The following is a 228,105-nucleotide window of genomic DNA, read 5'->3' on the forward strand; positions in this document are numbered from 1 at the left end:
ACACTTATCGGTAATCTGTTTTTTAAAGAGCGAATCGAATTATACAGTACAATTTTCAAAAGTCAACTAAAATTATCGAAAATTTCAACCAACTGTGTTATACTGTCTGCTTCGTTTTCTTCACCGCGTCAGCAGCGAAGAACCGAACTATACGCCCTCCAACAAAACCAGTCAACACCTTTCTCGAAATTATTTTCAAAAATTTAATCACCCCCCTGTTTTAACAGGGTTTTTATTTTTCTCAAAACACCTCAAATCTTCCCTATTCGCGTCCTATATCCAACCCGGTTCAATACTAAGGCCGTCTGAAAGAGTATTTCAGACGGCCTTTTTGAGGTTTTATGTCTATATTTTTAGTCGGCAAACTGTTTTTTCATTCGTTCGCGTCGCTCTTGCGCTTCTACGGACAGTGTCGCGGTCGGACGTGCCAGCAGGCGTTTGAGGCCGATGGGTTCGCCGGTATCGGCACAGAAACCGTAATCGCCTTCGTCAATGCTGCGGATGGTCGCTTGTACTTTACTGAGAAGTTTACGCTCGCGGTCGCGGGTGCGCAGTTCTAAAGCGTATTCTTCTTCTTGAGTAGCGCGGTCGGCAGGATCGGGGGCGGATTCGTGCTCTTGGAGATGACCGGTAGTGGTGTTTGCATTTTCAATCAGCTCTTCTTGCATTTTAACCAGTAGTTCGCGGAAGAAGGCCAATTGGTCGCTGTTCATGTAGTCCTCTTCGGGACCATCCCAGTTTAAAATATCTTGTTCTGTCAGCTTTGCCATGGTGTCTGCTTTCGGTTTATGTTAATGATTTGGATGCTACGGGTTTGCTTTTATTGGGTTTTCTTGAATTTCCGTTTTGGAAATTGGGCGAATCATATCATGTTTTACCTATTCATTTGTTCTTTATATTTCGATTTGCACTTTTTTGCACTAGCTTACGCCTAAATATATTAATGCGCTTTTTAGGACGTTGTATTTTTGGTCGTTAATACCTGCTGCACTTTCAGACGGCCTATTGGAGCAACCATAGATTTGTTTGCTGGATAAGCTGGGGAAACCATCGTGTCAGCCACAACCATAATAAGAGTGCCAACAAACTGCCTGAAAAATCGTATCGACCTGCGCGTAAGAAGGAAAACGGTTTGAGCAATGGCTGCAGGATTCGTTCGATGGCATAGGTCAACGGCGAATAGCGGCCCTGTATGCTGGACACCATTCTGATAATCAGAGCGATAAGTAATGTATAGGCTGCGGCTTTCAGCATATGGAGTGCGGCAAACCAGAAGTTTGCCAGAATCAGCTTATTGCTGATGGATAATGCCGGCGAGATGAAAATAATGGCGGTACAGGCAAGGTAATACACCAGAAAACCTGCGGGCAGGCAGTACCAATCGGTTTTCTCGCCGCTTGGAAATGCTTTTTGCCAAGGTTTGGTCAGCCAGCCTGTTGCCTGTATGCTGAATTTGAGCAGGGGGTGTTCTGCCGCCAATCCTGCGTATCGGAGCAAAAAGCGTGTGATACACAGGATGGCAACGGCGTCTGCCAATAATAGGAGCAAGTCGCCGCGCATGTTCAGACGGCCTTGTATTGTTGCGCCATTTCTTGCGAACGTTTAACGCAGGCTTCTACGCCCTGTTCGATGGCCTCGGCAACGTGACGGGCTTTGAAGGTTTCGATGGCTTCGTGTGTTGTGCCGCCTTTGGAAGTTACGTTTTGCTGTAATTGTGCGAATGCTTCGCCGGTTTGTTCGGCCAAAGCCACGGCGCCTTTAAATGTGGCGAGGCTCAGTTCGCGTGCGTCTTGTTCGTTGAAACCTTGTGCCAAAGCCGCATTTTGGAGCGCGCCCAACAGATAGAAAACGTAGGCGGGGCCGCTGCCGCTGATGCCGGTAATATTGTGGAGTTGCTCTTCCTCGTTCAGCCAAACGGTCGTGCCGACAGAACGCATGATGCTGTCTGCGGCTGCGCGGTCGGCTTCTGAAACGCTTGCATCGGCAAACATACCGGATACGCCCAAACCGATTTTGGCCGGCGTATTGGGCATGATGCGCACGATACGGCGTGTACCGCCCAGATAATGGCTGAGGGTATCGATGGACAATCCGGCCGCTACGGACAACACCAGCGCGCCATTTAAACGGATGTTTTGACAGGCTGCCTGCATGTCTTGCGGTTTGACGGCGAGAATGAGGACGTCGTCCGCACTCAATTCGGGCAGGTTTTCAGAAGTGGCTACGCCCAATTCTTGAACCAACTGCGCACGTCTTTCGGCGCCGCGTTCGACAATGTGGACACGATAGCCGTCTTGTTTGACCAAACCGCCTGCAATGGCAGTCGCCATATTGCCGCCGCCTAAAAAGTAGATGTTCATAAATTTCCTTAATTTTTTAAATGAGATACATTTGCTGATGTCGTCTGAAATACCGTTTCCATCATACCGACAAAATTTCAGACGACCTTTTTACCAACGGACGCTTTCGGGCAGTGATGTTCGGTATAAACCCTGTTTTTCCAAACAATCCTATGAATAATAAATTATTATATATACTTACTAATAAAACTAATTTTTATAGTTTACTGGAAATAAAGGCTGTTCTAAATTCCAAGGCAAATTTTGTTCAGAAAATATTTTTTCTATTTTCTGAACAAACATCTTCCACCTAGGATCATTCTCATCAAACTCTTCATATCCGCTTAAACAGCAATCCTGGCAAATAGATTTTAATTTATCAGTGCCCTCTAACATTTCTGTTGTCCAAATATCCCTTTCTTGGCATGACATTTCATTATTATCATCAAACGATGTAAGTTCTATATTAGCAATAATCGAAAACTCATGTTCCAAAGAGTTCAATTCCCCAGAAGGGAAGTCTAAATCAATTAATGACTCTAATAAACCGCACTTTATAGCTCTATAAACAAACTCAACACCTACCTGCAATAAATATTTTCTATTTTCAAGATTCATATCTAATGTCATAGGAAAAAAGTTAGATATTCCAAACTCAATATCAGAACACCATTGCAATTTCTCATACATATTAAACAAATAACTTTTCTTTAACATTACTTAACCTTGCTTTTTACTGGGAATTTTAGTTTTAATGGAACTCCATTATTCTGTTGTAGTAAAGCTGGATTATTAATTTCTACCGTGGCAGTTGACGATGTAGTTTTTAGGCTAGATGTTCTTGCCGGAATCCTTCTTTTTTAAAAGTTTCCGCTAAAGGGCGTTTATCGCGGGTTTGCCAAGCTAGCCCGCAAGCTTCAAACTTTTTGATTTTCCTACTGAAATAATCATTAGCTGCGGTACGATAAGCATTATCGTCAATAGAATAATTCCCGTCCGCCAAACGCTTCCCGCGGAAATCCTCGATAGAAGGCGGCGGTTCGCCTTTAATTTCCCAAAAATCTATTGCTGCCGGCTTTTTGGGTTTGCACCAGCCCGATAAGGACTCACATTGATACCAGCCCATCAACCGACAACCCGTTAAGGTCAAACCAAGCAAAACGACCGAGATAATCTGTTTCATTGGCTGCCTTCTCCTTTTTGTTTTTGTTCCCGTCTGCCGAAAATCGCGCTGCCGATGCGGACATGGGTTGCGCCGCATTCTACCGCGATTGGCATATCTCCGGACATACCCATAGATAAAACATCTGCTTCGACGCCTGCCGCGTTCAACTCAGCCAACAGCCGCTGCATGGTGTGAAACTGGCTGCGCAACTCATCGTTGCTGCTGTCGGCCTTGGCCACACACATCAATCCGCGCACTTGAATATTCGGCAACTTGGCCACTTCAAGGGCCAGCCCGACCGCTTCATCGGGCGCCACGCCGTGTTTCGCCTCTTCAGCGGCAATGTTCACTTCAATGCACACCTGCAACGGCGGCATTTCAGACGGCCTTTGTTCACTCAAGCGCCGTGCCGTTTTCAGACGGCCTATCGTATGGACCCAATGTGCGCGTTCGGCCACAAATTTGGTTTTATTAGACTGCACATCGCCGATAACGTGCCAAACAATATCCGGCAAATCGGCCAGCGTTTCCGTTTTTTCAAACCATTCCTGAATATAGTTCTCGCCGAAATCGCGCTGACCGGCTGCATACACTTCGCGGATATCGTCTGCCGGAAATGTCTTGCTGACCGCCACCAGCTTTACCGCATCCGCAGGCCGCCCTGCAGCCTCAGCCGCCTGTTCAACCGCCCGGCATACGTCCCGATAGTTTTGTTGCAATACCGACATGGTTTTCTCCTTTAACCCGTTCATCACTCGGCATTTTGAAAATTTTACTTGGTCGAACGGGTTTATCTATTTAAAATAAAGCGATTTTATTATTCTAAACCAAAACAAGGCCACATTATGCAGATTACCGACTTACTCGCGTTCGGCGTGAAAAACAAAGCCTCCGACCTCCATTTGAGTTCGGGCATTTCCCCTATGATACGCGTACATGGCGACATCCGCCGCATCAACCTGCCCGAGATGAGCCCGGAAGAAGTCGGTACCATGATTACCTCGGTCATGAACGACCACCAGCGCAAGCTCTATCAACAAGATTTTGAAGTCGATTTCTCATTTGAGCTGCCCAATGTTGCCCGCTTCCGCGTCAACGCCTTTATGACCGAACGCGGCCCGGCCGCCGTATTCCGTACCATTCCGAGCACCGTCCTGACGCTGGAAGAATTGCGTGCGCCGCGCATTTTCCAAAAAATTGCCGAAAATCCGCGCGGTTTGGTCTTGGTAACCGGCCCAACCGGTTCGGGTAAATCTACCACGCTGGCGGCGATGGTCAACTACATCAACGAAACCCAACCGGCCCACATTCTGACCATCGAAGACCCGATTGAGTTCGTCCATCAAAGCAAAAAAGCGCTCATCAACCAACGCGAACTGCATCAGCATACCCACAGCTTCACCAACGCCCTGCGTTCCGCCCTGCGCGAAGACCCCGACGTGATTCTGATCGGCGAGATGCGCGACCCTGAAACCATCTCCCTCGCCCTGACCGCCGCCGAAACCGGTCATTTGGTTTTCGGCACGCTGCACACGACTGGCGCCGCCAAAACCATCGACCGTATTGTCGACGTATTCCCTGCCGGCGAAAAAGAAATCGTACGCTCCATGTTGTCCGAATCCTTGCGCGCCATCATTTCCCAAACCCTGCTTAAAACCCGCGACGGCAACGGCCGCGTCGCCGCGCACGAAATCCTGATTTCCACACCGGCCGTGCGCAACCTCATCCGCGAAAACAAAATCGCCCAAATCAACGCCGCCCTCCAAACCGGTCAGGCCCACGGTATGCAAACCCTCGATCAAGCCCTGCAAACCCTTGTCCGCCAAGGCACCATCAGCCCCGAGATGGCACGCAGCAAAGCGCAAAACATCGAAAACCTCTCTATTTTCTAAACCATACTCAGGCCGTCTGAACCCCATCATCCCGTTTTCAGACGGCCTTTGAGCCTGACCGAATACCCGTTTTAAAGAGAATCATCATGAGCGACCTCGCCCCTCTGCACGACCTGTTAAGCGAAATGGTGCAAGCCTACTCACAAAAAAACCAAGCACCGCACATCCCCACACCGGCCGAAATCGGCACGCATCTTCACCCCCTGCTCGACCGCATGTGTGAAGAGGCTGAAAAACGCAACGCCTCCGACATCTTCATCAGCGCAGGCTTTCCCCCTGCCATCAAAGTCGGCGGCACCCTCACGCCCATGCCCCACAAAGCGCTGACCGGCGCGGACACCGCCGCCATCGCCGAATCCACCATGAACCCCGACCAGCTCGAAGCCTTCAACCGCGACTGGGAAATCAACTATTCCGTCCAATCGCGCAGCAACACACGCTACCGCGTCAACGCCTACCACGAGCAAGGCCGCGTCGGCATGGTATTGCGCCGCGTCAGCCAAGACATTCCCGAAATGAAGACCCTCGGTTTGCCCGAAAAGCTCCAAGAGCTTGCACTCGCGCCACGCGGCCTGCTGATCCTCGCCGGCCCGACCGGTTCGGGTAAGTCCACCACCATGGCTTCCATGCTCAACTACCGCAACCAAAAGCTGCCCGGCCATATCGTTACCATCGAAGACCCCATCGAGTTTATCTACAAACCTTGCCGCAGCATCTTCACCCAGCGCGAAATCGGCATCGATACCGACAACTGGAAAACCGCCGTTCAAAGCGCCATGCGTCAAGCGCCAGATGTCGTCTGTATCGGCGAAGTCCGCAGCGAAGAAAGCATGGAATACGCCCTCCAACTGGCTCAAACCGGCCATCTGTGCGTTTTCACCATCCATGCCAGCACGGCCTCTCAAACCATCGAGCGCATCATCAACTTCTATCCGGAAGACCGCCGCCAACAGGTCTTGATGGATTTGGCGTTAAACCTCGTCGGCATCATCGGCCAACGCCTCGTCGTCAAGAAAAACCGCCAACGCACGGCCGTTACCGACCTACTGCTCAACACTCCGGCCATGCAGGACCTGATTTTCAAAGGTGAATTGCTGGAAATCCGCGACCTGATGGCACGCTCCGGCAGCAACGGCATGCAGACGTTCGACCAGAATCTCTTCAATCTCTACACACAAGGCCAAATCGAACTCAGCGAAGCCCTGCGCCAAGCGGTATCCGCCAACGATTTACGCCTGCGCATTCAAATGCACGACGAAGGCAACAATACCGAGCGTCTCTACGACCGCATCAGCGACCTCAACCTGATGACCTAATGGCGTAAGCTAAAAAAGGCCGTCTGAACAGATGTGGAAACGAAATCAAGTATTTCCCCGTATCCGTCCAGACGGCCTTATCCTATTTCAAGCATTCTGAAAGCGACTGAAAATCCTGTTAAAATCCAATCATTCATCTCATAACAAATAAAACAACCCAATCATGAACACCCCGCCGCTCAAACCTCTGATCATTGCCTCCCTACCCGTCTTCGCCAGCGTATTCATCGCCGCCACCCTCGTTTGGCACTTTAACACCCCCAAACTCGCCATGCCCTTCGTACTCGGCATTATTGCCGGCGGTTTGGTCGATTTGGACAACCGCCTCACAGGCCGTCTGATAAACATCGTCATCACCGTCGCCCTGTTTACCCTCTCCTCACTGCTTGCCCAAAGCACCATCGGCACAGGCGTTCCCTTCATCTTGGCCATGACCCTGATGACTTTCGGCTTCACCATCCTCGGCACCGTCGGCCTCAAATACCGCACCATCGCTTTCGGTGCGCTCGCCGTCGCCACCTACACCACGCTGACCTACACCCCCGAAAGCTACTGGCTGACCAATCCCGTCATGATTCTGCTGGGCACAGTCCTATACAGCGTCAGCACCCTGATCTTCCAAATCATCCTGCCCCACCGCCCAGTCCAAGAAACCGTCGCCAACGCCTACGACACACTCAGCAACTACTTCGATGCCAAAGCCGACTTTTTCGACCCCGACGAAGCCGCATGGTTGGGCAACCGCCAAATCGACCTGGCCATGAGCAACACCGGCGTGATTACCGCCTTCAACCAATGCCGTGCCGCACTTTTCTACCGATTACGCGGCCAACACCGCCATCCGCGCACCGCCAAAATGCTGCGCTACTACCTCAGCGCGCAAGACATGCACGAACGCATCAGCTCCGCCCACGTCGATTACAGCGAAATGGCCGAGCAGCTCAAAAACACCGACCTCATCTTCCGCATCCGCCGCCTGCTCGAAATGCAGGGTCAGGCGTGCCGCAACATTGCCGCCACCCTGCGCAACAACAAACCCTACGCATACAGCAAACGCCTCGGCCGCGCTATGGAAGGCTGCCGCCAATCCCTCGGCCATTTTGCCGAGACCCACGCCGACAATGCCAACCTCCACAATATCCGCCGCCTGCTCGACAACCTCAGCAGCGTCGATTACCAACTGCGGCAACTGCAAAACGATGCGTCCCTTGCCGAAAACGACAACACCGACACCCGCATCGCCGCCCTTGAAAACACCAAGTTCCGCAACATTGGCGAAACCGTCCTCAGCCAGCTCAATTTCGAATCCGGCGTCTTCCGCCATGCCACCCGACTCTCCATCGTCGTGGCCGCGGCCTGCATCATCGTCGAAATCCTCCACCTCAACCTCGGCTACTGGATCCTGCTGACCGCCCTCTTCGTCTGCCAACCCAACTACACTGCCACCAAAAGCCGCGTGTACCAACGTATCGCCGGTACGATTCTCGGCGTGATTGTCGGTTCGCTCGTCCCCTACTTCACCCCGTCCGTTGAAACCAAGCTCTGGATTGTCATCGCCAGCACCACCCTGTTTTTCATCACCCGAAGCTATAAATACAGCTTCTCCACCTTCTTCATCACCATCCAAGCCCTAACCAGCCTTTCGCTTGCCGGTTTGGACGTGTACCACGCCATGCCCATCCGCATTATCGACACCATCGTCGGTTCCGTTATCGCATGGGCCGCCGCCACCTACCTCTGGCCCGATTGGCGTTACCTCACCCTCAGCCACACCGCCGCCCAGACCATCACTGCCAACGGCCGCTATCTCGACGCCATCCTCGACCAGCTGCAAAACGGCAGCCGCGACGATGTCGACTACCGCCTCACCCGCCGCCAAGCCCACGAAAGCACCGCCGCCCTCAGCAGCACCTTATCCGACATGAGCAGCAACCCGAAAAAATACCAAGACCGCCTGCAAGACGGTTTTACCCTGCTCAAAACCAGCTATGCGCTGACCGGCCACATTTCCGCGCTCGGCGCATACCGCGACCAGGTTCATCACGACGGCAGCGATACCTTCGCCCCATATGCCCGCCTGACCCACCACATCGCCGAACTCCTCAAACAAATGCCGCAGACCGAACCGGCCACCTTCGATGCCAGCATCGAAGCCATCCGACAGGAGTTTGCCGATTTGGAGCAGACCGACAAAGAGCAGTCCCAACAAAACCAAATCCTCAAACACCAGCTCGACCTTATCATCCGCCAGCTTGCACCGTGTTATCAGGCATTGCACAGACAGTCGGATACGCAAACCGCCTAAACCGATAACACATTTCAACAAAATAAATAAGGCCGTCTGAAACCTGATTTCCAGATTTCAGACGGCCTTTATTCAGCCATCGAGATTAAAACCGATTATGCGCCACGTTTTTCCAAAGCGGCTACGGCAGGCAACTCTTTGCCTTCCAAGAATTCGAGGAACGCGCCGCCGCCGGTGGAGATGTAGCTGATTTGGTCGGTTACGCCGAATTTGGCAATCGCCGCCAAAGTGTCGCCGCCGCCGGCAATCGAGAACGCATCGCTTTGGGCAATCGCTTCGGCCAATACTTTGGTACCGCCGGCAAATTGGTCAAACTCGAACACGCCGACCGGGCCGTTCCATACGACAGTGCCTGCGGCTTTGAGCAGCTCGGCCAAAGCAGCGGCGGATTTCGGACCGATGTCCAAAATCATGTCGTCTTCGGCAACGTCGGCAATGTCTTTCACCACCGCTTCCGCATCGGCGGCAAAGGCTTTAGCGACAACCACATCGGTCGGCAGCGGAACAGAGCCGCCTTTGGCCGCCATTTTTGCCATGATTTTTTTGGATTCTTCCACCAAATCGTGTTCGGCCAAAGATTTGCCGATGGCTTTGCCTTCTGCCAGTAAGAATGTGTTGGCAATGCCGCCGCCGACGATCAGTTGGTCGACTTTGTCGGCCAAAGATTCGAGGATGGTCAGTTTGGTAGACACTTTGCTGCCGGCAACGATGGCAACCATCGGATGAGCCGGTTGCTTCAGGGCTTTGCCCAAAGCGTCGAGTTCGCCCGCCATCAACACGCCTGCGCAGGCAACCGGTGCGGCTTGGGCGACGGCCTCAGTCGAAGCTTGGGCGCGGTGGGCGGTACCGAATGCGTCGTTAACGAATACGTCGCACAAAGAAGCGTAGGCTTTGCCCAGCTCCAAGTCGTTTTTCTTCTCGCCTTTGTTGATGCGCACGTTTTGCAACATCACGACATCACCGGCGTTCAAAGTCGGTTTGTTTTCACGCCAGTCGTTCAATACTTTCACGTCTTTGCCCAACAGTTTGCCCAAATGCGCAGCAACAGGCGCTACATCGTCTTCAGGATGGAATTCGCCTTCGGTCGGACGGCCGAGGTGGGTCATCACGATCACAGACGCGCCGTTGTCCAAGCAGTATTTGATGGATGCGAGCGAAGCGCGGATACGGGTGTCGTCGCTGATGTTGCCGTCTTTAAACGGTACGTTCATATCGGCACGGATCAGAACGGTTTTGCCTTGAACATTTTGTTCGGTCAATTTCAAAAATGCCATGATGATTCCTTTGTGATGGTTGGGAACGGGAATGTTTGGGATTATCCGTGAATGAGGCGCGACGGTAAAGATTGGCAACGGCCGCGCTTGATGTGAATCAGCAGATAAAGCCGCAGGCCGTCTGAAACATTCGGCCAATCTTTGCAGATTTTCCGCTATACTTTGGCGATTGATTTTCATTTTACGGATTAAACCATGTTACGCCGAATTGCTTTAATGCTTGCCTTCGCGCTGCCTGCCGCTTCATGGGCGCAGACGCTTTCTGAAACCCTGCCCAACGGTCTGAAAATCATCGTCAAAGAAGACCACCGCGCGCCTGTGGCCGTTTCGCAGATTTGGTACAAAATCGGCAGCGTGGATGAAAAACCGGGCAAAAGCGGCCTGAGCCACGCTTTGGAACACATGATGTTTAAAGGCACGAAAGACGTTCCCTCCGGCGAGTTCAACCGCCGCGTGTCCGAGCTGGGCGGGCAAAACAACGCCTACACCAACCGCAATGAAACGGTCTATTACGAAAACGTCGCCGCCGCCAACCTGCCCGAAATTCTGAAGCTCGAAGCCGACCGCATGCACAACCTCAACTTCAGCGACAAAGAATTCCTCAACGAGATGAACGTCATCCGCGAAGAACGCCGCCAGCGCACGGAAGACACGGCCGACGGCAAAATGTGGGAGCAAGCCTATCTTGCCGCCTTTACCCAACCGTCTATGCGCGCCTCCGTCATCGGCTACATGAAAGATTTGCACACCCTCAAAGCCGACGACTTGCGCGCGTGGTACAAACAATATTACGCGCCCAACAATGCCGTATTGGTCATTGTCGGCGATGTCGATGCCAAACAAACGCTTCAGACGGCCGCCAAACTCTTTGGCGATATTCCGGCTAAAGCCCAGCCGCCGCGCAACAAGCTCCATACCGAACCCTATTTGCGCAAGCCTGTTACGGTCAAAGCCACTTCTCCGGTTACACACCAGCCGCTGATTGCCATCAACTTCCGTGTGCCGAAACTCCAAAAACTCGATGACACGATGCCTTTCGCCCTCGACATCCTCTCCGATATTTTGGCAGGCAACGCGTCCAGCCGTTTTGATAAAAACCTCGTGCGCGGCAAGCAAACCGCATTGAGCGCAGGAACGCATTACGACATCATCAGCCGTGAAATGCCGCTGTTCAGCGTAATAGCCATGCCTGCCGAAGGCGTGAAAACCGATACTCTGATTGCCCAGCTGCGCCAAGAAATCAAAGACATTGCCGACAACGGCGTTTCCGAAGAAGAATTGCAGCGCGTCAAAACCCAGGCAGCGGTCAACGAAATCTACGCCAAAGACTCCATGTCTTCCCAAGCCTCCATGATGGGCCGCCTCGAAGCGCGCGGTTTCCAATATACCGACGAACAAGAAATCCACCGCCGCCTACAGGCCGTCAGCGCACAAGAAGTACAGGCCGCCGCCCGGATGTTGACCGACGAGCGCATGAGTACCGTCATCATCGAGCCGCAAAAAACAGCCGCCGCACCAAGCAAAAAAGCTGCCAAACGCCGATAAACATCAGGCCGTCTGAAAGCCCATATCCTTTCAGACGGCCCTAACAGAAAGCCACAACATGAAACCCACCCTGCTCGCCCTTGCCCTACTCCTGCCCTTAAGCGTCCAAGCCGCCACCGACATCCAACGCTGGCGCAACCGCGACGGCACCCAAATCCTCCTTGTCGAACGCCACGAAAACCCCATCATCGACCTTGAAGTCAGCTTCAAGGGCGCAGGCAGCGTCGCCAATCCGGACGGCAAAAGCCAAGTTGCCGAATTTACCGCCGCCCTCTTGACCGACGGCACCCAAGAGCTGGACGAAGAAGCCTTCAATGCCGAAGCCGACAACATCGGCGCACAAATCAGCAGCGACAGCAATGCCGAGAGCGCGTCCGCAGGCTTCCGCAGCCTCAGCAAAGCCGACATCCGCGACAAAGCCGCCAACTTGCTCAACCACTCGCTGACCCGTCCGCGCTTTGACGAAGCCGTTTTCCGCCGCCGTCAAACCCAATCCATCACCGGCTTGCAACAACAAGAAACCACCCCCGACTACACCGCCACGCGCAAACTGACCAAACTCATCTACCCGAACCACCCCTACGGCAGTGGCGCAAACATAACCGTTGACAGCCTCAAACGAGTTAGTCTGGACGACATCCGCGCCTTCCACCGCACCCACTACGGCAAAGACAACGCCATCGTTGCCATCGTCGGCGACCTCAACCGCAAACAGGCAGAGCAACTGGTCGAACGCGTCCTCAAAGACCTGCCGGCCAAAGCCACCGCAACCCACGCCATCCCACCCGTTCCCAAACAAACCGCCCAACGCCGCGACATCCCCTTTGCCGGTACACAGGCACAAGTCCTGCTCGGCACCTCCCTCATCAAACGCCACGACCCCGACTATTACGCCCTCGTTGCCGGTAACTACATCCTCGGCGGTGGCGGTTTCGACAGCCGCCTCATGAAAGTTTTGCGCGACCAACACGGCTACACCTACGGCGTATACAGCAGCCTCGCCCCGGCGACAGAAGAAGGCACGTTTGCCGTTTCCTACTCCACCCAAAAGAAAAACACCAAAGCCTCACTGGCCGACACCCAAGCCGTCATCGAACAGTTTATCGCCGAAGGCCCGACCGAAGCCGAACTGAAACAGGCCAAAGCCAACATCGTCGGCAGCTTCCCCCTGCGCTACGACTCCAACGACAAACTGCTTAACTACCTGAGCCTGATCGGCCTCTACGACCTGCCCAACGACTACTTGGAAGCCTACCCCAAAGCCATCAACAGCCTAACCGTCGAACAAGTCCGCGACGCATGGCAACGCCGCGTCAAATTCAAAGACCTCAACACCGTCGTTGTCGGCGCAGAATAAAACGCTTTAAAACAACAGGCCGTCTGAAAGATTTTTCAGACGGCCTGTTGTTTGACAATTATTCAGATTACTTATGCACTATGATACAATTTCTTACTTTTCAAATATTAATCATAAAAGGGGTTTTCATGAAAGTATATAAGATATTTAAAGATTCAATAGGCCAATATGAAGCGGTCAAACAAGGCTGGTCTTGGCCTGCATTTTTCTTTGAAGGTATCTGGGCATGTGTGAAGAAAATGTGGGGGGTGGGTATCATCCTTATTATTCTATCTATAATTTTAAGTTTTTTTAATTTTGGAGCTGAAAAACTGGTAAGTATGAACCCCGCCTTCGCAATCTTTCTCCCCTTTCTATTTCTTATTGGTATTACCATTAAAATCCTAATGGGTGCATACGGTAACAAACTGCGTGAAAAAAATTTGATAAGCCGAGGCTATCAGCATCAAAAAAAAGATGCTGAATTTATTATTGCTCAGAATCCTCAAATGGCCATTATTCAGTATATTTCCAAATACGAAAAATAAATCGGATTCTTAAAACATAAAGGCCGTCTGAAACCTTAAAATAGGTTTCAGACGGCCTGAGCCTTTGCAAAACTCTTTACATCTCAAACCTTTCTGAAACCCAGCGGGCCAAGCGCCTGCCCGGTTTTACCTTTTCCCCTAAGGAGCCGCCATGTCCCATCTGCAAACCATCGCCGAACACCTGACCAGCCGCCGCCAAACCGTTACCTGCGCCGAGTCCTGCACCGGTGGCCTGCTTGCAGGTGCGCTGACCTCCGTTCCCGGCAGTTCGCAATGGTTTCATCAAAGCTTCGTCACATACAGCAACCAAGCCAAACAGGAGCGTCTGGGCGTCATGCCCGACACCTTGCTGAAACACGGCGCGGTCAGCCGCGAGACCGTCTATGAAATGGCACGCGGCGCAAAAGCCGTCGCGCAGGCGGATTACGCTTTGAGTATTTCCGGCATCGCCGGCCCCGGCGGCGGCAGCGCGGCCAAACCGGTCGGCACAGTCTGGTTCGGCCTGGCCACGCCCGAAGGCTCGTTTGAGCAAACCGTACTATTCACAGGCGACCGCGAAGCAGTAAGGGCGCAAGCCGTCGAATACGCATTGGCTTTCTTGGCGGAATATTTGGTTTGATAGCAAAAACTCAGGCCGTCTGAAATCTGGAAATCAGGTTTCAGGCGGCCTTTTTATCTATTCAAACCATCGGCGGATTTATACGCCCAAAAGCTCTTTGCCGAGGAAGCTGCCTTTTTCGACACCCGGCAGAACGAAGAAATAGCCGCCGCCAAACGGGCTGATGTATTCCTCCAGAGGCTCGCCGTTGAGCAGGTTTTGCACGAAGATGAATCCGTCGGCAAGGTTGGCCTGATAGCAGATGAAAATCAGGCCGACGTCGAGCTGGCCGTTGGCGGCAAGGCCGCGTGAGTAGTTGAAGGCGCGGCGGTAGAGCAGGTGTTTTTTCATGAACTCCGGATCGCGCGGATTGGCAAGGCGCATATGGCTGTCTTTGGGCGTGATTTTGCCGTCTGGGTCTTTGGCGAAATCGGCGGTGTCGCCCTCTTTTTTACCGTCCATGGGCGCGCCGCTGTATTTGCGCCGGCCGAAAATATCGGTTTGTTCCTGCATCGGGGTGCGGTCCCAAAACTCGACAAAGTGGCGGATAAGGCGGACGGCCTGATAGCTGCCGTTTTTCGCCCATGCCGGTTCGTCCAAGCTGTTGGCAGCAACGCCCGTCCACAGGACTTGATCGGCGACTTTGGGATCTTCGACTTTGGGATTGCCGGAGCCGTCGCGGAAACCTAAAAGATTGCGCGCGGCAATGGCGCCGGGTTCGGCTTTAGGGAGCCAACCGTCTATGCTCCAGCGGATGACGGCAAACTGGGCGGTGTTTTTGATGATATCGCGCAGGGCGGCTTGGCAGGTTTCGGGGGAGAATGCGCAAATTTGCAGGCTGAGGTCGCCGTCGCACCAAGATTTTTGGAGTTTGTCGTTGGGGAAGTCGCGCATTTCTTGTAGGTGTTTCGGCTTTTTGTCTTTGAGGCCGAAGCGGTCGTCAAATAGGCTGCTGCCGACGCCGACGGTAACCGTCAGCCCGTCGGGGCGGAATTGTTTGCCGAGGATGCCGCTGCCCGCAGGTGGGAGTTTGTCGTCGCCATCTTGGTATTCGCCGCCTTGGGTGAGGAATTCGATGCGGGCGGTCAGGGCGCGGAACAGGTTTTCAAGTTGTTTGGCATCTTTGGCGGTAACGTCAAAGGCACACATGATGCCGAAGAGCTGGTGTGGCGTAACGATGCCTGCCTGATGCTCGCCATAACACGGATAGGCCAGCTCGGAATGTTGGTTGTTTTGGGTCTCGGCGGCGGCTTCGCCTTGTTTTTTGCCGGCAAAATAACCGGCAACACCGATGGCGCCGGCGGCAAGGGCAGTTTTGAAAAGGGTTCGTTTTTCGGGTTGTGCCGGTTGTTTGTTTTGGCTCATGGTCTGCTCCTTGGCAGGGAACGGAAAGATTGCAATCGTGTGAAGTAAGGTCGGTTTTCAAACATATTTGTGTGGGAGACAATAAGATTCAGACGGCCTTTCAATATCCAAAGGCCGCCTGAAAACGCGTTATCTTATTTCAAACCCAAAATGCCGCGCAGTTTGGCCAAGTCTTCTGCCAAGGCATTAATCGGCGCCTGCAGGGCTTTGCGGTCTTCTTCGCTCAATTTGTCGTACAGCTCGAAACCGTTCGGGGTTTTGTATTTCGCCAAAATGTCTTCAACCTGTTTGAAGTTGGCATCGGTTTTTTCCAACAACGCTTTGTCTTTGGCTTCGATCAGCGGACGGAACAAATCAACGATTTTTTTGGAGCCTTCCACATTGGCTTGGAAGTCGCTCAAGTCGGTATGGCTGTAACGGTCTTCTTCGCCGCTGATTTTGCTGCCGGCCACTTCTTCAATCAGTTCGGACGCGCCGCCGACCACCTTACCCGGAGGAAACGCCAATGCGTCGATTTCTTTTTGCAGTGCTTCGACATCGGTCATCAGTTTGGCTGCAATTTCCTTCACGCCGGATACGTCTTTTTCTACCCAAAGGGCGTGTTCGATACGGTGGAAGCCGGTAAATCCGGCATCTTTCGCACCGTCTTTGAAGTCGTCTTCACGCGCATCGATGACGGGGTCGAGTTCGCTGAAAAGCTCGGCAATCGGTTCGATACGTTCGTAATGGACGCGGGTGGCGGCAAACAGGGATTTGGCCTTTTCAATGTCGCCGGCTTTAACGGCTTCGGTAAAGGTTTTGGTTTTCGCCACCAGCTCTTTAACCTCGCCTTGAACGTAAGCTTTATAGTCGGCGAGCGGTTGGGACAGTTTTTCCAAATCCGCTTCGTTGGCAGTGTCTTTGAAGCCGCTGTCGGTAACAATCAGCTTACCGCGCGGATTAGTCAACAGGCCGCAAGTCATTTCGTATTCGCCCGGCAGCAGGGTAACGGTCATTTTGTCGGATAAACCCGGGGCGATGTTTTCACGCTCGTCCACCACCATCACGCCTTTCAGAATTTCCCATTCCAGCTTGCGGCCGCTGTCGTTTTTAATGTTGAACACGACTTGGCCGCTGGGGACGGTCAATTCCATCGGTTCGCAGGCAGTATCGTTCACGCCGATATTGACCGAACCGTCGGCATTGGCGGCAGCGGATGCGCCTGAAGCGGCAGGCGCGGCTTTTTCGGCTTCAGGCGGCTGACACGCAGTCAAACCCAGAGCCAGCATTACAGACAAAGCAGTCAGATTGAATTTTTTCATTTTCATTCCTTTTTATTTAGTTAACGTTTTTGCCGGCGCGCTGCCGCGCAAAAACCAAATCATGACGGGAACCAGATACAGCAGCCAAATCAGGACTTCGCCTTCGGTTGGGTGGTCGGTATAGCCGAAGAAACCGCCGAGCAGCACGCCTAAAGGGCTGTCTTCATGCAAATATTTCGATGTGTCGAAAGCAATATCCTGCATCACATTCCATACGCCGGCCTCATGCAGCGCGCGAAACGAACCGGCCAGCAGACCGGCCGCCACCACAATCAGAAACGCGCCCGTCCAACGGAAAAACTTCGCCAAGTTCAGGCGCATACCGCCCTGATAAATCAGCGTACCGATGACAACCGCCACCAACAGCCCCAACACCGCGCCTATCGGCATAGACCACGTCGGGCTTTGCTGGAACACGGCCAGCAGGAAAAACACACTCTCCAAACCTTCGCGCGCCACAGCCAAAAACGCCATGCCGACCAAGGCCCAACCCTGGCCGCTGCCGCGGTTCAAGGCCGACTGAACAGAATCCTGAAGATGCTGTTTCATCGAACGCGCGGCCTTCTTCATCCACAAAATCATGTACGTCAGCATCGCCACAGCCACCAGGCCGATGGCGCCGACCACCAATTCCTGTTCTTTTTGCGGAATCTCGCCGGTAGCGGAATGAATGCCGTAACCAATACCCAAACACATGACCGAAGCCAAAAACACGCCCAGCCAAACCTTCGGCATCAGCTCGCTGTGTCCCGACTGTTTCAAAAAACTGGCAACAATGCCGACGATCAGGGCGGCTTCGATGCCCTCGCGCAGCATAATCAATAAAGCAATCAGCATAAAAAACTCTAAAGTGAAATGTTCATTTGTTAACGCATTTATAACGCTTTATGCTTAATAACGCAAATTATTTTTATTTTTTAATAACCCCATATTTATTAAGATTTTTTAAAATAAAATAACGGACGTAATCAATAAAAACTAAAAGGCCGTCTGAATAAGGCCGTCTGAATTTTATTTTTTCAGACGGCCTTAATTTATCTAAGCAATTGTAAATAAATAATAAAAAAGTTCCATAGTATAAATTTCCCTATCAGTGATATTTTCAGAATTTATCAAATTTAAAAGGTTGATTTACAACAAAAATTAAAACCGCCTTATCTTTTATAGTTGGCATATTGCTGGTGCAATCAGCAATCCATGACATAACAAACGCATAACAAAGGAACCCTCCTATGCCACGTTTAAAACTCCACCAAATCGCTTTGGCTTTGGCCGTTTCTGCCGCGTTGACCGCCTGCGGCGAGAAAACGGCTCAAACAACCGAAACCCCTCAAGCGGCTTCTGCCGCGAGCGCTGCCGATGCTGCCGCAAGCACCGCCGCTGTTTCGGCCCCTCAAAATTCCGCCGATGTTTCTGCCGAAGACAAAGCCCTGTTGGAACGCGCGCAAACCGTGTTCAAACCTTTGCCTGATGCGGCCGAAATGCAAAAAATCCGTCCGTTTACCGAAGAGCAGGTCAAACTCGGCCAACAACTTTGGTACGAAACCCGCCTGTCCAAAGGCAACACCGTCAGCTGTAACTCCTGCCACAACTTGGCAACGGCCGGCGTAGACAACATGCCGACCAGCGCGGGCCACAAAAGCCAATTCGGCGCCCGTAACCCCCCGACTGCCCTGAATGCCGCCTTGTTGGGAAGCCAATTCTGGGACGGCCGTGCCGCCGATGTGGAAGAACAAGCCGGCGGCCCATTGCTCAACCCGGTTGAAATGGCCAACGCGACCGAAGCCGATGCCGCCGCCAAAATCGCCGGTATCCCTGAATACCAAGAAAAATTCAAAGCCGCATTCCCTGAAGACGGCGCGGTTTCCTTTAAAAACATCACCACTGCATTGGGCGCGTTTGAACGTACCCTGCTGACCCCGACCCGTTGGGACGACTACCTGAAAGGCAACGTATCTGCCCTGAGCGAACAAGAACGCAAAGGCGTACGCGCATTTATGGACAACGGCTGTATCGCTTGTCACAACGGCGTCAACTTGGGCGGTACCATGTTCCAAAAATTCGGTTTGGTGGATGGTCCTTACTGGAAACACATCGACGATCCTAAACACGACAAAGGCCGTGCGGACGTAACCAAAAAAGCCGAAGACGAATTCTTCTTCCGTGTTCCCGGCTTGAGAAATGTTGAGCGCACCTATCCATACTTCCACAACGGCAGCGTTTGGGAACTGGATAAAGCCGTCAACATCATGGCAAAAGCCCAATTGGGTAAAACTCTGGCTCCGGAAGACACTGAAAACATCGTTGCCTTCTTGAAAGCCCTCTCCGGCAATGTTCCGGAGTCTGCCCGAACCATGCCTGAGCTGCCTGTCTCCCACGATGTCAAATCCCAACCTGACAACAAATAAGGTTTAGCGCAAAACAAAGGCCGTCTGAAAATCCGTTTCAGACGGCCTTTTTGTTGCCGGCCATATGGGCGCCTTTGTTTCACGATTCCACACAATATGGTAATCTTGAGCCGATTTTCACCATACATCCGAAAGGAACATCATGAGCCTGATTATTGAAGACTTGCAAGAAGGCCACGGCAAAGAAGCCGTCAAAGGCAAAGAAATCACCGTACATTACACCGGCTGGTTGGAAGACGGTACCAAATTCGACTCCAGCCTCGACCGCCGTCAACCGCTGACCATCACTCTGGGCGTCGGCCAAGTGATTAAAGGTTGGGACGAAGGCTTCGGCGGCATGAAAGAAGGCGGCAAACGCAAGCTGACCATTCCTTCCGAAATGGGCTATGGCGCACACGGTGCCGGCGGCGTGATTCCTCCGCATGCGACCTTGATTTTTGAAGTCGAGCTGCTGAAAGTGTACGAATAAGCATTTGACGCTTCAAAAGACCGAGGCCGTCTGAAACCCGCAGTTTGGTTTTTCAGACGGCCTGTTTTTATCAAGATTCGGTATAATGCCCTCTTTTACAAGCAAACCATTTCCCAAGGAACCCCCATGCTTTTACCTGAACAAGTCAAAACCCTGATTGAAGGCGTTACCCCTTGCGAACACGTCGAAGTCGAAGGCGACGGCCATCACTTCTTCGCCGTAATCGTTTCCTCCTCATTTGAAGGCAAAGCCCGCCTCGCCCGCCACCGCCTGATTAAAGACGGACTCAAGCCGCAACTCGAAAGCAACGAATTGCACGCGCTGTCGATTTCCGTTGCCGCCACTCCGGCCGAATGGGCTGCCAAACAGGCTTAATTTGGAATCAAACAAAAGGCCGTCTGAAAAGTTTTCAGACGGCCTTTTTCATACATACTGAAATTGAAGAATATTTAGTGTATTACAACCAAAAACGAATTAAACTTGGTTTAAAAGGATTGAGCCCAGTGCAATACCGAGCTCAATATTTAAGTTAACTAACCTGTCCAACTTTTGGGGGGCAGATCAAAGTGCGGTCAGTTTTTGAGAGCTTTTAAAACGCTTTAAAAATTGACCGTACTTTATATAGATGTTTTAAATTATATATCCATTAACTCATAAGAAACATTTCCTGTTTCTAGCAACTCAACAAATACTCTTTTAATAAAATCAAAATCTGTTATAACTTCACTTGCTGGAAAAGGTTCTCCCATAAAATCAACCAATCTTGGAACTCCAGTAAAATCGGACTTAGACCTAATCAAAAACTCCCCGTTATCCCCGTATTCAAGTAGAGTAAATAAATATCTCTCACCATCTGATTCCATCCTTAATTCAGATAAGCCTACTTCTGGTTCAGGTATAACTTCTAATCTAACGTCAGATCTATGATTCTTTGTGCTGTTAAGCATAGATAATATTTTATCTTTACCAATCTTAGATGCCATATCCCTATCTGCCAAAGTTATCCATTCACCCTCTTCTGATTTATATGCACATGAAAAAAATAATAAGCTATTTTCCATTCTTATTTTCCTTTATTGATGTTTGCCCTTGAATCCAAGTATAAGTTTTCAGTTTGTTCTTATCATCAACAGCATGAACAGTGGCCGATTTTAATCCTGCTTTTTCTGCTGCTGATGCAATGTCTTGACGACAATGCGTACATACATCACGCCCTTGGACATGGATCACCATATTTTTTCCTTTAGTCACACCTTTTTCATAAGCTTGTTGAATTGCACCTATTTCAGCATGTGCATCTCGCATATTAGCATTTGGATAAGGTGAACCGTTCTTTTGAGGTTTTTTATTTGCCACATTCTCTGCAATTAAAGTCAATTTATTAGGGTCTGAAAATCTATCCCCTTAAACAGCGCAGGCAATCGATATAAACGCCAAACCGCATTCGACAACACGCAATCGCTGTGTAAACCTTACCGGCACAACCGCCAAACTAGCCCTGCCGTTTCGGGAAAAACTGCACCACGTTCTCCCCTTGCGGCAACATCAATTTCTTCACGGCATGGCCGTACACGGTTTCAAGCGTGATGTTCAGACGGCCTTCTTTTTCAAAAATCTTATCCACACATTCCTTGGCCGCTTGCGGATTGCTGAACTTCAACGCATTCCACAATCCCAAGGTTTCCATGTCCTGCCAAAACGTCCCAGCTTTTTTATAGCTCAACTCAAGCTTGGCCGTGTCGGTTACCGGATCGTAAAAGCCGTTGTCAGCCAGCATATCGCCCAAGTCGTGCATATCAATCAGCGTGGGCGCTTCGCATTCGATGCCTTCATGGTTCAGACGGCCTGTCAGCTCGCTCAGGCTGTCGCGGCCAAAGTGGGTAAAAAACAATAATCCGTCGGTTTTCAAAGCGGCGGCCCAGTTTTTCAAAACCGGCAAAATATCGTCGGCGCGGCTGAGGCTGAGGTTGGCCCACAACATATCGGCGGATGCTTCAGGTAATGGCGCGGTCAGGGCTTGGCAATGCTGCGGGATGGTTTTGCCGGTCAGCTTCTGCCAAAAACCGCCTTTGCGCGCGGCGGCGGCGGTTTTCAAAAAATCGGCATTCGGATCGTATTCTTCAAACACGGCGTCGGGATAACGCGCGGCCAGCAGGCTGCGGCTGATGTCGGCATCGGCACCAATCAGCATGATGCGTTTGGGTGCATTGCGGACCAGCTGCAGGCGCTCGTCGGTGTCTTGGGCGAGATGGCGGTGAATCTGCCAGCGTTTGTCTTGTTCGGTCATGGTGGGTCGTGTCAGCGGGCTTTGCCCGACAATATTCTGTTTTTATGGTTGAAGGCTGTTTCATACGGCCTTTTCGACAAAATTGCGGTAAATTTCGGCAAACTCGTCGGCATGGCTTAAAAAGGGCGCGTGAGCGGCTTTGTCGATAAGGACCAGCTCGCTGTTGCTCAAATGGCGGTGTAAATATTCGCCCATGCGCGGCGGCGTGATGGCGTCTTTCTGTCCAAACACCAGCAGTGACGGCGTTTGAATAAGCGGCAACAACGGACGCGCGTCGGCATGGTTGACGGCTTCAAGCGCGGCCTGTAAGGCGGAAGGCGTGCCGCAGCGCGCCAAATCGGGCAATACGCGGTTTAAGATTTCGCTTGAATGCGGCGTATGCAGCAGTTGCAGTTGTAGAAACTGTTTAATATGTTTGGCATAATCCTGCTGGAATGCGCCGACCATCTTGCCCAAGGCAGGTTGCGCCAAGCCTTCGGGATAATCCGTGTCGGCAGTTAATCGGGCAAAACTTGCCGTCAGGCAGAGCGATTGGATTTTGTCGGGATAAAGCGCGGTCAGATACAGGGCAACCAGTCCGCCCAGCGACCAGCCGAGAATGTGTGCCGGCGTGTCGATTTGTCCGGCGAAGGCTTCGGCAACGGCGGCAATATCAAACGGTTCGGCAAAAGGCGCATCGCCGTGTCCGGGCAAATCAAGCGCGCGGACGTCCCAATCGGCAGGCAGGCGCGGTATCAAATCGTCGAATACATGGCGGTTCGCCGCCCAACCGTGTATCAGATAAACTTTTTTGGCGGAGTGTGGCATGAATGTTCTTTCTTGGTGGCGCAATTTGAAACGGCTCAATGCGCGACGTTGCGTATTATGCCACGATTCCGTTTCAGACGGCCTTTGCCGAGGCTGCGCAAACGATTTGACGGAATATTTTATCGACGCGGCACAAAGCTGCCCTTTGTGTTTCCGCCATGTCGCGGGCGGAGCGGTGTGCGGCAGTTGTCAGAAAAAGCCGCCCGCATTTGATAGAATGTGGGCCTCGCTGTATTACGAACCGCCCGTCAGCAGCATGATACGCGAGCTGAAACACTTGGCCGACTTGGGCATGAGCCGTCCGTTGGCAGATTTGATGTGCCAAAACGCACCGGACTGGCTGGCGGCGGAACACTTCGATTTCGTCCTGCCCATGCCTTTGAGCAAAGAGCGGCGGCTCAAGCGCGGATTCAACCAAAGCGAGGCGTTGACGGATATTTTGGCAAAACGCTACGGCTGGACGCTGCTGCCGCGACACGCGGTTTTCAGACGGCATGGCGAGCCGCAAAGTACGCTGAAAAGCAACGAACGTCGGCGAAATATCAAGAATGCATTTAAAATCAAAGCCGAATTGCCGAAGGCGTGTAATATTCTGTTAATTGACGATGTCTTTACCACCGGCTCGACTTTGGACGAATTGGCGAAAACGCTGAAAAAATCAGGCGCAGGCCGGATTTGTTGTTGGTCTTTGGCGCGTCCGCCAATGAAAAAATAGCTTAAAGTTTTTGACACCCATGGAACATTTCGGCATTATGCCACTCTATAAGTGATTGATTTATATGTTTACCATAGTTTTGTACCAACCCGAAATCCCGCCCAATACGGGCAATATCATCCGCCTGTGCGCCAATACCGGTGCCGATTTGCACTTGGTCAAGCCGCTTGGTTTCCCTCTGGATTCGTCCAAAATGAAACGCGCGGGTTTGGATTATCACGAGTTTGCCAAACTGACGGTACATGAGAATTTCGAAGACTGCCTCAAGGCACTCGAAGGCCGCCGCATTTTCGCGCTGACCACCAAAGGCTCTACCCGCCCCGACGAAGTTTCCTTCCGCGAAGGCGACGTGTTGCTGTTTGGTCCCGAAACGCGTGGCCTGCCTGCCGAAATTCTCGACAGCCTGCCTGCCGGACAAAAAATCCGCCTGCCGATGATGCCCGGCAGCAGGAGCATGAATCTTTCCAATACCGTCGCCGTTATTCTGTTTGAAGCATGGCGACAAAACGGTTTTGCCGGCGGCGTATAGCAGGCCGTCTGAAACCGCTGCGTTATCAACTCAAGAACGGAACCCGTTTTGACTTTTACCAAAAAAAACCTCCTTTCCTTAGCCGCCGCCACCATCGGCGTCCTTTCCATCAATGCCGCCGTCGCCGACAGCGTGGTCCGAGTCGAAAAACTGCATCCTTCTGCCAACCGCAGTTACAAAGTTGCCGGCAAACGCTACACGCCACTGACCCAAGTTTCCTCTTTCAGCCAAACCGGCAAAGCCTCATGGTACGGCAACCAGTTCCACGGCCGTAAAACTTCCAGCGGCGAGCGTTACAATATGAACGCCCTCTCCGCCGCCCACAAAACCCTCCCTATTCCCAGCTACGCACGCGTGACCAATATGCAAAACGGCAAAAGCGTCATCGTCCGTGTCAACGACCGCGGCCCTTTCCACGGCAACCGCGTCATCGATGTTTCCCGCGCCGCCGCCCAACAATTGGGTTTCATCAACCAAGGCACGGCCAACGTTAAAGTTGAGCAAATCATCCCCGGCCAAACCGCCGCTCAAACCATTGTTTCCCCAAACAACAAAGAATTTTTTGTTGATTTGAAATCCTTCGGTACCCAACGCGAAGCACAGGCTTATCTGAACCAAGCCGCACAAAGCCTGCCGTCAGACAGCAAAGTCATGCTGGAAAAACGCAACTACGAATACGTTGTCAAAATGGGTCCGTTCAGCAGCCAAGAACGTGCCGCCGAAGCAGGCGAACGCGCCCGTCATCTGAACCTGGTGTCCGCTATCTGATTTCGTCCGCGTTAGCGCTGAAGTTTGATACAATACAAGGCCGTCTGAAACCCGATTGCAAGGTTTCAGACGGCCTTTTTTAATCACAGGGGAACACCATGATCAGCAGGCTCACAGGCAAATTGATTGAGAAAAATCCGCCGCAGGTCGTTATCGACGTCAACGGCGTCGGTTATGAGGCCGACGTTTCCATGCAGACTTTCTACAACCTGCCTCCCGTTGGCGAAACCGTCCATCTCTACACCCAGCTTGTCGTCCGCGAAGACGCGCATTTGCTGTTTGGTTTCGCCTCGGCCGAGGAACGCGCCACCTTCCGCCAACTGGTCAAAGTCAGCGGCATCGGTGCCAAAACCGCATTGGGCATTTTGTCGGCCATGAATGCCGACGAGCTGGCGCAAGCCGTCGCCGAAGAAGACGTCAAACGCCTCTCCTCCGCCCCCGGCATCGGCAAGAAAACCGCCGAACGCATGGTGTTGGAACTGCGCGGCAAACTCGTGTCCCATACCGTTTCAGACGGCCTGTTTGCCCCTGATGCCGTTGCCGACGAAAGCCAAGACATCATCAACACCCTGCTTGCCCTCGGCTACAACGAACGCGAAGCCAAAGCCGCCACCAAAGGCATTCCCAAAGGCACGGAAGTTGGCGAAGGCGTGCGCCTGGCCTTGAAAAACCTGCTCAAATAAGGCCGTCTGAAACATGAAAACCACCGTCCTGAGTGTCGCCTTGCTTCTAAGCGCGTGCGTCTATACCGAGACTCCGTACGGGCGCACCGCCATCTTAGACCTGCCCGTCCACGCGCAAACCACCGTCAACAAAACCGTGACCATCAACGCCCCGCCCGGGACGACCGTTATCTATCAAGACAGCGAACCCGTCCACAATTACCCGGCCTATCCCGTTTATCCCCGCCGGGTTTATCGTTATCGATAAACAACGCTGACCGTTTGAAACCATATATTCAGACGGCCTGTTGAGAGACCAGCCATGAAATACATCCTTCCCCTGCTTTTACTCCTGAGTGCCTGCACACCGGATGCCAAGACCGCCACGGATGCCGCATCCGCCCCCAAAACACACAGCTTCGCACACCGCCTGACCGAAGGCGAAAAACTGTTGACCCAAGCCCTCATCAAACAAGACCTCGCCGCCTACTTCAAACACGAAACCGGCGGCGCATTTGCCGAACAAGCCCCCTTATTCTCGGCCCAGCAACTTGCCGAACAGAAAAACATCCCCCAAAACGATGCCATCGGCGTTTACGGCAAAATCATCAAAACCCAAGGCCGCACTGCCTGGCTGCAAACCGACAAGCAAACCCTCAAACTCGATTTGGCCGAACCGCTGCAAGAAGCTCAAGGCGAAGTTACCCTCGTCTGCCAACACGAAAACACCGCCTTCCAAGACTGCCAAACAGAAGAAAACTTCGCCCGACGCTTTACCGAACAAATCTTCTCGGCGGTCGAGTCCGGACGCGTATCCGCCCAAACAGACGCACCGGCCGAAGAAATCATGGCCGGCCGCCTCATCCCGTTTTTGAGTGCCGCCAGCGACTTTACCGGCAACTTCAAAGCCTGCGCCACCACCATGACCGAATACTGCACCAGCCGCCTGGCACGCGAAATGCCCGAATCCGCAGTCCGCAAAAAAGCACAGGAATTGGGTTTGACCGAAATAGCATTTAAAAAGAAAAAATAAATATTTAGGCCGTCTGAACCCTATGGCGACTGTGTTATAATCCGCACCTCATACAGGTCGGACAGACAGTCGCCGCGTATCGCGTAAGGCATACGGGGAGGAAAGTCCGGGCTCCACAGAGCAGAATGCCGGCTAACGGCCGGGCGCGGCAACGCGACGGAAAGTGGAACAGAAAGCAATACCGCCGATGATTGCCTTCGGGCAAAACAGGTAAGGGTGAAAAGGTGCGGTAAGAGCGCACCGTGCATTTGGTAACAAAGCGCAGCAGGCTAAACCCCATTCGGAGCAAGACCAAACAGAACGCGATGACGCTGCTCGCCGAGCGTTCGGGTAGGTTGCTTGAGCACACCAGCAATGATGTGCCTAGAGGAATGACTGTCCGCGACAGAACCCGGCTTACCGTCCGAGCTGTATGTCCCCATACCGCGGCAGGTTTTTAAAACCTGCCGCATTTTTATAGAAATAAAAAGGCCGTCTGAAACCTGAATCTTGGTTTCAGACGGCCTTTTTTAAACCGCTGTTTATGGACGGTATTCCGGTTTCATGCCGTTGGGCAGGAGCTGCCATACATAGCCGGTGGTTTTCATTTTACCGGCCACTTCGCCTGCTTCGTCGCCATAGCCCCAGAAATAATCCACACGGACTGCGCCTTTAATCGCGCTGCCGGTATCTTGCGCCATAATTAAGCGGTTGAGGGCTTTTTTGGTGATCGGATGGGCAGTGGCGACGAATAACGGTGCGCCAAGCGTGATGTAGTGGCGGTCGATGGCACCGGCGTATTCGCCCATCAACGGCGTACCCAATGCGCCCACCGGGCCGGAATCGCCGCTGCCGGTCAGCTCGCGGAAGAAGACGTAGCTTGGGTTTTGTCCCAAAACTTCGGCAAGGCGGCCGGGGTTTTGCTTCATATAGGCCTTGATGCCCTGCATGCTGGTCTGACCCAGCGGCAGATAGCCTTTGTCCGCCATATAGCGGCCGATGGAAACATACGGATGTTCGTTTTTATCGGCAAATCCGACACGGATGTATTTGCCGGACGGCGTTTTCAGACGGCCTGAACCTTGAATGTGCATAAAGAAAAGTTCGACCGGATCATCTGCGTAACCCAAAATCGGCGCTTTGCCGTTAAGCGCGCCGCCGTTGATTTGGCTGCGGGTGTAGTAAGGAACGAAACGGCTGCCTTCAAAACGGCCTTTCAGCGCGGTGCTGCGTGCTGTAATCGGGAATCTGGACAAGTCGGCCGTGTATGCGCCGCTGTTGTCGATGACGCCGCTGTTTGGGCCGGTTTGGCGGATGCGGACGGTGGCTTTGCTGCCCCTCAAGTTTGCAGCCAGCGGAACGGAAACAAAATCGTTCGGAATGCCGTAAATAGGGAAACGGGATTGGCTCGTGGATTTGTCGTCGCCGCGCAGGACCGGTTCGTAATAACCGGTAATGGTGCCGGCAGGATTGCCGCCGTTATCGACGCGCCATGCGGTGAAATAGCGCTCGAAAAAGTGCTTGGCTTGGAAATGGTGCACCGGTGTTTGCATGGCCTGGATACAAACGTCCTGCCAGCCTTGGCGGTTTTTAAGTTTTTCACAGCCTAAACGGAAAGATTGCAGGCTTTTGGTAAAGTGTTGGAGGTCCCAGTGCGGCAATTCGTTGTAGGAAACTACGGTGTAGTTTGCTCCTCCCCCGCTCACTGTCGTACCGACGGGATCGGGCGTACCGGTGGGGCGGTCAGGGCCTTTGATAACGCTGGTGTCGGTTTCGGGGAGGTTTTTAATGCTTTTGCTCGGACAGGCGGCAAGAATGGCCGCGGCAATGCTGACGAGCGTAATGCGGTACAAATGTTTTTTCATGAAATCAATAGCGTGTCGAAAGGCCGTCTGAAAGCGATTTTTCAGACGGCCTATGTTGGAAAGTGCTGATTTTACATAAACATAAAATACACTAAGTTATTTTATTGAACATATATCGTACTTTATCTATCCGACTATTTGGACGACGGGGCTGGCAAACAGGTTCACCGGTAGTAACATGGTACCCTTTTAACTCTGTTAAACAAACACTACGTCCATTTGTAAAGAAAGTTAAATCACTACGATATTCTTGAATACACCGAGCAGGGATTTCTCCACTAAGAATGACCTCATTATTTTTCAATTGAGTGTCTACGATGTTCGCACAATATTTAGGAGCATCGTTGTATGCTCGTGAAAGATATTCCTGTGGCGCATAAATTTTAAAACTAAGATATGGCTCTAACAATTCTGTTCCAGCTTTTTTTAAGACTTGTTCCAATACAATAGGAGCAAGCATCCGAAAATCTGCTGGGGTACTAACAGGGCTATAGTATAAGCCATACTTAAAACAGATTTTACAATCCGTCACATTCCAACCATATAATCCTTGTTCGCAACCATAGCGTATCCCTTCCATAACTGCATTTTGAAATGATTGATTTAAGTATCCAAGAGAAACCGAGCTCTCATACTGCATTCCACTTCCCAACGGAAGCGGTGATACAGATAAACCAATGGAAGCCCAGAAAGGATTTGGCGGCACTTCGATGTGAATGGTATATTCTGCATTTTTTAACGGTCTCTCCATATAAATGACTGTAGGCTCTTTTAGTTCTATCTCCACATGATACTTTTCTTGCAACAGTGCACTAATCACTTCCATTTGTACTTTCCCTAAGAAAGAAAGTATGATTTCATGTGTCGCAGAATCCACATAATATCGCAGAAGCGGGTCACTGTCGGAGATTTCTAAAAGTGCATCAAGTAACATTTCCCTTTGTTGAGGTTTGCTCGGTTCAACAGTCGTTTGCAGCAGAGGGAGGGGATTTTCAATTCTCTCTCTCTGTGGCAATAGCTTTGTATCTCCAAGAACACTATTTAACTTCAAAAACTCATTCTGCAAAATAACAATTTCCCCGGAATAAGCCTTATCGATTTTACATAATTCACCATTTATTGAAGTATACATTTCTGTAATTTTTATTTTTTCCTTTTCCGATATTCTAACCGAATCTCGCAAATGCAGTACGCCACTATAAAGACGTATATATGCAAGACGCTGTCTTTTTTCCGAATACTCAATTTTGAAAACTTTTCCGCAAAGTTCAGACTGACCTCGATGTGTTGATGAATAAAATTTATTCGTAATCACTTCTATAAGGTTATCAATCCCTATATTGTTTTTTGCACTTCCGTGATAAACAGGGAACAGGGAACAATTATGAAATCTTATGCTTTCCTCTTGTTCGAGTTCTAATGCTTCCAATAATTTCCCAGACGTATATTTCTCCAAAAGGTAATCATTTCCTTCTATTACCATATCCCATTGTTCAGATTCGGTAAAGTTCATTACACGCATATTAGGATGCAGTTCTACCTTCTGTTTGATTACAATTTCGGCAGAAAGTTTCTCTTTAATATCCTGATAAACCGTTGATAAATCAATTCCATTTTGGTCAATCTTATTGATAAAAAAGATTGTGGGAATCCCCATTTTCCTAAGTGCATGAAATAATATACGAGTTTGTGCTTGTACGCCATCTTTTGCAGAAATCAGTAGAATTGCCCCATCTAAAACTGATAATGAACGATATACTTCTGCTAAGAAATCCATATGTCCTGGCGTGTCTATGATGTTCACCTTCGTATTTTCCCACTGAAAAGAGGTTATTCCTGTCTGAATTGTAATTCCTCTCTGACGTTCTAAAAGCGTATTATCCGTCCTCGTTGTACCTTTGTCCACGCTTCCTAATTCTGTAATCGCTCCACTGTTATATAATAAGCTTTCTGTTAAGGTAGTTTTTCCTGCATCAACATGAGCTAAAACTCCAATATTAATAATTTTCATGTGATTTTCCTCCATTCAAAAACCCAAAAGGGCATAAAAATCCCAGTGATAAATACTTTTATCACTGGGATTTTTATGCATAACCATAGGTATACAAAGCATACAGATATTCTCTGGATACTTTAGAATCACATGATAAAGGTATTCTTAAACTGGGTACAAAAAACTAAGCCCTCCTAAAAAAGGACATCTAATTATTTGTTCCCGCTATCAAATTGACAGTTTATTTAAGAATACCTTGCCGCATATTTATTAACTCCTTTTAAATAGTCACTTAAATAATAGCACGTAAGAGCATATTTGTAAAGGAATCTCCAATTTTTTATCAAAAAAAGCGATTTATCGGCGCGGCGGCAATTTGACGACAACCGTATCGGCCAGCATATCGTAGAGCGTGCGGCGGTCGCGTTTGACGGAAAAGAGCATGATGAAGTTGATGAAGGCTATAAGCAGAGAAATCAGGTTTCCACCCGTGTCACTTATTGCCAACGATACAATAGTTACCACAACACCAACAGCAAGCGCCCAGACAACTTCGCGGATTAAAACCGTTCCTTCAAAGCCCGGATTGCTTCCGTCATTTTTTAACACCCGGATGCCCATAATTTTTTTACCTAAAGACTGACCGTCCCGGCTCATGTAATACAGTTGGAAGATACCGAAAACCAAATAGACAGCCAAAGAAATAAAAAATGTTATGGCAAAATATTCAGGGGTATTAAAAAGAGAAGATTCCGAAACTAATTTTTTGCTTTCATCTAAAGTAAAAACTACCATCACAATAAATGGCAACCATATCAAAAAAGTAAACAGATTATTCAACAAATATGCCGCAACCCTCGCCCCCGGCGAAGCAATATGGACATCTACTATTTCTGTTTGGGGCAAATCCGACAAATTGATTTTGCTCATTTAATCTTCCTCTGTACCATTAATGAAATGCAATTTCATTGCCATCTTAACCTATTTTCCTATCATTCTAAAAATTTTCGATAAAAACCTTTACATTTTCCGCAGACGGCGTTAAAACGTTTGTTTTCCCCTTTTTTATAGTGGGTTAACAAAAATCTGAACAAAGCGGCAGGCGATGCCGTTCCGATTTTTGTTAATGCACTATAAACTTATCCGGATTTTCTTTGTAAGGAGTAACACATGAAAGTAGGTTTTGTCGGCTGGCGCGGTATGGTCGGCTCTGTTTTGATGCAGCGTATGAAAGAAGAAAACGACTTCGCCCATATTCCCGAAGCGTTTTTCTTTACCACTTCCAACGTCGGCGGTGCTGCCCCTGATTTCGGTCAGGCGGCCAAAACATTGTTGGATGCCAACGATGTTGCCAAATTGGCAAAAATGGACATCATCGTTACCTGTCAGGGCGGCGATTACACCAAATCCGTGTTCCAACCCCTGCGCGACAGCGGCTGGAACGGATACTGGGTTGACGCGGCTTCTTCCCTGCGCATGAAAGACGACGCGATTATCGTCCTCGACCCGGTCAACCGCAACGTCATCGACAACGGCCTCAAAAACGGCGTGAAAAACTACATCGGCGGCAACTGCACCGTTTCCCTGATGCTGATGGCTTTGGGCGGCCTGTTCCAAAACGATTTGGTCGAATGGGCAACCAGCATGACCTACCAAGCCGCTTCCGGCGCGGGTGCGAAAAACATGCGCGAACTCATCAGCGGCATGGGCGCGATTCACTCCCAAGTGGCAGACGAGCTTGCCGACCCTTCCAGCGCGATCCTCGACATCGACCGCAAAGTGTCCGATTTCCTGCGCAGCGAAGACTATCCGAAAGCCAACTTCGGCGTACCGCTCGCCGGCAGCCTGATTCCTTGGATTGACGTGGATTTGGGTAATGGCCAGTCCAAAGAAGAATGGAAGGGCGGCGTGGAAACCAACAAAATCCTCGGCCGCAGCGACAATCCGACCGTAATCGACGGCTTGTGCGTGCGCATCGGTTCTATGCGCTGCCACAGCCAAGCCATTACCCTGAAGCTGAAAAAAGACCTGCCTGTTTCTGAAATCGAAGCGATTTTGGCAGGCGCGAACGACTGGGTGAAAGTCATCCCCAACGAAAAAGAAGCCAGCATCCACGAGCTGACGCCCGCCAAAGTAACCGGCACGCTGTCTGTTCCCGTCGGCCGTATCCGCAAACTGGAAATGGGCGGCGAATACATCAGCGCGTTCACTGTCGGCGACCAACTCTTGTGGGGCGCTGCCGAGCCGTTGCGCCGCGTATTGCGCATTATCTTGGGCAGCCTGTAATTTAGGTTGGCATGAAAAAAGCAACGGTTTGAGCCGTTGCTTTTTTGTCACAAAAAGGCCGTCTGAACCTTTCAGACGGCCTTGTTTCCTATTCTTTTTTACCGGCCAAACCGATTTCTTTGGTGGAATCGCCAACTTTGATTTGCGCCTTACCGGCAATTTCTTCAGCCTGCGGGCCGAAGAGTTTCAAATCGTAACGGCCGTTTTCGATACCGTTCAAACTGGTTTTACCGCTGATGGCGGCTTTTCCGTTGTTATTGGCAATGCCTGCGGCAAGCAGGTCGACATTATTGTGGGAAGCCATGCTGCTGATTTTGCCGTAACCTTGTTTTTTATCGAAATCGACAGTGTATTTCAGACGGCCGCTGCGGTCGTCGCCGTTAAACGCGATCCCCGAATACTGATAGCTGCCTTGTTTGGGTAAATTGCGATACGCTGTTTCATCGCCTTGGACTTCGCCGACGGTGAATGTGTATGTATCGAGGTTTTGCAGCTTGCCTGCATCATCGGCTTTTTGTTTGGCGTAACGCGCGGCAACAGCAGAATAATTTTGTTTATACACTTGGAAGTCGCCCGTTTCCAAAGTGATGACTTGGCCGTTTACCTTGATTTTTTGGGCATAGTCGTAAGAGGATACTTTATCGGTTTTCAAAAAGCCGGTATCGAGTTTGCCGCCTTTTTGCAGGGTTTGCGTTTTACCGTTGGCTGTCAGCTCCAACGTACCGTTTTCAGGGACGGATTCGTTCAATTCAACGGACAACACGCCTTTCGGATGCGGATTGAGCGGCTCGGTAACGGCATTCGACAAGCCGCTTGTTGCGCCGCCGCAGGCAGCCAGCATCAAAGACAGGGAAGCAGTCAAAGCAGAAATACGGAGGGTTCTCATCATTTTTTCCTTTCCTTTTTATTTGGTATGATATTTATCATATACCTAAAAAAATGAACAATAAATGATTTTTGTCAAAATTAAGCATTTTGAATATTGATTTTATAAATATTGAAACATTTTTAAAATATCGGGTATTCAGTCTATTCAAAGTCCCTTCCGCTATAATCATTTTATTTTGCAAACGGATTTCATCATGCCGAAAATCACCCTCATCGCCGCCTACGCTGCCCGCCGCTGTATCGGCATCAACAACACCATGCCTTGGCATTTGCCCGAAGATTTTGCCTTTTTCAAATCCTACACCACCGGCAAACCCGTCATTATGGGCCGCAAAACATGGGAATCGCTGCCGCGCAAGCCGCTGCCCGGTCGTCCAAATATCGTCATCACCCGCCAAGATTATCAGGCCGAAGGCGCGCAAACGGCGGCTTCTTTGGAAGATGCGCTGGCTTTGTGTCAGGGGGTTGAAGAAGTCATCATCATGGGCGGCGCGCAAATTTATGCACAAGCCCTGCCGATTGCCACCGATTTGCGTTTGACCGAAGTCGGTTTGGATGTGGACGGCGATGCGTTTTTTCCTGAGTTTTCCACAGAAACATGGCAAGAAGCCTCTCGGGAAAACCATGTTTCCGCCAAAGGCATCGAATACGCGTTTGTGCATTATGTGAAGGCATAATCCGACAATGCAAAGGCCGTCTGAAACCCTGTTTTCAGGTTTCAGACGGCCTTTTTATTTCGTTTGTTTACGGCATACCGTTTAAGCTGTTTTGTTTTTCAAAGGCAGTTTGATATGCGGTTTGGCCGGCTTGGGCGCTTCTTTCAGTCCAAGTTCGATTTGCTGCTCTTCGCTCAACAAATTGCTCCAGTCGCCTTTTTTATACCAGTCGCGGCCGTCCAACTCGATGGGGTGTTGGATGCGTTCGCAACCATTGCCGCATTGCAAATCGTCTTCTTTGCAGTATTTGTCGCAACCCCAGCAGATACGCTCGGGATTTTTCGGGAAAATGGGAAATTTCTTGGCCATGATGTTCTTCTTTTGTTTGTGTGCGGTATGGGCAGAATTATAAGTGATTTGAATGGGACTGGCGGCGGGTTTATCGTGTTTTACGCTGATTTTTTAAGATGTGTTAACCTTTCAGACGGCCTATACTGTGAAAACTATCCCTATTCAGTACAACAAGAGGACCCAATATGAACATATGCCGTCTGAAGCCTGAATTTGTCGAGCCTTTATCCCTCGCGCTGTTTGAGGAATGGCACGATTTTGCGCCGTGGTCGTCCCTGGACAAAATCCGTGCGTATTACGCGCAGTGCCTCGATGGGGATGACTTGCCGCTAGCGTTTGCGGCTGTGGATAAGGAAGGGCGGCTGATGGGCTCGGCGGCATTGAAGCGGTTTGATATGGCGTGTTTTCCCGAATACGAATATTGGCTGGGCGATGTGTTCGTTTTGCCGCAATTTCGCGGTTTGGGCGTAGGCAGGCAGCTGGTTTCGTTTTGTCTGGATAAAGCACGCAAACTGGGTTTGCCGCATCTGTTTCTCTATACGCCGGATGTGCAGGCTGTGTATGAAAAGTTCGGCTGGAAAGAAATCACCCAGACTTGGCACAACGGGGAAACCGTATCCGTCATGAAATTGGATTTATAGCTTGAAAAAATAAAAGGCCGTCTGAACATTTGGTTTCAGACGGCCTTTTATTTTAAATTATCCACAACTACCCTATCCGTTTAAACGGCGGCAAACAGGCCAATAATTGCTGGCCGTAGCGTTGCGTTTTGACGCGGTTGTCGAGGATGGTCACTCGGCCGTAATCCTGTTCGGTACGGATAAGGCGGCCGACGGCTTGGATCAGTTTGATGCTGGCTTCGGGCACCGTGATTTCGATAAAGGGATTGCCGCCGCGTTGTTCAATCCAACGGTTTTGGGTTTTCTCGATGGGGTTGTCCGGCATGGCAAACGGCAGCTTGGCGATAATGACCTGTACGCAGGCCGTACCGGGCAGATCGAGCCCTTCGGCAAAACTGTCGAGGCCGAAAATAATGCTGGCTTTGCCTTCGGCAATGGCTTGATGGTGCCTTTGTAAAAGAACGGCCTTGGGCAACTCGCCCTGCACAAGCAGAAGCGGCAAGTATTCGTCAGGCAGGCGCAAGGCGACGTCCTGCATTTGTTTGCGCGAGGAAAACAACACCAGCGTGCCGATGGCTTCAACCGGTGAAACCAGCTTCGGCAACCATTCGACAATGGCGGCCGTGTGCGCATCAGGGTCTTTCGGGCTGGCGTGCACGGGCGGAATATACAGCTCGCCTTGCGCATCGAAATTAAACGGGCTTTCCAAAGCAAGCGTGGTGGTTTCGGGCAGCCATAATAGGCCGGTTTGACGCAAAATCAGGTTGAAGCTGCCGAGTGATTGCAGGGTGGCCGAAGTCAACACCGCGCCTGCCGCGCGCCGCCACAGATTGTTGGCAAGGTGGGATGCGCTGCTGATGGGGCTGGCGTTGAAAATATAGTCGTTTTTGTCGTCGGCACGGCGGGTTATCCATTTTGCCAACGGCTCTTCGCCCTCAATGGGAACGGTGGAGAGTAAATCCCAAACCGCGCTGATTTGTTCGATACGGGCGATAAAAAGGCCGAACTCGCTGGTCAGGCGGTCGATGAGCGCGCCGTCCTGTTCTTTTTCGCGGCGTGCGGCGGAAAGCGCATCGTTCAGGCCGATAACGTGTTTGAGCAGGCTGCGCGCAGCAATGGCCGTATTGGAAACCGTGGTTTCCAGGCCTTCGGGGATTTTGCCGTCTTCCCACAGCCAAGTCGGTTCGTTGTGTTTCCGCCTGTCGTTTTCAGACGACCCCAGACTTAAAGACGGCTCTTCCGCCAAGTGAAACTGCCATTCGTGCAGACTGTCGAGCAAGGATGTGGCAGCTTCGTCGGCAAGGTTGGCAAGTTCGGCTTTATCGGTAAGCGCGGCAATTTTGCCGGTCAGCTGCGGCAGTTTTTCCAGCGTCCAAACGGCAATATTCCATGAATGTTCGGCGGCAAAACGGCTGAGGGCTTTTTTGGGCAGGTGGTGCGCTTCGTCTATGCAATAGAAACTGTTTTCGGGCGCAGGCAGAATCACGCCGCCGCCCATGCTGATGTCGGCAAGCAAAAGATCGTGGTTGGCAACGACGACATCGACGGTTTCCAAGACATCGCGCGCCAGGTAAAACGGGCATTCCGGACGGTTGGGACAGGCGGATTTCAGGCAGCCGTGGCGGTCGTTGGTCACTTTGAGCCAAATTGCGTCATCGATTTTTTCCGGCCAAGTGTCGCGGTCGCCATTAAAGCGGCGGGCGGAAAATTCATCGGCAATGTCGCGCAGCAGGTTCAATTCTTCCGGCTTGGGTTTGCTGTCCCACAACACTTCCGGCGCTTCAAAACCAAGCAGGTTTTGCTGGGCATTGTTTTGCGTCAGTTGATAAAGTTTATAGGGGCAAAGATAACGGCCTCGCCCTTTGGCAAGCGCAAAGGTCAGCTCCAAACCGCTTTTTTCGACCAGAAACGGCAAATCGCGGTCAACCAACTGCTCCTGCAAAGCTACCGTCGCGCTGCTGACGATCAGCCGTTTGCCGCGCGTCTGCGCCATGATGCCGCCTGCCAAAAGATAGGCCAACGATTTACCCACGCCGGTCGGCCCTTCGATCACGGCAATGCTTTCACCCTCGCGTTTGGGCGCTTCTTCGCCTTCTTCACGCGTCAACGTCCGCGAAAAAGCGTTGGCAATCGCCGCAATCATTTCCCGTTGCGAAGCGCGCGGACGGAAACCGGGCAGGTTTTTGCCGATGTTTTGGTAATGGTCGCGGATGGCGTTTTTTTCTAAATCGGTGAGCATTGAGGCCGTCTGAATGGGTTTGCAAGAATAGCGTATTTTAGCATTTTTACCTTCATGAAGCCTTCGTAAAGTCTTACTCTATTTTAGGGTTTGGCATTTTGATGGCGATGGCCAAACCGAAAAACCATAACCGGTTTTAATCAAGCAAAAGGCCGTCTGAAACTTTAGCCGCACTGATGCAGAGGCACCCACAATTTTTGCTTTTCGGATTTGTTTTTCTCGTAGCGGTTCCACGCTTTTTCATGAAAATAAAAGACGACGGTATTGACGATGGGTTCGACCAAAGCCACCGCGCTGGAAACACCGATACTGCCGGTCAGAATATAGGCGACACTAAATGCGACGCTGAAATGCAAAATAGCAAATGTAATGGTTTTAATCATTTTGTTTTCCTGATACATTGATGTTTTAATCGCTACATAATAATTATTATCAACTAACGCGTATATTTTAAATCCTTTATCCTTATTTAGATTTTATAAATCGATATTTTATTTTTAATAGGAATTTTATGAATCCGCTCCAAATTGTCGTCCTCGACCGCGATACCCTCGTCAACCGCCCGTTTGACTTTGATTTTCCACATACATTAAGCAGCTACGGCACAACCGAAGCGCACGAAACGCTGGCGCGTATCCGCGGTGCGGACATTGTGATTACCAATAAAGTCGTGATTTCCGCCCAAGCCTTTGCCGAAAATCCACAACTCAAGCTGGTTGCCGTTACCGCGACCGGCGTCAACAATGTGGACGTTGAGGCCGCCAAACAAAACGGCACGGCAGTGTGCAATATCCGCGCTTACGGCAATGAATCCGTGGCGGAACACGCGTTTATGATGATGATTACCCTGATGCGCAACCTGCCTGCCTATCAGCGCGACGTTGCGGCAGGCTTGTGGGAAAACTCGCCGTTTTTCTGCCACCTCGGCGCACCGATGCGTGATTTAAACGGTAAAACGCTGGCGATTTTCGGTCGCGGCAATATCGGTAAAACGCTGGCAGCTTATGCACAGGCTTTCAAAATGAACGTCGTGTTCGCCGAACATAAAAATGCCCAAAGCGTCCGCGACGGCTATGTTTCCTTTGACGAAGCCATCCGCTCCGCCGATGTCGTGTCGCTTAATTGCCCGCTCACGCCGCAAACGGCAAACATGATAGGCGAAGCTGAATTGCAGCAAATGAAACCCGGCGCCATCCTCATCAACTGCGGACGCGGCGGCTTGGTTGATGAAGCCGCTTTGGTTGCGGCGTTGAAATACGGCCAAATCGGCGGTGCAGGTTTTGACGTGTTGACACAAGAGCCGCCACGCGACGGCAACCCTCTGCTGAAAGCCCGACTGCCCAACCTCATCGTCACACCACATATTGCATGGGCAAGCCAAGAGGCCGCCAACCGTCTGTTTGACATCCTTTTGGACAACATCAACCGCTTCGTGGCCGGCAATCCGCAAAATCTGGTTTAAGCTATGGAAAACCTGTTGATAAAGTTGTGAACAATTTTAAAGGCCGTCTAAAATATTCAGACGGCCTTTATTAATCTTTATTTATTTCATAAGGTTATCTATCAATCAGGTTAAATCGTTTCATTCTTCATTGTGGATAACCCTATAAAAGCTGAAATCAGGCTTTCGGCTGGATGAGGTGGACATCGCATTGCGGGAACGGGATGTTGATGTTGGCGGCACGCAGGTTTTCAACCACTTGCTCGTTCAGGGCGAATCGGAACGGGCCGAGATTTTCTTCTTGCGTCCACGCCCAAAGGGTGATTTCGATGGCGCTGTCGCCAAGGTTGGTAATGTATACGACGGCAGGTCGTTCTTTGGTTTGAACACACAATGGATGCTCGGTTGCCGCTCTCAATACGGCGTCTTTGGCAACTTTTAAATCACAGGCGTAATCGACGCCGACCACGACTTGGGCGCGACAGAGGGATAGGGAGGAGCGGTTGACGATGCTGTTGCTCATGACCATGCTGTTGGGCAGGACGACTTCTTCGTTGTCCGGCGTGCTCAAAGAGGTCTGCACCATTTTGATTTCGCGGACGATGCCTTCAAAACCGTTGACGCGGATAAAGTCGCCGACTTTAAACGGGCGGAACAGGATAATCAGCGCGCCGGCGGCGAAGTTGGATAGTTGGTCTTTCAAAGATAAAGCCACGGCCAAGCCTGCGCCACCGATCAAGGCGGTCACGGAAGTGGTCGGAATGCCGAGTTTGCCCAGTGCGGCGATGATGATGAGGATCAGCAAACCGATATTGGCGACGTTGCCGAGGAAGCTGACCAGCGTTTTATCGATTTTGGCGCGAGTCAGCGCGGCTTTCATCAGTGTCACCACGCGTGTGGCGACCCAGCGGCCGATAAAGTAGATGGCTAAGGCGGCCAGCAGGTTCGTGCCGAAAGACATACCAACTTGGGCGAGGCGTTCCCAGCCGGAGAAGGAGGAGAGGGATTGGATATCGAAATTCATGATTGTGTATGCGTGTGAAGTTGTTTAAAAGGTCATTGTAAAACAAGGCCGTCTGAAAAACTAATGATTTGGTTTTTCAGACGGCTTTTAATCTTTCTTAAATCTTTTTCAGCTTAACGTAAAACGGTTTTGCTCCAACGGCTCACCCATTGTTTTTGTTTGGTGTTGATGTCGGCGCGGTTGGGGGAATCGCTGTGTTTCGGGGTTTGGGCAAACTCGAATACTTTGGGCAGCGGCGTGTTTTTTGCAGCCGGATAGACCCACATTTCGGCAGGCAGGGCTTTTTGCACTTCGCCGCTTTGCAGCCAGCTTACCAGTTTGGCTGCCAGCTCGGGTTGTTTCGCGCCTTTCAAAACGGCCGCGCCTTCAACTTGGCGGAATGTACCGCCTTTGAGGAAGAGGTTGCCGGTGGGCGGGGTGCTGTATTTGCCTTTGGAGTAGTGGACTTCGGCCGCTGGGCTGGTGGCATAGCTGACCACGAGGGGGTAGGCGCCGCCGTTTTGGGTGAAGTCGGTGTAGTAGGCTTCGCTCCAGCCTTTGGCGACTTTCACGCCGTTTTGGCGCATTTGCGCCCACCATTTGAACGCGCCTTCTTCACCCATGCCGCCGATGTTGGCCAAGAGGAAGGAGAGGCCGGGCGAGGAGGTGGCGGGAGACGGGGTTACCAGAAGGTTTTTATATTCCGGTTTGGTCAGGTCTTGCAGGGTTTGCGGCAGGGGCAGTTTTTTCTGTTCAAACCATTTTTTGTCGTAGTTGATGGCGACATAGGCGTAATCGACGGCCAACGCATCGGGCAGGGACGCAGTTACGGGCGCGGATTTGGGTTGGTTAGCGGCGAGGATGCCGGCGGCTTTGGCTTTGCCGATGTTGGCGTTGTCCAAACCGTAAACCGCATCGGCAATTGGGTTGGCTTTGCTCAAAATCAGTTTGTTGAGCATTTCGTTGCCGCTACCTGCCTTGATGACGGACACTTTGGCATCGTTGGCTTTTTCAAATTGCGCGATGACGGATTGGGGCAGACTGAAGGATTTGTGCACGGCCAAACGCACTTCGGTTTGGGCGTACAGGTTTGCCGAAGCCAGCAACAGGGCGAGGGCGGACAATTTCAGTTTCATTCTCTTTCCTTTGTACGGGTAAAATACGAAATATCATAACAAAATCTGCATATCAAGGCACGATATGAATCATTCCCCCGTTTGGCTGTTTGACCTCGACAATACTTTGCACAATGCCGAAGCCGGCATTTTCTACATCATCAACCGCGCCATGACCGAATACATGGCAGGCCGTCTGAAGCTTTCCGAAGAAGCCGCCTCCCAACTGCGCCAAGATTATTGGCACCGATACGGCGCGACGCTTGCCGGTTTGCAAATCCACCATCCCGAAGTTGATATCGATGAATTTTTGCGTGAAAGTCACCCGCTTAAGCAAATTTTGGCAAAGGTGGAGGGTATGGATGGAACTGATGACGTTTTAGGCCGTCTGAAAGGGCGAAAAGCCGTATTTTCCAACGGGCCTTCGTTTTATGTCCGCGCATTGGTTGAAACGTTGGGCTTGGAAGCGCATTTTGACGGCTTGTTCGGCACGGACGACTTCGGCCTGCTCTACAAACCCAATCCGCAAGCCTATCTCAACGTCTGCCGTCTGTTGGGCGTAAAACCCGAACAGTGCATCATGGTGGACGACAGCGCCGACAATCTGCACCAAGCCAAAGCCTTGGGCATGAAGACCGTTTGGTACGGCGAAAAAGCCCATCCGTTGTCATTTGCCGACGGCATAGCGAAAGATATGCAGGGTTTGCTTGAATTTTGCACAAAACTGCCGTGAAATTTTTAAAAATCAAGTACAATACACGGTATTGACGACATTTAAAAACAAGGACAACATCATGCGTAAACTCGCTTTAATCCTGACTGCCGCCGCCGTTTTGGCCGGTTGTTCTTGGGAAACCTACACCACCGAATCCGGCCGTACCGCCGTACGCCAAAAATATGCTACCGGCACACCCATCGTTTATCAGGACGGTACTTATTCTAAAAACATGAATTACAACCAGTTCCGCCCAGAGCGCCGCGCCGTCCAATCCAATCAAGCGGAACACGATGAACGCGGCCAAAACTGGCAAAAACCGCAATTTGCCAACCCACAGCCAGCAATCGAATAACAATATCCCCAAGGCCGTCTGAAACGGAGTGAAAAACAATAAACACTTGTTGTCACAGTTTTCAGACGGCCTCAAACAACGACAACGGAAACCGTATCATGGCTCAGACAACTTTAAATATCGTCATCCTTGCTGCCGGCAAAGGCACGCGCATGTACTCCAAAATGCCCAAAGTACTGCACCGCATCGGCGGCAAGCCCATGGTTGAGCGCGTTATCGACACCGCCGCCTCCCTGAATCCCCAAAACATCTGCGTCGTCATCGGCCACGGCAAAGAGCAAGTCTTGGACACCGTCAAACGCGATGTCGTTTGGGTTGAACAAACCGAACAGCTCGGTACCGGCCACGCCGTCAAAACCGCCCTGCCGCACCTGTCTGCCGAAGGCCGCACGCTGGTGTTGTACGGCGACGTCCCCCTGATTGACGCCGCCACCCTCGAAACCCTGCTCGAAGCCGCAGGCAACGAAGTCGGCCTGTTGACCGACGTTCCCAACGACCCGACAGGCTTGGGCCGCATCATCCGCGACAGCAACGGTAGCGTAACCGCCATTGTCGAAGAAAAAGACGCCGATGCCGCCCAAAAAGCCGTGAAAGAAATCAATACCGGCATTTTGGTTTTACCCAACGCCAAACTCGAAAACTGGTTGAACAGCCTTTCCAGCAACAATGCCCAAGGCGAATACTACCTGACCGACCTCATCGCCAAAGCCGTTGCCGACGGCATCAAAGTTCATCCCGTCCAAGTGCGCGCCTCCCATCTGGCCGCCGGCGTGAACAACAAACTCCAACTGGCCGAACTCGAGCGCATTTTCCAAACCGAACAGGCGCAAGAATTGCTGAAAGCAGGCATCACCCTGCGCGATCCGGCACGTTTTGATTTACGAGGCCGTCTGAAACACGGACAAGATGTCGTGATTGATGTCAACGTCGTCATCGAAGGCGAAGTCGAACTCGGCGACAACGTCGAAATCGGTGCCAACTGCGTGATCAAAAATGCCAAAATCGGTGCCAACACCAAAATCGCCCCGTTCTCCCATTTTGAAGGTTGCGAAGTCGGCGAAAACAACCAAATCGGCCCATACGCCCGCCTGCGTCCGCAAGCCAAACTGGCCGACGACGTACACATCGGCAATTTCGTCGAAGTCAAAAATGCCACCATCGGCAACGGCACCAAAGCCAACCACCTCACCTACATCGGTGATGCTGAAATCGGCAGCAAAACCAACTTTGGCGCCGGCACGATTATTGCCAACTATGACGGCGTGAACAAACACAAAACCGTCATCGGCGACGAAGTGCGCATCGGTTCAAACTGCGTCTTAATCGCCCCCGTAACGTTGGGTAACAAAGTGACGACAGGCGCAGGCAGCGCGATTACCAAAAACGTCGAAGACGGCAAACTCGTCCTCGCCCGTTCACGCCAAACCGTCATCGAAGGCTGGGTGCGTCCGGAAAAAGGCGATAAGAAGTAAAGCCGGCCTTTTATTTATTTTCAGACGGCCTTAAGAAACAAACAGGCCGTCTGAAACCCAGATTTGCCGTTTCAATGAATATAAAACGGCGTTTTCCGACTGCCGCTTTCGGGAGCCGGAGCAGCAGTCATTTTCTCAAACTTTTGATACTAAGGAACTTATATGTGCGGTATCGTAGGTGCTATTCGCGCCAATCACAATGTAGTCGATTTTCTGACTGACGGTCTCAAACGCCTTGAATACCGAGGCTATGATTCGTCGGGTATTGCCGTAAACATGGACGGCAAAATCAAACGCGTCCGCCGCGTCGGCCGCGTGCAGCTGATGGAGGACGCCGCGCGCGAAAAAGGCGTGTTCGGCCATATCGGCATCGGCCATACCCGTTGGGCAACCCACGGCGGTGTAACCGAGCCTAACGCCCACCCCCATATTTCCGGCGGCATGATTGCGGTTGTCCACAACGGCATCATCGAAAACTTCGAAGCCGAACGCGAACGCCTGCAAGCTTTGGGTTACACCTTCGAATCGCAAACCGATACCGAAGTCATCGCCCACAGCGTCAACCACGAATACACGCAAAACGGCGGCAAACTGTTTGAAGCCGTCCAAGCTGCGACTGCCCGTTTCCACGGCGCATACGCCATTGCCGTTATCGCACAAGACAACCCTGAAGAAATGGTTGTTGCGCGCATGGGCTGCCCGTTGTTGGTGGCCTTGGGCGACCAGGAAACCTTTATTGCTTCCGACGTATCCGCCGTGATCGCCTTTACCCGCCGCATCGCCTATTTGGAAGACGGCGACATCGCCCTGTTGAATGCAAACGGTATCGAAAAACTGCTCGACAAAACCGGTGCGCAAACCGAACGCGCGGTTAAAGTATCCGAATTGTCTCTGGCTTCTTTGGAGTTGGGCCCATACAGCCACTTCATGCAAAAAGAAATCCACGAACAACCCCGCGCCATCGCCGATACCGCCGAAGTCTTCTTGGACGGTGGTTTCGAACCTGAAAACTTCGGCGCGAATGCACGCGAAGTGTTCGACGATATCCACAGCATCAAAATCCTTGCCTGCGGTACGTCCTACTATGCCGCGCTGACCGCCAAATACTGGCTCGAATCCATTGCCAAAGTGCCGACCGACGTGGAAATCGCCAGCGAATACCGCTACCGCGACGTGATTGCCGATCCGAAACAATTGGTCATCACCATTTCCCAATCCGGCGAAACTTTGGACACCATGGAAGCCCTGAAATACGCGCAATCCTTGGGACACAAACACAGCCTGTCTATTTGTAACGTGATGGAATCCGCCCTGCCACGCGAAAGCGAATTGGTACTGTACACACGCGCCGGCGCAGAAATCGGCGTTGCCTCTACCAAAGCGTTCACGACCCAACTGGTTGTCCTGTTCGGCCTGGCCGTTACCTTGGGCAAACAACGCGGCTTGGTTTCAGACGAGCAAGCAGCTGCATACGTTGAAGAATTGCGCCAACTGCCGGGCAGCATTCAGCACGTTCTCAACCTTGAGCCGCAAATCGCCGCTTGGGCGCAAAAATTTGCCAAGAAAACCAGCGCACTCTTCCTGGGTCGCGGCATCCACTTCCCAATCGCCCTTGAAGGCGCGTTGAAGCTGAAAGAGATTACCTATATCCACGCCGAAGCGTATCCTGCGGGTGAGCTGAAACACGGCCCGTTGGCCTTGGTGGACGAGAACATGCCTGTTGTCGTGATTGCCCCGAACGACAGCCTGCTGGACAAAGTGAAAGCCAACATGCAGGAAGTCGGCGCACGCGGCGGCGAACTCTTCGTCTTCGCCGACCTCGACAGCAACTTCAACGCCACCGAAGGCGTGCACGTCATCCGCGCCCCACGCCACGTCGGCGTACTCTCTCCGATTGTGCACACCATCCCCGTGCAACTCCTGTCTTACCACGCCGCCCTCGCACGCGGTACAGACGTGGACAAACCGCGCAACTTGGCTAAATCGGTAACGGTTGAATAAGTAATTGACCGGTTAAAAAAGGCCGTCTGAAACCTTGAAACAGGTTTCAGACGGCCTTTATGTTTTAAGAATCCGATTTATTTTTCGTATTCGGAAATATACTGAATAATGGCCATTTGAGGATTCTGAGCAATAATAAATTCAGCATCTTTTTTTTGATGCTGATAGCCTCAGCTTATCAAATTTTTTTCACGTAGCTCATTTCCATATACTCCAAGAATAAATTTAATTATGAGAGATGCAAGCTTAATTATTATCAGAAAAATTGCGCTACCAGAAATTTCCATTTCTCCAGTATCAGTAACTGAAATTGGGATTGGAGCAAATGCAAATAGAGCTAAAATAATTAGCACAATACCTAATCCCCAAATTTTTTTACACATGCCCAGATACCTTCAAAGAAAAATGCAGGCCAAGACCAGCCTTGTTTGACCGCTTCATATTGGCCTATTGAATCTTTAAATATCTTATATACTTTCATGAAAACCCCTTTTATGATTAATATTTGAAAAGTAAGAAATTGTATCATAGTGCATAAGTAATCTGAATAATTGTCAAACAACAGGCCGAGACCTTTGCAAAACTCCCCCAAAATCCCCTAAATTCCCATCAAGACATTTAGGGGATTTCCCATGACCACCTTCTTTCAGCAAACCGCACAAGCCATGATTGCCAAACACATCGACCGCTTCCCACTATTGAAGTTGGATCAGGTGATTGATTGGCAACCGATCGAACAATACCTGAATCGTCAAAAAATCCGTTACCTCCGAGACCACCGCGGCCGTCCCGCCTATCCCCTGTTGTCCATGTTCAAAGCCGTCCTGCTCGGACAATGGCACAGCCTCTCCGATCCCGAACTTGAACACAGCCTCATCACCCGCATCGATTTCAACCTGTTTTGCCGTTTTGACGAACTGAGCATCCCCGATTACAGCACCTTATGCCGCTACCGCAACTGGCTGGCGCAAGATGACACCCTGTCCGAACTGCTGGAGCTGATTAACCGACAATTGACCGAAAAAGGCTTAAAAATAGAGAAAGCATCCGCCGCCGTCGTTGACGCCACCATTATTCAGACCGCCGGCAGCAAACAGCGCCAGGCCATAGAAGTCGATGAAGAAGGACAAGTCAGCGGCCTAACCACACCGAGTAAAGACAAAGATGCCCGTTGGACAAAGAAAAACGGCCTCTACAAACTCGGTTACAAACAACATACCCGTACCGATGGGGAAGGCTATATCGAGAAACTGCACATCACCCCCGCCAATACCCATGAGTGCAACCATCTGTCCCCTTTGTTGGAAGGCATTGCCGAAGGTACGACCGTCTATGCCGACAAAGGCTATGACAGTAAGGAAAACCGGCAACATCTGAAAGAGCATCAGTTGTTAGACGGCATTATGCGCAAAGCCCACCGCAACCGTCCGCTGACGGAAGCACAAACCAAACGCAACCGATATTTGTCGAAGACCCGTTATGTGGTCGAACAAAGCTTCGGTACGCTGCACCGTAAATTCCGCTACGCCCGGGCAGCCTATTTTGGTCTGTGTAAAGTGAGTGCGCAAAGCCATCTGAAGGCGATGTGTTTGAACCTGTTGAAAGCGGCTAACAGGCTAAGTGCGCCTGTTGCTGCCTAAAAGGCGGCCCAGATGCCTGATTGATCAGGTATCCAAGGTGAATTACGGGGATATTTGAGTAGAATCAGTGGATATTTGAAACAAAAACAGCCGAAAACTTGTGTTGGTATTTCGGCTGTCGTGGGAAGGGCTTTTTTGCAAAGGTCTCAGGCCGTCTGAAATACTCAGACGGCCTTTTGTTTGCCCAGGCAAATTAAATATCGTATGTGGTTGAAGCGGTATCGCCGCCCTTACCTGTCCAGTTGGTATGGAAGAACTCGCCGCGCGGTTTGTCGGTACGCTCATAAGTGTGCGCACCGAAGTAGTCGCGTTGCGCTTGCAACAGGTTGGCAGGCAAACGCTCAGAAGTGTAGCCGTCAAGGAAGGTAATGGCGGAAGCCATGCAAGGCATCGGAATACCGCACTCAATCGCTTTGGCCACCACTTTACGCCATGCAGGCAGACAGATTTCCAATACGCCTTTGAAATAAGGATCGGAACCCAAGAAGACCAAATCAGGATTGGCTTCGTATGCGTCGCGGATGTTGCCCAAGAACGCGCTGCGGATGATGCAGCCTTCGCGCCACAAGAGGGCAGTATTGCCGTAATTCAATGCCCAATCGTTGTTTTCGCTGGCTTCGCGGATGAGCATGAAACCTTGTGCGTAGGAAATGATTTTAGATGCCAACAGGGCTTGGCGCAGGGCTTCGACCCATGCGGCTTTGTCGCCGTCAACGGGGGTAACGGTTTTACCGAACAAGCGGCCGGTTTGAACGCGTTGGTCTTTGAACGCGGATACGCAGCGAGCGAACACGGCTTCGGAAATGAGCGTCAGCGGGATGCCCAAATCAAGGGCGTTGATGCCGGTCCATTTGCCTGTGCCTTTTTGTCCGGCGGTATCGAGGATTTTTTCGACCAAAGGTTCGCCGTTTTCGTCTTTGTAGCCCAAAATCGCGGCGGTGATTTCAATCAGGTAGGAATCCAGCTCGGTTTGGTTCCATTCGCTGAAAATGCGGTGCATTTCGTCGTAGCTCAGACCCAAGCCGTCTTTCATGAATTGGTAGGCTTCGCAAATCAACTGCATATCGCCGTATTCGATGCCGTTGTGCACCATTTTGACGAAATGGCCCGCGCCGTCGCGACCAACCCAGTCGCAGCAGGGTTCGCCTTGCGGGGTTTTGGCGGCAATGGCTTGGAAGATGGGTTTGACGGCAGGCCATGCGGCTTCGTCGCCGCCGGGCATAATGGACGGGCCGTGACGTGCGCCTTCTTCGCCACCGGAAACGCCCGCGCCGATAAAGCGGATGCCTTTTGCCGCCAGCTCGTGTGTGCGGCGGGTGGAATCAGGATAGTTTGCATTGCCGCCGTCAATAATGATGTCGCCTTCGTCCAAAAGCGGAACGAGTTGTTCGATAAAATCGTCCACGACAGAACCAGCGCGTACCATCATCATGATTTTGCGCGGTTTTTCTAATTTATCAACCAGATCTTTCAGTGAATATGCGCCGATAATATTGGTATTTTTGGCTGCGCCGTTTAAAAAATCATCTACTTTGCTGGTCGTACGGTTGTATGCGACAACTTTAAAGCCGTTGTCGTTCATGTTGAGAATCAGGTTTTGCCCCATTACGGCAAGGCCGATTACGCCAATGTCGCCTTTCATTTCGCGAAACTCCGTTATTGATTAATTTTATCAAGCGTAACTCTAGCTGATTTACACGTTTTTAACAATCCTTAACTTTTTAATTTTTTGAAAAGATGCCTTTACGTTTCAGACGGCCTTTGCCTTCGGGAAAACAAACTATAAATAAGATTTTAAATAATAAATAGAAGATGATATTGAGTGTTGCCACAGCTTGTTGATAACTTTGATTAAAACAATTTTTCAAATACTTAGCTGATATTTTTTGATGAGGATAAAGTATGGTCGGCCTTGTTTGCGTATGTGGATAAAAATTTTCTGCCGCTTCATTCTGTGGATAAATTTTCGCCTGTGCACAATCTTAGCTTGTTTTATACTTCTCCAATCGGAACTGATTGAGTAGGGAAATAGTCAAATGGTTTTTTATTTCTGAATATTTTCATATTTCCTCTTGTTCAAGTTGGGAAAAGACCGTCTGAAAATATGTCAATAAGGGTGTACATATGAAGTTTTCCTTTAGTATTAACCTGTTATCTGTTTTAATTTTGGCCGCTTGTGCGCAACAGCCGATTCAAAAGCCTCAAGTTGCCTTGCCTTCCATATCTATGGATAACCATGCGCCGGAGCAAGGAACAGGGTTGACGGAGCAGAAGTTAATCCGCGCCAAGCATTATATGGCAGCGTCTGCCAATCCGCTGGCAACTGAAGCCGGTTATGAAATTTTGAAGCGCGGCGGCAGTGCGATAGATGCGATGATTGCCATGCAGACAACTTTGGGACTGGTTGAGCCGCAGTCTTCCGGATTAGGCGGCGGTGCGTTTTTGGTGTATTGGGACAATAAGGCGAAAAAGCTGACGACGTTTGATGCCCGTGAAACGGCGCCAAAAGTGGCAACGCCGGAACTTTTCTTGGACGAAAACGGCAAACCGATGGGCTTTATGAAAGCAGTGGTCGGCGGCCGTTCGGTCGGTGTGCCGGGAATTCCGAAGCTGCTCGAAGATGTCCACAAGCGTTACGGCAAATTGCCGTGGGCAAGCCTGTTTGACAAACCGATTGCTTTGGCGGAACAAGGCTTTACCGTTTCACCGCGTATGGCAAAATCCATCGAGCAGAATTTGGAGCCGTTGAAACGTTATCCGCAAACTGCCGCGTATTTCCTGCCCGACGGCAAGCCTTTGGCAGCGGGAACGGTGTTGAAAAACCCTGAATTTGCCCGCTCCGTGCGCCTGTTGGCGGAAAAAGGCAGCGCGCCGTTTTATCAGGGGGCGCAGGCGCAGAATATTGTCCGTGCCGTTACCGGCGCTGTGGATAACCCCGGCAAAATCAGTATGGCGGATTTGAAAAACTACCGCGTTATCGAGCGCGAACCGGTTTGCGCGCCGTATCGTGAATACGAAGTCTGCGGCATGGGCGCGCCAAGTTCGGGCGCGATTGCTTTGGGCGAGATTTTGGGCGTCTTGCAAAATCAGGATATGAAGGCGTTGGGCGCGGAAAATATCCACAGTTGGCGCTGGATAGGCGATGCGTCGCGGATTGCTTTTGCCGACCGAGATCATTACGTCGGTGATCCCGCGTTTGTAAACGTTCCGACCCGTGCCATGATTTCTCAGGCTTATTTGAAACCGCGCGCCGAAGAAATCCGCAAAGCTGACAAGGCATTGGAAAATATTCAGGCAGGCAAGTTTGGTAAGACATACGCGCAGGGGATGGCGGTCGAGTTGCCGTCAACCAGCCATTTGGTGGTTGTGGATAAAGACGGCAACGTCGTGTCGATGACGACTTCGATTGAAAACGCGTTCGGTTCGGGGCTGATGGCAAACGGCTATCTGCTCAACAATGAATTGACCGATTTTGCTTTCAACCCTGTCGGCGCGGACGGTAAAACGGTGGTCAACAGCGTGGCAGGCGGCAAACGGCCGCGTTCTTCAATGGCGCCAACCATTGTAATGAAAGATGGCAAACCTTATTTGGCGGTCGGTTCACCCGGCGGCAGCCGCATCATCGGTTTCGTCGCCAAAACGCTGGTGGCGCATATCGATTGGGGCATGGACATTCAGGCGGCAATTTCACTGCCGAATATGCTCAATCGCGGCAGCCAGTATGAAATCGAGGAAAAAACCGCTGCGGCGGACAAAGCGTCAGCATTGGAAAAACTGGGCTACAAAGTCCAAATCCGCGATTTGAATTCCGGCGTACAAGGCATTGTGATCGGCAAAGACGGTTTGCTCGGCGGTGCCGACCCGCGCCGCGAAGGCAAGGTTATGGGCGATTGATATTGTCGGTTTGACATGAAAAAGGCCGTCTGAACTTGGTTTCAGACGGCCTTTTTAGTTTGGGAAAATATATGGATAAGATGTGTATAAGAATAGAGTTAAATTTTAATATTTTTATTTTTCAATAAGATAAAAAGAATGAATATGTGGATAATTAATTGTGGAAAATGACATGATTTAGGCCGTCTGAACCTTTCAGACGGCCTTCTCATTGGACTGCTTTATCTATTTTTTATCAGGCTGCCGGCAGCTCGTGAAAAGCGGTGGGCAATTCTTCGTCATCGGCAAACTCAACCCATTCGTAAGCCGTTTCATCTGCCAAAACGGCACGCAACAGCGCATTATTGATGGCATGACCTGATTTGTAACCTTCAAATGCGCCAATAATCGGATGGCCGACAATGTACAAATCGCCAATTGCATCCAAGATTTTGTGGCGGACAAATTCATCGGGATAGCGCAAACCTTCCGGATTCAAAACGTCCATGTCGTCAATCACGATGGCGTTGTTCAAATTGCCGCCCAGTCCGAGATTATGGGCGCGCATCATTTCCACTTCGTGCATAAAGCCGAAGGTACGGGCGCGGGCAATTTCATCGATATAGGATTTTCCTGCAAAATCAATCTCAAAAGTGGGCGAGCTGCGGTTGAAAACCGGATGGTCGAATTCGATGGTTAAAGTAACTTTAAAGCCGTCGTAAGGCGTAAAACGCACCCATTTTCCGGTTTCTTTGATTTCAATGGGTTTGAGGATTCTTAAAAAACGTTTTTGGGCTTTTTGATCGACAACGCCCGCATCTTGCAAAAGATAAATAAACGGCAGGCTCGAGCCGTCCATAATCGGAATTTCAGGCGCGTTCAATTCAATCAAGGCATTGTCGATGCCGTAGGCAGACAGAGCCGACATAATGTGTTCAATCGTACCGATGCGCACGCCCTTATCGGTAACAATGGTTGAAGAGAGGCGGGTATCGTTGATCAAATAAGGATTCAATTGGATGACTTCGCCCATTTCCCCGCTCAAATCAGTACGGCGGAACGAAATACCGCTGTTTTCTTCGGCAGGATGCAAAGTCAGAGCGACCCTTTCGCCCGAATGCAGGCCAACGCCGGTAACGCTTACTGATTTGGCTAAAGTCCGTTGCAGCATAATTGCTTCCTTTTAAAAAGTCTGATGGACAAATGATACGTTAAAAAGGAAAAAACAAGCCATCATTTTTAATAGTATTTGCCAATATGGATGTTTTGCAGGGATAAACTTCAAGGTTTGAATTATCCACAAAGGTGTGTGAAATTGAAGTGGGTAATTTGGTTTTTATCCACAGGTAAATAGGGAAACTAAGATTTTATCCTTTTTTATTCCGACATTCAGTTGGGGTTTGCCTCAAAGATAAAAAGTGATTATTGGATTGGTTTTAAAGAAAAATATTCTGTTATCCACAAAGGATTAGGATCATCATCAAAATCATCGTTTTAAAAATTTAAATAATATGATTTGAAGAAAAGACTGAGTTATCAGCACAAAAACGGCAAAATACAGAAAAATAGAACTAAATTTATGAAAATCATAAACTTATAAAAAAACTAAGATAAAAAAATGAAATTTATGAAATAAAATACCAAAAAACAGGATTATTTAGACAAATTCGATATTTTCCTACAAACAAGAATTTCATGTTTTCTTTATTTAAATCAAACAACTTAAAAGTAATTATCTGTAATCCTAGAAAGTAATTTTATTTCAGGATACAATGGCCTTACTGAAAAATTTTTCCCATTCCATCTAATTAGGAGTAGCAAAATGAGTATTAAAGTAGCGATTAATGGTTTTGGCCGTATCGGTCGTCTGGCATTGCGTCAAATTGAAAAAGCCCAAGGTATCGAAGTCGTTGCTGTTAACGACTTGACTCCTGCCGACATGCTGTTGCATCTCTTCAAATACGACAGTACCCAAGGCCGTTTTGAAGGCTCTGCCGAATTGAAAGACAACGCTATTGTTGTTAACGGCAAAGAAATCAAAGTATTTGCCAATCCTAATCCTGAAGAATTGCCTTGGGGCGAGCTGGGTGTGGACGTCGTCCTTGAATGTACCGGTTTCTTTACCAGCAAAACCAAAGCTGAAGCCCATATCCGTGCCGGTGCGCGCAAAGTTGTGATTTCTGCCCCTGGCGGCAATGATGTGAAAACCGTTGTATACGGCGTAAACCAAGATATTTTGGACGGCAGCGAAACTGTTATCTCCGCCGCTTCTTGTACGACTAACTGTCTGGCCCCTATGGCTGCGGTATTGCAAAAAGAGTTCGGTATTGTTGAAGGCCTGATGACCACCATCCACGCTTATACCGGCGACCAAAACACCCTTGACGCGCCACACCGCAAAGGCGACTTCCGCCGCGCCCGTGCCGCTGCTTTGAATATCGTACCGAACAGCACCGGTGCCGCTAAAGCCATCGGCTTGGTTATCCCTGAATTGAACGGCAAACTTGATGGTTCTGCCCAACGCGTTCCTGTTGCTACCGGCTCTTTGACCGAACTGGTTTCTGTTCTCGAACGCCCTGTTACCAAAGAAGAAATCAATGCAGCCATGAAAGCTGCCGCCAACGATGCTTTAGGCTATACTGAAGATCAAATCGTTTCTTCCGACGTTATCGGTATCGAGTACGGCTCACTCTTCGATGCTACTCAAACCCGCGTGATGACTGTTGGCGACAAACAATTGGTGAAAACCGTTGCTTGGTACGACAATGAAATGTCTTACACTTGCCAACTGGTTCGTACCTTGGAATTCTTTGCCAGCAAAATCTAAAAAATAACGGGCTGAATCAATCAGTCTGTGGATAATTAAAAGGCCGTCTGAACATTTCAGACGGCCTTTTGTTTGTAGATAAATTCAATTTGCAATCAAATTATGGATAGTTTAATCACTGTGGCACAATTGTTTTCTATCCTAAACTGCACTTCATAATCTGCAATATTCATTATATAAACCCGTTCGGGAATATCTTGATAGGCAGGACGGGGATCTTGGGCAATGCTTTGCTCAATAAGATATTTTTCTTCTGTGGATAAATGTTCCGCAAGTGTACTTTCTGCCCAGACTACGCTCAATTCTTCAGGTTTGCCGCTGACAAAGCCCGATGATGCGTCTGGTTTGGATTCGACAAACGGGATGTAGGGTTTAATATCCACTACCGGAGTACCGTCCAACAGGTCTGCGCCGCTGCAATAAATGCGGACAGGTTTGCCTGTTTCGATGCGTTCGAGTTTTAGCAGGGATAAACCGAGATGATTGGGGCGGTGTGGGCTGCGCGTGGCAAATACGCCCATTTTTTGTTTGCCTCCGAGCCGTGGCGGACGCACCATTTGTGCCCAACCTTCATCCAATACGCCGTGGAAAATAAAACTTATCCACACATAGTCGAAATCTTCCAAGCCCCGAACGCTGTCTGCGGTAAATTCAGGAGTGAGTTCAATACAAATTTCTGCCGCAGGAACCAAGCCGGGTTGGCGGGCAATGCCGAATTTTTGCTTGTAGGGGGAATGAACGGTTGCAATAGGCGTAATCGAATAGGACATAATTTGTGGATAAATATTCTGTACAAACTGTCATCATATCACAGATGTTTTCCCACATTTTGCAGTCGTAATTTGTTATAATACAAAGCATTTATTCCAAATGTCCAAACATTGACAATAAATGCAAAATTTAAATTATTTAAAATAAAATCAATAGGTTATATTAATCCATGATTGTTTCTATCGATGTAGATGCACAAAAAACGTTTACGCCTTTGTGCCCGAAAGAATTGCCTGTTGCCGAAGGTCATCTGATTGCGGATGAACTCAATGCACAAGCTGCATTGGCGGATTTGCGCGTGATGACGAAAGATGCACATCATGCCGCGGCAAAATGGCTTGTGGATAATCCTGTTGATATGTTGAAACCGACGGGTTTGCCTGATGCGGATTTGACTTGGGTGGCGCATGCGATGGTTGGAACATATGGCTATGAATTGTTGGATGGCCTGCCTTCAGCCAAAGAATACGATTATTGCGTTTGGAAAGGCGTTGATCCTGAGTTACATCCTTACGGCGCATGTTTTCACGATATTGAAGAAAAACTCAGTACAGGTTTGATCGAATGGTTGCGCTGTCAAAATGCAGATACAGTTATTGTCGGCGGCTTGGCAACGGATTATTGTGTGAAGACAACGGTTTTACAGTTGCTTAAAGGCGGGGCTTGGAAAGTCATCGTTAATCAGGCGGCTTGCCGCGGCATTGCTCCGGAAACGGTTGAATCTGCATGGAAGGAAATGCGTTCCGCCGGAGCTATTATTTTAGAAAATGCTAAAGAAATAAAAAAATACATTAATAATCAATAAATTATATTTAAAATTTCATTGTTTCACGTGAAACATCTTTCAAAATATGAAGATTTTACTTGTCCGCTTGTCCAGTATGGGCGATTTAATTCACACGTTGCCCGCAGTTGAAGATTTGGCAAGACAATGTCCTGAGGTAGAACTGCATTGGTTGTGTGAGGCCGGATTTGCGGATATTGCGCGCCTGCATCCTTTTGTCAAAAAGGTTCATGTAATGAAATGGCGACAGTGGCGCAAACATCTTTTTCAGGCTGAAACGTGGCGTGAAATAGGCCGTCTGAAAACGGATTTACAGGCTGAATCTTTTGATTTTGTTTTAGATAGTCAAGGACTGATTAAAAGCGCATGCTTTGCCAAAATGGCTAAATCCCCTATTTACGGTTTGGATAAACACAGTGCGCGTGAAAGTTTGGCTGCCCTTGCGTACAGCAAAACGTTTGCCGTGCCGAAAGGTAAAAATGCGGTTTGGCGAAACCGTGAGTTATTCGCCCAAGTTTTTGGTTATACAATGCCTGAAACGCAGGTATTTGGTTTGTCGGTTCCTGAATCAGGCCGTCTGAAAAATGTGCAATCCCCCTATTACGTTGCTTTGCATGCAACCAGTCGCGACAGTAAATTATGGCCGGTAGAACACTGGCGTGCATTATTGAAAAAGTTGAATGAAGAGCAACAATGCAATGTATATCTGCCGTGGGGAAATGAAACCGAAAAAATGCGCGCCAAACAGATTGCAAGCGATTTACCGTTTGCTTTCGTCTGCGACAAGATGAATTTATTACAGGCTGCATTTTTATTGAAAAACGCAGAGGGTATTATCGGCGTAGATACTGGGTTGCTACATCTTGCCAATGCGTTGGAAAAGCCTGTTGTAGGAATTTATACAGATACAGATCCGGCCAAGACCGGCGTTCAAGTTTCGGCTTATGCAAAAAATTTAGGCGGTATTGCTCAAATTCCCAATGTTGACGAGGTTTATCAAACCTTGATGGATTGTGTTGCTGCATACGGTAAATAATTGCTGGGGAGTTAGATTTATTTTCTGAGTAAATGCTTTAGAAATGATATAATTCCGCTCTATTTGCCAAGATTTATACAAATTTGGTTTTGTCATGTTGGTGAAAACCGAATTGGATTTTATATAAAGAATGTATCAAAAGCAGTATGCTTGATTTGATGGACATTCTTTTTAGGAGAATTGAATGAAAGCACTGGTCGCAGTAAAGCGCGTAGTGGACTATAACGTCAAAGTTCGTGTGAAAGCCGATGGTTCCGATGTGGATATCGGTAATGTCAAAATGTCGATGAACCCGTTTGATGAAATCGCGGTAGAAGAAGCTGTCCGTTTGAAAGAAGCCGGAAAAGTAAGCGAGATTGTTGCTGTTTCTCTTGGCGAGAAAAAATGCGAAGAGACGTTGCGTACTGCTTTGGCGATGGGTGCCGACCGTGCGGTTCATGTTGAGACTGATGCGAAATTGGAGCCTTTGGCCGTTGCAAAATTGCTGAAAGCTGTTGCAGATAAAGAAAATCCGCAAATTTTACTGCTGGGCAAACAGGCAATTGACGATGACGCCAACCAAGTTGCCCAAATGCTGGCTGCGTTGTTGAATGCGGCTCAAGGTACTTTTGCATCAAAAGTGCAAATTGAAGGCGAAGAAGTATTGGTAACCCGTGAAATTGACGGCGGCGAAGAGACTGTTGCGTTGAAGCTGCCTGCGGTCATCAGTGCGGATTTGCGTTTGAACGAACCACGTTTTGTCAAACTTCCTAATATCATGGCGGCAAAGAAAAAGCCTTTGGAAAAATTAAGTCCTGCCGATTTGGCTGTGGATATTTCTCCGCGTTTAAATACCGTGAAATTTGCCGAACCTAAAGCACGTCAAGCCGGTGTGAAAGTGGCTGATGTTGCCGAGTTGGTTGAAAAGCTGAAAAACGAAGCCAAAGTGATCTAAGGAGTATGAAATGAGCGTATTGATTATTGCGGAACATAATAACCAACATTTGAATCCTGCCACTTTGCATGCGGTAACGGCTGCCGCCAAATTAGGGAATGTAGATTTATTGGTCGCCGGTAGTAATGCTGCTGCGGTGGTTGAAGAGGCAAAACAGATTGCAGGCGTAGCGAAAGTTTTGGTAGCCGATGCGCCCTATTATGCTGAAGGTTTGGCAGAAGAATTGGCGCCTTTGGTTGTTAAACTGGCTGCGGATTACCACTATGTGGCTGCGACTGCAACTGCGTTTTGTAAAAATCTTCTGCCCCGAGTAGCAGCCCTATTGGATGTACCACAAGTTTCGGATTTAACCGAAGTTGTGGATAACTCGACATTTGTCCGTCCGATTTATGCCGGTAATGCATTTGAAACCGTTCAATCCAATTCTGAAAAACTGGTGCTGACTTTCCGTGCAACAGCATTTGATGCTGCCAGACAAGGTGGTAATGCAGAAGTGGTCAATGTTGAGGCAACACCTGCTCAAAACCTGAGCCGTTTCGTAAACCGTCAACTTTCTCAGTCTGACCGCCCTGAATTGACTCAGGCAAAAGTGATTGTTTCTGGTGGCCGTGCATTGGGCAGTGCTGAAAAATTTAATGAAGTGTTGACTCCTTTGGCAGATGTTTTGGGTGCGGCGATTGGTGCGTCCCGTGCGGCAGTGGATGCCGAGTATGCGCCAAACGATGCCCAAGTGGGTCAAACCGGTAAAGTGGTTGCGCCGCAACTGTACTTCGCTATCGGTATTTCCGGTGCTATCCAACACGTTGCCGGTATGCAAGACAGTAAAGTAATTGTTGCCATCAACAAAGATGCTGATGCGCCTATTTTCAATGTGGCAGACTACGGCTTGGTTGGTGATTTGTTTGAAGTTGTGCCTCAACTGACTGAAGCACTGAAAAACTAATGTTTCACGTGAAACGTTCAGACGGCCTTTTACAACAAAGGCCGTCTGAAAATATTTCGGCATGATCACGACCTATAAAACCATTACCAAACCGACACAGGCTGAATTTAAAGATAAAGGCAGCCGCTTCATCGCATATGCCTATCCGATCCGCACGTTGGCTGATGTGAAGAAATATCTCGACCCATTAAAGGAAGAGCACCACAAAGCACGACATTGGTGTTACGCCTACCGATTGGGTGTGGATGGAATGCAGTTTCGCGCAAATGATGATGGAGAACCGTCCGGGAGTGCTGGCCGCCCTATTTTGGGGCAGATTGATTCTGTCGGTGTAACGGATGTATTGGTTGTGGTTGTGCGTTATTTTGGCGGTACGCTATTGGGCGTTCCCGGTTTGATTCATGCCTATAAGGAATCAACGGCTCAGGCACTGGCGATAGCTGAAGTTGTTGAAAAGAATGTTGAAAAAACGGTTTGGTTGAAATGTGAATATCCTGTTTTGAATGAGGTGATACGGGTTGCCAAACAATATCAGGCCGATATTGTGGAACAGGATTTGCAGCTAGATTGTAAGTTGACAGTAAAAATAGCGTTGGCCGATTATGAAGTCTGTATTGCCGCCTGGAAAAATACGCGCCAAATTGAAGTAAATACTGAGAAGCCGTTTGAATAAAAGGTCGTCTGAACATATTTGATCAATCAAAAGTTTCAGACGGCCTTTGATGTTTTAGCCTTGGTATCTGTCTAAAGCATTTACGCTTGAGCGCAAGTGTTCCCAAGCCAGTTGATGAAATTCTCCCAGTGCGTTCCATAGGGCATCTTCGCTCATAATGCTATATTCGCCCTGTGTGCGCAAATCAACATCTGCACCTTCTTCAATGGCTTGATGACACGCTTGGTATTCGTTGGTATAGAATTCATCCATGTCCTGCATGAGGCTTGCAGCATGTTTCCAGCGGGCGATATCTGCCTCCAGTTGTGGCAGTAATTCGCACCATTCGCGGTATTTGCTTTGAATTTCGTCAATACGCTTTTGCATGATTTTCCTTTCGTTGTTTGAAATTAGAGTATGGTTGTCTTGGCGCAATATTATTCTTAATTTGAAACAGCTATGCAAGATGGAACAATATTTCATCGATTGAATCTTATTTACAACATCTATTCTTCAAGGAAATGGTATGAAATTGCTCGTTATTGGTAATGGTGGACGTGAACACGCACTGGCTTGGAAATTGGCGCAGTCGTCTAAAGTAGAAACTGTCTTTGTTGCACCTGGTAATGCCGGAACGGCAATTGAACCTAAACTTCAGAATATCGCATTAACGGCGCATCAAGATTTGATTGATTTTTGCCGTAATGAAAATATTGCTTTTACTGTAGTCGGCCCTGAAGCGCCTTTGGCTGCAGGTGTGGTCAATGACTTCCGTGCTGCCGGATTGAAGATTTTTGGCCCGACTCAATACGCGGCCCAGTTGGAGAGCTCAAAGGATTTTGCTAAAGCGTTTATGGCAAAATATAACATTCCAACCGCGCAATACCAAACCTTTGAAAATGTCGATGCGGCACATGATTACGTCAACCGAAAAGGTGCGCCGATTGTTATTAAAGCGGATGGTTTGGCTGCCGGTAAGGGCGTGATTGTCGCCATGACTTTGGATGAAGCCCATGCCGCTATTGATGATATGTTGTTGGGCAACAAAATGGGTAATGCAGGCGCGCGCGTCGTGATTGAAGATTTCTTGCAAGGCGAGGAAGCAAGCTTTATCGTTATGGTGGACGGCAATCATGTGTTGCCGATGGCAACCAGTCAAGACCATAAACGCCTGTTGGATGATGACAAAGGTCCTAATACCGGCGGTATGGGTGCATACAGCCCTGCTCCGGTGGTAACGCCTGATGTGTACGAGCGCGCGATGAATGAAATTATTTTGCCGACTGTGGCCGGTATGAAAGCAGAAGGTCATGAATTTACCGGCTTTTTATATGCGGGATTGATGATTGATAAAAACGGTGCGCCTTATACCATCGAATTTAACTGCCGTTTCGGCGACCCTGAAACCCAGCCGATTATGAGCCGTTTGGATAGCGATTTGGTGGATTTGGTTGAAGCGGCAATCGACGGCAAACTGGATAGTGTTACCGCCGAATGGAATCCGCAGACTGCCGTAGGCGTGGTGTTGGCCGCACAAAACTATCCTGACTCTCCGAAAAAAGGCGATGTGATCTCCGGTTTGGATAAGGCCAATCAAATCGGTAAAGTTTTCCATGCCGGTACCGCAACGAATGAAAAAGGCGAAGTGGTAACCAACGGCGGCCGTGTGTTGTGTGTCGTCGGTTTGGGTGATGATGTTGCACAAGCTAAGAGTAAGGCTTATAAGGCATTGGAAACCATCCGTTTTGACGGTATGCAATACCGTAAAGACATTGCCGATAAAGCCATCAACCGTTAATAATGAATAGAAATAGGCCGTCTGAACACAGATTGTCCGACAATCGCAGTTTCAGACGGCCTTGGTATATGATGATGTTCCCCAGAATTTTATCGGCTGCAGCCCAACGCAGGTTGCAGGCGCATCTTAAAAAAGGCGGTTTGGTCGCCTATCCTACCGAGTCTTGCTATGGCTTGGGCTGTGTCCCTATTTTGCCTAAAGCACTCAATCAACTGATTCATCTGAAAAAACGACCGCAACACAAAGGTATGATTGTCATTGGCCATAGCTTGGAACAGTTGCAACCTTTGCTGCAAAGGCCGTCTGAAAATATCCAAACCATGCTGCATGAAGCATGGCCGGCTCCGAAAACTTTTTTATTGCCGGCCGGCAAAAAAGTATTGCCTTCGTTGCGAGGAAAAGGACGCAGTAAATTGGCTGTTAGGGTTCCGGCACACGTAGGCGCAAGGCGTTTGTGTCAGGTTTTGGAAATGCCTTTAGTCTCTACTTCATGCAATCGTGCAGGCAAACGGGCGTGCAAAACGGAAAGGGAAGTCAGAAGACAGTTTGGCAGGAAAGTATGGGTTGTAGGCGGATTGATAGGTAAGCAGAAAACGCCTAGTCAGATTATTGACGGAGAAACAGGAGCAAGGCTGCGTTAAAGAAGGGTTGTATTATCAAAGGAAAGGTATTTATTTGGAGAAGCAAATTTTTTCCAAAAGATTGGAATACCTGTGTGAAAAGCATTTAGTGCAGATCCAGTTTGATGCATAGCAGTCTAGAGGATAAATCAGTATTTTGTGAAAGAATGAAGCAAATTTTGAGCGTAAAAGAATCGCTATAATAAATTATTCTTGAATAAACAAATTTTGTGGATAAATTTGAAGATAAATTTCCATAAAAACATAAAAAGGCCGTTTGAAACTTGATATTCAAAGCATTCAGACAGCCTTTTAAATATTTAAACTGTGGATAACTTTGTGAATAAATGTGGATTACAGCTTATGTCCGCACACTGTTTCGTATTGTTTTTCAGTAATCGTGCCGCTCATGACGCTCATTGGGCGGATGCTGGTCGGCGTATAGCTTTGGTTGGAAATCACCCGGCCGTGTTCATCCATCAGTTGCAGCGCTGCCAAGCGATAGGTTTTGTTTGAGCAATGAATTTCCCAGCTGCCGATGGCCGTTTTATAGGCAGGCGTGTTGACGAAACGTTCCTCTTTCAGTTTGGAAACGGTTTTTTTATCGCGGAAAGTAACCAGTGCGCCATTTCTTTTAATGCTGCTTTTATCAATGGCCACTTTGATATTGCCTTCAGAGATGGTGCCGATGTTGGTCCAGCTGCCACCGCCGCTCGATGTGGTGGTTGTTTCACAGGCACTCAACATCAAAGCCGTAAATACGGTTGCAGCTAGGGAAAAACGTTTGATATTCATAAAACCTCATTATTTACAGAAAGTCAGCCGATATTATCCGTGAAGATGGCATATATCGTAAATCGAATTTGCAAAGTTGAACCTCTGAAAAGAATTTTATGAAAAATACGCTGAAAAGGCCGTCCGAAACCTGCTTTTCAGACGGCCTTGAAGTGTAAAATCATGTATAATTGCAAACAATTTGGTTTTCATCCCATAGGAAGATCCGACATGATTAACCCTATCGCTGCACTTTCCCCATTAGATGGCCGCTACGCCAAATCCGTTGAAGCATTGCGTCCGATTTTCTCCGAATACGGCCTGATGCGTGCGCGTGTCAAAGTTGAATTAAACTGGCTCAAAGCCCTTGCCGCCGAGCCTAAGATTGCAGAAGTTCCTGCTTTCAGCGATTTTACGCTTGCCGAAATCGACAAGGTAATCGAAAACTTCTCACTTGAAGATGCCGCCGCCGTCAAAGCCATTGAGGCGACCACCAATCACGACGTCAAAGCCATCGAATATTGGCTTAAAGAACGCTTCTCCGGCGTGCCTGAAGTGGCTGCTGCCAGCGAGTTCATCCACTTTGCCTGCACCAGCGAAGACATCAACAACCTGTCCCACGCTTTGATGCTGCAAGAAGCGCGTGAGACTGTTTTGCTGCCGAAACTGGCCGAAATCATCGAAAAACTGACCGGCATGGCGCATGAGTTGGCTGCCGTCCCTATGATGAGCCGCACGCATGGCCAGCCTGCTACACCAAGCACATTGGGTAAAGAAATCGCCAATGTCGTGTACCGCCTGCAACGCCAGTTTAAAAACCTGCAAGCGCAAGAGTTCCTCGGCAAAATTAATGGCGCAGTCGGCAACTACAATGCCCATATGGTCGCTTATCCCGATGTGGATTGGGAAACCCATTGCCGCAACTTTGTCGAAATCAGCCTCGGCCTGACCTTCAACCCTTACACCATTCAAATCGAGCCACACGACTATATGGCAGAATTCTTCCAAGCCATCAGTCGTGTCAACACGATTCTGATCGACTTCAACCGCGATGTTTGGGGCTATATTTCTTTGGGTTACTTCAAACAAAAAGTCAAAGCAGGCGAAGTCGGTTCTTCCACCATGCCGCACAAAGTCAATCCGATCGACTTTGAAAACTCCGAAGGCAACCTCGGTATGGCCAATGCCGTATTGGGCTTTTTGTCTGAAAAACTGCCGATTTCCCGTTGGCAGCGCGACCTGACCGACAGCACCGTATTGCGTAATATGGGCGTAGGCGTGGGCTATACCGTATTGGGCTTTGCCGCCCATCTGCGTGGTCTGAACAAGCTTGAGCCGAATCCTGCCGCACTTGCTGCTGATTTGGACGCTACTTGGGAGCTATTGGCCGAGCCGATTCAAACCGTAATGCGTCGTTACGGCGTAGCCAATCCTTACGAGAAGCTGAAAGACCTGACACGCGGTAAAGACGGCATTACGCCTGAAGTATTGAAACTCTTTATCGAGTCGTTGGAAATTCCGACAGGAGCCAAAGCCAAATTGCTTGAGCTGACCCCTGCGTTGTATGTGGGTAAAGCCGAAGAGCTGGCAAAACGAATTTAAAAGGCTTTTGTAGGGCATACTTTCTTAGTTATTGAGATTTTTTGATAAATAAGAAACCAACCCTCTACATCCGATAAATCAAAAAGGCCGTCTGAATTCTTTTTCAGACGGCCTTTTTCGATTCAATCCGTTATTTCACTTTGTCTTTCAATGCGCCGTAGCCGGCTGCGTCCATTTCTTCCAAAGGAATGAATTTCAAACTTGCGCCATTGATGCAATAGCGCAGGCCGCCTTTGTCTTTCGGACCGTCGGCGAAGACGTGTCCCAAGTGTGAGTCAGCGGCGTGGCTGCGCACTTCGGTGCGGCGCATGTTGTAGCTGAAATCGTCGTGTTCGGTAACAGCGGCGGCGTTAATCGGGCGGGTGAAGCTCGGCCAGCCGCAGCCGGAATCAAATTTGTCGGCGGAAGAAAACAGGGGTTCGCCGCTGACGACGTCTACATAAATGCCGGGTTTGAACAAGTGGTCGTATTCATGACTGAAGGCGTATTCGGTCGCGCTGTTTTGGGTAACTTGATATTGCTCTTCGGTCAGAAAGCGTTTGAGTTCGGCAGCGCTGGGTTTTTTATACGTTGCCGCGTCGAAGCCTTTGCCTTTCGGGGTGGCTTTGGCTTTATTCGGCAGCGGTTCGTCGGCTTTGCGGATGTCGATGTGGCAATAGCCGTTGGGGTTTTTAATAAGATAGTCCTGATGGTATTCCTCGGCGTCGTAGAAGTTTTGCAGCGGCTCGTTTTCGACGACGAGGGGCTGTTGGTATTTTTGCTGCTCGCGCTTGAGGGCGGCGGCGATGACGGCTTTTTCGGCAGGGTCGGTGTAGTACACGCCGCTGCGGTATTGCGTGCCGGTGTCGTTGCCTTGTTTGTTGAGGCTGGTCGGGTCAACGACGCGGAAATAGTATTGCAGGATGTCGTCGAGGCTGAGTTTGTCGGCATCGTAGGTGACTTTGACGGTCTCGGCATGGCCTGTATCGCGGTAGGAAACGTCTTCGTAGCTTGGGTTTTCCGTTTTGCCGTTGGCGTAGCCGGATACGGCGTCCACCACGCCGTCTATGCGTTGGAAATAGGCTTCCAAGCCCCAGAAGCAGCCGCCGGCGAGGTAGATGGTGCGCGTATTCATGATTGCTGAATCCTTTTTCTGTGTGTCGGGTTTGTAGAACGAATTTTTCAGACGGCCTAAATCGGCATTCGGATCGCGGATTAATGCCAATGCCTGCGCTTCGTTGATGCTGCCTTTGACGATGCGCTGCACGTCGCCGTCTTTACCGATTAACGCCCAAGAAGGGTAAACGCTGATATTCAGGCTTTGGGCGATGGTGCCGCCGTTGTCTGTCACGACGGGTAGCTTGGGATAGTTCAAACCGGCGTACCATTTCTGGAAGTCGCCGTCTTTTTTCTCGTGCAGAAAGCCGGGGGAGGCGACGGTAATCAGGTTGGCGGAGCTGAACCGCTTATCCTGCGCCCATTTTTCGGTTTGTCCCAATTCGGACAAACACAAAGGACACCAACTTGCCCAAAATTTAATCAAGGTGGGTTTGTCTTTTTTCAGGAAAACACTGGCAGGGCGGTTGTCAGGAGTTTTCAACGAGGACAATGCTTGCGGTACGGTTGCGGCTTCGGTATCCATCATTTTGGATGAGCAGGCGCCCAGCGCAAGCAGGCAGCCGAACTTGGCGCAAAGGGAAAAGAAGATACGGGGTTTCATCTCTATGTTTCCTGTATGGAGGGTTTGTCTCATTAGACGTTGGAAATGCCAAAACCTGACAACCTTGATTTTCAGACGACCTTGCCACGTAAAATACGCTACAATACTCCCTATTTCAAGTTTCTAAAATTAAAAGGAAAATTTAATGTTCAGCTTCTTCCGTCGCAAGAAAAAACAGGAAACTCCGGCTCCTGAGGAGGCTCAAGTTCAGGAAACCGCAGCAAAAGTAGAATCTGAAGTTGTTCAAGTAGTTGAAAATATTAAAGAAGATGCCGAATCTTTAGCGGAAAGCGTCAAAGGGCATATTGAATCAGTTGTCGAATCGGCTGTTGAAACTGTCAGTGAAACCGTCGAGCAGGTGCGGGAAGCTTTGACCGAAACGCCGTCTGAAACAGTTGAAAAAGTGGAAGAACACCTTGAAGCGGCAAAAGAAACGGCCGTTGAAACCGTCAGCGAGGCTGTTGAACAGGTTCAAGAAGCCGTTGCCGTGATGCCGTCTGAAGCGGCCGAGGCTGCTGAAGAAGCAGCAGAACAGGCTGAGGCGGCAAAAGAAACGGCCGTTGAAACCGTCAGCGAGGCTGTTGAACAGGTTCAAGAAACCGTTGCCGAGATGCCGTCTGAAATAGCTGAGGCTGCTGAAGAAGCAGCAGAACAGGCAGAAGCGGTCAAAGAAGAAGCTGTTGAAGCAGTTAGCGAGACTGTCGAGCAAGCTCAAGAAGCCGTTTCGGAAACACCGGTTGAAGCCCCTGCTCCGGTGGAAGAGCCCAAGCTCAGTTGGGCCGCACGTTTGAAACAAGGCTTGACCAAATCACGCGACAAAATGGCAAAATCGTTGGCCGGCGTGTTCGGCGGCGGACAAATTGACGAGGATTTGTACGAAGAGCTGGAAACCGTGCTGATTACCAGCGATATGGGCATGGAAGCCACCGAATACTTGATGAAAGATGTGCGCGACCGTGTCAGCCTCAAAGGCCTCAAAGACGGCAACGAATTGCGCGGCGCGCTGAAAGATGCGCTGTACGACTTGATTAAGCCTCTGGAAAAACCTTTGGTCTTGCCGGAAATCAAGGAGCCTTTCGTGATTATGCTTGCCGGTATCAACGGCGCAGGCAAAACCACATCTATCGGCAAACTCGCCAAATACTTCCAAGCGCAGGGCAAATCTGTGCTGTTGGCGGCAGGCGATACTTTCCGCGCCGCCGCGCGTGAGCAGCTTCAAGCTTGGGGCGAACGCAACAATGTAACCGTGATTTCGCAAACTACGGGTGATTCCGCCGCCGTTTGCTTCGATGCCGTCCAAGCCGCGAAAGCGCGCGGTATCGACATTGTGCTGGCCGATACTGCCGGCCGCCTGCCGACGCAGCTTCATTTGATGGAAGAAATCAAAAAAGTGAAACGCGTGTTGCAAAAAGCCATGCCGGATGCGCCACATGAAATCATTGTCGTGCTTGATGCCAATATTGGTCAAAACGCCGTCAACCAAGTGAAAGCCTTTGACGAAGCGCTGGGTCTGACCGGCCTGATCGTCACCAAGCTCGACGGTACGGCTAAAGGTGGTATCCTTGCCGCTCTTGCCTCTGACCGTCCAATTCCTGTCCGCTACATCGGCGTAGGCGAAGGCATCGACGATTTGCGTCCATTTAATGCCAAAGCGTTTGTAGATGCCCTATTGGATTAAACGGACAGGCTGAGGCTTGTCAATGCAGTTTGCGGGGGGGGTTCTGAGCCGTATTTTGAAAGACTCTGCATTCAGTTGATACCAGCCAAACAGGCTGTTAAAAAGGCCGTCTGAAACTTAAAATCAGGTTTCAGACGGCCTTTATTTTATTTGCAGGTTTAGTTTTTCCGTGCAGTAACAAACTCGGCCAGTTGGCGCAGGCGCAGGGCTTTGCCGCCGAATGGCTCGATCAGGGCAACGGCTTCTGCAATCAGCGTTTCTGCGTAAGTGCGCGCGGCGTGCAGGCCCATCAGTTTGACGTAGGTCGGTTTGTCGTTGTCCGAGTCTTTGCCGGCGGTTTTGCCCAAGGTGGCGGTATCGGCTTCGCAGTCCAATACATCGTCGATCACTTGGAAAGCCAGGCCCAATTTGGCGGCGTAGCGGTCTAAGGTTTGGATTTGCGCCGGTGTTAAGTCCGGGCAGGAAAGTGCGCCTAAGGCCACGGCCGCGCGGATGAGTGCGCCGGTCTTGAGGCTGTGCATCTGTTCCAATTCGGCCTGATTCATGGCTTTGCCGACATTGGCCAGGTCGATGGCTTGTCCGCCCGCCATGCCGAGGCTGCCGGATGCCTGGGCCAGCGTGGACAACATGGCAAGCTGGCGTTCGGCAGGCAGGCCTGTCGGACGGCTCAGTACATCAAAGGCTTGGGTTTGCAGCGCATCGCCGACCAAAAGGGCGGTGGCTTCGTCGTATTGCACATGGCAGGTCGGTTTGCCGCGGCGCAGGCTGTCGTTGTCCATCGCCGGCATATCGTCGTGAACCAGTGAATAGACGTGCACCATTTCAATGGCCGCCATCGCCTGCTCGACGGCATTTTGGTTTGCTTCGCCCAATTCGGACGCGGCAAGCACCAAGAGTGGGCGCAGCCGTTTGCCGCCGCCGAGGGTAACGTAACGCATGGCTTCGTGCAGCGTGTGCGGCACTTGGTTTTCAGACGGCAAGAAATGCGCCAGCAGCAATTCGGTTTGCGCTTGGGCTTTTTGCTGCCATGTTTTGAGTTCATTCGCCGGGTTCAAGGTTCAACTCCTTCAGTTTGCCGGCATCCAAAACTTGCAGTTTCTGCTCGACTTCCGCCAATTTGGTTTGGCAGTATCTGACCAATTCGTTGCCTTCCTGATAGGCGGCCAGGGCGTCTTCTAGCGGCATTTCGCTGCTTTGCATGGCCTGGGTCAGGGTTTCGAGGCGGGATAAGGCTTCTTCAAAGGATTGGGGGGCGTTTTTTTTCATGGTTTGAAATGATGGGCAGAAAAGGGAATTGTAGCATTTTTAGATGATGAAGACCGTCTGAACGGGGATGAAAACGAAATCAAAGATTTCTGTTTCTTTGTTCAGACGGCCTTTTTTCAAACTAAATAACGTTATCAGCCCGGTAAAACGGCTTTTTGATAGTTGAGCGCGATAAACTGCTTCTCGGCATCCAATTCAGTGATTTTGAACAATGCCTGCGATTTGGGCAGCGCGTCAAACGGAATACCGGTCGCGCGCGTTACCAGCGGCAGCCCCTCAATGCGGACGATGTCTTCTTTGAGGATGGTAGCCGTCAACTCGCTCGTTCCTTGCTGTTGCAGGTACACGAGGCTCCAGTAGGCTTCCATTTGGCGTTGGAAGTCGGCGTAGGCTGTATAGGCGGCATCGAAGTCGCGCAGCGCGGCAAAAAGCTCGGCATCGCTGTTTTGATACAGCGGCTCGGCCGTGTCGTCAATCAGGCTGATCAGCTGTTTTTGGTTGATGTAGTCGGCGGCGCGGCGCAGCGGCGAGGTAAACCAGCCGTAATGCTGCACGCCCATGCCGATGTGCGGTTCGGATTTGGTGCTCATGCGCACTTTGCCTGCCGGTTGGACGCGGAAAAGGCCGGGCAGCTCGTTTTCGTCCAGCATTTGCGCCCAAGTGCTGTTGGCAAGAATCATCATCTCGCTGACCAGCGTATCGATGGGCGAACCGCGTTCGCGGCGGACAACGGATACGTTGCCTTCTTCATCCAATTCGATGCTGTAATCGTATTGCGGCGCACGGTCGGGTTCGTATTTGCCGCGCGCTTTTTGCAGGGCGATGGCGAATTGATAGAACCAAATCAGGTCTTGATGGTGGGCAAACATCATTTCGCCTGCTTCGTCCAAGCCGGTTTCGGCGTTGAAATGCGGCTCAATGGCTTGAATGCGCAGGTTTTCGGCGATGTTGACCGCTTCGATTTTGCAGGTTGACTCGCCGACGTTGAACTCGCTGTCCACATCGAAATAAATGCTGACGGCAGGGCGGTACGCACCCGCATCAAGGCTGAACGCGGCAATCCAGTTTTCGGGCAGCATGGTGATTTTGCCGCCGGGGAAATAGACCGTGCTCAAGCGTTCCATGATGTTTTTTTCCATTTTGTCGCCCGGTTTAACGGCAAGCGACGGCGCGGCGATGTGGATGCCGACGCGCTTCATGCCATTGCCCAAGTCGGTCAGGCTCAAGGCATCATCGACTTCGGTGGTCGATTCGTCATCAATGGAAAAGGCGGTAACGTCAGCCTTGGGCAAGTCGGGCATTTCAGGAAGCGGAAGGTCGGGGAAGCCTGTTCCTTTGGGGAAGTATTTGATTTCAAACCCGTCTTGCAGGTATTGGGGAATGGACGTAATGCCGCCCGTTTTTTTCGCCAATTCATAGGCGGAGGTTTTCAGCGCATCGGCGGCTTTGGTAAAGGCTTTGTAGGTCAGCGACTGCTTGTCGGGCGCGTGCAGGATGGTTTTCAAATCCGCCGCGATTTCAGACGGCATCTCGCCGCGTTTCAAGGCTTCTGCCCAAGCGTCGATTTGCGCGTCTTGCTGTTTTTTGCGTTCGATGGCGGCAAGCGCTTGTTTCAAAGTTTCTTCGGGCGCGGCTTTGAATACGCCTTTGGCTTTTTTGTAGAAATACATCGGCGCGGCGTACAGCGCAATCAAAGTTGCCGCCAGCTCGGTTTTGGTCGGTGCATGGCCGAAATATTCTTCGGCAATCGCCTCAGCGGTAAATTCCTCTTCGCCGCATACTTCCCACAATAAATCGGTGTCGATGTCCGCCGCCTGCGCCTGCGCGTTCTCTAAAAACGCCGCCATATCGCCGTCAAATTCGGCAAAGACATTATTTGCCTTCACTTTGGTGCGTTTGCCGTGTTGGGTATCGACTTGGTAGGTGGCGTCGTTTTTTTGGACGATGGAGGCAACTTTGAATTGGCCGGACTCTTCGTAAAAGATATTCATTTTTTTAGGATTTTATGATTTGTAGGAAACGCGTGATTTTAGCAGATTTGCACAAGAAAGGCCGTCTGAAAAACATACTTTCAGACGGCCTGTCAAAACGGCGGATGATTAATACTGATATGCTGCCAGTTTGCGTTTGATTTCAGGCAGGGCGGCGCGTGCGGCCTGTTCGCCCAATTGGATGGCGCGTTGTTTTTGGTCGAAACCGCCAACCGAACCCAGCTCCAAAACCTGCGGTTTGATGACCACATTGGCTTGGCCCAATTCTTGGTGTAAGGCGGTTTGGCTCATCACGTTGAAGGTTTGGTCAAGATAGGAGAACATACCTTGGCTGACGTTTTTGGCCGGACGGGCGGAAATATCGACGGCAATGATGAAGTTTGCGCCCAGTTTTTTCGCCGCGCTGACCGGTACGGGCTGTGACAGGCCGCCGTCCACATATTTGCGGCTGCCGATAACGACAGGTTGGAACACGTTCGGAATCGAAGCAGAAGCGCGGACGGCCTGTCCGGCATTGCCTACGTTGAACACCACCGGTTTGCCGCTTTCAAAATCGGTCGCAACGGCGGCAAATTTGATGGGGAACTGCTGCATCGGGCGGTTGCCGACTTTGCGGTTGATGTAGTTTTGCAGTTTTTCGCCTTTGATAAAGCCGCTGGTGGACAAGGTCAAATCCACCAAATCGGTTTTACCCAAAATTTCCGCTTCCAATTCGAGGCGGTCGGGCGACATTCCCGAAGCGTACATACTGCCGACAATCGAGCCTGCGGATGTGCCGGTAACGATTTTGATCGGAATATTGTTTTCTTTCAAAACCTTAATAATCCCAATATGGGCAAAGCCTTTGGATGCGCCGCCACCCAAAGCCAGCGCAACCGTGGCTTTCGGTTTGGGTGCAGGATGCGAAACCGTATTTTGACCCTGCGTAGAAGGTTTGGATTGCGGCGCGTTGCCGCTTGGACAGGCAGCCAATACCAAGACGGACGAAGCGGCTAAAAACGTTTTGAATGTGGAAAAAAGTTTATTCATGTTCAGACAGCCTTTAATATGTCGAAAGAGTTATTTTACTCTGAAATTAAGTCGAAAGGCCGTCTGAAATCAGGTTTCAGACGGCCTTTTAAATCCGGCTTAAGCCAATTCGAGCTGTTTTTCCAAGCTTTCGACCAGTTGATCGTCCAAATTCAAAGCTTGGGATAAACGGCTCAGGAACACAATTTCCTTGCGCGACAAGTCCGCGCAGACCAATCGGGCCGCCAGATAAGTTTCGGCTGCCAAAGCCTCGTTGCTGCCGACAGAAGCGGCAATTTGTTCGATAGAGGCCGGTTGTGCATATTCCGCCTGCAGCCATGCCGCCGTTTCCGCATCGCTGCCGCTTTCACGCTCAATGGCCGCGCGTTCCGCATCGTCAATCAGGCCGTCTGAAGCCGCCGCCGCAATCATCGTTTGCAAAATCACACGGCTGTGGTTTTCACCAATCAGGCCGGCAGGTTGGAACGCACTTTGCGGCAATTCGTCCTGCTGCTGGTTTTGTTTCCAGTTTTGATAGCCTTTATAAGCCAGAAAACCCAAAGCAGCGACCGAGCCGGCCTTGACCAGCTTCTTTGCGTTTTTCTTTTTCAACAGCATCGATGCCAAAGCACCCGTCAGCGCGCCGCCACCGAAAGAATTGAGCGGGCTGTCCGCCACCACTTTGCCGCCTTTTTGAGCCGCACCCAAAACCTGATTGAGCAACTGACTGAAATCCATAAAAAAATCTCCTGAAAACCAATATATTGCAAATATAGAGTAGAAACACCCAAAAACCAAGCCAAAGAAAGTTAAAAGGTGCAAACAAGTTTTCAGACGGCCATAGCCGACTTTCGGTACAATCACACCATTCCAAACAATAAACCCCATCATGACCGATACCGCCCAAATCATTACCAGCTATGGCCGCCGCTATATTGTCCGCACCCCTGACGGCCAAACATATGACGCCACCACCCGCAAAAAACGCGTCGATTTCGCCTGCGGCGACCAAGTCCGCATCAGCCCCATCAACGGCGAACAAGTCGTGATTGAAGACTATCTCCCGCGCGAAAGCCTGCTCTACCGCCAAGACGCGTGGAAAACCAAACTGATTGCCGCCAACGTTACCCAACTGCTCATCGTAACCGCCGCCAGCCCCTCACCCAGCGAAGCCCTGTTGCAACGCGCCCTCCTCGCAGCCGAAGCGGCCGGCATTAACGCCGTCATCGTCCTCAACAAAGCCGACCTCCCCGAAACTGCCCAATGGCGCGAGAAACTCAAATTCTACGAAACCCTCGGCTACCCCGTGGTCGAAACCAACGCATTGGAAAACGCCGACATCCTGCGTCCCATTTTAGAAGGGCAAACCAACATCCTGCTCGGACAAAGCGGCATGGGCAAGTCCACCCTGACCAACGCCCTACTCGGCAACCAAGCCGCCCGAACCGGCGACATTTCCACCGCGCTCGACTCCGGCAAACACACCACCACCCACGCCCAACTGTACGATTTAAACACAGAAACCCGACTCATCGATTCCCCCGGCCTGCAAGAATTCGGCCTGCACCATCTCCAAGCTGCCGATTTATTACAATACTTCCCCGACCTGCGCCACCTTATCGGCCAGTGCCGTTTCCACAACTGCACCCACCGCGCCGAACCCGGCTGCGCCGTCAAAGCCGCTGCCGAATCAGGCGAAGCCAAACCCGAGCGTATTGAGTTTCTGCAACGCGTTACCGATGAATTGTTAAGATAAAGATTGAACGGAAACTAAGCGTTTGGATAAATAAAAAGGCCGTCTGAAACTTTCAGACGGCCTTTTGTTGAAGTATAACCAAATTTACCTTTCAACCGGCACTGCTGCCTTAGCGGGAAAGAGAAGGTGCTTTTCGTGGCGGATTGATCATGAGAAGAACGGCTTCTTCAATTTGTTTGTCCCCCCGATCATGGAGTTCTACCGGAAACTTCAGACGCAACACTGTAATAATAGCGCCAACCGATAAGCCTGCATCATTAAGCAACTCAATTTCTTTAAGTACCGGAGCGGAAAGGTTTAACATGGTTTCTCCTTATGGTTTGGCTAAGCCTTAGCCCACTTTATCCCCGGGCTGTGCGCCCGCATCGACATCGAGGAGCTTCAGTTTGCCCTCTGCCGTGGCGGCGGAGAGGATCATGCCTTCGGATACGCCGAATTTTGCCATTTTGCGCGGGGCGAAGTTGGCGACGGCGATGACCATGCGGCCGTTCAATTCGGCAGGGTTGGGATAAGACGCGGCGATGCCGGAGAAGATGATGCGTTTTTCAAAACCGAAATCGAGGTCGAATTTTAGGAGTTTGGTGCTGCCTTCAACGGCTTCGCAGTTCAATACTTTGGCGACGCGTATGTCGATTTTCATAAAGTCGTCAAAGCTCGCTTGTTCGGCAACTTTTTCGTATTTACTTTCTTCGGCGGCAGGCGCGGCTGCGGCAGCGATGCTTTGTTTGTTGGCTTCGATCAAATCGTCCACTTGTTTTTGCTCCACTCGTTGCATTAAATGTTCGTATTTGTTGATGGCGTGTTCGCCCAAGGTTTCGCGTGTATTTGCCCAAGTGATGGCTTCCAAATTCAGGAATTTGGCGGCGTTTTCGGCCACTTTCGGCAATACGGGGGCGAGGTAGGCGGTCAGCATGGTAAAGGCGTTGATGAGTTCGCTGCATACTTCGTGCAGGCGTTCGTCTTGGCCTTCTTGTTTCGCCAATTCCCAAGGTTTGTTGGCATCAACGTATTCGTTGACAATGTCCGCCAAGGCCATGATGTCGCGCAGGGCGCGGGCGTATTCGCGGTTTTCGTATTGCTCGGCAATGTTGTCGCTTTCGGCGGCGAGTTTTGCCAGCAATGCGCTGCCTGAAACGTCTTTCAGACGACCTTCAAAGCGTTTGGCGATGAAACCTGATGCGCGGGCGGCGATGTTGACGTATTTGCCGACGAGGTCGCTGTTGACGCGACTGATAAAGTCTTGCAGGTTCAAATCGATGTCTTCGATTTTGCTGTTGAGTTTTGCGGCGATGTAGTAGCGCATCCACTCGGGGTTCAGGCCTTGTTCCAGATAGGATTTGGCGGTGATGAAGGTGCCGCGCGATTTGGACATTTTTTGTCCGTCCACGGTCAAAAAGCCGTGTGCGTACACGCCGGTCGGGGCGCGGTGGCCGGAGAAATGCAGCATGGCGGGCCAGAACAGGGCGTGGAAATAGAGGATGTCTTTGCCGATGAAGTGGTACATCTCGGTTTGGCTGTCGGCTTTGAAGTATTCGTCAAAATCAATGCCGATGCGGTCGCACAGGTTTTTAAACGAGGCCATGTAGCCGACGGGCGCATCCAGCCAAACGTAGAAATATTTGCCCGGCGCGTCGGGGATTTCGAAACCGAAATACGGCGCGTCGCGGGAGATGTCCCAGTCGGACAGGGTGGTTTCTTCGCCTTCGCCCAGCCATTCTTTCATTTTGTTGAGGGCTTCTGGTTGCAGATGGGGCTTGCCGTCGTGCGGGTTGTTGCCGGAAGTCCATGCTTTGAGGAAGTCGGCGCATTCGCCCAGTTTGAAGAAGAAGTGTTCGGATTCGCGCAATTCGGGTTTGGCACCGGATACCGCGGAATACGGGTTGATCAGTTCGGTCGGGGAATAGGTCGTGCCGCAGACTTCGCAGTTGTCGCCGTATTGGTCTTGGGCGTGGCATTTCGGGCATTCGCCTTTGACGAAGCGGTCGGGCAGGAACATTTGTTTTTCAGGGTCGAAAAGCTGCTCGATGACGCGGCTCTCAATCTTGCCGTTGGCTTTCAGCGCGCGGTAAATGTCTTGGGAAAACTGTTTGTTTTCAGGGGAATGGGTGCTGTAATAATTGTCGTAGCCGATGAAAAAACCGGTGAAGTCGGCGAGGTGCTCTTCGCGCACTTTGGCAATCATGTCTTCGGGCGCGATGCCTTGTTTTTGCGCGGCAAGCATCACGGGCGTGCCGTGGGTGTCGTCGGCGCAGCAGTAGTAGCATTCGTGGCCGCGCAGTTTTTGAAAGCGCACCCAAACGTCGGTTTGGATGTGTTCGACCATGTGGCCGAGGTGGATGCTGCCGTTGGCATAGGGCAGCGCGGAAGTGACAAGGATTTTGCGTGTCATGGTTTGTGCTTTTAAAAACAATGGATAAAGATGTTGGGAATTATACCGCAAAACAATACGCAAAGGCCGTCTGAAACCCGATTGCCGGTGTTTCAGACGGCCTTTTATTTATCGGCTGCGTATGGGATTAACCGCGTACGCGTTCGATTTTTGCGCCTACGCCGCCGAGTTTTTTCTCGATGTATTCATAGCCGCGGTCGAGGTGGTAGATGCGTTCAACGATGGTTTCGCCTTCTGCGACCAAACCGGCCATGACGAGGCTGGCGGAGGCGCGCAGGTCGGTTGCCATCACGACGGCGCCGGAGAGTTTTTCCACGCCTTTGATGTAGGCGGTGTTGCCTTCGGTGGTGATGTCTGCGCCCATGCGGTTGAGTTCGGGAACGTGCATGAAGCGGTTTTCAAAAATGGTTTCCACCACGCGGCTGCTGCCTTCGGCAATGGCGTTCATGGCCATAAACTGCGCCTGCATGTCGGTTGGGAAGCCTGGGTGGACGACGGTGCGGATGTCCACGGCTTTGGGGCGTTGCTGCATGTCGATGGAAATCCAGTTGTCGCCTGCTTCGATGATGGCGCCTGCTTCGGTCAGTTTGTTTAGCACGACTTCCATGGTTTTTGGGGCGGCATTGCGCAGGACGACTTTGCCGCCGGTCATGGCGACGGCGCAGAGGAAGGTACCGGCTTCAATACGGTCGGGAACGACGCTGTGTTCGCAGCCGTGCAGTTCTTTTACGCCTTCGATGGTCATGGTTGCTGTACCGATGCCGCTGATTTTTGCACCCATTTTGACGAGGCATTCGGCCAAATCGACGACTTCGGGCTCGATGGCGCAGTTTTCGAGGATGGTGGTGCCTTCGGCAAGCGTGGCCGCCATCAGCAGGTTTTCGGTACCGCCTACGGTCACGACGTCCATGGTGACGCGCGTGCCTTTCAGACGGCCTTTGGCTTTGACGTAACCGTGTTCGATGGTGATTTCCGCCCCCATGGTTTCGAGACCTTTGAGGTGTTGGTCAACCGGGCGCGAACCGATGGCGCAGCCGCCGGGCAGGCTGACTTGGGCTTCGCCGAAGCGGGCGAGGGTCGGGCCCAAAACCAAGATGGATGCGCGCATGGTTTTCACCAGCTCATAAGGTGCGCAGGTGTTGTTGACTGTGCCGCCGTTGATTTCAAATTCGGAAATGTTGTCGGTCAAAACACGTGCGCCCATGCCTTGCAGCAGTTTTTGAGTGGTTTTGACGTCGGCGAGCATGGGTACGTTTTTCAGGCGTAAAGTGCCGGAAGTCAGCAGACCAGCACACATCAGCGGCAGGGCGGCGTTTTTCGCGCCGGATACGGTGATTTCGCCGTTGAGGGGGCCGTTGGCAGAGATTTTGAGTTTGTCCACAGGATGTCTTTCGTTATTTGTCTGCACGGTTTATGCCGCACAAATGAAATGAGATGGGTAATAAACCATCAATTATAAGGGATTATGCCCTTGCTGTTAGATTTGGCAGTATTAAATTTTCACAAGGTTTGTTTACGTTGCGAAAGGATAAGATTTCAGGCCGTCTGAATGGTTCAGACGGCCTGTTTGCCAAGGCTTATTTTTTGGCTTTGAAGCCTAAAAGGTGTTGCGTGGTGGCCAGCCATGCGCCGAATACGCCCAGCGCGATGACGAAGCCGAATACCAGCGACACTTCGCTAAATGTGAAGAAACGCCAGCCGATGTTCAGACCGTAGGGTTTGAAAATCGCGTCCACCAGCGGCCGTACTTCGGCCAAAAGCCAAGCCGACAAGCCCAGGCTGACGGCGGCGGAGAAAATACTCTGCCACATTGCCTGATAAAGGAAAGGACGGCGGATGAAGGAAGCGGGCGCACCCAAAAGCTTGGTGATTTCCAGCTCTTCCTTACGGCTGAGGATTTGCAGGCGGATGGTGTTGTGTGCCACTAAGACAAAGGCCATGCCCAATGTCAGCGAGAGGAACCACAAAATCTTGCGGATAAATTCGTTAATACGATAAAGGGTTTGTACCCATTCCGTATCCATGGTTGCCGATTCGACGCGCGGCAGCTTGGTAATGTCTTTATAGATGGCCTGCATCTGATTCGGCGAAGTGGCAGGGTCGGGCGTAACGATAAAGACGTCGGGCAACGGGTTGCCATCGAGCATGGAAACGAGGTTTTGGTCGAGATTGGTCTGCAATTCTTCCAAACCTTCCTGCTTGCTGATAAAGCGGACTTTATCGATACGGCTGTCGCGTTGGAGCAGGTTTTTCACCGTATCGGCATCAGAACTTGCCGCATCGGTGTCCATATAAACCGTAATCTGTGGCGATTCGTTAAGTTTGCCCAACACGCTTTGTCCGCTTTGGATACCCAAATACATAAACAGCGGCAAGGTCATGGCAACGGCAAGCATGAACAGGGTCAGCAACGTGCCGATGGGTTGGCGCAGAAGTTCTTTGAGTGCGGCGCGCGCCGATTCGACGTGTAACGAGATGTAGTGAATCATACTCATGCGAGGCGTCCTTTCTGCAGGCGCAAGACGCGGTGGCCGTAATCCGCCATCAGCGTTTCATCGTGCGCCGCAACAATCACGGTCGTGCCTGCTTCATGGAAGGTTTTAAACAATTCCATAATATCCAGCGCGTAGGCGCGGTCGAGACTGGCGGATGGCTCGTCGGCAATCAGCAGGCTGGGTTGGTGAACCACTGCGCGCGCGATGCACAAACGCTGCTGTTCGCCGCCGGACAAAGTGATGGGCATATCGTTTTCGCGGCCTTTCAAGCCGACTTTCTCAATCGCAATACGCGCACGCTCTTCCGCTTTGCGCGGCTGGTAGCCGCCAATCCGCAAAGGCAGGATAACGTTTTGCAAGACATTGCGGTCGTAGAGGATTTTGTGGTCTTGGAAGACAATGCCGATATGTTGGCGCATAAAGCCGATCTGATTGTCGCTCAAGGTGCCGAGGTCTTGGTTGTTGAACCAAACCTTGCCTTTGGTAGGCTTGGTAATGCCTGAAATCAGCTTCAAAATGGTGGATTTGCCCGAGCCCGAATGGCCGGCGATAAAAATCATCTCACCTTTGTTAATCTGGAAACTGACATTTTTCAGGGCTTCGAAACCGCCGGGATAGGTTTTGGAAACTTGTTCGAAACGGATCATGGGTTTTCCTGAAAATAGGGTTTCAGACGGCCGGTATCATCGATAGGGCAACATGCCGTCTGAAAAAATGGGGATATTCACAGATTATAAATATTTCGGCTGCTTTTTGATAGTGAAACCCCGGTTCTGCCGGCGGATACACTGCCGGTTTGCAACACAAAGCAATATGGTTTGAAATAAAGGCCGTCTGAACGATTGGGTTTCAGACGGCCTCGGTATCAGCGCAGGTTAAGTACCCTATCCGCTGTTTTATTTACATTTGGTTTTGGCCAAATTCACGGCGGCGGTCAGGCTTTTTTCGTTGACTTCGCCGGTGATGGTTTGTTTGTAGCCGCATTTCGGCGCTTCGACGACAGTGAAAGGCAATACGCCGACGTTGTTGCCGTGGGCTTTCATGAAGTTGCGGCTGTTGGCGCCGGTGTAACGCCAAATCGGATAGCTGACCGGCGTTTGTTTCAGGAATTTGCCGATATTGTCGGTCGTATCCAGTGCGATGCCGACCATATCGACGCTGCCTTTTTTCTGCGCTTTGTACCATGCGGACATGGCAGGCATTTCTTTACGGCAGGGGCCGCACCAGGTTGCCCAAAGGTTGACCACGCGCACGGGGGCTTTGAGCGATTCCAGGCTTTGCGGTTTGTTGTCCTGCCAACCTGCCGTTTCGTCGGCGGCAAAGGCTGGCGCAGCGGTAAAAACGGCGGCGGACAAGAGAAGGGCGGTTAAGGCTTTCATGGTTGTATCCTTGAGGTTGCCAATCGAAATTGGGTTTATTGTAAAACGGTTTGGTGGGTATGCCTACCGATTCATATCAAGAGATCAGGTAAAAAGTTTGAGTAAAAATCAGTTGCAGACGATAATAACCGCCATCATTGAATGATTTTGCAATAATACGGAGAATTTCATGCCGTCTGAATTCACACTTTATCACAATCCGCGTTGCAGCAAATCGCGTGCCGCGCTGGCTTTGCTCGAAGAAAAAGGCGTTGCCGCCGACGTGGTCAAATATCTGGATACCGCGCCCGATTTGGCGACTTTGCAGGATATGTTTGCCAAACTCGGCATCGAATCGGTGCGCGGCATGATGCGCACGAAAGACGATTTGTACAAAGAATTGGGTTTGGACAATCCCGATTTGGACAATGCTGCCCTGCTTCAGGCAATCGCCGAACACCCCGCCCTGCTCGAGCGTCCCGTTTTGGTAACGCCTACGCGCGCAGCCATCGGCCGTCCGTTGGAAAACATTGCCGCCCTACTCGGCTGATAGGGTTGGATAAGGCCGTCTGAAGATGATTTCCCTGCTTAAAAGCCGCAATGGCTTGCGATACTACCTGTTTCGCGGCCTTGCTTTGAGCGTTTTGCTGGTGTGCGGTATTTTTTTGAGCGGCACATGGCAGATTTACCGGACAGGTTCGCACACCTTGCCGAAGGACGCTCATGCCGATGCGGCGGTGGTGTTGGGTGCGGCGGCGTGGGACAAACGCCCGTCGCCGGTATTCCGTGAGCGCATCAACCACGCCATCACGCTCTACCAAAGCCATCGGGTCGGCAAAATCATTTTCACCGGCGGCACGCCCAAAAAAGGATTCATGACCGAAGCCGAAGTGGGGCGCCGATACGCGCTCAAGCAGGGCATACCGGCGCACAATATCCTGTTTGAAAACACATCGCGCAACACTTACGAAAACCTGCGCAATATCGTCCCCATCATGCACGCCAACGGAGTCGGCAGCATTATCGTTGTCAGCGACCCGTATCATTTGGCGCGCGCCGAAGAAATGGCCGCCGATTTGGGCTTGTCGGACGCGCAGTTCTCCGCCACCCCGACCACGCGCTTTGACGAGCGCAACAAGAAAGCCAAGTTTCTGATGCAGGAGAGCTATTCTTTGTTTCTCTACCGTATCGGCAAATGGAGCGATGCGGTTTGGAATTGGATAGGTGGTTGAGCTTTCGGTAATCCATGTAAAAGGCCGTCTGAAGCCTTTTAGGTTTCAGACGGCCTAAATGTATTCTTACTTATTGATATTGATTTGCAGCTACACTGCCAAATAAGACTACAGCCAGTACCAGATAAATTACCATTACGATGGCAAACAGAATCAAGGCAGCCTTGAAATAATTAGCTTTATTCGGATTGGTGTTTGAACCGAATGCCCATACAAGCATCATAACTATATTGACCAGCGGAATCATCATAATCAAGTTTGTTATCAACCATTCTTTGACGCTTACAATTGGAGCCTGTTGATGGCCGATTTGGTTTTGTTCAGTCATATCTTGTCCAATACATTAAATAAAAAGAATAATAATTATACATAATAAAGCCTTATTAGTATAGCATACATATTCAGACGGCCTGAGCCTATGATTTTTGCAGCCGCTATTTCAATTGGATGTAAAACGTACCGTCCGGCACGACGGGCAGGTATTTGCGGTAGAAGTCCAGATAGGTCTTGTTTGGGTCTATGTCGGCAAACTGCTGCGGATACAGGGTTTTGGCGATAAATTGCGCGCTGGCCAAATCGGCGAGCGAGCGGGAGGCGGTGTGGTAGATGCCGTAAACGCGTTTGTTTTTGACGGCAGGAATGTCTGCCCAGCCTTTGCGTTTGACAAATCCGGCCAGGCGGCGTTGCGCATCGGCCTGGCTGATGCCTATGCCCATCGCCATAATGTCAGGCTTGTCTTTATGGCCGTTTTCCGTCCCCGAAATGACGATGACGTCGGGTTTGGCCGTCAGGAATTTTTCAGGGTTTACCGGTCCCCAGTTTTTAACGTAAGGCGCGGCGATATTGTTGCCGCCTGCTGTGTCGGCAATCGCGCCCCACATATCTTTGCCGAAGGTGTAGCTGTATTCGGACGGGCCTTTGTCGCCGAACTCGATATAGATTTTCGGTTTGGACTGCTTGGCGCGCGCGACGCGTTTTTGGATGTCGGCAATGCCTCGGGCGTATTCGGCGGCAATTTTTTGGGCGCGCGCCTGCGTACCGTTGAGTTCACCGAAAATTTCCGCACTGCGCGTGTGCCGCGCGACGGTTTCGGCGTTGAAATCGACCACGACGACGGGTATGCCTGCCGCTTTAATGCGCGGCAGGTGGGTGGCGATGGCCTTATACTGCCAGTCGGCCAGAATCAATACGTCCGGCTTGAGCGCGAGCGTTTTCTCCAGTGAAAACGTGCCGGTGTTGATGTTGCCGATGTCCGCAATGTTTTGCAGCGTAGGCAGCTTCTGTTTGAACATAGCCCAGCTGCCGGGATTGAATTTCTCCCAAAACTCACGCGAAATGCCGATGACGTTTTTAAATTTGTCCGCGCCCGTTACCGCGATATAGTCGGGATAGTAAAACGCCAAAACCGCGCGTTTGACAGGGACATCGACTTTGACTTCGCGTCCCAATACGTCTTTGATAGTTTTGATTTCGGCTTGGGCAAAAAGGGGCAGGAGGGCGAGGGCGGTAAATAAAGCGCGTTTGTTCATGAGCGGATACTTTCAAAGAAATAATTATCATTTGTCTTGTTTTCGGGAGAAAAGTTCCCAAACGGTCCTTCTGCGCCGACATTATTTTCAGACGGCCTTTTGTTCGTTGTTTAAACCACGCCGAAAAAGTAAAATAACCGTTTTAAAAGATTTTGGAGCCATCATGACCGTCAAAACCCGTTTCGCCCCCAGCCCAACCGGCTACCTGCACATCGGCGGCGTACGCACCGCGCTGTTCTCATGGGCGTTTGCCCGCCATCATAAAGGCGAATTCTTATTGCGTATTGAAGACACCGACTTGGCGCGCTCTACTGCCGAATCCGTCAACATCATCCTCGACGGCATGAAATGGGTCGGCCTTGATTACGACAACGCCGACAACGTCGTTTACCAAACCCGCCGTTTCGACCGCTATAAAGAAGTCATTGCCGAACTTTTAGAAAAAGGCCATGCCTACTACTGCTATTGCAGCAAAGAAGAGCTGGAAGCCATGCGCGAGAAAGCCGAAAAAGAAGGCACGGCGACTTACGATCGCCGCTGGCGCCCTGAAGAAGGCAAAACCCTGCCCGAAATCCCTGCCGACGTGCAACCCGTTGTCCGTTTCAAAACGCCTTTGGACGGCGTAACCAAATGGACGGACTTGGTCAAAGGCGAAATCTCTATTCCCAACGAAGCGCTCGACGACCTGATTATTGCCCGCGCCGACGGCACACCGACCTACAACTTCTGCGTTGTCGTGGATGACTACGACATGGGCGTTACCCACGTTATCCGCGGCGACGACCATGTGAACAATACCCCGAAACAAATCAACATCTTAAAAGCCATTGGCGCCACCCTACCCGAATACGGCCACTTGCCCATGATTCTTAACGAGCAAGGCAAAAAAATCTCCAAACGCAGCGGCGATACCGTTGCCATTACCGATTTCGGCGCAATGGGCATCCTGCCCGAAGCCATGCTCAACTATTTGGCACGCTTGGGCTGGGCGCACGGCGACGACGAATTTTTCACAATGGAACAATTCATCGAATGGTTTGATTTGAAAGACGTTTCCCCGTCTCCAAGCCGTATGGACTTGAAAAAACTCTACTGGATTAACGGCGAACACATCAAAATCACGCCTAACGACAAACTCGCCGAAATGGTGAAACCGCGCCTCGCCCTGCGCGATATCCATGAAACCAGCAAGCCCGCTTTGGAAGACGTGTTGGCATTGGTCAAAGACCGCGCCCAAGACCTGAACACCCTCGCCGACGAGTGCCTCTACTTCTATGTCAAACAAACCCCTGCCGAAGCAGACGTGCAGAAACATTGGGATGATGAAGCCGCCGCCCGTATGCTGCGCTTTGCCGAACGCCTTGAAGGTTTGGAAGACTGGACCGCCGAAGCCATCCACGACCTCTTCAAACCTTTCTGCGACGAAGAAGGCATCAAAATGGGCAAACTCGGCATGCCCCTGCGCCTCGCTGTCTGCGGTACGGCAAAAACCCCCAGCGTCGATGCCGTATTGGCTTTAATCGGCAAAGAAGAAGTGTTGAAACGGATCCGTTCGTAAGGCATGAATGATAAAAGGCCGTCTGAAATGTTTCAGACGGCCTTTTTATTTTGAACAGGATTTATTTATTCTTCTTCGTTCGGTTTGTTTTTATCTTTTTTGCGCCATAGGCCTTTAAACAATGCACCCGCTGCAACAGCACCGAAAATAATCAGTTTGCCGAATTTAGCCAGTAATGCGCCGGCTAAGGCCAATAATCCCAGTTTTTTTGCAGCGATACCGCCGACCAAGGCAGCCAGTCCGTATTCGGCCACTTTGTCGGTTGCGGCATTGAAATCGCTGTAACGCTTGCCTTCATTGAATTCGATATTGCCTAACAATTCTTGCACAATAGGTTTGTATTGATCTATGCTTTTCAAATCGGTGATCATAGTCAATTCAATATAGCCTTCGCGTCCCAGCTGGAAAGTATTGTAGTTGATGGCAGGATTGGGATCGGGTTCGTTTTTATTCAGAACGTCAATCGACCAAATCAGACGATGGGTCTTTGCATCATATTGCGGTTTTTCCACCCAGCCGCGTGTTTCCAATTCCGGCAGGTTGCGGGAGGCACGCTCTTTATTTTGTTCCTCGGTACCTTCTTTCAGCTGCTCGAGCATGGCCTCAACATCCCATTCTTTGGCATCATCGTCTTTGATGTAGCCGGAATCGGTAAAGGTTAGGTCTACCATCCAATTAGTATCACCGTCCTCGTTTTCCGACTCGGGGAGAATCAGGCCGTAGCGGTTGGGATCTGTGGCGTTGCCTGCTTCCCTCATCATGGCGTTGGCGCGATTTTTTTTCACAAAGACCATTTTTGCAGGCAGTTTCAGTTTGGCCTGATTGCCCAAATCAACGGTTGCCGGGCCTTGGACGATCTGGTCGTCAACATAGTTTGTGGCAGAATCCGGAGCTTGTTGCGCTTCTTGCTCAGATGCCTCAACGGCAGAAGCAGTGTCAGCTTTGGCCGCAGACGCGGGTAAGGTTTGGATAGATAAGAGGGCAGCCAAAACGGCGTAGGCGAGACGGTTGCTTTTCATCATAGGGTTCTCATGAAAGAAGAATTAAAAAAAGATGCAGACAGCCGCAACACCATATGCTCCGGCATGACTAAAGGGTAAATTTTACAATAAATAAATCATATTTACATATCTAAATATGACTGTAATTTAAAAAATACAGGAAAGTTTTTTGAGGGGAGGTAGAGCCATCATTGTGAAATTTAAAAAGGCCGTCTGAAAATTTTTCAGACGGCCTTTTATCATAAAACCAGAAAATAATGGAATAAGGCGGAGAATATGAGAAAATAATAGCTGCCTGTCACAACAGTTGATTGAATTAACTTTTATCGGCAGCCTGAATGTCCGGATTGGATAAAATAAACCATCAAGAACAAAGACCAATAAGCCTATTATGTAAACTTGGCAGCTGAAAAATCGGCTCTGCGCTTTACTTTACAAATCAAACAACTTTAAAGGAAAACCCATGAAAAAAACCTTACTTGCCCTGATGATGTTATCCGCCGCCGCGGCGTATGCCGGTGAGGCAGAAGACCGTTTGCTGTCCGTCCAATCGGTTTACCGTGCCGCTTTGCATGAGCAAAACAGCAACGACAGCAAAATCATTTCCCTGCAAAGCGATTTGGAAAGCGCGCAGCGCCGTTTGCAGGCTGCGCAATCCGATATTGACCGTTTGAAAGGCGAAATTCAGACGGCCTTGGCTCAGAAAGAGCAGCAAAATGCCAAGCTGCAACAAGCCGGCCAGATGTTGGATGCGGCGTGGAATGCCGTTTACGGCGTAGGCGGCAGCAAGGCGAATCAATAATTTAGACATTGTATTATTTGCGTTTTACGCTTCTTTTATCATATTTATAAGGAAACCTCATGTCCCTACCTCTCTGCCCGAAATGCCACTCCGAATACACTTACGAAGACGGCGCTCAATACGTTTGCCCTGAGTGCGCCCATGAGTGGAACGAGGTCGATGCTGCGGCTGCAAGCGATGATGTATTGGAAGTCAAAGATGCCAACGGCGCGGTCTTGCAAGATGGCGATACGGTTGTCTTGATTAAAGATTTGAAAGTCAAAGGCAGCTCTATGGTCATCAAGCAAGGCACCAAAGTCAAAGGCATCCGCCTGCAAGAGGGCGACCACAATATCGGTTGCAAAATCGATGGCAGCGCGATGAACTTGAAATCTGAGTTCGTCAAAAAAGCCTAAAGATTTTATTTTTGAAAGGCCGTCTGAAATCCAAAGATTAGGATTCAGACGGCCTTTATACATTTTATTCAAAATAAAACAAATCTTTATTTAAAATTGAATAAATTTAATAGGGTTGAATTTCAGGCCGTCTGAAAAAACGGCGGCAAAATGTTCCGCACATACGCGGGTGCAAAACCGTTAAAATAACGCTTTCCCCTATTCTACGGAACCATTATGCCTCAGCCGACCGCCAAACAGATTTTGCACGAAGTATTCGGTTATCCCGAATTTCGTGGCAAGCAGGAGGCTATCGTTAATGCTTTGGCCGGCGGCGAGAGTTTGATGGTGCTGATGCCGACGGGCGGGGGTAAGTCTTTGTGTTACCAAATTCCGGCGCTGATGCGCGAAGGCGTGGCGGTTGTCGTATCGCCGCTGATTGCGCTGATGAACGACCAAGTGGCCAGCCTGCATGTGGCCGGGATTGAAGCGGCGGCAGTCAACAGCAGCACATCGGCGGATGAGGCGCGCGAGATTGCCGACAAGCTTGCCCAAGGCCGTCTGAAACTGCTTTATGTTGCGCCGGAACGCTTGGTTACCGACCGCTTTTTGCGTTTTCTCGACCAACAAACCGTCAGCCTGTTTGCCATTGATGAGGCGCATTGCGTCAGTCAATGGGGACACGATTTCCGCCCCGAATATCAACAGCTCGGTATGCTTGCCGAACGCTATCCGAACGTCCCGCGCATCGCCCTGACCGCTACCGCCGATGCGGCCACGCGCGCCGACATCAAGCATTATCTGCATTTGGACGATGCGCCCGAATTTATTTCCAGCTTTGACCGTCCGAATATTTATTATCAGGTTATCGAAAAAAATAATGGCAAAAAACAATTGCTGGATTTCATCCGCAAGCAGATGCATGGGCAAAGCGGTATTGTGTATTGCTTAAGCCGCAAAAAAGTCGAGGATGTGGCGCAGTTTTTGTGTGAAAACGGCTTGGAGGCGATTCCGTATCATGCCGGTTTGAGCATGGACGTGCGCGAGGAAAACCAACGCCGCTTTACGCATGAAGACAATATTATTGTGGTGGCGACCGTGGCGTTCGGCATGGGCATAGACAAACCCGACGTGCGCTTTGTCGCCCATCTCGATATGCCCCAAAGTGTCGAACATTTCTATCAGGAATCGGGGCGCGCTGGCCGGGACGGGCTGCCTGCCGTGAGCTGGCTGTGTTACGGCTTGAACGATTGGGTGTTGCTGCGCGAACGGATTGCCGAAGGCAACAGCGACGAAGTGCAAAAGCAAATCGAAATGCAAAAACTCGATGCCATGCTTTCCGTCTGCGAAACCGCCGCCTGCCGCCGCGTACTGCTGCTCAAACATTTCGGAGAAGAATCCGAACCCTGCGGCCATTGCGACAACTGCCTGCATCCGCCCGTACGGTTTGACGGCACGGTGTTGGTGCAAAAATTACTCAGCTGCGTGTACCGCGCCGGACAACGTTTTGCCGCCGGTTACATCACCAACCTTTTGCGCGGCAAAAGCGACGATTGGATACAGCGCAACGGCCATGACAAGTTATCCACATTCGGCATCGGCAGCGAACAGACCGACAAGGAATGGCGCAGCGTCATCCGCCAGTGCATCAGCCTGGGCTATCTCACCGTCAATGTCGAGCAGCATCAAGCCCTGCAGCTGACCGAAGCGGCAAAAAAAGTCCTCAAGGGCGAAACCGAAGTCATGCTGCGCCCCCTGCGCCGCGAAAAAACGGCTACCCAAAAGCCGAAAGACGATTGGTTGCGCACCGAGCGCGAAGAGCGTTTGTGGCAGGCATTGCGCCAATGGCGGCAACAGCGCGCCCGGGCAGAGGAAGTACCGGCCTATGTGGTTTGCGGCGACAAAACCCTGCGCGATATTGTCGAAAAAATGCCCCGAAGTTTGGAAGACTTGCATCAAATCTACGGCTTGGGCGAGGCGAAAATCAATAAATTCGGTTTGGAGATACTCGACGTTTGCGAAACGGCCGAAGCCGGTACGGTTTCCACAGACAGTACACAAGTTATCCACAGCTTGGGCGGGCGCGAACAGGCCTTAAAACAGGCTTTGGAAACTTGGCGCGAGCAGCAGGCAAGTGCCGATCAAGTCACACTGGGAACGGTGTTCTCCAACGAAAGCATGGACGACTTGCTGACCAATACGCCTGCCGAACCCATCGATCTTTTAGGCGTGTATAAACTCGGCGAAAAACGTATCGAACAATACGGCGAGGGCATTTTAAACATCTGCCGCCCGTTTTCAGACGGCCTGAGCGAAGAGGACAAACGCAAACGCCGATTGATGCGTCGTCTGCTTCAGTGGAACATCGATACTGCCCGCCATGAAGGCCTCGAAGCCTATCAGATATGCAGCAAAGTTACCCTGCGCGCCATTGCCGCCCGACGGCCGCAAGATTTGGCGGAGCTGGCGGAAATCCACGGCATGAATGAGGAAAAAACCGACAAATACGGCGCGGAAATTGTCGAATTGTGCAAACAAGCGGATTAATGGATGGCAATTATCATCAAAGGCCGTCTGAAACCCAATCAAACATGGTGTTTCAGACGGCCTTTTTGAATTTTTAATCTTTATAAAACAATGAATAAGAAAATATCTTCATTTATTTTGTCAGTTTTTTAAAGCTGCCGCGTCTAAACAGGCATGAAAAATCGGATGGTGCCGATGGATTTTTCGTCCCAGCCCATTCGACACACATCGATTAGGAAAATAAATGAACACCTCATCCAATCCCTCTTGGCAGGCTGCTTTCGGCTTGTTGGCACTCAGGCTTTTTACCGCGTATGAATTTCTTGAATCCGGCTTGGAAAAATGGAACGGGGAAAACTGGTTTGCAGAAATAAACAGTCAATTTCCCTTTCCGTTCAATTTGTTGTCGGATACGGTCAACTGGAATTTGGCGATGTGGGCGGAACTGGTTTTGCCTGCGCTGCTTATTGTCGGCTTGGCAACACGGCTGTCCGCGCTGGGATTGATGGTTGTAACGGCTGTCGCATGGTCTGCGGTACATGCCGGCTTGGGTTACAATGTGTGCGACAACGGTTATAAAATGGCACTGATTTATTTGGTGGTTTTATTTCCTGTCCTATTGCAGGGTGCTGGCCGTCTGTCTTTGGATGCACTGCTGAAGAAACGCTGTTGCCGCATCAAGCATTTTCTTTAAGGATTATCTTTAAGGATTAATGGTCGCGGGCCGACTTTAAATGCCCGATATTATCCCTTGATTTGTTTTAAAACCCATATTTTAAAAAGGAAGTTGAAATGAAAAAAAATGTAGCTGCTGCTTTGGCCGGTGCACTGTCCCTGTCTTTGGCTGCCGGTGTTGTTGCCGCTGATAAAGCCGCCAGCGACGTGGCCGTTGAGAAAACTGTTAAAGCTGCCGAAGGTACTTGCGGCGCGGCTGCCAAAGCCGGTGAAGGTTCTTGCGGCGCAGCCATGAAAAAAGCACACGCCAAAAAAGGCAAAGCATCTAAAGCCAAAGCTGCCAAAGTAGTAGAAGGCAAATGCGGCGAAGGTAAATGCGGTTCTAAATAATCCTGCAACATACCTTTAACAAAGTCGCATTTTACAAACGAAAATGCGACTTTGTCGTTCATACGGCACCATAACAGGACATCACCATGATTCAACATGCAGGCTTGGGCTACCGCCGCGACTTGGCGGAAGATTTCCTCTCGCTTTCAGACGACAGCCCGATACGCTTTATCGAAGCCGCCCCCGAAAACTGGCTGAAAATGGGCGGCAGGGCGCGCAAACAGTTTGACCGCGTGGCGGAACGGCTGCCGCTGGCGTTGCACGGATTATCCATGTCGCTGGGCGGACAAGCACCGTTGGATACCGCCTTGATAGACGGAATCAAAGAAATGATGCGCCGTTATGACTGCACGTTTTTCTCCGACCATTTGAGCTACTGCCACGACGGCGGTCATCTCTACGATTTGTTACCGCTGCCTTTCACTGAAGAAATGGTGCAACATACCGCGCGCCGTATCCGCGAAGTGCAAGACCGGTTGGGCTGCCGTATTGCCGTAGAAAACACGTCCTACTACCTGCATTCTCCGCTTGCCGAGATGAACGAAGTTGAGTTCCTCAACGCGGTTGCCCGTGAAGCCGACTGCGGCATTCATTTGGACGTGAACAATATTTACGTCAACGCCGTCAATCACGGACTGTTGTCGCCCGAAGCCTTTTTAGAAAATGTGGATGCAGGGCGCGTGTGCTATATCCATATTGCCGGGCATGATGTGGAAACGCCGGAATTGTTAATTGATACGCATGGCGCGGCAGTTTTACCGACCGTTTGGGACTTGCTCGAACTCGCCTACACCAAGCTGCCGACCATTCCGCCCACCCTGTTGGAACGCGATTTCAATTTTCCGCCTTTTGCCGAACTCGAAGCCGAAGTCGCCAAAATTGCCGACTATCAAATGCGTGCCGGAAAGGAATACCGCCGTGCAGCCTGAAACCTCCGCCCAATACCAACACCGCTTTGCCCAAGCCATACGCGAAGGCAAAGCCGCAGACGGACTACCGCAAGAGCGCCTGAATGTCTATATCCGCCTGATACGCAACAATATTCACAGCTTTATCGACCGCTGTTATACAGAAACGCTGCAATACTTTGATAGCGAAGAATGGGGCCGTCTGAAAGAAGGTTTCGTCCGCGACGCGCGCGCCCAAACGCCCTATTTTCAAGAAATTCCCGGCGAGTTCCTCCGATACTGCCAAAGCCTGCTGCTTTCAGACGACCTTTTGGAATTGATGGACTTTGAACACACCCAGCTACTCGCCGAAACCGCTCAAACCGACAGCGAAGCCTCGCCTGCCGATTCAGACGATTTAGCGTACTCCCTTTCTCCCGCCGCCTTTGTGCGCCGTTATCAGTATGACGTGACCGACGAATTGCATGAGGCGGAAACCGCCGTTTTGGTGTGGCGTGATAAGGAAGACGACGTGATGTACCAAACGCTTGATGGATTCGACGCCTTATTGCTGGAAACGTTGGCAGAGACGCCCACTTCCCTAAACGGCCTGCAAACCATGCTGGCAGAGTTCATGCCGTCTGAAAACGCTTGGCAGGACGCATTAAGGCAGAAATGGACGGATTGGCTGGAACAGGGCATTTTGGTTGCGGCATAAATCAAGGCCGTCTGAAACGGACGCAGTCGGTTTCGGTAAAACAAAAATACTACTGAAATCGTTTATAGATTCAATCGCATGCTCTTGCCGTATCAGCGTAAAATCAGAAGCATATTGATCATTCATTTCATACTGATACATTATGGCCCTACCCGAACTGACCGATGCCGAGCTTGCCGAATCCCGCAAACTGCTGCTGCGCTTTGCCCATATCCAGCTGCCCGACCGCCCCGATTTGGCGGAAGACCTCGTACAGGAAACCATGCTTTCCGCCTACCGTGCGGCCGAAGGTTTTAAAGGCGGCGCCCAAGTGAGCAGCTGGCTGTTTGCAATCTTAAAAAACAAAATTACCGACTGCCTGCGCCAAATCGGGCGGCAACGCCAAGTTTTCGTCACGCGCGACGAGGAAGCCTTGGATGAAGCCTTTGAAGGACATTTTGCCGCTGACGGACATTGGACGGACGAAGGTCAGCCTCAGGGTTGGGACTCGCCCGAAGCCAGTTTGAACAATAAAGAGTTCTACCAAGTTTTGCAGACCTGCCTTTACCATCTGCCGGAAAACACCGCCCGCGTGTTCACCATGAAAGAGATTCTTGGCTTTTCAAGCGATGAAATCCGCGAACAATGCGGCATCAGCCATGCCAACTACCACACCATCATGCACCGCGCGCGCGAAACCTTGCGCCAGTGTCTGCAAATCAAATGGTTCTCCCATGTCTGACAGGAAAACGCCATGAAAAAATGCCGCAAAATAACCGATCTGATTTCCAAACAGAAAGACCAAGTGCGTCTCAGTCTTTTTAACCGCATTGCCCTTGCCGTGCACCTGTCGCTCTGTCCCCGTTGCCGCGAATATAAGAAACAGCTCGCATTAATCAGCAACGCCATGCACAAGATATTTCGATGATTCAAAAAAGGCCGTCTGAAACCTACCCCTGTCAGTTTCAGACGGCCTTTTTGTGTCCGCTTGATTTATCGCTAATCTTGAATAAGCCGTGGCTGGCCGCTCACTTTTTTAGTTGCCTTTATTTTCAAACTTGCGCCGTTGGCCTTTGTCTTTTGAGGCATGGGAGAAAGATTCTAATACGGTAGAACAAGATAAAGGCCGTCTGAAAGATGAATTTCAGACGGCCTTTTTCACGGCTTTTAGTGTTGTTCTTCCGGCTCGGGTTCGTCTTTGCCGAACCAGTTGTCAAAGCGGATGGTGTATTTCAATTCGCCGCCGGATGAGCGTGTGCCGATGCGGGCAATGGCTTGGATGGCGCGGGTCAGTTGGTACACGAGTTTGACGGATTGTTCGGCGCTGGAGATGCCATATTCGTAACCTACGTAGAGGTTGTTGGTGAGCTGTTTGCCGACGGTCAGGACTTGTTCGGCAGGGTTGAGCTCGCCGGTTTGGGCGTTGCGGCTGCGTTTGCTGGTAAAGCCCAAATCATCGACAAGGCCGATGCGGTCGTTGACTTGGCCGGCAAGCAATGCGCTGGCGGCCGCAGAGAGCGTGGCGTTGTCGCCGTCACTGCCGCTGCTGGCACGGTTGAGGATGAGCCAGGAGAGTTTGTCTTTTTCACTCATGGCTTCCTTGGCAACCAAGGTCACGCGCGGATTGCTGAGGCTGCCGAGGACTTCGACACCTGCGCCGACCGGGGAGAGGCGGCGTTCGGCACGGATGTTGAGGTTCGGATCGGTCAGTGGGCCGACAAAGGAAACCGAGCCTTTGGTGATGTCAAGGTCTTGGCCGTAGGCTTTGTAGCGGCCTTTGACAACGCGCACGGTACCGACGCCTTGGACGGCTTCGCCGGGGCGGGACGTGATGGTCAGTTTGCCGCCGATGGTAACGTCTGCGCCGTAGCCGACAAAGCGGACATTGTCGTTGATGTTCAAGACAAGGTTCAGATTAATCGGCGTGGTGGCCGTTGCTTCTTTTTTGGTTTCGCCCAGTACAACCACGTCGTCATCGAGGGTCGGCATGGAGGATTTTTGCGAACCAAACCTGCCGTAGTCGGTGTTGAGCGTGCCGTTGAGCGATACGCCTTTTTCCGGATTGTAGAGGACTTTGGCCGCGCCGGAGAGCTGCAGTTGGCGGTTTGGACGCGAGAGGGTGCGGTATTTGTCGAAGACGATGTCCACGTCGACATCGGGGTTGGCGTTGGCAAGGTTGACCGCGCCTTTGAGCTCAATCGTGCCGCCACGGTGGAATTTGAGGCTGTCGATTACCCATTTTTGACCCTGCAGGCGCGAACGCAATACGCCGTTGTCGAGAATCAGGCCTTGGGTTTGATGGCGGTAATAGAGGTTGTCGCCGTTAATCTGGCCGCTCAGTTGCGGATCGTTCAGACGGCCTGCCAAGTTGACGGCGGCGTTCAGACGGCCTTTGAGGGTTTGGCCGACGGGCAGGAAGTTGCGGAAGACTTCGAGGTTGGCAACATTCAGGTTGAGCTTGCCGCTCAGAGGGGCGGTATCGAAGCTGGTACCCTGACCGATGTTGACGGTACCGTCGGCCCGGCCGTAATTGGTTTGGAGGTCGAGGTTGCTGTTGACGGTAGGCGAACCGAGTCGGCCGCCGATGGTGGCGGTCGCGTTCAGACGGCCTGCAATGCCTTGGGCTGTCGCCGGCATAAAGGATTTGAGCGAGCCCAAATCGGGAACGCTGATATTAACCTTGCCGCTGACGGGGGCATTGTTGATGTTGTTGCCGAACTGCTGGGCGATGCCGAGCGTGCCGTCAACTTTGCCGAAGCGGGTGTTGCCTTCCAGCGTGCTGTCGATGCGGCCGTTTTGGAAACGGGTGCGCAGGGCGAGCGCGGAAAGTCCCAAAGGCTGTTTGTTTTTCGGGTCTTTGCCCAGCAGGATGATGTCACCGCTTTGTCGGCTGATGTTGAGGAAGCCGCGCGCGTTTTGACTGTATGCCAAATCCCAGTCGCCGCCCAAGACGAGGTTGTGTTCGATGGGCGGGGTGTAGAAGTTGTGCAACTCGGTAATGTGCAGATTTTGCGCACTGCCTTTGCTGGTAATGCCGGCTTTTTTGTCCCAAACGAAATTTTGCAGGTTGAGGCTGCCGCCCATGGCCGCCCAGCGTGCGCTGCTGAGGGAGACGCGTTCGCTGCCGGCTTCGAGGTTGAGGCGGTTTTGCAGTTTGAGGTTGAACGCGCCGTTGATGTCGAGCGTGTCGACCGTGCCTTTCCATTGGGTTTGGTCTTTGTTGAGGCCGCCGGCGGCGTCGAGGTCGAGTTTGTAGCGTTTGTTGTCCACCGCCATGTTGCTGTTGCCGCGGATGTGGTGGTGAGAACCGGTGCCGCTGATGAGCAGGTTGACGTTGTCGATCATGGCCGCGCCGCCGGAGACGGCGATGTGTTCGCCTTTAATGTCGGCACTCAGCGGACGGTTGGTGTCGGGCGAGCCTTTGAGCTTGAAGTCGAGGGTGCGGATGTTGACGGCATCGGCGACTTTGAAGTTGCGCGCTTCGCCGTTCAAATCGGCTTCAAGGGTTTTGAGGCCGTCTGAAAAACTGCCTGAGATGTAGCCGCGCGCGTTGAGCAGGCCGCCCAAGCCGAAGCCGAAACGCGACAAATCGGGGGCGGTAATGTTGAGGTTGAGGCGGTCGCCTTTTTTACCGAAGCTGCCGTTGGTTTTGACGATGTTGCTGCCGAGGGTCAGGTCGGTCAGGGCGCGCGAGAGGTGTTTGTTTTCATAGGCGACGTCGGCTTTGCCGCTGAGCGGAACGCCGTTGAGCGTACTCGGTGCGAACTGCATTTTGCCGGCGAATTTCTCTTGCGCCAGTATGCCGGTCAAGTTGATGTTGCCGTTGACGCTGCCTTGCGGAAGCTGCGGATCGATGCGCGCAGGGTTGAAGGCTTTGCTGACAATGTCCAGTTGCAGTTTGCGGTCTTTGAAGAGTTCGAGCGAGCCTTTGGCATTGAGTTCGCCGCCGTTTTGCGGAACCAGGCGAACTTTGTCGAGCTTGAGCGTGCGCTGGCCGAGCTGTTTGTCGGTTTGGAAAAACAGCATGCCATCTGTACGCGCAAATCCGCTGTCGAGATTCCAGTTGACGACAGGGGAGGAGGTTTCGCCTTTGACGTCGATGCTGCCGTTCAGACGGCCTGCGATGTTTTGACGGACGAAGTCGTCTGCGCCGGTATTGTTGATGCCCAGTGCGAGTTTGAGCTGGTCCTGGGCGGTGTTGATAGAGCCGGATACGTCAATGCTGCCGTCTTTGAGCAGGCCGACGCCGATGTCTTCGATTTTGACCGTGCCTTTGTCGTCGACGATGAATTCGCCGAGGATGCGTTTGACGGGGATATGGTTTTCATCGGCAAAACCGGCTTGGTCGTTTTCCAAGTCTATCGAGCCTTCCAGTGCAACGCCGTCTGTAAAGGACGGAATGGTGGTGGCGTCGAAATTCAGACGTGCTTTGGGCAGGGTGGGCAGGAAGGCCTGCGGATTGATGTTCGAACCTTTAACCAGGATTTCGCCGACGGTTTCGTTGAGGCTGTCGGCGAATGGGTGGATGGTGGATTTGGCAGACAAATGAACGTTGTCGCCGTCGAGCAGCAGGTCGGTGTACACGTCTTGCAGGCTGCCCCACAGGCGTACCGTGCCGTGTATGGTTTCGCCCTCAAGCTGGCCTTTGGTGTAGATGGCGGTATTGAGGACGTAGGGTTTATTCAAACCGAGCACCACCGCGCCTGTCGAGCTGCTCCAGGGCGTATCGGCGGTTTTGATGTGGAGGCGGTGTTCTTTTTTGTCGTAATGGTAGGCCGCGTGCAGATGGTCGAGATAGACGGTCTGCTTGTCAAAACGCTTGCCCACGCTGATTTTGCCGGTTTCCAAACGGTCGAGATAGGCGGTAACGGGCAAGTCTATGCTGTCGGGCAGGCCTTTTGACGGCTCTTCTTCTTTGGGCGGCGTGCGCTTGGTCACGATGGCGATGTCGCCGGCCACGACTTCGGTAATATGCAAAGACGGACGGAACAGTTCGGACGGTTTCCAATCAAAACGGAAGCTGCTGATTTTGATGTCCGCACCGTCTGTTTCAATCAACCATTTGTCGCCTTCAAAACCTTCAATCAGCGTGCCTTTCAGCGTGTTCGAGGAGATTTTGACGCCGAACCATGACGGGATTTTGTACAAACCGAAACGCAAACCCGATTCCGTACCGACCAGCCAGCCGATCGCGCCGGCGGAAACGGTCAATACGCCCAAGGCGGACAGGACAAAGCCGCGCAACAGGCGTTTTTTGCGCTTTGGCGGGGCGGGCTGTTGTTCAGACGGCGTGGAAGTGTTTGCAGTATCGGTCATGATATTTTTCTGTTTGTCTGTTGTTCAGACGGCCTGGAATGGCTGATGCCGTCTGAAAGAATGGATGGTGTATGTTTGTTAAAACCTTGTGCCCAAGCTGATGTGCCAGCGGATTTTTTTGTCGTGGTGGCCGTAGGCGATGTCGAAGGAGAACGGCGCAACCGGGCTGAACCAGCGCACACCCAAGCCGGTACCGTGTTTTAAGGTCATGTGTTTGAAGTTGCTTGCCGCGTCGCCGACATCATGGAAGATGGCGCCGGAGAAGCTTTTGGTAACCGGGAATTGATATTCGAGGCTGCCGACCACCAAGGCGCGTTGCGGCAGGACGGAGCCGTTGGGGCCGGCCAAACCGATGCTGTCGAGTTCGTAACCGCGTACGGAAGTCGCGCCGCCGGTGCGGAACATCAGGCTGGAAGGCACTTCTTCGCCTTCGCGGGCATAAACGTAGCCGGCCTGTCCGCGTACGATGAATGTACCGATTTTTTTGTTTTCAGGCGTGAAGAAATAGCCTGCGCGTGCCGTAGCGCGCGCCATTTGGGTGGAGGAGAGGAGTTTGCCCAAAGTCGTGCCGATTTTGCCGTCGAGGTAGTAGCCGTTTTGAGGGTGCAGCTCGGTTTCGATGCTTTGCCGTTTCCATGAGGCGGTCAGCATGGTGGCATGGCTTCGGCCCAAATCGTAGCTGGTGTTGGGGACTTTGCGGTCTTCGGTAATGAATTCGAGGCCGAAGCGGGCATCGATATTGTTGCGGTCGCGGACATACCAAATGCCGCTGGACAGGGCGCGTTTTTCAAGGTTTTGCGTGGTCGAGCGGTTGTAGGAAACGTTGCTTGTCCAGTAGTTGCCACGGTTGTTGCGCGGCTGGCTGATACCGGCGGCCAGCGTGGTTTCGTATTTGTCCATGTCCCAAACGACCGAACCGATGTAGCCTTTGTTGAAGAGGTTGTAATAGTCGTAGGCGATGCGGCCGCCGATTCCGTATTCGGAGTCGTAGCGGATACCGGTTTCCAGTTTGTGGCGTTTGACTTCGGTCACGTTGATTTTGACGGGGACGCGGTCGCCTTGCAGTTGGTCGAAGTCGGCCTGTACGGACGCGCCGGAATAGTGGCCGTTTTGCTCGAGCGCCTGTTGCAGGTCGAGGATTTTGTCTAAGTCGTAAGGCGAACCGGGTTGGAAGCGCGCCATGCCGGAAACCACGCTTTCAGGGTAGCGGCGCGTGCCGGTGATTTGGAACTCGCCGAAGTAAATCGGGCGGTTGCTCTCCACGATGACGTTTAAGTCGGCCTTCTGGGTATTGGGATTGATGGTGGCTTGGGTGGTGGTGAGTTTCGCCAAAGGGTATTTTTTGCGCGTTACTGCGCTGAGGACGGAGGTTTTACTCGCATTCCAGCCATCTTGGTCGAAGTTTTCGCCAATGGGCTGCTGCCAGTTTTCCATCGCATTTTGGTAGTACTCGGCCAGGTTTTCGTCATTCAATACGTCGCCGAGGATGGCCACGCTGACGTTGTCGATTTTGGTGCGCGGGCCGGGGGTAACGTTGACGGTGTAGCTTTCGCCGTGATCTTGAATATTAACGTTGCTGTTAAAGTAGCCTTTGGTCCGGAGCATGGTTTTGACGTTGTCGGGTGCCTCTTCGGCGAGGAAGCCGACCTGCTCTTTGTCCAGCTCTTCGTCCTGCTGCTGGGTAATCAGCGGCAGGTATTCTTCAAGCATTTCTTTGACTTCGCTGTCTTGGGTGTCGATTTTGACGGGGAATTTGGGCTTGAGTTTGCCTGTTTGGTCGTCTTTGGGCTGCTTGGGCATTTCGGATTCGGGGACGGCCTCGTAGTCTTCCGCTTTGGGAACGGAAGTATCTACTGCCAACGCGTGTCCGTAGGCGAGCGCCAAAGATGCGAATAAAACAGGGTAGGTCAGTTTGGTCATGATGTGTGTTCGACAGCGACAATTCTTCAGTCTGTGGATTTTAACATTATTTCTGCAAGGTTTCAGGCTATGGTTATAAACGGAAATTTAGCGCGATAATGTTGCCAAATGCGACTTAAGGGAAGATTTTGGTTTATTTCTATACGATTGTAATACTTATGTTTTTGTATTTTGACTGATGAAGTTGCCTTTGTATTCGGCCTTATGGCGTAGATTTCAGGCCGTCTGAAATCAAGATACAGAGGGATAAGGCAATGGTATGGGTATGCTTTAAATTAGGGTTTGAGTGAGTTTTACTGTATTTTTGGCATAAAGTGCTAACTGTGTCATAAATTCTAAACTTTAATGCCGTTTTTGTGAGGTGTGCATGAAAACCTCGCCGACAAATGATTTTTTATTTTAGAATGTAAGACTTTTTTAACATATCTTTAAATTGAAGGAACGGATATGGCAAGTGGCAATCCGCTTTTGAACGCGATCAACAGCGTCAGCCTGGTGGCACAAATTGCCATCGGCTTGGTTTTAGGTATTCTTGTAGGTGCATTTTCGCCGCAAGTCGGTATCAGCGCAGGACTGCTGGGCAGCCTGTTTGTCGGTGCGCTTAAGGCTATCGCGCCGATTTTGGTATTTGTTTTGGTGACTGCCGCCATTGCGCAACACCAAAAAGGCAATCAGGCCTACATCAAACCGATTTTAATTTTGTATATTTTCGGTACGTTTGCCGCGGCTGTGGTGGCAGTCATTGCCAGTATGGCATTCCCGACCACGCTGATTCTGCGTACGGCCGGTGATGTCTCCGTTGCGCCGCCTTCCGGTATTATCGAAGTGTTGAAAACGTTGCTGATGAATTTGGTGGCCAACCCGATTAACGCGCTGGCCAATGCCAACTATATCGGCATTTTGGCTTGGGCCCTGATATTGGGTGCGGCTTTGCGCCATCACGGTTCAGATACGACCCGCCAAGTGGCGGCCGATTTGGCCGATACCGTTTCGACCGTTGTGAAATGGATTATCCGTTTTGCGCCACTGGGTATTTTCGGCTTGGTGTCCTCTACCATTGCGGAAACCGGTTTTGAAGCGCTTGCCGGCTATATGCAGCTGTTGGCCGTATTGCTCGGCTGTATGCTGTTTATTGCGTTGGTGGTCAACCCGATTATTGTGTGGACGCAAATCCGCAGCAATCCTTTCCCGCTGGTGTTTACCTGCCTGCGCGAAAGCGGCGTGTATGCCTTCTTTACTCGTTCTTCCGCCGCCAATATCCCTGTGAACATGGCATTGGCGAAAAAACTGGGCCTGCACGAAGACACTTACTCTATCTCCATTCCATTGGGTGCAACCATCAATATGGCCGGTGCGGCAATCACCATTACCGTTTTGGCGATGGCTGCGGCGCACACGCAAGGCATTACAGTTGACTTCGCCACTGCCCTGCTGTTGAGCCTGGTGGCCACCGTCAGCGCGTGCGGTGCATCCGGTGTGGCCGGCGGCTCGTTGCTGCTGATTCCTTTGGCGTGCAGCCTGTTCGGTATCGATAACGATGTGGCCATGCAGGTGGTTGCTGTCGGCTTCATTATAGGCGTGATTCAAGACTCTGCAGAAACTGCGTTGAACTCTTCCACCGACGTTTTGTTTACTGCCGCTGCCGATTTGGGTCGTCAACGTAAAGAGTGATTTTAGGGTTAACCTAAATCCAGCAAAGGCCGTCTGAAAAGTTTCAGACGGCCTTTGCTTTGGGTAAAGGAAAAGGGATTTTTAGATAGTCAAGCCGCTAGATTGGTTTGGTCGGACTAACGGTATCCGCTGTCATCAGTTGGATTTTTCCCGTAAAATACAGTCTTGAATGTATTTGAACACCTCTTTTCAGACGGTCTGACTGTCTTATCACATTTGCAAAAACAATGATTAAAAAAATATTCTCATGGTTCGAGTCCCGCATCGACCCTTATCCAGAAGCTGCTCCGAAAACGCCGGAAAAAGGGTTGTGGCGGTTTATTTGGAGCAATATTGAAGGCGTGCGTAAATGGATCGCCGTGTTGGCCGTGTTTACGGTCGGCGTCGGCATCATGGAAGCCTTGATGTTTCAATTTATGGGCAAGGTAGTCGACTGGCTCGGCGCTTATACGCCGCAAACGCTTTTTGTTGAAAAAGGCCATGCATTAATCGGCATGATGGCCATGGTGGCATTTTTTGCCGTTTGGACCTTTTTCGCTTCCAATGTACGCCTGCAAACCCTGCAAGGCGTGTTCCCCATGCGCCTGCGCTGGAATTTCCACCGCCTGATGTTGGGACAAAGCCTAGGCTTTTATCAGGATGAATTTGCAGGACGTGTGTCCGCCAAAGTCATGCAGACCGCGCTGGCGCTGCGCGATGTCGTGATGACCGTCGCCGATATGGTTGTGTATGTGCTGGTGTACTTCATCACTTCCGGTGTGATTCTGTCCTCATTTGATGTATGGCTTATTTTGCCGTTTATCTGCTGGATGATTGGATTCGCCATGATTATGCGCTTCCTGATTCCCAAACTCGGCAAAACCGCTGCACGCCAAGCCGATGCGCGCTCGCTGATGACCGGCCGCATTACCGACGCCTATTCCAATATCGCCACCGTCAAACTCTTCTCCCACGGCGCACGCGAGGCCGCTTATGCCAAGCAGTCGATGGAAGAGTTTATGGTAACCGTCCATGCCCAAATGCGTTTGGCAACGCTGCTGCACACCTGCAGCTTTATCGTCAACAGCTCGCTGACCGTCGGCACGACCGCCTTGGGCATTTGGCTTTGGTATCACGGCCAAGTCGGCGTGGGTGCGGTAGCTACGGCCACGGCCATGGCATTGCGTGTGAACGGTTTGTCGCAATACATCATGTGGGAATCCGCCCGATTGTTTGAAAACATCGGTACCGTCAATGACGGCATGGCCACCCTGTCCAAACCCCACACCATCCTCGACAAGCCGCAAGCCCTGCCGCTTAAAGTCACCCGGGGCGAAATCAAGTTTGATCACGTCGATTTCTCCTACGAAGCAGGCAAACCGCTTCTTAACGGCTTTAATCTGAACATCAAACCCGGTGAAAAAGTCGGCTTGATCGGCCGCAGCGGCGCGGGTAAATCCACCATCGTCAACCTGCTCCTGCGTTTTTACGAACCGCAAAGCGGTACGATTTCGATCGACGGCCAAAACGTGGACAGCGTTACCCAAGAAAGTCTGCGCGCCCAAATCGGTTTGGTGACGCAAGATACCTCCCTCTTGCACCGCTCCGTCCGTGACAACATTATCTACGGCCGTCCCGATGCAACCGAAGCCGAGATGATTTCCGCCGCGGAACGCGCCGAGGCCGCCGGTTTTATTCCAAACTTAAGCGATGCCAAAGGCCGACGCGGCTATGATGCGCACGTTGGCGAACGCGGCGTGAAACTTTCCGGCGGCCAGCGCCAACGCATCGCCATCGCCCGCGTTATGCTCAAAGACGCGCCGATTCTGTTGCTTGACGAAGCCACCAGCGCGCTTGACTCCGAAGTCGAAGCCGCCATCCAAGAAAGCCTCGACAAAATGATGGAAGGCAAAACCGTGATTGCCATCGCCCACCGCCTCTCCACCATCGCCGCGATGGACCGCCTCATCGTCTTGGACAAAGGCCGCATCATCGAAGAAGGCAGCCACACCGAGTTGCTCGGGAAACAAGGCCTGTACGCCAAACTTTGGGCGCACCAAAGCGGCGGCTTCTTGAGTGAGCATGTCGAGTGGGAAAACAATTAAACGATTTGAAAGAAGATAAAAGGCCGTCTGAAAACATTTTCAGACGGCCTTTATTCATGAAGCAAAGGGCAGGTGGATAACCGCCCTTTTTCAGTTGAAACCTTAGTTTTTTACAGCCCCAGCGACCAAGCATTTTGGTGTTCGGACAAGTCTTCCAAGCGGTTTTCGTAATGGGCGAAGATTTCTTCGATGATTTCGTCTTCGTCGTCGATGACGCGGATCAGGTTTAAATCCTCTTCCAAAATCAGGTTTCTGCCCAGCAACTGCTCGCGTATCCAGTCCAACAGCCCTGCCCAAAATGCTTTGCCCACTAAGATAATCGGGCGGTCGGGCGTTTTGCCGGTTTGCACCAAGGTCAGGCTTTCAAACAATTCGTCCAACGTGCCGAAACCGCCGGGCATAACGACATACGCTACGGCGTGTTTGACGAACATGACTTTGCGCGGGAAGAAGTGTTGGAATTTAATCGACAAATCCTGATACGGATTGGCTTTTTGCTCGTGCGGCAACACGATATTCAGCCCCACCGCCGGACTTGCGCCTGCAAACGCGCCTTTGTTGGCCGCTTCCATAATGCCCGGCCCGCCGCCGGAAATGACGGAAAATCCGGCATCCGACAGTTTGCGCGCCAAGCGCAATGTGAACGCGTAGTCGGGATGGTTTTCGGGCGTGCGCGCGCTGCCGTAAATGCTGACAGCTGGCTGAATGGCGCGCAATTCTTCGCCGGCTTCGACAAATTCGGAAATAATCTTCAATACATGATACGACTCGCGCGCCTGAATATCGCGGCGGGTTTCATCGGGCAGCATGGGTTTGGGCAGTTTTTTGAGCAGGCTCACGGCTTTTCCTTCGTGTTTTTATGTGCAGTATTGTAACCCGAAAGGGGCGGGCCGTCTGAAAGTTGGGTTTCGGCGGCAAGTGTGCCTGCCACATTTTCAAAAGCCCGTTACAATATCTGCTTTTATTCAACTGCTCCGCCATGCTAGATATTATCCACCGTGACAGCCGCACTATCGCCGTCAACAAACCTGCCGGAATGCTGGTGCACCGAAGCTGGTTAGACAAACACGAAACCCGTTTTGCCGTGCAGACCCTGCGCGACCAAATCGGGCAGCACGTCTATCCCGTCCACCGCCTCGACCGCCCGACTTCCGGCGTCTTGCTGTTTGCCCTTGATACGGAAGCCGCACGATTATTGACGCAGCAGTTTGAAAACAAAACCATCAAAAAAATTTATTGGGCGATTGTTCGCGGTCATCTGCCTTCAGACGGCCTGATTGATTACGCCCTCAAATATATGCCCGACAAAATCGCCGAAGCGCAGACCGAAGCCACATTGCAGGAAGCGCAAACCGCCTACCGCTGTCTGGCGCAAACCGAGTTGCCGTTCCAATCCGCGCTGCGTTATCCGACCTCGCGTTATTCGTGGGCCGAACTCACGCCGTACACCGGCCGCAAACACCAACTCCGCCGCCATATGAAACACATTTTCCACCCCATCGTCGGCGACACCAACTACGGCGATTTGCGCCAAAACCATGCCGTTGCCGAACATATCGGCACGCAACGCCTGATGTTGCACGCGCGAAGCCTTAGTTTTCAAAGCATAGAAGACGGCAGCCGGATGACCGTACAAGCGCCGATAGACAACGACTGGCGGCTTTGGTTGGAAAAATTCAAAACCGAGGCCGTCTGAAAACCCAAACTGCACATTTTCAGACGGCCCGGTCATGGAAAAAAACAGGCAAATCCCTTACAATACGCCCCTAAAATTTTGAAAGAACACAAGAATCATGGAAGCCGAAGTAATCAACCAGCTTAACAACACCCTAAACGACTTGGAGAAGCGCAGCGAAGACATCCGCGTCTACATGGACTATCAAGGCAAGAAAGACCGATTGGAAGAAGTCATCGGCCTCTCCGAAGACCCAGAACTCTGGAACGACCCCAAACGCGCCCAAGAAATCGGCAAAGAGCGCAAAATCCTCGAAGGCATCGTGTTGACGCTCGACAACATCGCATCAGGCATCGAAGACAACCGCATGCTGATTGAAATGGCCGTCGAAGAAAACGACGAAGAAGGTTTCGCCGCCGTGCAGGAAGATGTGGCCGGTTTGGAAAAACAAATGGCCGACCTCGAATTCAAACGAATGTTCAACCAGCCTGCCGACCCGAACAACTGCTTTATCGACATCACCGCAGGCGCGGGCGGTACCGAAGCCGAAGACTGGGCGGGCATGTTGTTCCGCATGTACAGCCGCTACGCCGAACGCAAAGGCTTCAAAATCGAAATCCTTGAAGAAGATGACGGCGAAATCGCGGGCATCAACCGCGCCACCATCCGCGTGGAAGGCGAATACGCCTACGGCCTGCTGCGTACCGAAACCGGCGTTCACCGCTTGGTGCGCTATTCGCCGTTTGACTCCAACAACAAACGCCATACGTCTTTTTCATCCGTGTTCGTGTACCCCGAAATCGACGATTCCATCGAAATCGAAATCAATCCCGCCGATTTGCGTATCGACACTTACCGCGCATCCGGTGCCGGCGGTCAGCACATTAACAAAACCGACTCCGCCGTGCGTATTACCCACGAGCCGACGGGAATTGTGGTGCAGTGCCAAAACGACCGTTCGCAACACGCCAACAAAGCGGCCGCGATGGAAATGTTGAAATCCAAACTGTACGAATTGGAAATGCGCAAACGCAACGAAGAGAAACAGGCATTGGAAGACGGCAAGTCCGATGTGGGTTGGGGCAGCCAAATCCGTTCGTACGTCTTGGACTCTTCACGCATCAAAGATTTGCGCACAGGCTACGAAGTCGGCAATACCAAAGCCGTATTGGACGGCGACTTGGACGGCTTCATCGAAGCCAGCCTGAAACAAGGCGTATAAACCGTAAAACATAAAATGCCGTCTGAAAGATTTCAGACGGCATTTTTCAGTTTGAAAGAAACATTATTTTGCAAATATTAAAACATGTTTTGCAAATGCAAAGATTGGCGGTAATATATAGTTTCTATAAAAATGATTGGTAGGTGCAATAGGCCGTCTGAAGCCTGATCCTGTCCAATATAATTAGGAGAACTTATTAAATGTCCGGTCAAAAGCTGTCTTCTGCCGAGAAAACTTTCTTCGGCCATCCTTTGCAATTATCCACCCTATTCCATATTGAGCTGTGGGAGCGTTTTTCCTTCTACGGTATGCAGGGCATCCTGCTGATTTATCTGTATTACACCGCGAGTCAAGGCGGTTTGGGTATGGATAAAGCCTTGGCCGGCGGCATTGTCGGCGCGTACGGCGGCAGCGTTTACCTGTCCACCATTCTCGGTGCGTGGTTGGCCGACCGCATTTGGGGTGCGGAGCGTACCCTGTTTATCGCCGGCATCGTCGTGATGACCGGCCATATTTTATTGGCGATCGTGCCGGGTTTGATGGGATTGTTGCTGGGCTTGGTGTTTATCGCGCTGGGCAGCGGCGGCGTGAAATCGTCTGCCGGTTCGATGGTCGGTTCTTTGTATGAACGGGAAGACCTGCGCGAATTGCGTGATGCCGGTTTCTCTATTTTCTATATTTCTATCAATATCGGCGGCTTCTTAGGCCCGTTGTTGACCGGTATTTTGCAAGACAGGATGGGTTTCCATTACGGTTTCGGCGCGGCGGCCGTCGGCATGGCATTCGGCCTGCTGTGGTATTCGCGCGGCCGTAAAAACCTGCCGCATACGCCGGTTCCCAATCCGTTGCGCCCTGAAAAGGTGCAGACCGCCATGGCTGTCGGCGTGTTGCTGGTTTTGGTGTTGGGCAGCGTGATTGCTTCCGGCGCACTCACCCTTGAAAACTTCTCCCGCTGGCTCTTGGGCGTGGTTATCGTTACCGTCGTCGCTTATTTCGCGCGCCTGTTGGGCAGCAGCCACGTTGAAGCGGCCAATAAACGCTATATTGTGGCCTATATTCCGCTATTTTTGACCATTTGTATGTTCTGGGCGGTTTGGTTTCAGGTGTACACCGTTGCGACGGTCTATTTTGATGAAACGGTGGACCGTACTTTCTTCGGCTTTACCGTGCCTGTTTCATGGAAAGATTCGATACAGGCCATGTGGGTGGTCCTCTTTTCCGGCGTGATGGCGGCGGTGTGGACGAAAATGGGCAAACGCCAACCTAAAACGCCGTTGAAGTTTGCACTGGCCATGTTGGTAACCGGCGTCTCTTATTTGAGTTTTATTCCGTATATTTCATCCGAAACCCCGATGCCGATTATCGTGTTTATGCTGGTGTTGCTGGCGATTACGATAGGCGAGCTGATGCTGTCGCCGATTTCGCTGTCGTTTTCTACCAAAATCGCACCGAGCATGTTTAAAACACAAATGGTTGCTTTGAATTTCTTGGCATTGTCCATCGGCTTTACTTTGGGCGGAGTGTTGTTTAAAGACTACTACAATGCTCAGTCGCCATTGGACTTCTACTGGATGCTGGCCACCATCGGCGCGGTAACCTGCGGTATTCTGTTGGTACTCGCCCCGGTATTGAACCGCATGCTCAAAGGTGTCGATTGATTTTTCTATTTTGCCGAATTCCTCAGCCACTATGACGGCGGCTGGCGCACGCCGACAGCAAAACAGGCCGTCTAAAACCCGGCCTGTTTTACCCTCCACCTCAATCGAAAGAAAGTACCGCCATGAAACTCTTGAAAACAATCCCTCTGCTGCTAAGCCTGGCCGTTGCCACCGCGCAAGCCGCCGACGTCAATCCGCATCCGCAAAGCTTCGGCACCTGGCACGATGCGGACGGCGGAAACTTCGTCATCAACAAAAACGGCTTTAAAGAATTTGCCCATGTATCCGCCGAGTGTAGCCAAAAAAGCAAAGGTTATGTGCATGAAAGCTCTTGGATAAGCGGCAAAGAACTGGCCAAAAGCATCCGCGAAAGCATCGAAATCGAAGACTCGGACAATAAAGCATACGGTAGCGAAATGAACGCGGTGCTGAAAACCATCCGCCCCAATAAAAAATACCTGCGCATCGACGTGGCACTCAGTTGCAGTGACGGTATGGAATCCTTCATCCAACTCGACAAAAACAACGCCCTGCGCAGCACCACCGCGCCCGACGAATTTTTCCGCCACGCCAAACGGGTAAAATAAACCGAAAAGCCGTCTGAAAAGATTGCGAAAACATTCGGGCAGCCTGCCGTTCATTCCGACGGCGGCTGCCCGAATGTTTTCAGACGGCCAACCAATAGCGCAACGCCGCCAACAGCAACGACACCGAAACGCAAACCCAGGCCGCGGTTTTCGCCGCTCTGTGCACCGCCTGCCGGTAACCGTCCGGCAACAGCCGCACAACCGGAAAGCGGCCAAGGCGGCAAACAAAAAGAACTTCAATAAAAAAGAAACATGTATCACCAGCCAGTTGGGTACCAACCCCGAAAACGGACAGGAATACGGCGCGGACTTTTAAGTGAATGTGATGTAAATACAGGCCGTCTGAAAATAATCTATTTCAGACGGCCTCATGTTTGATTGGGAATTGGAAAGAGGGCAGATTCGGGGCATAAATCGGATAGGCGGAAAATTCAAATTAAATGATACATGATTAAACCGAAATTAAAATTTGGAAATATTAAATACAAATAAGAATTGTTCTCATAACTTTATTGAATTTATTGAGGTTTTTTTGCTGATTTGCTGATATTTACCTTTAAATGGCTTTTGAAATTCGATAAAATGGTAATCTATTTTTAAGATTTGTCTGTCAACCAGTTAGGTACGACCATGTTGGCCAGTTATTTTCCCGTCCTCGTATTCATCCTCGTCGGCCTTGCGGCCGGTGTGCTGTTTATCCTGCTCGGCACGATTTTGGGTCCGAAACACCACTACGCCGAGAAAGATGCGCCTTACGAATGCGGTTTCGAAGCCTTTGAAAACGCAAGGATGAAATTCGACGTACGTTATTACCTCGTCGCCATCCTCTTTATCCTCTTCGATTTGGAGGTTGCGTTTATGCTGCCGTGGGCAGTGGTATTTAAAGAATTGGGTACATACGGCTTCTGGTCTATGCTGGTGTTTATCGTCGTTTTGACGGTAGGCTTTGTTTACGAATGGAAAAAAGGTGCGCTGGAATGGGAATAGAAGGCGTTTTGAAAAAAGGTTTCATCACCACCAGCGCGGATACGGTGCTGAACTATATGCGTACCGGTTCGCTGTGGCCGGTTACTTTCGGTTTGGCCTGTTGCGCCGTGGAAATGATGCACGCAGGTATGGCGCGTTATGACCTTGACCGTTTCGGTATCATTTTCCGTCCGTCCCCACGTCAGGCCGACCTGATGATTGTGGCGGGTACGCTCACCAACAAAATGGCGCCTGCACTGCGCCGCGTGTACGACCAGCTTGCCGAGCCGCGCTGGGTATTGTCTATGGGCTCGTGTGCCAACGGCGGCGGCTATTACCACTATTCTTATTCCGTTGTGCGCGGTGCCGACCGCGTCGTGCCGGTAGACGTTTATGTGCCGGGTTGTCCGCCGACTGCGGAAGCCCTGATTTACGGCCTGATTCAGCTCCAGCAAAAAATCAAGCGCACTTCCACCATCGCGCGTGATGAGTAAGGAGAGGACGATATGGCAAGCATTCAAAACTTATACGAGACCGTCGTCGGCGTGCTTGGCGATCAGGCAAGCAAAGTCATTTCAGCTTTGGGCGAGATTACCGTCGAGTGTCTGCCCGAACACTATATTTCAGTCATGACCGCATTGCGCGACCATGAAGAGTTGCATTTCGAGCTTCTGGTTGACTTGTGCGGTGTCGATTACAGCACTTACAAAAACGAAGTATGGCAGGGCAAACGCTTTGCCGTCGTCAGTCAGCTGCTTTCCGTTAAAAACAATCAACGCATCCGCGTACGCGTCTGGGTTTCAGACGACGACTTCCCTGTAGTCGAATCCGTAGTCGATATTTACAACAGCGCGGATTGGTACGAACGCGAAGCCTTCGATATGTACGGCATCATGTTCAACAATCACCCAGACTTGCGCCGCATCCTGACCGATTACGGCTTTGTCGGACATCCGTTCCGCAAAGACTTCCCGATTTCCGGCTATGTGGAAATGCGTTACGACGAAGAGCAAAAACGCGTGATTTACCAACCTGTTACCATTGAGCCGCGCGAGATCACGCCGCGTATCGTCCGTGAGGAGAACTACGGTGGCCAATAAATTAAGAAACTACACCATCAACTTCGGCCCGCAACACCCTGCGGCGCACGGCGTATTGCGTATGATTTTGGAGTTGGAGGGCGAAACCATCGTCCGCGCCGACCCGCATATCGGCCTCCTGCACCGCGGTACTGAAAAACTGGCTGAAACCAAAACCTATCTGCAAGCCTTGCCCTATATGGATCGTCTGGACTACGTTTCCATGATGGTCAACGAGCAGGCGTATTGCTTGGCGGTAGAAAAACTTGCCGGTATCGATGTACCTATCCGCGCCCAGTATATTCGCGTGATGTTTGCCGAAGTAACGCGCATCCTCAATCACTTGATGGGCATCGGTTCGCACGCATTCGACATTGGTGCGATGACCGCCATTCTCTACGCCTTCCGCGATCGCGAAGAGCTGATGGACTTGTACGAAGCCGTGTCCGGCGCACGTATGCACGCAGCCTACTTCCGTCCCGGCGGCGTTTACCGCGACCTGCCCGACTTCATGCCCAAATACGAGAGCAGCAAATTCCGCAACGCCAAAGTATTGAAGCAGCTCAACGAATCCCGTGAAGGCACCATGCTCGACTTTATCGACGCCTTCTGCGAACGTTTCCCAAAAAACATCGATACACTCGAAACCCTCCTGACCGACAACCGCATTTGGAAACAGCGTACCGTCGGCATCGGCGTCGTCTCTCCTGAGCGCGCCATGCAAAAAGGCTTTACCGGCGTCATGTTGCGCGGTTCGGGCGTGGAATGGGACGTGCGTAAGAAACAGCCTTACGACGTGTACGACAAAATGGATTTCGACATCCCTGTCGGCGTCAACGGCGACTGCTACGACCGTTACCTCTGCCGTATGGAAGAAATGCGCCAATCCGTACGCATCATCAAACAATGTTCCGAGTGGTTGCGTGTCAATCCGGGTCCGGTCATTACCACAAACCACAAATTCGCTCCGCCCAAACGTACCGAAATGAAAACAGGTATGGAAGACCTGATTCATCATTTCAAACTCTTTACCGAGGGTATGCACGTTCCCGAGGGCGAGACCTACACCGCTGTCGAACATCCGAAAGGCGAGTTCGGCGTTTACATCATTTCAGACGGCGCAAACAAACCCTACCGCCTGAAAATCCGCGCACCCGGCTTCGCCCACCTACAAGGCATGGACGAAATGGCAAAAGGCCACATGCTGGCCGACGTTGTTGCTATCATCGGTACGCAGGACATCGTATTCGGGGAGGTTGACCGATAATGTTATCCGCAGAATCTTTAAAACAAATTGACATCGAGTTGGCAAAATATCCTGCCGACCAACGTCGCTCCGCGATTATGGGTGCATTGCGTATCGCCCAAACCGAAAAAGGCTGGCTCGCTCCCGAGACCATCGCCTTTGTCGCAGACTATATCGGCATCTCGCCTGCACAAGCCTACGAAGTCGCTACTTTCTACAATATGTACAACCTTGAGCCTGTCGGCAAATACAAATTAACCGTTTGTACCAACCTGCCTTGCGCCCTGCGCGGCGGTATGGATACCGGCGAATACCTGAAGAAAAAACTCGGTATCGGCTACGGTGAAACCACGCCCGACGGTAAATTTACCCTTGTCGAAGGCGAATGCATGGGCGCATGTGGCGATGCACCGGTCATGCTGGTCAACAACCACAGCATGTGCAGCTTTATGACCGAAGAAGCAATTGACAAGAAACTTGCCGAACTGAAATAAAAGGCCGTCTGAAACTTTTCGATAAGGAAGGCTTTAAATTATGAGAAAAGTTATTTTAGCTATTTCATTATTTGTTGCTACAACCAATTACGTGTTTGCAGATTTTACAGATAGTGAAGCCAACGAAATTATTTCTCAATTTTATAAGCGGTATGTTTTTGGTAACGAAGAATTAGGTGTCGATGCGCAACGTTTCGGGACATCTCGCTTTTTGAAAAAATTAGAACGTGCTTATAGTGCTGAATATGATTGTGAAGATGCTCCTTGTTATGGCACTTGGGAGCTACGGACAGAAGCGCAAGATGGTGACGGCACGAGTATTTTATCTAATATCCAGCCTATTATTAAAAATAAAGGTTGGTACCGTGTGAGTTATCGAGACATGGGGCACAAAGGCGTTACTGATGTAAAAGTTGTAGAAAAAAATGGCATTATCAAATTGGATGATTATAAGCGTGTACGCTAAATAAATTTTCCGGTTACCTGAAAATAAAAAAGAAACCCTAAAAGTTAAGTTAGGCAAAACCAAAAATGGCTATTTACCAATCAGGCGTGATTTTTGACCAAGTGGATACCGCCAATCCCGATTGCTGGACATTGGACGAATACGTCAAACGTGGCGGTTATACCGCCCTGCGTAAAATCCTGTCCGAAAACATCTCGCAAAGCGATGTGATTGACGAGGTCAAAGCCTCCGGCTTGCGCGGTCGTGGCGGTGCGGGCTTCCCGACCGGTTTGAAATGGAGCTTTATGCCCCGTTCCTTCCCGGGCGAAAAATACGTCGTCTGCAACACCGACGAAGGCGAGCCGGGTACATTTAAAGACCGCGACATCATCATGTTCAATCCCCATGCCCTGATTGAAGGCATGATTATTGCCGGTTACGCGATGGGTGCGAAAGCGGGCTACAACTATATCCACGGCGAAATTTTCGAAGGTTATCAACGCTTTGAGGCTGCACTCGCCCAAGCGCGCGCCGCGGGCTTTTTGGGTAAAAATATTTTGGGTTCGGACTTCGAATTCGAACTCTTCGCCCACCACGGCTACGGCGCATATATTTGCGGCGAAGAAACCGCATTGCTCGAATCGCTGGAAGGCAAAAAAGGCCAGCCGCGCTTCAAACCGCCGTTCCCTGCTTCGTTCGGCCTGTACGGCAAACCGACCACCATCAACAATACCGAAACGTTCTCCTCTGTCCCATTCATTATCCGTGACGGCGGACAGGCGTTTGCCGACAAAGGTATTCCGAATGCAGGCGGTACCAAATTGTTCTGTATTTCCGGCCACGTCGAACGTCCGGGCAACTATGAAGTGCCATTGGGTACGCCGTTTGCCGAAATTCTGAAAATGGCAGGCGGTATGCGCGGCGGTAAAAAACTCAAAGCCGTTATTCCCGGCGGTTCGTCCGCGCCCGTGTTGCCTGCCGATATCATGATGCAGACCAATATGGACTATGACTCGATTTCCAAAGCAGGCTCGATGCTGGGTTCCGGCGCGATTATCGTCATGGACGAAGACGTGTGCATGGTCAAAGCCCTTGAGCGCCTGAGCTACTTTTACTACGACGAGTCTTGCGGCCAATGTACGCCTTGCCGAGAAGGTACGGGCTGGCTCTACCGCATCGTACACCGCATCGTAGAAGGCAAAGGCCGCATGGAAGACTTGGATCTGTTAGATTCTGTCGGCAACCAAATGGCAGGCCGCACCATCTGCGCCCTCGCCGATGCCGCCGTCTTCCCTGTTCGCAGCTTTACCAAGCATTTCCGTGATGAGTTTGTGCATTACATCGAACACGGCGGACCGATGAAACCGAATAAGTGGTGCTAAGTTTTCAGACGGCCTCTAAAAGAATTATTTATTAAATACCCGTAACTAGGAACGAACCATGTTACAAATCGAAATCGACGGCAAACAGGTATCTGTGGAGCAGGGCGCGACGGTGATTGAAGCCGCGCACAAGCTCGGTACTTATATCCCGCATTTCTGTTACCACAAAAAACTTTCCATCGCCGCCAACTGCCGTATGTGTTTGGTGGATGTGGAAAAAGCCCCCAAACCCCTGCCCGCCTGTGCCACGCCGGTTACAGACGGCATGATTGTGCGTACGCATTCGGCAAAAGCCCGAGAGGCGCAAGAAGGCGTGATGGAGTTCCTGCTCATCAACCATCCGCTTGATTGTCCGACCTGCGACCAAGGCGGTGAATGTCAGTTGCAGGATTTGGCGATGGGCTACGGCAAAACCACCAGCCGTTATACCGAAGAAAAACGTTCTGTCGTCGGCAAAGACATGGGTCCTTTGATTTCCGCCGAGGAAATGAGCCGTTGTATCCACTGTACCCGTTGCGTGCGTTTCACCGAAGAAATCGCCGGCGTGCAAGAAATCGCTATGGCCAATCGCGGCGAACATTCCGAGATCATGCCTTTTATCGGCAAAGCAGTGGAAACTGAATTGTCAGGCAACGTCATCGATTTGTGTCCTGTCGGTGCATTGACCAGCAAACCGTTCCGCTTTAACGCGCGTACTTGGGAATTGAACCGCCGCAAATCCGTTTCTGCCCATGACGCTTTGGGCAGCAACCTGATTGTACAAACCAAAGACCATACCGTCCGCCGCGTGTTGCCATTGGAAAACGAAGCCATCAACGAATGCTGGCTGTCCGACCGCGACCGTTTCGCCTACGAAGGCCTGTATCACGAAAGCCGTCTGAAAAACCCGAAAATCAAACAGGGCGGCGAGTGGATGGACGTGGATTGGAAAACCGCGTTGGAATATGTCCGCAGCGCGATTGAATGTATCGCCAAAGACGGCAACCAAAACCAAGTCGGCATTTGGGCGAATCCGATGAATACGGTTGAAGAGTTGTATCTGGCCAAAAAACTTGCCGACGGCTTGGGCGTTAAAAACTTTGCCACCCGTTTGTGTCAACAAGACAAACGTCTTTCAGACGGCCTTAAAGGTGCGCAATGGTTGGGACAAAGCATCGAATCTTTGGCTGACAACGATGCCGTATTGGTAGTTGGTGCGAACTTGCGCAAAGAACAGCCGCTCCTGACCGCCCGCCTGCGCCGCGCCGCCAAAGACCGTATGGCCTTGAGCGTATTGGCCAGCAGTAAAGAAGAATTGTTTATGCCGCTTCTGTCTCAAGAAGCCGCACATCCCGACGAGTGGGCAGGCCGTCTGAAAAACCTGTCTGCCAATGCGGAACACGCCGTTACCACCAGCCTGAAAAACGCTGAAAAAGCAGCGGTGATTTTGGGCGCGGAAGTGCAAAACCATCCCGATTACGCCGCCATTTATGCCGCCGCGCAAGAGCTGGCAGACGCGACCGGCGCGGTGCTGGGCATTCTGCCGCAGGCTGCTAACAGCGTCGGTGCGGATGTCTTGGGCGTGAACTCGGGCGAGAGCGTTGCCGAAATGGCAAACGCGCCGAAACAGGCAGTCTTGCTGCTCAACGTCGAGCCTGAAATCGATACGGTTGACGGTGCAAAAGCCGTGGCCGCGTTGAAACAGGCGAAAAGCGTGATGGCGTTTACCCCGTTTGTCAGCGAAACGCTGCTGGACGTGTGCGACGTATTGTTGCCGATTGCGCCGTTTACTGAAACATCAGGCAGCTTCATCAATATGGAAGGCCGTCTGCAATCTTTCCACGGCGTGGTACAAGGCTTCGGCGATTCGCGTCCGCTGTGGAAAGTGTTGCGCGTATTGGGCAACCTGTTTGACCTGAAAGGTTTTGAATACCACGATACCGCTGCGATTCTGAAAGATGCGCTGGATGCAGAAAGCCTGCCGTCCAAACTGGATAACCGCAGCACATGGACAGGGGAGGGCGTTCAGACGGCCTCAGACCGCCTCGTCCGTGTCGGCGGAGTCGGTATTTATCACACTGATTCTATCGTGCGCCGTTCCGCACCGTTGCAAGAAACCAGCCATGCTGCCGTGCCTGCCGCGCGTGTAAATCCAAACACATTGGCACGCTTGGGCCTGCAAGACGGACAAACCGCTGTCGCCAAACAAAACGGCGCAAGCGTATCGGTTGCTGTCAAAGCCGATGCCGGACTGCCTGAAAACGTGGTGCATCTGCCGCTGCATACCGAAAATGCCGCGCTGGGTGCGTTGATGGACACTATTGAACTGGCGGGAGCTTGATCATGCAAGAATGGTTCCAAAACCTCTTTGCCGCAACGCTCGGTCTGGGCGATTTGGGTATTACCGTAGGCTTGGTGGTATCCGTCATCGTCAAAATCGTGATTATCCTGATTCCGCTGATTCTGACCGTTGCCTACCTGACGTATTTCGAACGTAAAGTCATCGGCTTTATGCAGCTTCGCGTCGGCCCGAACGTAACCGGCCCGTGGGGGCTGATTCAGCCGTTTGCCGACGTGTTCAAACTCTTGTTTAAAGAAGTAACCCGTCCGAAGCTGTCAAACAAAGCCCTGTTCTACATCGGCCCGATTATGTCGCTCGCCCCGTCTTTCGCGGCATGGGCAGTGATTCCGTTCAACGAAGAATGGGTGCTGACCAATATCAATATCGGCCTTTTGTACATCCTGATGATTACCTCGCTGTCGGTTTACGGCGTGATCATTGCAGGCTGGGCGTCCAACTCCAAATATTCGTTCTTGGGCGCAATGCGTGCTTCCGCGCAAAGCATTTCCTACGAAATCGCCATGAGTGCCGCGCTGGTGTGTGTCGTGATGGTGTCGGGCAGCATGAACTTCTCCGACATCGTTGCCGCGCAGGCCAAAGGTATCGCGGGCGGTTCGGTATTCTCTTGGAACTGGCTGCCGCTCTTCCCCATCTTCATTGTCTATCTGATTTCCGCCGTTGCCGAAACCAACCGCGCGCCGTTTGACGTGGCAGAGGGTGAATCTGAAATCGTTGCCGGTCACCACGTTGAATATTCCGGCTTCGCGTTCGCGCTGTTCTTCCTTGCCGAATACATTTTCATGATTCTGATTGCCGCGCTGACATCGCTGATGTTCCTCGGCGGCTGGTTGTCCCCATTCCCGCAAAGCTGGGGCTTTATCGGTACGCCTTCCGCATTCTGGATGTTCGTGAAAATGGCGGCAGTGTTGTACTGGTATCTATGGATTCGTGCAACCTTCCCGCGCTACCGTTATGACCAAATCATGCGCTTGGGCTGGAAAGTGCTGATTCCGATCGGCTTCGCCTACATCGTGATTTTGGGCGTGTGGATGATTTCACCGCTGAATTTGTGGAAATAAGTTTCAGACGGCATCTTGAGGCCGTCTGAACAAAGCGATTTTGAATACCTAACGAAATCCCTGTTTTGAGGGAACATAAATATGGCTAACTTAGTAAAAACCTTTCTGCTTGGCGAATTGGTAAAAGGCTTGGGCGTAACGCTCAAAAACTTTTTTGCCCGCAAAGACACAATTTATTTCCCCGAAGAGAAAACGCCGCAATCCGTGCGTTTCCGCGGCCTGCACGCGCAACGCCGTTATCCGAACGGCGAAGAGCGCTGTATTGCGTGTAAATTGTGTGAGGCAGTTTGTCCGGCAATGGCGATTAACATCGAATCGGAAGAACGCGAAGACGGCACCCGCCGCACCAAGCGTTACGACATCGACCTGACCAAGTGCATCTTCTGCGGTTTCTGCGAAGAGGCCTGCCCGACCGATGCGATTGTGGAAACCCATATTTTTGAATACCACGGCGAGAAAAAAGGCGACTTGCACATGACCAAGCCGATTCTTTTGGCCATTGGCGACAAATACGAACCCGAAATCGCCAAACGCAAAGCCGCTGACGCGCCGTATCGTTAAGGAGCAGACGAATGACTTTTTCCGCGATTCTGTTCTATATCCTTGCCGCCATCGTTTTGTACGGTGCGGTTCGTACCGTTACCGCTAAAAACCCTGTGCACGCTGCTTTGCATCTGGTGCTGACCTTCTGCGTGAGCGCGATGCTTTGGATGCTGATGCAGGCCGAATTCTTGGGTGTGACGCTGGTGGTGGTTTACGTCGGCGCCGTAATGGTGTTGTTCCTGTTCGTCGTGATGATGTTGAACATCGACATTGAAGAAATGCGCGCCGGTTTCTGGCGTCATGCGCCTGTTGCCGGCGTGGTCGGCACATTGTTGGCGGTTGCCCTGATTCTGATTTTGGTTAACCCGAAAACCGACCTGGCCGCATTTGGCCTGATGAAAGACATTCCGGCCGATTACAACAATATCCGCGATTTGGGTAGCCGTATTTATACTGACTACTTGTTGCCGTTTGAGTTGGCGGCGGTATTGCTGCTGTTGGGTATGGTAGCCGCGATTGCACTGGTTCACCGCAAAACTTTCAATCCGAAACGTATGGATCCTGCAGACCAAGTTAAAGTACGTGCTGACCAAGGCCGTATGCGTCTGGTGAAAATGGAAGCGGTCAAACCGCAAGTCGAATCTGCCGAAGAAAGCGAAGTTTCAGACGGCCTCAAGCCGGAAGGGGAGGGCAAAGCATGATTACCTTGACGCATTATCTGGTATTGGGTGCGCTCCTGTTCGGTATCAGCGCAATGGGTATCTTTATGAACCGCAAAAACGTGCTGGTATTGCTGATGTCCATCGAGCTGATGCTCTTGGCGGTAAACTTCAACTTTATCGCCTTCTCACAGCACTTGGGCGATACCGCCGGACAGATTTTCGTATTCTTCGTATTGACCGTCGCCGCTGCCGAATCCGCCATAGGTTTGGCGATTATGGTGCTGGTGTACCGCAATCGACAAACGATTAATGTTGCCGATTTGGACGAGTTGAAAGGTTAGGCAGTGGTTTCAGGCGATTTGAAACAGAACGTATAAAATCCCTGTTACCAGATATAGCTGCGTAAAATCTAATTTGAAATTGCAAGATAAAGATAATTATGAGCCAAGATAAGTTGCGACAAACAATTAAAAGATTTATGAGTACGCTTACGGCAGTTGGTGTAATGGCAACTGCCTCAAACGTGTATAGCCAGTCTGTACAAACTATAGACCCAGAATTGTCTATTCAAAAACTGGCAAATTACCCAACTAACCGCGAAACGCGGCGTAAACTTACACTGAGTAAGAAAAATGCCTTTGCCGAACTGTATCGAGATTTGAGTACAGAGTTCTCACGTAAATTTCGGCGCTTACCAGAGGCAGTGCAATTATTTTCCTCCATTTTGGTTGATATTGCAGCGAATGATGAACTGAAAGGTCTTATTCATGCTAACGAATTAACTGATATAAGAGACGACATTCAGAAAAGTATGGAACAGATTATCGTGTTAGATAAGGTTTTGTATACACTGGAAAAGCTAACAGGACAGCAAGATACATACCAAATTCACGCGTTGTTTAAGAAAATTATTGAAGTAGATAAGCAAGCTTTGTCTTGTGCCAATCAGTTTTATGCGGCGATGTATCATTACGAGATGGTTAAAATAGCTCAAACACGCTCAAAGGCAGCATTTACATTTAATGAAACCCATTCGCGTGATGACATTCGTCGAGTTTTATTTGGGGAAGCTTGATGATAGTAGAAATTGCCGAGCCAATGAAAGCAGAAAATGGGATATTGAATACCCCCTTTTTTAAAGATACAAAATTTCTTAATCAAAAAGAAAAAGAAGCCTTGATTGATTTTATTGATAAGGTCGTAAGAGACCGTGAACTATCAGGTAAAAATAAACCGTCTTGGCAAGATGATTTTGGCAATGAACTGTCCGGTGTAGAAGAATACAAAAAGTTGAATTGTTGGCATTACCACTCTGGGCCAAATTACCATAAGAGAAAATATCCAGTGGCAATAAAAAAGTTGGAATTTAATCCGAATGGCGATACTTCATTGGAGGTTATCCACTATCAAAAGGTTGATGAAAATACTATTTTTATCCAAGTTTTTTCACCCAAACATGAGCCATTTCCTACTGTGCATACAACGCCAAATCCTATTCTAGATAGAATATTTGAACAGAAATTTGCAGAGTTAGGGAAAATATTGAGTGATATCGATAAAACGAATTAAAGCTGGACTATTTGTTTGTAACAATACATATTCAGATAGTCTAATCTCCTAAAAAAGTAGCTTATAACCAACAAAATTTTAAACTGCCAAAAATCTTAAATAAGGTTCATCCAAAATGAACGACATGACTTTATATCTCATTATTGCCCTTGTGCCTTTGGCAGGCTCGCTGATTGCGGGTTTGTTCGGCAACAAAATCGGACGTGCCGGTGCGCATACCGTAACAATACTCGGTGTGGCGGTGTCCGCCTTGCTGTCGGCTTATGTGCTGTGGGGATTCCTCAATGGCAGCCGTACCAAGTTTGACGAGAACGTTTATACCTGGCTGACAATGGGCGGCTTGGATTTCTCCGTCGGCTTCTTGGTCGATACGATGACGGCGATGATGATGGTCGTGGTCACCGGCGTATCGTTGATGGTACATATCTATACCATCGGCTATATGCACGATGAAAAAGTCGGCTACCAACGCTTCTTCAGCTATATTTCTTTGTTTACTTTCAGCATGTTGATGCTGATTATGAGCAACAACTTCATCCAGCTCTTCTTCGGCTGGGAGGCTGTGGGTTTGGTGTCGTATCTCTTGATCGGTTTCTATTTCAAACGTCCGAGCGCAACATTTGCCAACCTGAAAGCCTTTTTGATCAACCGTGTCGGCGACTTCGGCTTTTTACTCGGTATCGGCTTGGTACTTGCCTATTTCGGCGGCAGCCTGCGCTATCAAGATGTATTCGCTTATCTGCCTAATGTTCAGACGGCCACTATCCAACTGTTCCCCGGTGTGGAATGGTCTTTGATTACCGTAACCTGTTTGCTCCTGTTTGTCGGTGCGATGGGTAAATCGGCGCAATTCCCGCTGCACGTTTGGCTGCCTGATTCGATGGAAGGCCCGACACCGATTTCCGCATTGATTCACGCCGCAACCATGGTTACCGCCGGTCTGTTCATGGTATCGCGCATGTCGCCGATTTATGAGATGAGCAGCACTGCGCTGTCTGTCATCATGGTAATTGGTGCGATTACTGCCCTGTTTATGGGTTTCTTGGGTGTGATTCAAAACGACATCAAACGTGTGGTTGCGTATTCCACCTTGTCGCAACTGGGCTATATGACCGTGGCTCTGGGCGCGTCTGCCTATTCCGTGGCGATGTTCCACGTCATGACCCACGCTTTCTTTAAAGCCTTGTTGTTCTTGGCCGCAGGTAGCGCGATTATCGGTATGCACCATGACCAAGATATGCGCCATATGGGCAACCTGAAAAAATACATGCCGATTACTTGGCTGACCATGCTGATCGGTAACTTGTCGCTGATCGGTACGCCGTTCTTCTCCGGCTTCTATTCCAAAGATTCGATTATCGAAGCAGCGAAATACAGCACCCTGCCGGGCAGCGGCTTTGCCTATTTTGCCGTCCTCGCCAGCGTGTTCGTTACCGCATTTTACGCGTTCCGCCAATACTTTATGGTGTTCCACGGCGAAGAAAAATGGCGCAGCCTGCCTGAACATCATGACGATCATCATGGTGAAGAGCATCACGGCTTGGGCAAAAACGACAATCCGCACGAAAGCCCGCTGGTCGTTACCCTGCCTTTGATTTTGCTTGCCATTCCGTCCGTCATCATCGGCTATGTTGCCATCGAGCCTATGCTTTACGGCGATTTCTTCAAAGACGTGATTTTCGTTAATGCCGACGCGCATCCGACCATGCACATCATGAAGGAAGAGTTCCACGGCGCATTGGCAATGGTGTTGCACAGCCTGCATTCGCCCGTACTTTACCTCGCTATCGCAGGCGTATTGAGCGCATGGCTTTTGTACGTCAAACTGCCGCACCTGCCTGCGAAAATTGCACAGGCGTTCCGTCCGATTTACGTTTTGTTTGAAAACAAATACTACCTCGACGCCCTGTATTTCAACGTCTTTGCCAAAGGCACGCGCGCATTGGGTACTTTCTTCTGGAAAGTCGGCGATACCGCCATTATCGACAACGGTATCGTCAACGGCTCTGCCAAACTGGTCGGTGCGATTGCCGCGCAGGTACGCAAAGTCCAAACCGGCTTCATCTACACCTATGCAGCCGCTATGGTATTCGGAGTATTGGTACTGCTCGGCATGACCTTCTGGGGATTGTTCCGATAAAAGCGGGATTTCAGACGGCCTGTCTATAGTTTGTGTATAGGGCCGTCTGAAAAAGAAAATTTGAGCAATAATGATTGAAGACAAATTACCGCAAACCCTGGACGAAGTCCGCGAAGCCATCGACGGTTTGGATAAGGGATTAATCGAATTACTCGCCCGCCGGCAGAAATTGGTACGGCAGGCTGGTCGTCTGAAACCTAAAAACGATGTGCAGGCGGTTTCCGCGCCCGAACGGGTGGCTCAAGTGATTGCCTCTCGCCGCGCTTATGCCGAAAAGGCCGGTTTGTCGCCCGAAGTAGCAGAAGCAGTTTGGCGCAGCATGATTGATGCGTTCATTAAACTTGAGATGGACACCAACCGTACCGACGGAGCGTAGTCGAAATCTTCGGATAACGGTTTTGACAAGAAAAATAGGGAAGAGACCGTCTGAAATATAGAGGCGAGAAAAACCATGTCAGACACACAAACCATCCGCTCCGCCGAATTTACCGCTTCCCGCGCATGGGGCGCGCTCGACATCGCCAATATGAACGGCACCACCGTGCGCCTGCACTGGACGAACCAGCCCTACACATGGCACATCAACGACGGCGAGGAAGTGTTTGCTGTGATGGATGGCGAAGTTGAGATGCACTACCGAGAAAACGGCGAAGAACACATCGTTCGTTTAAAAAGCGGAGATATCTTCTATGCAGGAATCGGCACGGAACACGTCGCCCATCCGTGCGGCGAGGCGCGGATTCTGGTGATTGAGAAAGAGGACAGTGTTTGAGGCCGTCTGAAAAGAAGGTTTGAGACAGCAACAGAATAAGAGAATGACGGCAGATATACATTTTTCTTGATTTTGCCGTACACAAAATACACAATCTTTTTCAGACGGCCTCCTGAAATGTCGTCTGGAAACCAACCCATACAACTATATTTTTTATTTTAACCACAGGTTAACCACTATGTTTTCCAACTACCTACTCAGCTTGGCAATATGGATACCCATCGCCGCAGGTGTGCTGGTTTTGGCGACCGGTAAGGACAGCCGTGCGCCGCTGGCGCGTGTGCTTGCCTTCATGGGTGCGCTTGCCGGTTTCTTGGTAACGCTGCCCCTGTTTACCGGTTTCGACCGTTTGAGCGGCGGCTATCAGTTTACCGAGTTCCACGAGTGGATTCCGCTGCTGAAAATCAACTACGCATTGGGCGTGGACGGTATTTCAGTGCTCTTTATCATCTTGAATGCGTTTATTACGCTGTTGGTGGTATTGGCCGGTTGGGAAGTCATTCAGAAACGTCCGGCGCAGTATATGGCCGCTTTCCTGATTATGTCGGGTTTGATTAATGGTGCGTTTGCCGCGCAGGATGCGATTCTGTTTTATGTGTTCTTCGAGGGTATGCTGATTCCGCTGTACCTGATTATCGGTGTATGGGGTGGTCCGCGCCGCGTCTATGCGTCGGTCAAGCTCTTCCTCTATACGCTGATGGGTTCGCTTTTGATGCTGGTTGCCATGGTTTACCTGTACTATCAGACAGGCAGCTTCTCTATTGTCGATTTCCAAAACATCAAACAGATTCCGTTGGGCGTACAACAGCTTTTGTTTGCGGCGTTCTTCCTGTCATTTGCCGTAAAAGTGCCGATGTTCCCTGTGCACACTTGGTTGCCGGATGCCCACGTTGAAGCGCCGACCGGCGGTTCGATGGTGTTGGCGGCCATTACGCTGAAGCTGGGTGCGTATGGTTTCTTGCGCTTTATCCTGCCGATTATGCCGGATGCGGCACGCTATTTTGCCCCCGTGATCATCGTATTGAGCCTGATTGCTGTGATTTACATCGGTATGGTGGCTTTGGTGCAAACCGATATGAAAAAACTGGTGGCATACTCTTCCATCAGCCACATGGGTTTTGTCACTTTGGGTATGTTCCTGTTTGTAAACGGCCAATTGAATGACTGGGCATTGAAAGGCGCAATCATTCAAATGATTTCCCACGGTTTTGTGTCTGCCGCGATGTTTATGTGTATCGGCGTGATGTACGACCGCCTGCATACCCGCAATATTGCCGACTATGGCGGTGTGGTCAATGTGATGCCTAAGTTTGCGGCGTTTATGATGTTGTTCGGTATGGCCAATGCCGGTCTGCCTGCGACTTCCGGCTTCGTGGGCGAGTTTATGGTGATTATGGGCGCGGTTAAAGTGAATTTCTGGGTGGGCGCGTTGGCTGCCATGACCTTGATTTACGGTGCATCTTATACCCTGTGGATGTACAAACGCGTTATTTTTGGTGCGATCCACAATCCGCACGTTGCCGAAATGAAAGACATCAATTGCCGCGAATTTGCGATTTTGGCGATTTTGGCGGTTGCTGTTTTGGGCATGGGTCTGTATCCGCAAGCGTTTATCGAAGTGGTGCATCAAGCGGCAAACGATTTGATTACCCATGTGGCACAAAGCAAGATTTGAGGTGTGTAAATGAACTGGTCTGATTTGAATTTAATGCCCGCCATGCCCGAAATCGTGCTGCTTGCGCTATTGGGTGTCGTATTGCTGGCAGACTTGTGGATTTGCGATAAAAACCGCTATCTGACTCATCTGATGAGTTTGGGAACGGTCATCATCGTGGCCGTTACCCAATTGGCAGTATGGGAACAGGGCAGTGTCGATGCCTTTCACGGTATGTATATTGCAGACGGCATGTCCCGTTTGGCAAAACTGGTGCTGTATGCGCTGACTTTCGGTCTGTTTATTTACAGTAAACCGTACAACCAAGACCGCCAAATCTTTAAAGGCGAGTTTTACACCCTGTCGCTGTTTGCCCTGTTGGGTATGAGCGTCATGGTCAGCTCGGCACATTTCCTGACTGCGTATATCGGTTTGGAATTGTTGTCTTTGTCGCTGTACGCCATGATTGCCCTGCGCCGCGATTCCGGCCGCTCTGCCGAGGCCGCGCTGAAGTACTTCGTATTGGGCGCGTTGGCCTCCGGTTTGCTGCTCTATGGTATTTCCATGGTTTACGGCGCCACCGGTTCTCTTGATTTTGCTTCCGTCTTGGCTTCTGCTTTCAATGAGCAGGCCAATGAATGGTTGTTGAAATTGGGTATGGTGTTTATTGTAGTCGCCATTGCATTTAAATTGGGTGCGGTTCCATTCCATATGTGGGTACCCGATGTGTACGATGGCGCGCCGACATCCGTTGCCGCCTTTGTGGGTACGGCTCCAAAAATTGCCGCCGTTGTCTTTGCGTTCCGTATTCTTGTGACCGGCATGGGTACAGTACATTCAGACTGGGCGCCGATGTTGGCCATCCTTGCCGTTGCTTCTTTGGTGGTCGGTAACCTTGCCGCCATCATGCAAACCAATATCAAACGTATGCTCGCCTACTCCACCGTATCGCACATGGGCTTTATCCTGTTGGCGTTTATGGCAGGCGCAGTCGGCTTTACCGCAGGTCTGTACTACGCCATTACCTATGCTTTGATGGCGGCAGTCAGCTTCGGCGTTTTGATGGTATTGTCCACCAAAGATATTGAATGTGAAAACATCAAAGACCTCGCAGGCCTTAACCAACGCCATGCATGGTTTGCCTTCCTGATGCTGCTGTCCATGTTCTCCATGGCGGGTATTCCGCCGCTGATGGGCTTCTACGCCAAATTTGGCGTGATTATGGCGCTCTTGAAACAAGGCCATGTTTGGTTGTCCGTATTTGCCGTCATCATGTCGCTGATTGGTGCGTTCTACTACCTGCGCGTGGTCAAAGTTATCTACTTCGATGCGCCTGACCATGACCAGCCGGTCGGCAGCAACTATGCCGCCAAATTTGTCCTGACGGTCAATGCCTTCCTGCTGCTCCTGTGGGGTATCATGCCGCAAACCGTTATAGACTGGTGTGCCAAAGCATTGGAAAATACCCTGTAAGCTTTAAACAAAACCAACGGCGGCTGTTCCAAAGTCGCCGTTTTTGTTAGGATTCGCATTCGGATGAAATATACCCAAAGTTCAGACGGCCTCAAGCCTTTGAACAATCATCAAGCAGGTATCATCAAGATATTGAATATTCCACGGATAATGATGGGCAAGAATGCCCATTTAACATGTTAAAATCACACACAGGCCGTCTGAAAACAGAAAGACCATCATGACCGCATCCATGTACATTCTTTTGCTGTTGGCACTTATCTTTGCCAACGCACCATTTATTACCACCAAATTCTTCGGCATCGTCGCCCTGAAACGCAAACACATCGGCCATCACTTGATCGAATTGCTGGCAGGCTTCCTTCTTACCGCGATTCTCGCCTATATCCTCGAATCACGCGCCGGTACCGTACATGCCCAAGATTGGGAGTTTTACGCGACCGTGGTTTGCCTCTACCTGATTTTTGCTTTTCCATGCTTTGTATGGCGTTATTTTTGGAATGAGCGAAATAGAGAGTAGGATTTGAATTTGAATAAAGAAAAGGCCGTCTGAAAGATTTTCAGACGGCCTTGTATTTGAGAATGTAGGTGGTAATGACTTTACATCATTTGGCTACGAAAGTTTTTACATTCTTGTTTTCTTGTATCAGTAATAATCTTAGGATTTTGAACTGAGTTTTTATCTTGGTGATAATTACATTCCTGAACAACGCGCCGGTATGAGGATTTCTGAGGCTTTCTATATTGTTGTGGTTGGTGGTGGTAAGTATCTGTAGCACAAGCAGATAGAACTAGAATACATATTGTTGCTAAAAGTTTGTTCATACGATTTCCTGATTATGAATTAGTGGCCGTTGTATGCTGGGAAGATGCTTCTTTTAATTTGATAGATAGTATTTGCTAGATAAGGCTCTGATTTTGCGAGGTTGTCTAATCTTTCGCCTTGGTTATTGACAATCATGCACTTGATTTTGGTTCTATAAACTAATTCGTCATTAAGTAAGTCTATATTCAGTCTTTGCACATCTTGGTGACATTTTTCATATTGGGCGTTGATAATATCTAAATCTTTTTTGAGTTGGTTTGCGCCGGACTCTTCTAAAATTCGGTCTGTACATTGTTGTTCAGACTCTCCATTTTTACAGTTTAGATCAGTTATGTTCTCTGTAATCAAGTCTTCTGCAACTTTCTTATCATCTAAATTATTTTTTAGGATACCGGAATCTTTCAGTTGGTTGTTAAATATCTCAATGAGAATAGGCTTAACATTTGCCTTAATTGCCTCTGTTGCACTAGGAGCAATTAATTGAGACCAAATGAAAACGCACAAGGTAGTAAGTAATGTACCGATAACAGCTAGAATTTTTTTCATTTCAATTCTCTTAGAATAAGGGCATTTTATGCTAATTAATCATCTGCTCTAACTTGTCGATCAAGATAAGTACGGTTTAAGACCTTCATGTCTGACAATCTGATTTTGTTCAGATAAATATTGTCAGAATAGCAATTCCCATCTGCGTATCCTATTTGAGTTAGGTAGATATGGATTCAATAAAGACTTTATCTTCTTTTTGGATAAAAGTAGCAGAGAGACAATAATCTGTCTCATAAACACATCCCATAATTTTGACTTTATTTTTGTTTTTCCATTCAATACCGGCAACAATGGTCTCCAAAGGATAGTCTTTAGTTTCTGAGAAAGGCGTTACAGAACGAGATTTTGGTAATTGTGCCATTGTTACGGTTGTTTTTGGTATGCCGTTTTTTAAAATGGGAAACCAAAGAAAAGGGATGGACTCACCTTTCTTTTTATTCCATTGAGCAGAATATTTGCTAAAAGCAGTAATGGCATCGCTTAATCCCCCTTGATAAAAGCATCTTTGACTTTCCCCAATCATTTCTTCTACGGGCTTTTTACAATGTAAGTTTCCAGCCAAAGAAAAAGAGGGAAGGATGAATAGAACTGTAAAAATAAGTTTTCGCATAATTAATACCCCGTATCTACGTAGGCTGTTCCACGTTGCAAATAAGCATTGGATACATAGCCTTTTAGGTCACCAACCTGTACTTTAACCCAGCATCCACCGCCTGCATCTTCACATTTGTTGGTTTCAGCAATAACCTGAAGCTCTTGACCATCTCTTAATTGTTTAACGGCTATGTTGGAAGTAGATGGACCTCCACGAAGATTGATTGTGCCTGAACCCGAAGCAGTAATGACAAAAGCTGGGTAGCGAGTCAGTTTCTCGGTAGGTTTAGGAGCGGCAGTTTTTTTCTCTTCCGCTTTTTTAGTTTCTTCTTGTTGCTTTTTCTTTTTTTCTTCTTGCTCGGGTTTCGTTTTAGCTTCTTCTTGTTTCCGCTCTTCTTCTATAGCAAGTCTCTTTTTTGCCTCGTCTTGTTTTTGCTCATCTTGAGCGCGTTTTTGTTTAGCTTCTTCTTGTCGTTGCTCTTCCTCAAGCATTTGTTGCATCTTTAAGTCTTCTTGAGCACTTTGATAGGCTTGTTCATAAATTTCGTTTTCACGTTGTCGTTGTTCTATTTGTTTACGGTGTTCCAATTCTTGGTTTTCACGTTCAGCCTGAAGCTTTTGTTGTTGCGCTAATTGCTCTTTCAGTGCATTCAGTTCTTTTCTCGTTTCATTTTCACTACGATTACAGGCAGTAAGTAGAGTTAGAGTCAGAAAACTGATGGAAAAGATAGAAAAGGCTTTTTTCATTTTTTATCTCTCAATGGTTGAATGAAATATAAGTCTTTAAAAGTGATTAAAAAGAAATCTCATATTGAGATTTCTTTACGTAGTTATGTGTAACATTTGCAAACATTGTAACATAGTAAATTCAATGCTACAGTTATTTAATATGTTTAATCAATTTAGATAATTGGTCATTATAACCGATTATCGGTATATTTCCCGAGGAAATTCATTTCGATTGAAAAGAGTAGAGTTGTTTATATCTGTTAGCAATAAAATTCGTTCTTTGTGTGGATGGAGACAATGGTCTCAAGATAGAAGCTTAGTTTCCAAATAAATTCAGAAAAAGGCCGAGTTGATGTAGTTGCTTGAAACAATAAAGGCCGTCTGAAAGATTTTCAGACGGCCTTTATTTTGTTTGATGTTAAATATCGGTTAGAAAACAAGGCTGTTGGGGCGTAAAGCCTTGTCGTGAGGGCGGTTTAACGGTACTATTCTCGGTTAATCCTGTTTTATTCCTATGAAATTGAAAGTATAAGATGATTAATGATATTCAAAAGACAGCTGAAGGCAAAATGCAGCGTTCTCTGGAAGTATTGAAAGAAAACTTGGCTAAGGTACGTACCGGCCGTGCGCATACCGGCCTGCTTGACCAAGTGGAAGTGGAATACTGGGGCAGCATGGTGCCTGTGAGCCAAGTAGCGAACGTGACGCTTTTGGATGCGCGTACGATTGGTGTGAAACCTTTTGAAAGCAATATGGCTTCAAAAGTCGAAAAAGCGATCCGTGATTCCAACTTGGGCCTGAACCCTGCTTCTGTCGGCGATTTGATCCGTGTCCCTATGCCTATGCTGACTGAGGAACGCCGTAAAGATTTGATCAAAGTGGTACGCGGCGAGGCGGAAGAGGGCCGTGTGTCTATCCGCAATGTGCGCCGTGATGCAAACGACCACATCAAAAAATTGTTGAAAGACAAAGAAATTTCTGAAGATGAAGCCCACCGCGGCGAGGAAGCGGTTCAGAAGTTGACCGACAAATACATTGCTGAGGCAGACAAGCTCTTGGCGGCCAAAGAAGAAGATTTGATGGCGATTTAATCCTGTGTGCAAACCGTTCAGACGGCCTTTGGACGGTTTGCTCCCTGAAAGGCAGACATGAAAAGCAGTACGCAGACGATTTTGGAACACTCTGCCATCCCCCGACATATTGCCGTGATTATGGACGGCAACGGACGTTGGGCAAAGAAGCGTTTTCTTCCCCGTGTGATGGGGCATAAGCGCGGCTTGGATGCGCTGGAGAACATGGTGAAGCATTGTGCTGAACTGGGTGTGCAGTATTTGACCGTGTTTGCTTTTTCGACTGAAAACTGGCGACGCCCCGAGGAAGAGGTTTCTTTTCTGATGGGGCTGTTTTTGCAGGCTTTGCAAAAGCAGGTGCGCCGTTTGCACGATAACAATATGCGCTTGAAAGTCATCGGCAGCCGCGAGCGGTTTAATGCTGAAATCCTGAAGGGGATTGAGGCGGCCGAGGCGTTGACGGCAAACAATACCGGTTTGACTTTGAGCATTGCCGCCGATTATGGCGGCCGCTGGGATATTTTGCAGGCGGCAAATCAGTTGCTTGCCGAGGGTGCGACTGAGATTACGGAAGAGGCGTTGTCGCGCTATTTGATGTTGGGCGATGCACCCGAGCCGGATTTGTTTATCCGCACCGGCGGCGAGACGCGCATCAGTAATTTCCTACTGTGGCAGATGGCGTACGCGGAATTGTATTTTACGGATACGCTGTGGCCTGATTTTAATGAGAAATCGCTGAACGAGGCGATTGCTTCGTTCCAAAAACGGGAACGCCGCTTCGGGCGGACTTCCGAACAGCTGCCGCTTGAGCAGCAACGGGGTTGAGAATTATGTTGAAACAACGGATTTTAACGGCGCTGTGGCTCTTGCCGCTGATGCTGGTCATGCTGTTTTATGCACCTATGTGGCTGTGGGCGGCGTTTTGCGGCCTGATTGCCATGTTGGTTTTGTGGGAGTATGCCCGCATGAGCGGCTTGGACAAGCTGAAAATCAATCATTATTTGGCTTCAACGCTGGTGTTCGGCGTGATTGCTTATGCTGGCGGTTGGCAGCTGCCCAATTTGGTTTGGTGTGTCGTATTGGCGTTTTGGCTGATTGTCATGCCTTGGTGGCTGAAAGCGAAATGGAAGCTAAACGGCGGCTGGCAGGCTTACACGGTCGGTTGGTTGTTGGTGATGCCGTTTTGGTTTGCACTGGTTTATCTGCGCCCTCAGCCTGAAGACGCGCTGTCTTTATTGGCGATTATGGGCTTGGTGTGGGTGGCCGATATTGGCGCGTATTTCTGCGGCAAGTCGTTTGGTAAGCGCAAAATTGCGCCGACCATCAGCCCGGGTAAAAGCTGGGAAGGTGCGATCGGCGGCGCATTGTGCGTTGCCGTGTACATGACCATCGTATGGAAAGCCGGTTGGCTGGCTTTTGAAGCCGGTTGGTTCAAAACGATTTTGATCGGCTTGATTCTGACCGTTGTCAGCGTGTGCGGCGATTTGCTGGAAAGCTGGCTCAAACGTGCGGCCGGTATCAAAGACAGCAGCAATCTGCTGCCGGGGCATGGCGGCGTGTTCGACCGTGTGGACAGCCTGATTGCCGTTATCAGCATTTATGCCGCTTTCGTATATTTGTTTTAAACCGCCTGTCTTACGTTGTTGAGGGAGCTGATTATGTCCGAACAAAAACAGATTTCATCTTTATCGATTTTGGGCGTATTGTTGGCACTGGGATTGATGGCTGCGGCGTTTATTTTGGGCGTGCAGTTTAAGAATCTGCGCCAACCGGGGACGATTACCGTAAAAGGTTTGGCGGAGAAAAACTTCCAATCCGACAGCGCGACGTGGAATACGGGTGTGAACGCGCACGGCGAGAGCTATCAGGAAGTTTTGGATTTGCTGACGGCAAGACGCAAGAAGCTGTCTAAGTTTTTGGGCGAGCAAGGCTTTACGGCGGCTGAAATGAAAGTGGGCCTGCCCGAAGTGTCGCGCGTTTTCAATGAAACCCGCGACGAACTGGGCAATGTAACCCGCACGCCCAACGGCTACGACGGCGACCTCAATATTGTGGTCAACACCAAAAAACTGGACAAAATTCAAGTCGCCCAGCGCGCCATTTTGAATTTCCGTGCGCAAAACGAATTCATCCGCTTCGACAATCCGCAATATTTGCTGGGCAATTTGGAAACCATCAAACGCGATTTGATTACGCAGGCGACTGAGGATGCGCAGAAACGCGCGGCCGAGTTTGCCAAAACCGGCGGCGGCAAAGTGGGCGCCATGCGTTCTGCTTCGCAAGGCTCGTTCAACATCTATGCCGACACCGGCAGCAGTGAGGACGACGAATACGGCGGTTCTTACGATAAAAGCACCGTCGGCAAACAAGTCCGACTGGTTGTTACCATCGAATACGGCATTGAGTAATTCTTTCAGACGGCCTGTTTAGCCGGGAGGCAAAAGGCCGTCTGAAAATTGGAAACGGCAAAGAAATCTATTTCAAACACAATGAATACCGTTTGCACAGCACACAAAGAACACACCATGACACAACAAGTTCTGACCATATTAGGCAGTACCGGCAGCATAGGCGAAAGCACTTTGGACGTTGTTTCCCGCCATCCCGAAAAATTCCGCGTGTTCGCGCTGGCAGGGCATAGGCAGGTGGACAAGCTGGCGGCACAATGCAAACAGTTCCGCCCGGAATATGCCGTTGTCGGCGATGCCGGCCATGCCGCCGAGCTGGAAAAGAAACTCAAACAAGAAGGCATCGATACGCAGGTTTTATATGGTGCTCAAGCCCTGATTGATGTGGCTTCGGCCGATGAAGTCAGCGGCGTGATGTGTGCCATTGTCGGCGCGGCCGGTTTGCCCTCGGCTTTGGCCGCCGCTCAAAAGGGCAAAACCATTTATCTGGCCAACAAAGAAACGCTGGTGGTTTCCGGCGCATTGTTCATGGAAACCGCCCGTCAAAACGGCGCCGCTGTCTTGCCGATTGACAGCGAACACAACGCCATCTTCCAAGTATTGCCAAGGGATTACACAGGCCGTCTGAATGAGCACGGTATCAATTCGATTATCCTGACTGCATCGGGCGGCCCATTCCTTAACACTGATTTAAGTACATTTGACAGCATTACGCCCGAGCAGGCGGTCAAGCATCCGAATTGGAGCATGGGGCGCAAAATTTCCGTCGATTCCGCGTCAATGATGAATAAGGGCTTGGAGTTGATTGAGGCGCATTGGCTGTTTAACTGTCCGCCGGAAAAACTGGAAGTCGTCATCCATCCGCAATCCGTGATACACAGCATGGTGCGTTATCGAGATGGTTCGGTATTGGCGCAGTTGGGTAATCCCGATATGCGTACGCCGATTGCTTATTGTTTGGGTCTGCCCGAACGCATCGATTCCGGCGTGGGCGAGTTGGATTTCGGCGCATTGTCCGCGTTGACCTTCCAAAAGCCTGACTTTGACCGTTTCCCATGTTTGAAACTTGCCTATCAGGCCATGAATGCAGGCGGCGCCGCGCCTTGCGTGTTGAACGCCGCCAACGAAGTTGCCGTGGCCGCTTTCTTGGATAAACGCATCAAGTTTACCGATATTGCCCAAGTCGTAGCCCACTGCCTTGCCCAAGATTTTTCAGACGGCCATCATGATATCGAAAGCCTGCTGGCGCAAGACGCGCAAACACGCAGACAGGCAGAAGCCTTTATCGGTAAATATTAAGGCTTCAATGACAGGCCGTCTGAAACGCCAACCGCTTGGCATTTAGGCAGACAAAATGGAACAACTGCCTTTATAATCGGTTTTCAGACGGCCTTATCCGTTGATTATCACATTCCACTCAGGGGATTTTTTTGCAAACCTTTTTAGCCTTTATCGTCGCCATTCTGATTTTGGTCAGCCTGCATGAGTTCGGACACTATATTGTTGCCCGCTGGTGCGGCGTTAAAGTCGTGCGCTTTTCCGTCGGCTTCGGTAAGCCCTTTTTCACCCGAAAACGCGGTAATACCGAGTGGTGTCTTGCCCCGATTCCGCTGGGCGGTTACGTTAAAATGGTCGATACGCGCGAAGGCGAGGTGGCAGAAGCAGATTTGCCCTACGCCTTTGACAAACAGCATCCGGCCAAGCGCATCGCCATTGTCGCCGCCGGCCCTTTGACTAATTTGATTTTGGCCGTTTTGCTTTACGGTTTGAGCTTTTCCTTCGGCGTAACCGAGTTGCGCCCCTATGTCGGCATGGTCGAGCCTGCCAGTATTGCCGCCAAAGCAGGTTTTCAGGCAGGCGATAAAATTGTATCGGTCAACGGAATTGCCGTTAAAGACTGGAGCGATGCGCAAACCGAGATGGTGTTGAACCTTGAATCTGGTCCTGTAAAAGTCGCTGTTCAGACGGCCTCAAATACCCAAGCCGTCCGCATAATTGATGCCACCGGCACGCCTGAAGCAGGTAAAGTTGCGAAAAGCCAAGGCAACATCGGCCTTTTGCCTTTTAGAATTACTAACCGCATCGGCAAAGTCTTGGCTGATAGTCCGGCCGAAAAAGCAGGTTTGAAGGAAAACGACAAACTGCTGACCGCCGATGGGAAGCCCATCGAAAGCTGGCAGGCATGGACGGAACTTTTCCGCGCCAGCCCCGGCCAACGAATCGAACTGACTTACGAGCGCGACGGCAAAGTGCTGGCAACCGCTATCCGGCCGGACAGCGTCGAGCAGTCGGCTGGCGTGCTGGTAGGTAGAGCAGGGCTTGCCGCCCAGGCGGATAAAGAGTGGGATAAAACCATCCGCTACCGTTATACGCCTTCCGTTGCCCAAGCCTTTGAATTGGGTTGGAACAAAACCGTCAACTATTCGTGGACGACCCTCAAATTTTTCGGAAAACTGGTTACGGGCAATGCCTCTTTGAACCATATTTCCGGCCCCCTGACCATTGCCGATGTCGCCGGACAATCCGCAAAACATGGATTGCAGAGCTATCTTGAATTTCTGGCCTTGGTCAGCATCAGCTTAGGCGTGTTGAACCTTTTGCCCGTGCCCGTTTTAGACGGCGGACATTTGGTTTTCTATACCGCCGAATGGATACGCGGAAAGCCTTTGAGCGAGCGCATACAGGCAGTCGGCCTGCGCTTCGGACTGGCAGCCATGCTTTTGATGATGGCTGTGGCTTTCTTTAATGACATCAACCGTTTGTTTGGATAATTTATGAAACTGAACCAGATTGCTTCCGCTTTAATGGTATTGAGCCTGTCTCCACTGGCATTGGCTGACTTTACCATTCAGGACATCCGCGTCGAAGGCCTGCAGCGCACCGAGCCGAGTACCGTCTTCAACTACCTGCCCGTTAAAGTCGGTGATAATTTCAATGATGCGCGCAGTGAAGAAATCATCAAAAAACTCTATGCAACCGGTTTCTTTGACGACGTACGCGTCGAGACCATGGACAATCAAGTCCTGCTGACCGTGATTGAGCGTCCGACCATCAGCTCGCTCAATATTACCGGCGCGAAAATGCTGCAAAACGATGCCATCAAGAAAAACCTTGAAGCCTTTGGTTTGGCGCAATCCCAATACTTCAACCAAGCAACGCTGAACCAAGCCGTTGCCGGTTTGAAAGAAGAGTATTTGAGCCGCGGCAAACAGTCGGTCAAAATCACGCCGACCGTTACCAAACTTGCTCGCAACCGCGTGTCTATCGATATTGCCATCGAAGAGGGCAAATCTACCAAGATTACCGATATTTCCTTTGAAGGCAACGAAGTTTATTCCGACCGCCGCCTGCTGAAACAAATGTCCCTGAGCGAAGGCGGCATGTGGACTTGGGTGACCAAGAGCAACCAGTTCAATGAGCAAAAATTTGCTCAGGATATGGAAAAAATCACCAATTACTACCAAAACAACGGCTACTTCAACTTCCGCATTTTGGATACCGATATCCAAACCAACGAAGACAAAACCAAGCAGACCATTAAAGTAACCGTCAGCGAAGGCGACCGCTTCCGCTGGGGTAATGTACGCATCGAAGGCGATACGCTGGAAGTGCCGAAAGAAGATTTGGAAAAACTGCTGACCATGAAGCCGGGCAAATGGTACGAGCGCGCACAAATGTCCAATTCGCTCGAAGCCATCCAAAACCGCATGGGTCAGGCAGGTTACGCATTCAGCGAAATCAATGTCCAACCGATTCCCAATGCCGAAACGCATACTGTTGATTTTGTGCTGACCGTCCAACCGGGCCGCAAAATCTATGTAAACGAAATCAACATTACCGGCAACAACAAAACCCGTGACGAAGTTATCCGCCGCGAGTTGCGCCAAATGGAATCGGCGCCTTACGACTCTGCCAAACTGCAACGTTCTAAAGAGCGCGTTGAGTTGTTGGGCTACTTCGACAACGTTCAATTTGATGCGGTTCCTGTGGCCAATACCCCCGACCAAGTTGACCTGAACATGAGCCTGACCGAACGTTCGACTGGCTCGCTCGACTTGAGCGCAGGTTGGGTTCAGGATACCGGTTTGGTAATGTCTGCCGGCGTGGCTCAAGACAACCTGTTCGGTACGGGTAAATCCGTTGCCCTGCGCGCTTCCCGCAGTAAAACCACAGTAAACGGCTCGTTGTCGTTTACCGACCCATACTTCACACCTGACGGCGTAAGCTTGGGCTACGACCTTTACGGCAAGACTTACGACCCGCGTAAAGCTTCTTCTAGCGCGAAACAATATAAAACCACGACTTTCGGCGGCGGTTTGCGTATCGGTATTCCGGTTACCGAATATGACCGTGTGAACTTCGGTTTGGCCGCAGAGCGTCTGACCGTGAACACCTACAAAGGCGCGCCTAAACGCTATGCCGACTTTATCAACCAATATGGTAAAGGCGACGGCAGTGGCGTGGGCAACTTCAAAGGCTGGTTGTACAAAGGCACCATCGGCTGGGGCCGCAACAAAACCGACAATGCCTTGTGGCCGACCCGCGGTTACCTGACCGGCGTAAACGGTGAAATCGCACTGCCGGGCAGCGACCTGCAATACTACACCCTGACCCACAACCAAACTTGGTTCTTCCCATTGAGCAAAGATTTCACATTGATGCTGGGTGGCGAAGTCGGTTATGGCAACGGCTACGGCAAAACCAAAACCATGCCGTTCTTTGAAAACTTCTACGGTGGCGGCTTAGGCTCTGTCCGCGGCTTTGAAAGCGGTACGCTGGGCCCGAAAGTCTATGACGAATACGGCGAGAAAATCAGCTACGGCGGTAACAAAAAAGCCAACGTTTCCGCAGAGTTGCTCTTCCCGATGCCGGGCATTAAAGACTCGCGTACCGTTCGTCTGAGCCTGTTTGCCGATGCGGGCAGCGTGTGGGACGACAAAACCTATACCGCGGCAGAGAGCGGTAATAACAAATCGGTTTACCTTGAAAGTGCGCACAAATCGACATTCAAAAACGAATTGCGTTACTCTGCCGGTGCTGCCGTGACCTGGCTCTCTCCGCTGGGTCCGATGAAGTTCAGTTATGCTTATCCGATTAAGAAAAAAGAAGGCGACGAAATCCAACGCTTCCAATTCCAACTCGGTACGACATTCTGATGATGTTTAGGCCGTCTGAAACCGGGTTTGTCCGTTTCAGACGGCCTCATGGCAGATTGGCGGCAGGCTTATTGCAAACCGCCCGTCTGTTTTCAAGCAAGGATTTTTATCATGAGTAAAATAGCCGGCACCCTCCGTGTCCTCGCCGTAGCCCTGCCGGGTTTCGTGCTTTTGCCGCAAGCGGCGGCGGATGGCGTACAGAAAATCGGTTTTATCAATACCGAGCGCGTTTATCAGGAATCCAAGCAGGCGCAAAGCATTCAGACGACTTTGGAAAAAGAGTTCAAAAGCCGTCAAACCGCCTTGCAAAAGCTGCAGCAGGAAGGCGAGGCTTTGGAGCGAAAACTGAGCAGCGACAAGCTCAGCGACAGCCAAAGGGAAGCGGAAACCCAAAAATGGCGCAATCTGGTACAGAAATTCCGCAAGCAGCAGGCTGAGTTGGCTGAAGACTACAACCTGCGCCGCAATGAAGAATTCGCCGCGCTCCAGCAAAATGCCAACCGCGTCATCGTCGATTTGGCCAAACGCGAAGGTTACGACTTCATCTTGCAGGACGTGATTTACGTCAACGGTCGTTACGACATTACCGATAGCGTTATCAAAGCCCTAAACGCACACTGACCCTGCTCGGCAGCGAATGCAACCATACAGACAAACCTAAGGCCGTCTGAAACCCAAACCGGCAACTTTCAGACGGCCTGACATCTTGACGGCAGATTATCATGACTTCACAAGCATACACCCTGTCCCAAATCGTTTCCCAACTCGGCGGCGAATGGAAAGGCGAAGACATCGCCATTACCGCCGTCCGTCCGTTGGATCAGGCGCAGGCGGAACACATCAGCTTTTTGGCCAACCCGAAATACAAAGCCGAAGTACACGACAGCCAGGCAGGCGCAGTGATTGTGTCGCCGAAAGCCGCAGACGAATTTGCAGGCCGCAACCTGATTGTGGCTGCCGACCCTTATCTTTATTTTGCCAAAGTGGCACGATTGTTCTCGCCGATTGTCAAAGCACAGGGCGGCGTACATCCGACTGCCGTTGTCGAGGCAAGCGCCAAAGTACCGGCAAGCTGCGAAATCGGCGCGAATGCCTATATCGGCGCGAATGCCGTATTGGGCGAAGGTTGCCGTATTTTGGCCAATGCCGTTGTCCAACACGATTGCACGTTGGGCGATGAAGTCGTGCTGCATCCCAACTCCGTCATCTATTACGGCTGCACTTTGGGCAACCGTGTTGAAATCCACAGCGGCGCCGTCATCGGCGCAGACGGTTTCGGCTTGGCCTTTGCCGGCGATTCATGGTTTAAAATTCCGCAAACCGGCGCAGTCACGTTGGGCGATGATGTGGAAATCGGTTCGAACACCAACATCGACCGCGGCGCAATGAGCGACACGACCGTCGGCAACGGCACCAAAATCGACAACCAAGTTCAAATCGGCCACAACTGCAAAATCGGTTCGCACACCGTTATCGCCGCCAAAACCGGCATTTCCGGCAGCGTCACCATCGGCAATTATTGCATTATCGGCGGCGGCGTCGGCACGGTCGGACACATCGAAATCGCCGATAAAACCACCATCGGCGGCGGCACATCCGTTACCCACAGCATTACCGAAAGCGGCCAGCATTTGGCCGGTATTTTCCCGATGTCGGGCTACAAAGACTGGGCGCGCAATGCCGTTTATATCCACCGTTTGAGCGAAATGAACAAACGCCTCAAAACGCTGGAAAAACAGCTTGCCGACAGTGACGAAGCCTAAAGGCGGCGCAAACAGTCCGCGCCCCGCATCCGAATACGTTTAAACCCAATACAAACAAGGAAAGACGAACATCATGGACGTACAACTCCCGATCGAAGCCAAAGACATTCAAAAACTTATCCCACACCGTTATCCGTTTTTGCAACTCGACCGCATTACTGCGTTCGAACCGATGAAAACCCTGACTGCGATTAAAAACGTGACCATGAACGAGCCGCAGTTCCAAGGCCACTTTCCCGACCTGCCCGTGATGCCCGGCGTGCTGATTATCGAAGCCATGGCGCAAGCGTGCGGCACACTCGCCATCCTCAGCGAAGGCGGCCGCAAAGAAAACGAATTCTTCTTCTTCGCCGGTATCGATGACGCCCGTTTCAAACGCCAAGTCATCCCCGGCGACCAACTGGTTTTTGAAGTCGAGCTGTTGACCAACAAACGCGGTATCGGCAAATTCAACGCCGTTGCCAAAGTTGACGGCCAAGTTGCCGTTGAAGCCGTGATTATGTGCGCCAAACGCGTGGTGTAAGAATGGGACAGGCCGTCTGAAAGCTTCAGACGGCATCTTGCAGGCAATACCTGTATCAGACAGCAAGGAAACAGCATGACCCTTATTCATCCGACCGCCGTCATCGACCCTAAAGCCGAACTCGACTCCAGCGTCAAAGTCGGCCCGTACAGCATCATCGGCCCCAATGTGCAAATCGGTGCGAATACTGAAATTGGCCCGCATGCCGTCATCAACGGCCATACGACCATCGGTGAAAACAACCGCATTTTCCAATTTGCCAGCCTCGGCGAAATTCCGCAGGACAAAAAATACCGCGACGAGCCGACCAAGCTGATTATCGGCAACGGCAACACCATCCGCGAATTTACGACGTTCAACCTCGGTACGGTTACCGGCATCGGTGAAACCCGTATCGGCGACGACAACTGGATCATGGCCTACTGCCACCTCGCCCATGACTGTGTGGTCGGCAACCATACCATCTTCGCCAACAACGCCTCACTCGCAGGCCACGTTACCATCGGCGACTACGTCGTCTTGGGCGGCTACACGCTGGTGTTCCAGTTCTGCCAAATCGGCGACTACGCCATGACCGCGTTTGCCGCCGGTGTACACAAAGACGTACCACCGTACTTTATGGCTGCGGGCTACCGCGCCGAACCGGCCGGCCTCAACAGCGAAGGTATGCGCCGCAACGGTTTCACGGCCGAACAGATTGCCTCCGTCAAAGATGCGTATAAAACCATTTACCATCGCGGCATTCCGTTTGAAGAAGCCAAGGCGGACATTCTGAAACGCGCCGAAACCCAAAGCGAATTGGCGATATTTAAAGACTTTTTTGCACAATCCACACGCGGCATTATCCGTTGATGGATGGATTGAAGGCCGTCTGAAACTTTTTCAGACGGCCTTTGGATTGCAAAAATCCGCGTAGTAGGGCAGGTTTCCTGTCCGTTTGCCGCCGATGCCGTCTGAAAACGGACGGGCAAATGACCGCCACAAAATCTTTTAGCTTTTAAACCTCAATACATGAATTCCAATCCTTCCCCCCTTATTGCCATCAGCGTCGGCGAAGCTTCCGGCGACTTGCTCGGCGCACACTTAATCCGTGCCATTAAGGCGCGTTGCCCGAATGCGCGGTTTACCGGCATCGGTGGCGAGCGCATGAAGGCGGAGGGTTTCGAGAGTTTGTACGATCAGGAAAAGCTGGCGGTACGCGGTTTTGTTGAGGTCATCAAACGCCTGCCGCAGATTTTAAAAATCCGCAAAGGGCTGGTAAACGATTTAATCCGCCTCAAGCCGGATGTGTTTATCGGCATCGATGCGCCGGACTTTAATCTCGGCGTGGCGGAAAAACTCAAGCAGGCAGGCATTCATACCATTCATTACGTCAGCCCGTCGGTTTGGGCGTGGCGGCGCGAACGGGTTAATAAAATCGTGCATCAGGTCAACCGCGTGTTGTGCCTGTTTCCGATGGAGCCCCAGCTTTATATCGATGCCGGCGGCAAGGCCGAATTTGTCGGCCATCCGATGGCGCAAACCATGCCCGTGGAAGCGGATAGGGAAGCGGCTCGGCAGAAGCTGGGCGTGCCTGCGGACGTGCCCGTGTTTGCCATCTTGCCCGGCAGCCGCGTGAGCGAAATCGATTACATGGCGGCGGTGTTTTTTCAGACGGCCTTATTGCTGCTGAAACGTTATCCGCAGGCACAGTTTTTGCTGCCTGTGGCGACGGCCGCAACGCGCAAACGCATTACCGAAATTTTGGCGCAGCCTGAGTTCGCCGCCCTTCCCATCACGTTGACCGACAAGCAGTCGGATACGGTTTGCACCGCTGCCGACGTGGTATTGGTTACCAGCGGTACGGCGACTTTGGAAGTGGCCTTGTGCAAGCGACCTATGGTCATCAGCTACAAGATTTCGCCGCTGACTTATGCGTATGTGAAAAACAAAATCAAAGTGCCGCATGTCGGTTTGCCCAATATTCTGTTGGGTAAAGCCGCCGTTCCCGAGTTGCTGCAACACGACGCCATCCCTGAAAAACTGGCGCAGGCCGTGGCAGACTGGTATGACCGCCCTGAGGCCGTGGCCGCGTTGGAACAGGATTTCCACGCCTTGCATCTGCTGTTGAAAAAAGATACGGCGGCATTGGCGGCAGCGGCAGTATTGGAAGAAGCCGGATTTTCAGACGGCCTGAAAGACAAGTAAGGAAAACACATGAATTTATTGGGAGCCTTGGCCAAGGTTGGCAGCCTGACGATGGTGTCGCGCATTTTGGGCTTTGTGCGCGATACGATTATTGCCCGTGCGTTTGGTGCAGGCATGGCGACGGATGCGTTTTTTGTCGCGTTCAAACTGCCCAACCTATTGCGGCGCGTGTTCGCAGAGGGCGCGTTTGCCCAAGCCTTCGTACCGATTTTGGCGGAATACAAAGAAACCCGCTCGCCCGAAGCCACGCAGGCGTTTGTACGTCATGTGGCCGGTATGCTGTCGTTTGTGTTGGTCATCGTTACCGCGCTGGGCATACTTGCTGCGCCGTGGGTAATTTATGTTTCCGCGCCCGGTTTTGCCAAAGATGCCGATAAGTTTCAGCTCTCCATCGACCTGCTGCGGGTAACGTTTCCTTATATTTTATTGATTTCACTATCCTCTTTTGTCGGTTCGATACTCAATTCCTATCATAAATTCGGCATTCCCGCTTTTACGCCGACATTTTTGAATATCTCCTTTATCGTCTTTTCCCTGTTTTTCATACCGTATTTTGATCCGCCTGTTATGGCGTTGGCGTGGGCAGTATTTGTCGGCGGCGTGTTGCAGCTGGTGTTCCAACTGCCTTGGTTGGCGAAACTGGGCTTCTTGAAAATGCCCAAACTCAGCTTTAAAGACGCAGCGGTCAACCGCGTGATGAAACAGATGGGGCCGGCTATTTTGGGCGTGAGCGTGGCGCAGATTTCATTGGTTATCAATACCATTTTTGCCTCGTTTTTGCAGTCCGGCAGCGTGTCATGGATGTATTACGCCGACCGACTGATGGAATTGCCGACCGGCGTTTTGGGCGTGGCACTCGGTACGATTTTGCTGCCTACCTTGTCCAAACACGCCGCCAGTCAGGATACCGAGCAGTTTTCCGGCCTGCTCGACTGGGGTTTGCGCCTGTGTATGCTGCTGACCCTGCCTGCCGCCGTCGGCCTTGCCGTGTTGTCTTTCCCTCTGGTTACGACCTTGTTCATGTACCGTGAATTTACGCTGCACGACGCGCAAATGACCCAATATGCGCTGATTGCCTATTCCTTCGGCTTGATCGGTCTGATTATGATTAAAGTGTTGGCGCCCGGTTTCTACGCCCGCCAAAACATCAAAACCCCCGTTAAAGTCGCTATTTTCACGCTGATTTGCACGCAGTTGATGAACCTTGCCTTCATTTCGCCGCTCAAACACGTCGGCCTGTCCCTCGCTATCGGTTTGGGCGCGTGTTTGAATGCAGGTTTGCTGTTTTTCCTTTTGCGCAAACACGGCATCTACCGTCCCGGCAAAGGTTGGGCTGCGTTTTTGGTTAAAATGGTCATCTCTTTGGTCGTCATGGGCGGTGGTTTATGGCTGGCGCAATATTATCTGCCGTTTGAATGGGTGCACGTCGGCGGCTTTAAAAAAGCAGGCCAACTCTGCGTCCTGATTGCCTTGGGCGGTGGCCTCTACTTTGTTTCCCTAGCCGCGCTCGGTTTTCGTCCGCACCATTTTCGCAGGGTAGAAAAATAAGCAGCCAGAGGGCGTATTGCTTTGGCTTCAAGACTATTCGCTAAAAAGGCCGTCTGAAACATTTTCAGACGGCCTTTTCTTGTTTTATGTTTTAACTGTAAAGCTTCGCTCCTTTTTTGACGAACTCAATCGCTTTTTCTTCCATGCCTTGCTGTTGGGCTTTTTGCTTGTCGGCGTAGTCGCGCACTTCCTGCGTGATTTTCATCGAGCAGAATTTGGGGCCGCACATCGAGCAGAAGTGGGCGATTTTTGCGCCTTCGGCAGGCAGGGTTTCGTCGTGGAAGCTTTCGGCGCGTTCGGGGTCGAGGCTTAAGCGGAATTGGTCGCGCCAGCGGAATTCGAAACGCGCTTTGCTCAGGGCGTTGTCGCGTAATTGTGCGCCCGGCCAGCCTTTGGCGAGGTCGGCGGCGTGGGCGGCGAGTTTGTAGGTGATGATGCCGGTGCGCACGTCTTCTTTGTCGGGCAGGCCGAGATGCTCTTTCGGGGTAACGTAGCAGAGCATGGCTGTGCCGTACCAGCCGATGTTGGTCGCGCCTATGCCCGAGGTGATGTGGTCGTAACCGGGGGCGATGTCGGTAACGAGCGGGCCGAGTGTGTAGAAAGGCGCTTCAAAGCAGTGTTGCAGCTCTTCGGTCATGTTTTCTTTGACGCGTTGCAGCGGCACATGGCCCGGGCCTTCGATCATGACTTGGACGTCGTGTTCCCATGCTTTGGCGGTCAATTCGCCCAAGGTGTGCAATTCGGCAAATTGAGATTCGTCGTTGGCATCGGCAATGCAGCCGGGGCGCAGGCCGTCGCCGAGGCTGAACGACACGTCGTAGGCTTTCATGATTTCGCAGATTTCGTCGAAATGCGTGTAGAGGAAGTTTTCCCGATGGTGGGCAAGGCACCATTTCGCCATGATGGAGCCGCCGCGCGATACGATGCCGGTGAGGCGGTCGGCCGTCATCGGTACATAACGCAGCAACACGCCTGCGTGCAGGGTGAAATAGTCCACGCCTTGTTCCGCCTGCTCGATTAAGGTGTCGCGCACCAAATCCCAAGTCAGGTCTTCGGCGATGCCGCCGGTTTTTTCCAAAGCCTGGTAAATAGGCACCGTACCGATGGGGACGGGCGCGTTGCGGATAATCCATTCGCGCGTTTCGTGGATGTGCGCGCCGGTGGACAAATCCATAATCGTGTCCGCGCCCCAACGCAGCGACCACACCATTTTTTCGACTTCTTCTGTCAGGCTGGAGGTAACGGCGGAGTTGCCCAAGTTGCCGTTGATTTTGACGCGGAAGTTGCGGCCGATAATCATTGGTTCGAGTTCGGGGTGGTTGATGTTGGCAGGGATAATCGCGCGTCCAGCGGCGATTTCTTGGCGCACAAATTCGGGCGTGATTTGGTCGGGGTGGGTCGGGATGTTCGCACCGAAACTTTGCCCTGCGTGCTGCTTCAAGAGCTTGGCGTATTCAGGCCGTCTGAAAAGCTCGTCCAGCTTCATGCGTTCGCGTATGGCGACAAACTCCATTTCGGGCGTAATGATGCTTTGTCGGGCGTAGTGAAGCTGGGTTACGTTTCGGCCTGCTTTGGCGCGGCGCGGACGGGTGATTTGGTTGAAGCGCAGATGGGCGGTTTTCGGATCGTGCGCGCGTTCGGTGCCGTATTCGCTGGAGAGCTTGGGCAGGATTTCGGTGTCGCCGCGTTCGTCCAGCCATGCGGTGCGGACGTGCGGCAACCCTTGTTTCAAGTCGATATGCGCCGCCGGATCGCCGTATGCGCCGCTGGTGTCATACACCGGAATTGGCGGATTGGCTTCCGTACCTTGCGCCGTGTAGGTGTCGTCCTGACGGATTTCACGCAAAGGCACGCGGATGTCGGCGCGGCTGCCTGGGATATAGATTCGGTCGGAATTGGGATATTGGAAGCGAATGCCGATGTCTTCGCTCAAGTCGGAAAGACGGCGCGCCTCATCGCCGGTTTTTTTAGCGGTAGTCATAAAAATTGCTCCTGTTTCTCGGTTATGAAATGGAAACAGGAGCATTGCTTTTTTTCAGACGGCCTTTCGGATATCTTCAATCCGTCTAAAATCACCTTTGCCGAAACTCCCCACGCAGGTATTATCCTGTTCGGGTGTAAAGGGTATTTCTCAGCCGCTCGGTTTGAAAGCAGCACCCCTGTTTCTTTATTAACGAAAATTAAACCACGCGGCCGGTTTTTTGTAAAGCAACGTTTGGATATTTTCTGTCAAAAACGCTTGACAGCAATTCCGCCTTTCTGTATAGTTACAACTCCTGACGCGGGATGGAGCAGCATGGTAGCTCGTCGGGCTCATAACCCGAAGGTCGTAGGTTCGAATCCTGCTCCCGCAACCAAATATAAAAATCCCCTGCAGTCGCAGGGGATTTTGCTTTATGCGACATTTATTGCGGATGAATTGATGGAAAGGCCGTCTGAACCATTGGGTTTCAGACGGCCTTTTACTGTCTTGCGGCGGGGGTTGGGTAAAAATACGACAGGCCTTTTTTCAGACGGCCTCTTCCGATTTGGGCTTGTTGTCGTTGCGCAGGTGTTCTTTCAAGCGTAGTAACTCTTTTTTGTCCAACCATTTATTGCGCGAACGTTGCAACAGGATCACCAATGCGGCGATTTCGTTACGCATATTGGTGCTGAGCCAGAGGAAGCCTTGCCAGTCGTAATGCAGGCGGGCGGCCGGTTTGCTTAGTTCGGCATTGAGCGAAGTATCGATGCGGATACGGCGGGCGTAGTGGCCTTTGATGAGGCGGACGGTCAGGCGCAGTTCGCGTTGGAGCTGGTTGAAGTGGCGGTCGAGCAGGCGGATTTCGCTTTCGTTGAGCGTGGGCGCGCGCAGTTTTGCGGCGGTGGTCAGGAGCAGCTCGGTGGTGTTGACGATTTTGCGGTGGGCATGCTGCATGGCTTCCATCATATTGTTGCTGATGTGGCTTTCGCCGGATGTGGCGGCCAGATGGCTGCGGCTTTTGACCATGCGGGCGTTGATTTGGCGCATTTTAATCATGTTTTGTTCCAAACGCTCGCGCGTCATGCGCTTGCCGTTGCTGATTTCGGCAATCATTTTGGCGCAGTCGGTGAGGTTGTCGGCAAGCATGAAGCGCCACATGAGTGTGGAGCGCAGGGGCAGGAGTTTGGCGGCGGCAATGGCGATGGCGGCACCAATCAAAACGTTCATGGCGCGCATCAGGCCGCTGTCGAGCCAGTGGTGGCTGCTGTCGCCGATGAGCATGCACATGGTCAAACCGGCAAGCATGGCGACATAGCCGTTTTTGCCGACCGCAGACCAACCGGCTACTGCGCTGGCGGCGCCGATAATCAGATAGAAGAAAACACCGTCTTGCAAATAATGCTGGTTCAACCATAAAACGGCCAAACCGACGCCCAAACCGATGGCCGTGCCGAGCATGCGTTCGACCGCTTTGGAGTAAATCGCGCCTTGGAATTGCAGCATGCCGAGGACGACAAAGACGGTCATGCCGATCCACTCGCCGTGTTGCAGGTGGAAGACTTTGGCCAACAGAGTGGAAAACACGATTGCCAAGCCGAGGCGGAAGGCGTGGATATGGCGGCGATAGCGGTAGCGTTCGTAGGCGTTGAGCCAGCGTTCGGAAAAATGGAGGCGTTCGGATTGGGCAGGCATGTTGTAAGACGTATTGGTATGTGGGGATGTAAATTATAACTGATTGGTAAAGCAGATGAAATTTGAACTGTTTCCCAATGGTTTGAACTATTGCAGAATTTCTCTGCCGCAAGCGGATATAATGGCGGCTTTGAATCAGACAGGCGGTGAAGAAATGGCGACGGTTTTAAGCGCAGGCGTGGACGAGGCGGGGCGCGGCCCTTTGGTCGGCAGCGTATTTGCGGCGGCAGTGATTTTGCCGGAACATTTTGACCTGCCGGGTTTGACCGACTCAAAAAAACTGAGCGAAAAAAAGCGCGATATGTTGGCGCAGATGATTAAGGAACAGGCGGTTGCGTGGAACATTGCCTTTGCCGACCCCGACGAAATCTTGAGACTGAACATCCTGCACGCAACCATGGCCGCGATGAAGCGCGCCATCGAGGGGCTGTCGGTCGCTCCCGACAAAGTGTGGATAGACGGCAACCGCGTGCCGAAAGATTTGAATGTCCCTGCCGAAGCAGTGGTCAAAGGCGACAGCAAAATCATCGAAATCTCCGCCGCTTCGGTTTTGGCCAAAACCGCGCGCGACGCAGAAATGTATGAATTGGCGAAACGCTATCCGCAATACGGGTTTGACCGGCACAAAGGCTACGGCACGGCGCAACATTTGGCCGCATTGAAACAATACGGCGTATTGCCGGAACACCGCCGCGATTTCGCACCGGTCAAAACCTTATTGGCACAAGGCAATCTGTTTGAAGAATGAACGCACATCAAAAGGCCGTCTGAAAGATTTCAGACGGCCTTGTTTTTGGGAAAGTATTATTTCAACGCAGCCAAACACTCTTTAATCAATTCGGGGCCGCGATAAATCAAACCGCTGTACACCTGAACCGCACTGGCACCCAAGCGGATTTTTTCTGCCGCGTCCGCGCCGTTCATGATGCCGCCGACGCCGATAATCGGCAGCTTGCCGTCAATGCGTTCTGCCAAAAGTTTCAACACTTGATTGCTTTTCTCGCGCACGGGCAAGCCGCTCAAGCCGCCTTGTTCACCTACGAGCGGATGGCTGCCCAAGCTGGATTTGTCGATGGTCGTGTTGGTGGCGATGATGCCGTCCATCTCTACGGATTTGACCACATGGGCGATGTCGTCGATTTGCGCTTCATCCAAATCCGGCGCGATTTTGACCGCCAGCGGCACATATTTGCCATGCGCTGCCGCCAGTTGCGCCTGTTTGTTTTTCAAGGCTTCCAACAATGCGCTCAACTCGTCGCCGCCTTGCAAGGCGCGCAGGTTTTTCGTATTGGGGGAGGAAATATTGACCGTGATGTAACTCGCGTGGGCGTAGGCTTTTTCCAGGCAAATCAGATAATCGTCGGCCGCGTTTTCAATCGGTGTAACGGCATTTTTACCGATGTTGATGCCCAAAATGCCTTTAAAGCGGCTGTTTTCAATGTTGCGGATCATCGCATCGATGCCGTGGTTGTTGAAACCCATGCGGTTGATGATGCCTTGGTGTTCGGGAACTCGGAAAAGGCGCGGCTGCGGATTGCCCGGCTGCGGCTTGGGCGTTACCGTGCCGATTTCGACAAAGCCGAAACCCAAAGCGGCAAACGCATCGATGCACTCGCCGTTTTTGTCCAAACCCGCCGCCAAGCCGACCGGATTGGGCAGCTGCAAACCCATCAGCTCGGTTGGCCGGGTGTGGCTGTCCACTTTGGGCAGCAGGCCGAATTTTTCGGCGGTACGCAAACTGTTGAGCGTGAAATGATGGGCCTTTTCCGCATCGAAACGGAACAGGATGGGGCGGACGAGTGAATACATGACGGCGGCTTTCTGAACGGTTGATGAATGTGGCGTTATTTTACCTGAAACCGTCAAACTGCCCCAAACGTCTGTATCGATATGATTTTATGGTTTGGCGGCAAATGAAAATAAATAGGGCTTTTGCGTGTATTCGGATAGTTTATTAAAATGGCAAAAGAGAGGTTTTTCAGACGGCCTGATGGATGTATCAAAAGGCCGTCTGAAAAGTTTTGATTTGATTGTTTACCTGATACAGGAATATTTCTATGAAACAGGCGGTTGATCCTTATGCGAGTTTCCGTGAGCTGACGTTGCGGGGGATGATACTCGGCGCGTTGATTACGGTGATTTTTACGGCATCCAATGTGTATTTGGGCTTGAAGGTGGGCTTGACTTTTGCGTCTTCGATTCCGGCTGCGGTGATTTCGATGGCGGTTTTGAAGTTTTTTAAAGGCAGTAATATTCTGGAAAATAATATGGTGCAGACTCAGGCTTCGGCCGCGGGGACGCTCTCCAGTATTATTTTTATTCTGCCGGGTTTGCTGATGGCCGGTTATTGGGCGGGCTTTCCGTTTTGGCAGACAACGCTGCTGTGTATGTCCGGCGGTATTTTGGGCGTGATTTTCACTGTGCCTTTGCGTTATGCGATGGTGGTGAAAAGCGATTTGCCTTATCCGGAAGGCGTGGCGGCGGCTGAGATTTTGAAGGTCGGCGACCATGATGCGGACCAACAGGAAGGCGGCAGCGGTATCAAGGAGTTGATGTCGGGCGGCGCTTTGGCCGGTTTGATGAGCTTCTGCGCAAGCGGTTTGCGCGTGGTGGCGGACAGCGCGAGCTTTTGGTTTAAAGGCGGCGCGTCGGTGTTTCAAGTGCCGATGGGCTTTTCACTGGCTTTGCTGGGCGCGGGCTATTTGGTCGGCCTGACCGGCGGTATCGCGATTTTGCTGGGTATTTCGATTGCCTGGGGCGTGGCCGTGCCTTATCTGTCGGCGCATATTCCGCAACCTGCCGATATGGAGATGATTCCTTTTGCGATGTCTTTGTGGAAGGAAAAAGTCCGTTTTATCGGCGCGGGTACGATCGGTATCGCGGCTATTTGGACGCTGTTGACTTTGATGAAACCGATGGTCGAGGGCATGCGCCTGTCTTTCCGTAATTTCGGCGGCGCGCAGATGACCGAGCGCACGGAACAGGATTTGTCGCCTAAGGCGATGATTGCCTGGGTGTTGGCGATGATGCTGGTGTTGGGCGTGTCCTTCTTCCACTTTATCGGCGACTCGCATATTTCCGGCGGTTTGGCTTGGCTGTTGGTGGTCGTATGTACGTTGCTGGCTTCGATTATCGGCTTTTTGGTGGCCGCGGCTTGCGGTTATATGGCCGGTTTGGTCGGTTCGTCTTCCAGCCCGATTTCGGGTGTGGGCATCGTCTCTATCGTTATTATTTCGCTGGTGTTGCTGCTGGTCGGCGAATCCAGCGGCTTGATGGCGGACGAGGCAAACCGCAAATTCCTGCTGGCGTTGACGCTGTTTTGCGGCGCGTCTGTGATTTGTGTGGCTTCGATTTCCAATGACAACCTGCAGGATTTGAAAACGGGTTATCTGGTAAAGGCAACGCCTTGGAAACAGCAGGTCGCGCTGATTGTCGGCTGCGTTGTCGGCGCATTGGTGATTTCGCCTGTGTTGGAGCTTTTGTATGAAGCCTACGGCTTTACCGGCGCGATGCCGCGTGAAGGCATGGATGCGGCCCAAGCCCTTGCCGCGCCTCAGGCAACTTTGATGACCACCATCGCCCAAGGTATTTTCTCGCACAATCTGCAATGGGATTATATTTTCACCGGCGTGGGCATCGGCGTGGCGTTGATTGCGGTCGATTTCACATTGCGCAAATCTTCCGGCGGCAAGCGCGCTTTGCCGGTATTGGCCGTGGGCATGGGCATTTACCTGCCGCCGTCTGTGAATATGCCGATTGTAATCGGCGCGGTATTGGCGGCGGTGTTGAAATCCGTTATCGCCCGCCGTCAGGAAAACCGTGAAGGCCGTCTGAAAAATGCGGAACGTATCGGTACGCTGTTCTCCGCCGGTTTGATTGTCGGCGAGAGCCTGATCGGTGTGATTATGGCGTTTATCATTGCCTTCTCCGTAACCAACGGCGGTTCGGATGCGCCTTTGGCCCTGAGCTTGGAAAACTGGGATACGGCCGCCAAATGGCTGGGCTTGGCGTTTTTTGTCTTCGGTATGTTCGTGTTTGCACGCCGCGTGTTGAAAGCAGGACGTTAAGTTTGTAGGTTGAGAAAAGGCCGTCTGAAACCCAAAACATTGGGGTTTCAGACGGCCTTTTCAGTGGAAATTTGTTTGGAATGATTTTAGGAAGTTTGGGTATAATTGTTGCGGGGCTAGGTAGTGAAACAGCCCCATGGCAGTGGGGCTGTTTTATTTGAACCTCCCTAGAAAGGAGAGTTTCAACATGAAACGAACCAAGCCGAAAGGTCGTTCATGGCTGAGACTGCGGACAGTCGTTAGGATTATCTTAACCCTGTTCCTGCTCTTAGTCAATTAAACGGCTGAAAACAAAAAACTGTTTCTCAGTTTCCGCCTGTTTGTCATGAACGGGCGGTTTTTTATTGTTTAACGCTGATTCAAACAATCTGCAATCGCTTTGGCAATTTTGGCACTGGCGCCTTGGTGTTGCGAAATGAATTGCTCGGTGTGGCTGATCAGCTGTTGGCGCAGCGTTTCGTCGTCGAGGTATTGGCGCGTGGTTCTGTACCAGGCTTCGGCGGTTTCGACGCGGACGGCGGCTTTGGCTTCGACTGCGCCTTTGCAGGCTTGGGCGAAGTTGTAGTTGGAGTAGCCGAAGAGGGTGGGGACGCGGCAGGCTATGGGTTCGATGATGTTTTGACAGCCGGCATCGACGAGGCTGCCGCCGACGAAGGCAATGTCTGCGCTGAGATAGTAGGCGGCAAGTTCGCCCATGCTGTCGCCTATCCAAACCTGTGTGTTGGGGGAAACGGGTTGTCCGTCGCTGCGTTTTTGCACGGTATAACCAAGCGATTTGGCGATATCGTAGGCCGTCTGAAAGTTTTCAGGGTGGCGCGGGACGATGACCAGCAAGGCATTGCCGCGGTAGCCCTGCCATGCTTTGAGGAGCAGCTCGGCTTCGTCTGTGCCTTTATACACGCGCGTGCTGGCGCAGACGACGACGGCTCGTGCGCCGATGCGTTCTTTAAAGGCGGCGGCAAGCGGACGCGAGTCGTTGGGGGGCGCGATGTCGTATTTGGTGTTGCCGCAGACGTGGACGTTGGATGCGCCGATGAGGTGCAGGCGTTCGGCATCGGCGGCGGTTTGGGCAAAGCAGCCGGAGAGGGTCTGCATGGCAGGCTCGACCAACTTGCGGATTTTAAGATAGCCGCGTTGGGATTTTTCGGAGAGGCGCGCGTTGGCCAGAAAGAGGGGAATACCTGCTTTTTTGCAGCCGTGCATCAGGTTGGGCCAGATTTCGGTTTCCATCAAAATGCCGCAGATGGGGCGGTGTTCGGCTAAAAATCGGGCGACCCATTCGGATTTGTCGTAGGGCAGGTAACGGCATTGCGCATCGGGGAACAGAGATTGCGCGGTGGCGCGGCCGGTCGGCGTCATTTGGGTAATCAGAAACGGCGAATCGGGAAAATGGCGGCGTAATGCCTGCACCAAAGGTTCGGCCGCACGCGTTTCGCCGACGGATACGGCGTGTATCCAAATCGGGCGTTGCACGGGATTGGGATACGCCTGCCCGAAACGCTCGTCCCAATGCTCGAGATAGGCTGGGGATTTGAGGGCGCGGCGGCGCAGGTGGCGGCGGATCAGGAAGGGGGCGAGGTGCCACAGCGTGGCGTAAAGGCGGCGTATCATGCTTACGGGTCTTGTGTCGGAATAGGCCTATTTTATCGGAAACTGAAACGGAAGATATAGCTTTGATGCGTGTTTTACGCAAAGGAAAAAGGCCGTCTGAAAGGTTTCAGACAGCCTTTAATGCAGGTATAAACGCGTTTATTTCACTTGCGCCATGTATTTTTTCAGACGGCCTTTGCTTTGCATGGCGCGGTTTTCCATTTCATCGACAACGGCTTGCGCTTTGGCTTTGTTCACCGGCTTGCCGACCTGAATCACGCCGCTCATGTTCATCATGCGGTGCGGCGGGCAGGTATAGACGTACACGCCTTCTTTGTCGAGCTTGAGGGTGAAGTCTTTGCCGTCTTCGGAGAGGAAGTCGGCAACGCCCTCGGGCAGGGCTTTGCTTTGTACCCAGTGGCCGCTGTTGGTGGCTTTGAAGGTTACGGTGTCGCCGACTTTGGCGTTGACGTAGCCGGGTTCGAACACCATGCTGCCGTCTTTGCCGTTGTCAAGCATTTTGACTTCGTGGTTGGCGGCGTATGCGCTAAGGGACGCGGTCAGCATGAGGAGGAAGAGGGATTTTTTCATGGAGAAGTCCTTTCTAAGGATAAAAATATGGGTCGGGCTGATGAGTCGGAGAGGCAAGCCTTGGGCTTACCGCCCTCTCCCTAACCCTCTCCCATGGGAGAGGGAATGAGTTGCAGGGAATTCGCAGGCCGGATGCTCAAATCCGACATTTCAGAAGCGGTTAGGTTACGCACTCTGCCGCATCGGGCGGATAACGGGCAGGCCCTTGCTGTCGTATAAGAGTTCGATGTCCACTTTGTACAGCCTGCCTATCATGTCCGCCTGCAACACGTCCTGCGGCGCGCCCTGCGCCTGTACTTTGCCTTCGCCGAGCAGAATCACGCCGTCTGAAAACTGCGCGGCGAGGCTCAAATCGTGCAAGACCATCAGCGTAACCAGATTGTGTTCGTGCGTGTATTGCACTACGCGCTCCAAGAGGTTCAACTGGTGGTGCATATCCAGCGCGCTGACCGGTTCGTCCAGCATCAGGATTTCGGGGCGGCGCAGCATGACTTGGGCAAACATGACGAGCTGCCGCTGTCCGCCGGAAAGCCGCATGACGTCGCGGTGCGCCAGATGGCCGATGCCCAGCTCCGCCATGATACTTGCGGCTTCGTGCAGCAGTTCGTCGCCGACGTGCATGTGCAGCGCGTCCATGCGGCCGAGCAACACGACTTCCAGCGCGGTCAGCGAGGCTTCGGCGGCGGTGTCCTGCGGCATATAGCCTATGCGTTTGCGCCAGCTTTGCAGGTGGATTTTGCTCAACGCTTCGTCGCCGTAGCGGATGGTGCCTTTGTGCGCCACTTCGCCGAAAATCGTTTTCATCAGCGAGGATTTGCCCGTGCCGTTCGGGCCGAGCACGGAATAGACTTTGCCTTGTTCCAGCGTCAAATCGATATTGTCGGCGACGACATAATCGCCGCGCCGGATGTGTACGTTTTCAAGTTTCAACATTTCAGACGGCCTATCGTTTCGTTAATACAATCCAGAAGAAGAACGGCACGCCGACAAACGACGTAACAATCCCCACCGGAAACAGCGCGCCGGGGATAATCACCTTGGACAACACGCTGGCGACCGACAAAAACGCCGCCCCCGCCAGCATCGCGCCGGGCAGGAAGAAACGTTGGTCTTCGCCCAAAAGAATCCGCGCCACATGCGGCGCTACCAGTCCGATAAAGCCGATGACGCCGACGAAACTGATGGCCGTCGCCGTCATCACCGCCACCAACACCAGCGTTTTCAGGCGCAAAAGTTGCAGATTGATGCCCAGCCCGACGGCGCGCTCTTCGCCCAAACGCAGCGCGGTCAGCTTCCACACATCGCGCGAAAGCAGAAACACGCATACCGCTGTAACCGCCGCCGTGACGATGACCGTCTCCCAAGTCGCTTTGGTCAAACTGCCGAACAGCCAAAATAGAATCTGCTGCGAAATCTCAGGCGCGGCGATAAACTGAATCAGCGACAGAATCGACTGAAACAGAAACAACAGCGCAATTCCCACCAACACCAGCATTGCCGAGTTGAAGCGGCGCGCCGAGGCAAACAGAAACAAGATGCCCGAAGCCAGCATGGTCATCACAAACGCGCCGATGGGGACGGCGACCGTTTCAGGCAGTCCGAAACCGCCGAACGCAATCACCACCGACGCGCCCAAACCTGCCGCCGCCGCCAAGCCCAGCGTATAAGGGCTGGCCATCGGGTTATTCAAGAGCGTCTGAATCTCCGCACCGCCGACACCCAAAGCCGCACCGACCACCAGCGCCATCACCGCAATCGGCAGGCGCAAATCCATCACAATCAGGCGGTTCATTTCATCGACTTCGGGTTTGCCCAGCAAAACATTGACCACTTCGCCGACAGGCAGCGTGTCCGTCATCGCCGGGCCGGTGGCGATGTCGAATAAGAAGCTGACTGCCGCGATGATTAAAAACATCAACACAATCAACCAACGCTTGCCTTCCAACTTGCGCTGGTTTTTCACAATCTCGGCGACAACCGAATCATTCATGTTTCAAACCTTTAAAAAAGAATGTTGATAAAGGGGAGAACGGGTTTGCCTTTTTCTTCCGCAAAAATTTCAGACGGCCTTCCGATTTAAAAGGCCGTCTGAAAATCTAAACTACCTTATTGTCCTTTCGGATAGAGGTAGAACGTGCCGCTCGGTACGACGGGCAGGTTTTGGCGGTAGAAGTCCAGATAGGTCTTCTCAGGGTTGAAATCCTTAAACAACTGCGGATAAATCGCTTTGGCCATAAACTGAATTGACGCGCTGTCGGACAGCGTGCGCGAATTGGCGTGGTAGGCGGCGTAGAGGCGGTTGTTTTTAATCGCAGGCAGGTTAGCCCAGCCGGCGCGTTTGGCAAAACCGGCCAAGCGTTTTTCCGCTTCGGCTTTCGGAATGTCCCAGCCCATCACCATGGCGGCAGGGTTTTTCTTCAATTCAGTTTCGCGGCCGGTAATCACGATCACATCGGGTTTGGCAGCCAATACTTTTTCAGGGTTGATCGGGCCGTAGAATTCAACCGAAGAAGCGGCGATATTGTTGCCGCCGACCAGTGTCGCCATCGAACCCCACATGCTCTTGCCGAAGGTAACGCTGTGTTCGGCAGGGCCTTTGTTGCCGAACTCGACATAGACTTTAGGCTTGGGCAGGTTGGCCTTTTGCACGCGCGCTTGGATGGTGTCGGCAACGCGTTTGTAATCCGCCGCCAGTTTGTCGGCTTTTTGCTGCTGGCCGGTCAATGTGCCGATGAGTTTGGTCGATTGAACGTGTTTGGCCACTGTTTGCGCGTTGTAGTCCAACACGACGATGGGGATGCCGGCTTTGTTGATGCGGTCGAGATCGGAACCCAAAGCCTTGTATTGCCATTCGGCCAAAACCAGCAAATCGGGTTTCAATGCCAATACTTTCTCAATCGAGAAAGTGCCGACTTCCACTTCGCCCACGTCGGCAAGCTGGTTCAACTTAGGCACGGCTTTGCTGAATGCCGCCCAGCTCGGCGGCGCCCAGTCGGCCCAAACTGCTTTGGAAAAACCGACAACGTTGTCCAGCGCGGTTTTGCCGCCGATGGCCATGTAGTCTTGGTAGTAGAAGCCTAAAACCACACGTTTGGCTGGCAGGTCGACGGTTACCTTACGGCCGACGGTATCGGTCAGCTGAACGGGTTTGGCAAAAGCGGATACGGAGCCGACGGATAAAGCGACGGTGGCAATCAAGGCAGAAAGTTGCGTAAATCTCATGAATCATTCCTTTAGAATATGATGATAATTACTATCTTTTAGTAAATTTACAAGGTATTGGGTATTTTTTCAAGTTAAACGAAAGGATAGACATGTTTCGGAATAAAAAGTTGCATCATTAAACGAAGGAATAGTGTTGATATAAGGATTGAGTGTACTGAAGACCTAGTTAAAAGGACGAGTATGGTGTGCCTAAATCCATAGTGGGCAGTAGCTGAAATGGATAGGCAAAGGGTTTTTTATTGCAAAAATAAAAGGTATCCGGTTGAAAACAAGGCCGTCTGAAACCTTGTAATCGGGGTTCAGACGGCCTTTGGTGTGGGGATAAAAGTTTTATTTCACTTGCGCCCTATATTTTTCAGACGGCCTGTAAGCAGTGTTTGGGAAAAGTGAAAAAGGTTGGTTTTTGAAATGGCGAAATAGGGAAAGGCTTGAGGGGAATCGGGTGTCAACCCAAAATGGGGAAAAATAAAAAGGGCGTGTATCGAAACACGCCCTTTTTAGAGATTCAGACGGCCTGTGATTCCGCCTGTTCGCTTTGGTTGAGGATTTTAATCAGTTTCTCGGCTTTTTCCGGGTCTTCGCAGCGCAGGATTTTGGCGGCATCGTTTTCAAGATGGCCGGTGTGGCTGTGCAGGATGATGTTTTTAACCGAAAGCAGGTTGTTGGGGTTCATGGAGAATCGGCGCAAGCCCATGCCGAGCAATAGGCGGGTAAAGACGGTATCGCCGGCCATTTCGCCGCAGATGGAGACGCCTTTTTCCATGCGGTTGGCGGTGCGGATGATGTGTTGCAGCGTTTTGAGGACGGCAGGGTGGCCGGGTTGGTAGAGGTGGCTGACGCTGTCGTCGCCGCGGTCGACCGACAGGAGGTATTGAATCAGGTCGTTGGTGCCGATGGAAACGAAGTCGACGAGCTTGAGGATGCTGCCGACGGTCATGGCGGCGGACGGGATTTCGATCATGCAGCCGATGCTGACCGGGCCGAAGGTTTCGCCGCGTTCGGTCAACTGGCGTTGGGCTGTGTCCAGGTGGATAAGGCATTGGCGCACTTCGGAAATGGATGTAATCATCGGCCACATCATGCGCACGGGGCCGTGGGCGGCGGCGCGGAGGATGGCGCGCATTTGGGTGCGGAACATGACCGGCTCGGCGAGACACAAACGGATGCCGGTCAGTCCGAGCGCGGGGTTGAGGCTGCCGTTGGGCGTGCTGTTTTGGCCGAACCAGCGCGGATTCTTATCGACACCCAAATCGACGGTGCGGATGGTGATGTTTTTGCCTTTGAGTTTTTTGACGATGCCGGCATAGACTTCGTATTGTTCGTCTTCGGTCGGCATGTTGTCGCGGTTGAGGTAGAGGAATTCGCTGCGGAACAGGCCGACGCCGTCTGCGCCGAAGTTGTGCAGGGCTTTGATGTCTTCGGCGGATTCGATGTTGGCGAGCAACTCAATGTTGATGCCGTCGGCCGTGGTGGCAGCGGTTTTTTTGATTTTGTTGAGTTCGCGCTTGTGGCTGCGGTATTCGCGGGCGAGGCGGCGGTATTCGTTGAGGACGACTTCGTCGGGATCGATGATGAGGACGCCGTTGATGCCGTCGACGATGACGATTTCGTTTTCGGTGATGAGTTTGCGGGCGTTGTGCAGGCCGATGACGGACGGGATGTCGAGGCTGCGGCCTAAGATGGCGGTGTGGCTGGTCGGGCCGCCGGCATCGGTTACGAAGGCGGTGATGTGCTGCTCTTTGAATAGTACGGTATCGGCAGGCGAGAGGTCGTGCGCGATGAGGACGGTGTCGTCAAACAGGTTGCCGGCGAGGTTGATTTCGTTGCTTTGGCCGACAAGGTTGTTGTGGATGCGGCGGACGACTTGGAGCATGTCCTGTTTGCGTTCGCGCAGGTAGTCGTCGTCGATGCTGTCGAACTGGGCGGCGAGCTTGTCGCTTTGTTGTTTCAATGCCCATTCGGCGTTGATTTTCTGCTCGCGCAAAATGTCGATGGGTTCGCGCGAGAGGGTAACGTCGGTCAGCAGCATGAGATGCAGGGAAATGAACGCGCCCAATTCGGTCGGGGCGTTTTCGGGAATCGCGCTGCGCAATTGTTCCAATTCTTTGCGCGTGGCTTTGATGGCGTTGTCAAAACGGGCGACTTCGGCCTCGAGCTTGTCGGGATCGATGTCGTATTGGGGAACTTCCGCCGCGCCGCGCGTGATGAGGTGGGCGTGGCCGATGGCAATGCCTTTGCCCGCGGCCACACCGTGTAGGACGATGCTCATTATTCGCCCTCGCCGAAGTAGTCGTTAATGAGGTCGGTCAATGCCTGCATGGCGGCGGCTTCGTCTGCGCCGTCTGTTTCCAGCTCAATCACGGTGCCTTTGGCGGCGGCCAGCATCATCAGGCCCATGATGCTTTTGCCGTTGACGCGGTTGCCGTTTTTAGTAACCCAGACTTCGCTTTGGAATTGGGAGGCGGTTTGGGTGAATTTGCTGGAGGCGCGTGCGTGCAGGCCGAGTTTGTTGATGATTTCGATTTCTTGTTTGAGCATGGATGTCCCCTAAATGTTTGTAAAGTAAATGTTTTCGGACGGCCTTAGCCGTTTTCTTTGCACACCAGGTCTTCGGGTGCGGATGTAATGGCGAAAATGCCCCGGATGGCGGCTTCTTTGACGGTTTCGGTGAAGTCGGAGAGGTTTTCGGCTTGTGATGAGTATTGGATGGCTTTAATCATCATCGGGGCGTTGAGGCCGGTCAGGATGGCGGATTTGTTTTCGCGCACCAGCCGGCGTGCGGCGTTGCACGGGGTGGCGCCGAAGATGTCGGTCATGATCAGTACGCCGCGGTTGTCGGGAAATTCCTGCAAGGCGGCGATGGCGTTATTGATGATGTCGTTTTGGTCTTCATTGGGCTGAACGCCGAGAATACGGACGTTTTCGGGAAAGCCGTTGGGGAAGAAATGGTGGGTCAGCCCTTGGTAGGCTTCGCCTATGGTTTCGTGCGTGATGATAAGCAGGCCGATCATGATGTGTTCCTAGTGTTGGTTTGAGGCCGTCTGAAAACCTTTCAGACGGCCTTGGTTTTATTTGTTGTTTAAGGCGTAGATTTCGCCGAGGTTGCGCCAGCAGCCGGCGGCGTCCATGCCGTAGCCGAAGACGTAGCGGTTGGGCACGTCCAAACCGATATAGTCGGCTTTGGTCGGTTTTTCTTTGTCGATCAGTTTGTTGGCAAATACGGCCGCACGGCAGCTTGCCGCGCCCATTTCCAACAGTTTTTCCTGAATGGCGGCCATGGTGTGGCCTTCGTCCAAGATGTCGTCCAAAACGACGACATGACGGCCTTTGATTTGCTCGGGGTCGGGCATGCGTTTCCAGTTGAACGCGCCGCCCGCGAGTTTGTCGCCGTAGCGGGAAACGTGGACGTAGTCAAAGTCCAGAGGGAAGCGCAACAGCGGCAGCAGCTGTCCTGTAAACACCACCGCGCCACCCATGACAGGCAGCAGCAGGGGGTATTTGTCGGCCAAGTCGCGGGTAATGTCGTCGGCAACTTTTTGCAAGGCCGCGCGGCATTGTTCTTGGTCAAACAGCAAGTCGGCATTGTCCAGCATGGCTTGGGTTTCAAGGCGTTTGGTTTCTAAGTCGGTCATGATAGGTCGTGTTGGGTACGGTTAAAAACAAATTATATAGCGGATTCAATCAATTTTCGATACAGGCCGCAATGGCGCATGGGAAGGGAGGAAATTGAAACCGAACGCGTTCAGACGGCCTTTTGTCCTTCCGCTTCGTCCACCAGCAAAAATGCCGTCAAAGCCAAAGCAGTCAATACCGCCGTCAACACCATCGCCCGTCCGTAATTGTCCGCACCGGCGCGCCCGAGATAATCGTAAATCAAGGTGGTCAGCGTCTGCCATTCGGGGCGCGACAGGAACAATGTGGCTGCAAATTCGCCGATACACGTTGCCGAAGCCAAGGTCAGGCCGCGCCGCAAAGCTGGTTTTAATAAAGGTGCGGTTACATAACAGGCCGTCTGAAAACCGTTTGCGCCCATGGTGCGCGCCGCCGCAGCATAATCTTTGGGCAAACCGTCCCACGCGGCCAATACGTCTTTGGCCACAAACGGATACGCCAACAGCGCATAAGTCGCCGTCAGCAGCCACAGCGAAGCCGTCCATTGCGGATAGAGCAGCAAAACACCAAACGCGATGCACACGGGCGACACCATAAACGGCAAAAACATCAGCGCGCGCAACCACGCCATTTGCCGTGCCGCCGCCGCATACAGCACGCCCAAAACCGTCGCTGCCGCCACGGCTGCCGCAGAAAAACGGACGGTGTTCCACGCAGCCGCCCACGTTTGCGCTTCCAGCAAAACCGCCCACGAAGAGCCTGCCGCTGCCGCCTTGAGCCACACCGCCGCCAAAGGCAGCAGGCAGCACAGCACCAACATGGCCAATACCGTTGCCGTCAGCCATTTTTCCCAAGCCCGTACCGGCGCGCGCGGAGGCAAAGGCGAGACTGATTTATCCACCGCCACACGCTTGCTCCAATACGCATACAAACCGCCTGCCGCCGCCGTAGCCGCCAGCACCAACCACACCAACACCGACACACGCGCCATGTCCAACTCATACGCCACCAGCCGGTAGATTTCCACTTCTACCGTTGCAAAACGCTCGCCGCCGAGCAGCAAGGCCAGCCCGAAGCCTGAAAAACAATATAAAAACACCAGGCACGCGCCGCCGGCGACCCATGCACGCACCACCGGCCATTCGACCCAGACAAACCGCCGCCACGCGTCTGCGCCCAACGATTGCGCCGAGAGCAACCGCGCCTGCGGCACACGCACAAATCCCTGATACGCCGAGCGCACCAAAACCGGCAGGTTGAAAAACACATTGCCGTAAATCAGCAGCCACGGCGTGTCCTGCCAACCTGCCGCCAGTATGCCGTGTGCGCCAAACAAGGCCAGCACGCCCATGCCCGCCACCAAAGTCGGCATCACGAAAGGCAGCATCAGCAGACGCAAAACCATACGCCGTCCGGCAAAATCCATCCGCGCCAGCACCCATGCCGCAGGCACGCCCAAAGCTGTAACCAAGACGCAGGTCAAAACTGCCTGCGCCACCGTCCAGCCCAAGCGCAGGCGCATATAGTCGTCTGCCACCACTTCCGCCCAAGCACCCTCGCCGTCGTAAAACGCCAGCGACAGCAAAGGCGCGGCCACCATGACCGCCAAGAAACCCAAAGGCAGCAGCAACAGCGCACACCGCCGAATCCAAACCTGCATCGATGCGTACCCGAGAATAAAAACGCCTATTTTAGCCCGAGTTCGGCGCAGAAGGTGGTATTCCTGCCCTTGTTTTCAGACGGCCTGGGCAGCCTGACGGATAAAACTGATGTTTATTCAAAATTTTCAAACATTTACGAAATGTCTTCAAAAAGGCAATATAATTGGTTGGGCATTTTTGATACAATCCGCCGCTTCAAAAAATCAAATAAATCAAAAATAAGGAAACATTATGACCACTACACGCCCCCAAACCTATGATACCGTCTCGCGCGCATTGCACTGGCTGACCGTACTCGGTTTCATCGGCATCCTGACCACCATCTCCATCTGGACCATTTATGACGGCGAAGAATGGGTCGGCGCACTCTTCGGCGTACACAAATCCATCGGTTTCATCACGCTGCTGGTGATTATCGTGCGCATTGTTTGGGCCTTGCTCAATGCATCCAAACGTCCTGCCGCCGACAGCTTTGCCGCCAAAGCCGGCCACCTTGCCCTTTACGTCCTCATGCTTGCCGTTCCCGTTATCGGCATGATCCGCCAATACGGTAGCGGCCGCGGCCCGTTGAAAGTATTCGGCGTCCAAGTGATGCAGGGTTCGCCTGAAAAAATCGAATGGATGGCCAACCTCGGCAACATGGCGCACGGCAAACTCGGCTGGCTGCTCTTCGCGCTGGTCGCCGGCCACATCGCCATGGTCGTCGTCCACCGCATTCAAGGCCACGACGTTTTGTACCGCATGATCGGCCGTCGTTCTTAATTTGAAACGGTAAACAGACAAGGCCGTCTGAAAACAGTTTGACCAAGCAAAAACTGTTTTCAGACGGCCTTTTTGTATTTGTGTTAATCTGCAAAAATAGAGCAGGCATTTTGCCTGACGTTGTCTAAATACTGTAAACCATACCGAGAAACACCATGACTGCTCCCATCCTCGCCATCACTTCCGGCGAACCGGCCGGCATCGGCCCCGACATCTGCCTTGATTTGGCTTTCGCCGACCTTCCTTGCCGCCCCGTTGTTTTGTGCGATAAAAACCTGTTGGCGCAAAGGGCCGAACAGCTCGGCAAATCCGTTATCCTGCGCGATTTCCAAGCCCAAGCGGCCGATCCGTTGCCCAAGGGCGAACTCGAAGTCCTGCATATTCCTTTAGCTGCCGAATGTCGGGCGGGCGAACTCAATCCTGCCAATGCCGCGTATGTGCTCCGGCTGCTGGATACGGCGTATCAGGGCATTTCAGACGGCCTGTTTGCCGGTATGGTGACCGCGCCGCTGCATAAAGGCATCATCAACGATGCCCACGCAGGCAACGGCTTTTTCAGCGGCCATACCGAATACCTCGCCGAAAAAAGCCATACCGAACAAGTCGTCATGATGTTGACCGGCGGCGGCCTGCGTGTGGCATTGGTGACCACCCATCTGTCGCTGAAAGACATTTCCGCCGCCATCACGAAGCCTTTAATCGAGTCGGTTGTCCGCATTCTTGAACACGACCTGCGCCATAAGTTCGGCATAGCCAAACCGGTTATCCTTGTTACCGGCCTCAATCCCCACGCCGGCGAAGGCGGTCATTTGGGACACGAAGAAATCGACACCATTATTCCGGCGCTTCATGCCCTGCAGGCCGAAGGCATAGACGCGCGCGGCCCTTATCCGGCCGATACCGTGTTCCAACCCTTCCTGCTTAAAGATGCCGATGCCGTCCTCGCCATGTATCACGACCAAGGGTTGCCTGTGCTCAAATACGCCGGTTTCGGCGAAGGCGTGAACATTACCCTCGGCCTGCCCTTTATCCGCACCTCCGTCGATCATGGCACGGCCTTGAATTTGGCAGGCACGGGCAAAGCCGATTCCGGCAGCCTGATGACCGCTGTCCGCGCCGCGCTCGATATGGCGCACAATATGCAGAAACAGGCCGTCTGAAGCGTGGAGGTTTGATTGTTTGTCGGCGTAAAGTGTTCCTGTAAGAGCATCATCAGGAAATATTTGCCTGTTGGTTGATAAAGACGATGAGTGTTTGGACAATAATCAGCGTTTTATTGTAAAAACCATATATAACAAGGCCGTCTGAAACCCAGATGTTTAGGGTTTCAGACGGCCTTTGAGTTTTTTGGTTTACCAAATTTCAGACAAAGTTTCTTTGACTTTGGCCTTCACTTCCGCACCGAAGCGGCGGCTGAGCATTTTGCTGAAATCGTCTTGCGGCGTGTAGTTGACCAGCTCGGGGGCTTTGACGACATCGCGGGCAACGCTGTAAATGCTGCCGAAGTCGTCAATCAGGCCAACCTGTTTGGCTTCTTTGCCAGTATAGATGCGGCCGCTGAAAACGTCGGGATACTGTTTGTCTTTCAACCTTGCGCCGCGGCCGAGTTTGACGGCTTTGATGAATTCTTGGTGGATATCGCCCAACATGGTTTCCCAAATTTGGGTTTGTGCCGGCGTTTCAGGCGTGAAAGGGTCGCCCATGCCTTTGTTGCTGCCGGCGGTTTTCAGACGGCGTTTGACACCGGCTTTGTCCATCAGGCCGGTAAAGTCGAAACCGCCGCCGATCACACCGATGCTGCCGACGATGCTGGAAGGGTCGGCATAAATTTTGTCGGCTGCGGCGGCAATGTAATAGCAGCCGGAAGCGCACATGTCTTCGGCAACGAGGTAAACGGGGATGTCTTTGTGTTCGGCTTTGAGGCGGCGGACTTCGTTAAAGGCTATGCTGGACACGACAGGCGAACCGCCGGGGCTGTTGGCGCGGATGATGATGGCTTTGGCGTTGCCGTTTTCGTAGGCGGCTTCCATGCTGTCGCGCAGGATTTGGACTTGGTCGTCGATGTCGTTGCCGATTTCGCCGGTCAGGTCGATAACGGCGGTGTGTTCGCTGCGGGCTTGGACCGATGTGGTTTTTCCTTCTTCTTCCGCAAGGCCGAAAATCAGGCTGAGGAAGATGAGGACGGCGACGCCGCGCCAGATATTGCGCCAAATGCGGGCGCGGCGTTGTTCTTGGTAGGCGGCGAGGAGAACTTCACGCAGGGTGTTGCGCTCCCAGTTGTCGATGGGGGTGGAGGCTGAAGAGGGTGTGTTTTGGGCATCGCCTTCACGGTGGATTCGGTATTGCATGATGTGATGTGCTTTCGTGCAGGCCGTCTGAATGTTCAGACGGCCTTATCGGTTTTAGTTGATGGAATAGCCGCGCAGGTATTGCGTGCGTTCGCGGGTCATGCGGGTTTCACACTGCAGGCGCAGGTATTCTGCTTGTGCGGCGTTGTCTGCGGACGCGGCGGCTTGTTGGCAGTTGAGTTTTTTGCTTTGAATCCAGGCGCGTTGTTCGCCGAGGATTTGTTGTTTGACGTCGCTGTCCATGCCGCCCCAGAGGTCGTTGATCTCGCCGTCCGCCTGACGGTTTTGCGCGCGCGCGTTGTCAAGTTCGCTTTGGCTGAGGCCGGGCGGCTCGTTGCGTTGGGTTTCATGGTCGGGGCGCAGGACTTCGTAATCTGAATCGTCGCCGTCATCGGTCAGGCCGGCAGCCTGGCTGGCGGCGTTGTTTTCAAGGATGTCTTGCGGATTGAGGGTGGGCGGTTCTTCCGTGTTTTGGTTTTGCAGCAGTTTGATGGCCTGCTCTTTGGACACGGGTTTGCCGTCTATCATGACGATGCTTTTCACGCCGTAGGGCAGCAGGGTGGCGGAAAGGGTTTGGGCGGTGGAACTCAGGGTATTGTCTTCGAAAACCGGTTTGCCGTCTTTGTCGGGGGTGTAGAGCAGAGTGGTGCTGAACGTGTTGTTTTCAAAGGTCAGGTTGCTGCCCATCAGTTTTTGTTCGAGCATGTCGGCCAACGGGGTGCTGCCGTAAATCAGCGGGCTGTTGTCTATGGCCGTTTTGAGGATGGTGTCGGGAATACGGATTTTGAGGTTGGCGCGGCAGATGGCTTTGCCGTCGTCTTCGGTTTCTTTGGGGTCTTCAAGCAGGGTTTCTAATTCGAGGCCGGCGGCGATGATTTTGTCGGCATCGACGAATTGGCGGTTGTCATTGCGGGCGAAGGAGCGCGCTTGTTGTTTGAGGGTGTCTTCGATGGTGGTACGGATGTTTTGCAGTGTGGCCGGTTGGGCGCAATCAAGTGCGGCTTTGGGCTCTTCTTTGCTGCATGCGGCAAGCAGAATTGTGCTTAAAATCAATACGGAAGCGGTTTTTTTGTACATGTGTACTCCTGAAGGTGACGGCCTTTCAGACGGCCTGACGTGCCTATCATAGCAAAAGCACTTGCAGCAAGTAAATGCGGCAAGTGCTTTTCTATGTCGGACGTATCAGCCTTTGATGACGCTGACGAAGCCGGAGAGGATGGCGGCGTTGAGCAGGTCAACGAAGAACGCGCCCACCATAGGCACAATCAAGAAGGCTTTGTGCGAAGGGCCGAAAGTTTGGGTAATGGACTGCATGTTGGCAACGGCAGTCGGGGTAGCACCCAAACCGAAACCGCAGTGGCCGGCTGCCAAGACGGCGGAGTCGTAGTCGCGGCCCATGAAGACGTAGGTAACGAAGGTTGCGTACAGAATCATCACGACGGTTTGTACGGCCAGGATGATGGTTACCGGGCCTGCCAGACCGGTCAATTCCCACAGTTTCAGGTTCAGAAGGGCCATGGCGAGGAAGAGCGACAGGGAGGCGTTACCGAATACGTCGATGGCGCGGTCGAACATATTGACTTTGAAGGTTGCAGTCAGGACGTTGCGGATGACCACGCCGGCAAACAGACACCATACGAATTTAGGCAGGTCGAAGAAGGCTTTGTCGTAGCCGTCGACGATTTCGGCAAAAGCCAAACATGCGGCAAACATCGCGAGTGTTTCGACAGCGGAGTCAGCCGTAATCAGACGGGTACGTTGTGCTTTTTCGAAGACGTCGTCGGTTTGGTCGTTGTCAACTGGTTTTTTGTTTGTTTCCAGAGGTTTGCGACCCATTTTGTTGATCAGGCGACGGGCAACGGGACCGCCGATCAGGCCGCCGAATACCAAGCCGAAGGTGGCGGAAGCCATACCCAAGCCGGTTGCGCCGGTCAGGCCGAATTTGCTTTCAAAGTCAGGACCCCATGCGCCGGCGGTACCGTGACCACCAGTCAGGGTAATCGAACCGGTAATCAGGCCAATCAGTGGATCCAGATTCAATGCTGTTGCCAAACCGACACCGACGAAGTTTTGGACGATGATGAATGCACCCACCACGGCGGTAAAGATAACCAAAGGCAAACCGCCTGCTTTCAAACGGGAGAAGTCGGCGCTCAAACCGATGGATGTAAAGAAGATAAGCATGAACGCATCTTGCAGCGGTTTTTCAAATTTGAAGCTGACGCCGTAGGCTTCGTGCATGGCGAACAGGACGATAGCGGCAACCAGACCGCCGGCGACCGGCTCGGGAATATTGAAGTCTCGTAAGAATTTGATTTTTTGAACCAGAAATTTACCAACCAGCAACACGAGCGTGGCGGCAATCAGTGTGTAATAACTGTTGAATTCCCATTCCATGTTGTTTCACCTCCTAGAAATGTTTTTCCGAGTATCCGTTTCTTTCCGGATGTAGTGTGTTTCAACGCTTGGCGTTATCCGCCGAGTGTCATGGTATTGATGCGCGGACAAGGTGTTTCCGGAAAGAAATGAAAACGATGGCTTGTCCGTGAAAAATAACTGGCAAATATTAGGGGAATAGTTAAAGATTGTCAAAAAATGCGTGTGTAAATCTTTTCAGACGGCCTTTTCCCCGATGGCATGATGCGCTTCGCGGCGCCATTGTTCTAAGAGGGATGTTAATAACCCGGCCGAGGTATGCCCGTTGCCGATGGCGGCCTGCAGCCAGTAGCAGGCAGTCGGAACATGGCAGCTTACACCTTGCCCGTGATAGTAGAAACAGGCGAGGTGGTATTGGGCGGAAGGGTGGTTTTGTTCGGCAGCGATGGCGTACCAGTGGGCGGCTGCACGAGGGTCTTGCGCCGTACCGAGGCCGTAATGGTAGATGCGGCCTAAGGCCGCCGCCGCATTTTTATGATGGAACTCGGCCGCTTCCATGTAATTTTTGCGCGCGGCATTGTAGTCGGCAGGACGGCCGATGGCGCGGGCTTGTGCTTCCGCCAAACGGTATGCAGTCTCGGTTTGTTGCTGTTGCAGGGCGGCTGTTTTGATTTGTTCGTATTGTTGCGGATGGTACAGCGCGGCATCGCTGATGAGTTTTTGTGCGGCGGCGGCAGAACCCAGCGCGGCGGCACGGTGGTAGTAATCATGTGCGACATGGTTGTCGGCTTTGATGCCGAGGCCGTAGCGGTAGAGGTCGCCCATGATTTTCAAGGCTTCGGGATGGTTTTTCTCGGCGGCGGCTTTGGCGTAGCGTGCCGCTTGGAACGGGTCTCGTTCGGAAAGTTCGCCGGTCAGGGCGTATTGGGCCAGCTTGGCTTGAGCTTCCGCTTGTTCCTTGTCGGCGGCACGACGATACCATTCCAAGGCTTCGGGTCGGCGTTGGGCGGCAAGAAGGTCGGCCAGCAGGGTTTGTGCGGCGATGTGGCCGGCTTGCGCGGCTTGTTCGAGGTATTGTTCGGCTTGTGCGTGGTCGGGGCTGATACCTGTGCCGTAGAAGTAGATTTGACCGAGTTGCCAACAGGCGGCAGTCACGCCGAGGGCGGCCGCTTTTTCGTATTGTTCGACGGCTGTCGCAAAGTCGCCTTGGCGTTGATGATGGCGTGCCAGATGGTAATACGCGGGCGCGGCATATCGGGCGGCGGAAAGCTCCGCCCAGTAGAGTGATTGTGGATCGTTGCGTTGCGCGTGGTAACGCATGAGGATTAATTGGGCTTCTGGGTGCCCCTGCTCACCCAGCCAGGCGTATTCGTTAAGAAGCTGTCCGGTCGGGGTGCCGTTGTGTTCGCGCTGTTGCAGCAGGGAGAAGAGTGCTTTGGGATGGCGTTGGACCGCGGCGGCTTCCAACCATGAAAGTGCCTGCTCCGGTTGGCCGTTTTGCAGCAGATGGTTGCCCAATACGAAAGCAGCTTCCGCATAACCCTGCTCTGCCGCCTGTTGCAACAGGGGCAGGGCTTGGGCGGTATGGGATTGTTCCAAAAGGGCGGCGGCTTGCCGGTAGAGGATTTCAGGAGCGGCGGTCATGGTTTGCGGGTGGATAAAGTGGAAGACGGGTGCTGCGGCATATAGGCGGCAATGCCGGTCGATGGCTTTGTAAAAAAATAGGGCTCGGCACAGTTTTGCAGTTGCCTTAGCGGCCTGCCTTTAAAGATGTTTGGCTTGTTGTATTATTTTCCTGGGAAAACATCTCTATTCAGTGCGTTACAAAGCTTTCGGCTTGAGTCGGCATGCGTTCATGACAGCTCGGTCATTATACTGTTTTTGTAATTTATTGTTAATGATAAATGCGGTTTTTTATGGTTTGTTTACCATGACGGCGGCTGGGATGTTGATTGTTTCAGGCCGTCTGAAATGTTTTTCAGACGGCCTGAATTATTTTTGCTAAGTCAGGTTGTCGGAGTGGAAGAGTCGGAGGTTTTTTTGTTGGGGAAAAACACCTGACTGTAGAAGTTGCCGTTAATTTGGGTTACGTTGAGGTGGTACATACGGTAGGCATGGAACAGGTCGCTGTCAGGCGGCGTCGGATGATTCCAAAATTCTGCCAAGGTATTTTGGTCGGTTATGCCGGGAATGTCGTAATGGGCGCGGCCGAGGACTTTGACTGGCATGTTGTGGATCAAGCCGGACAGGCCGCTGGTGCTGTTGATGGTAACCATGCCGAGGCCGTGACGTAGGAAAACGGGCAGGGGGACATCATGGACGTAAGTGATACGGCCTTTGAGTTTGGGGTGTTTTTTGATAAAGCGTTTGATGTCGCGCGAGTAGTCGATAAAGCCGCGGTCCATCGGATGATGCTTGATGATGAGGTTGGTATCGGCAGGCGCGTGTGCGGCAAAGGAGGCCAAAACATGGAGCAGGAAGCTGCGGACGCTGGAAAAGTCGCAATGGATGCGGACTTGGCTGTCGTTGAATACCTGCAAGGGAACAATAAAAAACTTGCCGTATTTGCCCGCCTCCACGCGTTTGGCGATTTGGATGTCTTCAATATAGTAGTTCAAACGCTTGAGGATGGAGATTGACCACAGTTTGAGGTAATGGCCGGCATTGGATGCGCGGTGGTGGATGTAGTTCGGGTACTTGTTCGGATTGCGGAACAATTCGATATAGTAACGGACGGCATTTTTGGCCATAGGCGTAAACCCGCCGCGTACCGGTGTCGGCGCTTTGTATTCTTGCCGGGCCAGTTTGGGGAATTGTTCCAGAAAAAAGTCGGCACGGCGTGGCAACGGAGAAAATGCGTTGACGCCGTCTTTTTCTAAGGTGATGTAGTAGGGGCGGAAATAGCCTTCTTCAAACGCCCAGAAACTGGCTTGGTTTTCGTTTGCAATGCGTTTTGCGATGACGTGATAAGGGCGTGTGTCGCCAAAGCAGACAACCGCCTGGATGTGATGTTGAACGATGTATTCTTGCAAAAACTCAGGAAAGGCATCGTAGCTGTCGTTAAAAACAACGGTATGAGCTTGAGTGGGCAGATAAAAATAGTCGTCGCCTGCATTAAAGTTGAATTTATGCGCGGTTTTGCCGTTTGCGGTCAGCCAGCCGGCGAGGCGCTGAAAAAAATCGCCGACAGGGCCTTGAAGCAGCAGGATGTTTTCTGCGCTTTCAAGTAAGTTTTGCAGGTTGTTTTGGAGGACGGGCTGTTTCATGTCGCAATGTGATTTTGTTTTTTGTGTAATAGTTTTGGGTTGAATTTTTAAGCATACGCCAAGCGTATTAACGATGCAAAAGCAATGATGCCGCAATTGAAGCCGGTTTATGACGTATTGTTAATTTTGATGGCATTTATTTAAAAGATCGATATAGTTGTTTGATTTTACCTAATTTTTTGGAAAAGTACCCGCGATGTAATCCGTTGTTGTTTTTTTGCATATTTTTTTGTCGTATCAGGATTTGGGCTGCGATTTCCGCATTGATGGCCTGATGGGTTTCGGGGTGGATGTAGTCGGGATAGTGGATGAGCGTGCCTGCAATCAGCTGCCAAAGCTCAAGCCTGCGGCTGCGGCGCGGAATGGGAAGCAGATCTTGGGTAAGCCCCCAGCCTGCGTAAAAAGGCAGGCCGTAGCAGCTGACTTTTTTGCCGCGCAACAAGGCTTCAAAACCGGTCAGCGAAGTCATGGTGTGAACTTCGTCTGCGTGTTGGAGACAAGTCAGGATGTCGGCCTGTTCGGCGGTTTGGTCGGCATATCGTGCCGTATCTTCAGGGGAGATATGGCCGATACGGTTACCGCTGACTACATCGGGATGCGGTTTGTAGATGATATAGGCGTCGGGGTTTCGTTCGCGTACGGTACGGAGCAAATCCAGATTGCGGTAGATTTTGGGCGAACCGTAGCGGATAGACGCATCGTCTTCAACCTGGCCGGGAACGAGGATTACGGTTTTGTCGGTTGATGGGGCGGTAAAGTTCGAGCTGCCGACGTTGTATTTGCTGATGTGGTTTTCGGTCAGCATTTTTTGCAGCTTCAAGGCCGTCTGAAAGTCTTGATTGTCGAAGTCTTGGTTTTGCAGGATATGTTCAAGACGGGACGGGGTTTCGGCGTTGAAATAAATGCCCATATCGTCGGTAACGAGCGACAGCGGCGGGACTAAATTAGAACCGAGTCCGACCGAACGGATAAAGCCGTCTTCCATACGCAGCAGGGGGATGTGGCGTTGTTCGGCAAAACGGACGATGGCCTCTTTGCCGTTGCCCCAGGCAAGGATGCGTGCATCGTCGGACAGTTTAACCCCGGCCAGTTTTTGGGTGGAGGAAATAAATTTCAGACGGCATGAGGGTACGTTAAAGAACGGTTTGGCAACCGCGCGTTTCCACAAAGACATGCCGACGCAATACAATTCGCCACGCAATTTGTCGTTTTTGCGTTTGACCGTCGCCAGATAGTCGATGACATCAAAGAGGCTGCCTGCTTCGCCGGTATTGGGGTTGAGGTAGCGGCTGTATTGCAGATAGGCTGCGGCGAAGAGCTGTAGCAAGTTGCGGGGGGCGCGACGTTGGGTTTGAACAAGGCGGTTGATTTCAGGATGGCGGTCGTCGCTTACGCCCCATCCGGCATACCACGGCAGGCCGAAGGTGGTCAGCGGTTTGCCGCATAAAAGCGCCTCAAAACCCATTTGCGAGGTAACGCAATAAACTTTATCGACGTTTTGCAACAAAGAAATCGGATTGATGTCTTCTGCCAAAAGATGGACGCGGTGTTGCTGCACCAGTTGGGTCAGATAGCCTTGTTTTTTGCCGCACAAAACATCGGGATGGGTTTTAACCCAGATATCGGCTTGCGGGTTTTCATTCAAGGCCGTCTGAAACATCAGTTCAAACGTAGAGGCGTCTGCGCCGCCATACTGGATGGCCATATCGCCGAAGGTTTGGTCGATGATGAGGACGGTTTCAGGTTTGGATGGGGAACGTAAAGGATGATTGTCTGAAAGTTCGGGCGCGTGGTTGTATTTGGATAGGTGGTGTCGCAGGATGAAATCCATCGCCTGCCGCGCCTGAGCCAAGGTTTCAGACGGCATGGTATCGGCAGCGAGAATCAGTTGTTCCAAACGCGAAGGACGGGTGGTGTCGTAGTAGATGCCGAGGTCGTCATAGACTATGGAGTAGGGCGGATAACCGGAGACGCCCAGTCCGACTGAACGTAAAAAGCCGTCTTCAAGATTGAGCAGGGGCAATCTTAAGATATGTGCTAATTTTCTGCGTTTGGGATGTTTCTTGCCCCAAAATAATGCGGTCTTATCCGTTGAAATTTTATCTAAAAATTTGGTTAGCAAGAGACGTTGTCTAAATAGGCCGAATGTTGAAAAAATCATTTTAAATTATTATGTTATCTATCAAATATCATTAATGTAAGAATTTATTCTGCCTCTATTTCAAAGTAAGTGTCCATAAAATTTCGGAAATGTAGGGCATAGTTTTTATCCGCATTATTACTGCTTGAATCGTTAATGCAGAAGGAGTGGGGCATATGAAGGTATTTCTTCTTGAATAACAATTTCTTATATTGAGTCTGGGCGTGTGAACTGCGTATATTGAAATAGTAGCAAATTTCACGTTTCGGTGTGGCATATCCGTCAAGATACATCAACCAGGGTACCAAGAAACTGGCCATATTAAGTTCAGAATTATGGCGCACCTTGTTATTTAGAAAAGAATTTATTTCATCTTCAAATAATGACCATGCTTTTTGAAAGGATGTTTTCCGTAGTGGAACGTAAGTATGTACCAACGGTGTATTGATATTAATTGTCGGATAATGTCTTTTTAAGAGCTTTAATGCGTGTTCTGATGCGGTCAATGTTGGTGTGATTAGACCCCGTTGACGCATTTTTTGAAAACTTTTATTGGCAACAAATAGGGAAGCCAAGCCATTATTTTCAAAAAAGTGGTTAGGTGTCAGTGGTCTTGCAACGAAAACATCATCATTGAAATAAATAAAATGTTCACTTAAATCTGGAATTTTATATAAGTTTGCTTCAATGACGTGGGAATTGAACGTTGGTAAGTATTTGGCATCAATAATTTGCGAATGATTGATTAATTTAATTTTAGAATGGGTGTTTTCATCTAACCATTTAGGTTTTTGATCCGCCGTTACGATAAAAATATTGCGGACCCACGGCATAAACTTCTGTACGGCCTGTACTGAATAAAAAAGTTCATTATGGTTGGAAAAGCGGGCAGGGTCGGTCGCATACAGGCCGATATCTTTCTGATCAATGGGCTGCAGGGTACGGTAATACTGTTCTTGCCATGCTTTATCGGTATTGTCGACCCAAGTAAAAACAACATCGATGGGAAAGTTTGGCAAAACATTTTCTGTGAGTGATGCAAGATTAGCATCTGCATTGATCAGAGTAAATTCTTCAGTTTCAGGAATAGGCTGTTCTACATTATAAGGAGGAAAGCGTTTATTTAGAAAATCCCTAAAGAAAATATGGGGCTCTCTAAAAAATTTTCTAATTTTATTTAAATTCATTTGAAACTTTCTAATACTACAAAATAGAAACATTTGATTCTGTTATGTTTTGAAGTCATTCAAACGTGACGGCTTCGGCCAATACTTTGCCTGCCAAGTCTTTAGGCGACAGGTTCGGCTCGCCTTGCAGCGGCCAGTCGATGCCGACGGTCGGATCATTCCAAATCAGCGAGTGTTCGGCTTTTGGGTTGTAATAGTCTGTGCATTTATAGACGAACTCGGCTTCGTCGCTCAGTACATAGAAGCCGTGAGCGAAACCTTCGGGTACCCACAGTTGGCGTTTGTTTTCTGCGGACAAGATCTCGCCTACCCATTTGCCGAACGTGGGAGAGTCTTTACGCATATCGACGGCTACGTCGAATACTTCGCCGACAATCACGCGCACGAGTTTGCCTTGTGTGTTTTCAGTTTGATAGTGCAGGCCGCGCAATACGCCTTTGCTGGATTTGGAGTGGTTTTCCTGCACGAAGGTGCGGTCGCAGACTTGGGTTTTGAACCACTCGTCGCGGAAGGTTTCCATAAAAAAGCCGCGCGCGTCGCCGAAGATTTGGGGCTCAAGCAGTTTTACGTCAGGAATGGCAGTATCAATGATGTTCATCGTTTTATCTTTCATCTAAAGGCCGTCTGAAAAGTTTCAGACGGCCTCAAACATTATTTTTTCAACAGGCGCAGCAAATATTGGCCGTATTGGTTTTTCGCCATCAGGCGCGCCAGCTCTTCCAGTTTTTCATCAGAAAGCCAACCGTTGCGCCAAGCGATTTCTTCCAGGCAGGCGATTTGCAGGTCTTGGATGTTTTGCACGGTTTGGACGAATGAAGCGGCTTCGTGCAGGCTCTCGTGGGTGCCGGTGTCCAGCCATGCGAAACCGCGTCCCAAAAGTTGCACCGACAATGAACCGTCTTCCAAATACATTTGGTTGAGGTCGGAAATTTCCAATTCGCCGCGGGCGGACGGTTTGATTTGTTTGGCGAACTCGACGACGCGTTGATCGTAGAAGTACAAGCCGGTTACCGCCCAATCGGATTTGGGCTGTTGCGGTTTCTCTTCGATAGACAGGGCGTTGAAGTTTTCGTCAAATTCGACGACGCCGAAACGCTCGGGGTCTTTGACCTGATAACCAAATACGGTTGCGCCGTGGGTCTTGGCGGCGGCCTGTTTCAATGTTTGCGTAAACGATTGGCCGTAGAAAATATTGTCGCCCAAAACCAAGCAGACATTATCGTTACCGATAAATTCTTCACCGATGATAAATGCCTGTGCCAAACCGTCCGGACTGGGTTGTACGGCATAACTGATGGAAATGCCGAAATCGCTGCCGTCGCCGAGCAGGCGTTTGAAAGAGGCGTTGTCTTCGGGTGTGGTAATCACCAAAATATCGCGGATTCCTGCCAGCATCAATACGGACAGGGGATAGTAAATCATGGGTTTGTCGTACACGGGTAGCAGCTGTTTGGATACGCCGCGCGTGATGGGGTAGAGGCGTGTGCCGCTGCCGCCGGCAAGGATGATGCCTTTCATGGGTTTTCTCCTGAGTAGTGTGTGTTTGCGTGATTTTCAGACGGCCTAATATGGGAACAGGCCGTCTGAAAACTTATTTTCCGGTGCCTAAACGTTCCAGACGATAGCTGCCGTTCAATACGTTTTGCCACCAGGTTTTGTTGTTCAAATACCATTGTACTGTTTTGCGGATGCCGGATTCGAACGTTTCCTGCGGTTTCCAGCCCAGCTCCCTGCCGATTTTGGCGGCATCGATGGCGTAGCGCACGTCATGGCCGGGGCGGTCTTGCACGAAGGTAATTAAATCTTCATAACGCGCCACACCTGCAGGTTTTTCAGGAACAAGCTCTTCCAGCAGGGCGCAGATGGTTTTGACCACTTCAATATTGGCTTTTTCATTGTGGCCGCCGATATTGTAGGTTTCACCGACGATGCCTTCGGTAACAACCTGATACAGCGCGCGCGCGTGGTCTTCGACAAACAGCCAGTCGCGGATTTGCATCCCGTCGCCGTACACGGGCAGCGGTTTGCCGTCGAGCGCGTTCAGAATCATCAATGGAATGAGTTTTTCCGGGAAGTGGTAAGGGCCGTAGTTGTTGGAGCAGTTGGTTACGATGGTCGGCAAACCGTAGGTGCGCAGCCATGCACGGACGAGGTGGTCGCTGGACGCTTTAGAGGCAGAGTAGGGGCTGGATGGCGCGTAGGGCGTGGTTTCGGTAAACAAATCGTCCGTGCCGTGCAAATCGCCATAGACTTCATCGGTGGAAATATGGTGGAAGCGGAAGGCTTCGCGCTTTTCAGACGGCATTTGTTGCCAGTAGGCGCGGGCCGCTTCAAGCAGATTGAATGTGCCAACGATATTGGTTTGGATAAATTCGCCTGCCGAATCGATTGAGCGGTCGACATGACTTTCCGCTGCCAAGTGCATCACGGCATCCGGCTGGTGTTGTGCGAATACGCGGTCGAGTTCGGCTCGGTTGCAAATATCCACTTGCTCAAAAGCATAGCGAGGATTATCGGCTACCTCGGTCAAAGATTCCAAATTGCCGGCATAAGTCAGCTTATCGACATTGACGACAGAGTCTTGGGTGTTTTGGATAATATGACGGACAACGGCAGAACCGATAAAGCCCGCGCCGCCGGTAACAAGGATTTTTTTCATAAGTTTCAGAGGATAGTCAAAATAATATAAACGGATTATAGCAGACAGAATGTGTGTTTTTCAGATAAAAAGGCCGTCTGAAAACATCTCTTTCAGACGGCCCGTATCAGGTCAACTTAATCGTCGTAGCCATTTGGGTTGTTGCTGACCCAACGCCATGAGTCTTCCATCATCTGCGCCAAATCGCGTTTGGTTTCCCAACCGGTTTGTGCTTTGGTGTAGGCAGGATCGGCGTAGAAACAGGCCAAATCGCCATCACGACGCGGTTTGATTTGGAACGGAATGGTCAAGCCGGAGGCCGCCTCAAAGGCACGGATGATTTCCAATACCGAATAAGCACGTCCAGAACCCAAATTAAACAGGTGTACGCCCGAAACATCACTTTTTGCCTGCATCGCCGCCACATGGCCTTCCGCCAAATCCATCACATGGATATAGTCGCGCATACCCGTACCATCGGGAGTAGGGTAGTCGTTGCCGAAAACCGACAATTGCGGCAGCTTGCCTGAAGCCACTTGGCAGATATAAGGCAGCAGATTGTTTGGGATACCGTTTGGCTGCTCGCCGATCAAACCGCTTTCATGCGCACCGATAGGGTTGAAATAACGCAACAAAATCACGCTCCAACGCGGATCGGCCTTTTGGATATCCGTCAAAATGCGCTCCACCATAGACTTAGACGTGCCGTAAGGGCTGGTCGTATCCCCCGGTTGCATATCTTCCGTATAAGGCACTTTGCCCGGATCGCCGTAAACCGTAGCCGATGAGCTGAACACAATCTTAAATACACCGGCACGTGCCATTTCTTCAGCCAAAACCAAGCTGCCCGACACATTGTTGTCATAGTATTTCATTGGCTCGGCCACGCTTTCGCCGACTGCCTTCAAGCCGGCAAAATGAATGACGGCATCAATATCGTGTTCTGCAAAGATTTGACGCAACACTTCACGATCACGGATATCCCCTTGGTAAAAAGGCACAGACTTGCCGGTAATCTTTTCCAAGCGTGGGAGGATGTTGGCAGACGAATTGCACAAATTGTCCAAAATCACGGCATTAAAGCCTGATTTCAACAGGGAAACAACGGTATGAGAACCGATAAAACCGGTACCGCCGGTAATAAGAATAGTCATTGGTTTTCCTTAATTAAAATTGTGTTTGGAAGTCGTGAAACCGGTTGGCTGAAAATACAAACGCTTTCAGATGGCCTGATGTAAATGTTGCCAAAGAGGGATTGCTTTATTTGGATATTGTATATTTAGTTACCTGAAAAGTAAAAAAATATGGGATAATCACAGTGTTATGCACAGGGTGCAAAGCGTTATCATTTCAATTTTAATAAAAGGATCTTACCATGTCAGTATCTAACGAAGTTTTGGCGTTGATTTCACAAGTTGCACAAAAACAAGTGTCAGCAAATGAAGAATTGTTGTCTACAGGACTTATTGATTCCGTGAGCGCAATGGATTTGGTTATGGCCATCAAACAAAAATTTGATGTTGATTTGCCGTTTGAGCAACTGGTTGATATTTTGGCAAATTCAGCCAATATCATTCAATATGTTGAAAATAATTACAAAGGCTAAATCATGAAACAATTAAATGAATTCCAAAATCTTGATGATTTTTTGGAATACCGTTTCAACCAAACTTCGGGAAAAGCGTTAGTTAATGATACTCAGGAATGTTCTTGGGAAGAGTTGCGCGTAAAAATAGCCACATTTATCGAGGCTTACAAAAGCATAGCAGATATTACCAAAAACATTCCTTTGGTGTTGCACGGCCATAAAGAAATTGATTTTGCAGTGGCAATTTATGCCTGCTTATTAAACAAAATCCCTTTTATTCCGGTGGATAGTATTTATCCTGAAAGCCGTCTGAACAATATCTGCCAACTGTCGAAAGCACGCTTTGTGTACCGTTCGGCAACGCAAACTTTTGAAAAGCAGACTGACGAAGAAGTAGAGCTGGCTGAAAAAGATTTGGCTTACATCATGTTTACTTCAGGAACAACCGGCGCACCTAAGGGTGTGCAAATCGGTCGTGAAGCTGTATTCAACCTGATGAAATGGATGAAAGAGCAGCTTAATTTAGCCGCACCTAATGTATTCATGAATCAGGCTCCGTTTGCGTTTGATTTGTCAATGTACGAAATCTTTGGCAACTTGGCTTACGGCGGTTGTATTGTCATGAACAGTCGTGATGCTATTTCTAATCCTGCCACCTGGATTGATTTTTTGGCCAAACAACAAATTACTACTTGGGTTTCCACGCCTTCTTTTGCCATGCAGCAGCTGCTTAACCCTAAATGTAGTCAGGCTACTTTACCGAGTTTGAAAGAATTTTTGTTCTGTGGCGAAAAACTTGGCAAACCGGTAGTAAATATGATTTTTCAAAAATTTCCCGGTGTCCGTGTTATCAATACCTATGGTCCGACTGAGGCTACTGTAGCAACAACTTACGTTGATATCACACCTGATATGCTGGCGGCAGAAGAAGAGTTGCCTGTAGGCGTTGCCGTGCTTAATTCCAAATTAGAGATTGTTGACGAAGAGATTTGGATTAGCGGTAACCATGTGATGCGTGGCTATCTGAACAACGAAACTGAAAATGCCAAACGTTTGGTCGTACACAGTGCAGATAACCGTACTTATAAAACAGGTGACTACGGTTTTGAAAAAAATGGATTGTTCTATGTACAAGGCCGTAAAGACGAGCAGATTAAGCTCAATGGCTACCGTATCGAACTTTCAGAAATTGAAGAAAAAATCCTTAACCTTAAGGAATTTGCCTTTGATAATGTGGCAGTAGTGGCTTTGAAACGCAACACAGGCGCAGTATTGCGTTTGGTGTGTTTCTATACAGCCAAGCAAAGTGCAGATACTCAGGCGATCAAAGACGCATTAGTACAAAATTTACCGTCTTACATGATGCCGTCTGAATTTATTCACATTGATGAAATTCCAGTCAGCACCAACCACAAAACCGACAAAAAAGCATTGTTGGAAAAATATCAACAGGGTTTATAAAATGGATTTATATAAAATTCAGCAAAACATCTTACGAAAAGCCAAGATTGATCCTCAAAAGGTTAACGCTTGGATTTATAACAATCAAAGTATAGTGTTCGATTTTCTGTTGAACGACTATTTTGTCAGCATCAGCTATTCAACATCAGGGCAAACTTTTAACTTTATTGAGCGTAATAAGAGCAAAGTTTCTAAAATTTCTATTTTTCCAAAATTCCTGAAATATATTTCAGAAGTTTATGGAAGTTACCCACAATCGGTTAATCAAGAAAAGACAGTATTGTCTTTTAAATTTGCTGAAGCCGATTGGGCAAAAATCGAGGATAAATTTAGTGAGATTTTAGAAGTTACTTCCATTTATCTTGGCAGCGAACTGTGCTACATCTTGAATGTTGAAAAACATAAAGGCATTAACTTAGCCGAATACTTGAATAAGCCGGAAGTTGAATACATCGGTGTTAAAGGCGACAGTAATGAGTTTTTCCTAAGCTATGCTCGGAATCATGGTCTAAGTGATTATGTTTATGAGCTAAATAATAGAGGCTTTTTAGCTGTTGAACACAAAATGGGCGTAAGTGTGTTCCGTCGTGTGAATAAGCACAGTTATAAAGATCTTTTGGCTTATTTCCCAGACTCTTTCCATGAGTTGGAAAATGTACTTTATACTGTTGAAGCACCTAAATCCATTAACTCTAATAAGAAGAACCTATTAGTATTATTTTCGTATACGCATAAAAGTAATGAAAATATGCTAGATAGGTATTATAGTCATCCATTTCCATTTATTGCTAATAGTATTATGCCTAATACCTATATTATTCGTGTGGCTGATGTAGCTGATGCATTTGGTAGTCATGGTTTAAATACTAAGTTTGATGAAAATATTGAAGATAATATTCAGCGTTTTATCAAGAGCCTAATGAATATTTATGGAGTAGAAAAGGAAAATATAATAATTTCAGGGTACTCTTCAGGAGGTACTGGTGCAATCTATCATGGATTGCTTGGGGAGTATAAAACTTTTGCTATTGATCCTTTTTTAGGTAACCATAATTACTATAAAGGTAAGGATCCTTTGTATTTAAATTCAATCCGCAAACCAATTATAGAAACATTTAAAGAACTACCTACTAGAATTAATCATAATTTTGATAATCAAGTGGTTATTTCCTCTGCTAAGGTTTCGGAGTTTTATCCAGATATAAAAGAACTTAAACGATCTTTGCCGGCAATCGTATTATATGAATTTGATTTTGAGAAAATCCGGAAACATACTGATTTTCCAAGTAATGCTTCATTTTTAATACATACCATTATTAATAATTTGTTGTTAGGAATTCATATCACTGATTCAGACATTAATTTGAATTAAGATCTGAAGTAAATGGATGGTAGAATTTGATTAGTGCAGTTATCCAATAGTAAAGGCCGTCTGAAAATATCTCTTTCAGACGGCCTTTATCAGGTTAACTTACATCTGCGCCAAATTAAGAATGTTAATACCAATCAAGAAATAGAGTATTTTTTAACCAGCTTAAAATTCTGCAAGTCTATAACAGTATCATGTATAGAAAAAATGAATTAAACATTTTCAAAGCCTTGTTCTTTAAATAGTTCAAGTATTGCCAAAGATGAGTTGCTGTTAAAACTAAAGGTATCAGAGGATTTTGTTAATGTTTTTTGCGAGCTTAATGCCAGTTTTGAATAGTACTCTCCAGATTTAATTGCAATATACAGTTGATATTCTGCTTTTGGTAAGTCAGAAATATCGATGCCTTTTAAATCAAGTGTTGTGAAATAGCCTTTGTCATAGATTACAAAATCACCATCAAACAGCTCTCTAGTCAGGTGGGGACGATGCAGTTTTGCTAAACCTTTGGTGTATGTTTCTCGAGTACGAGTATTCTGAAGAATCAGTTCATACTGTACATCGCTGTAATTGGATATGTGTACCCCTCTTAATATTGCAATACCTTCTATAAATAGAATCTTGTCTTTATATTCACAGTTTCTAACATCTACATAAGGAGTTGGATTCGCTACATTCGGTTTTGGTATTGGTTGAGTGCCAAAGAAATTGACTTCGCCTTGATTAAATCGGGGAGTTGCCTCTGAAGCTAATGCATAATAAATTCCAAGCAACAATGCGGTATGATGCGATGTAACCTGATTATGCTCTCGGACAAATGCCGAATAAGTTTTTAACAAGTTGAAATTCCGATATTTGCGGAAATCATCTAAATGCGGTTGGATCTCGGTTGGAAATTGGATATCGGCTTCTGAGGTCAGTAAATAAATATTCTTGTCTAAATCTTGATCTTTTTTCAATAGGTTAATGATTAGTTTATCAAGATAATCTATTTGAGCCTTTTGATAGTTTTTTCCCATCATGTGGGTAGCAACTGATTTCCAGAAATTATCTACATAATTTCCGATATGAAGCTGAGGTACAGTAACCACAATGTTTTTAATATTCATGCTTAGAGCATGATAAAGGGCCGCACTCCCTCCTTTAGAAAATCCAGTAAAGGTGACATTTTCAGGAGATAGATTACGTTGATTTATTTGAGATTGGATGAATTCCTGTACGGCTTCTTTAACCCGAAAATCCATATCTATACACAGATAATAGGTATACATTCCTTGGAAATTATCGTTAATCCAAATAACGTCAGCAGGGCAGTCCGTCATAGCATTAATAAAGTCATAATTGCCAGGCGTTGCATTGAGAAAACCTGAAAATACGATGATTAAATGTTTAAAGTCATATTTACTGGGTTTATGTCGGTAAATAACTTCGATACCATTACTGGCAGTAAAAATTTGTTCGTTCATTTTTCTTCCTTAACGGCTGCCTTATATGAGGCAATAGTTTTGCTATCCGGGTACTTTTCTGTAAATTGTTCGAGCAATTTCTTTTCGGTTGTTGTATTACCTTGATTATGCAGTTCCTGCAGGTAGGCGGGAACCAGATCTTGCGGCATCATTAATAAATCTTGGCCAAAGGCACGGTTAATTTGAGTAAACAGTTTTTCACCGTTTTGACGCAGTTTTGCCAAACGTGCAATGGCAATTCGACATGCAATATCACCTCTTTGATGCCCTTCATAACGGACTAAATATTTATGAGCTTGTTGGAAATTGTTTAAGCGCATACAGAGATAACTTGCTAAGAGTTCCAGCTTGAAGGTCTTTTTATCTTCAACTGTAAAAAACTTAGTCAATAATGTTTCAATTAGGGCAAGAGCAACAAAATATTCTTTTTGAAGGATTTTCTCAGCTAACAATTGAATCAGGTGGTGCTTTTCTGACAGATCAGATGAAATATGTTGGTTCAGTTTTTTTGCTAGCTTAGTATTATTCTCTAAGGATGCTGCCAATATAGCAATTAATTTATCTTCTAAAGTACCAATATTGTTTTTAGAAAAATATTTAATTCCTAAAGTAGGGTTACCAATTTGGAGGCTGACTTTGGCTTTCCAGTAGTCAGCATCAGAGGTTGGATGTTTCTCTAACCAATCCAACAATTCAACAAATTTGTTACCTTTAAATAGAGCATTCAAATATCTATTAATATAGTTTGCCCTTTCTTCTGGTGTTAAATCAGAACTATTTTCCAATATAGCAGCAATTCTTGAAGCAGCAACACCCCATTCACCTAAGTTCTCAACTTGAAGAATCATTTTCTCTATATAGTTTAGATCATTTGATAATTCAGGTTTATCTAAGTCAAGGATAGCCTGATAGACACGCTCACAATTATTCGAATCCCTAAATTGGAATGTCTTATCGATGCGTGTTTGATACAAATCCGGTACTTTAGCTTGATTGTCTACCAGATCTTTTAATGCTGCCAGAAGTTCTGTTTCATTATAAGCAACTGCACCAAAACCATCTCGGTTATAGTCAAAATAACCTTTTTGATAGGTGTGATTTCCACTGGAGAATACTTCATCATAATCAAATTGATAATACAAAATAGCTTTATTCAAATAGGCTACATCAAATGCAACAGATGAATAGTCTGTAATCAAGATGCTAGTATTTTGGAAGACGGATTGGATGTTACCTTCTGAATAGCTATAGATTTTAATAAAGTCAGGCACAGTGAACTCATCCATGTATTCCTGAATACTTGGATGTGGTGCAAAGACGATTTGATAACCTTGATCATTCAGTTCTTTTAATATGGTGTGATTCATGAAACCATGCCAATGTCTGGCATAGTTAGTTTTCATGAAATCGGGGTTTCTTGTTCGTTCTGTACCTGAGATATATGTACCTACAATGGAGCTACGCCATGTTGGCATAATTAAAATCTGTTTAGATTCGGTATTGTTATTGATGAGTAAACGGTCATAACGAGGGAAACCTGTCAGTTTAACTTCTTTTTTACCAAATTTATAAGCAGTCGTATTGTCCACAATAGAATGGTATTCTGGATTTGTCGCTGTAACGAAACAAGCAATTTTTTTGGTATTTAACCAACCTGATAAATCATCTTTCGTAATGCCATGTTGTAAAAAGACGTAGTCTTTATCTAATAGGGAATTATCTTTGAAATAATGTGTGATATATCCATCAACATGACTACTGATGATTTTTTCGCAGTCTTTTAATTTACTCTCAAATGCAGATGAGCCAAATTCAAGCAAATTAAACCCATCTTGTTCGAGCCTTTTCCAATCAGAGGAGGTTTTTTTCAGGGCAAAATAAATATCTTGTTCTGGATGATTTTCACTAATATAACGATATAAGTGTTCTGCATTATCATCGGCCTGATTGTCCCTATCCATTAAAATCCAGGCATTCGATTTAACCGTGGATTTTTGTTTGAATGAAGTGAATACTGTTTCGATTGGTAGTTTGTCAAATTGTTTTCCTGAGAATGTTAATTTAGCTCTTTTACCGGCTAGAAAAAGTTCTAAATCGCCCATGTGGTGACAAGGAAGCCATGTTCGGTATTCTTTAGTGTATAAACTGCCTAGAAAGTCATAGACAACTTCTTTTTGGTATTTAGGGAATATTTCCTTACCATTGATTACCCATTGTTCAACAATTGGAAAATTTGAAAAATATTTCACCAAAATTTGTTTCTTTTTTAAATCAAAATCTTCAATATAGGCAATTTGACTTTTAGGTGCTGTATTTTTAAATAAACCGAGTAAGGCAACTTTTTGAAAAAACCATGTTCCTGCCAAGTTAAAGCGAAGGATTGTTTTTTCATCAATGTACGAAAACATTTCATGTAGCAAGGCAACGAAATGTTTTTTTTGCTCTTCATTTAGGTGTGACAATGCTGCAGGTTTGTTTACGATACGGCCAAAATACCAAATGATATGGTATAGGACAATTCTTTGAATATGTTCAGGAATGTTTCCAAATTTCTTTTTAGCTGTTTTTAAAATTTCAATACAGCCTTTTTCAATCACTCTAGAAAATAGTAATGGATTTTGCCATGCTCCATCCAAAGTGGATGAGCCATCAGAACGTTTTCGATAAAAATAACTGATTTTTGATAAAAATGCAGCATTAGTTGATAAATCAGTATTTAGAATATAATCAGTAACAAATTTCGCATCTTCAAAGCTAGGTTTCATTGCTTCATCAAAAGAAATATGTGCGTTACGGATATTATCAATTTTGAAAAAAGCGGTACTTGCAGATAATTGTAGATGATCTTTTAGATTTGATAAGGGAAGTACAACATCTCCTTTAGCAAAACGATATTTTAAGGGGTGTGTATCTTTTACCATGTCTTTATCTTCAAAGTAGAAGACTAATGGACAACCGACTATGCTGATATTGGCATTTTTACTTAAGAAAGAATCTGTTTTATAGAAGTAATCAGGAGAGACAAAATCATCTGGGTCTATGAAGGTTACCCAATCAGTTTCGACATATTGCAAGCCTAAGTTACGCGCAGAGGCCTGTCCGCCGTTTTCTTTATAGAAATAGCGAATATTTTGAGGAAACTTCTGTTGCCACTTTTGAATAATCTCAGCTGATTTATCGACTGAGCCATCATCAACTAAAATAATTTGAATATGCTTTTTAAAGTTTAGTCTTTGTTTTGTCAGGCTGGAAAAGAAGTCATCTAGATATTTTTCAACATTATATACTGCAGCAACAACGGTATATCGGTTTTTCCCGGCTCGTTTAATTGGTAGATATCTTTTTACTTGTGTAATTCGTTTTTTGTACATATCTACAAAAAAAAGTTTTGGGTCACGAAGAAGTTTTCTAAGCTTTCTATTCATTGTACGTTATCCAAATTGATAAATTAGTGAATAATATTGTTTAAATATGCGTATTAATGTCTTAATAGTTATTTAGATCAAATAGATCTTATTTGGGAAATTATTGGTGTTGAAAAGTAGAGTATTTAACCAAATTCTTCTAAAAATTTAATATGTTATACAGAGAATTTACTATAATGATAACATATTTTACAATGTGGTATAGGAGGAATAGCTGGCTTCTTGGCGTTATTTTGGTATGGAATTTGTGGGGAAGGAGTGTTTTGCTATTTTTAACGAAGCTACATACCGTTTTGAAACTGCCGGTTTTTAATAATGGAATGGCGAGTCAAGGAAGCGCATCGACAATTGTGATGAGGTATGATTTGCGAGGAGATTGCGGCCAGCAAAGAGGATGCTTGGTCCTAGAGTTATTTTGTTAAGTCGTTTCATTTTTGCAATGTGGTAAAAATCGGACGTCGTTTTTTAGACGGCCTAAATTGATTTTCAGATGTTATAATGATGGAATTGAATTCCAAGTATATTAGGATTTTATCTGTGTTTAAAGCTAAATTTTTTGCTCAGCGCGGGATGTTGCTGATGTTCAGTACAGTGTTGTCGGCATGTAGCCTTCTTCCTGCTTCCGGCCCAAGTACTGGTAAAATTGTTGCTTTGGGGCAACAGAATGAGGCAAATATTCCCGATGTGGAATTGGTAGATGTTAATGCTGATGTGGCTGCTTCTCTTTATCAAGCTCAAGTGGGCCAATCCTTGGCCCAACTGGGAGAGGGCTATGCTTCTGTCGGTGCCATTGACGTCGGTGATATGTTGGACATTACGATTTGGGAAGCTCCTCCGGCTGTGTTGTTCGGCGGGGCTTTGTCGTCTACCGGTTCGGGTAATGCGCAGCAAACGAAGCTGCCCGAACAGATGGTCAGCTCTTCAGGCACGATTTCTGTGCCGTTTATCGGCGATGTGTCTGTCCTTGGTAAAACACCGGTTCAGGTGCAAAATATTATTAAAGGCCGTCTGAAAAAAATGGCGAACCAGCCGCAGGTAATGGTGCGCATGGTGCAAAACAATGCGGCGAATGTATCGGTTATTCGTGCGGGTAACAGTGTGCGTATGCCTTTGACGGCTGCGGGTGAGCGTGTGTTGGATGCGGTGGCTGCCGTGGGTGGTTCGACTGCGAATGTACAGGATACGAACGTACAGCTGACACGCGGTAATGTTGTGAGAACGATTGCTCTGGAAGATTTGGTGGCGCATCCGCGTCAAAATATTCTGTTACGTCGCGGTGATGTAGTCACAATGATTACAAACCCAAGCACATTTACTTCTATGGGTGCTGTCGGTCGCTCACAGCAGATTGGTTTCTCTGTGAAGGGTTTGTCTTTGGCCGAGGCTGTGGGACGCATGGGCGGTCTGCAGGATTATCGTGCAGATGCGCGCGGTGTATTTGTATTCCGTTATGCGCCTTTATCCGAGCTGCCTCCTGAGAAACAATCTAAATGGGTTGAAAAGGGCTATGGCGATCGTGCGGAGATTCCTGTGGTCTACCGTTTGAATCTGGCGGATGCGAATTCTATGTTTTGGATGCAGCGTTTCCCTGTGAAGGATAAGGACGTGGTGTACGTATCGAATGCGCCGATGGCTGAAGTACGTAAGTTCTTGTCATTTGTGTTCTCGCCTGTGGTTAGCGGTGCGAACAGTATTAATAATTTAGTGAATTAATGGGGAAAATAATGTCTGAGCAAGTTTCTGCAAATGTGGATGTGAAACCGGAACAACCGGCTCCCGAAAAGAAAAAGGCCAAGAAGTCTTGGTTGCGTAAGATTAATCCGTTGCTTTGGGTAACGGTTGTCGTGCCGACTTTGTGTTCCGGTGTGTATTACGGACTATTTGCTTCTGATCAGTTCACATCCCAGTCCAGCTTTGTGGTGCGTTCTCCTAAGAGCCAGTCGTCCTTGAACGGCTTGGGTGCCATTTTGCAGGGGTCCGGTTTTTCTCGTTCTCAAGACGATATTTATACCGTGCAGGAATATATGCAATCGCGTTCGGCTTTGGACGCGTTGCGTAAGAAAATGCCCGTTCGTGATTTTTATGAAAAAGAAGGCGACATTTTCAGCCGTTTTAATGGTTTTGGCCTGCGTGGCGAGGATGAGGCGTTTTATCAATATTACCGCGATAAGGTATCCATCCATTTTGACTCTGTCTCAGGCATTTCCAATTTGAGCGTTACATCGTTCAATGCCGGTGAATCTCAAAAGATCAATGATGCTTTGCTCAAACAGGGTGAGGTATTGATCAACCAGCTGAACGAGCGTGCGCGTCAAGATACGATTCGTTATGCTCAGGAAGTGGTCAATTCTGCTGAAGAGAAAGTTAAAGAAGCTTCTGCCCAATTGACAAAATTCCGTGTGTCCAACGGTATTTTCGACTTGAAGGCGCAATCCGATGTGCAAATGGGTTTGGTGTCTAAATTGCAGGACGAGTTGATTGTCATTCAGACCCAGCTGGACCAGGTAAAAGCCGTTACGCCTGAAAACCCGCAAATTCCAGGTTTGATTGCGCGTGAGAAGAGCTTGCGTAAAGAAATCTCGCAACAAATGAAAGCGATTTCCGGCGGTGGCGAGGGTTCGTTGTCCAATCAGGCGGCAGAATATCAACGCGTGTATTTGGAAAACGAATTGGCCGAAAAACAATTGGCTGCGGCGATGACTTCTTTGGAAAGTGCAAAAGCGGAAGCAGATCGTCAGCAATTGTATTTGGAAGTGATTTCTCAACCGAACAAACCTGACTTGGCGCATGAGCCAAACCGTTTGTACAACATCGTGGCAACGTTTGTCATCGGTTTGATTGTCTATGGCATTGCCGTGTTGCTGTCTGCAAGTATCCGTGAGCATAAAAACTGATGAAAGAGCTACATAAAACATCGTTTTGGGAGTCGCTGCTTATCCAAAAAAGGGTAATCGGCGCACTCTTAATGCGTGAAATTATTACTCGCTACGGTCGTAATAACATTGGTTTTTTGTGGTTGTTTGTCGAACCTTTGCTGCTGACTTTGGTTATGGTGTTGATGTGGAAATTCTTCCGCATGAACAACGTGTCAGCTTTGAATATCGTGGCTTTCACGCTGACAGGCTATCCGATGATGATGATGTGGCGTAATGCTTCCAATCGCGCCATTGGTTCGATTGCGGCCAACACAAGCCTGCTGTATCACCGAAATGTACGCGTTTTAGATACCATTTTTGCGCGTATGTTGTTGGAGATTGCCGGTGCCACCATTGCGCAGGTCGTGATTATGTTCGCATTGGTCCTCATCGGCTGGATTGATGTACCGGCAGATATTTTCTATATGTTGTTGGCTTGGCTGCTGATGGCAATGTTTGCCGTTGGGTTGGGGCTGGTCATCTGTTCGGTGGCGTTTCATTTTGAGCCGTTTGGCAAAGTTTGGAGTACCATCAGTTTTGTGATGATGCCTTTGTCCGGCGTGTTTTTCTTCGTACACAACCTGCCTCAGCAGTTGCAACACTATGTACTGATGCTTCCGATGGTGCATGGTACAGAAATGTTCCGTGCCGGATATTTTGGTAACAGCGTCACGACTTACGAAAATCCTTGGTATATTTTGTTGTGTAATTTAGTTTTGCTGCTGCTTGGTTTGGCGATGGTGGCGAGATTCAGCAAAGGGGTTGAGCCGCAATGATTTCAGTTGAACACGTTTCCAAACGCTATCTGACCCGCCAAGGTTGGCGGACAGTCTTGCACGATATCAACTTCAAAATGGAGAAGGGCGAGAAAATCGGTATTCTCGGCCGCAATGGTGCAGGTAAATCGACGCTTATTCGTTTGATCAGTGGCGTTGAGCCGCCGACCACGGGCGAAATCAAGCGGACGATGAGTATTTCTTGGCCTTTGGCATTCTCCGGTGCGTTTCAAGGCAGTCTGACCGGTATGGACAATTTGCGTTTCATCTGCCGGATTTACAATGTCGATATCGATTATGTGAAGAACTTTACCGAAGAGTTTTCCGAGCTGGGTCAATATCTTTACGAGCCGGTTAAGCGTTATTCTTCAGGTATGAAGGCGCGTTTGGCATTTGCTTTGTCGTTGGCGGTAGAATTTGACTGCTATCTGATTGACGAAGTGATTGCGGTTGGCGATTCGCGCTTTGCCGATAAATGTAAGTACGAGTTGTTTGAAAAGCGTAAAGACCGTTCCATCATTTTGGTGTCGCACAGCCACAGCGCCATGAAGCAGTATTGCGATAATGCGATGGTGTTGGAAAAAGGACATATGTACCAGTTTGAAGACATGGACAAAGCCTACGAATATTATAATTCGCTGCCTTAAAGCGATTGTTTTTTAAATCAGGCCGTCTGAAATTTCAGACGGCCTGTCCGTTGGAATTCTATTGATGAACATTACTCAAATTCTTTCTCAAGAACTTTCGGCTACAGCCGCTCAAATTAACGCCGCTATCGAGCTTTTAGACGACGGTGCGACCGTGCCGTTTATCGCGCGTTACCGTAAAGAAGCCACAGGCGGGCTGGACGACACGCAGTTGCGCCAGCTTGCCGAGCGGCTGCAATACCTGCGCGAGTTGGAAGAGCGCAAAGCCGTTGTTTTAAAAAGCATTGAAGAGCAAGGCAAGCTTTCAGACGACCTCAGGGCGCAAATCGAAGCCGCCGACAACAAAACCGCGCTGGAAGACCTGTATCTGCCCTACAAACCCAAACGCCGCACTAAGGCGCAAATCGCGCGCGAACACGGTTTGCAGCCGCTGGCGGACGTGTTGCTTGCCGAGCAGCCGCAGGACGTGGAAGCCGCTGCGCAAGGCTACCTGAACGAAAACGTCCCCGACACCAAAGCCGCGCTGGACGGCGCGCGCGCGATTCTGATGGAGCAGTTTGCCGAAGACGCGGAACTCATCGGCACGCTGCGCGACAAACTGTGGAACGAAGCCGAAATCCACGCACAAGTCGTTGAAGGCAAAGAAACCGAAGGCGAAAAATTCAGCGATTATTTCGACCACCGCGAACCCGTCCGCGCCATGCCCAGCCACCGCGTGCTGGCGGTTTTGCGCGGCCGCAACGAAGGCGTATTGAACATCGCGCTCAAATACCAGCCCGACGACACGCCGATTACGCAGCAAAGCGAATACGAGCAAATCATCGCCCGCCGCTTCAAGGTTTCAGACGGCCACAAATGGCTGCGCGACACCGTGCGCCTGACTTGGCGCGCGAAAATCTTTTTGTCGCTGGAACTCGAAGCCTTAGGCCGTCTGAAAGAAGCCGCCGACACCGACGCAATTACCGTGTTCGCCCGCAATCTCAAAGACTTGCTGCTTGCCGCGCCCGCCGGACGGCTGACCACTTTGGGTCTCGACCCCGGCTACCGCAACGGCGTGAAATGCGCCGTGGTGGACGACACGGGCAAGCTGCTGGATACCGTCATCGTCTATTTGCATCAAGAAAACAATATGTTAGCAACACTGTCGCGCCTGATTAAGCAGCACGGCGTGAAGCTCATCGCCATCGGCAACGGCACCGCCAGCCGCGAAACCGACAAAATCGCAGGCGAACTGGTGCGCGGAATGCCGGAAATGGGGCTGCACAAAATCGTCGTGTCCGAAGCCGGCGCGTCGATTTATTCCGCATCCGAACTGGCGGCGCGCGAGTTTCCCGACTTGGACGTTTCCCTGCGCGGCGCAGTGTCCATCGCCCGCAGGCTGCAAGACCCGCTTGCCGAATTGGTCAAAATCGACCCCAAATCCATCGGCGTTGGCCAGTATCAGCACGACGTGAACCAAAGCCAGCTCGCCAAATCGCTGGACGCGGTGGTCGAAGACTGCGTGAACGCCGTCGGCGTGGACGTGAACACCGCCTCTGCCCCGCTCTTGGCGCGGATTTCCGGTTTGAATCAAACCCTTGCCCAAAACATCGTTGCCTACCGTGATGAAAACGGCGCGTTCGACAGCCGCAAAAGATTGCTGAAAGTGCCGCGTTTGGGCGAAAAAACCTTCGAGCAGGCGGCAGGCTTTTTGCGGATTAACGGCGGCAAAGAGCCGCTGGACACAAGCGCCGTCCACCCCGAAGCCTATCCCGTCGTCGCCAAAATGCTGGCGCAACAAGGTATTACCGCCGCCGAACTCATCGGCAACCGCGAGCGCGTGAAGCAAATCAAAGCGTCCGACTTCATCGACGAACGCTTCGGCCTGCCGACCATTCTGGACATCCTGTCCGAACTGGAAAAACCCGGCCGCGACCCACGCGGCGAGTTTCAGACGGCCTCCTTCGCCGAAGGCATCCACGAAATCAGCGACTTGCAAGTCGGCATGATACTCGAAGGCGTGGTCTCCAACGTCGCCAACTTCGGCGCGTTCGTAGACATCGGCGTCCATCAGGATGGCTTGGTGCACATCTCCGCTTTGTCCAATAAATTCGTCCAAGACCCGCGCGAAGTGGTGAAAGCCGGCGAAGTGGTGAAAGTGAAAGTGCTGGAAGTCGACGCCGCACGCAAACGCATCGCGCTGACTATGCGTTTGGATGACGAACCGGGCGGCTCAGCCAAAGGCAACAGGCCGTCTGAAACCCGACATCAGGAACGCCGCGACCGTAAACCCCAACGCAACGACCGCGCCCCGACCAATTCGGCGATGGCGGATGCGTTTGCGAGGTTGAAGCGGTAAGGTAGAAAACCAATTGAAGGTCGTCTGAGAAGTGATGTTCAGACGGCCTTTATCGTATGGGGCGAATTAGATAATTGGTGGAATGGATATAGTGCTGCGTCTATTGAATCTTACCGATACATTTTGTAGTAGGCACATGCAAACAAGCGTATAGTTCCAAATATTACAAACCCATCATCACAACCTTAGGAGTTCAAACCATGAAACCTGTTTTGTTTGCCGCGCTGATTTCCTGTTTCTCCGTTGCGGCTTATGCGGCTTGTACCGACAGCCAGCAGCAGTGCGTGATTTATAAAAACGGTAATGTTGCGACAGAAGGCGGCTGTACAGTCAATAAGTGTCAGAATGCTGATGCGCAAGTGTTGAAATGGAAGCTGAAAAACGGCAAAGGTGTAACCGTGGAAATCGGAAAAAACGGTAAGGTTTTGGTGAACAAGAAACCGGGTGCGAAAGCGAACAACAGCAATGCGTCAGGCATGGGTTTGACATGCTATGCCGCCGATGCGGACAAACGCGAACAGTTCTGCTCGACCAATTATTGATTGGATTGTTGCTTTGATTAAAGGCCGTCTGAAAAGTGTTTCAGATGGCCTTGATGTTTATCCTTCCGATATTTTTTCATTGAGAAAGTCGATAAAGCTGCGCACTTTCGCGCTGAGGAATGCCCTGTCGACATAAGTGGCATTCAGTTGGTCTGTCCAGATGGTGTAATCGGGCAGGAGTTGGACCAATGTGCCGTCCTTCAATTCCTGCTGGACCGCCCAAAGGGGCTGATAGCCTATGCCTGCACCTGCTTTAATCAGCTCGCGTATCATCAGCGTGTTGTCGCTGCGGATAACGGGGGAGAGGTGGAGAATGGCTTTTTCTCCGGTGTGGCGGTGGGTAATTTCCCAGTCTTGTTGACTGGTATAGGAAGGTAGAATCGCTTGATGCTGCATGACGGCTTCGGGTGTATCGGGTGTGCCGTGTTGGGCAAGGTAGTCGGGGGCGGCAAGTAGGACGAACTCAATTTTGGCCAGCGGTTTGACGATCAGCGAAGGGGAGGGGGTTTTGGAAACGCGTAAGGCGAGGTCGAAACCTTCGGCGATGAGGTCGATATGGCGGTTGTCGAGGACGAGGTCGAGCGTGACTTTGGGATAACGCTGGCGGTATTCTGCCAACCATGCGCTCATATTGCCACCTGCAAACCACAAGGGCATGGTAACGCGCAACATACCTTGCGGCGTGTCGGTGCCGCCTGCCGCTTTTTGGGCGGCGGTGTCCAAGGTATCCAGCGCGTAGCTGCATTGGCGGTAGTATTCTTCGCCTGCTTCGGTCAGGTGGAGATTACGGCTGTTGCGGTGTAAGAGCTTGGCTTGAATGGTGTTTTCCAGATGGCTGACGTGTTTGCTGGCCATGGCGGTGGAGATGTCGAGCTGATCGGCGGCACGGGTAAAACTGCCGCTTTGAACAACTTGGCGGAAAACTTTTAGGCTGAATAGGGTGTCCATGATTTCTTATTAGGAAACGTTGTATCAATAATTCGAGTATATATCTCTTACTGGGAATTATCTATATTGCACTTATTGAAATTGCTCCCTACCTCTTTCAGGTAGCCATTAAAATAAGGATTATGAAGATGTCAGCCCTCAAATCATTTCAACCTGTTGTATTGTCTGTCTTGCGCATTGTGACGGCATATCTGTTTTTGCTGCATGGCACGGCCAAGTTTTTCAGTTTTCCGATGTCCATGGGCGGCGCGCCTGAAGGCTTGATGCTGGTGGCCGGTATTTTGGAAATTGTCGGCGGTATCTTATTGATATTGGGATTGTTCACCCGTCCGGCCGCGTTTGTTTTGTCCGGTCAGATGGCAGTCGCCTACTTTATGGCGCACGCGTCTTCTGGTAATGTTTTGTTTCCATTGGCCAACCAGGGTGAATCTGCCGTTTTGTTCTGCTTCGTGTTTTTGTACCTGGCAGTAGCCGGCGGTGGAGCGTGGGCTTTGGATAACGTTTTTGGTAAAGATAAAGATTAATTTAAGGAAAAGATCATGACTTATTCTGTTTTGCAACAAGCTGCTGAAACCCGTCGTTCTATCTATGCATTGAACAACACCCTGCCTCTGCCCAATGAGGAAGTAACCAAAATCATCGAACACGCCGTTTTGCATACGCCGTCTTCTTTTAATTCGCAATCTGCCCGAGTGGTCGTATTGTTTGGCGAAGAACATACCAAAGTGTGGCATTTTGTCGAAGAAGCTTTGCGTGCGGTTGTCCCTGCTGAGCAGTTTGAAGCCACTGCACAAAAACTGAACTTGTTTAAAGCAGGCGCGGCGACAGTTTTGTTCTTTGAAGATCAAGATGTTGTCAAAGGCTTGCAAGAGCAGTTCCCATCTTATGCGGCCAATTTCCCGATCTGGGCGGATCAGGCAAATGCCATGGTTCAATATGCCGTGTGGACAACATTGGCGGCTGCCGGTATCGGCGCCAATCTGCAACACTACAATCCGCTGCCTGATGCGGCCATCGCCAAAGAATGGAACCTGCCGGAAAGCTGGTTATTGCGTGCGCAAATGGTGATTGGCGGTATCGCGGCTCCTGCCGGCGAAAAAACCTTCCAACCGATCGAAGGCCGTCTGAAAGTATTCGGCGCATAAATGAAATGATGTTTTAAATAAAGGGTGTTTTTTGAAATACCAAAATTAAAAAGGCCGTCTGAAAACAGTTTCAGACGGCCTTTTATCTATGCCATGAAATCAACCGCGGCGCCAAGTTGTACCGCCGGCATTGTCTTCCAGAATGATTTTGTGTTCGTTCAGAAGGTCGCGGATACGGTCGGATTCCGCCCAGTTTTTATCCGCGCGTGCCTGTTTGCGGCGGGCGATCAAATCGTCGATTTCCTCGTTGGACAGACCGTCTGAAACGGCACCGCCTTGCAGGAACTCGGTCGGATCGCGTTGCAGCAGGCCGATGATGCCGCCCAAAGCTTTCAGGCAGCCGGCGAGGTGTGCATCATTGGTTTTGTTCACTTCGCCTGCCAGTTCGAACAGTACGGCAACGGCTTCGACCGTACCAAAATCGTCGTTCATGGCGGCGTAGAAGCGACGGGTGTAGTCATTTGCGTTTTCGGACAATTTGAACGCGGCGGCAGGGGTGTTTTTCAGCGTGGTGTACAGGCGTGTCAGCGCGCCTTTTGCGTCGTCCAAATGCGCGTCGGAGTAATTCAGCGGGCTGCGGTAGTGGGCGCGCAGGATGAAGAAACGCACGACTTCGGGGTCGTATTGTTTCAACACTTCGCGGATGGTGAAGAAGTTGCCCAGCGATTTGGACATTTTTTCGCCGTCCACACGGATAAAGCCGTTGTGCAGCCAGTATTTGACGTGGCTGGCAATGCTTTGACCGTGGTGGGCTTGCGCGTGGTCATGGCCGCAGGTATGTCCTGTCGCGCCGACACTTTGGGCGATTTCGTTTTCGTGGTGCGGGAACTGCAAATCCGCGCCGCCACCGTGAATATCGAAAGTATCGCCGAACAGGTTTTCACTCATGGCGGAGCATTCGATGTGCCAACCCGGACGACCATTGCCCCACGGGCTTTCCCATGCCGGTTCGCCTGCTTTGGCGGCTTTCCACAACACAAAATCAAGCGGATCACGTTTGAAACCGTCCACTTCCACGCGCTCGCCTGCGCGCAGGTCGTCCAACGATTTACCCGATAATTGTCCGTAAGCGGCAAACTCGCGCACGGCGTAGTAAACGTCGCCGTTTGCAGCAGGATATGCCTTGCCATTTTGAATCAGGGTTTCAATCATGGCAATCATTTGCGGAATGTTTTCCGTCGCCTTCGGCTCGATGTCGGGACGCAACACGCCCAAAGCATCGGCATCTTCGTGCATAGCCTGAATGAAACGCGCGGTCAGTTCGCCGATGGTCTCGCCGTTTTCAGCCGCACGGGCAATGATTTTGTCGTCGATGTCGGTAATGTTACGCACATAAGTGAGCGGATAACCGCACTCGCGCAGCCAGCGGGCAATCATGTCGAATACAACCATCACTCGGGCATGGCCTAAGTGGCAGTAGTCGTAAACAGTCATGCCGCAAACGTACATACGCACGTTTTTAGGGTCGATGGGGGAGAAGGGTTCTTTTTGACGGGTAAGGGTGTTGTAGATGGTGGTCATGGTGTTTGGTATTGGATAAAAAAGTTATGCATTAGGGCATTAGAAGTATGCTTTATTGAAATGGGAAAAACAGATAATTTATTGTTTCTTTGTTGGTAATGTGATTTTTTCAGTCGGCACATTATGCTTTTGTGCATATTCGCACGCAATAGCATGTGATTTTTTTTTCAATGATAATGGTAGTTTAGATTCTGTTAGCGTAGAGTTACCTCTGAGTAAAGGTTGCTCATATTGCGTAGCTAATCCTCCTAAAGAGGTTAGCTGTGGTTGTTGGCAATCTTCGATAATCATATGGGAAGATAAAGAATGGATTTTTCCTCCCTTATTAAAATGCGTAATAACTATTCCACTTAGATAAACAACTGTTTTATTGTTTGGTAGAGTGAGTACGGATTTTTCTAGGCTTTCCGAGAGTAAATATGCAGGTAGATTGTCATGTGTATCAATCAGTATCCAGTTTTTGGGCGTTACAAAAGTATCGCCGTTGGCTTGATATGAATTTGTTTGTGAGATAGTTGAGCAAGCAGCTAATAAAGTTATCGGAATAAAAATAGAAATTTTGTTTAACATAGTTTTCCTTTGTTAAATGGCTTGGGCTGTTATACCTCATTAAGTAATCTTTTTGTATCTTACGATACGGTTGATATGTTTTCAGACGGCCTTTCTATCCAACAGGCCGTCTGAAAACATTTATTCTGCTTTAAACACGCTCATATCCGTTTTAGGTTGCTGCTCGACAATTTCGGCTTTTGCGGCTGCCTGCTCCGCTTCGGCTTTCTCCGCTTCGATGCGTTTTTTCTCGGTCAGGTATTGGTTGATTTGGTGTACCAATTCCTGCGTGCCTTGGTGGGTCAGGGCACTGATTTGGAAGAGGCGCGGGGTTTCCATGTCGAATTGGAAGCGGTCGTCTGGTTTGGGGTAATCCCAGCCGATGGCTTCGAGGAAGGCGGCGGTACGCGTTTGGGCTTCTTCTTCATCGAGCATATCGAGTTTGTTCAGCACCAGCCAGCGCGGTTTGTCGTAGAGTTCTTCGTCGTATTTGCGCAGTTCGTTGATGATGGCGAGGGCTTCTTCGGCGGGGTTGACGGTTTCGTCGAAGGGTGCCAAATCGACGACGTGCAGCAGCAGGCCGGTACGTGATAAGTGTTTGAGGAAGCGGTGGCCGAGGCCTGCGCCTTCTGCCGCGCCTTCAATCAGGCCGGGGATATCGGCCATGACGAAGCTGTGGTTTTCGTCGATGCGCACGACGCCCAAGTTTGGATGCAGGGTGGTGAAGGGGTAGTTGGCGATTTTGGGGCGTGCGGCGGATACGGCGGTAATCAGGGTGGATTTGCCGGCGTTGGGCATGCCTAACAAGCCGACATCGGCAAGGACTTTAAGCTCGAGTTGTAGGGAACGGGTTTCGCCTTCTTCGCCGGGCGTGGATTGTTTGGGCGCGCGGTTGACGGAGGATTTGAAGTGGATATTGCCCAAGCCACCTTTGCCGCCTTTGGCGAGGCAGACGCGCTGTCCGTGATAAGTCAGGTCGGCGACGATTTCGTCAGTGTCGAGGTCGCGGATGAGGGTGCCGACGGGCATTTTGAGGACGATGTCGTCCGCCCCTGCGCCGTAGCGGTCGGAGCCGTGGCCTTTTTCGCCGTTTTTGGCTTGGTAGCGTTTGACGAAGCGGTATTCGACGAGGGTGTTGGTGTTTTCGTCGGCTTCTGCCCAAACGCTGCCGCCTTTGCCGCCGTCGCCGCCGTCAGGGCCGCCGCGCGGTATGAATTTTTCGCGGCGGAAACTGGTTGCGCCATTACCGCCTTTGCCTGCGGCGACTTCGATTTTTGCTTCGTCGATGAATTTCATGATGTTCTCTTATGGGTATTCGGTTGTTTCAGACGGCCTTTGTTAATAGAGGAGCTTGGTGTCTGAACGGATAAAATGTTGCTTATTATAAAGGATATTTCGGTTTTAGGCCGTCTGAAATATGGTTTCAGACGGCCTTGGATTTATTGGGCGAGGGCTTGGTCGATTTCTTGATAGAGTTGGGAGAAATTGGGTTCGCCAACGTAGGTTTTGAGGATGTTACCGTTTTTGTCGATCAGGACGGAAGTCGGGTAAACCTGTGTGCCAAAGGCTTTTGCGGCAGTTTTGTCGACATCGTACATGACGGTGAAAGGAAGGCCGTATTCTTTGACGTATTGATGGACGCTTTCAATGGGGTCGATGGGTTGGGCAATGCCGAGGACTTGGAAGTTTTTGCCTTGATAATCTTGGGCGGTTTTGATGATTTTAGGCATTTCGCTCACGCAGCCGGGGCAGGAGGGAAACCAGAAGTTAATGAGGGTAACTTTGTCTTTCAAATCGGCATTGGTAATGGTTTTGCCTTGCAGGTCGGGCAGGGCGAAATCAGGGGCGGCTTTGTTGCTGGGGATAAGGACGAAGGTAAGAAGCGCGCCAATCGTGGCAACGACAAGGAGTGTGAGTATTTTTTTCATGATTCGAGATTTTGAATGGCGTGTGCTAAGGTTTGGGGAACGCTGATGCTGCGGCCGCTTTCGCTGCTGACGGGCATAAGGGTAACTTCGGCTTCGATGGCGGCTTTGCCGTTGGGCAGGGTCGCGGTTTGGCTGAGGATGATGTGGCGTGTGCCAATGTCTTTCAGACGGCCTGTAAAGGTCAAGACATCGCCTTCAAGCGACGGGCGGCGATAGCGGATGTCAATGCGTGCAACAACGAGCATGATGTCTTTGAGTTCGGACAGAAGGTCATGCTCTTGAAAAAACGTCCAGCGCGCTTCTTCGAGAAATTCGAGATAGCGCGCATTGTTGACGTGGCCGTAGCCGTCGAGGTGGTAGTTGCGGACGGTCAGTTTCATCAGTTGAGATTGATGGGTTGGAACTCTTCGCGTGCGATTGGTTCGTGTTCGAGGTCGGTAATTACGGTGGAGAGTTGGATGTCGAACCATTCGTTGAAAATGTCGGCGTCCAAATCCGGCCATTCGCTTTCGTCTTCGCACCAGTCGGCCAATTCGGCAGCAAAAATGTCTTCAAAACGTGCTTCGATTTCGTCCCATACTTCGTCGGCGGTTTCACACGGGCGAACGAGGTAGGAATTGGCATCGGCTTGGATATCTTCAAGCGTCAGGCCGTCCAAGTGATTGCCGGGCAGGGATTTCAGCCAGTTCCAAAAAGGATCGAGGGGGATAAGCAGGAAGACGCTGCGGTTGACTTCGTACATGGTGTTTTCCTTGGTTTCTGTATAGTTGAATGATATAGCAAAGGTGGTGGACTGGCTATCTTTTGGGGGATAAAGGCCGTCTGAAAAAATACAATATAAGGTATAGCCAGATAGGGTTTGTTTCCTAAATCTGTTGTGTAAACAACACGGTTATTTTCTGTATCTATATGGTATGAGGAGAAAATATCAAGTTTTGAATATAACTTTGATAGTTTCGGAAAGGGTGTAGGTTTGGTTGATTGTATGTGCGATTAGCGAATAGTTTTTATGAGTCAGAGGCTGAAGCAAAATTGAAAGGTGAAGATAAATATTGGGTTAAATGAATATTTATTCAAATAAGATTTATATGTAATAATGACGGAGAGGAAATATCCTATTATAATCCATCCCTTATCTTTTTCGAGAAAACTCTACTATGAAGCCTATTACAACAGGGGTAATCATCTTTATTGGAAGTGCCATCAGCGCAATCCTATTATACTTTTTTGGCCAAAATCTTGGCATTACGTCGACTATTGCAAAAATTGTGGTCTGGGCATGTGTATCAATTGTGATCTCATTGATACTCCTTACTCCTTTGATTACGAGATTTTTTTGGGCTAGGAGCTCCGATAAATACTCCGGTTTGAAACATTTAAATCCTGAAGATTTAAGTGGGGATAATGGAGAGTCTTCAACTCTGATTGGTATAGCGGAACGTTGGGAGCAGCTACGCCATATTTACTTATTGACTAGACAATATAAAAAACATCGTAAGCCTTGGATTTTCGTTGTAACCCAAGAACCAATGCTCTTGGATAGAGTTTTGCCTAATATTCGCCCGCAACTTTGGGTAGAAACGGCTTCTGCGATTTGGATAGATGCTCAGGCAATGGAACCTGCGAATGGTTGGCAGTATCTGAGGGGTGTGGGAAAACGTCCTGCAGAAGGTATTGTTGAGCTTCAAGGAGAGTTTTCAGTTCAGGAAAATACCGCTCAACTGCTTGAGTTAATGAAGAAACTTGGCTGGAAACTTCCAATTAATCAAGTTCATTTTGTAAATGATGCCAATGAAATGCCATCAGCAGTCAGTCATGCTTTGAAATATGGTTCAACGGTATCTTCAGCAGAGTTGATGAAAGAGTTGGATCAATTTGCTAATCGGTTGGCAGCTGTGGGCACACGATTGATTGAAGCAGATTTAGAACAAACACCCATTGCGAAATTGTCCGCCAAACTGCCGTCACAAACTCAGGCTTTGGCTGATTATATTGTTGCAGAAAAGCGGGGACTGGGAAAACTGGATACTGTTGCAGGTATTTCTTTTATTCAATCAAATCAACCTGAACAATCAGGAGATTTGATTTTCCGTGCATTCAATGATTTATCTGTTTTGGGTTCCGGAAAGAAACTGCGTTTTTCTAAAACGGAAAAAATTTATTTGGGCTTAAGCGCAGTTGCCTTGCTTGTCGGTGGTGCATTTGCAGTCAGTGCATATAGCAGTTATCAAGAAATCAGCCGTTTGAAGACCGATTTTGAGAGCGTACAGAAAGTAAAATCTCGTGCTGAGAAAGTAGCTACACTTATTCGATTGCAACAAGATATTACAGATTTGGAGTCTCATCGAAGCTTCTCACAATATGCGGTTAAGTTTTTGGGGTATGAGCATCGACAAGAGCTCTTAGCTGTTGCTTACCGTAAATATAATAATTTGGCAAAAGATGTTATCAGCCGTCCTGCTACTGTATTCTTTGAGAACAAGTTAGATGAATTGGTAATGTTGGAAGGCAGAATTCCTGATGACTTTGAACTTCAGGATAGTGCTTATCAAGATTTGAAAGCATATTTGATGCTGACATCTCATGTTGAGAAAACAAAAGGCACAAAAGATGCGGAATTCTTAGTAACCAAGTTGACACAGATGTTGACAACGCAAAATGTAGCGGAAAAAGATGCGCAAACATTGGCACAGTTTTTTGTGTCGCGTATGTCACAAAAAAATAATTTGGCAGAGCCCGAACAAACTGAATTGGTATCAAGAAGTCGTCAGGTCTTGGTGGATTGGATCAATCGTGACCAAGGCAGTGAGCAATTGTATAAACGCATTATTCAGGGTACGAATGCCAAATTGCAAAACATCACCTTAGACAAATTGCTTAATAAGGATTTGAAAGGTATTTGGAATGTTGGAAAACCTTTGCCGCGTATATATACGGTTGAGGGTTGGGAAAAATATATTAAGCCGGGATTAGAACAGGCAATTAAAGACAGCAAGAGCAATGATTGGGTATTGGGCGGTAATGTGTACCAAGCTTCGGTAACAGAAGCGGCAATCAATAGCCTGAAAGAACGCTACTTTAAGGAATATGCTACCGCTTGGTATAACATGATGAACAGCATTACATGGCAACCGAGAACAACCAGCTTGGATGCAGTTAATCAGCTTCACGTCTATGCGGATCCTCAACGTTCGCCATTGGTGGCATTATTTAATGCAGTGAAAGAAAGCAGTCAGCTGGATAGCAAGAAAGTTGATGTCAATCCTGCTGTTGCAGATGCAGCAAAACGTGTAGCCGCAAGACAACTGTCTACTCGTTCGCGTAAGGTTGCAGATGCGGTATTGAATTCTCAATCTGAAAATATTAATGCTTTGGAAGATAAGGTAAATGATTATCTAGCAGGGCCGTTGGAAGCAGAATTTGAAACACTGTTGCAATTGATTGATGCACAAATTAATCCAAAGAGTGATTTGAGTCTGCAGCGCTACCTTGAACGTGTAACTACTGTGAAGCAGCGGTTGATTCAAATGACGGCATCCTCTGATACTGGAGGTGCGGCAAGAACAGCCGTGCAAGGTGTTTTAAACGGTGGTGATAATGAGTTCCTCGACGGCATACAGTACGCACGTTTGATTGAGGCCGGTGTGGGTGACAGATTGTTGCCGTTTGCACGAAATGTTTTTGTATTGCCGTTTAATTCCGTATGGGATTCAATTGCCGGTGTTGCTCAAAAAGACATCAATAATTTGTGGGCAAGCAATTTTGTCAATCCTATGCAGTCTGAACTGGGTGGCAGATATCCATTTGCTCGATCAGAAATCGAAGTTTCGATTCCGGTATTGGCAAAATATTTGGATGTTAACAAAGGTGCACTTAATCAGTTTGTCACAACCCAATTGGCAGGTGTTTTAACCAAACAGGGTAACCAATGGATTGTTGCGCCCGGAAGTGAACTGAAAGTTAATCCGGGATTGCTGCAACAATTGAATAAATTGAGTGCTATTTCTGAAGACTTCTTTGTTAACGGAGAGGGTGGTTATAGCTTTGAGCTGAAGCCGACATCTACTCAAGGTATTGTTCAGTATGATTTAATTATCGACGGCCAGTCTTTAGATTATTTCAACCAACAAACAGAGTGGAAGACATTCAAATGGCCTGGAGATGTCAGCAATGCCGGTCTTCGCATTTCTTGGGAAACTGAGGCAGAAGGTATGCGTAAGACTCAAGAAATTAGTGGTCGCTTCGGTTTTATCCGTATGCTTGAAAAATCTAGGGTTACACCGATTGACAGTGGCACTTATTTAGTCGAATTCCCATTGGAAAAAGACAAATTGATGAGGTTCTATATGAGAACTAATTCCGGTAAAGGACCTTTGGGATTGTTGGAACTGAAGAATATCCATCTGCCGAATAAGATTTTTGAGGTTAAATAATCATGACATTACCCCAATGGGTAAAGCCGATACTTGGTGATGAGGGTACATCAATCACCGATAACAATATTCATCGCTGGCAAGAGTGGCTGGAACCTGTTTCAGACGGCCACCCTTGTGGCGAGGATGTTGCATATGCCGATGATTTTGAGGCTATTAAAATTGAATTGGCCAAGCTTTCAGGTATTGATTGTCGATTGATTTTGGATGCTTCTGAACGCTTGTTAAAACGTCAATCTAAAGACTTGAGAGTAGCAACTTATTATATTTTTGCCGCTTTGCGAGATAGAGGGTTGGCAGGTTTTTCAGATGGTTTGGAAATTTTATGTGGATTGCTGCAAAAATTTGATCAATCACTATGGCCGAAAAAGCCGGTACAAAAACGCAATGCATTAAATTGGCTGTCTGGGGAAAGAGTGTTGGATACGCTCAAAGGGACTGAATTATCTAATTCGGTAGACCTTAAGCGGACATTATCGGCGTTAATGTCGTTGCAACATCATCTTGAGGGATGGGAAGAATCAGTACGCCCCAGTCTGTTTCCGTTATTGCAATATTTTGAAGAGTCATCTGTTCGTTTTTCATCACCTCAGACAAGTACAAGTCAAAGTCAGGAAGTTAGTACGCCTATTGACCAGGAAGTTGTACCACAGATTCGTCAAGAGGGTCAGAGGCCGTCTGAAAGTTTAGCTGTCACTCAAGTTAACTCTTCTAAAGCCTTACTCGATCAAGTTAGGATTAATGCCGCCTATTTAAGAGAGCAGGATGATGGATATTGGCCTGCATATAAGATGATTCGCGCTGTACGTTGGGGTGGGCTAAATGGTATCCCGCCTCATCAAAATGGTCAGACTCGTTTGAAAGCTCCAAGGACAGATTTATTGGCAACTTTAAATCGTTTGGTTAATGAGCAGCAATGGCGGGATTTGCTTGATAGAGTAGAAGCGGCTTTTTTAGAAGGCGCTAATCAGTATTGGCTCGATTTGCAATATTATGCGTGGCAAGGACAGCAGGCGTTGGGTGGTTTATATCTTTCTCAGGTTGACTCATCATTATTTGAACTGAAATCTTTACTGATCAGATGTGATGGCTTGACCGGATTAAGTTTTGATAACGGATTTCCGTTTGTTTCAGCCGATACGCTTACGTGGTTGGAGCAAAAGGTTATGCCATCCACGCGCAAGCAGACTAGTAGCCGAACAGTTCAAAAAGCAGTAATAGAATCATCATCTCAGGTAGAAAACCAAGAAAGTCAATGGCAACAGGCTTTGTTAAAAACACAAGAACAAGGCTTGGATGCTGCTTTTGCTTGGCTGGAAACATTACCAGAGTTGCAGTCAGGTGCTGGGCAGGTTAAAAAGTGGTTGATGATGGCCCGTTTGGCTGCAAACAATCAAAAAGCAGATTGGGCATTGAAACTGTTGGAACAGGCTTCACGGCAGATGCAGGTTTTGACAGTAAAAGAGTGGGATAAACATTTTGCATTTGATGTATATGCTTTGTGGTATCAATTGTTAAATGAAAATTTTGATAAGAAAGATACGGAAGCTACTGGGCAACTTGAATTTTTACGAACTGAATTAATGCAGACTGATATTGTTCGTGCATTAGAATTAATCGATTAAACATATATTATGTCAGATCCTACATTACGTTATTATGAAGAAGAGATGCGGTATCTCAAGGAGGCAGGGTTAGAGTTTTCAAAAGCTCACCCTGATCGTGCCGCAATGCTGAATTTAGACAGAGTAGGTACACGCGATCCTTATGTGGAGCGATTGTTTGAAGGCTTTGCTTTCTTAACAGGAAGAATCAGACAAAAACTTGATGATGACTTTCCAGAATTGACTGAGGGTTTGGTCAATATGCTGTGGCCTCATTATCTGAGGATGATTCCTTCTTTGACTGTTTTAGAGTTAATTCCAGATGATAAAAAGTTGCAGGGTGGGCAGCTTGTTAAAAAAGGACTATCCGTACAATCTGAGCCCATTAATATTAATGACAGGTTGACGAGATGCCTGTACCGAACTACAGGTGATGTTAAACTCCAGCCCTTGAGTATTTTGCATACGTTATTGGATTATGATGCAAATGGTCAAAGTGTCATCAAATTGACTTTTGGTATTCACAGGCAGACGCAGAAAGACAATTTGGATTTTTCTAAAATCAGAATTTATATTTCTGCTGATGAACCAGTTGCTTTTGCATTACGTCATGCCTTGTTAAATCAAGCTGCTCAAATTAGTATCCATCATGCCGAACTACCATCTGGAGGTAATATACGGTTTAAGGCCGTCGGATTTGCCGAAGATGAGAGATTGTGGGAAAAAGTAAATAACAGTTTCAGTGGATATCAATTACTATTGGAATACTTTTGTTTCAAACAGAAGTTTTTCTTTATTGATTTGATTGGTATTGATGCCGAAGAATGGTCGGAACGCATTAATGAGTTTAGTATTAATGTAGTTCTGTCCAAACAATATCCTTCAGAGCTTAGATTTCCTCCAGATTGCCTGAAATTAAACTGTGTTCCTGCCATCAACCTCTTTGACATGGAGGCTGAGCCTATTCGGGTGGATCACAAGGCATTTGAATATCCTGTTAAGCCTTTGTTGCATGAGGGTATGGCAGTCGAGGTGTATTCAGTAAATGAAGTGGAAGCTGTAAATCATGAGACAGGCAAGCGCTACTCATATATTCCTTTCTCGTCATTCCAACATCGTGGTGGATTGATGAAATATGATGCTCCTGAACGGTATTACCATACGAAGGTAAAACGAGGAGTATCTGGAAAGCATGAAACATTTATTATGCTTGGAGGATTGTTGTGGGATAGAAAAGATATTCTGCCTACTGAAACACTTTCTCTAAAAGTAGTAGGGACCAATGGTGCTTTGCCACGTAAGAGTTTGAGGGAAACCCAGATTCAAGACGCGGATATAGCCGAGCCCAATATTAAAATGGTAAGAAACCTTACGACTCCGACGTTGTCATGCTATCCTCCAACAGAAGACAGATTTCAATGGCGTATCTTGTCCCATTTGTCACCAAATTATCTATCATTACTAAACGTTGATAGTTTGAAAGGTGCATTGTCGATTTACGATTGGACCGAAGATGAATTGAATAAGCGCAGATTGAACGGGATTGTTGACGTTAAGCATGAAACGGTACAAAGAATCGAGCGTGGTGCAGTTCATCGTGGAGTTCATATTACAGTAACATTTGATTCAACTGCATTTAATGGGGAAGCAGAAATTTATTTGTTCGGAGAATTATTGAACGAATTTTTTGCAATGTATGCTGATTTGAACCTATTTACCCGGTTCAGCATAGTTTCTCTGCCATCCGGGAAAACATATACATGGAAAGACAGCAAAACAACTATCACACGGTTTTAGAAACGGCACACAAAAGCGCCAAAGAAAATAACGACAGGCAAACGCTTCCCTTATGGGAGATTCCCAGAAATAAATCTCATCGCGAAGGTATAGCATCTGAAATTTTTCAAGAGAAATTGGGAGAGTTTATTGTACGCAATGCAGCAACAATGAATTTTTTCCAATTTTGTCGGGTTTTGGAAACGCTTGCCGATAGTGCTGAAGAAAAAGCTGTAGAGTCAATGGTAAGATTCAGAAGGGTGAAGTCTCTATCTTTCCCTTCTGGGGAAATTGCATCGGTTGAATATGATGCGGAAGCCGAGTTACCAACTGTAAGAACAACATTTTTAGGTTTGTATGGCGTAGATGCTGTCTTGCCGGATTATTTCCTGAACGATATTGCGACGCATAAAGACGGTAGTGAAAGCTTAGCCGCATTTTTGGATATTTTTAACCATAGAATTACAACCCTGTTTTTTCAGGCATGGAAAAAATACCGCTATCCGTTTTTGTTTCAAAATGAAGGGCAGGATGATTTATCTCGCTCTCTTCTGCACCTTATTGGGCAGGGGATGGTAAACGGCAAATTTATACATCCTTTGCTAGATAGCAGAATCTTGGGATTGTTCAGTGTTTTTTATCAGCGCACCCGAACAAAAGAAGGTATTATCAGTATAGTTAGATATTTGTTACCTTTTGCAGATGTAACAGTAAAAGAATTTCAGCCTCAGTGGGTAATATTGGAAAAAAATCGTGAGTTGGGGAAAGCCGGTTTGAGATTGGATGGAGGAAGTGCATCTTTAGGCAGTAGAATAAAAGATCATAGTCATCTGATACGTATTGAGATTACACCAGATACATTTGAGAATGCACAACTTCTATTACCAAAACAAACATTACACCAAAAATTACTTGAATTATTGAAGCTCTATTTGGGTTGCCGTTTTGATGCAAGCATTTACCTAAACATCAAGAAGCAATGGATACCTCAAAGCCGTTTAGCAAAAAAACAAATATTGGGGATTAATACCGGTTTAGGTACGATGCATCAAGACAAGCAAATAAAGATAGCGAACTATACATATTCAAACTAATTTAAGAAAACGGAAAATCATGAATAAGAAAACTAGAATTCAGTCAGTCTGTGCATTAGCCTTGTTGTGCGCGGTATTATCAGGTTGCGGGGTTTTGCAAGGCGTGAAAGATGGTACGACCAATGTAACTAAAAGTATCTTTTATACTAAGTTAAAGATATTAAAGATTGACTTGGTTGCTCGTAATGGTTTGAATCAAAATGAACGGGGTCAATCGTTATCGACAGTCGTTCGTATTTATCAGCTTAGAGATAAGCAGAATTATGAAGTTGCATCTTATCGTGACTTGCTTAATCAAGATAAAACCATTTTAGGCAATGATTTGGTAGAAGGGTATAAGCAATATACCATTCGACCTGGTGAAACTATCAGCTTGGATGAAACCTTGGATAAAGAGACCAAGTATGTTGGTATCGTGGCTTTTTATAATCGGGTAGGAGAGGATCAACCGTGGAAAATGCTTCTATCCAAAAAACAGCTGAAAAATAAAAAGCCTTTAGTTGTTGAGTTGGTAGATAATAAAGTTGTCATTCAAGAGACCGAAAAGAAAGTCAAATAATGGATGCAGCCCTCTATGAGAAATTAACGGGGTTTTATTCTGATGGCTTGCCACTAGATGGGCTTCCAGATGGTTTTCAGTTAGTTAGGAGTGTTTTAGATAATATCCAACGCATTCTCAATAGTCGGAGTGGTTCCTTGAAGCATTTGCCTGATTATGGAATCCCTGACCTTAGTATGGTTTATAAGAATTTACCGTCTAGTGCACATGATTTACGGTATTTCATGAGGAAGACCTTATTGAAATATGAACCTAGATTGAGAAATTTAGACATTCGACTGACTGAGTCTAAAGACAATATTATGGTTTTATGCTATCAGCTTGAATGTGAAATTGAAAATGCTGGTGCTGTAGTCATAGACACTTATTTTATGCCTGAAGGAACGGTTTCTGTTAAACGCAGCCGAGCGTAACTTTTTAGGTATCAACAGATTACTTTAAAATTAAGAACTAAATATATGGTTAAACACTTTTTTCTTACTTGCAGTGTATTGCTTTCAGCAGCTGCCCAGACAGCCTTGGCTAAAGAGTATGATTTAGAAGGTACATTAGTTACTCAAAATAATTATGTACGAATTCAGAGTTGTAATCTGAAAAATACTTATGCTTTATTACCCGGTAGTGGAAATGGCTATGAAGCGACAGCAGAGATTGTCAGCGCCAGAAAAAATATGCCTGAAAGCACGCCAATCTATGTTGCTTTAAAAGGAAAATTAGAAAGCCCCAATTTTTTAGTTTCTGGAATTGAACTCATCAAAATAGGGGAAAACTGCCATACAGTCAAAACTAAATCCTCATATCCTGAAAAAGCTGTTCAGAAATATCCAAGTGAAAATCAGCAGCCAGATTTAGAAGACAAAAATTCTAAGGCTGAGCCATACAATTCTGCATTGAAGCCGGTAGAAGCAGAACCAGCGGTGACAGAACCAGAAAATCTGAAACAAACAGCAGAAGAACCAGGAACAACGATATCAGTTGAGCCGGCTCATCATTCAAAAATTACACAAGCTGAAGACGGTAAAAAGTCTAAAGATGATCAATATTCTTCTGATAATCTTCTTGATAAGCAGGTTAAAACAGAAGATGCTAAACAGGCAGATATTGAAAAATTGGATAGAGGAAATGCTACTCCAGTTGATCCTGCAACGTTAAATACATCTAAGCCAAATGTTCAATCTGTAGAGACTCCTGAAAAGGTAGAGCAACCTGCAGTAGATGAATCTAAGGCTGTGGAAAAATCAGTAGTTGAAGAAACTAAGTCCGTAGAGCAGTCATCTATAGTAGAAACACCTGAGGCAGTAGAACAACCAATAGCAAGTGAATCTAAAGCTGCAGAACAGCCAGTGATTGTAGAAACTAAGACTGTAGAACAGCCGTCTGAAGCAGATATACCTGCAGTAGTGGCGCAACCTATAGTGGATGAGTTTAAAGTTGAGCAGCCAGTGGATTCAGCAACGGCTAAGACTGTAGAACAGTCATCGGCAGTAGAAGCATCCGAGGTAGTGCAACCACCGGTAGTAGATGAGCATAAAGTTGTAGAACAACCTGAGGAAGTCAAAGCATTTGAACAGACTGGAGCTTCTGAAACGGTACACAATCCTATAATAGAAGAGACTTCTATAGAGGCTGATCATAAGGTAGAAAACAAACTGTCTGTGCCAGAGGTTGTTACTCCGGCATCGTCCTCTGTGGAAGATCGTGTAACGGTATTTGAAACTCAGCCTAAAACTGATAATCAGGAATCTACACAATTAGAGGGTATTCCGTCTGTAGGGACGCAAGCCGACCAGGTAACAGAAGAAACTCATTCTACACATGAAACTTTATCGGGAACCGAAGCATCCGCACCAATAACTGATTCATTATCGAATGAAGTTTCTGCACAGCCAGTTTATGTGAATCACATTATTGTGCATGAAGATGATGTGGCTGAGTAAAAGGTAACCAATATAGTCGAGTTAGTCTTCAGTTATGAGAAAAGGCCGTCTGAAGAATCTTAGTTTTAAGTTAAATGGATTTTGATTCTTCAGGTAATTGTAAAAGGTTTTAAGAAATTTGTTCTCGCGAATAAAAAAGCTTACTTAAATCATTAAGTAAGCTTTTTTGTATTTAATGGGCAGTAAGCATATGAATTATTCGTAGCTCTTATACACAGAAAGAGACCTTTGCAAAATTCCCTAAAATCCCCTAAATTCCCACCAAGACATTTAGGGGATTTTCCATGAGCACCTTCTTCCAGCAAACCGCCCAAGCCATGATTGCCAAACACATTGACCGTTTCCCACTATTGAAATTGGATCAAGTGATTGATTGGCAACCGATCGAACAATACCTGAACCGTCAAAGAACCCGTTACCTTAGAGACCACCGCGGCCGTCCCGCCTATCCCCTGTTGTCCATGTTCAAAGCCGTCCTACTCGGACAATGGCACAGCCTCTCTGATCCCGAACTCGAACACAGCCTCATCACCCGCATCGATTTCAACCTGTTTTGCCGTTTTGACGAACTGAGCATCCCCGATTACAGCACCTTATGCCGCTACCGCAACTGGCTGGTGCAAGACAACACCCTGTCCGAACTGCTGGAACTGATCAACCGCCAACTGACCGAAAAAAAACTAAAAATAGAGAAAGCATCCGCCGCCGTCATTGACGCCACCATTATTCAGACCGCCGGCAGCAAACAGCGCCAGGCTATAGAAGTCGATGAAGAAGGACAAGTCAGCGGTCAAACCGCACCGAGTAAAGACAGCGATGCCCGTTGGATAAAGAAAAACGGCCTCTACAAACTCGGTTACAAACAACATACCCGTACCGATACGGAAGGCTATATCGAGAAACTGCACATTACTCCTGCAAATGCCCATGAGTGTAAACACCTGTTGCCTTTATTGGAAGGACTGCCCAAAGGTACGACCGTCTATGCTGATAAAGGATATGACAGTGAGGAAAGCCGGCAACATCTGGAAGAGCATCGGCTGCAGGACGGCATTATGCGCAAAGCACACCGCAACCGTCCTCTGACGGAAACGCAAACCAAACGCAACCGATATTTGTCGAAGACCCGTTATGTGGTCGAACAAAGCTTCGGTACGCTGCATCGTAAATTCCGCTATGCGCGGGCAGCCTATTTCGGGCTGATTAAAGTGAGTGCGCAAAGCCACCTGAAGGCGATGTGTTTGAACCTGTTGAAAGCCGCCAACAGGCTAAGTGTGCCTGTTGCTGCCTAAAAGGCGGCTGGGTGCCTGATTAATCAGGTATCCAAGGGAGATTAAGGGGGTATTTGGGTAGAATCAGTGGATATGTGAAACGAAAACAGCCGAAATCCTGCTTTTGGATTTCGGCTGTCGGGGGAAAAGGAATTTTGCAAAGGTCTCAGAAAATCAGAGATTTTCTGATGGTGTTTGATACAGAGTTTGGGGATTGTTTGTATCGGGGATTTCTGCCGGAGCGGTTTGGGGTGCTGCTACCGGTTCGGAAGTGGCGTTGCTGTCAACCAGGTCATCGATGTCGATATTGTCGTCTTCGTTTTGAGGGAGCGTGCCACCGGTTTGTTGGGTGCGAACTTTCATGTAAAGGTCGCGTGTGTAGCTGTATTTGTCGATGGCTGCGCCTTCGAGGCTGTCGGTCAGGTCGAGCAGTTCTTCGCGGGTGTTGATGGCTTGCTGGCCGGTTGTGCCCCAGCGTCCTGCTCTGGTGTGGAAGACGGCATTTTTAACCGGATAGACGGTGGTGACGGCGTTGCCGACGGTATCGCGTACGGTAGACGGGCCGAGTAGGGGGACGACGAAGTAGTTGCTGTTTTTCCAGCCCCATGAGGCGAAGGTGTCGCCGAGGGTGTTTTTATTGCTGGGTACGCCGCCTGCACCGGCTACGTCGATTAAACCGCCAAGGCCGAAGGTGGTATTGATGCCGACGCGGACGAGGTCTTCGCTGGCGCGTTTGACGTCAAGGCGCAGAACATTGCTGCCGAAGCTGACGACATCGCGCAGGTTGTTGAAGAAGTTGCTCACGCCGGTACGCACCGGTTTAGGCGTTACTTTGCGATAACCGCGTGCGACAGGGGAAAGGACGTATTTGTCTGCTTTGTCGTTGAACTTGGAAACGGTACGGTTGTAGCCTTCGTAAGGGTCGGCCGGATTGCGTTCGGCAAGTGCAGGAGCGGAGGCAAGGCTGATGAGGAGGCAGAGGGAAGCGGTGGTTTTTTTCATGATTGCAACCAGTCTTTGATTTCGTAAAGTTCGGCCAGCGCGCGGACGGAATCGGGAATGTTTTGAATAGTCGGTTTTTTGTCTGTCCGGCGCAGAGCGTTGAGCAGCAGGGAAACGCAGGCGGAATCTGCTTTGCCTACTTGGCTGAAGTCTATGCTGTCTGTTTCTTTCAGACGGCATTGTTGTTCGTAGCGCGCAAAGGCGGAGGCAGTCAGGGTTTTGACGGTAACGTCGCCGCTGATGTAGAGTGTGCCGTTGCGGATTTCTGTTTGCATGGTGTCTTTATGATGTAAGGCACCATGCCGTCTGAACATCAGACGGCATGGTGCGCGGGTGGATTATTTACCGCCGTTTTTGGCTTTCAAGTCGGCAATCAGGCCGTCGATACCTTTGGCTTTGATGGTTTCGCCGAATTGGTTGCGGTATACGGTAACCAAGCTTGCGCCTTCGACTGCGACATTGTATGCGCGGTATCTGCTGCCGCTTTGGTAGGTGGTGAAGTCCATGTTGACCGGTTTTTGGCCGGAAACGTTGATTTCGGCGCGGACAATGATTTCTTTACCACCTTTGTTTACGACGGGGTTGTCTTTGATGTTGACCTTGGCGTTTTTGAATTTCAGCATGGTGCCGGAGTAGGTGCGGATCAGCAGGGTTTGGAACTCTTTGGTCAACGCTTGTTTTTGTGCGTCAGTTGCAGTACGCCATGGATTGCCGACGGCCAAAGCGGTCATGCGTTGGAAGTCGAAGTAAGGGATGGCGTAGGCTTCAGCTTTTTGGCGTGCAGTGTTGGCATCGCCGCTGTTGAGGATTTTCAGCACTTGAACGGAGTTTTCACGGACTTGGTTGACTGCGTCGGCAGGAGAGGCAAATGCCATGCTGATGCTCAATACGCCGATGCTCAATGCGCTGATGAAGGAAGTTTTTTTCATGGGAGTGTCCTGAATATTGGGTTGATATGTGTTTATTGTTTGTTTTGACCGGCAGATTCACCATCTGCGTTTTTCTCAGCAAAGCTGGTCATGAATTTGCCGATAAGGTTTTCCAAAACCATGGCGGAGCTGGTAACAGTAATGGTGTCGCCTGCCGCCAAAGAATCGGTATCGCCGCCTTGTTGCAGGCCGATGTATTGTTCGCCCAACAGGCCTGAAGTCAGGATTTGTGCAGAAACGTCGCTGCTGAACTGATATTGGCTGTCCAGATTGAGGGCGACTTTTGCCTGATAGGATTTAGGGTCGAGCTGAATAGAGGCAACGCGGCCCACCAGTACGCCTGCGGATTTGACCGGAGCGTTGGTTTTCAAGCCGCCGATGTCGCTGAAATCGGCATAGACGGTGTAGGTTTGAGAGGATTTGCCGAACGATTGTCCGCCGGCGGCTCGGAAGGCGAGAAAGCCGATAGCGGCTGCGCCCAGTAAGACAAACAGTCCTACCCAAAATTCCAAAGCATTTTTTTTCATGTGCTATTGTCCTTGTTTCATTCTTTTTAAGTGTCGTTTCAGACGGCCTTTAGTCGGTAAACATCCACGCGGTCAAAATGAAGTCGACGGCGAGGATGGTCAGGGCGGAAGACACTACGGTGCGTGTACTGGCGCGCAAAATACCTTCGGAAGTCGGTACGCAGTGGAAGCCCTGATGTACGGCGATCAGCGTAACGGCTACGCCGAAAGCGGCGGATTTGATTAAGCCGTTGAGGACGTCGTAATGGAAGGTAATGTTGTTTTGCATTTGCGACCAGAAAATACCGCCGTCCAAACCCAGCCATTCGACGCCGACCAAATACGCGCCGTAAATGCCGGCAACGCTGAAAATCGATGCCAGCAAAGGCATGGAAAACACACCTGCCCAAAAGCGCGGTGCAACCACGCGTGCCACAGGGTCGACCGCCATCACGTTCATTGCTTCAAGCTGCTCGGTGGTTTTCATCAAGCCGATTTCGCTGGTCATGGCACCGCCCGCGCTGCTGGCAAACAGAATAGCCGCCAATACGGGACCCAATTCACGCAACAGGGAAGCGGCAACCATATAGCCCAGAATATCGGCGGATTTGAATTTTGCCAGCTGCGTATAGCCCTGCAAGCCCAACACCATGCCGACAAACAGGCCGGACACAGCAACAATCAGGACAGACAACACGCCTGCAAAGTAAACCTGGCGGATGCTCAGGCGCGGGCGAGTAAATGCCGTGCCTGATTTGGCCAGGATATGCAGGAAAAACAGCGTAATGCTGCCCAGCGATTGGATGAAGCCGAGGGTTTTTGCCCCGACGGAACGGATAAAATTCATAGGTTTCAGTTGATTGGTTAAATGGTTTTCAGACGGCCTTGTTTAAGTTTCAGGCCGTCTGAACATCAGCCCAGCAAGTCTTGTTTTAAAGTTGTTTGCGCCGGATAGCGGTATGCGACAGGGCCGTCTGCCAAACCGCCGACAAACTGGCGTACCCAAGGCGAGTCGAGTTCGCGCATTTCTTCGGGCGAGCCGGAGAACATGATTTCGCCGTGTGCCAAGAAAATGACTTGATCGACAATTTCCAATGATCTTTCAATATCATGCGTTACCATGACGCTGGTTGAGCGCAAGGCTTTGTTGGCACGGCTGATGAGGTGGGCGATAACGCCCAGCGAAATCGGGTCGAGGCCGGTGAAAGGCTCGTCGTACAACATGATTTCAGGGTCGAGCGCAATCGTACGCGCGAGGGCGACGCGGCGCGACATACCGCCGGAAAGCTCGGAAGGCATCAGGTTTTCAACACCGCGCAAACCGACTGCATTCAGTTTCAACACCACCAAATCGCGGATGACTGCTTCGGGCAAATCCGTCAGTTCTCGCATGGGGAAGGCGATGTTGTCGAAGACGGATAAGTCGGTGAACAATGCGCCGTGTTGGAACAAAACTCCCATGTGGCGGCGGTGTTCGTACAGCTCCTGCGCTGAAAATGCGGTCAAATCGCGCCCTTCAATCAGCACTTTGCCCGATTGCGGGTGGATTTGACCCGTAATCAGGCGCATCAGCGTGGTTTTACCGCTGCCCGAACCACCCATTACGGCGGCGAAATTGCCTTGTGGAATGCTGAAGTTGATGTTGTTCAGAATCGGACGGTCGCCATATGCGAAGGCAACGTCTTTCATTTCGATGAAGGGTGTGGAACTCATGCAGGATGGGAGTGTCGAAAAATGTATTTTAATTACGGGTATTGTAAAGGGTATTGGATATTCGGGCAATTTTCAGATGGTCTGCGCTTAGGAATAACGGGTAAAAACGTGTGAAAGAACGCAGAAGCGTTGGTGCTACGGTCGTTTGTTGTATGTTGTGTCAAACATACAGACAGCTGTGTAGGTAAATAAAGAGGCGGGCAAACATGCCCGCCTTGTTGTTAATATTTCTGCAAACCTTCTACCTTGATTTCTTTGGCATTGGCATGGATGAAGGCTTGAGTCGCTTTCATTGTGGCTTGAATGCGCGGATCGTTCCAACGCACGATTTGGTTGTTTTCATCGCGTTTGTCCGACCAGATAATCACGCCGTCGGTGTATTTTTTGCTGATTTCGAGCATTTTGCGCCAGCGAACGGGGTCGATGAACTGCTTGAAATAAGGGCTGTTGGTGGCCGAATAATATTGCGGCCAGATGTAGCCGATGATTTTTTTGTTGGGAAAGCGTTGATGGATGTCGTCAACGGCGGTTTTGACGTCTTTTTCCCATTGCACCAAATCGGGGGAAGTGATGTAGAACACAGGATTGGCATAGTCGCTGATGGCGGCGGTGGGTGCACGGCGTTTGCTGACTTGTCGCCATTTGGCCAAGATGGCTTCGTTGTCAACGTTGGGGCGGTAGTGGCGGATGCCGTGTAGGTGTTCAGAGGGCATGCCGTAGTTGCTGATGACGGCGCGCGGGTTTTCTTCTCTGAAGATTTGGTACATCCGGGCGAAGTCGGTTCTCAATTCGTCGGGGGTTAGCAGCTGTCCGTCTTTTTCGGCAAACCAGCTTTCGATGTCGGTGGAAATGGTGCGGTAGCCTTCGCGGCGCGATTGTTTGGCCAATTCGCGGATACGCGCTTCGTTGAGTACGCCGTGTTTGCGTTTGCCTGTCGGATCGGGTTTGACCAGTTCGCTTTCGTAAACCAAAAACACTTTGGAGAGTTTGTCGGCAGTCAGGTCGGGTTTGCCGACGTAGTCCATGCGGTCGTAGATGATGAAATCTTTGGCATGGGCGGAGAGGGCGGTCAATAAGAGGACGAGGGGCAAAAGGCGGTTGGGTTTCATGTTTTTAGGCAGATAAGGGAAAAGGGCCATTGTACGGGAAGCGGTGTTAAAGTAAGTCAAAGGCCGTCTGAAAGGATAAAAGTTCTTTCAGACGGCCTTTGTTGGACTGAGGTTATTCAGTTTTGAGGCTGGTGTGATTTACTGCGCCGCAGTTTTTTCCAGTAACAAGAAAGTCTCGGCTTTGTTGCGCGGTCTTGCGCCTTGCCACAAGGTTTGCCAGCCCGAAGGTGCGCCGATGTTGGCGGCTTGGCGGATGAGGCGGTAGCGGCAGGTCGGGTTGTCGGTCGTGGTTTTAATACGGCTGTATTGTGTCCATGCGATGCGTGTGCGCTGGTCTTGGCCGTCGATGTTGATACATTCGAGGCCGTCTGAAAGCTGCTGTTTCAATTCGGCAGAAAGCGCGGCTTCCATTTGGTGTACCACCGGCGCATGGCTTTTGGCGGCGTTGAGCCACGGTAAAAACAGGGTCATTAGCAAAGCCCAGGCCAAGGTAACGCCGGCTGCCCAGTTGGTGACGGCTTGGCGGCCGCGGATGTTTTTACGCGTAATCGCCCAGAGCCACAACGGGGTAAACAGCAGGGCGACGGCCATCGGAATCGGGTCGATGTCGGGGATATAATACGGGCTGAAATAGGCAGCGCGTTCGGCCAGTTTGGCGGGCCAGCCGTAGTTCATGGCGAAGAAGCCCAGCCACAGGAACACGGCAATCAAACCGAATGCCATGATGCCGAACCAGTTGATAAATGCTGCCGCGCCGCGACGCAGGCCGTCCAGTTGTGCCGCGCCGAGCAGGGCAAGCGGCGGCAACAGCCAAACGAGGTTGTCTTGCAGGCGTTGCGGGTCGATGGCGAGCAGGGCTGTCATGATAACCAGCCACGACAGGCTCAGAATGCCCCAGTTTTTATCGTGGATACGCGTACGGCTGAGCGTCCATGCCGCCAGCGGCCAAGCAGGCAGGGCGAACCACAGTAGATTTTTCAGATAATAGGGTAGGCTGAAGGCCGTCTGAATCTGATGGAAACCGCCGAATACGCCTAAGGAATAATGGTTGAACCATATATCAAACCATTCGGGATGGGTTCTGGATAAAACCAGCGGATACAGAATCAGCAGGGGCAGGGAAACGACAATGGCGCCGATCAGGGTCAGCAAATAGCGTTTGCTTTGCCAAGTGGAATGGAACGACAGGGCAAGTGCCAAAAACATCATGGCCGCGGTCAGCAGATAGCCTGAGGAAAGGGAGAGTAAAACCCAGCCGCCGCACAACAGCAAAATGGCAATAATGACGCGGCGGCGTGCCAGTGAAAAGCCGCACAGAATCAATCCAAATGCGGCAAAGGCGGCCGATATGGGATTGAGGAAGTGGGCGATGGGCAGCAAACCGATACTGCCGATAAGGATTAAGACAACGCTGCGGCCGTGGTGTCTGCCAAGAAAGTTGAAACCGGCAAAACCGCAGGCGGTCAGTCCGACGGCGGTGAATACCACGCCGGCAAAACGCGCGGCATCATAGGCATCGGCCGCCCAAGGCGAAAACAGGGTTTGGAATGCGGTTGCCGCCCACAAAAAAGCCGGGGAGATGGTGAAGTCGGGTTGGCCGAAGATTTGTGCAACCAGCAGGCTGCCGCCGTTTTTCATGGATTCGGAGGCGGTAAAGAGGGAGGGTTCGGCAGGGTTCCACAAGTCATGCGAGAACACGCCCGGCCACAGCCAGGCAAAGGCCATCAGCAGCAGAAGCCACGGTTTTTCATGGGTTTTTTGGGGGCGGCGCGGATCGGGCGGTGTGTAAGTCAGCATGGAAGGTCAAAAAACGGTTGGTTTGAATGGCAATGGTACAGGGTTTGACGGGTTTGCGCGATATGCCGGACTGGAGGGCTTTGTAAAATAATGCTTACGGCTCGTTTTTATCGGGTGTTTGAAGGATGTTTATCCGATATGGCGAGGCCGTCTGAAAGAAAGGTTTCAGACGGCCTGAATGCAAAAAAGACTGCAGGAAGCAGTCTTTTTGACAAAGCGGCAATTAGCGTTTGAACAGGTTGCCGAATTTGTTGTTGAATTTGTCCACGCGACCGGTAGTGTCGACGATTTTTTGAGTACCGGTGTAGAAAGGGTGGCACAGAGAGCAAACCTCAACGTTGAAGCTGTCTTTTTCCATTGCGGATTTGGTTACGAATTTGTTGCCGCAAGAGCAGGTAACGTTGATTTCGTGGTAGTTCGGGTGAATACCTTGTTTCATTTGATTTCCTTTCGATTAAGCGGGCACAGGGGTTTTGCCTGTACTTCAGTTAAGCGTGGGATTTTCGCTATTTTTGGCTGTTTCGTCAAGCGGATATTTTGCATAGCGGGCAGTTTCGCAACAGGCGAGAACAGTTTAGAATAGAGTTTCAAACCAAATACTGTGTAATCGGGCTGTAATTCAACTGAAAAGAGGATGTAAAACCTCTTCTAGATGTGAAACTTTAAGAAAAATAATAGTCTGATTAATATTTACGCTTTTACGAACAGGAGACGGAATCCATGCAAAAAAGGATATTGACGCGTATTTTGCGTGTCTGGGGAGGAATGTTGCCTCCGTCTTATTGCAAACCCTTCGGCCGGATTGCGCAAAAATTCCGCGCCGCTTTGGCTGCGTGCATTTCCCCAAACATCGGCAAAAACGTCAATATCGAAAAAGGCGGATATGTTTTTCCGGATACGGTAATCGGCGACAATTCGGGTATCGGCGTCAATTGCGAAATCTGCCACGGCCTGACCCTCGGCAAGAACGTGATGATGGGGCCGGAATGCCTGTTTTATTCGACCAACCACAAATTCAACCCTGAAACCCGCCGCTTTGAAGGCTATACGGACATTCGCCCGATTGTGATTGAAGATGATGTTTGGATCGGCCGGCGTGCGATTATCATGGGCGGCGTTACCATCGGCAAGGGCGCGGTAATCGGCGCAGGTTCGGTGGTTACCAAAGATGTGCCGCCTTATTGCGTGGCTGCGGGCAATCCTGCGGTTGTGAAGAAAAAGCTGTTGGATGAGCAAGAGCTTGCAGCAGAATAGCGTGAATGAAACCATAAACAAAAGGCCGTCTGAAAGATTTCAGACGGCCTTTTTTCAATAGTGCTTAAGCGGCAATTTTTTCGCATTCTTTAATGCAAGCCAAGCAAGATTCGTAGCAGGCTTTGCACTCGGCGTGGTGGCCGGCGTGTTCTTTGCAGGCGGCGGAACATTGTTTGCAGGCTTCGATGCACACTTTTGCCAAAGACGGGGTTAGGCGTGAATTTTGGGCGGCGAGGTTTTGCAAGGTGCCGCACAGTGCCAGCATTTGATTGACGCCGGCTGCGCAGTCTTTCATGGAGGTATCGCCTTCGCTCAACAGGGCGATGCAGTGCGCCAGACAGATTTGGCCAGCTTCAACGCAATGTGCGGCCGCTTTGCGCGCAGCTTCGTAGGCACGCGGTGCAGAATGCGCGTGACCAGCATGGTGTGCATGGCCTGCATGGTCGTGAGCACGGGCAAAAGAAGCGGCGGCGGTGAGGGAGACGGCAGCAGCGCTGCCGATAAATTGACGACGGTTCATAAGATAGAGTCCTTTTTGCTTTGTAGAAATATCGGACGAATTATTTCATCCATTATTAAAAGGTTATCATGTTATTTGTTTTTAAACAACAGGCCGTCTGAAGGTATCGATAATACGTTCAGACGGCCTGTTGTTAGGTATGATATTTGTTTAAATCAATCACAAATCGGATAGCTGAAATACGGCCAAGTGACTTTTTGCCGAGAAAATAGTCGGTTTATTCCGCCAACAATTCTTCCGGTTTGACTTTCTCGCCATACACGGGCAAGAGGGTTTTTTCATAGGCGGCTTTCAGACGGCCGTCTTTTTTCATGGCGGCAATTTCGCCGTTGACCCAGTTCAGGAGGTCGGTGTTGCCTTTTTGAACAGCTGGGGCGATGAATTCGGCAGGGCCGAGGTTGCCGATGGCGACTTCAAAATTCGGGTTTTCTTTTGCCCATGCCCACAGCAGGGCGTTGTCATGGGCGAGTGCTACGCCACGACCGTCTTTCAGTGCGTCGAAGGTTTCGGTATTTTGGTCAAATTTCAGCAGTTTGACTTCAGGATGGCTTTTGGTGAAGAAGGCGTCGGCGGTGGTGCCTTTGTTGACCAGCAGGGTTTGGTCTTTCAATTGCGCAACGTCGGTAATCGGTTTGTCTTTTGGGGAAACCACGCCCAAGGCCACTTTCATGTAAGGATCGGCGAAATCGACGGCTTCGGCGCGTTCGGGTGTTTTGGTGAAGTTGGCGAGGATGAGGTCGACTTTGCCGGAACGGACGTATTCGACACGGTTTGCGGCCTCGGTCAGGACGAATTCGACTTTGTCGGGGCTGCCGAGCAGGTCTTTGGCCAGGTCTTTGGCGATTTCAACGTCAAAGCCTTGGTTTTTGCCGTTGGCGTCAACATAGCCGAACGGAGGCTTGTCGCCGAATACGCCGATACGGATGACGCCTTTTTCTTTGATGGAGGCAACGGTTGCCGCGCCGCTGCTTTGTGAAGATTGGGCATCGCCGGAGCCGCCTCCGCAAGCAGTCAGGCCGACGGCGATGGCGGCAGAGGCGAGGAGGGCTTTGAATTTGGCATTCAATTGCATGAGTGTTTCCTTTTCAAATGTTTGGTTGAAAGTGGGGGCCGTCTGAAAAAGGGTTCGGACGGCCTGAAAATAAAATCAGTAGTTCATGCCTGCCAAGAATTGGCGGGCGCGTTCGCTTTTGGGGGCGGAGAAGAAGGTTTCGGGGTCGGTCGATTCGACGATGCCGCCTTTGTCCATGAAGACGATGCGGTCGGCAACTTTACGGGCAAACCCCATTTCATGGGTTACGATGAGCATGCTCATGCCTTCGCGGGCGAGTTCTAAAACCACTTCCAAGACCTCGCGCACCATTTCGGGGTCGAGTGCGGCGGTGATTTCGTCCAGCAGGATGACTTCCGGATTCAGGCACAGGGCGCGGACAATGGCGATGCGTTGTTTCTGGCCGCCGGAGAGTTCGCGCGGATAGGCGTTTTTGCGGTCGAGCAGGCCGACGCGTTCCAACAGTTTGTCGGCTTGTGCCTCTGCTTCGGCACGGTTGCGGTTTTGTACTTTCACCGGGCCTAAGAGGATGTTTTCGATGACGGTCATGTGGGCAAACAGTTCATAGCTTTGAAAAACCATGCCGACTTTTTGCCGGGCGGTTTGCCAGGAAACGTCTTTGCCGAATTCGCCGACCCCGTCCATCACGATGCTGCCGCCTTGGTGCGGCTCCAAACCGTTGACGCAGCGCAGGAGGGTGGATTTGCCGCAGCCGGACGGACCCAGCAGTACGATGACTTCGCCTTTTTCCAAGTCCAAGTCTAAGGATTGAATGGCGGTTACGTTGCCGTATTGTTTGTGCAGGTTGCGGATGCTCAGTAAAGCCATGTCAGTGTTCCCATTTTTGTTCAAGTTTTGCCGCCAGCAGCGACAGCGGCCAGCAACAGAAGAAATACAGCATAAAAATCAGGCCGTAAACCCAAAATGAAGCATTGGGTTGCGTCAGCAGCGAGTTTTCGATGATTTGCTGGCCGACTTTGACGACTTCGATGACGCCGATAAGGGAGGCGAGCGAGCTGGTTTTGATCATGCGCGTAAACAGATTGACGGCGCCGGGCAATACGCGGCGGATGCTTTGCGGCAGCTCGATGTAGCGGAATACCTGCCCGCGGCTCAAGCCGAGTGCCAGGCCTGATTCGACCTGGTGTTTTTCAATCGATTCCAATGCGCCGCGGACCAAATCGCCCATTTCGGCGATGCCCCACATGGTAAATACCCAGACACAAACCCAAAATCCGTCGATGTGGATGCCTGTCCAGACAGATAGGCCGAAATACAGGCCGAACAGCCACACCAAAATCGGCACGATTCGGATGGTTTCGAGATAAAACCGTCCGATAAAGCGGATGAGCCGGTTGCGCGAACGTAAAACCAAGCCGAACAGCGTACCCAATACGCAGGAGGCGGCAACGGAGGCCAGGGAAATCTGCGCCGTCAACAACAGGCCTTCGCCCAAGCGTGCCGCGTTTTGTCCTTCAAACAGCCAGTCAAACACCATATTTTGCACTCCGTACGCGGTTTTCTGCCCAGCGCGCCAGAAGCGAAACGGGCAGAAGGATGATCAGGTAGCTGGCAAACAGCAGGAACAAGGCTTCGTTGGTTTTGTAGTCCATGCCGATGATGTCTTTGGTAACGAACAGCAATTCCGCAATGCCGACCGCGCTGACGATAGATGTTTCTTTCATCAAAAACAATACGTTTGCGCCGATGGCGGGAACGGCGACCGCCCATGCCTGAGGCAATTCGACATAGCGGAACACTTGAAAGCGGCTCAAACCGATGGCCTTGCCCGCTTCGATCTGCCCTTTGGGGACGGCCAGAATACCGGCACGAATGGCTTCCGCCATGTAGCTTGCGCCCAAGAAAACCAGTGCGATCACGCCGCAGGTGAAACCGTCCCATTTAATACCCATTTTCGGCAGGCCGTAATACAGGAAAAACAATTGGATCAGCAGGGGCGTATTGCGCGACAGCTCGATATAGGCGCGTGCCAATGCGTAGAAGGGGCGGATGCGGTATGCCGTAACCACGGCAACGGGCAGGCCGAACAGCAACGACAAAACGACACCATATACCGACAATTCCAGTGTCAGCTTTGCCGCATCGACGAATTTGGGGATGGCATCGATCAGATAAGACCAGTTCATCAGAGTCAGACAATCAGCATGATAAAGGCAGTATTTTAACGGGTTTGTAAGGGAGTGTTAAATAATGGATAGGAATATCGATTGTGGATAAAACACAAAAAATGGAATAAGGCAAAGGCCGTCTGAAACGTTTCAGACGGCCTTGAAATGCCAAGGTTTCCGCGTCAGGCGGCAGCCGCTTTCCGTTCATGAATCAGTAAATTCAACAGGGCGGCCGCGCCTGCCAAGACTGCGTCGGCGTACCACATCCAGCCGTAATCGTTGAAGCGCGTGATGACGATGCCGCCGATGTACGAACCCAAAAAGCCGCCGATTTGGTGGCTCAACATGGTCAACCCGAAGAGGGTGGACAAGTAGCGCGTGCCGAAAAGTTTGCCGGTAATGGCGGCGGTGGGGGCGACGGTTGCCAGCCAAGTGAAACCGAGTCCGGCGGCGAAAAGATAGAAGTTCAAATCGGTTTTAGGTGCGGCCAGATAAATCAATATCATGGCGACACGCGAAGCATATAAACCGAAGAGGACGTATTTGCCCAAAAATCTGCCGGTACACCAGCCTGAAAAAATACAGCCGGCAATGTTTGCCAAACCAATAATGGCAATGGAGGTCGAAGCGACCGTAGCAGGGAGGCCGCAAAGTGAAATTTCGGTCGGCAGGTGGGTAACCAAAAAGGCGATGTGGAAACCGCAGGTAAAGAAACCCAAATGCAGCAAGATATAGCTGCGGTTGGCGAAAGCCTTGCAGACGGCCTGCTTCAGGGTTTGGCCGCCGTCATCGGTATGGACGGTATGAGCAGCATGTTTGCCGCCGGCCAACCACCAAGAAATCGGCAAAATCAAGATGGCAATGACTGCCCAGACATAAAATGTCCCCGTCCAGCCGACGTGGGGCAGGGCAATCAAACCTTGAACCAGCGGCGCGAACAAAAATTGCCCTGCGGACCCGCCTGCATTGACCAGGCCGGAAGCCAAGCCACGCCGATGAGGCGGCGTTTTGGCGGCGACCTGTCCCATAATGATGGAAAATCCGCCCGAACCCGTACCGAATGCCAACAATAAACCGATACCCAGCATCAGCCCCCAATAAGTTGGCATTTGCGGCACCATCAGACAGGCGGCAATCAACAGAACTGTACCGCCGGCTAAAACCTTAAACGCGCCGAAACGGTCGGCCAACGCGCCCGACAAGGGTTGCGATATGCCCCACATCAATTGGAAAACGGCAATAATCAGGCTGAACTGGGTCATGCTCAACTCGGTCGAGTTGACGACGGGCAGGACAAAAAGCCCTAAAGTCATCCTCATGCCGATGGTAATCAGCAGGATGGAGGCGGCAGCGGCAATCAGCAGCCATAAATTGGGTAATTTGGCAGAAGAATCGGTCATGATGTTTGAGTGTGTAAGGGGCGGGGAATAAAAGCTATTCCTGCCACTATATTATTTATTTGATTTCTCGGCGGGCCGATATATAAACGCGCGATTCTAGCATTGGGCAAGAAACGGCATAAATAACCGTTGGTTCTTTGGATATGGTAAAAAGTGATATGGCTTGAGGATGAGTAGAGAATGAAGCGGCCAAATATTCTTCGTTTGGCTCTGACGGAGCAAGCAAATTGCCGTTGAATTTTCGTTTGAGAAGAAAGGCCATCTGAAAAGTTTCAGACGGCCTTTGTTTGACTGACTTACATCAGATGATTTCCAGAATGAAATACTGACGCAGTTTTTCGTACACATTATTTTGTACGTTGATACAACCATTGGTTATGATGCGGTCGGCCACATTGGGAGAAGCGATGCGTTCCATGCGCCTTTCCTGCGGCTTGAGCGTCCATACCCGGTGTAACGCAAACAGAAAGTCATTTTCTTCTTTGAAGCCGATAACCTCGCCACCGTAACCCGGTTTGCTGGTCATCATCGGTGTCATATTGAATTTGCCTTTCGGCGTGGTCTTGCCGATTAATACCGGATGGCACTGACCGTCATCGGCAAAGCAAAGCTCCGCCTTGGCTGTATTGACCACGACTTTTTTGCGTTGGATATAGTCACTGACAGCATCGGCAGCGGCCAAAGAGTTCAAGCCTGCTGCCAAGGCTATACCCAATAGGATCCGTTTCAAATTTGTCCTTATTGACGGATGCGTTTAGGAGCTTCTTTAATGATCTCGCGGATGATCACTTGAGGCTCTTGTTTAGGTGTAGGTGCTGGAGGAGGACATACAGCATCTTTAGGGAATACTGGATTCCAGAAGAAGCTGCGTGCAAATTTGTCTTTGTCGAAGATGACTTTGTATTGGCAAGTAGTGATGCCTTCAACGCCGGAAGTGTTTTCAGGGTCAACGCCTACGCCCGGGGTGTAGAAGTGGAACAGGTAGTCCCATTCACGCACGCCGACCATGCCTTCGTCGTAGTGAGGACGGCCGAGGATTTTGTAGATGTCGTCTTTGGTCAGGCCGGGACGCATTTGATCCAGCTCGTCAAAAGTCGGGAATGTACCGCGGTCTTTGTTGAAGGTCAGGGAGTAAGGTTTAGGGAAGCGAGGCTCGTCGGTAGTGCCTTCAGGAGTGATTTTGCTCTTAGTAGCACAGGCGGCCAGCAGGCCGGTAGCCAGCAGGGCAAAGCCCACTTTTGCGATTTTTTTCATTTGATAATCCTTTTATTGATTTTACCAGCCGAACTTTTCAGACGGCCTGTTAGTGCCGGCAGCGAGTTTGCCGGTTTACCCAAATAATGTTGTGCTTCTTAAAGATGTACCCGACGGTTTGACAAGTAGAACATCGGCACATTCCGGCAGGGCATTGCGCCTCATCTCCGTTGTATCCGCCTGAGTCGGCAGAACCGTTCAGACGGCCTGACTGACATTTATTGTCACTTTGTAACAATTTCACTGCGAGTAAGGCTTGGGGTTTGGAGATGTCCGGTTTTCGATAAATCAGGTTGTATTGCGTAATACCTTGTTATCTTTGTGCTTTAGTTCTTTTTGGCATTTGCCGGAGATTAGGTACTTAATCTTTCGGGTGTTATCCCTGCAAATTGTATGCCAGTTTTCCTTGATGCGCATAATTTGTGTATGCCGGAATGTTGGCTTTATACAACATTCATATTAACGAACCAGAAACGGATTGTATCTTTTCTCATGCCCGATGCTGGTCATGCGGCCGTGTCCGGCGATAACTTGCGTGGTTTCGGGCAGGGTTAATAGTTTAGCGCAGATATTGTTTATGAGGTCATCATGATTGCCGCGCGGAAAATCTGTGCGACCAACGGTCTCATAAAACAAAACATCGCCTGCGACTAAAAGCCCGTTTTCGGCGTTGTAAAAAACGACTTGTCCGGGAGTGTGGCCGGGAATGTGGAGGACTTGGAAGCTGTGGTTGCCGACCTTGAGCGTTTCCCCTTCTTCCAGCCAGCGTGTCGGCGTGAATGACGGAGAGACGGGGAAACCGTATTGCGCCGTTGTTTGCGGAAGGGCTTGGAGCAGGAATTCGTCGTCTTTGTGCGGGCCGAGAACAGGTACGTCGCAGGTTTTCAAAAGCTCAACCACGCCGCCTGCGTGGTCAAGATGGCCGTGGGTCAGCCAAATGGCGGTCAGCTTGAGGCCTTTATTTTGGACTTGTTGCAATAAATAGGGTACGTCGCCGCCGACATCGGTCAACACGGCTTCTTTGGTTTCGTCATCCCAAATCAGCGTGCAGTTTTGACGGAAGGGGGTAACGGCGTTGATTTCAAATTGGAGTGCCATGGGTGTTCCTGGGAAATGCTTATTTATGTTGTTTACGTTTCAGACGGCCTTTGGTCTATTTAGAATCTAGGCATTGAGCAACCTTCGTTTGCAAAAATAGAGCATTGAGAGCTGCCAGACTCTTGGCATTTCCTTAAGGCATCGGCCTCCGCAAGACCAGGGTCTCCTGTACCTGGAAAGGCAGCCCATTTTTTACCAGACTTTCCTTGGGCAACAGCAATACAACTATTTCGAACCCAAGCGTATACTTTACATGGCGCATTACGCCCTCCTCGTTCACATGTCTTAATAGCTTGTGCTTTAGCAGCTTCAAGCGATTCCATGTCAATTGCACCACCTGAATCACCTGTCTTTATGTTGGTTGCCCAGGCACCGTATCTTGAAGGAACATCGATGTTAACAATTTCCGTAGGCCGTCTCTGTTGGTGATGACCAGACGAACCACAATTGGGATTGTAGCCATACCCACACAATGCCGAATTGTTTTGCAATGCACCTCTGGTCACGTCATATCCATAAGTATTAATGCTTGCTAGTCCTAGCAGTATAAAAAGCAATTTTTTCATTTCAAGTCCAATCTGTTAGTTATCTAAATCTTTGTCAGTTGACGCACGCCGTCATTTATAAGGTTTCCAATACATCAGGCAATTCGGTCAAGCTGTTGAGCATGGCAACATGGGGCAGGGCGGAAAGCTGTTTGGCAGTATGTGCGCCGGTGGTGACTGCGATGGCGCGGATTTTGGCGTTGGCGGCCATTTCTAGGTCGTGGGTGGTGTCGCCGACGACGACGGCCTTTTCCGGCTCAACCCCCAGTCGGTCGCAGAGGGCGAGTACCATATCGGGCGCGGGTTTGGACGGATATTCGCTAGCGCAGGCGGTTTCCAGCCAGAAGGCTTGGGTGCCGGTTTGCTTGATGGACCTATCCAGTCCGCTGCGGCCTTTGCCGGTCGCTACAGCAAGCCAATAGCCTTGTTGCTTCAAGCGTTGCAGGCAGGGCAGGGCTTCGGGGAACAGGGTCATGTTGCGGTTGTTGGGATTGAGGTAGTGCGCGGCATAGGTCTCAATCAGGGTTTCCTGAACGTGTTCGCTGACGTTGTGGGCAAGGCGGCGGATGATGCCGGAGAGGCTGTATCCGATGAGCGGGCGGATTTGGTCGGCTTCGGGAACGGGTAGGCCGCAATCGGCAAAGCTTTGTTGGAAGGTGTGGATGATGGGGTTGGTGGTGTCGGCAAGCGTGCCGTCCCAGTCGAAAATGATGAGTTTGGGTTTCATGGGTTTCCTTTCAGACGGCCTTTTCCTGATTTTCCAACATTACAACGAATTGCGCCAATTCTTGCGGCAGGGGGGCTTTCAGGATTAGTTTTTCGCCGGTCAGCGGATGGGCGAGGTGCAGCTCGGAAGCGTGCAGGAACATTCT

The 228,105-nt window shown here is 50.1% G+C and carries 219 protein-coding genes, 1 tRNA gene, 1 other RNA gene, 2 pseudogenes and 1 riboswitch (1 of these 224 only partly in view); of the genes and pseudogenes, 116 read left to right on the forward strand and 107 right to left on the reverse strand.

Annotation, left to right across the window (positions count from 1 at the left end):
• Positions 1-353: 353 nt before the first annotated feature.
• The 6 genes from dksA to ACTHUG_RS00030 all read right to left on the reverse strand — a co-directional run bounded on the left by dksA (position 354) and on the right by ACTHUG_RS00030 (position 4,232).
• A complete protein-coding gene (gene dksA, locus ACTHUG_RS00005) occupies positions 354-770 on the reverse strand; it encodes an RNA polymerase-binding protein DksA (RefSeq protein ID WP_003747644.1) in 417 nt (138 codons plus the stop codon).
• A 232-nt stretch (positions 771-1,002) separates the two neighbouring features.
• The gene (locus tag ACTHUG_RS00010) at positions 1,003-1,560 is read right to left on the reverse strand and encodes a YggT family protein (RefSeq protein WP_222570616.1); all 558 of its coding nucleotides are present in this window, start codon (positions 1,558-1,560) and stop codon (positions 1,003-1,005) included.
• Positions 1,561-1,562: 2 nt separating this feature from the next.
• A complete protein-coding gene (gene proC / locus ACTHUG_RS00015; RefSeq protein WP_222570617.1) occupies positions 1,563-2,360 on the reverse strand; it encodes a pyrroline-5-carboxylate reductase in 798 nt (265 codons plus the stop codon).
• Positions 2,361-2,549: 189 nt separating this feature from the next.
• Entirely contained in the window at positions 2,550-3,056 is a 507-nt protein-coding gene (locus ACTHUG_RS00020; protein WP_296116999.1) for a hypothetical protein, read from the reverse strand.
• 109 nt (positions 3,057-3,165) lie between these two features.
• Entirely contained in the window at positions 3,166-3,522 is a 357-nt protein-coding gene (locus tag ACTHUG_RS00025; protein ID WP_440386770.1) for an RNA-binding protein, read from the reverse strand.
• Positions 3,519-4,232 carry a YggS family pyridoxal phosphate-dependent enzyme gene (locus tag ACTHUG_RS00030; RefSeq protein WP_440386771.1) on the reverse strand — a complete coding sequence of 238 codons (714 nt, stop codon included), beginning with the start codon at positions 4,230-4,232 and terminating at the stop codon, positions 3,519-3,521. Before ACTHUG_RS00030 ends, ACTHUG_RS00025 begins: the two co-directional genes overlap by 4 nt.
• 117 nt (positions 4,233-4,349) lie before the next feature.
• Here ACTHUG_RS00030 and ACTHUG_RS00035 point away from each other — a divergent pair, with 117 nt between their 5' ends.
• The 3 genes from ACTHUG_RS00035 to yccS all read left to right on the forward strand — a co-directional run bounded on the left by ACTHUG_RS00035 (position 4,350) and on the right by yccS (position 9,017).
• Positions 4,350-5,396, forward strand: coding sequence for a type IV pilus twitching motility protein PilT (locus ACTHUG_RS00035; RefSeq protein ID WP_036492519.1), 1,047 nt, complete (start codon positions 4,350-4,352; stop codon positions 5,394-5,396).
• Positions 5,397-5,482: 86 nt separating this feature from the next.
• Entirely contained in the window at positions 5,483-6,712 is a 1,230-nt protein-coding gene (locus ACTHUG_RS00040; protein ID WP_314598525.1) for a PilT/PilU family type 4a pilus ATPase, read from the forward strand.
• Positions 6,713-6,875: 163 nt separating this feature from the next.
• Entirely contained in the window at positions 6,876-9,017 is a 2,142-nt protein-coding gene (gene yccS / locus ACTHUG_RS00045) for a YccS family putative transporter (RefSeq protein WP_295701152.1), read from the forward strand.
• Between the two features lie 95 nt (positions 9,018-9,112).
• On the opposite strand, the gene ACTHUG_RS00050 is transcribed toward yccS, so the two are convergent.
• A complete protein-coding gene (locus ACTHUG_RS00050) occupies positions 9,113-10,291 on the reverse strand; it encodes a phosphoglycerate kinase (protein WP_036493913.1) in 1,179 nt (392 codons plus the stop codon).
• A 195-nt stretch (positions 10,292-10,486) separates the two neighbouring features.
• Here ACTHUG_RS00050 and ACTHUG_RS00055 point away from each other — a divergent pair, with 195 nt between their 5' ends.
• The 4 genes from ACTHUG_RS00055 (at position 10,487) to ACTHUG_RS00070 (ending at position 14,339) form a co-directional block, all read left to right on the forward strand.
• Entirely contained in the window at positions 10,487-11,836 is a 1,350-nt protein-coding gene (locus ACTHUG_RS00055) for a M16 family metallopeptidase (protein ID WP_440386772.1), read from the forward strand.
• 58 nt (positions 11,837-11,894) lie between these two features.
• The gene (locus ACTHUG_RS00060; RefSeq protein ID WP_440386773.1) at positions 11,895-13,193 is read left to right on the forward strand and encodes a M16 family metallopeptidase; all 1,299 of its coding nucleotides are present in this window, start codon (positions 11,895-11,897) and stop codon (positions 13,191-13,193) included.
• Positions 13,194-13,321: 128 nt separating this feature from the next.
• Positions 13,322-13,720, forward strand: coding sequence for a DUF2628 domain-containing protein (locus ACTHUG_RS00065; protein ID WP_311477513.1), 399 nt, complete (start codon positions 13,322-13,324; stop codon positions 13,718-13,720).
• Positions 13,721-13,871: 151 nt separating this feature from the next.
• A complete protein-coding gene (locus ACTHUG_RS00070; protein WP_440386736.1) occupies positions 13,872-14,339 on the forward strand; it encodes a CinA family protein in 468 nt (155 codons plus the stop codon).
• 78 nt (positions 14,340-14,417) lie between these two features.
• Here ACTHUG_RS00070 and efeB read toward each other — a convergent pair whose 3' ends face one another.
• The 3 genes from efeB to efeU all read right to left on the reverse strand — a co-directional run bounded on the left by efeB (position 14,418) and on the right by efeU (position 17,821).
• Complete coding sequence (efeB, locus tag ACTHUG_RS00075; protein WP_070631554.1) at positions 14,418-15,683, reverse strand: iron uptake transporter deferrochelatase/peroxidase subunit; 1,266 nt, start codon at positions 15,681-15,683, stop codon at positions 14,418-14,420.
• Positions 15,684-15,817: 134 nt separating this feature from the next.
• Positions 15,818-16,984: an iron uptake system protein EfeO gene (efeO, locus tag ACTHUG_RS00080; RefSeq protein WP_049335642.1), complete on the reverse strand. Its 1,167-nt coding sequence runs from the start codon at positions 16,982-16,984 to the stop codon at positions 15,818-15,820.
• A 12-nt stretch (positions 16,985-16,996) separates the two neighbouring features.
• On the reverse strand, positions 16,997-17,821 hold the full coding sequence (efeU, locus tag ACTHUG_RS00085) for an iron uptake transporter permease EfeU (protein ID WP_036492490.1): 825 nt from the start codon (positions 17,819-17,821) through the stop codon (positions 16,997-16,999).
• Between the two features lie 395 nt (positions 17,822-18,216).
• Here efeU and ACTHUG_RS00090 point away from each other — a divergent pair, with 395 nt between their 5' ends.
• The 4 genes from ACTHUG_RS00090 (at position 18,217) to ACTHUG_RS00105 (ending at position 20,394) form a co-directional block, all read left to right on the forward strand.
• Positions 18,217-19,392 carry a cytochrome-c peroxidase gene (locus ACTHUG_RS00090; protein ID WP_049333127.1) on the forward strand — a complete coding sequence of 392 codons (1,176 nt, stop codon included), beginning with the start codon at positions 18,217-18,219 and terminating at the stop codon, positions 19,390-19,392.
• Positions 19,393-19,531: 139 nt separating this feature from the next.
• Positions 19,532-19,861: an FKBP-type peptidyl-prolyl cis-trans isomerase gene (locus tag ACTHUG_RS00095; protein ID WP_094192864.1), complete on the forward strand. Its 330-nt coding sequence runs from the start codon at positions 19,532-19,534 to the stop codon at positions 19,859-19,861.
• Positions 19,862-19,987: 126 nt separating this feature from the next.
• Positions 19,988-20,236, forward strand: a complete 249-nt coding sequence (locus tag ACTHUG_RS00100) for a BolA family protein (RefSeq protein WP_003686612.1) — start codon at positions 19,988-19,990, stop codon at positions 20,234-20,236.
• Entirely contained in the window at positions 20,215-20,394 is a 180-nt protein-coding gene (locus ACTHUG_RS00105) for an IS3 family transposase (RefSeq protein WP_315093160.1), read from the forward strand. Before ACTHUG_RS00100 ends, ACTHUG_RS00105 begins: the two co-directional genes overlap by 22 nt.
• Positions 20,395-20,496: 102 nt before the next feature.
• Here ACTHUG_RS00105 and ACTHUG_RS00110 read toward each other — a convergent pair whose 3' ends face one another.
• The 4 genes and pseudogenes from ACTHUG_RS00110 to bioH all read right to left on the reverse strand — a co-directional run bounded on the left by ACTHUG_RS00110 (position 20,497) and on the right by bioH (position 22,955).
• Positions 20,497-20,922: a DUF6911 family protein gene (locus tag ACTHUG_RS00110; protein ID WP_197049997.1), complete on the reverse strand. Its 426-nt coding sequence runs from the start codon at positions 20,920-20,922 to the stop codon at positions 20,497-20,499.
• Positions 20,912-21,247: pseudogene (locus tag ACTHUG_RS00115) on the reverse strand (cytidine deaminase-like fold-containing protein); the annotation flags it as partial. The pseudogene ACTHUG_RS00115 and the gene ACTHUG_RS00110, both read right to left, overlap by 11 nt.
• 106 nt (positions 21,248-21,353) lie before the next feature.
• Positions 21,354-22,148 (reverse strand): methyltransferase, encoded by a 795-nt coding sequence (locus ACTHUG_RS00120; protein WP_314765766.1) that lies wholly within the window; start codon positions 22,146-22,148, stop codon positions 21,354-21,356.
• A 60-nt stretch (positions 22,149-22,208) separates the two neighbouring features.
• The gene (gene bioH / locus ACTHUG_RS00125) at positions 22,209-22,955 is read right to left on the reverse strand and encodes a pimeloyl-ACP methyl ester esterase BioH (protein ID WP_107737208.1); all 747 of its coding nucleotides are present in this window, start codon (positions 22,953-22,955) and stop codon (positions 22,209-22,211) included.
• On the opposite strand from bioH, the gene ACTHUG_RS00130 reads away from it, so the two are divergent.
• The 7 genes from ACTHUG_RS00130 (at position 22,954) to rnpB (ending at position 27,077) form a co-directional block, all read left to right on the forward strand.
• Positions 22,954-23,670 (forward strand): ComF family protein, encoded by a 717-nt coding sequence (locus ACTHUG_RS00130; RefSeq protein WP_440386738.1) that lies wholly within the window; start codon positions 22,954-22,956, stop codon positions 23,668-23,670. The genes bioH and ACTHUG_RS00130 overlap by 2 nt on opposite strands.
• Positions 23,671-23,734: 64 nt before the next feature.
• Positions 23,735-24,199 (forward strand): tRNA (uridine(34)/cytosine(34)/5-carboxymethylaminomethyluridine(34)-2'-O)-methyltransferase TrmL, encoded by a 465-nt coding sequence (gene trmL, locus ACTHUG_RS00135; protein WP_036492475.1) that lies wholly within the window; start codon positions 23,735-23,737, stop codon positions 24,197-24,199.
• A 48-nt stretch (positions 24,200-24,247) separates the two neighbouring features.
• On the forward strand, positions 24,248-24,967 hold the full coding sequence (locus ACTHUG_RS00140) for a septal ring lytic transglycosylase RlpA family protein (RefSeq protein WP_440386740.1): 720 nt from the start codon (positions 24,248-24,250) through the stop codon (positions 24,965-24,967).
• Positions 24,968-25,065: 98 nt separating this feature from the next.
• Entirely contained in the window at positions 25,066-25,650 is a 585-nt protein-coding gene (gene ruvA, locus ACTHUG_RS00145) for a Holliday junction branch migration protein RuvA (RefSeq protein ID WP_049322986.1), read from the forward strand.
• Positions 25,651-25,663: 13 nt separating this feature from the next.
• On the forward strand, positions 25,664-25,897 hold the full coding sequence (locus ACTHUG_RS00150; protein WP_440386741.1) for a methionine-binding protein: 234 nt from the start codon (positions 25,664-25,666) through the stop codon (positions 25,895-25,897).
• Between the two features lie 54 nt (positions 25,898-25,951).
• The gene (locus tag ACTHUG_RS00155) at positions 25,952-26,662 is read left to right on the forward strand and encodes a hypothetical protein (protein ID WP_440386742.1); all 711 of its coding nucleotides are present in this window, start codon (positions 25,952-25,954) and stop codon (positions 26,660-26,662) included.
• 53 nt (positions 26,663-26,715) lie between these two features.
• An RNA gene (gene rnpB, locus ACTHUG_RS00160) (RNase P RNA component class A) lies at positions 26,716-27,077 on the forward strand.
• Between the two features lie 106 nt (positions 27,078-27,183).
• Here rnpB and mltA read toward each other — a convergent pair.
• The 4 genes from mltA to ACTHUG_RS00180 all read right to left on the reverse strand — a co-directional run bounded on the left by mltA (position 27,184) and on the right by ACTHUG_RS00180 (position 31,429).
• Positions 27,184-28,506, reverse strand: a complete 1,323-nt coding sequence (mltA, locus tag ACTHUG_RS00165) for a murein transglycosylase A (protein WP_049344924.1) — start codon at positions 28,504-28,506, stop codon at positions 27,184-27,186.
• Positions 28,507-28,597: 91 nt separating this feature from the next.
• Positions 28,598-30,517 (reverse strand): tetracycline resistance ribosomal protection protein Tet(M), encoded by a 1,920-nt coding sequence (gene tet(M), locus ACTHUG_RS00170; protein WP_063856397.1) that lies wholly within the window; start codon positions 30,515-30,517, stop codon positions 28,598-28,600.
• Between the two features lie 15 nt (positions 30,518-30,532).
• Positions 30,533-30,619, reverse strand: coding sequence for a tetracycline resistance determinant leader peptide (locus ACTHUG_RS00175; RefSeq protein ID WP_011058339.1), 87 nt, complete (start codon positions 30,617-30,619; stop codon positions 30,533-30,535).
• 237 nt (positions 30,620-30,856) lie between these two features.
• The gene (locus tag ACTHUG_RS00180; protein ID WP_049344925.1) at positions 30,857-31,429 is read right to left on the reverse strand and encodes an RDD family protein; all 573 of its coding nucleotides are present in this window, start codon (positions 31,427-31,429) and stop codon (positions 30,857-30,859) included.
• Between the two features lie 240 nt (positions 31,430-31,669).
• On the opposite strand from ACTHUG_RS00180, the gene asd reads away from it, so the two are divergent.
• A complete protein-coding gene (gene asd, locus ACTHUG_RS00185; protein ID WP_440386743.1) occupies positions 31,670-32,785 on the forward strand; it encodes an aspartate-semialdehyde dehydrogenase in 1,116 nt (371 codons plus the stop codon).
• 88 nt (positions 32,786-32,873) lie between these two features.
• On the opposite strand, the gene ACTHUG_RS00190 is transcribed toward asd, so the two are convergent.
• Positions 32,874-33,671 (reverse strand): factor H-binding protein, encoded by a 798-nt coding sequence (locus ACTHUG_RS00190; RefSeq protein WP_440386754.1) that lies wholly within the window; start codon positions 33,669-33,671, stop codon positions 32,874-32,876.
• Positions 33,672-33,867: 196 nt separating this feature from the next.
• On the opposite strand from ACTHUG_RS00190, the gene ACTHUG_RS00195 reads away from it, so the two are divergent.
• Positions 33,868-34,350, forward strand: coding sequence for a dihydrofolate reductase (locus ACTHUG_RS00195; protein WP_440386745.1), 483 nt, complete (start codon positions 33,868-33,870; stop codon positions 34,348-34,350).
• A gap of 81 nt (positions 34,351-34,431) precedes the next feature.
• Here ACTHUG_RS00195 and ACTHUG_RS00200 read toward each other — a convergent pair whose 3' ends face one another.
• Positions 34,432-34,698: a DUF3079 domain-containing protein gene (locus ACTHUG_RS00200; RefSeq protein WP_003686685.1), complete on the reverse strand. Its 267-nt coding sequence runs from the start codon at positions 34,696-34,698 to the stop codon at positions 34,432-34,434.
• Positions 34,699-34,865: 167 nt separating this feature from the next.
• On the opposite strand from ACTHUG_RS00200, the gene ACTHUG_RS00205 reads away from it, so the two are divergent.
• On the forward strand, positions 34,866-35,321 hold the full coding sequence (locus ACTHUG_RS00205) for a GNAT family N-acetyltransferase (RefSeq protein ID WP_003747729.1): 456 nt from the start codon (positions 34,866-34,868) through the stop codon (positions 35,319-35,321).
• Positions 35,322-35,388: 67 nt separating this feature from the next.
• Here the strand turns inward: ACTHUG_RS00205 and dinG are convergent, their stop codons facing one another.
• Together dinG and ACTHUG_RS00215 are read right to left on the reverse strand one after the other, a co-directional pair.
• A complete protein-coding gene (dinG, locus tag ACTHUG_RS00210; RefSeq protein ID WP_315117066.1) occupies positions 35,389-37,539 on the reverse strand; it encodes an ATP-dependent DNA helicase DinG in 2,151 nt (716 codons plus the stop codon).
• Positions 37,540-37,703: 164 nt separating this feature from the next.
• Positions 37,704-37,922, reverse strand: a complete 219-nt coding sequence (locus tag ACTHUG_RS00215) for a DUF2061 domain-containing protein (protein WP_070826381.1) — start codon at positions 37,920-37,922, stop codon at positions 37,704-37,706.
• Positions 37,923-38,050: 128 nt separating this feature from the next.
• On the opposite strand from ACTHUG_RS00215, the gene ACTHUG_RS00220 reads away from it, so the two are divergent.
• Positions 38,051-39,001, forward strand: coding sequence for a D-2-hydroxyacid dehydrogenase (locus tag ACTHUG_RS00220; RefSeq protein ID WP_440386747.1), 951 nt, complete (start codon positions 38,051-38,053; stop codon positions 38,999-39,001).
• Positions 39,002-39,158: 157 nt separating this feature from the next.
• On the opposite strand, the gene ACTHUG_RS00225 is transcribed toward ACTHUG_RS00220, so the two are convergent.
• Both ACTHUG_RS00225 and ACTHUG_RS00230 read right to left on the reverse strand, forming a co-directional pair.
• Positions 39,159-40,004: a mechanosensitive ion channel family protein gene (locus tag ACTHUG_RS00225; protein WP_440386748.1), complete on the reverse strand. Its 846-nt coding sequence runs from the start codon at positions 40,002-40,004 to the stop codon at positions 39,159-39,161.
• 113 nt (positions 40,005-40,117) lie between these two features.
• Entirely contained in the window at positions 40,118-41,119 is a 1,002-nt protein-coding gene (locus tag ACTHUG_RS00230; protein ID WP_377073551.1) for a thiamine ABC transporter substrate-binding protein, read from the reverse strand.
• A gap of 64 nt (positions 41,120-41,183) precedes the next feature.
• Here ACTHUG_RS00230 and ACTHUG_RS00235 point away from each other — a divergent pair, with 64 nt between their 5' ends.
• From ACTHUG_RS00235 to glmS, 4 genes are all read left to right on the forward strand, one after another.
• Positions 41,184-41,831 carry a pyrimidine 5'-nucleotidase gene (locus ACTHUG_RS00235; protein ID WP_440386749.1) on the forward strand — a complete coding sequence of 216 codons (648 nt, stop codon included), beginning with the start codon at positions 41,184-41,186 and terminating at the stop codon, positions 41,829-41,831.
• A 61-nt stretch (positions 41,832-41,892) separates the two neighbouring features.
• Complete coding sequence (locus ACTHUG_RS00240) at positions 41,893-42,168, forward strand: membrane lipoprotein lipid attachment site-containing protein (protein WP_440386750.1); 276 nt, start codon at positions 41,893-41,895, stop codon at positions 42,166-42,168.
• A gap of 98 nt (positions 42,169-42,266) precedes the next feature.
• Positions 42,267-43,640, forward strand: coding sequence for a bifunctional UDP-N-acetylglucosamine diphosphorylase/glucosamine-1-phosphate N-acetyltransferase GlmU (glmU, locus tag ACTHUG_RS00245; protein WP_440386751.1), 1,374 nt, complete (start codon positions 42,267-42,269; stop codon positions 43,638-43,640).
• Between the two features lie 162 nt (positions 43,641-43,802).
• Positions 43,803-45,641: a glutamine--fructose-6-phosphate transaminase (isomerizing) gene (gene glmS, locus ACTHUG_RS00250; RefSeq protein ID WP_315611371.1), complete on the forward strand. Its 1,839-nt coding sequence runs from the start codon at positions 43,803-43,805 to the stop codon at positions 45,639-45,641.
• 170 nt (positions 45,642-45,811) lie between these two features.
• Here the strand turns inward: glmS and ACTHUG_RS00255 are convergent, their stop codons facing one another.
• A complete protein-coding gene (locus tag ACTHUG_RS00255) occupies positions 45,812-46,024 on the reverse strand; it encodes a hypothetical protein (protein WP_440418713.1) in 213 nt (70 codons plus the stop codon).
• A gap of 249 nt (positions 46,025-46,273) precedes the next feature.
• Here ACTHUG_RS00255 and ACTHUG_RS00260 point away from each other — a divergent pair, with 249 nt between their 5' ends.
• Positions 46,274-47,281: an IS5 family transposase gene (locus ACTHUG_RS00260; protein ID WP_440385861.1), complete on the forward strand. Its 1,008-nt coding sequence runs from the start codon at positions 46,274-46,276 to the stop codon at positions 47,279-47,281.
• A gap of 193 nt (positions 47,282-47,474) precedes the next feature.
• On the opposite strand, the gene gnd is transcribed toward ACTHUG_RS00260, so the two are convergent.
• Entirely contained in the window at positions 47,475-48,923 is a 1,449-nt protein-coding gene (gnd, locus tag ACTHUG_RS00265) for a decarboxylating NADP(+)-dependent phosphogluconate dehydrogenase (protein ID WP_440385862.1), read from the reverse strand.
• Positions 48,924-49,405: 482 nt separating this feature from the next.
• On the opposite strand from gnd, the gene ggt reads away from it, so the two are divergent.
• A complete protein-coding gene (gene ggt, locus ACTHUG_RS00270; RefSeq protein WP_440385863.1) occupies positions 49,406-51,175 on the forward strand; it encodes a gamma-glutamyltransferase in 1,770 nt (589 codons plus the stop codon).
• A gap of 235 nt (positions 51,176-51,410) precedes the next feature.
• Here ggt and lpxC read toward each other — a convergent pair whose 3' ends face one another.
• On the reverse strand, positions 51,411-52,325 hold the full coding sequence (gene lpxC, locus ACTHUG_RS00275; RefSeq protein ID WP_440385864.1) for a UDP-3-O-acyl-N-acetylglucosamine deacetylase: 915 nt from the start codon (positions 52,323-52,325) through the stop codon (positions 51,411-51,413).
• A gap of 651 nt (positions 52,326-52,976) precedes the next feature.
• Here lpxC and gap point away from each other — a divergent pair.
• Positions 52,977-53,981 (forward strand): type I glyceraldehyde-3-phosphate dehydrogenase, encoded by a 1,005-nt coding sequence (gene gap, locus ACTHUG_RS00280; RefSeq protein WP_440385865.1) that lies wholly within the window; start codon positions 52,977-52,979, stop codon positions 53,979-53,981.
• Between the two features lie 95 nt (positions 53,982-54,076).
• Here gap and tsaA read toward each other — a convergent pair whose 3' ends face one another.
• On the reverse strand, positions 54,077-54,751 hold the full coding sequence (tsaA, locus tag ACTHUG_RS00285; protein ID WP_440385866.1) for a tRNA (N6-threonylcarbamoyladenosine(37)-N6)-methyltransferase TrmO: 675 nt from the start codon (positions 54,749-54,751) through the stop codon (positions 54,077-54,079).
• Between the two features lie 170 nt (positions 54,752-54,921).
• On the opposite strand from tsaA, the gene ACTHUG_RS00290 reads away from it, so the two are divergent.
• The 5 genes from ACTHUG_RS00290 to ACTHUG_RS00310 all read left to right on the forward strand — a co-directional run bounded on the left by ACTHUG_RS00290 (position 54,922) and on the right by ACTHUG_RS00310 (position 59,122).
• A complete protein-coding gene (locus tag ACTHUG_RS00290; RefSeq protein WP_440385867.1) occupies positions 54,922-55,557 on the forward strand; it encodes a nicotinamidase in 636 nt (211 codons plus the stop codon).
• Between the two features lie 46 nt (positions 55,558-55,603).
• The gene (gene waaC / locus ACTHUG_RS00295; RefSeq protein ID WP_440385868.1) at positions 55,604-56,572 is read left to right on the forward strand and encodes a lipopolysaccharide heptosyltransferase I; all 969 of its coding nucleotides are present in this window, start codon (positions 55,604-55,606) and stop codon (positions 56,570-56,572) included.
• A gap of 184 nt (positions 56,573-56,756) precedes the next feature.
• On the forward strand, positions 56,757-57,506 hold the full coding sequence (locus tag ACTHUG_RS00300) for an electron transfer flavoprotein subunit beta/FixA family protein (protein ID WP_107792290.1): 750 nt from the start codon (positions 56,757-56,759) through the stop codon (positions 57,504-57,506).
• 10 nt (positions 57,507-57,516) lie between these two features.
• Entirely contained in the window at positions 57,517-58,449 is a 933-nt protein-coding gene (locus tag ACTHUG_RS00305) for an electron transfer flavoprotein subunit alpha/FixB family protein (protein ID WP_440385869.1), read from the forward strand.
• A 61-nt stretch (positions 58,450-58,510) separates the two neighbouring features.
• A complete protein-coding gene (locus ACTHUG_RS00310) occupies positions 58,511-59,122 on the forward strand; it encodes an IMPACT family protein (protein WP_440385870.1) in 612 nt (203 codons plus the stop codon).
• 54 nt (positions 59,123-59,176) lie between these two features.
• On the opposite strand, the gene ACTHUG_RS00315 is transcribed toward ACTHUG_RS00310, so the two are convergent.
• Positions 59,177-59,488: a DUF4298 domain-containing protein gene (locus ACTHUG_RS00315; protein ID WP_049349195.1), complete on the reverse strand. Its 312-nt coding sequence runs from the start codon at positions 59,486-59,488 to the stop codon at positions 59,177-59,179.
• Between the two features lie 139 nt (positions 59,489-59,627).
• On the opposite strand from ACTHUG_RS00315, the gene purD reads away from it, so the two are divergent.
• Positions 59,628-60,899 (forward strand): phosphoribosylamine--glycine ligase, encoded by a 1,272-nt coding sequence (gene purD, locus ACTHUG_RS00320; protein ID WP_440385871.1) that lies wholly within the window; start codon positions 59,628-59,630, stop codon positions 60,897-60,899.
• 71 nt (positions 60,900-60,970) lie between these two features.
• A complete protein-coding gene (locus tag ACTHUG_RS00325; protein WP_440386147.1) occupies positions 60,971-61,540 on the forward strand; it encodes an L-threonylcarbamoyladenylate synthase in 570 nt (189 codons plus the stop codon).
• A 333-nt stretch (positions 61,541-61,873) separates the two neighbouring features.
• Here ACTHUG_RS00325 and ACTHUG_RS00330 read toward each other — a convergent pair whose 3' ends face one another.
• Positions 61,874-62,314, reverse strand: a complete 441-nt coding sequence (locus tag ACTHUG_RS00330; protein WP_070837264.1) for a surface-adhesin E family protein — start codon at positions 62,312-62,314, stop codon at positions 61,874-61,876.
• 210 nt (positions 62,315-62,524) lie between these two features.
• Between ACTHUG_RS00330 and purB the strand changes: the two genes are divergently transcribed.
• Positions 62,525-63,895: an adenylosuccinate lyase gene (gene purB, locus ACTHUG_RS00335; protein WP_440385872.1), complete on the forward strand. Its 1,371-nt coding sequence runs from the start codon at positions 62,525-62,527 to the stop codon at positions 63,893-63,895.
• 130 nt (positions 63,896-64,025) lie between these two features.
• Here purB and msrAB read toward each other — a convergent pair whose 3' ends face one another.
• Positions 64,026-65,594, reverse strand: a complete 1,569-nt coding sequence (msrAB, locus tag ACTHUG_RS00340) for a bifunctional peptide-methionine (S)-S-oxide reductase MsrA/peptide-methionine (R)-S-oxide reductase MsrB (protein WP_440385873.1) — start codon at positions 65,592-65,594, stop codon at positions 64,026-64,028.
• Between the two features lie 145 nt (positions 65,595-65,739).
• Between msrAB and ACTHUG_RS00345 the strand changes: the two are divergent.
• Both ACTHUG_RS00345 and ftsY read left to right on the forward strand, forming a co-directional pair.
• Positions 65,740-65,907, forward strand: a pseudogene (locus ACTHUG_RS00345) (signal recognition particle-docking protein FtsY); the annotation flags it as partial.
• A 177-nt stretch (positions 65,908-66,084) separates the two neighbouring features.
• Positions 66,085-67,272 carry a signal recognition particle-docking protein FtsY gene (ftsY, locus tag ACTHUG_RS00350; protein ID WP_440386148.1) on the forward strand — a complete coding sequence of 396 codons (1,188 nt, stop codon included), beginning with the start codon at positions 66,085-66,087 and terminating at the stop codon, positions 67,270-67,272.
• A 158-nt stretch (positions 67,273-67,430) separates the two neighbouring features.
• Here the strand turns inward: ftsY and ACTHUG_RS00355 are convergent, their stop codons facing one another.
• From ACTHUG_RS00355 to ACTHUG_RS00375, 5 genes are all read right to left on the reverse strand, one after another.
• Positions 67,431-68,327 (reverse strand): polyprenyl synthetase family protein, encoded by an 897-nt coding sequence (locus tag ACTHUG_RS00355; protein ID WP_440385874.1) that lies wholly within the window; start codon positions 68,325-68,327, stop codon positions 67,431-67,433.
• Positions 68,311-68,538: an exodeoxyribonuclease VII small subunit gene (locus ACTHUG_RS00360; RefSeq protein WP_440385875.1), complete on the reverse strand. Its 228-nt coding sequence runs from the start codon at positions 68,536-68,538 to the stop codon at positions 68,311-68,313. The genes ACTHUG_RS00355 and ACTHUG_RS00360 overlap by 17 nt, the downstream gene beginning before the upstream one ends.
• Positions 68,539-68,672: 134 nt before the next feature.
• The gene (locus ACTHUG_RS00365; RefSeq protein ID WP_440385876.1) at positions 68,673-70,529 is read right to left on the reverse strand and encodes a ribonuclease catalytic domain-containing protein; all 1,857 of its coding nucleotides are present in this window, start codon (positions 70,527-70,529) and stop codon (positions 68,673-68,675) included.
• A 108-nt stretch (positions 70,530-70,637) separates the two neighbouring features.
• Complete coding sequence (locus ACTHUG_RS00370) at positions 70,638-71,558, reverse strand: patatin-like phospholipase family protein (protein ID WP_440385877.1); 921 nt, start codon at positions 71,556-71,558, stop codon at positions 70,638-70,640.
• Positions 71,559-71,657: 99 nt separating this feature from the next.
• Complete coding sequence (locus tag ACTHUG_RS00375) at positions 71,658-72,275, reverse strand: tellurite resistance TerB family protein (RefSeq protein ID WP_440385878.1); 618 nt, start codon at positions 72,273-72,275, stop codon at positions 71,658-71,660.
• A gap of 151 nt (positions 72,276-72,426) precedes the next feature.
• Between ACTHUG_RS00375 and rsgA the strand changes: the two genes are divergently transcribed.
• The gene (gene rsgA / locus ACTHUG_RS00380) at positions 72,427-73,293 is read left to right on the forward strand and encodes a ribosome small subunit-dependent GTPase A (protein ID WP_440385879.1); all 867 of its coding nucleotides are present in this window, start codon (positions 72,427-72,429) and stop codon (positions 73,291-73,293) included.
• Positions 73,294-73,402: 109 nt separating this feature from the next.
• Here the strand turns inward: rsgA and ACTHUG_RS00385 are convergent, their stop codons facing one another.
• From ACTHUG_RS00385 to ACTHUG_RS00410, 6 genes are all read right to left on the reverse strand, one after another.
• A complete protein-coding gene (locus tag ACTHUG_RS00385) occupies positions 73,403-73,597 on the reverse strand; it encodes a virulence regulator (RefSeq protein WP_070460991.1) in 195 nt (64 codons plus the stop codon).
• A 27-nt stretch (positions 73,598-73,624) separates the two neighbouring features.
• Positions 73,625-75,682: a methionine--tRNA ligase gene (metG, locus tag ACTHUG_RS00390; RefSeq protein ID WP_440385880.1), complete on the reverse strand. Its 2,058-nt coding sequence runs from the start codon at positions 75,680-75,682 to the stop codon at positions 73,625-73,627.
• Positions 75,683-75,809: 127 nt separating this feature from the next.
• The gene (gene murA / locus ACTHUG_RS00395; protein ID WP_003747808.1) at positions 75,810-77,063 is read right to left on the reverse strand and encodes a UDP-N-acetylglucosamine 1-carboxyvinyltransferase; all 1,254 of its coding nucleotides are present in this window, start codon (positions 77,061-77,063) and stop codon (positions 75,810-75,812) included.
• 196 nt (positions 77,064-77,259) lie between these two features.
• Positions 77,260-78,177 carry a permease-like cell division protein FtsX gene (gene ftsX / locus ACTHUG_RS00400; RefSeq protein WP_440385881.1) on the reverse strand — a complete coding sequence of 306 codons (918 nt, stop codon included), beginning with the start codon at positions 78,175-78,177 and terminating at the stop codon, positions 77,260-77,262.
• Entirely contained in the window at positions 78,174-78,824 is a 651-nt protein-coding gene (gene ftsE / locus ACTHUG_RS00405; protein WP_004519169.1) for a cell division ATP-binding protein FtsE, read from the reverse strand. Before ftsE ends, ftsX begins: the two co-directional genes overlap by 4 nt.
• Positions 78,825-79,073: 249 nt before the next feature.
• The gene (locus tag ACTHUG_RS00410; RefSeq protein WP_003747814.1) at positions 79,074-79,556 is read right to left on the reverse strand and encodes a TlpA disulfide reductase family protein; all 483 of its coding nucleotides are present in this window, start codon (positions 79,554-79,556) and stop codon (positions 79,074-79,076) included.
• A gap of 169 nt (positions 79,557-79,725) precedes the next feature.
• On the opposite strand from ACTHUG_RS00410, the gene arsC reads away from it, so the two are divergent.
• The gene (gene arsC / locus ACTHUG_RS00415; RefSeq protein WP_004519164.1) at positions 79,726-80,085 is read left to right on the forward strand and encodes an arsenate reductase (glutaredoxin); all 360 of its coding nucleotides are present in this window, start codon (positions 79,726-79,728) and stop codon (positions 80,083-80,085) included.
• A gap of 25 nt (positions 80,086-80,110) precedes the next feature.
• Positions 80,111-80,767, forward strand: a complete 657-nt coding sequence (locus ACTHUG_RS00420; protein WP_049323693.1) for a YdcF family protein — start codon at positions 80,111-80,113, stop codon at positions 80,765-80,767.
• A 70-nt stretch (positions 80,768-80,837) separates the two neighbouring features.
• Here ACTHUG_RS00420 and ACTHUG_RS00425 read toward each other — a convergent pair whose 3' ends face one another.
• Positions 80,838-81,095: a hypothetical protein gene (locus ACTHUG_RS00425; protein WP_049333040.1), complete on the reverse strand. Its 258-nt coding sequence runs from the start codon at positions 81,093-81,095 to the stop codon at positions 80,838-80,840.
• Positions 81,096-81,201: 106 nt separating this feature from the next.
• Complete coding sequence (locus ACTHUG_RS00430) at positions 81,202-82,296, reverse strand: ABC transporter substrate-binding protein (protein ID WP_440366516.1); 1,095 nt, start codon at positions 82,294-82,296, stop codon at positions 81,202-81,204.
• A 163-nt stretch (positions 82,297-82,459) separates the two neighbouring features.
• Between ACTHUG_RS00430 and gltX the strand changes: the two genes are divergently transcribed.
• Positions 82,460-83,854 (forward strand): glutamate--tRNA ligase, encoded by a 1,395-nt coding sequence (gltX, locus tag ACTHUG_RS00435; RefSeq protein WP_440385882.1) that lies wholly within the window; start codon positions 82,460-82,462, stop codon positions 83,852-83,854.
• 65 nt (positions 83,855-83,919) lie between these two features.
• Here the strand turns inward: gltX and ACTHUG_RS00440 are convergent, their stop codons facing one another.
• Positions 83,920-84,876 (reverse strand): DUF2167 domain-containing protein, encoded by a 957-nt coding sequence (locus ACTHUG_RS00440; RefSeq protein WP_365990043.1) that lies wholly within the window; start codon positions 84,874-84,876, stop codon positions 83,920-83,922.
• A 442-nt stretch (positions 84,877-85,318) separates the two neighbouring features.
• On the opposite strand from ACTHUG_RS00440, the gene ACTHUG_RS00445 reads away from it, so the two are divergent.
• The 9 genes from ACTHUG_RS00445 to ACTHUG_RS00485 all read left to right on the forward strand — a co-directional run bounded on the left by ACTHUG_RS00445 (position 85,319) and on the right by ACTHUG_RS00485 (position 92,134).
• The gene (locus tag ACTHUG_RS00445) at positions 85,319-85,657 is read left to right on the forward strand and encodes a hypothetical protein (RefSeq protein WP_004519158.1); all 339 of its coding nucleotides are present in this window, start codon (positions 85,319-85,321) and stop codon (positions 85,655-85,657) included.
• Between the two features lie 59 nt (positions 85,658-85,716).
• Entirely contained in the window at positions 85,717-86,052 is a 336-nt protein-coding gene (locus ACTHUG_RS00450) for a zinc ribbon domain-containing protein YjdM (RefSeq protein WP_440385883.1), read from the forward strand.
• Between the two features lie 216 nt (positions 86,053-86,268).
• Positions 86,269-88,578 (forward strand): DNA helicase RecQ, encoded by a 2,310-nt coding sequence (gene recQ / locus ACTHUG_RS00455; protein WP_440385884.1) that lies wholly within the window; start codon positions 86,269-86,271, stop codon positions 88,576-88,578.
• Between the two features lie 223 nt (positions 88,579-88,801).
• Positions 88,802-89,251, forward strand: coding sequence for an HvfX family Cu-binding RiPP maturation protein (locus ACTHUG_RS00460; protein ID WP_440385885.1), 450 nt, complete (start codon positions 88,802-88,804; stop codon positions 89,249-89,251).
• Between the two features lie 98 nt (positions 89,252-89,349).
• Positions 89,350-89,622 carry a hypothetical protein gene (locus ACTHUG_RS00465; RefSeq protein ID WP_049333024.1) on the forward strand — a complete coding sequence of 91 codons (273 nt, stop codon included), beginning with the start codon at positions 89,350-89,352 and terminating at the stop codon, positions 89,620-89,622.
• An 86-nt stretch (positions 89,623-89,708) separates the two neighbouring features.
• On the forward strand, positions 89,709-90,551 hold the full coding sequence (locus ACTHUG_RS00470; RefSeq protein WP_036492350.1) for an HvfB family MNIO-type RiPP peptide maturase: 843 nt from the start codon (positions 89,709-89,711) through the stop codon (positions 90,549-90,551).
• Complete coding sequence (locus tag ACTHUG_RS00475; RefSeq protein ID WP_440385886.1) at positions 90,541-91,227, forward strand: HvfC family RiPP maturation protein; 687 nt, start codon at positions 90,541-90,543, stop codon at positions 91,225-91,227. The genes ACTHUG_RS00470 and ACTHUG_RS00475 overlap by 11 nt, the downstream gene beginning before the upstream one ends.
• A 142-nt stretch (positions 91,228-91,369) precedes the next feature.
• Positions 91,370-91,948, forward strand: a complete 579-nt coding sequence (locus ACTHUG_RS00480; protein WP_070837220.1) for a sigma-70 family RNA polymerase sigma factor — start codon at positions 91,370-91,372, stop codon at positions 91,946-91,948.
• 12 nt (positions 91,949-91,960) lie between these two features.
• On the forward strand, positions 91,961-92,134 hold the full coding sequence (locus ACTHUG_RS00485; protein ID WP_440385887.1) for a zf-HC2 domain-containing protein: 174 nt from the start codon (positions 91,961-91,963) through the stop codon (positions 92,132-92,134).
• Between the two features lie 239 nt (positions 92,135-92,373).
• Here the strand turns inward: ACTHUG_RS00485 and ACTHUG_RS00490 are convergent, their stop codons facing one another.
• A complete protein-coding gene (locus ACTHUG_RS00490) occupies positions 92,374-96,522 on the reverse strand; it encodes a translocation/assembly module TamB domain-containing protein (RefSeq protein WP_440385888.1) in 4,149 nt (1,382 codons plus the stop codon).
• A 78-nt stretch (positions 96,523-96,600) separates the two neighbouring features.
• On the reverse strand, positions 96,601-98,442 hold the full coding sequence (locus ACTHUG_RS00495; protein WP_440385889.1) for an autotransporter assembly complex protein TamA: 1,842 nt from the start codon (positions 98,440-98,442) through the stop codon (positions 96,601-96,603).
• A gap of 447 nt (positions 98,443-98,889) precedes the next feature.
• Here ACTHUG_RS00495 and sstT point away from each other — a divergent pair, with 447 nt between their 5' ends.
• Complete coding sequence (sstT, locus tag ACTHUG_RS00500; RefSeq protein WP_440385890.1) at positions 98,890-100,113, forward strand: serine/threonine transporter SstT; 1,224 nt, start codon at positions 98,890-98,892, stop codon at positions 100,111-100,113.
• Between the two features lie 227 nt (positions 100,114-100,340).
• Positions 100,341-102,197 (forward strand): ABC transporter ATP-binding protein, encoded by a 1,857-nt coding sequence (locus tag ACTHUG_RS00505; protein ID WP_440385891.1) that lies wholly within the window; start codon positions 100,341-100,343, stop codon positions 102,195-102,197.
• A gap of 110 nt (positions 102,198-102,307) precedes the next feature.
• Here the strand turns inward: ACTHUG_RS00505 and ACTHUG_RS00510 are convergent, their stop codons facing one another.
• Positions 102,308-103,036: a TIGR00730 family Rossman fold protein gene (locus ACTHUG_RS00510; protein WP_003747857.1), complete on the reverse strand. Its 729-nt coding sequence runs from the start codon at positions 103,034-103,036 to the stop codon at positions 102,308-102,310.
• A gap of 140 nt (positions 103,037-103,176) precedes the next feature.
• Between ACTHUG_RS00510 and truC the strand changes: the two genes are divergently transcribed.
• The 4 genes from truC to ACTHUG_RS00530 all read left to right on the forward strand — a co-directional run bounded on the left by truC (position 103,177) and on the right by ACTHUG_RS00530 (position 107,339).
• Positions 103,177-103,893 carry a tRNA pseudouridine(65) synthase TruC gene (gene truC / locus ACTHUG_RS00515; protein ID WP_440385892.1) on the forward strand — a complete coding sequence of 239 codons (717 nt, stop codon included), beginning with the start codon at positions 103,177-103,179 and terminating at the stop codon, positions 103,891-103,893.
• 97 nt (positions 103,894-103,990) lie between these two features.
• The gene (prfB, locus tag ACTHUG_RS00520) at positions 103,991-105,094 is read left to right on the forward strand and encodes a peptide chain release factor 2 (protein WP_036492330.1); all 1,104 of its coding nucleotides are present in this window, start codon (positions 103,991-103,993) and stop codon (positions 105,092-105,094) included.
• Positions 105,095-105,294: 200 nt separating this feature from the next.
• Positions 105,295-106,752 (forward strand): oligopeptide:H+ symporter, encoded by a 1,458-nt coding sequence (locus ACTHUG_RS00525; protein ID WP_049349256.1) that lies wholly within the window; start codon positions 105,295-105,297, stop codon positions 106,750-106,752.
• A 122-nt stretch (positions 106,753-106,874) separates the two neighbouring features.
• Complete coding sequence (locus ACTHUG_RS00530) at positions 106,875-107,339, forward strand: hypothetical protein (RefSeq protein ID WP_204789005.1); 465 nt, start codon at positions 106,875-106,877, stop codon at positions 107,337-107,339.
• A 79-nt stretch (positions 107,340-107,418) separates the two neighbouring features.
• On the opposite strand, the gene ACTHUG_RS00535 is transcribed toward ACTHUG_RS00530, so the two are convergent.
• Entirely contained in the window at positions 107,419-107,538 is a 120-nt protein-coding gene (locus tag ACTHUG_RS00535; protein WP_440385893.1) for a protein MIGRI, read from the reverse strand.
• Between the two features lie 431 nt (positions 107,539-107,969).
• Here ACTHUG_RS00535 and ACTHUG_RS00540 point away from each other — a divergent pair, with 431 nt between their 5' ends.
• From ACTHUG_RS00540 to ACTHUG_RS00635, 20 genes are all read left to right on the forward strand, one after another.
• Positions 107,970-108,326 carry an NADH-quinone oxidoreductase subunit A gene (locus ACTHUG_RS00540; protein WP_003747867.1) on the forward strand — a complete coding sequence of 119 codons (357 nt, stop codon included), beginning with the start codon at positions 107,970-107,972 and terminating at the stop codon, positions 108,324-108,326.
• A complete protein-coding gene (locus tag ACTHUG_RS00545) occupies positions 108,317-108,799 on the forward strand; it encodes a NuoB/complex I 20 kDa subunit family protein (RefSeq protein ID WP_002215610.1) in 483 nt (160 codons plus the stop codon). The genes ACTHUG_RS00540 and ACTHUG_RS00545 overlap by 10 nt, the downstream gene beginning before the upstream one ends.
• A gap of 12 nt (positions 108,800-108,811) precedes the next feature.
• On the forward strand, positions 108,812-109,405 hold the full coding sequence (locus tag ACTHUG_RS00550; RefSeq protein ID WP_002216335.1) for an NADH-quinone oxidoreductase subunit C: 594 nt from the start codon (positions 108,812-108,814) through the stop codon (positions 109,403-109,405).
• Entirely contained in the window at positions 109,395-110,651 is a 1,257-nt protein-coding gene (nuoD, locus tag ACTHUG_RS00555; protein WP_440385894.1) for an NADH dehydrogenase (quinone) subunit D, read from the forward strand. Before ACTHUG_RS00550 ends, nuoD begins: the two co-directional genes overlap by 11 nt.
• Complete coding sequence (nuoE, locus tag ACTHUG_RS00560; RefSeq protein WP_440385895.1) at positions 110,651-111,124, forward strand: NADH-quinone oxidoreductase subunit NuoE; 474 nt, start codon at positions 110,651-110,653, stop codon at positions 111,122-111,124. The genes nuoD and nuoE overlap by 1 nt, the downstream gene beginning before the upstream one ends.
• Positions 111,125-111,164: 40 nt before the next feature.
• Entirely contained in the window at positions 111,165-111,590 is a 426-nt protein-coding gene (locus ACTHUG_RS00565; protein ID WP_440385896.1) for a hypothetical protein, read from the forward strand.
• Positions 111,591-111,655: 65 nt separating this feature from the next.
• A complete protein-coding gene (nuoF, locus tag ACTHUG_RS00570; protein WP_036492317.1) occupies positions 111,656-112,951 on the forward strand; it encodes an NADH-quinone oxidoreductase subunit NuoF in 1,296 nt (431 codons plus the stop codon).
• A 58-nt stretch (positions 112,952-113,009) separates the two neighbouring features.
• On the forward strand, positions 113,010-115,271 hold the full coding sequence (gene nuoG / locus ACTHUG_RS00575; protein WP_440385897.1) for an NADH-quinone oxidoreductase subunit NuoG: 2,262 nt from the start codon (positions 113,010-113,012) through the stop codon (positions 115,269-115,271).
• Positions 115,272-115,273: 2 nt separating this feature from the next.
• Positions 115,274-116,350 (forward strand): NADH-quinone oxidoreductase subunit NuoH, encoded by a 1,077-nt coding sequence (nuoH, locus tag ACTHUG_RS00580; protein ID WP_002216340.1) that lies wholly within the window; start codon positions 115,274-115,276, stop codon positions 116,348-116,350.
• An 81-nt stretch (positions 116,351-116,431) separates the two neighbouring features.
• Positions 116,432-116,911 (forward strand): NADH-quinone oxidoreductase subunit NuoI, encoded by a 480-nt coding sequence (gene nuoI / locus ACTHUG_RS00585; protein WP_070837200.1) that lies wholly within the window; start codon positions 116,432-116,434, stop codon positions 116,909-116,911.
• 11 nt (positions 116,912-116,922) lie between these two features.
• Positions 116,923-117,594: an NADH-quinone oxidoreductase subunit J gene (locus ACTHUG_RS00590; protein WP_440385898.1), complete on the forward strand. Its 672-nt coding sequence runs from the start codon at positions 116,923-116,925 to the stop codon at positions 117,592-117,594.
• Entirely contained in the window at positions 117,591-117,896 is a 306-nt protein-coding gene (gene nuoK, locus ACTHUG_RS00595; RefSeq protein ID WP_002215628.1) for an NADH-quinone oxidoreductase subunit NuoK, read from the forward strand. Before ACTHUG_RS00590 ends, nuoK begins: the two co-directional genes overlap by 4 nt.
• A 98-nt stretch (positions 117,897-117,994) precedes the next feature.
• A complete protein-coding gene (locus tag ACTHUG_RS00600) occupies positions 117,995-118,630 on the forward strand; it encodes a hypothetical protein (protein WP_440385899.1) in 636 nt (211 codons plus the stop codon).
• A complete protein-coding gene (locus ACTHUG_RS00605; RefSeq protein WP_440385900.1) occupies positions 118,630-119,124 on the forward strand; it encodes a hypothetical protein in 495 nt (164 codons plus the stop codon). Before ACTHUG_RS00600 ends, ACTHUG_RS00605 begins: the two co-directional genes overlap by 1 nt.
• 115 nt (positions 119,125-119,239) lie before the next feature.
• Positions 119,240-121,264 (forward strand): NADH-quinone oxidoreductase subunit L, encoded by a 2,025-nt coding sequence (gene nuoL / locus ACTHUG_RS00610; protein WP_440385901.1) that lies wholly within the window; start codon positions 119,240-119,242, stop codon positions 121,262-121,264.
• 70 nt (positions 121,265-121,334) lie between these two features.
• Positions 121,335-121,640 carry a chorismate mutase gene (locus ACTHUG_RS00615; protein ID WP_003747884.1) on the forward strand — a complete coding sequence of 102 codons (306 nt, stop codon included), beginning with the start codon at positions 121,335-121,337 and terminating at the stop codon, positions 121,638-121,640.
• A 75-nt stretch (positions 121,641-121,715) separates the two neighbouring features.
• Complete coding sequence (locus ACTHUG_RS00620) at positions 121,716-122,036, forward strand: cupin (RefSeq protein ID WP_254324285.1); 321 nt, start codon at positions 121,716-121,718, stop codon at positions 122,034-122,036.
• Between the two features lie 178 nt (positions 122,037-122,214).
• Complete coding sequence (locus ACTHUG_RS00625) at positions 122,215-123,711, forward strand: NADH-quinone oxidoreductase subunit M (RefSeq protein WP_440385902.1); 1,497 nt, start codon at positions 122,215-122,217, stop codon at positions 123,709-123,711.
• A 9-nt stretch (positions 123,712-123,720) separates the two neighbouring features.
• Positions 123,721-125,163, forward strand: coding sequence for an NADH-quinone oxidoreductase subunit NuoN (gene nuoN, locus ACTHUG_RS00630; protein ID WP_036492298.1), 1,443 nt, complete (start codon positions 123,721-123,723; stop codon positions 125,161-125,163).
• A 220-nt stretch (positions 125,164-125,383) separates the two neighbouring features.
• Positions 125,384-125,683 carry a DUF2818 family protein gene (locus ACTHUG_RS00635; RefSeq protein ID WP_440385903.1) on the forward strand — a complete coding sequence of 100 codons (300 nt, stop codon included), beginning with the start codon at positions 125,384-125,386 and terminating at the stop codon, positions 125,681-125,683.
• Between the two features lie 80 nt (positions 125,684-125,763).
• Here ACTHUG_RS00635 and ACTHUG_RS00640 read toward each other — a convergent pair whose 3' ends face one another.
• From ACTHUG_RS00640 to ACTHUG_RS00655, 4 genes are all read right to left on the reverse strand, one after another.
• Complete coding sequence (locus tag ACTHUG_RS00640; RefSeq protein WP_440385904.1) at positions 125,764-125,988, reverse strand: hypothetical protein; 225 nt, start codon at positions 125,986-125,988, stop codon at positions 125,764-125,766.
• 19 nt (positions 125,989-126,007) lie between these two features.
• A complete protein-coding gene (locus ACTHUG_RS00645; protein WP_440385905.1) occupies positions 126,008-126,535 on the reverse strand; it encodes a hypothetical protein in 528 nt (175 codons plus the stop codon).
• A gap of 160 nt (positions 126,536-126,695) precedes the next feature.
• The gene (locus ACTHUG_RS00650) at positions 126,696-127,148 is read right to left on the reverse strand and encodes a hypothetical protein (RefSeq protein WP_036493924.1); all 453 of its coding nucleotides are present in this window, start codon (positions 127,146-127,148) and stop codon (positions 126,696-126,698) included.
• Between the two features lie 2 nt (positions 127,149-127,150).
• Positions 127,151-127,879 (reverse strand): SH3 domain-containing protein, encoded by a 729-nt coding sequence (locus ACTHUG_RS00655; protein ID WP_440385906.1) that lies wholly within the window; start codon positions 127,877-127,879, stop codon positions 127,151-127,153.
• Between the two features lie 515 nt (positions 127,880-128,394).
• On the opposite strand from ACTHUG_RS00655, the gene frr reads away from it, so the two are divergent.
• The 13 genes from frr (at position 128,395) to murJ (ending at position 142,516) form a co-directional block, all read left to right on the forward strand.
• Positions 128,395-128,952, forward strand: coding sequence for a ribosome recycling factor (gene frr / locus ACTHUG_RS00660; RefSeq protein ID WP_440385907.1), 558 nt, complete (start codon positions 128,395-128,397; stop codon positions 128,950-128,952).
• 57 nt (positions 128,953-129,009) lie between these two features.
• Positions 129,010-129,756 carry an isoprenyl transferase gene (locus ACTHUG_RS00665; protein ID WP_440385908.1) on the forward strand — a complete coding sequence of 249 codons (747 nt, stop codon included), beginning with the start codon at positions 129,010-129,012 and terminating at the stop codon, positions 129,754-129,756.
• A gap of 5 nt (positions 129,757-129,761) precedes the next feature.
• Positions 129,762-130,556, forward strand: coding sequence for a phosphatidate cytidylyltransferase (locus tag ACTHUG_RS00670; RefSeq protein ID WP_295696675.1), 795 nt, complete (start codon positions 129,762-129,764; stop codon positions 130,554-130,556).
• A 33-nt stretch (positions 130,557-130,589) separates the two neighbouring features.
• Complete coding sequence (locus ACTHUG_RS00675; protein WP_070837183.1) at positions 130,590-131,339, forward strand: SIMPL domain-containing protein; 750 nt, start codon at positions 130,590-130,592, stop codon at positions 131,337-131,339.
• Positions 131,340-131,456: 117 nt separating this feature from the next.
• Positions 131,457-132,638 carry a 1-deoxy-D-xylulose-5-phosphate reductoisomerase gene (gene ispC / locus ACTHUG_RS00680; RefSeq protein ID WP_070606683.1) on the forward strand — a complete coding sequence of 394 codons (1,182 nt, stop codon included), beginning with the start codon at positions 131,457-131,459 and terminating at the stop codon, positions 132,636-132,638.
• A 131-nt stretch (positions 132,639-132,769) separates the two neighbouring features.
• Positions 132,770-134,110: an RIP metalloprotease RseP gene (rseP, locus tag ACTHUG_RS00685; protein ID WP_440385909.1), complete on the forward strand. Its 1,341-nt coding sequence runs from the start codon at positions 132,770-132,772 to the stop codon at positions 134,108-134,110.
• A gap of 3 nt (positions 134,111-134,113) precedes the next feature.
• Positions 134,114-136,495, forward strand: a complete 2,382-nt coding sequence (gene bamA, locus ACTHUG_RS00690) for an outer membrane protein assembly factor BamA (RefSeq protein WP_440385910.1) — start codon at positions 134,114-134,116, stop codon at positions 136,493-136,495.
• A gap of 111 nt (positions 136,496-136,606) precedes the next feature.
• Positions 136,607-137,116 carry an OmpH family outer membrane protein gene (locus ACTHUG_RS00695; protein WP_070848964.1) on the forward strand — a complete coding sequence of 170 codons (510 nt, stop codon included), beginning with the start codon at positions 136,607-136,609 and terminating at the stop codon, positions 137,114-137,116.
• 101 nt (positions 137,117-137,217) lie between these two features.
• Positions 137,218-138,258, forward strand: a complete 1,041-nt coding sequence (gene lpxD, locus ACTHUG_RS00700) for a UDP-3-O-(3-hydroxymyristoyl)glucosamine N-acyltransferase (RefSeq protein WP_049328731.1) — start codon at positions 137,218-137,220, stop codon at positions 138,256-138,258.
• Positions 138,259-138,331: 73 nt separating this feature from the next.
• A complete protein-coding gene (gene fabZ, locus ACTHUG_RS00705) occupies positions 138,332-138,781 on the forward strand; it encodes a 3-hydroxyacyl-ACP dehydratase FabZ (protein WP_003681704.1) in 450 nt (149 codons plus the stop codon).
• Between the two features lie 75 nt (positions 138,782-138,856).
• Complete coding sequence (gene lpxA, locus ACTHUG_RS00710) at positions 138,857-139,633, forward strand: acyl-ACP--UDP-N-acetylglucosamine O-acyltransferase (RefSeq protein WP_440385911.1); 777 nt, start codon at positions 138,857-138,859, stop codon at positions 139,631-139,633.
• Between the two features lie 159 nt (positions 139,634-139,792).
• On the forward strand, positions 139,793-140,968 hold the full coding sequence (gene lpxB, locus ACTHUG_RS00715; RefSeq protein WP_440385912.1) for a lipid-A-disaccharide synthase: 1,176 nt from the start codon (positions 139,793-139,795) through the stop codon (positions 140,966-140,968).
• A gap of 9 nt (positions 140,969-140,977) precedes the next feature.
• Entirely contained in the window at positions 140,978-142,516 is a 1,539-nt protein-coding gene (gene murJ / locus ACTHUG_RS00720; RefSeq protein ID WP_440385913.1) for a murein biosynthesis integral membrane protein MurJ, read from the forward strand.
• Between the two features lie 91 nt (positions 142,517-142,607).
• Here murJ and thiC read toward each other — a convergent pair whose 3' ends face one another.
• Complete coding sequence (thiC, locus tag ACTHUG_RS00725) at positions 142,608-144,497, reverse strand: phosphomethylpyrimidine synthase ThiC (protein ID WP_440385914.1); 1,890 nt, start codon at positions 144,495-144,497, stop codon at positions 142,608-142,610.
• A gap of 90 nt (positions 144,498-144,587) precedes the next feature.
• Positions 144,588-144,687: riboswitch (TPP riboswitch) on the reverse strand.
• A gap of 109 nt (positions 144,688-144,796) precedes the next feature.
• Between thiC and ACTHUG_RS00730 the strand changes: the two genes are divergently transcribed.
• A tRNA-Met gene (locus tag ACTHUG_RS00730) sits at positions 144,797-144,873 on the forward strand.
• A gap of 152 nt (positions 144,874-145,025) precedes the next feature.
• On the opposite strand, the gene ACTHUG_RS00735 is transcribed toward ACTHUG_RS00730, so the two are convergent.
• A complete protein-coding gene (locus ACTHUG_RS00735) occupies positions 145,026-146,171 on the reverse strand; it encodes an FUSC family protein (RefSeq protein ID WP_440385915.1) in 1,146 nt (381 codons plus the stop codon).
• 154 nt (positions 146,172-146,325) lie between these two features.
• Here ACTHUG_RS00735 and rnhB point away from each other — a divergent pair, with 154 nt between their 5' ends.
• Positions 146,326-146,919 (forward strand): ribonuclease HII, encoded by a 594-nt coding sequence (rnhB, locus tag ACTHUG_RS00740; protein WP_254345495.1) that lies wholly within the window; start codon positions 146,326-146,328, stop codon positions 146,917-146,919.
• 56 nt (positions 146,920-146,975) lie between these two features.
• Here the strand turns inward: rnhB and ACTHUG_RS00745 are convergent, their stop codons facing one another.
• Positions 146,976-147,980, reverse strand: coding sequence for a quinone-dependent dihydroorotate dehydrogenase (locus ACTHUG_RS00745; protein ID WP_440385916.1), 1,005 nt, complete (start codon positions 147,978-147,980; stop codon positions 146,976-146,978).
• Positions 147,981-148,228: 248 nt separating this feature from the next.
• Here ACTHUG_RS00745 and ACTHUG_RS00750 point away from each other — a divergent pair, with 248 nt between their 5' ends.
• Positions 148,229-150,238 carry an OPT family oligopeptide transporter gene (locus ACTHUG_RS00750; RefSeq protein ID WP_440385918.1) on the forward strand — a complete coding sequence of 670 codons (2,010 nt, stop codon included), beginning with the start codon at positions 148,229-148,231 and terminating at the stop codon, positions 150,236-150,238.
• A 348-nt stretch (positions 150,239-150,586) separates the two neighbouring features.
• Here ACTHUG_RS00750 and waaA read toward each other — a convergent pair whose 3' ends face one another.
• The 10 genes from waaA to ACTHUG_RS00800 form a co-directional block, all read right to left on the reverse strand.
• Positions 150,587-151,849, reverse strand: coding sequence for a lipid IV(A) 3-deoxy-D-manno-octulosonic acid transferase (gene waaA / locus ACTHUG_RS00755; protein ID WP_440361257.1), 1,263 nt, complete (start codon positions 151,847-151,849; stop codon positions 150,587-150,589).
• 138 nt (positions 151,850-151,987) lie between these two features.
• Entirely contained in the window at positions 151,988-152,419 is a 432-nt protein-coding gene (locus tag ACTHUG_RS00760) for a plastocyanin/azurin family copper-binding protein (protein WP_070848976.1), read from the reverse strand.
• Positions 152,420-152,584: 165 nt separating this feature from the next.
• Complete coding sequence (locus ACTHUG_RS00765) at positions 152,585-153,352, reverse strand: ABC transporter ATP-binding protein (RefSeq protein WP_049224957.1); 768 nt, start codon at positions 153,350-153,352, stop codon at positions 152,585-152,587.
• Between the two features lie 10 nt (positions 153,353-153,362).
• Positions 153,363-154,409, reverse strand: coding sequence for a FecCD family ABC transporter permease (locus tag ACTHUG_RS00770; RefSeq protein WP_254343220.1), 1,047 nt, complete (start codon positions 154,407-154,409; stop codon positions 153,363-153,365).
• A gap of 116 nt (positions 154,410-154,525) precedes the next feature.
• Positions 154,526-155,641, reverse strand: a complete 1,116-nt coding sequence (locus tag ACTHUG_RS00775; protein WP_440385919.1) for an ABC transporter substrate-binding protein — start codon at positions 155,639-155,641, stop codon at positions 154,526-154,528.
• 508 nt (positions 155,642-156,149) lie between these two features.
• A complete protein-coding gene (gene ptsP / locus ACTHUG_RS00780; protein WP_440385920.1) occupies positions 156,150-157,913 on the reverse strand; it encodes a phosphoenolpyruvate--protein phosphotransferase in 1,764 nt (587 codons plus the stop codon).
• Positions 157,913-158,182 (reverse strand): HPr family phosphocarrier protein, encoded by a 270-nt coding sequence (locus tag ACTHUG_RS00785; protein ID WP_003747940.1) that lies wholly within the window; start codon positions 158,180-158,182, stop codon positions 157,913-157,915. The genes ptsP and ACTHUG_RS00785 overlap by 1 nt, the downstream gene beginning before the upstream one ends.
• A gap of 44 nt (positions 158,183-158,226) precedes the next feature.
• Positions 158,227-158,655: a PTS sugar transporter subunit IIA gene (locus tag ACTHUG_RS00790; RefSeq protein ID WP_003747942.1), complete on the reverse strand. Its 429-nt coding sequence runs from the start codon at positions 158,653-158,655 to the stop codon at positions 158,227-158,229.
• A gap of 57 nt (positions 158,656-158,712) precedes the next feature.
• On the reverse strand, positions 158,713-159,276 hold the full coding sequence (locus ACTHUG_RS00795; protein ID WP_188212847.1) for a hypoxanthine-guanine phosphoribosyltransferase: 564 nt from the start codon (positions 159,274-159,276) through the stop codon (positions 158,713-158,715).
• Positions 159,277-159,386: 110 nt separating this feature from the next.
• Positions 159,387-160,916, reverse strand: coding sequence for an ABC transporter permease (locus tag ACTHUG_RS00800; protein WP_440385921.1), 1,530 nt, complete (start codon positions 160,914-160,916; stop codon positions 159,387-159,389).
• Positions 160,917-161,148: 232 nt separating this feature from the next.
• Here ACTHUG_RS00800 and ACTHUG_RS00805 point away from each other — a divergent pair, with 232 nt between their 5' ends.
• Positions 161,149-161,679, forward strand: a complete 531-nt coding sequence (locus ACTHUG_RS00805; protein WP_440385922.1) for a cytochrome b — start codon at positions 161,149-161,151, stop codon at positions 161,677-161,679.
• A 155-nt stretch (positions 161,680-161,834) separates the two neighbouring features.
• Positions 161,835-162,839, forward strand: a complete 1,005-nt coding sequence (gene pdxA / locus ACTHUG_RS00810) for a 4-hydroxythreonine-4-phosphate dehydrogenase PdxA (protein WP_440385923.1) — start codon at positions 161,835-161,837, stop codon at positions 162,837-162,839.
• Between the two features lie 192 nt (positions 162,840-163,031).
• On the opposite strand, the gene ACTHUG_RS00815 is transcribed toward pdxA, so the two are convergent.
• The 11 genes from ACTHUG_RS00815 to galE form a co-directional block, all read right to left on the reverse strand.
• Complete coding sequence (locus tag ACTHUG_RS00815) at positions 163,032-164,027, reverse strand: S49 family peptidase (RefSeq protein ID WP_070837155.1); 996 nt, start codon at positions 164,025-164,027, stop codon at positions 163,032-163,034.
• 54 nt (positions 164,028-164,081) lie between these two features.
• Entirely contained in the window at positions 164,082-165,104 is a 1,023-nt protein-coding gene (locus ACTHUG_RS00820; protein WP_049349307.1) for a lysozyme inhibitor LprI family protein, read from the reverse strand.
• 105 nt (positions 165,105-165,209) lie between these two features.
• Positions 165,210-166,424: a sodium/glutamate symporter gene (gene gltS / locus ACTHUG_RS00825; protein WP_315611313.1), complete on the reverse strand. Its 1,215-nt coding sequence runs from the start codon at positions 166,422-166,424 to the stop codon at positions 165,210-165,212.
• A gap of 216 nt (positions 166,425-166,640) precedes the next feature.
• The gene (locus ACTHUG_RS00830; RefSeq protein WP_440385924.1) at positions 166,641-168,047 is read right to left on the reverse strand and encodes a tetratricopeptide repeat protein; all 1,407 of its coding nucleotides are present in this window, start codon (positions 168,045-168,047) and stop codon (positions 166,641-166,643) included.
• A 362-nt stretch (positions 168,048-168,409) separates the two neighbouring features.
• Positions 168,410-169,669 carry a capsule biosynthesis protein gene (locus ACTHUG_RS00835; RefSeq protein ID WP_440385925.1) on the reverse strand — a complete coding sequence of 420 codons (1,260 nt, stop codon included), beginning with the start codon at positions 169,667-169,669 and terminating at the stop codon, positions 168,410-168,412.
• Positions 169,670-169,805: 136 nt separating this feature from the next.
• Positions 169,806-171,830 carry a capsular polysaccharide biosynthesis protein gene (locus ACTHUG_RS00840; protein ID WP_440385926.1) on the reverse strand — a complete coding sequence of 675 codons (2,025 nt, stop codon included), beginning with the start codon at positions 171,828-171,830 and terminating at the stop codon, positions 169,806-169,808.
• 44 nt (positions 171,831-171,874) lie between these two features.
• Positions 171,875-172,996 carry a stealth family protein gene (locus ACTHUG_RS00845; RefSeq protein WP_315611309.1) on the reverse strand — a complete coding sequence of 374 codons (1,122 nt, stop codon included), beginning with the start codon at positions 172,994-172,996 and terminating at the stop codon, positions 171,875-171,877.
• Between the two features lie 55 nt (positions 172,997-173,051).
• Positions 173,052-173,594 carry a dTDP-4-dehydrorhamnose 3,5-epimerase gene (gene rfbC / locus ACTHUG_RS00850; protein ID WP_440385927.1) on the reverse strand — a complete coding sequence of 181 codons (543 nt, stop codon included), beginning with the start codon at positions 173,592-173,594 and terminating at the stop codon, positions 173,052-173,054.
• Positions 173,595-173,647: 53 nt separating this feature from the next.
• Positions 173,648-174,514 (reverse strand): glucose-1-phosphate thymidylyltransferase RfbA, encoded by an 867-nt coding sequence (rfbA, locus tag ACTHUG_RS00855; protein ID WP_440385928.1) that lies wholly within the window; start codon positions 174,512-174,514, stop codon positions 173,648-173,650.
• A gap of 73 nt (positions 174,515-174,587) precedes the next feature.
• Positions 174,588-175,655 (reverse strand): dTDP-glucose 4,6-dehydratase, encoded by a 1,068-nt coding sequence (gene rffG / locus ACTHUG_RS00860; protein ID WP_440385929.1) that lies wholly within the window; start codon positions 175,653-175,655, stop codon positions 174,588-174,590.
• 116 nt (positions 175,656-175,771) lie between these two features.
• Entirely contained in the window at positions 175,772-176,788 is a 1,017-nt protein-coding gene (gene galE / locus ACTHUG_RS00865; RefSeq protein ID WP_440385930.1) for a UDP-glucose 4-epimerase GalE, read from the reverse strand.
• 221 nt (positions 176,789-177,009) lie between these two features.
• Here galE and ACTHUG_RS00870 point away from each other — a divergent pair, with 221 nt between their 5' ends.
• From ACTHUG_RS00870 to ACTHUG_RS00880, 3 genes are read left to right on the forward strand one after another with little or no spacing between them, the layout of a single operon-like run.
• Positions 177,010-177,240, forward strand: coding sequence for an acyl carrier protein (locus ACTHUG_RS00870; RefSeq protein ID WP_003747973.1), 231 nt, complete (start codon positions 177,010-177,012; stop codon positions 177,238-177,240).
• A gap of 3 nt (positions 177,241-177,243) precedes the next feature.
• Positions 177,244-178,683 carry an AMP-binding protein gene (locus tag ACTHUG_RS00875; RefSeq protein WP_049349323.1) on the forward strand — a complete coding sequence of 480 codons (1,440 nt, stop codon included), beginning with the start codon at positions 177,244-177,246 and terminating at the stop codon, positions 178,681-178,683.
• Between the two features lies 1 nt (position 178,684).
• Positions 178,685-180,055 carry an XcbB/CpsF family capsular polysaccharide biosynthesis protein gene (locus tag ACTHUG_RS00880; RefSeq protein ID WP_440385931.1) on the forward strand — a complete coding sequence of 457 codons (1,371 nt, stop codon included), beginning with the start codon at positions 178,685-178,687 and terminating at the stop codon, positions 180,053-180,055.
• Between the two features lie 209 nt (positions 180,056-180,264).
• On the opposite strand, the gene ACTHUG_RS00885 is transcribed toward ACTHUG_RS00880, so the two are convergent.
• Together ACTHUG_RS00885 and ACTHUG_RS00890 are read right to left on the reverse strand one after the other, a co-directional pair.
• Positions 180,265-181,518, reverse strand: coding sequence for a hypothetical protein (locus ACTHUG_RS00885; protein ID WP_440385932.1), 1,254 nt, complete (start codon positions 181,516-181,518; stop codon positions 180,265-180,267).
• Positions 181,515-184,943, reverse strand: a complete 3,429-nt coding sequence (locus ACTHUG_RS00890; protein WP_440385933.1) for a CDP-glycerol:glycerophosphate glycerophosphotransferase — start codon at positions 184,941-184,943, stop codon at positions 181,515-181,517. The genes ACTHUG_RS00885 and ACTHUG_RS00890 overlap by 4 nt, the downstream gene beginning before the upstream one ends.
• A 537-nt stretch (positions 184,944-185,480) precedes the next feature.
• On the opposite strand from ACTHUG_RS00890, the gene ACTHUG_RS00895 reads away from it, so the two are divergent.
• From ACTHUG_RS00895 to ACTHUG_RS00920, 6 genes are all read left to right on the forward strand, one after another.
• Complete coding sequence (locus tag ACTHUG_RS00895; RefSeq protein ID WP_440385934.1) at positions 185,481-186,656, forward strand: polysaccharide biosynthesis/export family protein; 1,176 nt, start codon at positions 185,481-185,483, stop codon at positions 186,654-186,656.
• 11 nt (positions 186,657-186,667) lie between these two features.
• Complete coding sequence (locus ACTHUG_RS00900) at positions 186,668-187,837, forward strand: capsule biosynthesis protein (RefSeq protein WP_440385935.1); 1,170 nt, start codon at positions 186,668-186,670, stop codon at positions 187,835-187,837.
• Positions 187,837-188,634 (forward strand): ABC transporter permease, encoded by a 798-nt coding sequence (locus ACTHUG_RS00905; protein ID WP_049349336.1) that lies wholly within the window; start codon positions 187,837-187,839, stop codon positions 188,632-188,634. The genes ACTHUG_RS00900 and ACTHUG_RS00905 overlap by 1 nt, the downstream gene beginning before the upstream one ends.
• Positions 188,631-189,281, forward strand: coding sequence for an ABC transporter ATP-binding protein (locus ACTHUG_RS00910; protein ID WP_003747991.1), 651 nt, complete (start codon positions 188,631-188,633; stop codon positions 189,279-189,281). The genes ACTHUG_RS00905 and ACTHUG_RS00910 overlap by 4 nt, the downstream gene beginning before the upstream one ends.
• A 64-nt stretch (positions 189,282-189,345) precedes the next feature.
• The gene (locus ACTHUG_RS00915; protein ID WP_440385936.1) at positions 189,346-191,619 is read left to right on the forward strand and encodes a Tex family protein; all 2,274 of its coding nucleotides are present in this window, start codon (positions 189,346-189,348) and stop codon (positions 191,617-191,619) included.
• Positions 191,620-191,819: 200 nt separating this feature from the next.
• Complete coding sequence (locus ACTHUG_RS00920) at positions 191,820-192,161, forward strand: hypothetical protein (RefSeq protein WP_049329464.1); 342 nt, start codon at positions 191,820-191,822, stop codon at positions 192,159-192,161.
• A gap of 57 nt (positions 192,162-192,218) precedes the next feature.
• On the opposite strand, the gene ACTHUG_RS00925 is transcribed toward ACTHUG_RS00920, so the two are convergent.
• A complete protein-coding gene (locus ACTHUG_RS00925) occupies positions 192,219-193,109 on the reverse strand; it encodes a LysR family transcriptional regulator (protein WP_440385937.1) in 891 nt (296 codons plus the stop codon).
• Positions 193,110-193,237: 128 nt separating this feature from the next.
• Between ACTHUG_RS00925 and ACTHUG_RS00930 the strand changes: the two genes are divergently transcribed.
• Together ACTHUG_RS00930 and ACTHUG_RS00935 are read left to right on the forward strand one after the other, a co-directional pair.
• Entirely contained in the window at positions 193,238-193,633 is a 396-nt protein-coding gene (locus tag ACTHUG_RS00930; protein ID WP_036492177.1) for a DoxX family protein, read from the forward strand.
• A 15-nt stretch (positions 193,634-193,648) separates the two neighbouring features.
• On the forward strand, positions 193,649-194,254 hold the full coding sequence (locus ACTHUG_RS00935) for a nitroreductase family protein (protein WP_440385938.1): 606 nt from the start codon (positions 193,649-193,651) through the stop codon (positions 194,252-194,254).
• 99 nt (positions 194,255-194,353) lie between these two features.
• Here the strand turns inward: ACTHUG_RS00935 and cysS are convergent, their stop codons facing one another.
• The 6 genes from cysS to ACTHUG_RS00965 all read right to left on the reverse strand — a co-directional run bounded on the left by cysS (position 194,354) and on the right by ACTHUG_RS00965 (position 198,994).
• A complete protein-coding gene (gene cysS / locus ACTHUG_RS00940) occupies positions 194,354-195,775 on the reverse strand; it encodes a cysteine--tRNA ligase (RefSeq protein WP_440385939.1) in 1,422 nt (473 codons plus the stop codon).
• 78 nt (positions 195,776-195,853) lie between these two features.
• Positions 195,854-196,345 (reverse strand): hypothetical protein, encoded by a 492-nt coding sequence (locus tag ACTHUG_RS00945; RefSeq protein WP_440385940.1) that lies wholly within the window; start codon positions 196,343-196,345, stop codon positions 195,854-195,856.
• Between the two features lie 120 nt (positions 196,346-196,465).
• Positions 196,466-197,620 carry a GTPase ObgE gene (gene obgE, locus ACTHUG_RS00950; RefSeq protein ID WP_440385941.1) on the reverse strand — a complete coding sequence of 385 codons (1,155 nt, stop codon included), beginning with the start codon at positions 197,618-197,620 and terminating at the stop codon, positions 196,466-196,468.
• Positions 197,621-197,763: 143 nt separating this feature from the next.
• Positions 197,764-198,252: a peroxiredoxin family protein gene (locus ACTHUG_RS00955; RefSeq protein WP_440385942.1), complete on the reverse strand. Its 489-nt coding sequence runs from the start codon at positions 198,250-198,252 to the stop codon at positions 197,764-197,766.
• On the reverse strand, positions 198,249-198,632 hold the full coding sequence (locus ACTHUG_RS00960; RefSeq protein ID WP_440385943.1) for an acyl-CoA thioesterase: 384 nt from the start codon (positions 198,630-198,632) through the stop codon (positions 198,249-198,251). Before ACTHUG_RS00960 ends, ACTHUG_RS00955 begins: the two co-directional genes overlap by 4 nt.
• Positions 198,632-198,994 carry a hypothetical protein gene (locus ACTHUG_RS00965; RefSeq protein WP_003681812.1) on the reverse strand — a complete coding sequence of 121 codons (363 nt, stop codon included), beginning with the start codon at positions 198,992-198,994 and terminating at the stop codon, positions 198,632-198,634. Before ACTHUG_RS00965 ends, ACTHUG_RS00960 begins: the two co-directional genes overlap by 1 nt.
• A 415-nt stretch (positions 198,995-199,409) precedes the next feature.
• Between ACTHUG_RS00965 and ACTHUG_RS00970 the strand changes: the two genes are divergently transcribed.
• The 8 genes from ACTHUG_RS00970 (at position 199,410) to ACTHUG_RS01005 (ending at position 210,947) form a co-directional block, all read left to right on the forward strand.
• On the forward strand, positions 199,410-202,685 hold the full coding sequence (locus ACTHUG_RS00970; RefSeq protein ID WP_440385944.1) for an ImcF-related family protein: 3,276 nt from the start codon (positions 199,410-199,412) through the stop codon (positions 202,683-202,685).
• 2 nt (positions 202,686-202,687) lie between these two features.
• Entirely contained in the window at positions 202,688-204,310 is a 1,623-nt protein-coding gene (gene tssA / locus ACTHUG_RS00975) for a type VI secretion system protein TssA (protein ID WP_440385945.1), read from the forward strand.
• 9 nt (positions 204,311-204,319) lie between these two features.
• Complete coding sequence (gene tssF / locus ACTHUG_RS00980) at positions 204,320-206,086, forward strand: type VI secretion system baseplate subunit TssF (RefSeq protein ID WP_440385946.1); 1,767 nt, start codon at positions 204,320-204,322, stop codon at positions 206,084-206,086.
• On the forward strand, positions 206,050-207,159 hold the full coding sequence (tssG, locus tag ACTHUG_RS00985; protein ID WP_440385947.1) for a type VI secretion system baseplate subunit TssG: 1,110 nt from the start codon (positions 206,050-206,052) through the stop codon (positions 207,157-207,159). The genes tssF and tssG overlap by 37 nt, the downstream gene beginning before the upstream one ends.
• A gap of 19 nt (positions 207,160-207,178) precedes the next feature.
• Positions 207,179-207,718 carry a type VI secretion system lipoprotein TssJ gene (gene tssJ / locus ACTHUG_RS00990; protein ID WP_049332881.1) on the forward strand — a complete coding sequence of 180 codons (540 nt, stop codon included), beginning with the start codon at positions 207,179-207,181 and terminating at the stop codon, positions 207,716-207,718.
• On the forward strand, positions 207,718-208,131 hold the full coding sequence (gene tssE / locus ACTHUG_RS00995; RefSeq protein ID WP_049332879.1) for a type VI secretion system baseplate subunit TssE: 414 nt from the start codon (positions 207,718-207,720) through the stop codon (positions 208,129-208,131). Before tssJ ends, tssE begins: the two co-directional genes overlap by 1 nt.
• A 45-nt stretch (positions 208,132-208,176) precedes the next feature.
• A complete protein-coding gene (locus ACTHUG_RS01000) occupies positions 208,177-209,655 on the forward strand; it encodes a hypothetical protein (RefSeq protein WP_440385948.1) in 1,479 nt (492 codons plus the stop codon).
• Positions 209,656-209,939: 284 nt separating this feature from the next.
• Positions 209,940-210,947 (forward strand): IS5 family transposase, encoded by a 1,008-nt coding sequence (locus ACTHUG_RS01005; RefSeq protein WP_440385949.1) that lies wholly within the window; start codon positions 209,940-209,942, stop codon positions 210,945-210,947.
• Positions 210,948-211,100: 153 nt separating this feature from the next.
• On the opposite strand, the gene ACTHUG_RS01010 is transcribed toward ACTHUG_RS01005, so the two are convergent.
• The 9 genes from ACTHUG_RS01010 to rpmE form a co-directional block, all read right to left on the reverse strand.
• Positions 211,101-211,928 (reverse strand): MlaA family lipoprotein, encoded by an 828-nt coding sequence (locus tag ACTHUG_RS01010; protein WP_440385950.1) that lies wholly within the window; start codon positions 211,926-211,928, stop codon positions 211,101-211,103.
• Positions 211,925-212,203, reverse strand: coding sequence for an STAS domain-containing protein (locus ACTHUG_RS01015; protein WP_036493932.1), 279 nt, complete (start codon positions 212,201-212,203; stop codon positions 211,925-211,927). The genes ACTHUG_RS01010 and ACTHUG_RS01015 overlap by 4 nt, the downstream gene beginning before the upstream one ends.
• A 63-nt stretch (positions 212,204-212,266) precedes the next feature.
• The gene (locus ACTHUG_RS01020) at positions 212,267-212,857 is read right to left on the reverse strand and encodes an MlaC/ttg2D family ABC transporter substrate-binding protein (RefSeq protein ID WP_070504176.1); all 591 of its coding nucleotides are present in this window, start codon (positions 212,855-212,857) and stop codon (positions 212,267-212,269) included.
• A 32-nt stretch (positions 212,858-212,889) separates the two neighbouring features.
• A complete protein-coding gene (mlaD, locus tag ACTHUG_RS01025) occupies positions 212,890-213,384 on the reverse strand; it encodes an outer membrane lipid asymmetry maintenance protein MlaD (RefSeq protein WP_003748012.1) in 495 nt (164 codons plus the stop codon).
• Positions 213,385-213,433: 49 nt separating this feature from the next.
• Entirely contained in the window at positions 213,434-214,210 is a 777-nt protein-coding gene (gene mlaE, locus ACTHUG_RS01030; RefSeq protein ID WP_440385951.1) for a lipid asymmetry maintenance ABC transporter permease subunit MlaE, read from the reverse strand.
• 65 nt (positions 214,211-214,275) lie between these two features.
• On the reverse strand, positions 214,276-215,076 hold the full coding sequence (locus tag ACTHUG_RS01035) for an ABC transporter ATP-binding protein (protein WP_440385952.1): 801 nt from the start codon (positions 215,074-215,076) through the stop codon (positions 214,276-214,278).
• A 221-nt stretch (positions 215,077-215,297) separates the two neighbouring features.
• Positions 215,298-216,185 (reverse strand): hypothetical protein, encoded by an 888-nt coding sequence (locus ACTHUG_RS01040; RefSeq protein ID WP_240315422.1) that lies wholly within the window; start codon positions 216,183-216,185, stop codon positions 215,298-215,300.
• 138 nt (positions 216,186-216,323) lie between these two features.
• Positions 216,324-217,982, reverse strand: a complete 1,659-nt coding sequence (locus tag ACTHUG_RS01045; RefSeq protein ID WP_440385953.1) for an ArnT family glycosyltransferase — start codon at positions 217,980-217,982, stop codon at positions 216,324-216,326.
• A gap of 223 nt (positions 217,983-218,205) precedes the next feature.
• Positions 218,206-218,421, reverse strand: coding sequence for a 50S ribosomal protein L31 (gene rpmE, locus ACTHUG_RS01050; RefSeq protein ID WP_003681847.1), 216 nt, complete (start codon positions 218,419-218,421; stop codon positions 218,206-218,208).
• A gap of 281 nt (positions 218,422-218,702) precedes the next feature.
• Between rpmE and ACTHUG_RS01055 the strand changes: the two genes are divergently transcribed.
• Positions 218,703-219,236, forward strand: coding sequence for an acyltransferase (locus ACTHUG_RS01055; RefSeq protein WP_036492142.1), 534 nt, complete (start codon positions 218,703-218,705; stop codon positions 219,234-219,236).
• Between the two features lie 64 nt (positions 219,237-219,300).
• Here ACTHUG_RS01055 and ACTHUG_RS01060 read toward each other — a convergent pair whose 3' ends face one another.
• The 12 genes from ACTHUG_RS01060 to ACTHUG_RS01115 form a co-directional block, all read right to left on the reverse strand.
• Positions 219,301-219,756 carry a four-helix bundle copper-binding protein gene (locus tag ACTHUG_RS01060; RefSeq protein WP_070823129.1) on the reverse strand — a complete coding sequence of 152 codons (456 nt, stop codon included), beginning with the start codon at positions 219,754-219,756 and terminating at the stop codon, positions 219,301-219,303.
• Between the two features lie 217 nt (positions 219,757-219,973).
• Positions 219,974-220,828, reverse strand: a complete 855-nt coding sequence (locus ACTHUG_RS01065; protein ID WP_070606254.1) for an amino acid ABC transporter substrate-binding protein — start codon at positions 220,826-220,828, stop codon at positions 219,974-219,976.
• Positions 220,829-220,903: 75 nt separating this feature from the next.
• A complete protein-coding gene (locus tag ACTHUG_RS01070; RefSeq protein ID WP_440385954.1) occupies positions 220,904-221,635 on the reverse strand; it encodes an amino acid ABC transporter ATP-binding protein in 732 nt (243 codons plus the stop codon).
• A gap of 1 nt (position 221,636) precedes the next feature.
• Entirely contained in the window at positions 221,637-222,305 is a 669-nt protein-coding gene (locus ACTHUG_RS01075; protein WP_049344971.1) for an amino acid ABC transporter permease, read from the reverse strand.
• The gene (locus tag ACTHUG_RS01080) at positions 222,295-222,954 is read right to left on the reverse strand and encodes an amino acid ABC transporter permease (RefSeq protein WP_003748035.1); all 660 of its coding nucleotides are present in this window, start codon (positions 222,952-222,954) and stop codon (positions 222,295-222,297) included. Before ACTHUG_RS01080 ends, ACTHUG_RS01075 begins: the two co-directional genes overlap by 11 nt.
• 164 nt (positions 222,955-223,118) lie before the next feature.
• The gene (locus ACTHUG_RS01085; RefSeq protein ID WP_440385955.1) at positions 223,119-224,336 is read right to left on the reverse strand and encodes an MFS transporter; all 1,218 of its coding nucleotides are present in this window, start codon (positions 224,334-224,336) and stop codon (positions 223,119-223,121) included.
• A gap of 301 nt (positions 224,337-224,637) precedes the next feature.
• On the reverse strand, positions 224,638-225,066 hold the full coding sequence (locus ACTHUG_RS01090) for a hypothetical protein (protein ID WP_036492127.1): 429 nt from the start codon (positions 225,064-225,066) through the stop codon (positions 224,638-224,640).
• Positions 225,067-225,074: 8 nt separating this feature from the next.
• Positions 225,075-225,590: an outer membrane protein assembly factor BamE gene (locus ACTHUG_RS01095; RefSeq protein WP_295696831.1), complete on the reverse strand. Its 516-nt coding sequence runs from the start codon at positions 225,588-225,590 to the stop codon at positions 225,075-225,077.
• Positions 225,591-226,049: 459 nt separating this feature from the next.
• Positions 226,050-226,688: an MBL fold metallo-hydrolase gene (locus ACTHUG_RS01100; RefSeq protein WP_004519037.1), complete on the reverse strand. Its 639-nt coding sequence runs from the start codon at positions 226,686-226,688 to the stop codon at positions 226,050-226,052.
• 59 nt (positions 226,689-226,747) lie between these two features.
• The gene (locus tag ACTHUG_RS01105; RefSeq protein ID WP_440385956.1) at positions 226,748-227,254 is read right to left on the reverse strand and encodes a DUF4189 domain-containing protein; all 507 of its coding nucleotides are present in this window, start codon (positions 227,252-227,254) and stop codon (positions 226,748-226,750) included.
• Positions 227,255-227,309: 55 nt separating this feature from the next.
• Complete coding sequence (locus ACTHUG_RS01110; protein WP_440385957.1) at positions 227,310-227,960, reverse strand: HAD-IA family hydrolase; 651 nt, start codon at positions 227,958-227,960, stop codon at positions 227,310-227,312.
• Positions 227,961-227,970: 10 nt separating this feature from the next.
• On the reverse strand, positions 227,971-228,105 hold the final stretch of the coding sequence (locus ACTHUG_RS01115) for an RluA family pseudouridine synthase (protein ID WP_440385958.1). The gene runs 852 nt beyond the window's last position; 135 of the gene's 987 nt are visible here — the last part of the coding sequence; its start codon lies beyond the right edge, outside the window — the gene reads right to left on this strand; its stop codon occupies positions 227,971-227,973.

Source organism: Neisseria sp. P0022.S009 (assembly GCF_051956675.1).
Taxonomy (GTDB): domain Bacteria; phylum Pseudomonadota; class Gammaproteobacteria; order Burkholderiales; family Neisseriaceae; genus Neisseria.

Coding starts and splice junctions, on each gene's coding strand:
- ACTHUG_RS00035 (WP_036492519.1), top strand. CDS start 4,350: ATGCAGATTACCGACTTACTCGCGTTCGGCGTGAAAAACAAAGCCTCC.
- ACTHUG_RS00820 (WP_049349307.1), bottom strand. CDS start 165,104: ATGTACAAAAAAACCGCTTCCGTATTGATTTTAAGCACAATTCTGCTT.
- ACTHUG_RS00010 (WP_222570616.1), bottom strand. CDS start 1,560: ATGCGCGGCGACTTGCTCCTATTATTGGCAGACGCCGTTGCCATCCTG.
- ACTHUG_RS00890 (WP_440385933.1), bottom strand. CDS start 184,943: ATGAATAGAAAGCTTAGAAAACTTCTTCGTGACCCAAAACTTTTTTTT.
- lpxC (WP_440385864.1), bottom strand. CDS start 52,325: ATGCTGCAACGGACTTTAGCCAAATCAGTAAGCGTTACCGGCGTTGGC.
- ACTHUG_RS00310 (WP_440385870.1), top strand. CDS start 58,511: ATGATCACGACCTATAAAACCATTACCAAACCGACACAGGCTGAATTT.
- ACTHUG_RS00845 (WP_315611309.1), bottom strand. CDS start 172,996: ATGAATTTAAATAAAATTAGAAAATTTTTTAGAGAGCCCCATATTTTC.
- ACTHUG_RS00920 (WP_049329464.1), top strand. CDS start 191,820: ATGAAACCTGTTTTGTTTGCCGCGCTGATTTCCTGTTTCTCCGTTGCG.
- ACTHUG_RS00935 (WP_440385938.1), top strand. CDS start 193,649: ATGACTTATTCTGTTTTGCAACAAGCTGCTGAAACCCGTCGTTCTATC.
- ACTHUG_RS00220 (WP_440386747.1), top strand. CDS start 38,051: ATGAATCCGCTCCAAATTGTCGTCCTCGACCGCGATACCCTCGTCAAC.
- ACTHUG_RS01020 (WP_070504176.1), bottom strand. CDS start 212,857: ATGAAAAAAACTTCCTTCATCAGCGCATTGAGCATCGGCGTATTGAGC.
- ACTHUG_RS00190 (WP_440386754.1), bottom strand. CDS start 33,671: ATGAGAACCCTCCGTATTTCTGCTTTGACTGCTTCCCTGTCTTTGATG.
- msrAB (WP_440385873.1), bottom strand. CDS start 65,594: ATGAAACCCCGTATCTTCTTTTCCCTTTGCGCCAAGTTCGGCTGCCTG.
- glmU (WP_440386751.1), top strand. CDS start 42,267: ATGGCTCAGACAACTTTAAATATCGTCATCCTTGCTGCCGGCAAAGGC.
- ACTHUG_RS00090 (WP_049333127.1), top strand. CDS start 18,217: ATGCCACGTTTAAAACTCCACCAAATCGCTTTGGCTTTGGCCGTTTCT.
- ACTHUG_RS00225 (WP_440386748.1), bottom strand. CDS start 40,004: ATGAATTTCGATATCCAATCCCTCTCCTCCTTCTCCGGCTGGGAACGC.
- ACTHUG_RS00200 (WP_003686685.1), bottom strand. CDS start 34,698: ATGGCCAAGAAATTTCCCATTTTCCCGAAAAATCCCGAGCGTATCTGC.
- ACTHUG_RS00775 (WP_440385919.1), bottom strand. CDS start 155,641: ATGAGATTTACGCAACTTTCTGCCTTGATTGCCACCGTCGCTTTATCC.
- ACTHUG_RS00590 (WP_440385898.1), top strand. CDS start 116,923: ATGACTTTTTCCGCGATTCTGTTCTATATCCTTGCCGCCATCGTTTTG.
- ACTHUG_RS01015 (WP_036493932.1), bottom strand. CDS start 212,203: ATGCAAACAGAAATCCGCAACGGCACACTCTACATCAGCGGCGACGTT.
- ACTHUG_RS00550 (WP_002216335.1), top strand. CDS start 108,812: ATGGCAAGCATTCAAAACTTATACGAGACCGTCGTCGGCGTGCTTGGC.
- lpxD (WP_049328731.1), top strand. CDS start 137,218: ATGACTTCACAAGCATACACCCTGTCCCAAATCGTTTCCCAACTCGGC.
- ACTHUG_RS00785 (WP_003747940.1), bottom strand. CDS start 158,182: ATGCTCAAACAAGAAATCGAAATCATCAACAAACTCGGCCTGCACGCA.
- dinG (WP_315117066.1), bottom strand. CDS start 37,539: ATGCTCACCGATTTAGAAAAAAACGCCATCCGCGACCATTACCAAAAC.
- efeB (WP_070631554.1), bottom strand. CDS start 15,683: ATGAGCCAAAACAAACAACCGGCACAACCCGAAAAACGAACCCTTTTC.
- ACTHUG_RS01005 (WP_440385949.1), top strand. CDS start 209,940: ATGAGCACCTTCTTCCAGCAAACCGCCCAAGCCATGATTGCCAAACAC.
- nuoE (WP_440385895.1), top strand. CDS start 110,651: ATGTTATCCGCAGAATCTTTAAAACAAATTGACATCGAGTTGGCAAAA.
- ACTHUG_RS00410 (WP_003747814.1), bottom strand. CDS start 79,556: ATGAAAGCCTTAACCGCCCTTCTCTTGTCCGCCGCCGTTTTTACCGCT.
- ACTHUG_RS00365 (WP_440385876.1), bottom strand. CDS start 70,529: ATGAATATCTTTTACGAAGAGTCCGGCCAATTCAAAGTTGCCTCCATC.
- gnd (WP_440385862.1), bottom strand. CDS start 48,923: ATGAAAGGCGACATTGGCGTAATCGGCCTTGCCGTAATGGGGCAAAAC.
- ACTHUG_RS00360 (WP_440385875.1), bottom strand. CDS start 68,538: ATGAAAAAAAACGCCCCCCAATCCTTTGAAGAAGCCTTATCCCGCCTC.
- ACTHUG_RS00370 (WP_440385877.1), bottom strand. CDS start 71,558: ATGAATAAACTTTTTTCCACATTCAAAACGTTTTTAGCCGCTTCGTCC.
- purD (WP_440385871.1), top strand. CDS start 59,628: ATGAAATTGCTCGTTATTGGTAATGGTGGACGTGAACACGCACTGGCT.
- murJ (WP_440385913.1), top strand. CDS start 140,978: ATGAATTTATTGGGAGCCTTGGCCAAGGTTGGCAGCCTGACGATGGTG.
- galE (WP_440385930.1), bottom strand. CDS start 176,788: ATGACTATTCTTATTACCGGCGGTACCGGTTTTATCGGTTCTCATACC.
- truC (WP_440385892.1), top strand. CDS start 103,177: ATGCTAGATATTATCCACCGTGACAGCCGCACTATCGCCGTCAACAAA.
- ACTHUG_RS00110 (WP_197049997.1), bottom strand. CDS start 20,922: ATGGAAAATAGCTTATTATTTTTTTCATGTGCATATAAATCAGAAGAG.
- ACTHUG_RS01105 (WP_440385956.1), bottom strand. CDS start 227,254: ATGAAAAAATTGCTTTTTATACTGCTAGGACTAGCAAGCATTAATACT.
- proC (WP_222570617.1), bottom strand. CDS start 2,360: ATGAACATCTACTTTTTAGGCGGCGGCAATATGGCGACTGCCATTGCA.
- frr (WP_440385907.1), top strand. CDS start 128,395: ATGATTAATGATATTCAAAAGACAGCTGAAGGCAAAATGCAGCGTTCT.
- glmS (WP_315611371.1), top strand. CDS start 43,803: ATGTGCGGTATCGTAGGTGCTATTCGCGCCAATCACAATGTAGTCGAT.
- ACTHUG_RS00375 (WP_440385878.1), bottom strand. CDS start 72,275: ATGGATTTCAGTCAGTTGCTCAATCAGGTTTTGGGTGCGGCTCAAAAA.
- ACTHUG_RS01100 (WP_004519037.1), bottom strand. CDS start 226,688: ATGGCACTCCAATTTGAAATCAACGCCGTTACCCCCTTCCGTCAAAAC.
- purB (WP_440385872.1), top strand. CDS start 62,525: ATGATTAACCCTATCGCTGCACTTTCCCCATTAGATGGCCGCTACGCC.
- ACTHUG_RS00230 (WP_377073551.1), bottom strand. CDS start 41,119: ATGAAACTGAAATTGTCCGCCCTCGCCCTGTTGCTGGCTTCGGCAAAC.
- gltS (WP_315611313.1), bottom strand. CDS start 166,424: ATGGAATGGGAATTCAACAGTTATTACACACTGATTGCCGCCACGCTC.
- ACTHUG_RS00495 (WP_440385889.1), bottom strand. CDS start 98,442: ATGACCAAACTGACCTACCCTGTTTTATTCGCATCTTTGGCGCTCGCC.
- ACTHUG_RS00030 (WP_440386771.1), bottom strand. CDS start 4,232: ATGTCGGTATTGCAACAAAACTATCGGGACGTATGCCGGGCGGTTGAA.
- ACTHUG_RS00600 (WP_440385899.1), top strand. CDS start 117,995: ATGAGCCAAGATAAGTTGCGACAAACAATTAAAAGATTTATGAGTACG.
- ACTHUG_RS00930 (WP_036492177.1), top strand. CDS start 193,238: ATGTCAGCCCTCAAATCATTTCAACCTGTTGTATTGTCTGTCTTGCGC.
- ACTHUG_RS00040 (WP_314598525.1), top strand. CDS start 5,483: ATGAGCGACCTCGCCCCTCTGCACGACCTGTTAAGCGAAATGGTGCAA.
- ACTHUG_RS00675 (WP_070837183.1), top strand. CDS start 130,590: ATGTCCGAACAAAAACAGATTTCATCTTTATCGATTTTGGGCGTATTG.
- ACTHUG_RS00790 (WP_003747942.1), bottom strand. CDS start 158,655: ATGATCGGCCTGCTTATCATCACGCACGAAACCATAGGCGAAGCCTAC.
- ACTHUG_RS00425 (WP_049333040.1), bottom strand. CDS start 81,095: ATGACTGAACAAAACCAAATCGGCCATCAACAGGCTCCAATTGTAAGC.
- ACTHUG_RS00205 (WP_003747729.1), top strand. CDS start 34,866: ATGAACATATGCCGTCTGAAGCCTGAATTTGTCGAGCCTTTATCCCTC.
- ACTHUG_RS00760 (WP_070848976.1), bottom strand. CDS start 152,419: ATGAAAAAATCCCTCTTCCTCCTCATGCTGACCGCGTCCCTTAGCGCA.
- ACTHUG_RS01065 (WP_070606254.1), bottom strand. CDS start 220,828: ATGCAATTGAATGCCAAATTCAAAGCCCTCCTCGCCTCTGCCGCCATC.
- ACTHUG_RS00490 (WP_440385888.1), bottom strand. CDS start 96,522: ATGACCGATACTGCAAACACTTCCACGCCGTCTGAACAACAGCCCGCC.
- ACTHUG_RS01045 (WP_440385953.1), bottom strand. CDS start 217,982: ATGCTGACTTACACACCGCCCGATCCGCGCCGCCCCCAAAAAACCCAT.
- rffG (WP_440385929.1), bottom strand. CDS start 175,655: ATGAAAAAAATCCTTGTTACCGGCGGCGCGGGCTTTATCGGTTCTGCC.
- ACTHUG_RS00900 (WP_440385935.1), top strand. CDS start 186,668: ATGTCTGAGCAAGTTTCTGCAAATGTGGATGTGAAACCGGAACAACCG.
- ACTHUG_RS00905 (WP_049349336.1), top strand. CDS start 187,837: ATGAAAGAGCTACATAAAACATCGTTTTGGGAGTCGCTGCTTATCCAA.
- ACTHUG_RS00235 (WP_440386749.1), top strand. CDS start 41,184: ATGAATCATTCCCCCGTTTGGCTGTTTGACCTCGACAATACTTTGCAC.
- ACTHUG_RS01110 (WP_440385957.1), bottom strand. CDS start 227,960: ATGAAACCCAAACTCATCATTTTCGACTGGGACGGCACGCTTGCCGAC.
- ACTHUG_RS01000 (WP_440385948.1), top strand. CDS start 208,177: ATGGTTAAACACTTTTTTCTTACTTGCAGTGTATTGCTTTCAGCAGCT.
- ggt (WP_440385863.1), top strand. CDS start 49,406: ATGAAGTTTTCCTTTAGTATTAACCTGTTATCTGTTTTAATTTTGGCC.
- ACTHUG_RS00195 (WP_440386745.1), top strand. CDS start 33,868: ATGCCGAAAATCACCCTCATCGCCGCCTACGCTGCCCGCCGCTGTATC.
- ACTHUG_RS00615 (WP_003747884.1), top strand. CDS start 121,335: ATGATTGAAGACAAATTACCGCAAACCCTGGACGAAGTCCGCGAAGCC.
- ACTHUG_RS00915 (WP_440385936.1), top strand. CDS start 189,346: ATGAACATTACTCAAATTCTTTCTCAAGAACTTTCGGCTACAGCCGCT.
- ACTHUG_RS00420 (WP_049323693.1), top strand. CDS start 80,111: ATGATTTCCCTGCTTAAAAGCCGCAATGGCTTGCGATACTACCTGTTT.
- ACTHUG_RS00460 (WP_440385885.1), top strand. CDS start 88,802: ATGAACACCTCATCCAATCCCTCTTGGCAGGCTGCTTTCGGCTTGTTG.
- ACTHUG_RS00960 (WP_440385943.1), bottom strand. CDS start 198,632: ATGAAACTGACCGTCCGCAACTACCACCTCGACGGCTACGGCCACGTC.
- ACTHUG_RS00870 (WP_003747973.1), top strand. CDS start 177,010: ATGTCAGTATCTAACGAAGTTTTGGCGTTGATTTCACAAGTTGCACAA.
- ptsP (WP_440385920.1), bottom strand. CDS start 157,913: ATGAGCATCGTCCTACACGGTGTGGCCGCGGGCAAAGGCATTGCCATC.
- efeU (WP_036492490.1), bottom strand. CDS start 17,821: ATGCTGATTGCTTTATTGATTATGCTGCGCGAGGGCATCGAAGCCGCC.
- ACTHUG_RS00750 (WP_440385918.1), top strand. CDS start 148,229: ATGAAACAGGCGGTTGATCCTTATGCGAGTTTCCGTGAGCTGACGTTG.
- tsaA (WP_440385866.1), bottom strand. CDS start 54,751: ATGTCCTATTCGATTACGCCTATTGCAACCGTTCATTCCCCCTACAAG.
- asd (WP_440386743.1), top strand. CDS start 31,670: ATGAAAGTAGGTTTTGTCGGCTGGCGCGGTATGGTCGGCTCTGTTTTG.
- ACTHUG_RS01095 (WP_295696831.1), bottom strand. CDS start 225,590: ATGAAAAAAATCGCAAAAGTGGGCTTTGCCCTGCTGGCTACCGGCCTG.
- thiC (WP_440385914.1), bottom strand. CDS start 144,497: ATGACTACCGCTAAAAAAACCGGCGATGAGGCGCGCCGTCTTTCCGAC.
- nuoH (WP_002216340.1), top strand. CDS start 115,274: ATGCAAGAATGGTTCCAAAACCTCTTTGCCGCAACGCTCGGTCTGGGC.
- ACTHUG_RS00645 (WP_440385905.1), bottom strand. CDS start 126,535: ATGAAAAAAATTCTAGCTGTTATCGGTACATTACTTACTACCTTGTGC.
- ACTHUG_RS00255 (WP_440418713.1), bottom strand. CDS start 46,024: ATGTGTAAAAAAATTTGGGGATTAGGTATTGTGCTAATTATTTTAGCT.
- ACTHUG_RS00485 (WP_440385887.1), top strand. CDS start 91,961: ATGAAAAAATGCCGCAAAATAACCGATCTGATTTCCAAACAGAAAGAC.
- ACTHUG_RS00835 (WP_440385925.1), bottom strand. CDS start 169,669: ATGAAACAGCCCGTCCTCCAAAACAACCTGCAAAACTTACTTGAAAGC.
- tssA (WP_440385945.1), top strand. CDS start 202,688: ATGACATTACCCCAATGGGTAAAGCCGATACTTGGTGATGAGGGTACA.
- ACTHUG_RS00050 (WP_036493913.1), bottom strand. CDS start 10,291: ATGGCATTTTTGAAATTGACCGAACAAAATGTTCAAGGCAAAACCGTT.
- ACTHUG_RS00840 (WP_440385926.1), bottom strand. CDS start 171,830: ATGATTTTTTCAACATTCGGCCTATTTAGACAACGTCTCTTGCTAACC.
- ACTHUG_RS00430 (WP_440366516.1), bottom strand. CDS start 82,296: ATGAACAAACGCGCTTTATTTACCGCCCTCGCCCTCCTGCCCCTTTTT.
- ACTHUG_RS00885 (WP_440385932.1), bottom strand. CDS start 181,518: ATGAACGAACAAATTTTTACTGCCAGTAATGGTATCGAAGTTATTTAC.
- nuoF (WP_036492317.1), top strand. CDS start 111,656: ATGGCTATTTACCAATCAGGCGTGATTTTTGACCAAGTGGATACCGCC.
- ACTHUG_RS00480 (WP_070837220.1), top strand. CDS start 91,370: ATGGCCCTACCCGAACTGACCGATGCCGAGCTTGCCGAATCCCGCAAA.
- ACTHUG_RS00745 (WP_440385916.1), bottom strand. CDS start 147,980: ATGTATTCACTCGTCCGCCCCATCCTGTTCCGTTTCGATGCGGAAAAG.
- ACTHUG_RS00470 (WP_036492350.1), top strand. CDS start 89,709: ATGATTCAACATGCAGGCTTGGGCTACCGCCGCGACTTGGCGGAAGAT.
- ACTHUG_RS00300 (WP_107792290.1), top strand. CDS start 56,757: ATGAAAGCACTGGTCGCAGTAAAGCGCGTAGTGGACTATAACGTCAAA.
- ACTHUG_RS00540 (WP_003747867.1), top strand. CDS start 107,970: ATGTTGGCCAGTTATTTTCCCGTCCTCGTATTCATCCTCGTCGGCCTT.
- ACTHUG_RS00325 (WP_440386147.1), top strand. CDS start 60,971: ATGATGTTCCCCAGAATTTTATCGGCTGCAGCCCAACGCAGGTTGCAG.
- ACTHUG_RS00100 (WP_003686612.1), top strand. CDS start 19,988: ATGCTTTTACCTGAACAAGTCAAAACCCTGATTGAAGGCGTTACCCCT.
- ACTHUG_RS00625 (WP_440385902.1), top strand. CDS start 122,215: ATGTTTTCCAACTACCTACTCAGCTTGGCAATATGGATACCCATCGCC.
- ACTHUG_RS00445 (WP_004519158.1), top strand. CDS start 85,319: ATGAAAAAAACCTTACTTGCCCTGATGATGTTATCCGCCGCCGCGGCG.
- ACTHUG_RS01055 (WP_036492142.1), top strand. CDS start 218,703: ATGCAAAAAAGGATATTGACGCGTATTTTGCGTGTCTGGGGAGGAATG.
- ACTHUG_RS00640 (WP_440385904.1), bottom strand. CDS start 125,988: ATGAACAAACTTTTAGCAACAATATGTATTCTAGTTCTATCTGCTTGT.
- yccS (WP_295701152.1), top strand. CDS start 6,876: ATGAACACCCCGCCGCTCAAACCTCTGATCATTGCCTCCCTACCCGTC.
- rpmE (WP_003681847.1), bottom strand. CDS start 218,421: ATGAAACAAGGTATTCACCCGAACTACCACGAAATCAACGTTACCTGC.
- bioH (WP_107737208.1), bottom strand. CDS start 22,955: ATGCCACACTCCGCCAAAAAAGTTTATCTGATACACGGTTGGGCGGCG.
- ACTHUG_RS00240 (WP_440386750.1), top strand. CDS start 41,893: ATGCGTAAACTCGCTTTAATCCTGACTGCCGCCGCCGTTTTGGCCGGT.
- ACTHUG_RS01060 (WP_070823129.1), bottom strand. CDS start 219,756: ATGAACCGTCGTCAATTTATCGGCAGCGCTGCTGCCGTCTCCCTCACC.
- ACTHUG_RS00765 (WP_049224957.1), bottom strand. CDS start 153,352: ATGTTGAAACTTGAAAACGTACACATCCGGCGCGGCGATTATGTCGTC.
- ACTHUG_RS00650 (WP_036493924.1), bottom strand. CDS start 127,148: ATGCGAAAACTTATTTTTACAGTTCTATTCATCCTTCCCTCTTTTTCT.
- ACTHUG_RS00635 (WP_440385903.1), top strand. CDS start 125,384: ATGACCGCATCCATGTACATTCTTTTGCTGTTGGCACTTATCTTTGCC.
- gltX (WP_440385882.1), top strand. CDS start 82,460: ATGACCGTCAAAACCCGTTTCGCCCCCAGCCCAACCGGCTACCTGCAC.
- tssG (WP_440385947.1), top strand. CDS start 206,050: ATGGAAAGACAGCAAAACAACTATCACACGGTTTTAGAAACGGCACAC.
- ACTHUG_RS00945 (WP_440385940.1), bottom strand. CDS start 196,345: ATGTTAAACAAAATTTCTATTTTTATTCCGATAACTTTATTAGCTGCT.
- ACTHUG_RS01010 (WP_440385950.1), bottom strand. CDS start 211,928: ATGAAAAAAACCACCGCTTCCCTCTGCCTCCTCATCAGCCTTGCCTCC.
- recQ (WP_440385884.1), top strand. CDS start 86,269: ATGCCTCAGCCGACCGCCAAACAGATTTTGCACGAAGTATTCGGTTAT.
- ACTHUG_RS00065 (WP_311477513.1), top strand. CDS start 13,322: ATGAAAGTATATAAGATATTTAAAGATTCAATAGGCCAATATGAAGCG.
- bamA (WP_440385910.1), top strand. CDS start 134,114: ATGAAACTGAACCAGATTGCTTCCGCTTTAATGGTATTGAGCCTGTCT.
- ACTHUG_RS00175 (WP_011058339.1), bottom strand. CDS start 30,619: ATGCTTTGTATACCTATGGTTATGCATAAAAATCCCAGTGATAAAAGT.
- ACTHUG_RS00770 (WP_254343220.1), bottom strand. CDS start 154,409: ATGAATGATTCGGTTGTCGCCGAGATTGTGAAAAACCAGCGCAAGTTG.
- ACTHUG_RS00815 (WP_070837155.1), bottom strand. CDS start 164,027: ATGCAATACCGAATCCACCGTGAAGGCGATGCCCAAAACACACCCTCT.
- ACTHUG_RS00290 (WP_440385867.1), top strand. CDS start 54,922: ATGATTGTTTCTATCGATGTAGATGCACAAAAAACGTTTACGCCTTTG.
- nuoL (WP_440385901.1), top strand. CDS start 119,240: ATGAACGACATGACTTTATATCTCATTATTGCCCTTGTGCCTTTGGCA.
- ACTHUG_RS00665 (WP_440385908.1), top strand. CDS start 129,010: ATGAAAAGCAGTACGCAGACGATTTTGGAACACTCTGCCATCCCCCGA.
- ftsY (WP_440386148.1), top strand. CDS start 66,085: ATGCCGTCTGAAGCGGCCGAGGCTGCTGAAGAAGCAGCAGAACAGGCT.
- ACTHUG_RS00130 (WP_440386738.1), top strand. CDS start 22,954: ATGAATGTTCTTTCTTGGTGGCGCAATTTGAAACGGCTCAATGCGCGA.
- obgE (WP_440385941.1), bottom strand. CDS start 197,620: ATGAAATTCATCGACGAAGCAAAAATCGAAGTCGCCGCAGGCAAAGGC.
- cysS (WP_440385939.1), bottom strand. CDS start 195,775: ATGACCACCATCTACAACACCCTTACCCGTCAAAAAGAACCCTTCTCC.
- ftsX (WP_440385881.1), bottom strand. CDS start 78,177: ATGAGTATGATTCACTACATCTCGTTACACGTCGAATCGGCGCGCGCC.
- ACTHUG_RS00440 (WP_365990043.1), bottom strand. CDS start 84,876: ATGATGAAAAGCAACCGTCTCGCCTACGCCGTTTTGGCTGCCCTCTTA.
- nuoI (WP_070837200.1), top strand. CDS start 116,432: ATGGCTAACTTAGTAAAAACCTTTCTGCTTGGCGAATTGGTAAAAGGC.
- ACTHUG_RS00025 (WP_440386770.1), bottom strand. CDS start 3,522: ATGAAACAGATTATCTCGGTCGTTTTGCTTGGTTTGACCTTAACGGGT.
- rnhB (WP_254345495.1), top strand. CDS start 146,326: ATGGCGACGGTTTTAAGCGCAGGCGTGGACGAGGCGGGGCGCGGCCCT.
- ACTHUG_RS00965 (WP_003681812.1), bottom strand. CDS start 198,994: ATGTACGAAGTCAACCGCAGCGTCTTCCTGCTTATCCCCCTCGATCCT.
- sstT (WP_440385890.1), top strand. CDS start 98,890: ATGGCAAGTGGCAATCCGCTTTTGAACGCGATCAACAGCGTCAGCCTG.
- ACTHUG_RS00605 (WP_440385900.1), top strand. CDS start 118,630: ATGATAGTAGAAATTGCCGAGCCAATGAAAGCAGAAAATGGGATATTG.
- ACTHUG_RS00450 (WP_440385883.1), top strand. CDS start 85,717: ATGTCCCTACCTCTCTGCCCGAAATGCCACTCCGAATACACTTACGAA.
- ACTHUG_RS00055 (WP_440386772.1), top strand. CDS start 10,487: ATGTTACGCCGAATTGCTTTAATGCTTGCCTTCGCGCTGCCTGCCGCT.
- ACTHUG_RS00150 (WP_440386741.1), top strand. CDS start 25,664: ATGAAAACCACCGTCCTGAGTGTCGCCTTGCTTCTAAGCGCGTGCGTC.
- rfbA (WP_440385928.1), bottom strand. CDS start 174,514: ATGAAAGGCATCATCCTTGCCGGCGGCAGCGGCACACGCCTCTACCCC.
- tssE (WP_049332879.1), top strand. CDS start 207,718: ATGGATGCAGCCCTCTATGAGAAATTAACGGGGTTTTATTCTGATGGC.
- ACTHUG_RS00880 (WP_440385931.1), top strand. CDS start 178,685: ATGGATTTATATAAAATTCAGCAAAACATCTTACGAAAAGCCAAGATT.
- ruvA (WP_049322986.1), top strand. CDS start 25,066: ATGATCAGCAGGCTCACAGGCAAATTGATTGAGAAAAATCCGCCGCAG.
- ispC (WP_070606683.1), top strand. CDS start 131,457: ATGACACAACAAGTTCTGACCATATTAGGCAGTACCGGCAGCATAGGC.
- ACTHUG_RS00655 (WP_440385906.1), bottom strand. CDS start 127,879: ATGAAAAAAGCCTTTTCTATCTTTTCCATCAGTTTTCTGACTCTAACT.
- tssF (WP_440385946.1), top strand. CDS start 204,320: ATGTCAGATCCTACATTACGTTATTATGAAGAAGAGATGCGGTATCTC.
- lpxA (WP_440385911.1), top strand. CDS start 138,857: ATGACCCTTATTCATCCGACCGCCGTCATCGACCCTAAAGCCGAACTC.
- ACTHUG_RS00620 (WP_254324285.1), top strand. CDS start 121,716: ATGTCAGACACACAAACCATCCGCTCCGCCGAATTTACCGCTTCCCGC.
- ACTHUG_RS00525 (WP_049349256.1), top strand. CDS start 105,295: ATGTCCGGTCAAAAGCTGTCTTCTGCCGAGAAAACTTTCTTCGGCCAT.
- ACTHUG_RS00260 (WP_440385861.1), top strand. CDS start 46,274: ATGACCACCTTCTTTCAGCAAACCGCACAAGCCATGATTGCCAAACAC.
- ACTHUG_RS01085 (WP_440385955.1), bottom strand. CDS start 224,336: ATGACCGATTCTTCTGCCAAATTACCCAATTTATGGCTGCTGATTGCC.
- ACTHUG_RS01040 (WP_240315422.1), bottom strand. CDS start 216,185: ATGAAACCCAACCGCCTTTTGCCCCTCGTCCTCTTATTGACCGCCCTC.
- arsC (WP_004519164.1), top strand. CDS start 79,726: ATGCCGTCTGAATTCACACTTTATCACAATCCGCGTTGCAGCAAATCG.
- ACTHUG_RS00910 (WP_003747991.1), top strand. CDS start 188,631: ATGATTTCAGTTGAACACGTTTCCAAACGCTATCTGACCCGCCAAGGT.
- mlaD (WP_003748012.1), bottom strand. CDS start 213,384: ATGAAAAAAAATGCTTTGGAATTTTGGGTAGGACTGTTTGTCTTACTG.
- nuoK (WP_002215628.1), top strand. CDS start 117,591: ATGATTACCTTGACGCATTATCTGGTATTGGGTGCGCTCCTGTTCGGT.
- ACTHUG_RS00465 (WP_049333024.1), top strand. CDS start 89,350: ATGAAAAAAAATGTAGCTGCTGCTTTGGCCGGTGCACTGTCCCTGTCT.
- nuoG (WP_440385897.1), top strand. CDS start 113,010: ATGTTACAAATCGAAATCGACGGCAAACAGGTATCTGTGGAGCAGGGC.
- ACTHUG_RS00070 (WP_440386736.1), top strand. CDS start 13,872: ATGTCCCATCTGCAAACCATCGCCGAACACCTGACCAGCCGCCGCCAA.
- fabZ (WP_003681704.1), top strand. CDS start 138,332: ATGGACGTACAACTCCCGATCGAAGCCAAAGACATTCAAAAACTTATC.
- ACTHUG_RS00105 (WP_315093160.1), top strand. CDS start 20,215: ATGGGCTGCCAAACAGGCTTAATTTGGAATCAAACAAAAGGCCGTCTG.
- ACTHUG_RS00530 (WP_204789005.1), top strand. CDS start 106,875: ATGAAACTCTTGAAAACAATCCCTCTGCTGCTAAGCCTGGCCGTTGCC.
- mltA (WP_049344924.1), bottom strand. CDS start 28,506: ATGAAAAAACATTTGTACCGCATTACGCTCGTCAGCATTGCCGCGGCC.
- ACTHUG_RS00795 (WP_188212847.1), bottom strand. CDS start 159,276: ATGACCGACTTAGAAACCAAACGCCTTGAAACCCAAGCCATGCTGGAC.
- ACTHUG_RS00315 (WP_049349195.1), bottom strand. CDS start 59,488: ATGCAAAAGCGTATTGACGAAATTCAAAGCAAATACCGCGAATGGTGC.
- ACTHUG_RS00305 (WP_440385869.1), top strand. CDS start 57,517: ATGAGCGTATTGATTATTGCGGAACATAATAACCAACATTTGAATCCT.
- ACTHUG_RS01075 (WP_049344971.1), bottom strand. CDS start 222,305: ATGGTGTTTGACTGGCTGTTTGAAGGACAAAACGCGGCACGCTTGGGC.
- gap (WP_440385865.1), top strand. CDS start 52,977: ATGAGTATTAAAGTAGCGATTAATGGTTTTGGCCGTATCGGTCGTCTG.
- waaC (WP_440385868.1), top strand. CDS start 55,604: ATGAAGATTTTACTTGTCCGCTTGTCCAGTATGGGCGATTTAATTCAC.
- ACTHUG_RS00970 (WP_440385944.1), top strand. CDS start 199,410: ATGAAGCCTATTACAACAGGGGTAATCATCTTTATTGGAAGTGCCATC.
- ACTHUG_RS00805 (WP_440385922.1), top strand. CDS start 161,149: ATGACCACTACACGCCCCCAAACCTATGATACCGTCTCGCGCGCATTG.
- ACTHUG_RS00925 (WP_440385937.1), bottom strand. CDS start 193,109: ATGGACACCCTATTCAGCCTAAAAGTTTTCCGCCAAGTTGTTCAAAGC.
- ACTHUG_RS00955 (WP_440385942.1), bottom strand. CDS start 198,252: ATGAAAAAAATACTCACACTCCTTGTCGTTGCCACGATTGGCGCGCTT.
- metG (WP_440385880.1), bottom strand. CDS start 75,682: ATGACACGCAAAATCCTTGTCACTTCCGCGCTGCCCTATGCCAACGGC.
- prfB (WP_036492330.1), top strand. CDS start 103,991: ATGGAAGCCGAAGTAATCAACCAGCTTAACAACACCCTAAACGACTTG.
- ACTHUG_RS01080 (WP_003748035.1), bottom strand. CDS start 222,954: ATGAACTGGTCTTATCTGATCGATGCCATCCCCAAATTCGTCGATGCG.
- nuoN (WP_036492298.1), top strand. CDS start 123,721: ATGAACTGGTCTGATTTGAATTTAATGCCCGCCATGCCCGAAATCGTG.
- rfbC (WP_440385927.1), bottom strand. CDS start 173,594: ATGAACATCATTGATACTGCCATTCCTGACGTAAAACTGCTTGAGCCC.
- ACTHUG_RS01035 (WP_440385952.1), bottom strand. CDS start 215,076: ATGAGTTCCACACCCTTCATCGAAATGAAAGACGTTGCCTTCGCATAT.
- ACTHUG_RS00830 (WP_440385924.1), bottom strand. CDS start 168,047: ATGACCGCCGCTCCTGAAATCCTCTACCGGCAAGCCGCCGCCCTTTTG.
- dksA (WP_003747644.1), bottom strand. CDS start 770: ATGGCAAAGCTGACAGAACAAGATATTTTAAACTGGGATGGTCCCGAA.
- lpxB (WP_440385912.1), top strand. CDS start 139,793: ATGAATTCCAATCCTTCCCCCCTTATTGCCATCAGCGTCGGCGAAGCT.
- rsgA (WP_440385879.1), top strand. CDS start 72,427: ATGACCGATACCGCCCAAATCATTACCAGCTATGGCCGCCGCTATATT.
- ACTHUG_RS00020 (WP_296116999.1), bottom strand. CDS start 3,056: ATGTTAAAGAAAAGTTATTTGTTTAATATGTATGAGAAATTGCAATGG.
- efeO (WP_049335642.1), bottom strand. CDS start 16,984: ATGAAAAAATTCAATCTGACTGCTTTGTCTGTAATGCTGGCTCTGGGT.
- ACTHUG_RS00545 (WP_002215610.1), top strand. CDS start 108,317: ATGGGAATAGAAGGCGTTTTGAAAAAAGGTTTCATCACCACCAGCGCG.
- ACTHUG_RS00330 (WP_070837264.1), bottom strand. CDS start 62,314: ATGAATATCAAACGTTTTTCCCTAGCTGCAACCGTATTTACGGCTTTG.
- ACTHUG_RS00385 (WP_070460991.1), bottom strand. CDS start 73,597: ATGTTAAACCTTTCCGCTCCGGTACTTAAAGAAATTGAGTTGCTTAAT.
- trmL (WP_036492475.1), top strand. CDS start 23,735: ATGTTTACCATAGTTTTGTACCAACCCGAAATCCCGCCCAATACGGGC.
- ftsE (WP_004519169.1), bottom strand. CDS start 78,824: ATGATCCGTTTCGAACAAGTTTCCAAAACCTATCCCGGCGGTTTCGAA.
- ACTHUG_RS00215 (WP_070826381.1), bottom strand. CDS start 37,922: ATGATTAAAACCATTACATTTGCTATTTTGCATTTCAGCGTCGCATTT.
- ACTHUG_RS00670 (WP_295696675.1), top strand. CDS start 129,762: ATGTTGAAACAACGGATTTTAACGGCGCTGTGGCTCTTGCCGCTGATG.
- ACTHUG_RS00120 (WP_314765766.1), bottom strand. CDS start 22,148: ATGACCGAACAAGACAAACGCTGGCAGATTCACCGCCATCTCGCCCAA.
- ACTHUG_RS00060 (WP_440386773.1), top strand. CDS start 11,895: ATGAAACCCACCCTGCTCGCCCTTGCCCTACTCCTGCCCTTAAGCGTC.
- ACTHUG_RS00155 (WP_440386742.1), top strand. CDS start 25,952: ATGAAATACATCCTTCCCCTGCTTTTACTCCTGAGTGCCTGCACACCG.
- ACTHUG_RS00505 (WP_440385891.1), top strand. CDS start 100,341: ATGATTAAAAAAATATTCTCATGGTTCGAGTCCCGCATCGACCCTTAT.
- mlaE (WP_440385951.1), bottom strand. CDS start 214,210: ATGAATTTTATCCGTTCCGTCGGGGCAAAAACCCTCGGCTTCATCCAA.
- tssJ (WP_049332881.1), top strand. CDS start 207,179: ATGAATAAGAAAACTAGAATTCAGTCAGTCTGTGCATTAGCCTTGTTG.
- ACTHUG_RS00875 (WP_049349323.1), top strand. CDS start 177,244: ATGAAACAATTAAATGAATTCCAAAATCTTGATGATTTTTTGGAATAC.
- pdxA (WP_440385923.1), top strand. CDS start 161,835: ATGACTGCTCCCATCCTCGCCATCACTTCCGGCGAACCGGCCGGCATC.
- ACTHUG_RS01070 (WP_440385954.1), bottom strand. CDS start 221,635: ATGGCTTTACTGAGCATCCGCAACCTGCACAAACAATACGGCAACGTA.
- ACTHUG_RS00180 (WP_049344925.1), bottom strand. CDS start 31,429: ATGAGCAAAATCAATTTGTCGGATTTGCCCCAAACAGAAATAGTAGAT.
- ACTHUG_RS00735 (WP_440385915.1), bottom strand. CDS start 146,171: ATGCCTGCCCAATCCGAACGCCTCCATTTTTCCGAACGCTGGCTCAAC.
- ACTHUG_RS00565 (WP_440385896.1), top strand. CDS start 111,165: ATGAGAAAAGTTATTTTAGCTATTTCATTATTTGTTGCTACAACCAAT.
- waaA (WP_440361257.1), bottom strand. CDS start 151,849: ATGATACGCCGCCTTTACGCCACGCTGTGGCACCTCGCCCCCTTCCTG.
- ACTHUG_RS00800 (WP_440385921.1), bottom strand. CDS start 160,916: ATGCAGGTTTGGATTCGGCGGTGTGCGCTGTTGCTGCTGCCTTTGGGT.
- ACTHUG_RS00695 (WP_070848964.1), top strand. CDS start 136,607: ATGAGTAAAATAGCCGGCACCCTCCGTGTCCTCGCCGTAGCCCTGCCG.